This is a genomic window from Paenibacillus glycanilyticus, assembly GCF_023715145.1.
In the GTDB taxonomy this organism is placed as follows: Bacteria; Bacillota; Bacilli; order Paenibacillales; family Paenibacillaceae; genus Pristimantibacillus; species Pristimantibacillus glycanilyticus_A.
In genome coordinates this window covers 745,755-976,440 of record NZ_JAMBNP010000001.1, presented here as the reverse complement: position 1 = coordinate 976,440, position 230,686 = coordinate 745,755, and the positions used below count along the sequence as shown (strand labels likewise).

General features: G+C 51.0%; 201 protein-coding genes, 4 tRNA genes, 4 pseudogenes, 1 riboswitch and 1 other annotated feature (2 of these 211 only partly in view). Of the genes and pseudogenes, 169 read left to right on the top strand and 40 right to left on the bottom strand.

The window, feature by feature from the left end:
• A protein-coding gene (locus M3194_RS04510; RefSeq protein WP_251651872.1) for a X2-like carbohydrate binding domain-containing protein crosses the window boundary here: on the top strand, window positions 1–3,883 show its 3' portion. 785 nt of this gene lie to the left of the window's left edge; only the last 3,883 of its 4,668 coding nucleotides appear in the window; its start codon lies off the left edge, out of view; the stop codon is at window positions 3,881–3,883.
• A gap of 102 nt (window positions 3,884–3,985) precedes the next feature.
• Here M3194_RS04510 and M3194_RS04505 read toward each other — a convergent pair.
• Both M3194_RS04505 and M3194_RS04500 read right to left on the bottom strand, forming a co-directional pair.
• Window positions 3,986–5,368 (bottom strand): annotated as a pseudogene (locus tag M3194_RS04505) (beta-galactosidase); the annotation flags it as partial.
• Window positions 5,349–5,492, bottom strand: a complete 144-nt coding sequence (locus tag M3194_RS04500; protein ID WP_251651870.1) for a beta-galactosidase — start codon at window positions 5,490–5,492, stop codon at window positions 5,349–5,351. The pseudogene M3194_RS04505 and the gene M3194_RS04500, both read right to left, overlap by 20 nt.
• Window positions 5,493–5,776: 284 nt before the next feature.
• Here M3194_RS04500 and M3194_RS04495 point away from each other — a divergent pair, with 284 nt between their 5' ends.
• The 14 genes from M3194_RS04495 to M3194_RS04430 all read left to right on the top strand — a co-directional run bounded on the left by M3194_RS04495 (window position 5,777) and on the right by M3194_RS04430 (window position 28,723).
• The gene (locus tag M3194_RS04495; protein WP_397334279.1) at window positions 5,777–6,712 is read left to right on the top strand and encodes an ABC transporter permease; all 936 of its coding nucleotides are present in this window, start codon (window positions 5,777–5,779) and stop codon (window positions 6,710–6,712) included.
• A gap of 26 nt (window positions 6,713–6,738) precedes the next feature.
• Window positions 6,739–7,623 (top strand): carbohydrate ABC transporter permease, encoded by an 885-nt coding sequence (locus M3194_RS04490; protein ID WP_251652138.1) that lies wholly within the window; start codon window positions 6,739–6,741, stop codon window positions 7,621–7,623.
• Between the two features lie 124 nt (window positions 7,624–7,747).
• The gene (locus M3194_RS04485) at window positions 7,748–9,337 is read left to right on the top strand and encodes an extracellular solute-binding protein (RefSeq protein WP_251651866.1); all 1,590 of its coding nucleotides are present in this window, start codon (window positions 7,748–7,750) and stop codon (window positions 9,335–9,337) included.
• Between the two features lie 242 nt (window positions 9,338–9,579).
• On the top strand, window positions 9,580–11,841 hold the full coding sequence (locus tag M3194_RS04480) for a helix-turn-helix domain-containing protein (protein ID WP_311289545.1): 2,262 nt from the start codon (window positions 9,580–9,582) through the stop codon (window positions 11,839–11,841).
• Window positions 11,842–11,965: 124 nt separating this feature from the next.
• The gene (locus M3194_RS04475; protein WP_251651862.1) at window positions 11,966–14,557 is read left to right on the top strand and encodes an exo-rhamnogalacturonan lyase family protein; all 2,592 of its coding nucleotides are present in this window, start codon (window positions 11,966–11,968) and stop codon (window positions 14,555–14,557) included.
• Window positions 14,557–15,246 carry a YesU family protein gene (locus M3194_RS04470; RefSeq protein ID WP_251651860.1) on the top strand — a complete coding sequence of 230 codons (690 nt, stop codon included), beginning with the start codon at window positions 14,557–14,559 and terminating at the stop codon, window positions 15,244–15,246. The genes M3194_RS04475 and M3194_RS04470 overlap by 1 nt, the downstream gene beginning before the upstream one ends.
• Before the next feature lie 36 nt (window positions 15,247–15,282).
• Window positions 15,283–16,098: a polysaccharide deacetylase family protein gene (locus M3194_RS04465; RefSeq protein ID WP_251651858.1), complete on the top strand. Its 816-nt coding sequence runs from the start codon at window positions 15,283–15,285 to the stop codon at window positions 16,096–16,098.
• Window positions 16,095–17,363 carry an FG-GAP-like repeat-containing protein gene (locus M3194_RS04460; RefSeq protein ID WP_251651856.1) on the top strand — a complete coding sequence of 423 codons (1,269 nt, stop codon included), beginning with the start codon at window positions 16,095–16,097 and terminating at the stop codon, window positions 17,361–17,363. Before M3194_RS04465 ends, M3194_RS04460 begins: the two co-directional genes overlap by 4 nt.
• Window positions 17,364–17,380: 17 nt before the next feature.
• Entirely contained in the window at window positions 17,381–18,487 is a 1,107-nt protein-coding gene (locus tag M3194_RS04455; protein ID WP_251651854.1) for a rhamnogalacturonan acetylesterase, read from the top strand.
• Window positions 18,488–18,781: 294 nt separating this feature from the next.
• Window positions 18,782–23,854, top strand: coding sequence for an S-layer homology domain-containing protein (locus M3194_RS04450; protein ID WP_251651852.1), 5,073 nt, complete (start codon window positions 18,782–18,784; stop codon window positions 23,852–23,854).
• Window positions 23,855–23,989: 135 nt separating this feature from the next.
• The gene (locus tag M3194_RS04445; RefSeq protein ID WP_251651850.1) at window positions 23,990–24,901 is read left to right on the top strand and encodes a sugar phosphate isomerase/epimerase family protein; all 912 of its coding nucleotides are present in this window, start codon (window positions 23,990–23,992) and stop codon (window positions 24,899–24,901) included.
• A 202-nt stretch (window positions 24,902–25,103) separates the two neighbouring features.
• Window positions 25,104–25,754: a DUF2238 domain-containing protein gene (locus M3194_RS04440; RefSeq protein ID WP_251651848.1), complete on the top strand. Its 651-nt coding sequence runs from the start codon at window positions 25,104–25,106 to the stop codon at window positions 25,752–25,754.
• Window positions 25,755–26,437: 683 nt separating this feature from the next.
• Window positions 26,438–28,144, top strand: coding sequence for a biosynthetic-type acetolactate synthase large subunit (gene ilvB / locus M3194_RS04435; protein ID WP_251651846.1), 1,707 nt, complete (start codon window positions 26,438–26,440; stop codon window positions 28,142–28,144).
• Between the two features lie 216 nt (window positions 28,145–28,360).
• On the top strand, window positions 28,361–28,723 hold the full coding sequence (locus M3194_RS04430; protein ID WP_251651844.1) for a hypothetical protein: 363 nt from the start codon (window positions 28,361–28,363) through the stop codon (window positions 28,721–28,723).
• A gap of 28 nt (window positions 28,724–28,751) precedes the next feature.
• Here M3194_RS04430 and M3194_RS04425 read toward each other — a convergent pair whose 3' ends face one another.
• Window positions 28,752–29,144, bottom strand: coding sequence for a hypothetical protein (locus M3194_RS04425; protein WP_251651842.1), 393 nt, complete (start codon window positions 29,142–29,144; stop codon window positions 28,752–28,754).
• A 287-nt stretch (window positions 29,145–29,431) separates the two neighbouring features.
• Here M3194_RS04425 and M3194_RS04420 point away from each other — a divergent pair, with 287 nt between their 5' ends.
• Window positions 29,432–29,767 carry a hypothetical protein gene (locus M3194_RS04420; protein ID WP_251651840.1) on the top strand — a complete coding sequence of 112 codons (336 nt, stop codon included), beginning with the start codon at window positions 29,432–29,434 and terminating at the stop codon, window positions 29,765–29,767.
• A 68-nt stretch (window positions 29,768–29,835) separates the two neighbouring features.
• Here M3194_RS04420 and M3194_RS04415 read toward each other — a convergent pair whose 3' ends face one another.
• The gene (locus M3194_RS04415) at window positions 29,836–30,516 is read right to left on the bottom strand and encodes an HAD family hydrolase (protein ID WP_251651838.1); all 681 of its coding nucleotides are present in this window, start codon (window positions 30,514–30,516) and stop codon (window positions 29,836–29,838) included.
• A gap of 105 nt (window positions 30,517–30,621) precedes the next feature.
• A complete protein-coding gene (locus tag M3194_RS04410) occupies window positions 30,622–31,554 on the bottom strand; it encodes an ArsR/SmtB family transcription factor (RefSeq protein ID WP_251651836.1) in 933 nt (310 codons plus the stop codon).
• 163 nt (window positions 31,555–31,717) lie between these two features.
• Between M3194_RS04410 and M3194_RS04405 the strand changes: the two genes are divergently transcribed.
• The 9 genes from M3194_RS04405 to M3194_RS04365 all read left to right on the top strand — a co-directional run bounded on the left by M3194_RS04405 (window position 31,718) and on the right by M3194_RS04365 (window position 44,261).
• Window positions 31,718–33,481, top strand: a complete 1,764-nt coding sequence (locus tag M3194_RS04405) for a glycoside hydrolase family 2 protein (protein WP_251651834.1) — start codon at window positions 31,718–31,720, stop codon at window positions 33,479–33,481.
• Window positions 33,482–33,685: 204 nt separating this feature from the next.
• Window positions 33,686–34,996, top strand: a complete 1,311-nt coding sequence (locus tag M3194_RS04400) for an ABC transporter substrate-binding protein (RefSeq protein WP_251651832.1) — start codon at window positions 33,686–33,688, stop codon at window positions 34,994–34,996.
• A 78-nt stretch (window positions 34,997–35,074) separates the two neighbouring features.
• Window positions 35,075–35,968 (top strand): carbohydrate ABC transporter permease, encoded by an 894-nt coding sequence (locus M3194_RS04395; RefSeq protein WP_251651830.1) that lies wholly within the window; start codon window positions 35,075–35,077, stop codon window positions 35,966–35,968.
• A gap of 5 nt (window positions 35,969–35,973) precedes the next feature.
• Complete coding sequence (locus M3194_RS04390) at window positions 35,974–36,798, top strand: carbohydrate ABC transporter permease (protein ID WP_251651828.1); 825 nt, start codon at window positions 35,974–35,976, stop codon at window positions 36,796–36,798.
• Between the two features lie 191 nt (window positions 36,799–36,989).
• Window positions 36,990–38,732 carry a family 43 glycosylhydrolase gene (locus M3194_RS04385; RefSeq protein WP_251651826.1) on the top strand — a complete coding sequence of 581 codons (1,743 nt, stop codon included), beginning with the start codon at window positions 36,990–36,992 and terminating at the stop codon, window positions 38,730–38,732.
• A gap of 93 nt (window positions 38,733–38,825) precedes the next feature.
• Window positions 38,826–40,133 (top strand): extracellular solute-binding protein, encoded by a 1,308-nt coding sequence (locus tag M3194_RS04380; RefSeq protein ID WP_251651824.1) that lies wholly within the window; start codon window positions 38,826–38,828, stop codon window positions 40,131–40,133.
• Between the two features lie 12 nt (window positions 40,134–40,145).
• A complete protein-coding gene (locus M3194_RS04375; protein ID WP_251651822.1) occupies window positions 40,146–41,936 on the top strand; it encodes a cache domain-containing sensor histidine kinase in 1,791 nt (596 codons plus the stop codon).
• Between the two features lie 15 nt (window positions 41,937–41,951).
• Entirely contained in the window at window positions 41,952–43,583 is a 1,632-nt protein-coding gene (locus tag M3194_RS04370; protein WP_251651820.1) for a response regulator, read from the top strand.
• Window positions 43,584–43,709: 126 nt separating this feature from the next.
• A complete protein-coding gene (locus M3194_RS04365) occupies window positions 43,710–44,261 on the top strand; it encodes a hypothetical protein (RefSeq protein WP_251651818.1) in 552 nt (183 codons plus the stop codon).
• An 86-nt stretch (window positions 44,262–44,347) separates the two neighbouring features.
• Here M3194_RS04365 and M3194_RS04360 read toward each other — a convergent pair whose 3' ends face one another.
• Window positions 44,348–45,175, bottom strand: coding sequence for a helix-turn-helix transcriptional regulator (locus M3194_RS04360; protein ID WP_251651816.1), 828 nt, complete (start codon window positions 45,173–45,175; stop codon window positions 44,348–44,350).
• Between the two features lie 145 nt (window positions 45,176–45,320).
• On the opposite strand from M3194_RS04360, the gene M3194_RS04355 reads away from it, so the two are divergent.
• From M3194_RS04355 to M3194_RS04345, 3 genes are all read left to right on the top strand, one after another.
• Entirely contained in the window at window positions 45,321–46,679 is a 1,359-nt protein-coding gene (locus M3194_RS04355) for an MFS transporter (protein WP_251651814.1), read from the top strand.
• A gap of 134 nt (window positions 46,680–46,813) precedes the next feature.
• Window positions 46,814–53,422, top strand: coding sequence for an S-layer homology domain-containing protein (locus M3194_RS04350; RefSeq protein WP_251651812.1), 6,609 nt, complete (start codon window positions 46,814–46,816; stop codon window positions 53,420–53,422).
• 207 nt (window positions 53,423–53,629) lie between these two features.
• Window positions 53,630–54,022 (top strand): VOC family protein, encoded by a 393-nt coding sequence (locus M3194_RS04345; RefSeq protein WP_251651810.1) that lies wholly within the window; start codon window positions 53,630–53,632, stop codon window positions 54,020–54,022.
• A gap of 88 nt (window positions 54,023–54,110) precedes the next feature.
• On the opposite strand, the gene M3194_RS04340 is transcribed toward M3194_RS04345, so the two are convergent.
• Entirely contained in the window at window positions 54,111–56,312 is a 2,202-nt protein-coding gene (locus M3194_RS04340) for an Ig-like domain-containing protein (RefSeq protein ID WP_251651808.1), read from the bottom strand.
• 615 nt (window positions 56,313–56,927) lie between these two features.
• Between M3194_RS04340 and M3194_RS04335 the strand changes: the two genes are divergently transcribed.
• The 8 genes from M3194_RS04335 (at window position 56,928) to M3194_RS04300 (ending at window position 68,612) form a co-directional block, all read left to right on the top strand.
• Window positions 56,928–57,860, top strand: coding sequence for a carbohydrate ABC transporter permease (locus M3194_RS04335; protein ID WP_251652136.1), 933 nt, complete (start codon window positions 56,928–56,930; stop codon window positions 57,858–57,860).
• A gap of 22 nt (window positions 57,861–57,882) precedes the next feature.
• A complete protein-coding gene (locus M3194_RS04330) occupies window positions 57,883–58,725 on the top strand; it encodes a carbohydrate ABC transporter permease (protein WP_251651806.1) in 843 nt (280 codons plus the stop codon).
• A gap of 139 nt (window positions 58,726–58,864) precedes the next feature.
• The gene (locus M3194_RS04325) at window positions 58,865–60,280 is read left to right on the top strand and encodes an ABC transporter substrate-binding protein (protein ID WP_251651803.1); all 1,416 of its coding nucleotides are present in this window, start codon (window positions 58,865–58,867) and stop codon (window positions 60,278–60,280) included.
• Window positions 60,281–60,351: 71 nt separating this feature from the next.
• Window positions 60,352–62,169, top strand: a complete 1,818-nt coding sequence (locus M3194_RS04320; RefSeq protein WP_251651801.1) for a sensor histidine kinase — start codon at window positions 60,352–60,354, stop codon at window positions 62,167–62,169.
• On the top strand, window positions 62,162–63,763 hold the full coding sequence (locus tag M3194_RS04315) for a response regulator transcription factor (protein ID WP_251651799.1): 1,602 nt from the start codon (window positions 62,162–62,164) through the stop codon (window positions 63,761–63,763). The genes M3194_RS04320 and M3194_RS04315 overlap by 8 nt, the downstream gene beginning before the upstream one ends.
• 12 nt (window positions 63,764–63,775) lie before the next feature.
• On the top strand, window positions 63,776–65,605 hold the full coding sequence (locus M3194_RS04310) for a hypothetical protein (RefSeq protein WP_251651797.1): 1,830 nt from the start codon (window positions 63,776–63,778) through the stop codon (window positions 65,603–65,605).
• Between the two features lie 14 nt (window positions 65,606–65,619).
• The gene (locus M3194_RS04305) at window positions 65,620–66,777 is read left to right on the top strand and encodes a glycoside hydrolase family 88 protein (RefSeq protein WP_251651795.1); all 1,158 of its coding nucleotides are present in this window, start codon (window positions 65,620–65,622) and stop codon (window positions 66,775–66,777) included.
• Window positions 66,768–68,612, top strand: a complete 1,845-nt coding sequence (locus M3194_RS04300) for a DUF2264 domain-containing protein (protein WP_251651793.1) — start codon at window positions 66,768–66,770, stop codon at window positions 68,610–68,612. Before M3194_RS04305 ends, M3194_RS04300 begins: the two co-directional genes overlap by 10 nt.
• Before the next feature lie 222 nt (window positions 68,613–68,834).
• On the opposite strand, the gene M3194_RS04295 is transcribed toward M3194_RS04300, so the two are convergent.
• Complete coding sequence (locus M3194_RS04295) at window positions 68,835–69,041, bottom strand: DUF1657 domain-containing protein (RefSeq protein ID WP_091180449.1); 207 nt, start codon at window positions 69,039–69,041, stop codon at window positions 68,835–68,837.
• Window positions 69,042–69,227: 186 nt separating this feature from the next.
• Here M3194_RS04295 and M3194_RS04290 point away from each other — a divergent pair, with 186 nt between their 5' ends.
• The 7 genes from M3194_RS04290 to spoVAE (M3194_RS04260) all read left to right on the top strand — a co-directional run bounded on the left by M3194_RS04290 (window position 69,228) and on the right by spoVAE (M3194_RS04260) (window position 73,987).
• Complete coding sequence (locus tag M3194_RS04290) at window positions 69,228–70,088, top strand: DUF421 domain-containing protein (protein WP_251651791.1); 861 nt, start codon at window positions 69,228–69,230, stop codon at window positions 70,086–70,088.
• Between the two features lie 24 nt (window positions 70,089–70,112).
• Window positions 70,113–70,598, top strand: a complete 486-nt coding sequence (gene spoVAC, locus M3194_RS04285) for a stage V sporulation protein AC (RefSeq protein ID WP_285889078.1) — start codon at window positions 70,113–70,115, stop codon at window positions 70,596–70,598.
• A gap of 2 nt (window positions 70,599–70,600) precedes the next feature.
• Window positions 70,601–71,620, top strand: a complete 1,020-nt coding sequence (gene spoVAD, locus M3194_RS04280) for a stage V sporulation protein AD (RefSeq protein WP_251651790.1) — start codon at window positions 70,601–70,603, stop codon at window positions 71,618–71,620.
• Window positions 71,617–71,967 carry a stage V sporulation protein AE gene (gene spoVAE, locus M3194_RS04275; RefSeq protein WP_251651788.1) on the top strand — a complete coding sequence of 117 codons (351 nt, stop codon included), beginning with the start codon at window positions 71,617–71,619 and terminating at the stop codon, window positions 71,965–71,967. The genes spoVAD (M3194_RS04280) and spoVAE (M3194_RS04275) overlap by 4 nt, the downstream gene beginning before the upstream one ends.
• Before the next feature lie 153 nt (window positions 71,968–72,120).
• Window positions 72,121–72,615, top strand: a complete 495-nt coding sequence (gene spoVAC, locus M3194_RS04270) for a stage V sporulation protein AC (protein WP_015845600.1) — start codon at window positions 72,121–72,123, stop codon at window positions 72,613–72,615.
• Window position 72,616: 1 nt separating this feature from the next.
• On the top strand, window positions 72,617–73,630 hold the full coding sequence (spoVAD, locus tag M3194_RS04265; RefSeq protein WP_251651786.1) for a stage V sporulation protein AD: 1,014 nt from the start codon (window positions 72,617–72,619) through the stop codon (window positions 73,628–73,630).
• A 6-nt stretch (window positions 73,631–73,636) separates the two neighbouring features.
• Complete coding sequence (gene spoVAE / locus M3194_RS04260; protein WP_251651785.1) at window positions 73,637–73,987, top strand: stage V sporulation protein AE; 351 nt, start codon at window positions 73,637–73,639, stop codon at window positions 73,985–73,987.
• 55 nt (window positions 73,988–74,042) lie between these two features.
• Here the strand turns inward: spoVAE (M3194_RS04260) and mprF are convergent, their stop codons facing one another.
• A complete protein-coding gene (gene mprF / locus M3194_RS04255; protein ID WP_251651783.1) occupies window positions 74,043–76,676 on the bottom strand; it encodes a bifunctional lysylphosphatidylglycerol flippase/synthetase MprF in 2,634 nt (877 codons plus the stop codon).
• A 271-nt stretch (window positions 76,677–76,947) separates the two neighbouring features.
• Between mprF and M3194_RS04250 the strand changes: the two genes are divergently transcribed.
• The 12 genes from M3194_RS04250 to M3194_RS04195 all read left to right on the top strand — a co-directional run bounded on the left by M3194_RS04250 (window position 76,948) and on the right by M3194_RS04195 (window position 87,684).
• Window positions 76,948–77,904, top strand: a complete 957-nt coding sequence (locus tag M3194_RS04250) for an AAA family ATPase (RefSeq protein WP_397334266.1) — start codon at window positions 76,948–76,950, stop codon at window positions 77,902–77,904.
• A 4-nt stretch (window positions 77,905–77,908) separates the two neighbouring features.
• Complete coding sequence (locus M3194_RS04245) at window positions 77,909–79,153, top strand: DUF58 domain-containing protein (protein WP_251651782.1); 1,245 nt, start codon at window positions 77,909–77,911, stop codon at window positions 79,151–79,153.
• Entirely contained in the window at window positions 79,150–81,417 is a 2,268-nt protein-coding gene (locus M3194_RS04240) for a transglutaminase TgpA family protein (protein ID WP_251651780.1), read from the top strand. The genes M3194_RS04245 and M3194_RS04240 overlap by 4 nt, the downstream gene beginning before the upstream one ends.
• Before the next feature lie 140 nt (window positions 81,418–81,557).
• Window positions 81,558–82,082, top strand: a complete 525-nt coding sequence (locus M3194_RS04235; protein ID WP_251651778.1) for a YqeG family HAD IIIA-type phosphatase — start codon at window positions 81,558–81,560, stop codon at window positions 82,080–82,082.
• Window positions 82,079–83,203: a ribosome biogenesis GTPase YqeH gene (gene yqeH / locus M3194_RS04230; RefSeq protein ID WP_251651777.1), complete on the top strand. Its 1,125-nt coding sequence runs from the start codon at window positions 82,079–82,081 to the stop codon at window positions 83,201–83,203. Before M3194_RS04235 ends, yqeH begins: the two co-directional genes overlap by 4 nt.
• A 20-nt stretch (window positions 83,204–83,223) precedes the next feature.
• Entirely contained in the window at window positions 83,224–84,105 is an 882-nt protein-coding gene (gene aroE, locus M3194_RS04225) for a shikimate dehydrogenase (protein ID WP_251651776.1), read from the top strand.
• A gap of 47 nt (window positions 84,106–84,152) precedes the next feature.
• A complete protein-coding gene (yhbY, locus tag M3194_RS04220; RefSeq protein ID WP_251651775.1) occupies window positions 84,153–84,464 on the top strand; it encodes a ribosome assembly RNA-binding protein YhbY in 312 nt (103 codons plus the stop codon).
• A 22-nt stretch (window positions 84,465–84,486) separates the two neighbouring features.
• Window positions 84,487–85,077, top strand: coding sequence for a nicotinate-nucleotide adenylyltransferase (gene nadD, locus M3194_RS04215; protein ID WP_251651774.1), 591 nt, complete (start codon window positions 84,487–84,489; stop codon window positions 85,075–85,077).
• A complete protein-coding gene (yqeK, locus tag M3194_RS04210; RefSeq protein ID WP_251651773.1) occupies window positions 85,067–85,630 on the top strand; it encodes a bis(5'-nucleosyl)-tetraphosphatase (symmetrical) YqeK in 564 nt (187 codons plus the stop codon). Before nadD ends, yqeK begins: the two co-directional genes overlap by 11 nt.
• Window positions 85,631–85,641: 11 nt before the next feature.
• A complete protein-coding gene (gene rsfS, locus M3194_RS04205) occupies window positions 85,642–85,989 on the top strand; it encodes a ribosome silencing factor (RefSeq protein WP_251651772.1) in 348 nt (115 codons plus the stop codon).
• On the top strand, window positions 85,986–86,918 hold the full coding sequence (locus tag M3194_RS04200; protein WP_251651771.1) for a CvfB family protein: 933 nt from the start codon (window positions 85,986–85,988) through the stop codon (window positions 86,916–86,918). The genes rsfS and M3194_RS04200 overlap by 4 nt, the downstream gene beginning before the upstream one ends.
• 4 nt (window positions 86,919–86,922) lie before the next feature.
• Window positions 86,923–87,684: a class I SAM-dependent DNA methyltransferase gene (locus M3194_RS04195; RefSeq protein ID WP_251651770.1), complete on the top strand. Its 762-nt coding sequence runs from the start codon at window positions 86,923–86,925 to the stop codon at window positions 87,682–87,684.
• Window positions 87,685–87,843: 159 nt separating this feature from the next.
• Here M3194_RS04195 and M3194_RS04190 read toward each other — a convergent pair whose 3' ends face one another.
• Both M3194_RS04190 and M3194_RS04185 read right to left on the bottom strand, forming a co-directional pair.
• Complete coding sequence (locus M3194_RS04190) at window positions 87,844–88,482, bottom strand: thymidine kinase (protein WP_251651769.1); 639 nt, start codon at window positions 88,480–88,482, stop codon at window positions 87,844–87,846.
• A 150-nt stretch (window positions 88,483–88,632) separates the two neighbouring features.
• Complete coding sequence (locus M3194_RS04185) at window positions 88,633–88,854, bottom strand: hypothetical protein (RefSeq protein ID WP_251651768.1); 222 nt, start codon at window positions 88,852–88,854, stop codon at window positions 88,633–88,635.
• A gap of 284 nt (window positions 88,855–89,138) precedes the next feature.
• Between M3194_RS04185 and nrdI the strand changes: the two genes are divergently transcribed.
• The 7 genes from nrdI to M3194_RS04150 all read left to right on the top strand — a co-directional run bounded on the left by nrdI (window position 89,139) and on the right by M3194_RS04150 (window position 95,686).
• Entirely contained in the window at window positions 89,139–89,552 is a 414-nt protein-coding gene (gene nrdI / locus M3194_RS04180; protein ID WP_251651767.1) for a class Ib ribonucleoside-diphosphate reductase assembly flavoprotein NrdI, read from the top strand.
• On the top strand, window positions 89,485–91,569 hold the full coding sequence (nrdE, locus tag M3194_RS04175) for a class 1b ribonucleoside-diphosphate reductase subunit alpha (protein WP_251651766.1): 2,085 nt from the start codon (window positions 89,485–89,487) through the stop codon (window positions 91,567–91,569). Before nrdI ends, nrdE begins: the two co-directional genes overlap by 68 nt.
• A 70-nt stretch (window positions 91,570–91,639) precedes the next feature.
• Window positions 91,640–92,596, top strand: a complete 957-nt coding sequence (gene nrdF / locus M3194_RS04170) for a class 1b ribonucleoside-diphosphate reductase subunit beta (RefSeq protein ID WP_251651765.1) — start codon at window positions 91,640–91,642, stop codon at window positions 92,594–92,596.
• A 340-nt stretch (window positions 92,597–92,936) separates the two neighbouring features.
• Window positions 92,937–93,392 carry a GyrI-like domain-containing protein gene (locus M3194_RS04165; RefSeq protein ID WP_251651764.1) on the top strand — a complete coding sequence of 152 codons (456 nt, stop codon included), beginning with the start codon at window positions 92,937–92,939 and terminating at the stop codon, window positions 93,390–93,392.
• A gap of 118 nt (window positions 93,393–93,510) precedes the next feature.
• Complete coding sequence (locus M3194_RS04160; protein ID WP_251651763.1) at window positions 93,511–94,308, top strand: PhzF family phenazine biosynthesis protein; 798 nt, start codon at window positions 93,511–93,513, stop codon at window positions 94,306–94,308.
• Between the two features lie 32 nt (window positions 94,309–94,340).
• Window positions 94,341–95,024 carry a YjjG family noncanonical pyrimidine nucleotidase gene (locus tag M3194_RS04155; RefSeq protein WP_251651762.1) on the top strand — a complete coding sequence of 228 codons (684 nt, stop codon included), beginning with the start codon at window positions 94,341–94,343 and terminating at the stop codon, window positions 95,022–95,024.
• Window positions 95,021–95,686: an HAD family hydrolase gene (locus tag M3194_RS04150; protein ID WP_251651761.1), complete on the top strand. Its 666-nt coding sequence runs from the start codon at window positions 95,021–95,023 to the stop codon at window positions 95,684–95,686. The genes M3194_RS04155 and M3194_RS04150 overlap by 4 nt, the downstream gene beginning before the upstream one ends.
• A 509-nt stretch (window positions 95,687–96,195) precedes the next feature.
• Here the strand turns inward: M3194_RS04150 and M3194_RS04145 are convergent.
• The gene (locus M3194_RS04145) at window positions 96,196–97,374 is read right to left on the bottom strand and encodes a GGDEF domain-containing protein (protein WP_251651759.1); all 1,179 of its coding nucleotides are present in this window, start codon (window positions 97,372–97,374) and stop codon (window positions 96,196–96,198) included.
• Window positions 97,375–97,897: 523 nt separating this feature from the next.
• On the opposite strand from M3194_RS04145, the gene M3194_RS04140 reads away from it, so the two are divergent.
• From M3194_RS04140 to M3194_RS04130, 3 genes are read left to right on the top strand one after another with little or no spacing between them, the layout of a single operon-like run.
• Window positions 97,898–99,028 (top strand): glycosyltransferase family 4 protein, encoded by a 1,131-nt coding sequence (locus M3194_RS04140; protein WP_251651758.1) that lies wholly within the window; start codon window positions 97,898–97,900, stop codon window positions 99,026–99,028.
• Between the two features lie 2 nt (window positions 99,029–99,030).
• Window positions 99,031–100,308 (top strand): metallophosphoesterase family protein, encoded by a 1,278-nt coding sequence (locus tag M3194_RS04135; protein ID WP_251651756.1) that lies wholly within the window; start codon window positions 99,031–99,033, stop codon window positions 100,306–100,308.
• A complete protein-coding gene (locus M3194_RS04130; RefSeq protein WP_251651754.1) occupies window positions 100,305–103,526 on the top strand; it encodes an AAA family ATPase in 3,222 nt (1,073 codons plus the stop codon). Before M3194_RS04135 ends, M3194_RS04130 begins: the two co-directional genes overlap by 4 nt.
• On the opposite strand, the gene M3194_RS04125 is transcribed toward M3194_RS04130, so the two are convergent.
• Complete coding sequence (locus tag M3194_RS04125; RefSeq protein ID WP_251651752.1) at window positions 103,491–104,528, bottom strand: YkvI family membrane protein; 1,038 nt, start codon at window positions 104,526–104,528, stop codon at window positions 103,491–103,493. The two genes, M3194_RS04130 and M3194_RS04125, sit on opposite strands and share 36 nt — an antisense overlap.
• A gap of 83 nt (window positions 104,529–104,611) precedes the next feature.
• The gene (locus tag M3194_RS04120) at window positions 104,612–105,304 is read right to left on the bottom strand and encodes a hypothetical protein (protein WP_251651751.1); all 693 of its coding nucleotides are present in this window, start codon (window positions 105,302–105,304) and stop codon (window positions 104,612–104,614) included.
• Between the two features lie 206 nt (window positions 105,305–105,510).
• On the opposite strand from M3194_RS04120, the gene M3194_RS04115 reads away from it, so the two are divergent.
• The 3 genes from M3194_RS04115 to M3194_RS04105 are packed head-to-tail and all read left to right on the top strand — an operon-like array spanning window position 105,511 to window position 106,667.
• Window positions 105,511–106,080 (top strand): xanthine phosphoribosyltransferase, encoded by a 570-nt coding sequence (locus tag M3194_RS04115; RefSeq protein WP_251651749.1) that lies wholly within the window; start codon window positions 105,511–105,513, stop codon window positions 106,078–106,080.
• Window positions 106,081–106,119: 39 nt separating this feature from the next.
• Window positions 106,120–106,434: a hypothetical protein gene (locus tag M3194_RS04110; RefSeq protein WP_251651747.1), complete on the top strand. Its 315-nt coding sequence runs from the start codon at window positions 106,120–106,122 to the stop codon at window positions 106,432–106,434.
• Between the two features lie 20 nt (window positions 106,435–106,454).
• Entirely contained in the window at window positions 106,455–106,667 is a 213-nt protein-coding gene (locus M3194_RS04105) for a hypothetical protein (protein WP_251651745.1), read from the top strand.
• A 134-nt stretch (window positions 106,668–106,801) separates the two neighbouring features.
• On the opposite strand, the gene M3194_RS04100 is transcribed toward M3194_RS04105, so the two are convergent.
• Window positions 106,802–106,888: transfer RNA gene (locus M3194_RS04100), tRNA-Leu, on the bottom strand.
• 156 nt (window positions 106,889–107,044) lie between these two features.
• Window positions 107,045–107,131 (bottom strand) — tRNA-Leu (locus M3194_RS04095).
• Window positions 107,132–107,265: 134 nt separating this feature from the next.
• On the opposite strand from M3194_RS04095, the gene M3194_RS04090 reads away from it, so the two are divergent.
• Window positions 107,266–108,084: a divergent polysaccharide deacetylase family protein gene (locus tag M3194_RS04090; protein ID WP_285889077.1), complete on the top strand. Its 819-nt coding sequence runs from the start codon at window positions 107,266–107,268 to the stop codon at window positions 108,082–108,084.
• On the opposite strand, the gene M3194_RS04085 is transcribed toward M3194_RS04090, so the two are convergent.
• Window positions 108,049–108,750: an N-acetylmuramoyl-L-alanine amidase family protein gene (locus M3194_RS04085; protein WP_251652130.1), complete on the bottom strand. Its 702-nt coding sequence runs from the start codon at window positions 108,748–108,750 to the stop codon at window positions 108,049–108,051. The two genes, M3194_RS04090 and M3194_RS04085, sit on opposite strands and share 36 nt — an antisense overlap.
• Before the next feature lie 155 nt (window positions 108,751–108,905).
• Between M3194_RS04085 and M3194_RS04080 the strand changes: the two genes are divergently transcribed.
• Window positions 108,906–109,094, top strand: coding sequence for a YqzE family protein (locus tag M3194_RS04080; RefSeq protein WP_251651742.1), 189 nt, complete (start codon window positions 108,906–108,908; stop codon window positions 109,092–109,094).
• Here the strand turns inward: M3194_RS04080 and M3194_RS04075 are convergent.
• The 3 genes from M3194_RS04075 to M3194_RS04065 all read right to left on the bottom strand — a co-directional run bounded on the left by M3194_RS04075 (window position 109,091) and on the right by M3194_RS04065 (window position 112,879).
• Entirely contained in the window at window positions 109,091–109,984 is an 894-nt protein-coding gene (locus tag M3194_RS04075) for a hypothetical protein (protein ID WP_251651741.1), read from the bottom strand. The genes M3194_RS04080 and M3194_RS04075 overlap by 4 nt on opposite strands.
• 151 nt (window positions 109,985–110,135) lie before the next feature.
• The gene (locus tag M3194_RS04070; RefSeq protein WP_251651739.1) at window positions 110,136–111,068 is read right to left on the bottom strand and encodes a YqhG family protein; all 933 of its coding nucleotides are present in this window, start codon (window positions 111,066–111,068) and stop codon (window positions 110,136–110,138) included.
• On the bottom strand, window positions 111,065–112,879 hold the full coding sequence (locus M3194_RS04065) for a DEAD/DEAH box helicase (protein WP_251652128.1): 1,815 nt from the start codon (window positions 112,877–112,879) through the stop codon (window positions 111,065–111,067). The genes M3194_RS04070 and M3194_RS04065 overlap by 4 nt, the downstream gene beginning before the upstream one ends.
• Before the next feature lie 397 nt (window positions 112,880–113,276).
• Between M3194_RS04065 and M3194_RS04060 the strand changes: the two genes are divergently transcribed.
• The 3 genes and pseudogenes from M3194_RS04060 to M3194_RS04050 form a co-directional block, all read left to right on the top strand.
• Window positions 113,277–115,871, top strand: a complete 2,595-nt coding sequence (locus M3194_RS04060; protein ID WP_251651738.1) for an adenosylcobalamin-dependent ribonucleoside-diphosphate reductase — start codon at window positions 113,277–113,279, stop codon at window positions 115,869–115,871.
• Between the two features lie 126 nt (window positions 115,872–115,997).
• Window positions 115,998–116,189, top strand: a pseudogene (locus M3194_RS04055) (ArsR/SmtB family transcription factor); the annotation flags it as partial.
• Window positions 116,190–116,201: 12 nt separating this feature from the next.
• A pseudogene (locus M3194_RS04050) lies at window positions 116,202–116,467 on the top strand (ArsB/NhaD family transporter); the annotation flags it as partial.
• Between the two features lie 132 nt (window positions 116,468–116,599).
• On the opposite strand, the gene M3194_RS04045 reads toward M3194_RS04050, so the two are convergent.
• The 3 genes from M3194_RS04045 to M3194_RS04035 all read right to left on the bottom strand — a co-directional run bounded on the left by M3194_RS04045 (window position 116,600) and on the right by M3194_RS04035 (window position 120,348).
• Window positions 116,600–117,703 carry a GerAB/ArcD/ProY family transporter gene (locus tag M3194_RS04045; RefSeq protein ID WP_251651737.1) on the bottom strand — a complete coding sequence of 368 codons (1,104 nt, stop codon included), beginning with the start codon at window positions 117,701–117,703 and terminating at the stop codon, window positions 116,600–116,602.
• A 28-nt stretch (window positions 117,704–117,731) separates the two neighbouring features.
• Window positions 117,732–118,763, bottom strand: coding sequence for a Ger(x)C family spore germination protein (locus M3194_RS31435; protein ID WP_251651735.1), 1,032 nt, complete (start codon window positions 118,761–118,763; stop codon window positions 117,732–117,734).
• An 88-nt stretch (window positions 118,764–118,851) separates the two neighbouring features.
• A complete protein-coding gene (locus M3194_RS04035; RefSeq protein WP_251651734.1) occupies window positions 118,852–120,348 on the bottom strand; it encodes a spore germination protein in 1,497 nt (498 codons plus the stop codon).
• 218 nt (window positions 120,349–120,566) lie between these two features.
• On the opposite strand from M3194_RS04035, the gene M3194_RS04030 reads away from it, so the two are divergent.
• Window positions 120,567–121,166 (top strand): TetR/AcrR family transcriptional regulator, encoded by a 600-nt coding sequence (locus M3194_RS04030; RefSeq protein WP_251651732.1) that lies wholly within the window; start codon window positions 120,567–120,569, stop codon window positions 121,164–121,166.
• A gap of 22 nt (window positions 121,167–121,188) precedes the next feature.
• A complete protein-coding gene (locus M3194_RS04025; protein ID WP_251651731.1) occupies window positions 121,189–122,682 on the top strand; it encodes an MDR family MFS transporter in 1,494 nt (497 codons plus the stop codon).
• An 83-nt stretch (window positions 122,683–122,765) separates the two neighbouring features.
• On the opposite strand, the gene M3194_RS04020 is transcribed toward M3194_RS04025, so the two are convergent.
• Window positions 122,766–123,329 (bottom strand): helix-turn-helix domain-containing protein, encoded by a 564-nt coding sequence (locus M3194_RS04020; protein WP_251651730.1) that lies wholly within the window; start codon window positions 123,327–123,329, stop codon window positions 122,766–122,768.
• 178 nt (window positions 123,330–123,507) lie between these two features.
• Here M3194_RS04020 and M3194_RS04015 point away from each other — a divergent pair, with 178 nt between their 5' ends.
• From M3194_RS04015 to M3194_RS04005, 3 genes are read left to right on the top strand one after another with little or no spacing between them, the layout of a single operon-like run.
• A complete protein-coding gene (locus M3194_RS04015) occupies window positions 123,508–124,503 on the top strand; it encodes a Gfo/Idh/MocA family protein (protein ID WP_251651728.1) in 996 nt (331 codons plus the stop codon).
• Window positions 124,500–125,261 carry a sugar phosphate isomerase/epimerase family protein gene (locus M3194_RS04010; protein WP_251651726.1) on the top strand — a complete coding sequence of 254 codons (762 nt, stop codon included), beginning with the start codon at window positions 124,500–124,502 and terminating at the stop codon, window positions 125,259–125,261. The genes M3194_RS04015 and M3194_RS04010 overlap by 4 nt, the downstream gene beginning before the upstream one ends.
• Window positions 125,262–125,274: 13 nt before the next feature.
• Complete coding sequence (locus M3194_RS04005; RefSeq protein WP_251651725.1) at window positions 125,275–125,637, top strand: cupin domain-containing protein; 363 nt, start codon at window positions 125,275–125,277, stop codon at window positions 125,635–125,637.
• A 60-nt stretch (window positions 125,638–125,697) separates the two neighbouring features.
• Here the strand turns inward: M3194_RS04005 and M3194_RS04000 are convergent, their stop codons facing one another.
• Window positions 125,698–126,600, bottom strand: a complete 903-nt coding sequence (locus tag M3194_RS04000) for a LysR family transcriptional regulator (protein ID WP_251651723.1) — start codon at window positions 126,598–126,600, stop codon at window positions 125,698–125,700.
• Window positions 126,601–126,715: 115 nt separating this feature from the next.
• Between M3194_RS04000 and M3194_RS03995 the strand changes: the two genes are divergently transcribed.
• The 4 genes from M3194_RS03995 to M3194_RS03980 all read left to right on the top strand — a co-directional run bounded on the left by M3194_RS03995 (window position 126,716) and on the right by M3194_RS03980 (window position 130,220).
• The gene (locus tag M3194_RS03995) at window positions 126,716–127,642 is read left to right on the top strand and encodes a DMT family transporter (RefSeq protein ID WP_251651722.1); all 927 of its coding nucleotides are present in this window, start codon (window positions 126,716–126,718) and stop codon (window positions 127,640–127,642) included.
• A gap of 235 nt (window positions 127,643–127,877) precedes the next feature.
• Window positions 127,878–128,168, top strand: a complete 291-nt coding sequence (locus M3194_RS03990) for a DUF3817 domain-containing protein (RefSeq protein WP_251651721.1) — start codon at window positions 127,878–127,880, stop codon at window positions 128,166–128,168.
• 188 nt (window positions 128,169–128,356) lie between these two features.
• Window positions 128,357–129,289 (top strand): ABC transporter ATP-binding protein, encoded by a 933-nt coding sequence (locus M3194_RS03985; protein ID WP_251651720.1) that lies wholly within the window; start codon window positions 128,357–128,359, stop codon window positions 129,287–129,289.
• Window positions 129,282–130,220, top strand: a complete 939-nt coding sequence (locus M3194_RS03980) for an ABC transporter permease (protein ID WP_251651719.1) — start codon at window positions 129,282–129,284, stop codon at window positions 130,218–130,220. Before M3194_RS03985 ends, M3194_RS03980 begins: the two co-directional genes overlap by 8 nt.
• A gap of 67 nt (window positions 130,221–130,287) precedes the next feature.
• On the opposite strand, the gene M3194_RS03975 is transcribed toward M3194_RS03980, so the two are convergent.
• From M3194_RS03975 to M3194_RS03965, 3 genes are read right to left on the bottom strand one after another with little or no spacing between them, the layout of a single operon-like run.
• On the bottom strand, window positions 130,288–131,130 hold the full coding sequence (locus M3194_RS03975) for an ABC transporter permease (protein WP_251651718.1): 843 nt from the start codon (window positions 131,128–131,130) through the stop codon (window positions 130,288–130,290).
• Window positions 131,114–131,917: an ABC transporter permease gene (locus M3194_RS03970; RefSeq protein WP_251651717.1), complete on the bottom strand. Its 804-nt coding sequence runs from the start codon at window positions 131,915–131,917 to the stop codon at window positions 131,114–131,116. Before M3194_RS03970 ends, M3194_RS03975 begins: the two co-directional genes overlap by 17 nt.
• On the bottom strand, window positions 131,914–132,912 hold the full coding sequence (locus M3194_RS03965) for an ABC transporter ATP-binding protein (protein WP_251651716.1): 999 nt from the start codon (window positions 132,910–132,912) through the stop codon (window positions 131,914–131,916). The genes M3194_RS03970 and M3194_RS03965 overlap by 4 nt, the downstream gene beginning before the upstream one ends.
• A gap of 325 nt (window positions 132,913–133,237) precedes the next feature.
• Between M3194_RS03965 and M3194_RS03960 the strand changes: the two genes are divergently transcribed.
• From M3194_RS03960 to M3194_RS03945, 4 genes are all read left to right on the top strand, one after another.
• Window positions 133,238–134,146, top strand: a complete 909-nt coding sequence (locus M3194_RS03960; RefSeq protein ID WP_251651715.1) for an EamA family transporter — start codon at window positions 133,238–133,240, stop codon at window positions 134,144–134,146.
• 229 nt (window positions 134,147–134,375) lie between these two features.
• The gene (locus tag M3194_RS03955) at window positions 134,376–134,717 is read left to right on the top strand and encodes a hypothetical protein (RefSeq protein WP_251651714.1); all 342 of its coding nucleotides are present in this window, start codon (window positions 134,376–134,378) and stop codon (window positions 134,715–134,717) included.
• Window positions 134,714–136,468, top strand: coding sequence for an ABC transporter ATP-binding protein (locus M3194_RS03950; protein WP_251651713.1), 1,755 nt, complete (start codon window positions 134,714–134,716; stop codon window positions 136,466–136,468). Before M3194_RS03955 ends, M3194_RS03950 begins: the two co-directional genes overlap by 4 nt.
• A complete protein-coding gene (locus M3194_RS03945; protein ID WP_251651712.1) occupies window positions 136,452–138,326 on the top strand; it encodes an ABC transporter ATP-binding protein in 1,875 nt (624 codons plus the stop codon). The genes M3194_RS03950 and M3194_RS03945 overlap by 17 nt, the downstream gene beginning before the upstream one ends.
• Before the next feature lie 85 nt (window positions 138,327–138,411).
• Here the strand turns inward: M3194_RS03945 and M3194_RS03940 are convergent, their stop codons facing one another.
• Window positions 138,412–138,636, bottom strand: a complete 225-nt coding sequence (locus tag M3194_RS03940; RefSeq protein ID WP_251651711.1) for a glycoside hydrolase family 88 protein — start codon at window positions 138,634–138,636, stop codon at window positions 138,412–138,414.
• On the opposite strand from M3194_RS03940, the gene M3194_RS03935 reads away from it, so the two are divergent.
• The 8 genes and pseudogenes from M3194_RS03935 to M3194_RS03900 all read left to right on the top strand — a co-directional run bounded on the left by M3194_RS03935 (window position 138,625) and on the right by M3194_RS03900 (window position 145,431).
• Complete coding sequence (locus M3194_RS03935) at window positions 138,625–138,915, top strand: hypothetical protein (protein WP_251651710.1); 291 nt, start codon at window positions 138,625–138,627, stop codon at window positions 138,913–138,915. The two genes, M3194_RS03940 and M3194_RS03935, sit on opposite strands and share 12 nt — an antisense overlap.
• Before the next feature lie 63 nt (window positions 138,916–138,978).
• Window positions 138,979–139,995, top strand: a complete 1,017-nt coding sequence (locus tag M3194_RS03930) for a DUF1835 domain-containing protein (protein ID WP_251651709.1) — start codon at window positions 138,979–138,981, stop codon at window positions 139,993–139,995.
• 73 nt (window positions 139,996–140,068) lie between these two features.
• The gene (locus tag M3194_RS31590; protein WP_397334278.1) at window positions 140,069–140,353 is read left to right on the top strand and encodes a VanZ family protein; all 285 of its coding nucleotides are present in this window, start codon (window positions 140,069–140,071) and stop codon (window positions 140,351–140,353) included.
• A gap of 229 nt (window positions 140,354–140,582) precedes the next feature.
• The gene (locus M3194_RS03925) at window positions 140,583–142,037 is read left to right on the top strand and encodes an ABC transporter substrate-binding protein (protein WP_251651708.1); all 1,455 of its coding nucleotides are present in this window, start codon (window positions 140,583–140,585) and stop codon (window positions 142,035–142,037) included.
• Between the two features lie 85 nt (window positions 142,038–142,122).
• Complete coding sequence (locus M3194_RS03920; protein ID WP_251651707.1) at window positions 142,123–143,013, top strand: carbohydrate ABC transporter permease; 891 nt, start codon at window positions 142,123–142,125, stop codon at window positions 143,011–143,013.
• Between the two features lie 21 nt (window positions 143,014–143,034).
• The gene (locus M3194_RS03915; protein WP_251651706.1) at window positions 143,035–143,868 is read left to right on the top strand and encodes a carbohydrate ABC transporter permease; all 834 of its coding nucleotides are present in this window, start codon (window positions 143,035–143,037) and stop codon (window positions 143,866–143,868) included.
• 141 nt (window positions 143,869–144,009) lie between these two features.
• Window positions 144,010–144,559: pseudogene (locus tag M3194_RS03910) on the top strand (ATP-binding cassette domain-containing protein); the annotation flags it as partial.
• A gap of 506 nt (window positions 144,560–145,065) precedes the next feature.
• A complete protein-coding gene (locus tag M3194_RS03900) occupies window positions 145,066–145,431 on the top strand; it encodes a GntR family transcriptional regulator (protein ID WP_251651705.1) in 366 nt (121 codons plus the stop codon).
• Window positions 145,432–145,480: 49 nt separating this feature from the next.
• On the opposite strand, the gene M3194_RS03895 is transcribed toward M3194_RS03900, so the two are convergent.
• Window positions 145,481–146,125 (bottom strand): SIMPL domain-containing protein, encoded by a 645-nt coding sequence (locus tag M3194_RS03895; RefSeq protein ID WP_251652126.1) that lies wholly within the window; start codon window positions 146,123–146,125, stop codon window positions 145,481–145,483.
• A 339-nt stretch (window positions 146,126–146,464) separates the two neighbouring features.
• On the opposite strand from M3194_RS03895, the gene M3194_RS03890 reads away from it, so the two are divergent.
• The 7 genes from M3194_RS03890 (at window position 146,465) to M3194_RS03860 (ending at window position 153,931) form a co-directional block, all read left to right on the top strand.
• On the top strand, window positions 146,465–146,674 hold the full coding sequence (locus tag M3194_RS03890; RefSeq protein ID WP_251651704.1) for a hypothetical protein: 210 nt from the start codon (window positions 146,465–146,467) through the stop codon (window positions 146,672–146,674).
• A gap of 21 nt (window positions 146,675–146,695) precedes the next feature.
• Window positions 146,696–147,406: a hypothetical protein gene (locus M3194_RS03885; protein WP_251651703.1), complete on the top strand. Its 711-nt coding sequence runs from the start codon at window positions 146,696–146,698 to the stop codon at window positions 147,404–147,406.
• Entirely contained in the window at window positions 147,403–148,632 is a 1,230-nt protein-coding gene (locus M3194_RS03880; protein ID WP_251651702.1) for a glutathionylspermidine synthase family protein, read from the top strand. Before M3194_RS03885 ends, M3194_RS03880 begins: the two co-directional genes overlap by 4 nt.
• Entirely contained in the window at window positions 148,607–149,266 is a 660-nt protein-coding gene (locus tag M3194_RS03875; protein WP_251651701.1) for a hypothetical protein, read from the top strand. Before M3194_RS03880 ends, M3194_RS03875 begins: the two co-directional genes overlap by 26 nt.
• Entirely contained in the window at window positions 149,263–149,655 is a 393-nt protein-coding gene (locus tag M3194_RS03870; RefSeq protein ID WP_251651700.1) for a DUF350 domain-containing protein, read from the top strand. The genes M3194_RS03875 and M3194_RS03870 overlap by 4 nt, the downstream gene beginning before the upstream one ends.
• Window positions 149,656–149,981: 326 nt before the next feature.
• Window positions 149,982–152,621, top strand: a complete 2,640-nt coding sequence (locus tag M3194_RS03865) for a galactose-binding domain-containing protein (RefSeq protein WP_251651699.1) — start codon at window positions 149,982–149,984, stop codon at window positions 152,619–152,621.
• 470 nt (window positions 152,622–153,091) lie between these two features.
• Window positions 153,092–153,931 carry a DegV family protein gene (locus M3194_RS03860; RefSeq protein ID WP_251651698.1) on the top strand — a complete coding sequence of 280 codons (840 nt, stop codon included), beginning with the start codon at window positions 153,092–153,094 and terminating at the stop codon, window positions 153,929–153,931.
• Between the two features lie 74 nt (window positions 153,932–154,005).
• On the opposite strand, the gene M3194_RS03855 is transcribed toward M3194_RS03860, so the two are convergent.
• Window positions 154,006–154,455, bottom strand: coding sequence for an LLM class flavin-dependent oxidoreductase (locus M3194_RS03855; RefSeq protein WP_251651697.1), 450 nt, complete (start codon window positions 154,453–154,455; stop codon window positions 154,006–154,008).
• A gap of 338 nt (window positions 154,456–154,793) precedes the next feature.
• On the opposite strand from M3194_RS03855, the gene M3194_RS03850 reads away from it, so the two are divergent.
• The 9 genes from M3194_RS03850 (at window position 154,794) to M3194_RS03810 (ending at window position 162,492) form a co-directional block, all read left to right on the top strand.
• Complete coding sequence (locus M3194_RS03850) at window positions 154,794–155,639, top strand: oxidoreductase (RefSeq protein WP_251651696.1); 846 nt, start codon at window positions 154,794–154,796, stop codon at window positions 155,637–155,639.
• Window positions 155,640–155,721: 82 nt separating this feature from the next.
• Window positions 155,722–156,615, top strand: coding sequence for a helix-turn-helix domain-containing protein (locus tag M3194_RS03845; RefSeq protein ID WP_251651695.1), 894 nt, complete (start codon window positions 155,722–155,724; stop codon window positions 156,613–156,615).
• Window positions 156,616–156,702: 87 nt separating this feature from the next.
• Window positions 156,703–157,020 (top strand): hypothetical protein, encoded by a 318-nt coding sequence (locus M3194_RS03840; protein WP_251651694.1) that lies wholly within the window; start codon window positions 156,703–156,705, stop codon window positions 157,018–157,020.
• A 124-nt stretch (window positions 157,021–157,144) separates the two neighbouring features.
• A complete protein-coding gene (locus tag M3194_RS03835; protein WP_251651693.1) occupies window positions 157,145–158,413 on the top strand; it encodes an FAD-binding protein in 1,269 nt (422 codons plus the stop codon).
• A 194-nt stretch (window positions 158,414–158,607) separates the two neighbouring features.
• A complete protein-coding gene (gene ilvN, locus M3194_RS03830; RefSeq protein ID WP_285889076.1) occupies window positions 158,608–159,126 on the top strand; it encodes an acetolactate synthase small subunit in 519 nt (172 codons plus the stop codon).
• Complete coding sequence (locus M3194_RS03825) at window positions 159,053–159,931, top strand: LysR family transcriptional regulator (protein ID WP_251651691.1); 879 nt, start codon at window positions 159,053–159,055, stop codon at window positions 159,929–159,931. Before ilvN ends, M3194_RS03825 begins: the two co-directional genes overlap by 74 nt.
• A 117-nt stretch (window positions 159,932–160,048) precedes the next feature.
• On the top strand, window positions 160,049–160,258 hold the full coding sequence (locus tag M3194_RS03820) for a hypothetical protein (protein WP_251651690.1): 210 nt from the start codon (window positions 160,049–160,051) through the stop codon (window positions 160,256–160,258).
• 70 nt (window positions 160,259–160,328) lie between these two features.
• Entirely contained in the window at window positions 160,329–161,240 is a 912-nt protein-coding gene (locus M3194_RS03815) for a hypothetical protein (protein ID WP_251651689.1), read from the top strand.
• 277 nt (window positions 161,241–161,517) lie between these two features.
• On the top strand, window positions 161,518–162,492 hold the full coding sequence (locus tag M3194_RS03810; protein ID WP_251651688.1) for an SLAC1 anion channel family protein: 975 nt from the start codon (window positions 161,518–161,520) through the stop codon (window positions 162,490–162,492).
• Here the strand turns inward: M3194_RS03810 and M3194_RS03805 are convergent.
• Window positions 162,463–162,621, bottom strand: coding sequence for a hypothetical protein (locus tag M3194_RS03805; RefSeq protein ID WP_251651687.1), 159 nt, complete (start codon window positions 162,619–162,621; stop codon window positions 162,463–162,465). The two genes, M3194_RS03810 and M3194_RS03805, sit on opposite strands and share 30 nt — an antisense overlap.
• Before the next feature lie 425 nt (window positions 162,622–163,046).
• Between M3194_RS03805 and M3194_RS03800 the strand changes: the two genes are divergently transcribed.
• The 3 genes from M3194_RS03800 to M3194_RS03790 all read left to right on the top strand — a co-directional run bounded on the left by M3194_RS03800 (window position 163,047) and on the right by M3194_RS03790 (window position 166,793).
• The gene (locus M3194_RS03800) at window positions 163,047–163,754 is read left to right on the top strand and encodes a class I SAM-dependent methyltransferase (protein ID WP_251651686.1); all 708 of its coding nucleotides are present in this window, start codon (window positions 163,047–163,049) and stop codon (window positions 163,752–163,754) included.
• Window positions 163,755–163,946: 192 nt separating this feature from the next.
• Complete coding sequence (locus M3194_RS03795) at window positions 163,947–165,407, top strand: CoA-acylating methylmalonate-semialdehyde dehydrogenase (RefSeq protein WP_251651685.1); 1,461 nt, start codon at window positions 163,947–163,949, stop codon at window positions 165,405–165,407.
• 33 nt (window positions 165,408–165,440) lie between these two features.
• Window positions 165,441–166,793, top strand: coding sequence for an aspartate aminotransferase family protein (locus M3194_RS03790; protein ID WP_251651684.1), 1,353 nt, complete (start codon window positions 165,441–165,443; stop codon window positions 166,791–166,793).
• Between the two features lie 57 nt (window positions 166,794–166,850).
• Here the strand turns inward: M3194_RS03790 and M3194_RS03785 are convergent.
• From M3194_RS03785 to M3194_RS03775, 3 genes are all read right to left on the bottom strand, one after another.
• Window positions 166,851–166,927 (bottom strand) — tRNA-Pro (locus tag M3194_RS03785).
• A gap of 8 nt (window positions 166,928–166,935) precedes the next feature.
• Window positions 166,936–167,011, bottom strand: a tRNA-Thr gene (locus tag M3194_RS03780).
• A gap of 77 nt (window positions 167,012–167,088) precedes the next feature.
• The gene (locus M3194_RS03775; RefSeq protein WP_251651683.1) at window positions 167,089–167,301 is read right to left on the bottom strand and encodes a YrzA family protein; all 213 of its coding nucleotides are present in this window, start codon (window positions 167,299–167,301) and stop codon (window positions 167,089–167,091) included.
• Between the two features lie 167 nt (window positions 167,302–167,468).
• Window positions 167,469–167,557, top strand: a riboswitch (cyclic di-GMP riboswitch).
• Between the two features lie 92 nt (window positions 167,558–167,649).
• Between M3194_RS03775 and M3194_RS03770 the strand changes: the two genes are divergently transcribed.
• The 12 genes from M3194_RS03770 (at window position 167,650) to thiI (ending at window position 179,202) form a co-directional block, all read left to right on the top strand.
• Window positions 167,650–169,428, top strand: coding sequence for a methyl-accepting chemotaxis protein (locus M3194_RS03770; protein ID WP_251651682.1), 1,779 nt, complete (start codon window positions 167,650–167,652; stop codon window positions 169,426–169,428).
• 191 nt (window positions 169,429–169,619) lie between these two features.
• Window positions 169,620–170,573, top strand: a complete 954-nt coding sequence (locus M3194_RS03765; RefSeq protein ID WP_251651681.1) for an ABC transporter ATP-binding protein — start codon at window positions 169,620–169,622, stop codon at window positions 170,571–170,573.
• A complete protein-coding gene (locus M3194_RS03760; protein ID WP_251651680.1) occupies window positions 170,566–171,324 on the top strand; it encodes a DUF2705 family protein in 759 nt (252 codons plus the stop codon). Before M3194_RS03765 ends, M3194_RS03760 begins: the two co-directional genes overlap by 8 nt.
• 44 nt (window positions 171,325–171,368) lie before the next feature.
• A complete protein-coding gene (locus M3194_RS03755) occupies window positions 171,369–171,764 on the top strand; it encodes a GntR family transcriptional regulator (RefSeq protein ID WP_251651679.1) in 396 nt (131 codons plus the stop codon).
• 5 nt (window positions 171,765–171,769) lie between these two features.
• Window positions 171,770–172,468, top strand: coding sequence for an ABC transporter ATP-binding protein (locus M3194_RS03750; RefSeq protein ID WP_251651678.1), 699 nt, complete (start codon window positions 171,770–171,772; stop codon window positions 172,466–172,468).
• Window positions 172,465–173,223, top strand: a complete 759-nt coding sequence (locus M3194_RS03745) for a hypothetical protein (protein WP_251651677.1) — start codon at window positions 172,465–172,467, stop codon at window positions 173,221–173,223. The genes M3194_RS03750 and M3194_RS03745 overlap by 4 nt, the downstream gene beginning before the upstream one ends.
• 166 nt (window positions 173,224–173,389) lie before the next feature.
• The gene (locus M3194_RS03740; protein ID WP_251651676.1) at window positions 173,390–174,310 is read left to right on the top strand and encodes a prenyltransferase; all 921 of its coding nucleotides are present in this window, start codon (window positions 173,390–173,392) and stop codon (window positions 174,308–174,310) included.
• Between the two features lie 41 nt (window positions 174,311–174,351).
• The gene (locus tag M3194_RS03735) at window positions 174,352–175,080 is read left to right on the top strand and encodes a DUF6081 family protein (protein ID WP_251651675.1); all 729 of its coding nucleotides are present in this window, start codon (window positions 174,352–174,354) and stop codon (window positions 175,078–175,080) included.
• 181 nt (window positions 175,081–175,261) lie between these two features.
• Window positions 175,262–175,876, top strand: coding sequence for a nitroreductase family protein (locus M3194_RS03730; protein WP_251651674.1), 615 nt, complete (start codon window positions 175,262–175,264; stop codon window positions 175,874–175,876).
• Between the two features lie 142 nt (window positions 175,877–176,018).
• Window positions 176,019–176,702: a lytic transglycosylase domain-containing protein gene (locus M3194_RS03725; RefSeq protein ID WP_251651673.1), complete on the top strand. Its 684-nt coding sequence runs from the start codon at window positions 176,019–176,021 to the stop codon at window positions 176,700–176,702.
• A 120-nt stretch (window positions 176,703–176,822) separates the two neighbouring features.
• Window positions 176,823–177,980 (top strand): cysteine desulfurase family protein, encoded by a 1,158-nt coding sequence (locus tag M3194_RS03720; protein ID WP_251651672.1) that lies wholly within the window; start codon window positions 176,823–176,825, stop codon window positions 177,978–177,980.
• A gap of 1 nt (window position 177,981) precedes the next feature.
• Window positions 177,982–179,202, top strand: coding sequence for a tRNA uracil 4-sulfurtransferase ThiI (thiI, locus tag M3194_RS03715; RefSeq protein WP_251651671.1), 1,221 nt, complete (start codon window positions 177,982–177,984; stop codon window positions 179,200–179,202).
• 22 nt (window positions 179,203–179,224) lie between these two features.
• On the opposite strand, the gene M3194_RS03710 is transcribed toward thiI, so the two are convergent.
• Window positions 179,225–179,923, bottom strand: a complete 699-nt coding sequence (locus M3194_RS03710) for a TerC family protein (protein ID WP_251651670.1) — start codon at window positions 179,921–179,923, stop codon at window positions 179,225–179,227.
• A gap of 161 nt (window positions 179,924–180,084) precedes the next feature.
• On the opposite strand from M3194_RS03710, the gene M3194_RS03705 reads away from it, so the two are divergent.
• The 7 genes from M3194_RS03705 (at window position 180,085) to M3194_RS03675 (ending at window position 185,242) form a co-directional block, all read left to right on the top strand.
• Window positions 180,085–180,750, top strand: coding sequence for a TerC family protein (locus tag M3194_RS03705; protein ID WP_251651669.1), 666 nt, complete (start codon window positions 180,085–180,087; stop codon window positions 180,748–180,750).
• A 158-nt stretch (window positions 180,751–180,908) separates the two neighbouring features.
• Entirely contained in the window at window positions 180,909–181,394 is a 486-nt protein-coding gene (locus tag M3194_RS03700) for a hypothetical protein (protein WP_132306326.1), read from the top strand.
• Between the two features lie 51 nt (window positions 181,395–181,445).
• On the top strand, window positions 181,446–183,290 hold the full coding sequence (gene typA / locus M3194_RS03695) for a translational GTPase TypA (RefSeq protein WP_251651668.1): 1,845 nt from the start codon (window positions 181,446–181,448) through the stop codon (window positions 183,288–183,290).
• Window positions 183,291–183,318: 28 nt separating this feature from the next.
• A complete protein-coding gene (locus M3194_RS03690; RefSeq protein WP_251651667.1) occupies window positions 183,319–183,633 on the top strand; it encodes a YlaH-like family protein in 315 nt (104 codons plus the stop codon).
• Complete coding sequence (locus M3194_RS03685; protein ID WP_251651666.1) at window positions 183,630–183,902, top strand: hypothetical protein; 273 nt, start codon at window positions 183,630–183,632, stop codon at window positions 183,900–183,902. Before M3194_RS03690 ends, M3194_RS03685 begins: the two co-directional genes overlap by 4 nt.
• Before the next feature lie 18 nt (window positions 183,903–183,920).
• Window positions 183,921–184,970, top strand: coding sequence for an LCP family protein (locus M3194_RS03680; protein WP_251651664.1), 1,050 nt, complete (start codon window positions 183,921–183,923; stop codon window positions 184,968–184,970).
• A gap of 71 nt (window positions 184,971–185,041) precedes the next feature.
• Window positions 185,042–185,242: a hypothetical protein gene (locus tag M3194_RS03675; protein WP_251651663.1), complete on the top strand. Its 201-nt coding sequence runs from the start codon at window positions 185,042–185,044 to the stop codon at window positions 185,240–185,242.
• A 38-nt stretch (window positions 185,243–185,280) separates the two neighbouring features.
• Here the strand turns inward: M3194_RS03675 and M3194_RS03670 are convergent, their stop codons facing one another.
• A complete protein-coding gene (locus M3194_RS03670) occupies window positions 185,281–185,823 on the bottom strand; it encodes a YhcN/YlaJ family sporulation lipoprotein (RefSeq protein ID WP_251651661.1) in 543 nt (180 codons plus the stop codon).
• A gap of 115 nt (window positions 185,824–185,938) precedes the next feature.
• Between M3194_RS03670 and M3194_RS03665 the strand changes: the two genes are divergently transcribed.
• Both M3194_RS03665 and M3194_RS03660 read left to right on the top strand, forming a co-directional pair.
• The gene (locus tag M3194_RS03665; RefSeq protein ID WP_251651659.1) at window positions 185,939–187,270 is read left to right on the top strand and encodes a PhoH family protein; all 1,332 of its coding nucleotides are present in this window, start codon (window positions 185,939–185,941) and stop codon (window positions 187,268–187,270) included.
• A gap of 360 nt (window positions 187,271–187,630) precedes the next feature.
• A complete protein-coding gene (locus M3194_RS03660; RefSeq protein ID WP_251651657.1) occupies window positions 187,631–188,884 on the top strand; it encodes an extracellular solute-binding protein in 1,254 nt (417 codons plus the stop codon).
• Here the strand turns inward: M3194_RS03660 and M3194_RS03655 are convergent.
• Complete coding sequence (locus M3194_RS03655) at window positions 188,862–189,962, bottom strand: hypothetical protein (RefSeq protein ID WP_251651656.1); 1,101 nt, start codon at window positions 189,960–189,962, stop codon at window positions 188,862–188,864. The two genes, M3194_RS03660 and M3194_RS03655, sit on opposite strands and share 23 nt — an antisense overlap.
• Before the next feature lie 104 nt (window positions 189,963–190,066).
• On the opposite strand from M3194_RS03655, the gene M3194_RS03650 reads away from it, so the two are divergent.
• Window positions 190,067–191,242, top strand: a complete 1,176-nt coding sequence (locus M3194_RS03650; protein ID WP_251651654.1) for a class I SAM-dependent methyltransferase — start codon at window positions 190,067–190,069, stop codon at window positions 191,240–191,242.
• A 48-nt stretch (window positions 191,243–191,290) separates the two neighbouring features.
• On the opposite strand, the gene M3194_RS03645 is transcribed toward M3194_RS03650, so the two are convergent.
• On the bottom strand, window positions 191,291–191,527 hold the full coding sequence (locus M3194_RS03645) for a DUF2626 domain-containing protein (protein ID WP_091180709.1): 237 nt from the start codon (window positions 191,525–191,527) through the stop codon (window positions 191,291–191,293).
• 266 nt (window positions 191,528–191,793) lie between these two features.
• Between M3194_RS03645 and M3194_RS03640 the strand changes: the two genes are divergently transcribed.
• The 23 genes from M3194_RS03640 (at window position 191,794) to ftsZ (ending at window position 219,451) form a co-directional block, all read left to right on the top strand.
• Window positions 191,794–192,444, top strand: a complete 651-nt coding sequence (locus tag M3194_RS03640; protein ID WP_091180712.1) for an RsfA family transcriptional regulator — start codon at window positions 191,794–191,796, stop codon at window positions 192,442–192,444.
• Between the two features lie 211 nt (window positions 192,445–192,655).
• Window positions 192,656–193,591, top strand: coding sequence for a ketopantoate reductase family protein (locus M3194_RS03635; RefSeq protein ID WP_251651653.1), 936 nt, complete (start codon window positions 192,656–192,658; stop codon window positions 193,589–193,591).
• A 25-nt stretch (window positions 193,592–193,616) separates the two neighbouring features.
• Window positions 193,617–194,012 (top strand): DUF3397 domain-containing protein, encoded by a 396-nt coding sequence (locus tag M3194_RS03630; protein ID WP_251651652.1) that lies wholly within the window; start codon window positions 193,617–193,619, stop codon window positions 194,010–194,012.
• 141 nt (window positions 194,013–194,153) lie between these two features.
• Window positions 194,154–195,791 (top strand): bacillithiol biosynthesis cysteine-adding enzyme BshC, encoded by a 1,638-nt coding sequence (gene bshC, locus M3194_RS03625; RefSeq protein WP_251651650.1) that lies wholly within the window; start codon window positions 194,154–194,156, stop codon window positions 195,789–195,791.
• Between the two features lie 107 nt (window positions 195,792–195,898).
• Entirely contained in the window at window positions 195,899–197,161 is a 1,263-nt protein-coding gene (locus tag M3194_RS03620) for an adenosylhomocysteinase (RefSeq protein WP_251651649.1), read from the top strand.
• A gap of 116 nt (window positions 197,162–197,277) precedes the next feature.
• Window positions 197,278–198,471, top strand: a complete 1,194-nt coding sequence (locus M3194_RS03615) for an ornithine--oxo-acid transaminase (RefSeq protein WP_251651647.1) — start codon at window positions 197,278–197,280, stop codon at window positions 198,469–198,471.
• The gene (rocF, locus tag M3194_RS03610) at window positions 198,468–199,367 is read left to right on the top strand and encodes an arginase (RefSeq protein WP_251651645.1); all 900 of its coding nucleotides are present in this window, start codon (window positions 198,468–198,470) and stop codon (window positions 199,365–199,367) included. The genes M3194_RS03615 and rocF overlap by 4 nt, the downstream gene beginning before the upstream one ends.
• Before the next feature lie 78 nt (window positions 199,368–199,445).
• On the top strand, window positions 199,446–200,501 hold the full coding sequence (locus tag M3194_RS03605; protein ID WP_251651644.1) for a DUF4349 domain-containing protein: 1,056 nt from the start codon (window positions 199,446–199,448) through the stop codon (window positions 200,499–200,501).
• 130 nt (window positions 200,502–200,631) lie between these two features.
• Window positions 200,632–201,069, top strand: a complete 438-nt coding sequence (gene mraZ, locus M3194_RS03600; RefSeq protein WP_251651643.1) for a division/cell wall cluster transcriptional repressor MraZ — start codon at window positions 200,632–200,634, stop codon at window positions 201,067–201,069.
• Between the two features lie 30 nt (window positions 201,070–201,099).
• The gene (rsmH, locus tag M3194_RS03595) at window positions 201,100–202,050 is read left to right on the top strand and encodes a 16S rRNA (cytosine(1402)-N(4))-methyltransferase RsmH (RefSeq protein ID WP_251651642.1); all 951 of its coding nucleotides are present in this window, start codon (window positions 201,100–201,102) and stop codon (window positions 202,048–202,050) included.
• A gap of 19 nt (window positions 202,051–202,069) precedes the next feature.
• Window positions 202,070–202,456 carry a cell division protein FtsL gene (gene ftsL / locus M3194_RS03590; protein ID WP_251651641.1) on the top strand — a complete coding sequence of 129 codons (387 nt, stop codon included), beginning with the start codon at window positions 202,070–202,072 and terminating at the stop codon, window positions 202,454–202,456.
• Window positions 202,457–202,465: 9 nt separating this feature from the next.
• Window positions 202,466–204,694, top strand: a complete 2,229-nt coding sequence (locus M3194_RS03585; protein WP_397334263.1) for a penicillin-binding transpeptidase domain-containing protein — start codon at window positions 202,466–202,468, stop codon at window positions 204,692–204,694.
• 100 nt (window positions 204,695–204,794) lie between these two features.
• Entirely contained in the window at window positions 204,795–206,732 is a 1,938-nt protein-coding gene (locus M3194_RS03580; RefSeq protein ID WP_251651638.1) for a stage V sporulation protein D, read from the top strand.
• Between the two features lie 254 nt (window positions 206,733–206,986).
• A complete protein-coding gene (locus tag M3194_RS03575; protein WP_251651637.1) occupies window positions 206,987–208,474 on the top strand; it encodes a UDP-N-acetylmuramoyl-L-alanyl-D-glutamate--2,6-diaminopimelate ligase in 1,488 nt (495 codons plus the stop codon).
• Window positions 208,471–209,883: a UDP-N-acetylmuramoyl-tripeptide--D-alanyl-D-alanine ligase gene (locus M3194_RS03570; protein ID WP_251651636.1), complete on the top strand. Its 1,413-nt coding sequence runs from the start codon at window positions 208,471–208,473 to the stop codon at window positions 209,881–209,883. Before M3194_RS03575 ends, M3194_RS03570 begins: the two co-directional genes overlap by 4 nt.
• A gap of 8 nt (window positions 209,884–209,891) precedes the next feature.
• Complete coding sequence (gene mraY, locus M3194_RS03565; RefSeq protein ID WP_251651635.1) at window positions 209,892–210,848, top strand: phospho-N-acetylmuramoyl-pentapeptide-transferase; 957 nt, start codon at window positions 209,892–209,894, stop codon at window positions 210,846–210,848.
• Between the two features lie 113 nt (window positions 210,849–210,961).
• Window positions 210,962–212,383 carry a UDP-N-acetylmuramoyl-L-alanine--D-glutamate ligase gene (gene murD, locus M3194_RS03560; protein ID WP_251651634.1) on the top strand — a complete coding sequence of 474 codons (1,422 nt, stop codon included), beginning with the start codon at window positions 210,962–210,964 and terminating at the stop codon, window positions 212,381–212,383.
• Window positions 212,384–212,430: 47 nt separating this feature from the next.
• Complete coding sequence (gene spoVE, locus M3194_RS03555; RefSeq protein ID WP_251651633.1) at window positions 212,431–213,528, top strand: stage V sporulation protein E; 1,098 nt, start codon at window positions 212,431–212,433, stop codon at window positions 213,526–213,528.
• Between the two features lie 260 nt (window positions 213,529–213,788).
• A complete protein-coding gene (murB, locus tag M3194_RS03550) occupies window positions 213,789–214,694 on the top strand; it encodes a UDP-N-acetylmuramate dehydrogenase (RefSeq protein ID WP_251651632.1) in 906 nt (301 codons plus the stop codon).
• A gap of 15 nt (window positions 214,695–214,709) precedes the next feature.
• On the top strand, window positions 214,710–215,978 hold the full coding sequence (gene murA, locus M3194_RS03545; RefSeq protein ID WP_251651631.1) for a UDP-N-acetylglucosamine 1-carboxyvinyltransferase: 1,269 nt from the start codon (window positions 214,710–214,712) through the stop codon (window positions 215,976–215,978).
• A gap of 84 nt (window positions 215,979–216,062) precedes the next feature.
• A complete protein-coding gene (locus M3194_RS03540) occupies window positions 216,063–216,830 on the top strand; it encodes a cell division protein FtsQ/DivIB (RefSeq protein WP_251651630.1) in 768 nt (255 codons plus the stop codon).
• Window positions 216,831–217,055: 225 nt separating this feature from the next.
• Window positions 217,056–218,303, top strand: a complete 1,248-nt coding sequence (gene ftsA, locus M3194_RS03535; RefSeq protein WP_251651629.1) for a cell division protein FtsA — start codon at window positions 217,056–217,058, stop codon at window positions 218,301–218,303.
• 17 nt (window positions 218,304–218,320) lie between these two features.
• Window positions 218,321–219,451: a cell division protein FtsZ gene (ftsZ, locus tag M3194_RS03530; protein WP_251651628.1), complete on the top strand. Its 1,131-nt coding sequence runs from the start codon at window positions 218,321–218,323 to the stop codon at window positions 219,449–219,451.
• Between the two features lie 198 nt (window positions 219,452–219,649).
• On the opposite strand, the gene M3194_RS03525 is transcribed toward ftsZ, so the two are convergent.
• Window positions 219,650–220,312 carry a DNA-binding response regulator gene (locus M3194_RS03525; protein WP_251651627.1) on the bottom strand — a complete coding sequence of 221 codons (663 nt, stop codon included), beginning with the start codon at window positions 220,310–220,312 and terminating at the stop codon, window positions 219,650–219,652.
• A 305-nt stretch (window positions 220,313–220,617) separates the two neighbouring features.
• Here M3194_RS03525 and spoIIGA point away from each other — a divergent pair, with 305 nt between their 5' ends.
• The 11 genes from spoIIGA to ileS form a co-directional block, all read left to right on the top strand.
• The gene (spoIIGA, locus tag M3194_RS03520; protein WP_251651626.1) at window positions 220,618–221,541 is read left to right on the top strand and encodes a sigma-E processing peptidase SpoIIGA; all 924 of its coding nucleotides are present in this window, start codon (window positions 220,618–220,620) and stop codon (window positions 221,539–221,541) included.
• A gap of 51 nt (window positions 221,542–221,592) precedes the next feature.
• On the top strand, window positions 221,593–222,315 hold the full coding sequence (gene sigE / locus M3194_RS03515) for an RNA polymerase sporulation sigma factor SigE (RefSeq protein ID WP_015845452.1): 723 nt from the start codon (window positions 221,593–221,595) through the stop codon (window positions 222,313–222,315).
• Window positions 222,316–222,420: 105 nt separating this feature from the next.
• Window positions 222,421–223,203, top strand: a complete 783-nt coding sequence (sigG, locus tag M3194_RS03510; RefSeq protein ID WP_015845451.1) for an RNA polymerase sporulation sigma factor SigG — start codon at window positions 222,421–222,423, stop codon at window positions 223,201–223,203.
• Window positions 223,204–223,372: 169 nt separating this feature from the next.
• Complete coding sequence (locus tag M3194_RS03505; RefSeq protein WP_251651625.1) at window positions 223,373–223,651, top strand: PRC-barrel domain-containing protein; 279 nt, start codon at window positions 223,373–223,375, stop codon at window positions 223,649–223,651.
• Between the two features lie 33 nt (window positions 223,652–223,684).
• Window positions 223,685–224,539: a peptidoglycan editing factor PgeF gene (pgeF, locus tag M3194_RS03500; protein WP_251651624.1), complete on the top strand. Its 855-nt coding sequence runs from the start codon at window positions 223,685–223,687 to the stop codon at window positions 224,537–224,539.
• A gap of 5 nt (window positions 224,540–224,544) precedes the next feature.
• Entirely contained in the window at window positions 224,545–225,273 is a 729-nt protein-coding gene (locus tag M3194_RS03495; protein ID WP_251652124.1) for a YggS family pyridoxal phosphate-dependent enzyme, read from the top strand.
• Window positions 225,274–225,276: 3 nt separating this feature from the next.
• On the top strand, window positions 225,277–225,741 hold the full coding sequence (locus M3194_RS03490; protein ID WP_251651623.1) for a cell division protein SepF: 465 nt from the start codon (window positions 225,277–225,279) through the stop codon (window positions 225,739–225,741).
• A gap of 28 nt (window positions 225,742–225,769) precedes the next feature.
• Entirely contained in the window at window positions 225,770–226,021 is a 252-nt protein-coding gene (locus M3194_RS03485) for a YggT family protein (RefSeq protein WP_251652122.1), read from the top strand.
• A 15-nt stretch (window positions 226,022–226,036) separates the two neighbouring features.
• Window positions 226,037–226,816, top strand: coding sequence for a YlmH family RNA-binding protein (locus tag M3194_RS03480; RefSeq protein ID WP_251651622.1), 780 nt, complete (start codon window positions 226,037–226,039; stop codon window positions 226,814–226,816).
• 101 nt (window positions 226,817–226,917) lie between these two features.
• Entirely contained in the window at window positions 226,918–227,466 is a 549-nt protein-coding gene (locus M3194_RS03475; RefSeq protein WP_251651621.1) for a DivIVA domain-containing protein, read from the top strand.
• 66 nt (window positions 227,467–227,532) lie between these two features.
• Window positions 227,533–227,812 (top strand) — a binding site (T-box leader).
• 269 nt (window positions 227,813–228,081) lie between these two features.
• On the top strand, window positions 228,082–230,686 hold the 5' portion of the coding sequence (gene ileS, locus M3194_RS03470) for an isoleucine--tRNA ligase (protein WP_251651620.1). Its footprint extends 485 nt past the window's final position; only the first 2,605 of its 3,090 coding nucleotides appear in the window; its start codon is at window positions 228,082–228,084; its stop codon lies beyond the right edge, outside the window.

Here is a 230,686-nt window from a genome sequence, read left to right as displayed (position 1 = left end):
CATCGATTGGGATGTGGAATCGTACGATCCTAATATCGGCATGACGCAATGGGCGAACATTGCCAGATTGTTCCCCGGCGCGGCGCTCTGGTGGCGCGATGCCGGTCCTGGCGGCTGGAACGACTTCGATTCCCTGAACGTCGGCAATGGCGAGACGTCGGGCTTGACGAAGGATGAGCGGCAGACGGCTGCTACGTTATGGGCGGCTTCAGCGGCGCAATTTTATACCGGAGACGACTTAACCAAGCTGGATGACTACGGCTTGTCGCTCTTGACCAACGAAGAGGTACTGGCGGTTAACCAGGCGGGCCGGCCGATCCATCCGGTGTCGATGGAGACCGATCAGCAAGCGTGGTATGCCAATAACGGCGACGGCACGTATACGGTTGCGCTGTTTAACCTTGGCAGCAAGGGCGCTCGTGTTGGCGTTAAATGGAGCGATATCGGGCTAAGCGGCACCGGCTCGATTCGCGATCTGTGGAGCCATAAGGAAATGGGCAGCTCGGCGGCCGGCATTGATCCGTTATATCTCGAGCCTCATGCTTCGCGCTTGTTCAAGGTGACGGCTCAGAGCGGTTCCTCCATCGTGAACGATGACGATACCGGCATGAAATATACCGGCGGCTGGACGCGCAATGGCGGCAACGAGCTCGTGCGCGACGCGCAGGATTTGTCCGTTGTCATCGCGGAGTCGTCGGGTTCGGAATCCGGCACCGGCGGTCATTCGAACGAGGGTACCGGCGGCGATTCGAACGGCGACGGCTCGTCGGGAACGGGAGGCAATGCGCCTTCATCCTATACGGTAACGATCAACAATAATGATCCGGCGATTACGTACACCAATAAATGGGGCCATAGCACCGGCAGGTCATTTGGCGATTACATGGGCGACGTGCACTACGGCGAGCCGGATGGATCGGAGCCGGAGTTAACGTACACTTTCAATGGCACCGGCATCGAGCTGCTGGCCGAGCAAAGCACGAGCAGCGGCAAGATCGACATCTATATCGACGGCGAGTTCCAGTCGACCGTTGATTCCTATGGCAGCGAACAGGTTGGACAGCACTCGGTATTCAGCAAGACGGACTTGACGCAGGGTACACATACGCTAAGGGCGGTGCGAAACAGCGGGGGTCAATACTACTTCCTTGTCGACGCGTTGAAGGTGACTTCAGAGACGCTGCTAGGAACGCCTTCAGCAACAAGCTTTAACAAGGATGAGCCGGCCGACATTACGGTTCCGCTGCAACTGGGCGCGAGCACATTGACCGGCATCAGCAACGGCTCCGCAGCCTTGCAGCAAGGAACCGACTATTCGGTGTCGGACGGCATCGTGACCATTAAATCGGCCTATCTGGCCAAGCAGGCGTCCGGTCAATCAACGGTGCTCAGCTTCGGATTCGCGGGAGGGGACGCGCAGACGTTATCCGTAGCCGTAAGCGGAACATCGATCAGTCCGGTGTCGGCTTCCTTCGACAAACGGCCAAGCGCACAGGCGGATCTTAAGGTTACGCTGACGCTCGCGGGCGCTAACGAGCTGTCCGGCATTACCAATGGCGCGGCTGCATTAACCGAGGGCACGGATTATACGCTCGAGGGCAATGTTGTGACCATTGCGAAATCCTATTTGGCATCGCTGCCTCTCGGGAACGCGAGCTTATCGTTCGAATTCTCGCAAAGCAGTCCGAGGACGCTTGCTCTCTCGATCGCGAACTCGGCTTCGCCTGGCCGCAATGTCATCGTAAATAACGACGATCCGGGCATCCGCTATACGGGCAGCTGGAACCGCAGCGGCGGCCGTGGATTGGGCGATTATAAGGATGACGTGCAATGGACGGAAAACAACGATGCATTCTTCACCTATACGTTCAAAGGTACGGGAATTGACTACATTACCGAGGTAGACGAGGGTCAAGGCGACGTCGAAATCTTCATTGACGGGGTCAGTAAGGGCACGGTCAGCACGCGCGAAGAAGGCGCGCACAATGCGCCGCAGCGGACCGTGTATACGGTAAGCGGCTTGACGAACGGCTTCCATACGCTGAAAGCCGTGAAGAAATCAGGAAAGTTCATGCTGCTCGATGCGCTGCGCGTGCAGCTGCCAGACCTGATCGACGTCTCCTCGACGGACTTCGTGAAGAGCGCGCCGGCGGATGTCAGCGTGAATCTGCTGGCAAGCCCCGACAGCTTGAACGGTATCTATAACGGCGCAACGGCGCTCGTTCGCGGCACCGATTACACGCTGGTGGATCATGTACTGACGATTAAACAGTCGTATCTATCCGCGCAGCCGGTCGGCACAACGAAGCTGACGCTCCGCTTCAGAGGCGATTACGCAGATGACGTTCACGCATCCGCGGAGGACGGAGCAGCTTTCTCCTACACCTTCAAAGGCACAGGCATTGAGCTGCTGTCCCCGATTGGACCGAAGCAAGGCGAGATGGAAGTCTATATCGACGGCGAACTGAAAGCGACGGTTAACGCGCACGCTGTCAGCCGCGATTCGCAAACAAGCTTGTACAACGTATCGGGATTGACTGCGGGAACGCATACGATCCGCGTCGTTAAAAAATCGGGAGAACTGATTCTTGCCGACTCGCTGCGATTTGCTGTAGCAGAGGCAAGCGTGCCGCCGGCATCCGGCGGCGGAGGCGTTGTTGCTCCGCCGGTGGATACGGATGCGCCAAAGATCGTGCGTACGACTCAGCCGGACGGCACCGTTCGCGATGAGCTGACGCTGATCGGCAAAGACGCAAAGACTCTGATTGATGCACGCAAGGCTTCGGGTGCGACCGCCTTGAAGCTTGTGGTGCCGGATTCGAAGGGCGAGGCGGCAGCGGCCGGCGTGAAGCTGGATGCCGAGGCGGTTAAACAGCTTGCGGCCAGCGGACTTGATCTGGTCATCGAGGTGTCGGGCGCGAAGATTCATGTGCCAAACGCCGTGCTGAAAGGCATCGACACGGAAGTCCACTTCCTCATTGCGCCTGTTAAGTCGGAACAGCAGAAGACGCAGCTTGAACGCCGCGCCAACTTCTCGACGGTCATTTCCAAAGCCGTCAACGACAAACAGTTGACGCTGGTCGGCTATCCGGCTGATATTGATACAAACTTGCCGGCCGGTGAGACAACGCTCGTGCTGCCGCTTCCGGCGGGAGACTGGAGCGCAGATGCCCTTGCGCATATCGGCGTCTACATCGAGCATAGCGACGGGACCGTGGAATATAAGCAGGGCGTCGCGGTTGATATTGACGGCGGCAAGGGAATTCAATTCAAGAACTCGAAATTCAGCACGTTTGCGCTCTTGAAGTCGGGCGAATCGTCCGGCACGGCGCCTGCCGCGTACATGCAGGGCTTCGAAGGCAATCTGTTCAAGCCGGAGAAGGTCATTACCCGGGCGGAAATGGCGACCATTCTGTCGCGCGTTGCGCAGGGCGGCCCGGAGGGAACTAACGGCCGCGTGTATAGCGACGTCAAGTCGGGTTACTGGGCAGAGGACGCGATTAACAAGGCAACGGCGGCTGGCTTGATGAACGGTTACGCCGACGGCACGTTCCGGCCGGAGAAGGCGATTACGCGGGCGGAAATGGCCGCACTCGCTGTACGGCTGGCTGGCGGCGGCTCCGTAACAGGCGCAGGCTTTGCCGATACGGCAGGCCACTGGGCGGAGCAGGCGGTGAAAGCAGCGGAGGGCGCAGGTTATATCAAAGGCTATGCCGACGACAAGTTCCGGCCGGATCGCGCGCTGACCCGCGCCGAAGCAGTCGTCGTGCTTAACCGGGCGCTGGGCATTAAACCGTTGGACAACGGATCTTCGTCGTGGAAGGACGTCCCGTCAAGCTATTGGGCGTTCGGAGATATCGAAGCGGCATCGATCCGTAAATAAGCAGCAGGGATAACGAAGAAGCATCGCTTCCGCATGTCGGAGGCGATGCTTTTTTTGATGGAAGAAATTCAGCTTGCCTAACCAACGCTTCATTTCGATTGATTAGAATCGGATGACCCTGTATTCGTATCTTTGTAATTGCAGCCGGGTTCCGGCAATAAGTGGTTCTTTTGTAAACCCGTCGACTGCTGCCCGCGGAATCGTCACGTGTCCTCCTCGGCCATCCATATTTACTATGACCCAGACCTCACCATCCCCGCGTCTAGGGGCAACGATTGTGCCCGGTGTGACATCAGAGCATTGCGTTACTCCGGCCTCATCCGCATAATGCTGAATGAGCGCTTCTAGCAGCTGCTGTCCTTCTTCGCCCGCCGGCATCGATACAACCATGACAATCTTGCCTTCGCCGTGCTTTTTCTCGGTAATCCAGGCAAGCTCGGGCGTTAATCCCCCCTCTATGGTCCCAACCGCCGCCGCTCCTTCAAGCTTAAATACACTGCTCCAAAGGGAGAGCGGGGCTGAATGGCCAAATGCATGTCCAATAGCGCCGCTGCCATCCATCGGGTACGTGTGCACGGCTTCAACGCCAGCCAGCGTCTCCAGCCTGCCGAGAGCCGAGTCCGTATGAATCGTATGCTCCTTCGTACGTCCGCCGGTCAGCGGACCAACGACCCATATACCTCCATTTTCTACAAAGCGGATCGCGCGATCCGCAAACTCCGTTGCCACGTACGGGAGGAAGGGCGTAAATAAGAGCTTATACCCTTCCAGCTCTGAACCCTCCGGCAGCACATCGCGGTGAATGCCTATGTTCAAGATTCGCGCATAAAAGTCGGTCATCAGCCCGCGGTGATTCAGCTTTCGGTGCGGCTCCGTCTTCAGAAATGCTTTAGCCCGGTCTGAATAGGTGAGGGCCGTTTCCGCCTGCGCCGGACGGGAGTTCAAGATGATTTCCTCCAGCTCAAGGCGAGCTTTCTCTACCTCAAGCACATTATGATAACCAACGGCCGGCTTGCCCCAGGCGCTTAATACCGATCCATGCGGCTGTTCGCAGCCCGCCCGCTGCTGCCGCCAGAGCCAATAGCAGAACGCTTCGGCGCCAAGGGCGTAAGCGGCAACGGCTTCCGCGCGAAGATAGCCGTCAGGATGCGGCTTCGCATAGCTTCCAAGCGAGGCGGCGAAGGAAGGACTTGTCTCCATAATCCAATAATCCCGGCCGCGTTTGAAGCTGCGGAACAGGTCATTATTAATAAGAAAGGCCGGAACATGATCGGTGGTGGCGTACGAATCAAAGGAAGCAAAGTCGAGATTCCGGAACAGCCTTTCGTTATCCACGCTAAATGCCATACTGCTGTTATGCGTAATGGGAGCGTCCGAATGACGGCGGATAATAACCGCTTGCTCATCGGCGAACTCGGCGATTTTCTCCACGGAGAATTGCTGGTACATGGTTTTCAGCGACGAATTATGGAGGAAGGGTGCCGGGCAATTCGCCTATTCTTGCCACATTGATTCCGGCTTGCTTCATCATCTTAATATCTTCTTCCAGTACCTGCTCGTTCCATAGCTCAGGATACCAAGCAGCTCCATGGTACAGCTTCGTTCCCATACTCCAACCCCTATTCCTCTGAAATCGTGTGCAGTTACAATATAGGCGCTCAAACAGTCGGGAACAATCGTACAATTTTGCCCGGTTTGACGGGACTTTCTACTATTTTGACGGGTTTGCATTTTATTGATTTACGCTTGTCCCAAGCGAATGTAAGGGCTTTCTCAAAAATGTCCGATTGGCGGAAAGGCCGGGAGACTCAATAATAAGGGCATGCGGTTGCGATCAAAACTTGGAGGTGACTTGAAATGAAGCAGGCGGCTGCTCCCGGCCAGATTCCAATGATGCAGGAGACAACGATCTCAAAGAGAAGACGACCTAACGTGCTGGGGAGACTCAGGAAAGACAAGTGGCTGTACTTGCTTTTAACTCCAGGCCTGTTATACTTCATTATTTTTAAATACGTGCCCATGTGGGGCGTGCTTCTGGCTTTCAAAAACTATCAGCCCTTCCTCGGCTTCTGGAAGAGCGATTGGGTAGGACTGGATCATTTTCACGTGTTCTTCACGAATCCCGAATTTTTCATGCTGCTGCGAAACACTTTAATACTCTCCTTATACAATCTGGTGTTCTATTTCCCGGCACCTATTATATTGGCCCTTCTATTAAACGAGCTTAGGCTGGCTTTCTTCAAAAGAATCGTGCAGACGCTGATCTACATCCCGCATTTCATCTCGCTTGTCATTGTGGCCAGCTTGACCTACGTGTTCCTGACGACCGAAGGTGGTCTGATCAACGAGCTGCTGCTCAAATATACGGGAACGAAGATCGACTTTCTGGCGAATCCGGATTGGTTCAGGCCGATGATTATTATGCAGACGATCTGGAAGGAAACCGGTTTTGGCACCATCATCTTTTTGGCGGCGCTTGCCGGTGTGGATGTCGAGCAGTACGAAGCGGCGATAACGGACGGGGCGAACCGGTGGAGGCAGCTGTGGCATATTACGCTTCCGTCGATCCGAAGCACGATTATTATTCTGCTGATTCTGCGGATGGGCGATGTGCTGGATAACGGTTTCGAGCAAATCTTCCTCATGCTGAACCCTCTTAACCGGGAGACGGCGGAAGTATTCGATACCTATGTCTATATGATGGGCATTACGCAAGGGGCGTTCAGCTACAGTACGGCGGTGGGCTTGTTCAAGGCAGTGATCGGCGTCACCCTCGTGCTTGGAGCGAACTGGCTGGCTAAGCGGTTTGGACAATCCGGTATCTATTAATGCCTGGAGGAAAGGAGAAGATGTCCGTGACAAAACAATACAAAAGCGCATCCGGAACGGCGTTTGATATTACGAACATGGTCGTGCTGGGCGCCATCAGCCTGCTCGCCGTGCTGCCTTTTATATACATCATAGCGGGATCTTTCGCATCCGATGCGGAATTAACGAAGAGAGCCGTATTCCTTATTCCCGAGACGTTCACAACGGCGGCTTACCAGTTTATTTTCTCAACGGACACGATTTTGCAAAGCATCAAGGTATCCCTGTACGTGACGGTCCTTGGTACATTAGTGAATCTGTTCTTTACGGTAACCATGGCGTATGCCTTATCCAAGCGCAATTTGATGGGACGCAATACAGTGCTTAACCTGATTGTCTTCTCGATGCTGTTCGGCGGAGGTCTCATTCCGACCTATCTGGTCGTGCGCGATCTTCACCTGCTTGATACCTTCTGGGCCTTGATGCTGCCGGGTGCGATCAGCGCGTTTAATCTGATTATCGTGAAGAACTTCTTCCAGGAGCTGCCCGCCGAGCTGGAGGAAGCGGCCAAGATTGACGGCTGCACGGAGCTTGGGCTGCTATGGAAAATCGTTCTTCCGCTCTCGATGCCGGTGCTTGCGACGTTTACCTTGTTTTATGCGGTGGGGCATTGGAATAATTTCTATTCCGCCTTGCTGTACATTAATGATCCGCAAAAATGGCCTCTGCAGGTTATGCTCAGACAGATCGTGCTGCTGTCGCAGACGGCTGCCGGCGACATCAATTCGATGGATCCGAACTTTGTGGCTCCGCCGGATCAATCCATCAAGATGGCGGTTATCGTTATAGGCACCATTCCCATTTTGCTCGTCTATCCGTTCCTTCAGAAGCATTTCGCCAAAGGGGTCTTGATTGGCTCGGTGAAGGGGTAATCCGGATTGCGATATAGGCAGCAATGTTAGCTTAAGCTTACGCGCAGTGAGAACACATTCTTTAAGTTGATTGTTGCGAAGTGAAAATGGTTTCATCATTCTTTTTTAGGAGGCGCTAGTAGAGATGAACAAAAAAACGCAAAAGTGGGTAGCAACAGCAGCTCTTGGAACCTTGGCCATGACAGCCATTGCCGGCTGCAGCGGAAACAAAGAAGAAACGGCCAAGCCGGAAGAGTCCGCAGGAGCAACGGCATCCGCAGCGGCAACAACGGAAGCCGCCGCCGAGAAGCCGCTTGATATCAGCATTATGCTGCCGATCTTCAAGACCAACTTCCCGAAGGATGACGGTCCTGTCGTAACTGAGATCGAGAAGCTGACCAACACCAACATTCATCTGGAATGGGTGCCTAACGCCTCCTACGGGGATAAATTCAACATTACGCTTGCGTCTACGAAGCTTCCCGAAATTATTTTTGTTCCAGGGTCGAAGGATCCGAGCTTCGTAAACGCCGTCAGATCCGGCGCTTTCTGGGAGCTTGGCCCTTATCTGAAGGATTATCCGAACTTAAGCCAGTCGAACGAGGTCATCATGAACAACTCCTCCATCGACGGCAAGAACTACGGTATTTACCGCGGACGCGCTCTTGGCCGCAACGGCATTGTCTACCGCAAGGATTGGCTGGAGGCGGTAGGACTTGAGCAGCCGAAGACGATTGATGATTTTTACAACATGCTGAAGGCCTTTAAAGAGAAGGATCCGGACAGGAACGGCAAGGACGATACGTACGGCATGGTGCTGGTGAAGTGGACCGGCGGCTGGGCGAGCGCCTTCGACACGATCAAGCTCTGGTTCGGGGCGCCAAACAAATGGGCGGATATAGACGGCAAGCTGGTACCGGAGCATCAGACCCCGGAATATCTGGAAGCTCTGAAATTCATGAAAAAGCTGTATGACGAGAAGCTGATCAATCAGGACTTTGCGGTATTTGATTCGGCGAAATGGGTGGATCCGGTGGTTAACGGCCAAGCCGGCGTCATTGTAGACGTTACGGATACCGCCGGCCGGATTGAAGATAAGATTCACGCGGCGCTTGCGAAAGAGAGCAAGGATAATCCGGATGCCCAATACATGGACAATATGATTGGCGTAACAGGCGCCGACGGCACGCTGAAAGCATTGCCAACCTCGGGCTTCTCCGGCCTGCTGGCGATTCCGAAGGGGACGGTCAAGACGGAAGAGGAGCTGAAGCGCGTGCTCAAATTCCTGGATCAAATGAATGATGACGATCTGACGACTCTGGCCGGCTATGGAATTGAGGGCAAGCATTATACGCTGGACGGAGAATCCATCGTGCTCAGCAAGGATGCCGCGCTGCTGGAATCCGAAGTGGAAGGCCTCAACCAGATGCTTCCGTTCATTCCGGCCGGGCGCGGACGCACCGTGCAGCAAACGCCGCTTCGTCTGCAAACGACGGAGATTCAGAAGGAAGCCGAGCAGTACATTGTACCGAATCCGGCCGAGCCGTTTATCTCCGACGTTTACTCGCAGAAGGGCCAGCAGCTGGATAACATCATCAACGATGCTCGCATCAAATTTATCGTTGGTCAAACCGATGAGGCAGGCCTCCTTGCCGCCTTCGAAACCTGGAAAAAATCCGGCGGCGACGATCTCGTGAAAGAGATGAACGAGCTGTACGCGGCAACTGCGAAATAAGTAGAATAACTAGGCTTAAACACCCATCAAAACTCCCTCGGGAGGATGGGTGTTTTGGCATGATTATTGAAAATTCACGGATAATTATACAAAATAGTCTGAAATTCCTGCTTCCATTTTATTGGAATCTATTATAAGGTCAAATTTATAACTGAAAGGAACGGGGGAATAGGATGCTCCATGGAAAGAAAATTTGGTGGATAAAATCCGGCAAAGGACGCTTTTTCAGAAAAAGCTTAATTATGATTTTCATCGTTTCCGGCATTCCCGGACTCATTATCGGGGCACTTATTTATTGGATGGCCGGCGGACGGGTAGAAAGCGAGCTGCTGCAGCTTCATTACCAGCAGATTGAACAACGATCCGAACAAATGGATGATCAGTTAAGCAACTTGGAGCTTCTGCTTTCCCACTGGGCCTTCGACAATAAGTTTGACTACAGCCTGAACGGACTGGACTTCGTCCGCGAATTCAAAAGAACGGATGACATTACGAAGACGCTGATCGCCATGCAGGGCTCCAATGCTTTGGTCAAGAAGGCCGAGCTGTTCGTAGGCAGCGAGAGCCAGGTCCTGTTCAATCCCGAATATACGCCGCTGCAAACCCAGCAGGACAAAAGTATATACAGCAAGCTGATTCACGGCAAAAACCTGACTTATTGGACGGATTGGGCATTTGACTGGGCCCATCCGGGCGAGAAGGATCTCACCTTGGTTCACCATATCCCGGGCGGAAGCCCAAATCCGTTTGGCGTGCTGGTCTTCCGGTTTGACAGCGAGAAGATCGCCAGCCTCCTTCAGACGATGACGCCTTATTACGAGGGAGAAGCATTCCTTCAGCAGAAATCGGGGGATCTTTTCGTTTCTGCTAACGGAAGCGCTTCCAATGATCCGTTTGTTCAAGCCCTGCACGAGAAGATTGATGGCATGAACACCGAGAAAGGCTCCTTCTTCTTCAACTGGAAGGGCTCGACGTATACGGTATCCTACGGCAGCTTGTCGAGAATTTCCGATGAATGGCTGTATGTATCGGCGTCACCGATCAACAGCATCATGTCGCCGGTTATGTTTATTTCGAAGCTTATTATTACCGTAAGTCTGATTGCCCTGCTGCTCGCGGCTTTGCTGTCATGGCTCGCTTCGCACCGGATTTATTCGCCGGTGAAGCGGCTTGGAGCACTGCTTGGCGGGCATTCCGGAGAGGCAGCCTGGTCGGGGAAGGATGACGAGTTTACGCTCATCGAGCAGCAGTATCAATACCTTCATAAGGAGCGGCTTGAGCTGAATTCCAAGCTCGCCGAGCAGCTCCCGCATGTGAAGGAAAGCTTCCTGCATCAGCTGCTGCAAGGGTACCTGTACGCGTATTCGGAAGAAGATTTGCTAAGGCGCATGGAAAAGTTCAAATGGGATGTACACAGCCGTCACTTTGCCGTCTTGTTTATTCAGTTAAACGGAATCGCCCATATGGATGAAACGTTCAGGAGCGGCGACGAGGGGCTTGTTACCTTTGCGGCCGTTAATATGATGAAGGAGCTGGTTTCCAAGCATTTCGAACAAAGCGATACGCTTAACTTTCATGATTTGACGGCAGGCATTGTGCTGCTTGTTCCGGAGGGAAGCTCGCTTAAGGAAGCGGTTGAAGCGTTCAGCGAGGAATTAACGACCTCGGTTAACCGGATCTTGCGCATGAGGGTGACGCTGGCCGTCAGCCGCCAGACCGCCCATATTTCCGATCTTCCGAACGAGTTCGAGCGGGTGAAGCAGGCAGTCAGCTACCGCAACTGCGACAGCTCCAACCAGATTATCCATATGGAGCAGGGGGTGCTGGACGGTGAGGCCTGGGCGGAGCCGCAGTATCCTTTCACCCTGGAGCGTGAGCTTATTCAAGCCCTTCGGACAGGAAAAGAAGAGGAGGCGAGCGAGCTTCTGGGAGCATTCGTGGGTGCGCTGTCCGGCGCCGGAGCCAAGGAAATAGACGTGCAGCAGGGGATGCTGCATCTTCTTGGCAATATCCAGCATGTCATTATGGTCTCCGGCGTGAATCCGAACCGGCTGTTCAAGGGAGCCAATCTGTATGAGCAGCTGTCGCAAATCCGGGAGCCGAAGCGGATGCATGCCTGGTTCAAGGATAAGGTGCTGGCGCCTTATCAGAAGGAATTATCCTGCCGCGCGGGCTCCGAGGTGAAGCGCCTGATTGAAGGGGCAATGATTTATCTGCAGCAGAATTACAGGCAGGACATCTCGCTGGATAACTGTGCCGAGCATATTGGCACGAATCCTTTTTATCTGAGCAAATCGTTTAAGGTGGTTACCGGCAAGAACTTTATTGATTATTTGACTGAGCTGCGGATCGAGAAAGCGAAGGAGCTGCTGCGCGATTCGGAAATGAAAATTAACGATGTAGCGGAGCAGGTCGGCTACCAGCACAGCTACTTCAATCGGATATTCAAGAAACTCGAAGGCATGACGCCAACAAGCTACCGGGAGCAGAGCCAGCATCTGTGAGCAAGATCGTGCAAACGGCGCAATAATGTGCAAATGCACTCAGCCCCTTCTGCAATAATGTCTCATTGAGGATTAATCCGCGGTTTTCTACAATGGGGCAAACGGGAGAAGGAGACGAGGGCAAATGGACAAAACGATTCAATTGCACAGCTTATCGCCGCAGCAGCATGCATTGCCGGTTGGTATCACCTGGGGGGTTCCCTGGAAGGAAGGCGAGCTTCAGCGTGACGAGGCTTTGCGTCTTGCGACGAGCCTGGATGAACCGGTCCCGATGCAGCATTGGGCAACAGCCTACTGGCCGGACGGAAGCGTGAAATGGTCCGCGCATGCAGCGGCAGGGACAGGCGGCAGAGCGGATCATTACACCTTGACGAAGGGGGAGGCCGTTATCCCGTCGTTAAGCGTTACGGTGACGGAGACGGACGATACGGTTCAACTGGATACGGGCGCGATGGTCTGCACGTTGGGCAAGCAGGGCAGCCATTGGCTGCGCAGCGTTACCCGCAATGGCATTGAAGTGTGCAGCGGCGGTGAGTTGATCTGCTTGAAGGAAAGCGTGAGCGAGGCATCCGGCGTAAGGACGATCCGGCAGGAACCGTTCGAGAGCAGGGTGTACCGATTAACGGTTGAGCAGCAAGGGCCGGTCCGGGCCGTTGTGAAGCTTGACGGAAGGCATCGCGCGACCGCCGGTTCGCGGGAATGGCTGCCTTTTTCCATGAGGCTGTATGTGTATGCCGGCCTTGAGACGATCCGGATTGTACATACGTTCTTCTATGACGGCAATCCAAACGAGGATTTTATTAAAGGGTTGGGCATCCGTTTCTCCGTCCCGATGAGAGGAGAGCCGTATAACCGGCATATCCGATTCTCCGGGGACAACGGTTTATTCGCGGAATCTCCCAAGACGCTTCATACCCGGCGGACAAAAGGCAAATACCGCGAGCTGTTCGAGCTGCAGACAACGGGCGGCAGGGTTAGCTTTGAGCCTGACGCGGATGCGTATTTCCTAAGCTTGCTGGACGACTCCGCCACATGGGACAGCTTCAAGATCATGCAGCAGTCGTCCGAGCATTACCGGATTTGGAAAAGAACAAGCGAAGGCTGCAGCTGGGTGAAGGTAACGGACGGCCATCGCGCAGGAGGGCTTGCTTATGTTGGCGGAGCAGGCGGCGGTCTTGCCTGCGGGCTTCGGCATTTCTGGAAGAAGCATCCGTCGGGCTTTGAGGTGCATGGGAGTTCAGGGGCCGAGGCTTCCCTTACGGCATGGCTGTGGTCGCCGGACGGCGGGCCGATGGATATGCGGCATTACGATACGAAGACTCACGTAGAGTCGTCTTATGAGGGGGCAGAGGAGCTTCGCGCGACTCCGTATGGAGTTGCGAATACGAATGAGCTGATGCTGTGGTGCACGGAGGAAACGCCAGGGCCTGAGCTGCTGGAGCAGATGAGGGGGGAAACGGACAATCCTTCGCTGCTTGTCTGCGAGCCGGATTATTATCATGAAGCTGGAGCATTCGGGATCTGGAGCCTGCCGGATCATTCGACGGAAGTCACGCGGCAGCTCGAGGAGAGGCTGGACGGCATTATAACGTTCTATCAGGAGGAAGTCGAGCAGCGAAAATGGTATGGTCTGTGGGATTACGGCGATTTCATGCACAGCTATGATCCGGTCCGGCATGTATGGAATTATGATCTGGGCGGCTGCGCCTGGCAGAACACGGAGCTTGCGCCAAATATGTGGCTGTGGATCATGTTTCTGCGCTCGGGCCGGGAAGACATATTCCGGATGGCGGAAGCGATGACGAGACATACAAGCGAGGTAGACGTATACCATTTCGGCGAATATGCCGGGCTTGGTTCCCGCCATAACGTGGTCCATTGGGGCTGCGGCTGCAAGGAAGCTCGGATCGGCATGGCGGGCCTGCACCGGTATTTCTATTATTTGACGGCAGATGAACGGATAGGCGATATGATGAACGAAATGAAGGACTCGGACTTCACGACCGTTAACCTTGATCCGATGCGGGCTTATTTCCCGAAAGACGAGCATCCGACCCATATCCGGGTTGGTCCGGACTGGGCAGCCTTCAGCTCCAACTGGATGACGCAGTGGGAGCGTTACGAAGATGCTTCTTACCGGGATAAGTTGTTGGTCGGCATTAATTGTATCAAAGGAGCCAATTACGGTCTGATCTCCGGCCCAACCTATGGTTATGATCCTCGCACAGGCGTGCTGACGCCAATGGGCGACGATAACTGGGGCCGGCATCTGGCGATTTGCATGGGCGGTCCGCAGGTATGGTTCGAGCTGGCCGGCATGCTGAAGGATCCGGAGTGGGAAGAGATGATGGCGGAGTTTGGCGTGTATTACAACAAGTCGCAGGAAGAGAAGGATAAGCTGACCGGCGGACAGATCAGCGCGAAGCGATTCGAGCATCCGGTGCTTAGCGCGGCGATTGTTGCTTATGGCGCTTATTACAAGAAGGATGAAGAAACTGCCCGGAAGTGCTGGGAGATTCTGCTCGGCAATTCGTTTGCAGCGGTTAACCTGCAGGAGGATGCTCGGTCGGTGGCTCACATCGATGCTCTGCGGGAGATTGATTGGATGAATACCAATGAAGCGGCTCAATGGTCGCTGAATACGATTATTGCCCTGGAGCTGATTGCCGGTCATCTGCCGGAGCTCCGGGAGATGAGGCTGCAGGAGTTGACTTAATGAAGACGGAAAAAAGATGGATTCCGGCTGGTTGGAGAATGATCTATAACAACCCGCTGAGCTCAGCGGAAGAGGTATCCGAATTCCGAATGGAGGGAGACGGCGCCGTCTCCTTCCCGATGGGGCGAATGCGCCTTGAGAGCACCCGGGACCCTGCCGAGGGGCAGGCTTCCAATCTGGTGTTCTGGTGCCCGGAGCAGTTCCCGGCGGACATGGCAGTTACTTGGGATTTCTGGCCGGTCCGGGAGCCGGGGCTCGCTATTCTGTTCTTCTGCGCGGCAGGGCGCGAAGGACAGGATTTGTTCAACTCCGGACTTGCCGAGCGGACTGGCATTTATGAGCAGTACCATCACGGAGACATTAACGCCTTTCACGTGTCTTATTTTCGGCGGAGGTATCCGGAAGAACGGAAGTTTCATACATGCAATCTGCGCAAAAGCCATGGCTTCCATCTTGTTGCTCAAGGAGCGGATCCCATACCGGCTGTTGCGGATGCCGCCGGGCCGTACCGGATGCAGCTTCTGAAGCAGGGACCCTATGTGCAATTTGCCGTGAATGATCTGCTGCTGTTTAGCTGGAGGGATGACGGCTCCACTTGGGGACCGCTGCTTGGGAAAGGGAAGCTTGGTTTCCGGCAGATGGCTCCGCTTATTGCGGAATACGGGAATTTGCAGGTGTATGCCCCGTAAGGGGCTGCCTGCTTGCAGAGTCGGGAGGGTAATGGAATGAACAAGATATTAATGTGCTTTCCGGAAGGGAGGCATAAGGCGTTAACGCTCAGTTATGATGACGGCAAGCTTGCCGACCGGCGGCTGATTGATATTTTTAACCGGCATGGGCTGAAGGGGACCTTTCATCTCAATTCGGGACTGATGGGATCAGGCGATAGAGTAGGGGCGGAGGAAGTAAAGGCACTCTATGCGGGGCACGAGGTATCGGCCCATACCCTGACTCATCCGACCATAGCCCGCTGCCCGAATGAGCAGATCGTATACGAAGTGACGGAGGACCGGCGTAATCTGGAGCGTCTCGTCGGTTATCCCGTGCGGGGAATGTCGTATCCGAATGGCTCCTATAACCGGCGAATTAAAGATTTGCTGCCGGGTCTTGGCATCGAATACGCGCGGGTTGTCCCAAGCACGGGTCATTACGGCATGCCGGATGACTGGCTGGAATGGCAGCCTACCTGTCATCATAACCGGGACCTGATGAAGCATGCAGAGGAATTCGTTGGTCTTCGGAAGACGCAATATTTGTATCTGATGTATGTCTGGGGACACAGCTACGAGTTTGATATGGACAACAATTGGGAGCTTATGGAGCAGTTCGGGCAATACATAGGCGGGCATTCCGAAATCTGGTATTGCACCAATACGGAGCTTGTTCAGTATACGAAAGCTTTCGAGAGCCTGAAGTTTGCGGCGGATCTCAGCTTTGTGCATAACCCGTCGGCCATCGGCGTGTGGCTGAACGTAAACGGCGAGGCTGCGGAAGTAAAAGGCGGAGAACAGATCAGCTTTTCTAAGGAGGAAATAAGATGACTCTTGTATCCACAACAGAACCTTATCTGCTAGGTACGATAGATATTCGTGAAGCAGGACCTCACTGTAAATCGCTGTTGGGCGATTTGAACGGGGACGGGCGGATGGAGCTCTTGCTTGTACAGCCGGATAACCGTCAGGATGTCCGGTATATTCCCCATCAGGTCCAATGTCTAACGGCTTACGATCTCGAGGGCAACCTGCTCTGGCAGACCGGCAAGCCGAACCACGGAGCGGGCCGCGCCGGTTCGGATTATCCGGCTCAGATTGCGGATATCGACGGAGACGGCAGGCTTGAGGTGCTGTGCGTGATGGAGGGCCAATTCCTTATCCTTAACGGACATGACGGCAGCATTCGGTCGGTCCATGAGCTGCCTGATCCGCATGCCCATGACTGTATTATCGTTGCTAACTTGACCGGTGGAGCGCACGCGGGCGACATTATTCTGAAGGACCGTTATCACCGTCTGTGGGCGCTGGACGGGGAGTTTAAGCTGTTATGGACGCATGAGGGGAATCCGGGTCATTTCCCGTGGGTCTACGATCTGGACGGAGACGGCCATGACGAAGTCATGGCGGGCTATGATCTGCTGGATCATGACGGCAAGCTCTTATGGAGCTGCCGGGATCTGGACGATCACGCCGACTGTATCTGGATTGGCGACGTGAACGGAGACGGAGAGCCGGAGCTTGTGATCGGGGGCAGCGTCACGGTGATGTATGACCGGCACGGCAAGGAGCTGTGGCGTTATGAGGGGTCTGTTGAGTCGCAGCATATTGCGCTGGGGCGGTTCCGCGCCGACCTGCCGGGCCTGCAGATTGCCGGGCTTGACCGACTTGTCCGGGAGGATGACGGCAAAGGCCTTGTTGGCAAAGACGCACTGTTTCTGTTAGACAGCGAAGGCCGAGAGCTCTGGAAGGAAGACCGCAAGACTCCGGGCTGGCTGACCATTATTGAACCGCTTAGGGGTTGGGCCGAGGATGCCCCGGACTATATTTTGGCGTATCGGCGGGGCGGCGGTGTATTCCCTACCCTGTATGACGGTGACATGAATGCCGTAGTAGAGTTCCCTTCGGAAGGGTATGCCGTCCACGCGGATCTATGGGGCAGCGGTACGGAACAGGTCATTATTTATTCCAATGATACCGCGTCTATTTATTCTAGTAAGCAAGCTAAGCTAAGCGAGTGCGCAGCAGGTTCTTCGCTCCCGCAGCCCAAACGGCTGTCGAGCTCAACGCTGTATCCGGGCGGAGAAATAAAGTAGAGGAGCTAGAGACGGAAATGACTCAAAACTATCGATTTGATTTTGGCACTGGTGCCCCGGCAGAGGGTTATACAAAGATTACGCCGCAAACGGTGTACGATTCTTTTACGGGCTACGGGTTTAACAGGACGGACAAAGTGAATGCCAAGGACCGCGTAGAGCCGGGAGCACTGCGCAGAGATTTCTGCATCCCGCTGAATACGGCGTTTCTTCTGGACCTGGAGAACGGTACTTATCGCGTATCCGTTCTGCTTGGTGACGAGATTGCCGAGACTGAAACCACCATTAAGGCTGGACAGGGCCGGCTGATGGTGCATAAGCAACGGACTACGCCGGGCAGCTTCTCCCGGATCAGCTTCTCGGTCTATGTAACGGGCGGCCAATTGAAGCTTTCGTTCTCCGGGCTGGCGCCTCGCATTAATGCGATGGAGGTAGAGTCTGCGCCGCAGGCTTGCACGATTTTCCTTGCCGGAGATTCGACGGTAACCGATCAGCCGGATGACGGCTACCCTTATGCAGGCTGGGGGCAGATGCTGCCGGTGTTCGTCAAGCAGGATGCGGCTGTAGCGAATTATGCCTTGTCCGGCCGCAGCTCCAAGAGCTTCATCGGCGAAGGAGTTCTGGACCAAATCTGGAGCAGCATCAAGCCTTACGATTATTTGCTTATCCAGTTTGGCCATAACGATCAGAAGCATGATGAAGAGAGGTATACGGAGCCTTTTACCACCTACAAGCAAACCCTTAAGACATATATTGACGGAGCAAGGGAACGCAAGGCTATTCCGATTCTGGTGACATCCGTACAGCGCCGGTTCTTCGAAGAGGACGATACGCTCCGCGATACGCATGGCGATTATTTAACCGCGGTAAGGGAGCTGGCAGCGGAAGAGGAAGTGCCTTTAATCGATCTGGCGAGGTCCAGCAAAGCCTTGTTCGAGGATCTTGGCCCGGAGGAAACAAAGAAGTTGTTCATGTGGCTGGCACCCGGAGAATTTATGAATTTCCCCGACGGAGCAGAGGACAATACCCATTTTCAGCAGCAGGGCGGCATCGAAATCGCAAGACTGGTCTACGAAGAGCTGAAGGCGCTCAAGCTGCAGCCACTTATCCTGTATTTGCGTTAATGCCATATGATGATGAAATCCAGCAGATTTTGACAAAAAAAATCGCAGGCAAAATGGAAATTCTGATAAAAAAGTTGGTTGCCAATTGATGGATATAGAAGTACAATTGGTCTCATGAAACCGCTTTCTTCGTTTTTTGGCCTGAAGAAGTCACGCTGGATTTCATCTTTTTAGGCATTTCATGAAACGGGTTTCATGAAACCGGTTTCTGTGAATGAAGGGGGGAGCTTGCCAGCTTTGCAGCGTTACCCGCGTTTGATCGTACTCTGCTTTATCAAAAGGAGCGAACAGAAAGTGCGGAAAAAACCGATTGTATGGCTTTTACTACTCTCGCTATGGGTTTCATTGTTCAACTTTACGCCGATCCACAAGGTGTCGGCAGCTTCGGAAATTGATTTTCAAGATCATTTCACGGATGGAGACTATACAGCTGGTCCGGAATGGACAGCAGCCTCCGGCACATGGACCGTCGCAGCGGATCCGGCTGACGCAAGCAACAAGGTGCTCAGCCAGACCGATACCGGCGAAGGCATTATAACAACGGGAGATAATTGGACCGATTCCACCGTCACAATGCGCTTCTACACGGGAGCAGGCGGGGCTTATCCGGGTATTCTGGCCCGGGTCCAAGATTATAAAAACTTTTACTATTTCCAAATGCAGGCTCAAACCGGACTTGTATTATCCAAACGGATAAACGGGGCTAATGGTACCACGGATACAACTATCAAAAGCGTTGCCTATCCGCTGGCCAAAAACACATGGTATACCCTGAAGCTCGTTCTTATTGGCAGCTCGATCAAAGGTTATATCGTGGAAAACGGCGCCGACAAGCTGTTGATTGATGCGGTGGATACTACTTATGCAAGCGGCAGAATCGGCATCCGCAACAAATGGCAGGCGATTCAGGTCGACGATGTACAAGTCGCCGAAATTCCTGCCGCGAACTCGACCGTTATTCAATCGGATGCCCAAACAAGCTCCTCGGTATCCTTGAAGTGGGATGCTGTAGAAGGTGCCGGCAGCTACAATATTTACCGTTCCGCCACGGCCGGCGGCGGTTATGCCTTTCTGGCGAGCAGCGCTGCCAACAGCTATTCGGACACGGGACTTAGCTCTGATACGTCTTATTACTATAAAGTGGCTTATCTATATGGGGGGCTGACCGAATCGCAATGGTCTCCGGAATTCAGCGTGAAGACGATAGGCGCTCCGCCGGCTGCGCCAACCGGGCAGACCGCAGCAGCGGTGAACTCGTCGAAAATCAATCTGGCATGGGTAGCCGCAGCCAAGGCAACCGGCTATAAAGTGTACCAGTCTTCGGATGGCGGCGATACGTTTGCCAACGTTTACGACGGTACGGCTTTAAGCTTCCAGGCTACGGGCTTGTCAGCCAATAAGGAGTACAAGTACCGAATTACCTCTTACAATACGTTTGGCGAGTCGGCGCCTGTTAACGTTCAGGCAACTACTTTCGCGTTTGACGCACCCGCTAATTTCAAGGCGGCGTCTAAAACGGATTCTTCGGTAGCCTTGACCTGGGACGCCGTAGCGGGAACAGCCGTTACCTATTCCGTTAAGAGGGCGGGAAGCGCAACGGGAACCTTTGCCGAAGTGTACAACGGGACGGAAACGACCTTCACAAACACCGGATTAATACAAGGAACGGGTTACTTTTACACGATAAGCGCGGTGGTAGACGGTGTCAGTTCTTCCGCCTCCGATCTGCTTGGCGTAAGCGCGGTACGAACATCCTTTACTCCGGGAGCATTATGGGCGGATACAACCGGCAATCCGATCGATGCTCACGGCGCCGGCGTGATGTATGACGAGAAGACGCAAAAATATTACTGGTACGGGGAATATCACAAAGGCGGATGGCCTGCCGCTGGCGTACGCGTCTACTCTTCCACGGACCTGATGAACTGGAAAGACGAAGGCATGGCGCTTACGTTAATCAATTCAATGGATGACTTCACGAATGATCCGCTCATTTCCGAGCTGTATGAAGGAAGAACGGATACCGTGAACATCTGGGCGGATATCCGCAAAGGAAGAATTGTTGAACGTCCGAAAGTCATCTATAACGATGAAACCAAGAAATACGTCATGTGGGCTCATATTGACGGCGACAAGGACCCGTACAACAATAACGCCAACTACGGCAAAGCCCAAGCCGGGGTTGCGATCAGCGATTCACCTACCGGACCATTCGTCTACCAGCGCAGCTACCGCATGGATCTGGCGCCGGCAGGCGAGACCGATTACCATCCAAGCGATAAAGGGATGGCGCGGGATATGAACCTGTTCAAGGATGATGACGGCACAGGCTATCTGATCTATTCCAGTGAAGAGAACCTGACGATCTACATCTCGAAGCTGACGCCTGATTACCTTGATGTAACAGGGTGGCATAAAGACGGCAACCTGGACGAGAACGGAAATGCTGTCCGCGATACGTCGTACAAAGCCGTGTACGGCGTCGACTATGTGCGCGTATTCCCGGGCGCGCAGCGTGAAGCGCCGGCGATGTTCAAGTATAACGGCCATTATTACATGATTACTTCCGGCGCAACGGGCTGGGCAGCGAATCAGAACAAATATACGGTAGCCGATAACATCTTTGGGCCATGGGCTCCGATGCAGGATCCGTTCGTGCGCACTTCATCAAGCGATCCGGATCCGGCAAAAGCATTTAATACCCAATCGACCTTCGTTATTCCGGTTAATCCGGAGGAAGGCAAGTTTATCTATGTAGGCGATATTTGGAATGGCGGGAACTTTGCCAATGACGGCGCCAAATACGTATTCCTGCCGATCGAGTTTGGCATGGGGACAGACATTGCAATCAAATGGTATGCGAACTGGACACCGGATCTTCTGGATGCGATGGGTCAGGTCAATGTGACGACCAAGTTCCCGGAAGCAGTGAAGCTTGGAGAGGTACCGAATTTGCCGGCTCAAGTTGACGTATTGGAGAAAACGGGAACAGAATCCACGCCAGTTGCCTGGTCCGTGAATTCGCACGCTCTTACGGCAGCGGACTTTGCGAAGCCAGGTCCAATCACGGTTCAAATGACGCTGCCGGAGCATCACAACAAGGTGCAAAGCATCAAGATGTATGTCGTGCCGGGCAATGCCCTGTATTTTGTTAACGCGGGCGGTTATGCGACTTCCGACTACAAGCTGCTTGCCTCCTATATGCAGGATACACTGGCGAATAAAAGCGTAGTCGAGCAAGCTTATAATCAAACGGACGAAACACCTTGGGGATATCTTGGCGTTGATTCGATGCCTTCCGGTTCGGCAGACGGGGATATTTACTCCACGGTCCGTTATTTGAACGGCGGGAACGTAACGAACTCTCCTAAAGGCAAGGATTTGTCTTATCAATTCACGTTAGAGAACGGCTCTTATGACGTCTATCTGGGCTTCAATGATCCGTGGACGAATTCGTCGAGAAAGGCCGATCTGCTACTTAATAACGAGAATAAAGGCGCGATTACTTTCACGCCGAGCCATACAATGGCATTTACAGGGGTGAATGTAACAGAAGGATCCCTTAATATCACGGTAAGAAATACGGCTGCGCAAGACCCGATGATCAGCTGGATCATGCTTGTTAAGCCAGACTTGACCCCGTCTGCAGACCCGACGCTGGGACTGTCGGCAGCGGCAGCATCTTCGACAAGCGTGAAGCTTGCCTGGAACAAAACGACCGGTGCGCTTGGCTATAACCTGTACCGTTCGACCAGCGAAGCAGGCACCTATACGAAGGTGTACAGCGGGACGGCTGGAACTTATACCGATACCGGCTTGCCGTCGGAACATACCTATTACTATAAAGTTGGCGTGATTGACGGTACGGGAACAGAGTCGGCTGTGTCAACCGTGCAAAATGCTGCAATTGCACGTACTGCGAAAGAGATTGCGGACGGCATCACCGCGATTACGGCTCCAGCGAGCAATGCAACGGTCTTAACGCTGCCTGTTATTCCAGCCGAGTTCACGGTGGCTATTCTATCCTCCGACAGCGAAGTAATCAGCACGGATGGCGCGATTACGCCGCCGAGCTCGGCCACAACCGTGAATCTCGTCCTTCGCGTGACCCGAACTTCGGACAGCACGACAGCGGATACGGTTTCAATTGCCGTAGCAGTACCGGCTAAGTCGAGCCAGGGCAGCGGCTCAAGCTCATCCAACGGCTTGACGCCGGTCGTTACGGCGGAGCTGGCGAGATTGACGGTAAACGGCGTATTTGATTCCGCTTCCAAGGTTGCGAAAGGGACAGTTACCGCGGATGATTTGAATAAAGCCATTTCGCTTGCGCCCGTTTTGCGGGATGGAAGAAAAGTCGTGGAAATCGAACTTCCGCAAGTCACCGGCGCGGAAGCGTATGAACAGCAGATCCCAGCAGCCCTGCTCGCGCAGCTGGGCAAGTCGCAGGAAATCCGGGTGAAGACGCCATTTGGAACCGTTGCATTGCCTGCGGGAATGTTCTCGGCAGCAGAGCTTGCCTCCGCTAAGAATGTGACTCTTCACATTGGATCGGCAAACTCTTCGACTGCAGGAAAACCTGCTGTAGAAATTCATATACTGGCTGACAACAAGCCGCTCGCTTTCCATAACGATAATACGCCGGTTGTTGTAACCATTCCCTATACGCCGGCAGCAGGCGAAGCATTGGACCATCTCGTTATCCTGCATGTGAACGACGATGGTACAACGGAGCCAGTGCCAAGCGGCCGCTATGATCAGGCAGCAGGTGTAATGGTGTTTACAACAACGCATTTCAGCAAATATGCGGTTGCTGAAGTTCACAAGACATTTACCGATCTTGCCGTGGTTCCTTGGGCCAAAGCACAGATTGAAGCACTGGGTTCCAGAGGAATCATTAACGGCACTTCGGCTCTAACGTACTCGCCGAATAGTGCCGTAACAAGAGCTGATTTCATTAAGCTCCTTGTATCGACGCTTGGACTGACGGCCGAAGTTGATTCGAACTTTGCAGATGTCAAAACTGACGATTATTACTACCAGGCGGCAGGCATTGCGAAGAAGCTTGGCATTTCAAACGGTATGGGCAATAACCGCTTTGATCCTCGCGCGAGCGTTAGCAGACAGGATATGATGACCCTGACTGCCAAAGCTTTAGTTGTGGCGAAAAAGCTGTCCGCGATGAATGGCACAGCCGGTGATATCAGCGGTTATGCGGATGCTGATCAAGTAAGCTCGTATGCGGCTGAAGGCATTGCTACCCTTGTTAAGAACGGCATTATTCAGGGTGCGGGCAACAAGCTGTCTCCGCATGAGACTACGACAAGAGCAGAAGTGGCCGTCATGCTGTATAACATTTACAAGAACTAGAGTTTGAGGTTTGAGACCAGGACAATCCGGAAGTAGGTATTCTTCCGGATTGTCCTTTTTCAAAAAATAAGATAGTATAATTTTGGTTATATAGCGCTTACATAACATCTGCTAGATAGAGGAGAGTGTGCGATAATGGCATCTAACTATCATTTGAATGACGGTACTAACAATCCTCCGAGAATGGAGCTGCAGCAATCCTGGTGGGCGATGATTGGACTCGGCGAGAATGGCCGGGAGTGGACGATGGAGGAGAAGTTCGAGCGGATTGCCGCAGCCGGATTCACCGGTATCAGTGCTACGATGCCGGCCGAGCAGGACATCGAGGAATGGCATCGATTGCTGGATAAGCACCAGTTCACCTTTAGTACGGTTGCTTTTCCGTCGAGCAAGAGCGACATGCAGAGCATTCTGGAGGCAGTGAAGCAATTTGGCCGGGTGCAGTACATCAACTCGCAGGTCATGGATGCCTTTGTCGTTGGCGACGAGGCTGTTCAATTGCTGCAAGATATTCTCGAAGCCTCCTCGGAAGCGGGCATTCCGCATTTCATCGAGACCCACCGGGGCAGAATTACGCAGGATTTGCTGCGCACGACGGATTATGTACGCGCATTGCCGCAGTTAAAGCTCATTATCGATTTCTCGCATTACATCGTAGCCGGTGAATTAGACGGTACAAGCAGCCGCTCGGAGGCGGAGTTTGATGTTCTGCTTCAGCGGACGGCCGGTATTCATGGCCGGATCTCGAACGGGGAGCAGGTTCAGGTGGATATGGGAAAAAGCGGGGACCATCCGATGGCCCGGCATTTCAAACGCTGGTGGCGTAAAGGAATGCAGAACTGGTATGCGAATGCGGTTCCCGGAGATGTTCTTTCTTTTGTTCCGGAGCTTGGTCCTCCGGGCTATGCGATTACGCGCCTCGACGAGCACGGCCGTGAGCTGGAAACGACCGACCGCTGGCAGCAGGCACTGCTTCTGAAACAAATCGCCGAGGAGCTATGGCAAGAGGTTGTTGCCGAAGCGGAGAACAAGAGTACGGTTCGATAGAGACCGGTAGACTGTCTGCATGAGCAGACAGTCTTTTTTTATGCGGTTTTTTTACACGAATGATCAACAAAATGGTCTAATTTGCCAATTGCTAATCCAAATCGTCAATCGGAATTCAGTTTTCAAGAACTAATAACCGGATGCAATCTTATCCATTCGGGAAAGATAATCCCGATTATGGATGAAATGGGGCTGCAACCTTATGACAGACGGGTCCAAATGGCTGCGAAGCCATCTGATTCCTTTCAAGCAGAACAGATTGCTTCATACCGTCATTGGCGTGTTTGTTGCATTCTGGATCATCATGGCGATCCGGCCTTCCGACTGGAAAATATGGGCCGTCGAAAATGCATTGTTAATCGTTTTTATCGTTGTGCTGGTTGTCGTATACCGGAAATTTCCGCAAAGCAATTTATCGTATCTGTTTATCGCGTTCTTTTTGGCCATGCATGCTTTCGCAGCGCATTATACGTATCAGAATACGCCGGTGGACGAATGGCTGAAGCAAGCTTTTCACATCAAGAGAGGTTTCTACGACCGGATTGTTCATTTCGCCTTTGGTTTGCTGATCGCGTTTCCGGTCCGTGAGGCCGTCCAATATTTTCTCAAGCTGCGCACGAAATGGCCGCCCTATATCGTGACTTTCACCATAATAATGACGGCCAGCGCCTTGTACGAGCTCCTTGAAATGTGGTCGGCCTACCTGTTCAATCGGAAGATGGCAGCCCAGTATATTGGGCTTGAAGGAGATCCGTTTGATGCTCAGAAGGACATGACGATGTCGCTTGCAGGCGTCCTGTTTGCCGTCTTGTTGTTCCTCCTCCTGCATAAACGATTGAAAAAAACGGATTGAAAAGCCGATTTTGTTATGCTATGATGTGCAAAAGCAAAAGCGCAGAAGAGAAAAACATACAAGCTGCTTATGTCCAGAGAGCAAGGGGAACGCTGCAACCTTTGCCTTAAGCGATGTATGAGGTCATCTCGGAGCTGTTGACTGAAGGCTGAATGTCAGCTGCGTAGGCTCAACCGGATTGGCACACGTTAACGTGCAGCAGGTAAGGAGAAGCTTACCTCATGAGACCGGGATCGCAAGAGAACCGGTGAAACCAGGGTGGTACCGCGAAGATTAACCCCTTTCGTCCCTAGGCAGAACAGCTGTGCAGCTGATGCCTGAGGAAGAAAGGGGTTTTATTGTTGTCTATAGCTATAGCGAAGAAGAGAAATAGCGGCATGCGGCTTATGTCCAGAGAGCAGAGGGATTGGTGAAACCTTTGTCATAAGCGGTGTCCGCGGTCATCTCGGAGCTTGTTGACCGAAGGCTGTACATGCAGCTGCGTAGGCTCGACCGGACTTGCACACGATATCGTGCCGGAGGCAGGGAAATCCCTTGCCTCGTGAGACCGGATTCGCAAGAATACCGGTGAACCAGGGTGGTACCGCGAAGAATAAACCCCTTTCGTCCCTTTGGCTTTACAGCTTTGCTGTGATTAGCCGGGGATGAAAGGGGTTATTTTTAATTACGGGAGGCTGCCTGCTATGCAACAAACAACAACAACTTGGATGACTGGCTCGGAAGCATTGCTTCAAGGATTGCTTGATGAGGGAGTAGACACGGTGTTTGGATACCCTGGCGGAAGTGCGTTATATATTTACGATGCGATGACGAGGAATGTTAACTTCAAGCATATCCTGACCCGCCATGAGCAAGGCGCCGTTCATGCTGCCGACGGCTATGCCCGTTCCACTGGCAAGGTTGGCGTATGCATTGCGACTTCAGGACCGGGAGCGACCAATCTGATAACCGGCATCGCAACGGCCCATATGGACTCTATTCCGATGGTCATCCTTACAGCGAATGTGCCAACAACTATGATCGGAACGGATGCTTTCCAGGAGGCCGACATTATTACGATTACGATGCCAATTACGAAGCACAGCTATTCGGTCCGCAACGCGGCGGATATTCCGAGAATTTTGCATGAAGCCTTCTACCTCGCGAATACCGGACGCAAGGGTCCGGTGCTGATTGATATTCCGAAGGATATCTCGAACGCGAAGCTCTTATACGAGCCGTGCAAAGAAACGGTTCAACTGCGCGGCTATGAGCCTGATCCGAAATTGGATACTGCCCGTGTTGATGACTGGCTCTCTGCTATCGCTGAATCGGAAAGACCGGTTATTATTGCCGGCGGTGGTATTGTTCATTCGAATGCTTCCGAAGAGCTGCTCCGGTTTGTTGAGCGGACGCAAATCCCGGTAGTTACAACCTTGCATGGGTTAAGCGGATTTCCGAGCGGACATCCTTTCGCGCTTGGCATGGCGGGCCATCATGGCAATTATGCCGCGAATATGGCCATTCAGCAGGCAGATTTAATTATGTCGCTGGGCTCGCGGTTTGATGACCGGCTTACGATGAAGGTAGAAGGCTTTGCGCCTCGGGCAAGGCGGATTGTTCACATTGATATCGACCCGGCAGAAATAGATAAAATCATTAAAGCGGATATCAGCATTATCGGTGATTTGAAGGGCGTTCTTGCTTATGCTTCAGCGAAAGCCGTTCCTGCTGAGGCGGAGGGCTGGATGAAGCAGATCAGCCGGTATCAATCGCAGCATCCCTTGCGCTATAACGACTCGGAGACCGAACTGAAGCCGCAATACGTCCTTGAAATGATGTATCGGACTTCGCAGGGCAATGCCATTATTTCGACCGACGTAGGACAGCATCAGATGTGGACGGCGCAGTTCTACAAATTTAATCAACCGCGATCGCTGTTGTCCTCAGGGGGACTTGGTACGATGGGATTTGGTTTTCCGGCCGCAGTCGGAGCCCAGATCGGGAATCCTGACCGGCTTGTTATCTCGATTAACGGAGACGGCGGGATGCAGATGTGCGCCCAAGAGATGGCTATTTGCGCCGTGCATCAGATTCCGGTAAAAATAGTTGTACTGAACAATCGCGTGCTTGGCATGGTAAGGCAGCAGCAGGAGCTGATGTACGAGAACCGGTTAAGTCAGATCGACCTTGCGGGCAGCCCGGATTTTGTTCTGCTGGCGGAGGCATACGGAATTAAGGGACTATGGGCAAGCAGCAAGGAGGAAGCGGATGCTGCCTGGAAGGAAGCCTTGGAGACGCCGGGGCCGGTGCTTGTAGAGTTTGTCATTCCGATGGACGAGAACGTATATCCGATGGTCCTTGGCGGCACGGCTTTGGATGAGATGATCTTGGGGGATTTCGAATCCTAAAACTTTCTTCTGCTTGCGGCGTATATACATTATAACCAATCAGGCGGAATCGTTTCGGAAACCCCTTATTTAAGTCAGGTTAAGGCCTTTTTATCGGAAGCTTTGCTGAATAAGTAATCTCTTTCTCAGCCTGTTGACATTGATAACTGTATACATTATTATAACAGTAATAACTTAAGTTACAGTTACTTACTTTCGTAAAGGGCGGTGATGACCGTGAATATTGCAGTCAGTGATTGGGTGCAAGGACAAACAATCAGCGGCGAATTTATTTTCGGCTATGTCGAGCAATTTGACTTGGAGCAAGGTGTTGTAAAGGTTCATGTCGTGAAATCGGATAACGAGGATTCTGCCGGACGGATTGCACTTGCCAAGGCTCATCATTTGAGAAAACAGGCTGATTGGGTACCGGATGAGGAAGACATCCGCAGCTTGGTTGATCTCGCTTTAGCAGCGCAGGATCAAGCGTGGTTTCTGGAGCTTAGCGGACAGCTGAAGGACACGGCGCAGGGCGATTCGAAAAGCCGCAAGTGGATGTGGAACAATAACGGGTCACGTTTATCCCATATATTTGAGTAAAACAAAGGGTTCAAATAAGCCTCCGAGCTTATTTGAACCCTTTTTTCAATAATGCGCCCAGCGGATGGGTTTTGCCTGAATTCCCGTATGGCGGGTTAGGTAAATTAGAAGCAGCAAGTGCAGCTGTCTTCTTCGCAGTTGCAGGCGCTTTTCCGGTTGCTTTGCCTTTGCTTTTACTCCTGCTTTTGCTATTCCTGCTCGTGTTCTTACCGGCAATCTTGCCGTTGGCGCTCGCGCCATTACCGTTGCCATTAGCCTGGTTTTCGGTTTCTCTGCCCGTTTCCTCCAAGGCTTCCTCTGATGTGGTCGCGCCGTTGCCCGAACCAACCTGGATCGATTCCGGAGCGATTTGTTTAACAAATCCAAAATGAATAATGCCGTTATTGTTCACGACAACTACCTTGCCAATCCAGCAAAACATAGTAAGACTCGCATCCCCTCATAGCGGTGGCTTATCTCATATAGCTTATGGACAATATGTCGGACCCGAATGGGTGTTTTGATAGGGGATAGAGCCTTTTTACAGTTAGGTTAGGACTGCGGCGCAGGCGTAACCGCACGGTCCTTTGCTTCGTTTCACAGGCAATGGAAGGAGCAGGATGAGCTGGTGCTTACGCTGACGAAGCAGGCCAGACTAATTCCGCGGGCGAATGGAGCCGTTGGCGTTCAATATGGCCCGCTTATCCTTGCCATACCGGTCAAGGAACAGTGGCAGAAGCACCGCACCTATCTTATCATGACTGGGAGCTGTACCCGCAGTCCCCGTGGAATTACGGCATTGAGCTTAGCGAGAAGTCCCTTGATAATCTCAACATAATAATCGAGGATGAGCTCCGGAGACAGCCGTTTGCAGCAGAGCATCCTCCGCTGCGAATGAAGGTTCATGCACGAAGGCTTCCAGAGTGGACCATGGAGTTGAATTCTGCCGGTACGCCGCCGGTCAGTCCGGTTGTCAGCCGGGAGCCTTTGGAGGAGATTGAATTAGTTCCTTACGGCTGTGCGAGACTAAGAGTTGCAGAGCTTCCGGTTCTGGCGCGAGATTAAATAGCAGCTTGCAAGAACGGCCCAATGCCCCGCGGAAGGGGGATTGGGCCGCTCTTATAAACATCTGACTAGACCGCCGATTTCGCCAGATAGGCGGAGGGATCGCTGATTAAGTGCTCGAAGCTGATGTCGGCAAGGGAATGGCCATGCTTCGCAATATCGCCAAAATCCAAGTGCTTTGTCATTTTGTTCGGAAGCACGACGCAGTGCAGCCCGGCTGCAATCGCGGCCTTGGCGCCGTTGGGGGAATCCTCGATCGCAATGGCATCCTTCGCCGGAATGCCTAGTTCGGCAATGGTCTGAAGATAGAGAGAGGGATCGGGTTTAACATGGGTAACATGGTCGGAGGTGCGAATGCACTCGAAGTAGGAGGTTAATCCCAGCTCGTCGAGATGCCGCGTAACCCAATCCAGCTTGGAGCTCGACGCAAGACCAATCCGAAGGCCGGCTGCCTTGGCGGATTCCAGAAAGCTGATAACGCCGGGGCGAATGGTTTCATGCTTCATCAATTCGGCATACTTCTCGCGTACTCTCGCGCGTAAGTCCGCCCGGTCGATGGGTATGCCATGCTCCGTGATTAAATATTCATAAGGATTAAACAGGTGCAGGCTGGTTCCGATGCATAACGAATATTGCTCGAGCGTAAGCTCGACCTTATGCTCCGCATAGAGCTCGCGGAAGGCTTCGTACCAAGGAGTCTCGGTGTCCAGAATGGTCCCGTCGAAATCAAAAATAATGGCTTTTGCCAATTGCGTTCTCCTCCTTGCGCATTACTCGCTTCATTGTGCGATCGGACCGTAAAGCAAGAAGACCCCGTGTGCACAGGGTCCCGAGAAAGCAATAAGGATACTGCATTACTCAGCCATGCTCCGGTCTTTGTAATAAACATGGACCATAATATCCTGCTTGTAGTTGCCGAAATGCTGGCCAAATAGGCTGATCCCGCCGCAGTGGCGGGCGGTCTCGAGAGAGGCGAGCTTGAAGCGGAAGTCTTCGCCCAGCTTAAGGCCAACATCCTTAATGTTCACGTTGGACAGCTTGACGCCATCAAGATACGTGCCGGATTCCTGTACGGACAAGCTCTTCAGCAGACCGTTCTGCGTGCCAAGCTGCCACCAGGCAGGGGTTAACGCGCCGCGTTTGCTGCCGAAATCCCCGGGGCAGGTCCACATGCCAACCTCGATGTCGTTAATGAAAAAGCTGATGTCGGATGGCCAGTTCTCGTTATAGGAGGGGGCTTCCGAACAAAGCTCCAGCGAGATATCCAGCTGCTGCGCCGTTTGGGCGGCATGCAGGTAATTGGGGATCCTGTATTCAACGTAACCGCTGCCGAACCATAAATGCGCCGCGTTCATCCTCTCCGGACTCGAGAAGTACCTCGGATCATCCACGAGCCCCAATATCTTGCTCTCTGAAGCAAGACCGCAGGTTGGCTTGACGGCGTAATCGGAATATTGTCCGATCGGTATTTCTACGGTGTATTTCGTGGCGGCTTCCGCGGCCGGATCCGGTGAAACGGAACGGAGCTGCAGGGTAAGAGAGTCGATGGCCAGCGAGCACATCTTTGGGCTTCCTCTTGTTCCGGATAAGCTCTCCGTCTTGATAAGGCCGCCTTCCTCCATCTTCTGAATATGCTTCGTTACGATAGCCGATGACAAGCCAAGCGACTCCGCAAGCTCTTTGATGCTCATTGGACCGTCATCTAACAGCTCGATCATCCTGACCCGCGTCTCCGACGAAAAACATTCGAGCATCGTCATATATTTGGTGCTGACTTGTATATGCACGTCAGATTCCTCGCTTTCCTTCATCTTGGCTATTATATAACCTAATTGTTAATAAAACAACTTTTTAGTTGACGATAATCTGGTCAGGAGATAAAATAAGCGTCAGATTCATATTTTATTGTTAATATAACAACCTGTTGGTTAATTAATGGAGGCGTAACAGATGACAAGCAACTTGCCTAGAGCAGATTACCCGAGACCTCAATTCAACCGTAACGCATGGGAATGCCTGAACGGAGAATGGGAATTTGAATTTGACGACGCGCGAATTGGCAGCGAAGAAGGCTGGCATGCGGGCAACAAGAGCTTCTCGAAACGAATTCAAGTGCCGTTCAGCTTTGAAAGCGAATTAAGCGGCATTGGCGATCCGGCTTTCCATGATGTGATATGGTACCGCAGAAAGCTTGACATCCCGAAAGCCTTCCAAGGAAAACGAGTAGTGCTGCACTTTGGCGCTGTTGACTATGAAGCTTACGTGTGGCTGAACGGACAGCTGGTTGCTTCCCATGAGGGCGGCCATACGCCATTCCAGGCTGACATTACGGATGCCCTGCGCGCAGACGGCGACAACACGCTTGTTGTTAAAGCCGTGGATTACGGAACGGACGTATTCCTGCCGCGCGGCAAACAGTTCTGGGAAGAGAAATCCCGGGCAATCTGGTATACGCGCACAACGGGCATCTGGCAGTCTGTCTGGATGGAAGCCGTGTCGCCGGTTCATCTCCGCAAGGTCAAATACGTGCCGGATATTGATACAAACGAGATCCAGATTCGTTCGTTTGTATCCGGTCTGGCGCAAGGCGCGAAGAACGTAAGCCTGCAGGTAAAGATATCTTTTGCCGGAGAGGTTGTGTCAGAAGAAGCGTACCAGGTTCGTGCGGGCGAAGAGAGCCGTAAAATCAAGCTCAGCGGACTAAATGACCATGACATGGACCACTTCTGGCGTCCGGAGCGTCCTAATCTGTACGACGTGGAGTTTGTGGTGTCCGTTGACGGCGCTGAGGTTGACCGGGTAACGAGCTACTTCGGCATGCGCAAAATCTCGCTGGAGAACGGCAAGTTTAACCTGAACAACCGTCCATACTTCATGAAGCTCGTACTTGACCAAGGCTATTTCCCGGACGGCAACCTGACGCCTCCTTCGGACGAAGCAATCAAGCAGGATGTCGTGCTGATGAAGGAGATGGGCTTTAACGGCGCTCGCAAGCATCAGAAGGTTGAAGATCCGCGCTTCCTGTACTGGTGCGACCAGCTTGGCCTTATCGTATGGGGCGAGATGGCCAACGCTTATGACTACTCCGAAGAGTATTCGCGCCGCATTACGAAGGAATGGCAGGAAGCCATCGATCGCGATTACAACCATCCGTGTATTGCCGTATGGGTACCGCTGAACGAAAGCTGGGGCGTGCCAAACATCCAGATCGATGCTCGTCAGCAGCAGCATGCGCTGGCTATGTACCATCTGACGAAGTCGCTGGATACAACCCGCCTGGTTATTTCCAACGACGGCTGGGAAATGGTCGCAACCGATCTGTATAACATCCATGATTACGAGTGGAGACGCGAGGTGCTTGAGGATCGTTACGGCAGCGTGGAAAAAGCCGTTTCCGCAATGCCGGCTAACCGCCGCCTCAGCGTAGCGGGCTTTAAATACGACGGACAGCCGATCCTCATTACGGAGTTTGGCGGCATTGCTTACAAGAAGAGCGACTGGGAAGGCTGGGGTTACTCCGGCGCGTCCAACGACGAAGACTTTGTTGAACGTCTGCGCAACGTGATTCAGCCGCTTATCTACTCCGGCGTGGTCCAAGGCTACTGCTATACGCAGCTGACGGATGTCGAGCAGGAGATCAACGGACTTCTGACTTACGACCGCAAGCCAAAGGTGCCTCTTGAGCTGATCAAGGCCATCAACGAAGGCAAATAATCTTACCTGACTGACAAATCCCGGACAGCATGAGAACGAACTCTGAGCTGTCCGGGATTTATTGTGTTTGCGCCGGACATTTTTAAAGCATCTAAAAATATGTCCATTCCTTCTAAAAAAGTGACATGGGCGCGCTATCCCCCGCCAGATAGAATGAGTATCAGAAAGAACGACACACACACACATTCTAGGGGGAAGCGAAAGATGAAAAAATCGATGAAGCTCTTGGGTACATCGTTAATCGCACTTAGCCTTGTTGCGGCAGCGGGCTGCGGAAGCAACAGCAATAACGGCGGCAATGACGCCGGCCAGACAAACAGCGGCACAAACGCAGCTGCGGGCAACAGCGGAGATACGAAAGCGGAGAAAGCCGACATCCTTTTCTGGACACCGTTCTCCGGCGCTGACGGCGAATTCATGAAGAAGATCGTGGAGAAATACAACTCTTCCCAAGATACGTACAAGGTGAAGCTCGTTATTCAGCCAAACGGCGAATACTACAAGCTGCTTGACGTGGCGCTGAGCGCGGGCAAAGACCGTCCGGACCTGGCGATCATGCACGTGGATCAAATCCCGACTTATGTAAACAAGGACCAGCTACAACCGATGGACGATCTGGCTTCGGCGGCAGCGATCAATAAAACCGATTATGTTGAAGCACCGGTGAACTACGAAACAATCGACGGCAAATGGTACGGCATTCCGCTCGACATTCACCCGCTGGTCATGTACTACAACAAGGAATTGTTCGAGAAAGCCGGCATCACGGCTCCGCCAACTAACCGCGCCGAGTTCGATACGGCGGTTGAGAAGCTGACTGACAAATCGAAGGGCACATACGGCTACGTCGTCCCTACGCTCTGGCCGCAGCAATTTATTTTCCCAACGCTCGTATGGCAAAACGGCGGCGACCTGTGGAACGGGACGGACGTAGCGTACAACTCGCCTGAAGCGGTTGAGATGGTGCAATGGATGCGCGGCCTCGTAGACAAAGGCGTCTCCCCGGGCAACGTGCAGCAAGACGGCGAGAACACCTTGTTCCTGCAAGGCAAAAACGCGATCCAATTTAACGGTCCTTGGATGAAAGGCCAATTCGATGAAGCGGGAATCAACTACGGCGTAGCACCGGTTCCGCAAATCGGCAAAGCGAAACAAGCCGTATATGCGGGCTCCCATAACTTCGTGCTTCCTAAAGGCGTAACAGATGCAAACGTGGTTAAAGGCATCGGCGACTTCCTGAAATACGTATCGACCAACTCGATGGATTGGGCGGCTTCCGGTCAGGCGCTGGCTTCCAAGCCAATGCTGGAAAGCGCGGAATTCAAGGCTCTCGACATGCAAAGCAATGTGGCGAAATCGTTCGATTATGTACAATTCGCGCCAAACGTTCTGAACTGGGGTACGATCATCGATCCGGTATGGGGCGAGCTGAGCAACGCGATTCTTGGCAAAAAGGACGCTCAAAAAGCGATGGATGATGCGGTAGCGAAGTCCAGACAAGCAATGAAAAAATAATCCGCGGGACGAAGAAGCGCACAGCCGGCTTCTTCGTCCGTCTGTTTTATCCTATCACCAGAAATGGAGGAGCTGCGAATGGTTAAGAGCTCTCTGCAATCCCGCTTAACGTCAACCTTGTTTGTACTGCCGTATTTGCTCAGCTTTTGCGCTTTTCTGCTGATTCCGATTTTGTACGGCGTCTATATTTCATTCCATGATTTCGAGCTTCTGTCGGATTCGCATAAATTCGTAGGCTTTGATAATTACGTCAAAATTTTCACGCCCGGCACTTATTTGTTTGATCAGTTCACGACAGGTCTATGGAATACGTTGCAGTTCGTGCTGTATTCGGTACCGCTCCTCGTTATTCTTGGCCTTGCGCTTGCCCTGCTGCTGAATCAGCTGCCGAAGCGCATTCGCGGTCTGTTCCGTACTTTCTACTTCATGCCCTACGCGATTTCCGGTTCCGTCATGGCCGTCATCTGGCTGATGATGTTTGATACGAACGCGGGCTTCATTAACGGCTTTCTGGCTAAGCTGCACATTAATCCTGTAGCCTGGCTGACGGATCTGCCATGGGTATGGGTATCGCTCGTGCTTACCACGCTGTGGTGGACGATTGGTTTTAACATGATTATTTTCACCAACGCGCTGAATGAAGTGCCCGAGGATTATTACGAGGCGGCTTCGATTGACGGCGCGAACGCGTGGAGAAAGTTCGTCAGCATTACGCTTCCGTCGATTCGCCCGGTTATGCTGTTTATCATTATTACTTCAACGATTGCTTCGTTCAACGTATATGCGCAGCCGTTCCTGCTCACGCGAGGAGGTCCTGGCGACAGCACCAAGGTGCTGCTCATGAACGTGCTGGATGAGGCGTTTAAAGGCAAGCAGGTTGGTTCGGCTTCGGCAATGGCGATTATGATGGCCGTTATTATCATTATCATCTCGGCTGTTCAATACAAGATCGCTTACGGAAGGAAGGAGTAGGAAGCATGAAAAAAACATTACTGGTTCTTGTTGCTATCATCATTGCGGTTGTTTTCCTGCTTCCTCTGATCTGGATGCTGTCCACTTCCTTTAAAAATGATTTCGAAGCACTCGCCGGACAGTTGAGCTTGATTCCGAAGAAGCCAACGTTCGATAACTATTTGGACGGGTTAAAAGGCAATTTGATGAATGTTCCGATCACGCGCTGGATTGCGAACTCTTTATTCGTAGGTACCGCGGGTACGGCCATCGTCCTGTTATTCTCCTCTATGGCGGCCTATGCGCTCGCCCGGTTACAGGATCTGCCTTTCAAGAAGCTGATGTTCCCGATGTTTATCGGTTCGATGATGATTCCCGGCGTGTTGACCTTCCTGCCGATGTATTTGGAATTTAATACGCTTGGCTGGATTAATACGTACGCTGCTCTTATTTTCCCTTACTCTTCGGGCGCATTTGGCGTATTTCTGCTGTTTCAGTTTTTCACCGCGTTCCCTAAGGAAATTGAAGAAGCTGCCCGGATTGACGGAGCGAACAAATGGCAGATTTACTCGCGTATTTTGCTGCCGGCTTCGGTATCCATTATGGTGACGCTTGCGATCTTTACCTTTATGGGAATTTACAATGATTTCGTATGGCCGCTCTATTCCACAACTTCGCCGGAGATGCGCACCATCACGGCCGGCATTGCCATGATGGCGCAAGGCAGCTATACGCAGGCGTACGGCAAGCTGATGTCGATGACCGTGATCGCGACGCTGCCCGTATTTATCATCTTTATTATTGGCCAGCGTTCCTTCGTTAAAGCCATTACGCAGGCCGGCGTGAAATAAGCTGCATGTTCGGTTGAAAGAATTGTCACACAAGCCAGGTGACAATTCTTTGTCTATGCTTACGAAGTAAGAATTGCATTCGCAATTCTTCAGTCTACGCTTACGAAGCAAGAATTGCATTCGCAATTCTTAAGCTTATGCTTACGAAGTAAGAATTGCATTCGCAATTCTTTGTAGGAGGTAATCGGAAGTTGAACCCAAAACGATGGGCTACCCTGACGGCAGCAGTGCTGCTGGTTGCGGCGGCTGGTATAGGAGTGTGGGCAATGAAAGATAACGCAAATGAAGCTAGTGAGATTGCAGCTGATTATAACGGACACGGCGGCACGTTCAAGAATACGCTTGCGGAGATTGATACGCCTGACCCGGCTGTTGTGTATAAGGACGGCTTCTATTATATGACGTTTACGCATAACGGCGCGGATGTCATGGTGATGAAATCCCGAACCATCGACTTCAAGCAGGCAGAACGGAAGGTTGTCTGGTACCCGGATATGGGCACCAATTATTCGGCTGAGCTGTGGGCGCCGGAAATCCAGTTCCTGCAGGGGAAATGGTACATCTATTTCGCCGCAGACGACGGACAGAACGAAAACCACCGGATGTTTGTGCTTGAAGCTGACACCGATGATCCGATGGGCAGCTATACGTTCAAAGGGCAAGTCACCGACGACAGCAACAAATGGGCCATTGACGGACTTGCAATGGAGCTCGATAAAAAGCTCTATTTTGTCTGGTCCGGCTGGGAAGGCGACATCAACCTGCAGCAAAACACGTACATTGCGCCAATGAGCGATCCGCTTACGATCAGCGGTCCACGCGTGCTGCTGTCCGAACCGGATCTGGAATGGGAGAAAGCCGGCGGCCCGCCCTATATTAATGAAGGACACTCGATTCTCCATCATAACGGCCAGGTTCATATCGTCTATTCGGGCGCCGGCAGCTGGACGCCGTTCTATGCGCTTGGCATGCTGTCGCTGAAGCAGGGAGCAGATCCGCTTGTTTCCGCGAACTGGACGAAAGCGCAGGAGCCGATTCTAAAGATGGACGAAGAGGCAGGCGTTTACGGACCGGGCCATAATTCCTTTGTTACCTCGCCTGACGGCTCGGAGCAATGGATCGTCTACCATGGAACAACGTCACCGACGGATGGCTGGGGCAACCGCAAAGCACGCGCGCAAAAGCTCGCATGGGATGAGGCGGGGGTCCTGCAGATCGGCAAGCCATTAAGTCTGGATACCGCTATCGAGGTTCCTGCAGGGATGGGTGTATTCAAGGCAAGGGAAGCGTCAGCGGACGTAAGCTTTGATCTTATTCCTTCCAATGTTCATACAACGGCTCCTTTGTTGATTCATTACCAGAACGATACCGGGGAGAAGCTTCAAGCCAAGGTTAGCGTCAGCGGAGAACAAGCGATAACAGTTGAGCTTCCGCAGGCGGAAGGAACCGGCTACGCGTATGCCGATATTGAACTTGCGGCAGGCATGAATGAGATTCATATCGCGATAGAGGACGGTAAGGGTGCAATTGAGGCCATTGAGCTCCCAAGGTATGAAGCGGAGTATGCTGCAGCCGGAGCGCAAGGAGAAACAGAAGAGAATATGTTCGCATCGGGCGGCGGCAAGGTAGTTATAACGCCGGGCGAAGGCGAAGCTGTACGCTTTGCTAACATCCAAGTGCCGGCAAGCGGCAAATACGAGATTCGGTTGGCGGCCGCAAATTCCTCGGGCAGCGATGGGGAGCTGCAAATCCGCGCGGAAGGCAGCAAGGGAAAAGGAGATAGGGTTATTTTTCCATCAGGAAAACGCAACAATTACCAGACACAATCCGTCACCTTGCAATTGAAGGCGGGCAAGAACGCCATTATACTTGAGAATGCAACGGCAGAAATTCATGTCGATTATATGGACATCTCGAGAAGTTCCGCGCAATAGAATGAAGCTTATGAAGCAAGAATTGTGAAGCCATTCTTCCGGGCTTAAGCTTTCGAAGCGGGAATTGCTTCACAATTATAGGAGGCGCTGGTCATGAGAGGCTTGTCCTTTCGTTCTTTTCTAACATCAGGATTAATTATCATCATTGGGGCAAGCCTTGCCTTGACTGGCTGCAGCCAACCGAATAACCGGGAAGAGGTATCAGCCGAACCCAAAGCGCCCGCCGTCCAGCTTAATTATTGGACCCCCTTCAGCGGAGGGGATAATCTGTTTATGACCGAAATGGTGGATCAGTTTAATCAGGAGCATGAAGATATTCAAGTCGTCCAGATGAATTCAAGGCTGGACGACTATTACTCTAGGCTGAGAACAGCGATATTATCCGGCAATGCGCCGGATGTCGCTGTCATTCACGCGAGCTCGCTGCCCCAATTCGTGCAGAACGGTTACATTGAAGATTTATCCGGGCCGGCAAAGGATGCCGGGCTGGATTGGAATGTATATAACAAAGCGGGTATGAAGGCGGTATCCTTCCAGGGCAAACCGTATGCCGTACCGATGGATACCCATATGCTTGTGATGTATTACAATAAGACATTTCTGGAGCAGGCGGGCGTTCTAAATGCACAGGGCAAGCCGGTTCTTCAAGGTGGAGAAGCCGGATTTACCCATTTTTTGCAGCAAATCAAGCAGGCAGTGCCTGGCGATGTCGCTCCGCTCGCCCAGCCTAGCACTCGTATCGACGCAGTCTGGCTGTGGTGGAGTCTGTACAACCAGATTCAAGGCGGCGGGAAGTTCTATAACGCAGACGGTACGCAAACGGCGCTTAATAATCCGGCAGCCCTGAAGGCCCTGAACTATGTCGAAGGGCTTTATAAGGCCCGGCTTATTCCGCCTAATATACCGGATGCGTTTAAGCTGTTTAATGAAGGAAAAGCAGCGGTTCTGATTACCGGCGTATGGGCGACCGGCGCGCTTGAGAAAAACGACGCGCTGAGCTTTGGCGTCGTTCCGCTGCCTACGATTTATGATAAGCCCGCAGCTTGGGCCGATTCGCATACGCTCGCGATTCCTTCCCAGCACGATATGCCCAAGGAGAAGCGGGACGCCGCGATGATCTTTATGAAATGGCTGGGCGAGCATGGCGCCAAGTGGGCGGAGGCCGGCCATATTCCGAGCGTAAGCGCGGTTATGGACACGGAAGCCTTCAAGTCGCTTGATTACCGCAGTGATTATGCCGCTGCGGCGAACTCGGTCGCCTTCTGGCCGAAGCATACCAAGCAGCATAGCTTTGTTGAAGACATTATCCGCCAATTCGAGCGGATGATTTACGGTCAGCAGACGCCGGAGCAGGCGCTGCAAGCAACCGAGAAGCAGATTAATCTGGATCTGTCGAAGTAAGCGGGGTGAGCGATGATGACACGACAAAGAAGCGTAAAGCAATGGTTCAAAAATCTGGCTCTCGCCCGCAAGCTAATTCTTGTTAACGTGCTACTGATTGTTGTCCCGCTCGGCGTCATCGGCGCATGGTCATTCTCGATTTTTGCCTCCAAGATGGAAGAGCAGGTCGGCAAGTATCAGCTGCAAATGCTGAAGCAGGTGACGCTGAATATCGACACCTATATGAATGAGCTCAACCGGCTGTCGCTGATGCCTTATCAATACCAGGAGATATTGGATTTTCTCGCAACGTCCAGAAAGCCCGGTGAAGCGTTATCCTTGCAGGAAATCGACGATTTGAACAATTTTGTCTCCAAGGTATTCTTGAACGGCCGCGTGGATATTATGGGCATTTCCTTGTTTGGCGAGCATGGCGCCTCTTATGTCGTGCTGCCGGAAAGCCAATATATGACGACTTATCAGCTTGGCGGCAACACGGAATGGCTGGAGAAGGCGAAGGGCCGGTTCGGCCAGCCGACTTTCATTACAACCCATGAAGTGAAATCAACGAGCGGGACGGTCTATCAGGTTTTCTCGATCGCCAGGGAGCTTCGCAGCTTCGACAGCGGCGAGACGCTTGGTTATATCGTGATTGACATCGATCCGGCAGCCGTGCGCAAGCTGCTCTCGCAGGTCAGCCTCGGCAGCAAAGAATCGCTCTATATGACGGACAGTGCCGGAGATCTGGTGCTGCGCAAGGAGAAAACGGCGATCTACCCTGTTATAGAAGGCTTATCGGAAGAGGGCGTATCCCATCATAAGGTGGATGGAAAAAGCCTGCTTGTCGCCCATGTGGGCTCGGAGGTAACGGGCTGGACAACCGTTGGCGTGGTGCCGGTGTCAGAGCTGATGAAGGACAGTCTGGTTGTCCGCAATTCGATTATCCTGATCGGCGGCATATGTATCGGGCTTGCCGTGTTGTTGTCCGTCTTTATCGCGTTCAGAATTACAAGTCCGCTCCGGATGCTGCGCTCGCTTATGCGCAAGGTGGAGCGAGGCGATCTGAAGGTATCGTTTCCCGTTCAGCAATGGGATGAAGTCGGCCAGCTTGGCAATGCCTTTAATATGATGGTGTCTCATTTAAGCGAGCTCGGCTACAGGCTGTACGAGACGGAAATCCGGGAGAAGGATGCGGAGATTGCGGCGCTGCAAAGCAAGATTAATCCGCATTTTCTATACAATACGCTGGGTTCGATCTCTATGTATGCCGAAGTGGAAGGCAACAGGGAGGTCGTCACCATGACCAATAACTTAAGCCGTCTGCTCCGTTACTCGCTAAGCGGCCGCAAGGAAATCGTGACGCTTCGCGATGAGCTGGATCATGTACAGGGTTATATGACGATACAAAAAATGCGCTACGACGACCGGATCGATTTTCGCCTTGAGGTGGATGAGTCGCTGTACAGCTGTCCGGTTATTCCGCTTATGATTCAGCCGATTGTAGAAAATGCGATTAATCACGGCTTGGACAAAGGAATCGGGGAAGGCCGGATCCAGCTGTCCTGTTATCAGGAGCAGGGGATGCTGATGGTTGTCATTGAGGATGACGGCATCGGCATGACTAGTGAGCAGCTGGGCCATATGCGCGAGAGGCTGGATAAAATCCATGATCTTGGCGGTACGTCGGGCAACGGCCTGATGAACGTTCACCGAAGGATCCGGCTGCATTATGGCGAGCAATACGGACTGCAGCTGGAAAGCATGCCGTTCCAGGGGCTGAAGGTCATCCTTGTGATGCCTATCGCTTATTCTATGACTGCTTAGGGAGGAGACTTGCGAATGCCTAACATTCTAATTGTTGATGACGAGGCGATATTCCGTAAAGGCCTGCGTAAAATCATCGATTCCTCTTCCGGCAGCTGGCAGGTAGCCGGCGAAGCAAGAGACGGATATGAAGCGCTTGAAATGGTGGAAAGTCTGAAGCCCGATGTGCTGCTCACGGATATCCGGATGCCGAGGATGGACGGCCTGCAGCTGATTCAAATTGCAAAAGAGCGATTTCCGAAGCTGCTAGTCATTGTACTCAGCGGGTTTGATGAATTTACTTATCTGCAGCAGTCGCTGCGGCATGGAGTCCGGGATTATCTGATGAAGCCCGTGGAGCGCGAGGAGCTGTTCAAGACGCTGAATAAGCTGGAGGCAGAGCTTGCTGCACCGCAGCCTGCCGCAGAGCAGTATGCGGCGGAGCCAGCCGATGCCCGGATGATCCGCCAGCATGTGAGCGAGCATCTGGTGGCTGGGCTGCTAAAGGGCTATGTCAACGAGAGCGACTTGGCGCTCCTAGCAAGAATTGGCGTGACGTTCAAGGAGCGGTATTTTGCTTGCATGATTATTAAGCTGGATAAGGATGCGTTGGAGAAAGAGCGGTATGAGAAGGCCGATCCAAGCCTGTTCCAGCTCTATATCCAGCAGATTGTCCAGGAGCTGCTGGATCAGCGTGCCAAGGGCTTCTCGTTTATTTTGTCCGAGACGGAGGTTGTCGCTCTTGTTAATCTGTCTTCTCCTGCGGCGGCAGAAACGGGAGATCCGCTATTCGAGCTGTCGGAGACGATTCGCAGGCGGATGATCTCCTTGTCCAGACTTACGGTAACCATAGGGCTCGGAAGAACAGTTGCCGGAATCAAAGAGATTCCGCAGTCGTTCCAGGAAGCGAAGATTGCCCAGCTGCACCGGTTAATTGTAGGCGGAGACCGGGTTATCAGTTATTCTCGGATTAAGGAAAGCGGAGAAGAGCTGGCATGGAGTCCGTCGCTCGAGCTTCCGCTTGAGCTCTTGGAGTCGTCCATTCGGGAAGGGAAGGCAGAACAAGCCGGACAATACGCCGCCTCCTTCATAACCATCCTGTGTTCGCAGGCCAAGAGTCCGGAGGTTATCCATCAGCAGATCTGCAAGCTGCTCATTCATGCTTACGAGGAAGCAGAGAAGCTGGGGCTTACCAACAGCTGGCTGGGCGAGCGCACCATCCAGGCCGTACTCTTGGAGATATGCTCGCTGAACTCGCGCCTCGAGCTGATGGACTGCTGCAGCTCTTATCTTGGGAAATTGGCTGAATGCGTGGCATACAGGCAGCGGAATGCAGAGCATGATCCCATCGAGAAGGTCCTGCGGTATGTGAATCAGCATTATCAGGAAGCCTTATCTCTTACCCATGTCGCGGAGCAGGTTTTCCTGAATCCGGCTTACTTGTCTACCTTGTTCAAGCAGCGGACGGGCACTTCGCTGGTGGAGTATTGGACCGATCTGAGAGTGAACGAGGCCAAGAGGCGTCTGGTCTCATCCAACGAGAAGGTGACGATTATTGCCGAGAATACCGGCTTTGGCAATATCCGCCATTTCAACCGCGTATTTAAAAGCGTGACCGGCCTGGCCCCCATTGATTACCGGGAACAGGCAAGGTCGGTAAAGGTTTAGGCTGATGCAGCCCTCAGAAGTTCTGAGGGCTGTTTATTTGTTCTATTTGGTTTGGAAATTTGACTAGCGCAACAAATGGGATTTCATCACGTCCAATAATGGGGTTATATGGAAGGGGGGGCTCTTTTGTCTAAGAAATCAAAATGGATGGCTGCTTGTTTAATTGCCGTGATAGTCATTTGTTCATTTATAGGGATTCGACGAAGTGGCGAGAAAGGAATGGAAAGAGCAGCACTTTCTCTAAACCAGCCAATGGCAACGATTGCCGACGTTGAGGTAATAGGGAAAAGGAATGCGATTGCATTTTATGAATGGGGAACAGACGAAGAGTATTTTGGCATTGCGAGATTAAAGAAGAATCTATTCGGTTGGCATTTTGATGGAGGTTCTACTTCGGTAACGCCAAAGAACCATAAGTTTGGCTGGCCTTATAGCGACCTGCGGGAGGAAAAGCCTCAATATGCGGGAATCTTTTACGGGAAAATATTTGACCCGGAAATTGAACGGATGACGTTAAAGGGGAGAGATGGCAGCGAATATTCATGTCCTATCGTCGAATATGGATCGGGAGAAAGATTTTGGTTCATTTTAATAGACCAAGCAGAGCTTTCAGATTCCATTGTTATTGCGTATTCCCAAAGTGACGAGATCCTGGGGCAGTATCCGAGCATATCATAAAAGCTGCAATTCGATTATAGAAAAAAGCTTTCCCATCGCTTCTATTCGGAGCGGGGGGAAGGCTTTTTTTGCTGGCCATGAGCTGACTAGGGAAGAAGCTGCTCCATCTTGGAGACGGTTTGTTCGTCTGCCGGCAGATTAATGGTGACGGTATAGTTAGGCGAATCCGATACGATAAAAGAAAGCTGGTTAAATTGTAAAATTCCAGCTTCCGGATGGTAGTTGATTTTCTTGCCTTCCGGGCCGTTCAGCACATCATGCTGCGGCCACCATTCCCGGAATTCCTCGCTAGTTCGCTGAAGCTCGCCGATCATCTCCATCCACCAAGGGTCGCCGGGAAATTTGCCGTAGCCGGCGCGGAACTGCGCAAGCCGGTGCCGGGCGTGCTTCTCCCAGTTCTCCCGAAGCAGCTGCCGGACGCCGGGCAGATGGAAAGAACGCCATACCGTGTTTCTTTCCCGCTCCGTCATTTCCTCAAATGGACCGTAGACGGCATTCGCGGCCTTATTCCAGGCTTTAATAATTAGGCGTTGATCGGTTATAAAAGCAGGACTCGTGCCTTGATGATCAAGGAAGCTTTGCAAGGTCTCGTTAATTCCATGCTCTACGGTTGTCAATTCCGATGGCAGCTGCGGCAGCGCAAGCAGGAACAAATGCTTCCGCTCATCGGCATCCAGCCGAAGAGCACGGCTGATGCTATCCAATACCTGCGTGGATACCTGGATGGGGCGAGCCTGCTCCAGCCAGGTATACCAGTCTACGCTAACCCCTGACAGCATAGCTACCTCTCCGCGTCGGAGCCCCGGTGTCCGGCGGCGTCCGCTCTCTTCCAATCCCGCCTGTTCGGGAGACAGGCGGGCACGCCGCGTCCGCAGAAACTGCGCGAGCTCCTTTAATCTTACGGAGTCATCCATCTTACGCCACCTTCTTTCTTATTCCGATTATCGAATGCTTATCGTAGGAGAACAACTCCTAGGATAAGGCCTCATCTTAATCTCTTATGGGATCCATTATACACTTTAGGAGAATTCGACATGAAGAGTAAGGTAGGGGAATGATATGAAATTACAAAGCGTATTCGGCCGCAGCGGTTTGCTTCTTGGATTATCGCTTGGCTATTTTATGGTGCTGTTGGATATGACGGTCGTTAGCGTTGCCCTCCCGGCTATCCATGCTGATCTGGGAGGAGGGATTATTGATCTTCAATGGGTGGTTAACGCGTATACAATTGCATTTGCCGGCTGTCTATTATCTATGGGCTTATTCGCAGACAGGCTGGGAGCCAAACGCGTTTATATCAGTGGAATCCTCCTGTTTCTTGCTGCGTCGGGCGCATCGGCGGCTGCCCCATCGGCAGGTCTGTTGATCGGATTGCGGGCAATCCTCGGGATCGGGGGAGCTGCCCTGCTTCCGGCTTCGCTTGCTCTGCTGGCTTATGCCTATCCCTCGCCGGCAGAACGAGCCAAGGCGCTGGGGATTTGGACTGCGGTTACAGGGGCGGCTATGGCGGCAGGCCCGGTTATCGGCGGCCTATTGGCCGATTCTTTCGGTTGGCGGAGCATTTTTCTTCTGAACATACCAATTGCCGGAATCAGTCTGCTGCTTACTTGCTTTCTGGCACGTGAGACCCCGCGTTCCGTGCAGAGAAGCCTCGATCTTGGAGGACAGATAACCGCTATTGCCGGTATTGCGGCTCTGTCCTTCGCTCTAATGGAGGGTCAAATCTACGGATGGCGTTCGCCTGCCATTTTGGGTTCGATGGGACTGGCGGTATTTTCCGCCATCCTGTTTGTCTTAATTGAAGCCAAGGGGACGGCCCCATTGTTTCCTCTGTCGTTATTTAGGAACACAACCGTGTCGGCCGGCTTGCTTGGGGGCATGGCCGTTAATCTGGGATTGTCCGGCGTTTTGTTTATATTGCCCTTGTTTTTCCAGCAGGTACAAGAGTTATCCGCTCATACGGCAGGACTTTCGCTGCTTCCCATGATGCTTCCTCTGGCCTTTAACCCGATATTAACCGGCCGAATGGTCAGCAGCTTCGGAGCAAAGATGCCGATGACAGCCGGATTCAGCCTTGGAGCAGGGGGAACGCTTCTTCTGGCTTGGACGAATCTGAACACGAGCTACGCATGGACCTTTATGGGCTTGCTCTTGATGGGAATAGGAGTATCTCTTGCCATCCCTTCTTTGATGGCCGCTGTGATGTCATCGGTGGAGAAGGAACGGACAGGTGCCGTATCCGGTGCTCTGAATGCCAGCAGGCAGATGGGGTCCGTGCTTGGAGTTGCATGGCTTGGCGCTGTTCTTGGCGACGGTCATAGGTTTATCGAAGGCATGCATGAGTCGTTTATCCTGATAACCGTCATTCTGACAGGAGGTGCCCTTCTCTCGTTTGCCGTAATCGGCAAGAAGAGCTAGAGGAAATCTGCCTATTGGCAAGTATCTTAATATAACACCTAATATTCCCAATATTACACCTCGTCCTGAAAGCACTTACATTTTAAGATGATAGATGCAACTAATCCTTGAACAGGACTTAAGGGGGAGTATGAATGGCACGAAGCAAGGCAATGCTGTCTGCTTTGATGGCGCTGCTGCTGTTGTTTACGGCGTTTCCGGCATACGCGGCGGATCATGACAATGAAGCAGTCAGTACGGTTAGCAGCGGGTCAGACAGCTATGTGCGGATTAAGAATAAATGGAAGAGCAATTACTTGTATGAGGGCTCGGACGGTATTGTCCGATACGGGTTTACCGCGGCTGATAACGGGAGTTCGCATTGGCTTATGGAGGAAAACGGCGGTGTGACGCGGATCAAGAACCGCGCAACCGGTCATTACATCACAATGGAGGATACGGATCAGCGCAGGGATCCTCTGTACAGCCGAAGCCTTGCAACCAGCACGGCGGATGATCAATGGATTATTGCCGATTCCAGCCGTGCCGGATACGTTATTATCAAGAATGCCGGCAATCCCTCGGCGAACTTGGTTATCCATCAGGAGGACCAGCTGGGATTCGCGGAGGTCAGCGGTGATATTAATATCACGTTCGAGAGCCCGCAATGGGCTTTGGAGCCCGTTGACCCGGCAGGTGTTCCCGTAAGAATCATGAATCAGTTCAAGGCTGGACAATATCTGTACGAGGATACGGAAGGATTCGTCAAATTTGGGGCGGCGGGCGGAATTACCGACCAGACAACTCACTGGTATATCGAGACGGCGTTAACGAAGGAAGACGGCAGCTCGGTGATCCGGCTGAAAAATCGCGCAACCGGACACTACATTACGCAAGGTGCCGAAGGCTGGATGCAGCTTCAAGCAACGGCTCAAGACGGCACGCGAAGCGAATGGACGATGGCGGATGCAGCTAGCGCGGGCTTCGTTACGTTCACTAACGTATACGCGGCTTCGGGGGAAACGCCTCTAAGCTATGTGCTTAATACCCAATTCCCGGATGATACCAACGTTCGCGCCAATGACTGGGCGCAGCCTTCGTGGGGAAGCGCGCAATGGCGCATTGATATGGCAACAGACGTTCAGCCCGTTCGGATAGCCAGCTATTCCGACGATCCGGCAGGAGCCTCTTATCTGTATGAGAATAACGGCGTAGTGCAATACGGGGCATTAGACAGCACGAATGCGGGCAATTATCTGTATCAGTGGGTCATTGAGGATTATGACGGGAGGACGCTTATCCGCAATGTCGCAACCGGCCATTATATTCGGAAAGGTGCGGGCGAACCAACCGATCCATTAACGGCGGATCAGCCGGCGGCCATTGATGCTTCTTACCAATGGACTCTGGCATCCTCCAACATCTATGACGATTACAAAACTATTCAAAATGCAGCGGGAGGTTATCTGCACAACGCCGATGCAACAGGAGCGGCTCAGGCGGGAACGATTGATCCGGATACCAATCCGGCGCAGTGGCTGCTTGCGGACCCTTCGGCTTCGACAGACGGTTCACCGCAATTCGTACGCATAATGAATGAATGGCAGTCCATGTATCTGTACGAAGATTTGCAGGGCAACTTAAAATACGGCAACCTGCGGGGAGAGGATCAGCGGGATCAATGGGTCGTGGAGCGGTTCCAGGGCCGCAAGCGGATTAAGAACCGGGAGACGAACCATTACATCAACCTGCAGAATGTAACGGATGGTCACATAAAAGTATCCGACGTGGAAGATGATTGGAGAAGCGCCGTATGGGTGATCGAGGATAAGGGCGGCGGTTCGAGGTTGATTCATAGCGTTCTTGATTCCAATGATGCGGAAGGCTCGCAGAAATACGTGAATCTGCAGAACCTGACCAAATATGCCGAGTACGGCATCATTAATCCGAACTGGGGAAGCCCGCGCTGGCGCTTTATTAATGTGCCGGAGGCAGCACCGGGCAACATTCGGATCAAGAGCAAGCTGACGGGTGGTTATCTGCATGAAGTTACGGAAGCCGGCTCGGACGATTTGGGCAAGTTGAAATTTGCTGACGTTCCGGAGTCCGATTCTTCATCGGTCTGGTTCCCGGAAGACGCTGGTGACGGCGTAGGATCGGTACGGCTGAAAAACCTCTCAACCGGCCATTACGTATCCATGGAAGGCGTAGGCGGCACGGTAGAACAGGACGCGCCGGACTTCAAGCTGCAAGCCGAAAGCATCTACCCGCAATGGGGCAGCGCCAAATGGTACTTGCAGGACAGCGCAAGCGAGGGCTATGTCAATATCAAGAGCGCATGGGCAGGCCATTTTGTCTATGAGACAGGCGGTGACGATGCAGGCTACGCGAAGGTAAGCAAGCTTGTTGCCGGCAACGACGAAGGGCAATTTGCGGTAGAAGAGGCAGAAGTGCCTGAAGCGCCGCTGCCAGCCGTTCCTGTCCGGATCAAAAATGCCGCAACCGGCCAGTTCCTGTATGAGAATCACGGCGGCGTCGTGTTGTACGGCGATGTGGCCGTTGATAACGGCTACTCGCATTGGCTGCTCCAAGGAGATAACGGATCTTACCGCATCCGCAACCGGGTAACGAACCATTACATCTCCGTTGACGACAACTACCGGTATATTACGAGCGGAGAAGGCGGGGCTGCAGCTGCAAAAGCGGACTGGTCCATAGAGCCGCAAGGCGCAACGTATCTTATCCGCAGCTTATACGGAAGCTTTGACGATGAATATATTAATGTGCAAAATAGTGCGGGTTATGCGGAACGCGGCTTGTTCCCGGCTTCCTTCGGAACGCTCCAGTGGAGCTTCGAGAATGCGCCGGAGCATTTTACAACGCCGGTTATGGGTGACGAGCGCAATGAAGTGACCGGTACCCCCATCTTTGACGATACCAACTTCGTGACGATTAGTGCTGGCGGTAACAAGCTTGCGAGTTCAAACGGCAATGCGGCGGTAACCGCAAGCTCCGGTACGGGCAATCCAAGCGCAGAATGGCTGCTGCAGGATTATAACGGCCGCAAGCTGATCAAAAACCGGGCAACGGGCAAGCTGTTGTCGCTGGATCTTTCGCTCAAAGACAGTGCGGCAATAACGGATGCCGAGCAATGGGTGATCGAAGAACGTTTGAGGCGTTACCTTTTGACCAACGCGGCCGAGAAGAATGGAGCGCTGCATGTGGATGGCGGCCAGCTTCAGTATAGCGAAGAAGCATCGTCCGCATTATGGAGCTTAACTCCGGTTGAGAACAAAGTGATCTATGAGGCAGAGAATGCTTTCCGCAGTCAAAGCATTACAACAGCCGTTCTTACGGGCGGTTACACCGGCACAGGTTATGCGGCAGGCATGGCGAGTGAAGGCGACCTTATTCGGTTTGTTGTAAATGCAGAGGATGCGGGCTCTTATGAAGCTTCCATCCGCTACCTGGCAAGTCAAGGCGGTGCTCTTCAATTAACCGTTAACGGTATTCCGGTTAATGCGATTAATATGACGGCAGCGTCCAGCTGGAAGGAAGCAGAGGTATCGCTTGATCTCCGCGCAGGCATTAATACGGTGACATTGCAAAAAGGAACAGGCGGCGGCAGCCTCTCCATCGACTCGTTGTCCGTTGAAGATGCGGTCAATCTTGCCTATCGCGGGGCGACGGTCCCATACGTATCCTATGAAGCCGAGCATGCGGCAACCAATGCAACCCTTATCGGGCCTTCGCGAGTATATCGCGAGATGGCTGCAGAAGCGTCCGGCAGACAGGCGGTTGAGCTTGGGGAGACCGGCGACTATGTAGAGTTTACTCTTACCGATCCGGCTAACTCTATCGTGCTGCGGTATGCCATCCCGGACAGCGCGGACGGAAGCGGACTGCAGGAAACGTTAGGCCTTTACGTGAACGGCGAATTCAAGCAAAAGCTGAATTTGACCTCCAAATACGCTTGGGAGTACGGCAGCTACCCTTGGTCCAACGATCCGAAGCAGGGAAGCGCGCACCGCTTCTTTGACGAGATTCATGCTTTGATTGGCGACGTGCCTGCCGGCGCAACGATCCGTTTGGAAAAGGATGCGGATAGCACGGCAGACTATTATGTCATTGATTTGGCCGATATGGAGCAGGTTGCGGATCCGTTAACGATACCGGACGGCTTCTTGTCCGTCGCCAATTATGGTGCAACCGCTGATGATGGCACGGATGATACGGCTGCCTTTAACGAAGCGATGGCAGCAGCCAAGGCAGCGGGCAAAGGCGTCTGGTTCCCGGCGGGTACCTTTGAGCTTCGCAGCAGCTTGCTGCATGTAAGCGACGTAACGATCCGCGGGGCGGGTATGTGGTACACAACCCTTCTTGGTGCACGGTTTATCGGGGATGGCGGACATATCGAGGTTTATGATCTGCTTGTGGACGGCGATTTGAATGTTCGCGATGACGAAGCAAGCACGCATGGATTTGAAGGCGAGTTTGGACCGGGATCCGTCATTCAGAATGTATGGATTGAGCATTCCAAAACAGGTCTATGGCTGACGCGTCTGAAAGGCAGCACGGGCTTCACCGACAGCTTGCATATGATTGGTATTCGGATGCGCAATCTGATGGCGGACGGCATTAACTTCTGCGTCGGAACAAGCAACAGCATGCTGGAGCAAAGCGATATTCGTTATCCGGGCGATGACGGTATTGCCATGTGGTCGGCAGAAGGCGTAGCCAGCGTGAATAATACGGCGCGGTTTAACACCGTATCACTTCCATGGCTGGCCGATAATATGGTTATTTTCGGCGGCAAGGATAACAAGATGACGGACAATATTGCCAAAGACACCATTACCAACGGTGCAGGCGTTGCGGTATCCACGCGTTTCAATCCGGTTCCGTTCAGCGGTACAACGGTGGTAGAGCGAAATACTTTGATCCGCACGGGCAGCTATGATACCGGTTATGGCGTCAACCTTGGCGCAATCTGGGTATTTGCAAGCGAGAAAGATTTGAACGGGACGGTATATATCCGCAATAACACGGCCCTCGACAGCACGTATGCCGGTTTGATTGTCCATGGCGACTTCGGGATTAACGGTGTCTCTATTGAGAACACGGTTATTGACGGAGCGGGTACAAACGGCGTGGATGTGACGCCTAATGTAAAAGGCTCGGTTATTGCCGATAACCTTATCGTTCGCGGTGAACGAATCGCTGTCGTTAATGATACGAACCCTGGCTTTGCGTTCGAGGAACTTAACGTTGGCTTTGCGAGTCTGCTGAAGCCGTTCCAATTCGTAGTAGGGGAGGATCGTACCGGTCCATTTGAGTTAGAGAAAGGGACTTCCGCATCGGTTCATGTCTATAACCGCAATGGAGAAGAAGTGACGGATCAAGCCATCATTACGACAGACAGCAATGACGTTGCTTATCTGGATGACGGAGAGTTACATGCAGCACGTCCCGGTACGGTGAGAGTCGCCGTCTCTTATAACGGCGCGACAAGAGTATTTACGCTGCTGGTTACGGGGAAAGAAGACAGTAATACCGGTACGAATCCTAATGGCAATTCGGGCGGCAACGGAACAGATGCCATACCGGCAGCTGAAAAGGCCGAAGACAATGATGCAGCCGTGAAAAACAAAGTAAGCGGCGGACATTCGCTCGTTACCATTGATGTCAGTGCTTCTGCCGCATCCGGCAAGGCCAAGTTTACGGTGAAGGCTTTGCTTGAGCTGGCTGCTTCCAAGCCGGACACGGTGCTGGTGGTGAAAAACCAGCAGGGCAGCTATACCTTCCCGTTGAAGCTGCTTGCCCAGATATTGAAGGCTAACGGTATAACCGATACGGCAAATGCGATCTGGACCTTCTCTATTCAGTCGCCTCCCGCCGATCTGGCTGCCAAGCTGAACAAAGAAGCAGCAGATCAGGACATAACGACGGTTGGCCATGCGGTTGACTTCAGCATTACGGTTCAATCGGGTGCGCAGACCGTTGTGGTTACCAGCTTTGGCGGTGCTTACGTCGAGCGGACAATGACGGTTGAAGACGTGCAGGAGGCAGCCCAATTAACCGTATTGGTATTCGATCCGTCTGCAGGTACATTTAGCCCGGTACCGGCTGTTAGGTCAGCGAAAGACGGCAAAACCGTTCTTGCCATTAAGAGTATGGGCAACAGCATTTATACCGCTGCTAGACTCGATCGCGCGTTTACAGATACCGGCAGCCATTGGGCGAAAGCGGATATTGCTCTTCTTGCCGGCAAAGGAATTCTGAATGGCGTAACCATGGGCAAATTTGAACCCGAACGCGCTGTCACCCGCGCCGAATTCGCGGCCATGCTCGTCCGTGCGCTCGGTATCCGCCAGATCGGAGAGGCGCGTACCTTCAAGGATGTAGCCGTTGGCAGCTGGTATGAAGAAACAGTTAGACTAGCATCGGGTGCTGGCATCATTAACGGCTATGAAGACGGAACCTTCCGCCCAAACAGCAAGGTAACCCGCGAAGAGATGGCCATCATGGCGGTCAAGGCACTGGAGCTGGCAACAGGCAGCAAGCTGGTTGCGGCAGATCTGAACTATAAGGATTCCGGCCAAATCTCGAATTGGGCAGCCGACGCGGTTGGCAAGGCAGCAGGGGCAGGTTTGTTAAAAGGCATGCCGGACGGCTCCTTTGTACCGGCCGGCAGCGTGACCCGCGCCGAAGCGGCCACGTTATTGAAACGCTTACTGGTATCTGCAGGACTATTAAATTCGTAAAAGAGGAAGACAAAAAAAGCGACCGTGCAGACCAGACCTGCACGGTCGCTTTTCGTTAGATATAACCTTTTTTAAAACCTTTACCAAAAGCAGGGAAATGGCAGGCGGCAAGGAATTTTCTCATAGAGAGGAATCAATTATCCTAGTCATGTTGAAATTCAGTAGAGTAAATGGTTTGATTGAAAATCCGAATGAAGAGGTGTGTATATGAGCATTTTAGGTCAGATGAATGTTGATGTGGTTACGGTATTTGTGGAGGATTTGCAAGGCACGAAGGCGTTCTATCAAGACGTATTTGGATTGTCCGCTGTATATGAAGACGATGTGTCTGCGGTGTTCAGCTTCGGGAATATGAGCATTAACCTCCTGAATATTTCCGAAGCATACGGTCTTATAGAGCCTGGAGCAGTCGCAAGCCGCGAATCCGGATCTCGCTTTCAATTCACCATTCGGGTGGAGGATGTGGATGCGGTATGCAACGAATTACATTCACGAGGAGTTGTTCTTCTTAACGGTCCGGTTGACCGTCCGTGGGGGGTACGCACGGCTGCCTTCACAGATCCGGCAGGACATGTCTGGGAAATTGCGCAACAGATTTGAGAGATTTATATGGAGACTTATTAATACAGCCCTGTCCGGCAACGTCATGACGTTACCGGCAGGGCTGTTTGTTATACAGGAAGGCGCGTTATTTCACCGAGACCCGGATAGAGGCTGTCTTGCCTCCAAAGGCGGCTTTAATTGTGGTGCTGCCTTTGCTGACCGCCGTAATTTTGCCTTCAGCGACGGTTGCTACCGATGTATTCGAGGAAGTCCATACGGCGCTATTTGTTGCGTTTGCCGGACTGCCCGTATAGTAGATAGCCTGCAGGCTGACTGTCAGCGTACCGCCGATCGACATCTGAGCGGATTTGCTGGAAAGCTGCAGCGATTTAAGCTTTGGCGTAACGGTGACAGGGACTTTAACGGTCTTGCCTTGATAAGTGCCTGTTACTTTGGTCGTCCCCACATTGATCGCCTTAACGGATGAAGAACCGCTAATCGTTGCGATTTTTTCGCTTCCAACGACCCAGTTCATCTTGGTGCCAATAGATACTTTCTTGCCGCTCTTGTAGTAACCCGTGACCTTAATCGACTTGGAGCGGCCCGGGTTGAGCTCGAGCTTTGTTGGTTCGACAACCAACTTGACGATCTCTTCTTCGATCTTGACGCGAACCGTGACGGTTTTGTTCAGGTATGTGCCCGTCATCGTAACGGTAGACGCTTCCAGGCCTTTGACCGTATCTTCCAAAAGAACGATATTGTCGGAGGTCGTTTTCCATTCGATAGATTCCGAAATATCGGCTTCTTCCCCGTTTTCATAAACGACGTTCACCTTTGGCAGAGCGGTAGCTTTTCCGAGGATAATGCTGAGATCCGCGACCTCTGCCAATAGCTTGATCGGCTTCAAATGAACAGTAAGCTTCACTTCAACCTTCAAGCCCTGCACGGTACCCGTAAAGGTTGTCTCGCCAAGCTGCTTGGCCGTCCAGACGCCGTCCTTGAGATCAGCGATTTCATTATCCGAAACCGTCCATTTCGCAAGCTTGGAGACGTCGATGCTGGAGCCGTCGAACGTAGTTGCCGTTACTTTCGGCAGTTCGCCTTCAATGCCTTTGAAGCCGTCAATCGTCGTTTTTTCGACGCTCAGCTTCGTGATGCTCGGATATACGGTTACGTCAATGCTGCGGCTCACGCCACGGTAAGACACCGTAATTTTTGTCGTGCCGATGGCCTTTGCAGTCACTTTACCTTGCGCTACTGTAGCGACGGTTAGATCCGACGAGGTCCAATTGCCATCGTTTGTAATGTCCGAAGTAACATTCGAATTGCTCAGTACCTCGGCTTTGATTTGCAGAGGCGCGTCCTGCAATTGCAGGTGGTACTCCTTGTCGGGAGCAATTTTGATGGATTGGTAAGGAGTCCGAACGACGACGGTGAGCGTATCGGTTACTCCCAGATGGGATACCGTAACGGTCGTTTTGCCGGCGCCGACCGCCGTAATGACGCCTTTGCTCACGGTCAGAACCTTCGTATTGGCGCTAGTCCATTTGGCATCGCCGGTCACATCCAGCGTCCCGCCCGTTTTTGGCACGGCGGTAGCTTCCAATTCGTAATCATCTCCGCCGACTTCAAGTTCCAACAGATCGTTGGCTGCTTCCGGTGTGATCGAGATGGATTTGTAAGGCGATGCGACGGTCAGTTTGATAGAATCCGTCTTGCCTTTATACTTCGCTGTAATGGTAGCCGTGCCTGCGCCAACTAGCGTGATTCGGCCTTTATCAACGGTAGCGACGGAAGAACCGGATGTGCTCCAAGTCGCATCGTCGCTAATATTTTTGCCGTCTCCATCGAGAGTGAAGACAAGCGATTCTCCCAGAAGCACATTATCTATAGCGGCAGGAGCGGCTTGGCCATTTTGCATAATGGTGACTTGATCGTACACATAATCCGAAGACGCTTTAATGGATATGGAGAAGCCTTTATAGGTAGCGGTAATGGTGGCCGTTCCTTTGCCTGCACCGCTTAATACGCCTTTGTCTACTTTGACGATAGAGCTGTTCGATGTTTTCCATGCTGCATCGGTCGTTACGTCTTTTTTGGATGCCGAACCGGATATGGACGCGAGAACGGTAAGCTCGACTTTGTCGTCCTCTACAAACATTTCCAGCGACGACGTGCCGCTATTGTAATCCGACTCCGCGTAGCTCCATTCGATGCCGGTTACCGTATCCTCAGCTGCATATACGGCTCCAGCCATGCTGCCCATGATCAGCGTCATGGCTAGCGCGGCAGCCAGCCATCTGCGGGCCAACTTGAACGACAGAATCTCTTTGCTGTTTTCTTTCACTACATCCCTTCCCTTTCCTTGGAAAATGTTACTTACTTTCATTGTTAACGGCATTTGAGGGGAAAAAATGAACCATAAACGCCGAATATTTTTTATATGTAAACATAAAAAAGAAACCGGAGGCCGGTTTCCGCTTTCATGGTGTTCGTCAAAAAATCGTAGAACAGATTCCTTGCATGGTATTTTTTTCTTACATCTCTTAACGAAAAGGGAGTAACTTTAGTTGCAAAGGCACATGGAAATAATAGGACTTCAAAGAGAGATGGGGATTCTAATATAAATCCAAAACTCATTTTAATTGTCCGTTATGTCGCAGCCGGATTAAGTTAACGAACAAGAAGCCATACAACAACGCAAAAGCTGTCCCATCGTCATTTCGGCTGACGAAGAGGCAGCTTCTTTTTGTTTGAGCTATCCTCGATTCGCTAGAACGACAATAGTTTCCGAGGCAATGCTGACGGGATCGAATGACCGTTTGCTCATTACCGCGGGCAAGAAGTCAATTCTAACAAGAAAAAAGTAAAAATAACGGCATAGGCAGCGCTTTTTCATTCTCTATAATAAAAACAACTTCACAACTTCCTACTATATTCTAAGAAATTCGAGGTGCTTATGATGGAGACTTCACCACAAGTGATGGGCAAGCTGGAGAAGCCGAAAAAAGTACGCTCGCTGCAAAGCGGAGAGACGCTTGCCGGCTGGCTGTTCGTGAGTCCGATGCTTATTGGCGTATTTATTCTCGTCCTGCTCCCGATTGTTGCGACAATCGTACTCAGCTTCGCCGACTGGAACTTTGTTCAAGGCTGGAAAGGGATCGACTGGGTAGGCTTCGGCAACTTCAAGAAGTTGTTCCATGACGATCAGTTCCTGCGCTCGGTGCGCAATAACTTTGTTTTCCTGCTGGCTGTACCGGTGTACATGCTGATCTCCATGGTGCTCGCCGTCGTGATCGACCGCCATGTTTATTTGAAAAGCTACTTCAAGGTGGCTTACTTCATGCCTTACATTTCGAGCGTCGTAGCGGTAGCGGTTGTATGGCAGGTTCTGTTTCAGCCGTCCTTTGGCCCAATCAACCAAGTGCTGCATACGCTGGGCGTCAGCAACCCGCCGAAATGGATCGCGGATCCGCATTTCGCGCTCATTTCCATTATGATGATCGTCGTTTGGACATCGATTGGCTTTAACATGATTATCTACATCGCCGGTCTGCAGTCGATTCCGAAGGATTTGTACGAAGCGGCGGATATTGACGGAGCAAACGGCTGGGTCAAATTCGCCCGCATTACATTCCCGCTGCTGTCGCCAACTTCCTTCTTCCTGCTCGTAACCGGCGTCATCGCAACGTTTAAGGTATTCGATATTATCGCGGTTATGACGCAGGGCGGACCAATCGGCTCAACGTCGCTGATGGTCTGGTATTTGTACGATACGGCATTTGTAAATCTGAAGGTTGGTTATGCTTCGTCGATTGCCGTTATGCTGTTTATCTTCGTTCTTCTTATTACCTTTGGACAATGGCTTGCACAGAAGAGATGGGTTAATTATTAATCGCGGAAGGAGCGGTACTTACATGGAAACGACAAACAGAGGCTTCAGCTGGCGCAAAGGCATTATAACCGTCATTATGCTCGCCATCAGCATCCTTTTCCTGCTGCCTTTTATCTGGATGCTGATCACTTCCTTTAAGTTGGAAAAAGATGTATTCGTGTATCCGATTGAATGGATTCCAAGACAATGGCATGCTATAGAGAACTATAAGGAAGTATGGGTGGGAGATTATCCTTTCTGGAAATACTATCTCAATTCTATTAAAGTAGGCGTTACGACAACGGTTATTTCGGCACTGCTCTCCTCGCTTGCCGCTTACGGCTTCTCGAAGATCAAGTTCAAGGGCAGCAACTTCCTGTTCCTGATTGTCCTTGCCACGTACATGGTGCCGGGGCAGGCGATTCTTATTCCGCAGTTTATCCTGTACCGACAGATCGGGCTGTTCGACAGCCTGTGGGGCTTGATTCTTCTTAGCAGCTTCAGCGTATTGGGTACGTTTATGCTCCGCCAGTTTTTCATGGGCGTGCATCAGGAATATATCGAATCGGCCAAAATTGACGGTGCGAACCACTTCCGGATCTTCTGGAGCATTGCTCTTCCGCTTGTGAAGCCGGCCGTAGCAACGTATGCGATTCTGCGCTTCATCTGGACCTGGAATGATTACCAGAACCCGCTGATCTTCCTTCGTACGGACAGCTTGTTTACGATTCCGCTGGCCATGCAGAAGTTCACTTCGCTTAGCGGCGAATTCTACTCGCTTATTATGGCGGCTGCCGTCTCGGCGATTCTGCCGCTCCTGATCGTCTTCATTATCGGACAGAAGAGTGTAATCGAGGGGATTGCGCTAGGCGGCGTTAAAGGGTAACGGTAATGAAAGCGTTAGCAAGAAAGTCGAATTTGTTGCAATTTAGGTAAAGATAGTTTCATCCTACCTTGATTGCCGCTCACTATAATGAAAACTATCAACATCCTAAACCTTGCATTTCAGAGAGGGGCATTTAGAAATGAAAAAGAGATGGGCATCGGGACTTGCGATTAGTTTACTGCTGACCGGAGTACTTGCAGGCTGCGGCAACTCGGGCAATGATTCGGGCAACAAGAACGCAAACGCAAACGCTTCGACGGAAGCAAGCACGAACACGGACGGCAACAAGACTGCCAGCGGAGATCCCGTAAAGCTTCGCCTGTATACTTACGGAACGGAGCAAGCCTACAACTGGAAAGCAACCCTTGATGCTTACCATGAGAAAAATCCGAATGTTACGGTTGAGCTGGTACAGCTGAGCGAAAAAGGCGACACGCAGGAATCGATGAAAAAGCTCGATCTTGCCGTAGCATCCGGCGAACAGATCGACGTTATGATGTTCAGCGACGCGGCCGGCTATGCACAACGCGTGGCGCTTGGAATGGCGGCTCCGCTAGATGAATTCCTCGCGACAGACGGCTACAAGGTAGAAGAGGACTACAAGGTTGATACTCATCTGAACGGCAAAGTGTACGCACTGCCTGGCAAATTCAATCCTTGGTACGTTCTTCTGAACAAGGATAACTTGGATGAAGCGGGTCTGGCGGTTCCGACGGACTGGACTTGGGATGAATATGCGGACTACGCGAAGAAGCTGACAAAAGGCGAAGGAGCAACCAAACGTTACGGCACGTACTTCCACGGCCCGCAAAACGGCGGCTGGATGGAGTACCTGAAGCTGATGATGGAGAATCAGCCGACCGGCTCGGAATTCCTGAAAGCAGACGGAACGTCCAACCTGGATGATCCTAACTTCAAGAAAACCCTCGAGCTTCGCGTAAAAATGGAGAAAGAGGATAAATCCTCGGTTCCTTATTCGGACATGATCTCGCAAAAGCTGGCTTACCGTAACCAGTTCTTTAACCAATCGGCAAGCATGCTGACCATCGGCTCCTGGATGAACACCGAAATCGGCGGAACGGATACATTGCCGCTGACCTTCCATGTAGCGGTTGCCCCATTCCCGAAAAACAACGCGGGCGATCAATCCGGCATCACGCCTGTAACAACCGACTATGTAGCCGTATCGGAAAGCTCCAAGAACAAAGAGGAAGCTTATAAATTCGTTCGCTGGTACACAACGGACGGCCAGGTCGTTCAAGGCAAAAACATTCCGGCTTGGAACGGAGTAAGCAACGACCAGGTAGCGGGAATTATCGACGCGATCCTGAGCGGCACGAAAAATCCGGAGCTTGTTGACAAAGAAAGCCTTGTAAATACGCTCGTGAACTCGAAAGCAACCGAAATTATTGCGCCTGCTTCCTACCAGGCCGAAGTATACAAAGCAATTAACGAAGAGTACGAGAAGCTGATCCTTGGTAATCAGGACATCGACACAACCGTTGCCAACGCGAAGAAACGCGTAGACGAGATTATTGCAGCGAACAAAAAATAATAAGGTATAATGAATATCCAAAGGGGACGGGAATGACTGTCCCCCTTTTCTATCTGAGGGGGACATCTGCGATGTACCGCATCCGGTCTTATTTTCACTCTGTGCGAGGGAAGCTCTCGCTTGTCGCTGTTATTTGCATTCTCATTCCAGCCGTATTAACGATGCTGATCTATAACTCCTTGACCCGCGAAGCCGTGGAGCAGCAGGCGAAGGAGAATGCGACCGATTCCATGCAGCTGGTTAACGGTTCTGTCAATAATCTGTTCCAGGGCATGCTCAACACCGCCAATTATTTTCAGGCAAATTCCGATATGAAGTCCAGCTTTATTAAGATGCTTAACGCCGAGCTTGAGCCTTACGATAAATTTACGGCAACCAACCGGATTATGCAGCAGCTCGAGACGCTGACGTATATCGGGGAGAAAAGCTACATCACGATTATACTGACCAACGGAGAGACCTTTACGAACTACTCCAAGGACGAAGTGAATCCGCAGCAGTTCCAGAAGGAGCCTTGGTTCAACAATCTGAAGCAGCTGACGGGATTGCAGTCCTATTGGGTGAGCACGTCGCCGACGATTTTTCCCTACGACCGGATAAGCAGTCCTTATCAAATCTCGGTTGCAAGAACGCTCCGGTTTGACAGCACAAGAATTTACGGCTACGTCATCGTAACGATGATGGAAAATAAATTCAGCCGCATATTAGGCAGCTTGAGCGGCAGCCAGGAGGTTGTGCTTGTAGACGGGGAAGGCAGGATTCTGTCTTCGCCCGATCCGGCGCAGGTTGATACCATGTTTCAATACAGCAGGCAGATGAAGGAAAGAGAGCCGCATGCCATATCTTCTATTATTAGAGACGAAGACAGGAAGCTCCTGCTGACAACCGCCGATCTGTCCTTTAATGACTGGCATCTGGTGGCAACGGAGCCTTATCAGGATGCGATTGTAAATATCAGCTCGATCTTTAACCGGGTATTTCTGTTCCAGATCATTTCCTTTATCGTCTTTCTGATGCTGCTGCTCGTCTTGATGAGGCAGCTGACGAAGCCGCTGATCAAGCTGGGGAAGGTAGCCTCGAGCGTGCAGCGGGGGAATCTGGAAGTACGGTCCAGTATCCGGGGAGCCGATGAGATCGGAAGATTAGGGTTTCTGTTCGACCAAATGCTCGACCGCATTAAGGAGATGATAGCCGAGGTATCGCTTACTCACGCGCGCAAGCGCAAGGCAGAGCTGGCGATGCTGCAGGCGCAGATTAACCCCCATTTTCTGTTTAATGTGCTTAATTCGATCCGGATGAAAGTGATGCGCGGCGGTGATCAGGAGAGTGCCAAGATGATTGCCTCCTTGTCCAAGCTGCTCCGGATGACGATCAGCCGGGATGAGGACGCTATTCTGCTGCATGAGGAGATTGAGCTGCTGACGCATTACGTAGAGCTCATGAACCTGAGGCAGAAGGAAGAAGCGCGGCTCGTAGTGGATGTGGACGTAACCTCGTTTGATATCAGGGTTCCGCGGTTTATCCTGCAGCCGCTGGTGGAGAACGCCCTTATACATGGCTTTAACCAAAGTGCCGGCACGATTCGGATAACGGCGGCGCGGGCGGAGCATTTCCTCCAGCTGGCGGTGGAAGATGACGGAATAGGAATGGAAGCAGAGGAGCTGGAGCGGCTCAGAGCGCGGCTGACGGCTGCGGGATCGGGCTTGGAGGTTGTGCAGGAGAGCGGGCGCTCAAGAGGTCCCGGAATGTCCGGGATTGGCGTGGCGAATGTCGCGGAACGGATGCGGATCATGTTTGGCGATGCCTTTCATATTACCGTAGACAGCGATAAGGGAACACGCGTTATGATGCATATCCCTATTCGAGAGGAGGGGCGTCCTCATGTATAAAGTGATGCTCGTGGATGATGATTATCCGGTAATTGAGCTGTTATCGGAAGTGGTGGATTGGAAGAAGCTTGGTCTTGAGTTGTACGGGAAGCATGAGAACGGACTCGCGGCATGGGAGCATGTGCAGGAGGAGATACCGGATATTCTCGTCACCGATATCGGGATGCCCAAGATGGACGGACTGGAGCTGGCGCAACGAGTCAAGAAATTGAATCCTTCGGTTCGGATAGTGATCTTATCCTGTCATAGCGAGTTCCAATATGCGCAGCAGGCGATGCGGCTCGACGTGCAGGATTATTTGCTCAAGGATCAGCTTGATCCGGAGGAATTGGTCGGGCTGCTGCAGAAGTTTAAGGAAGGCTTTGACGGCGAGCGGCAAATGCTGTCGGAACAAAACCGGATGAAGCGAATGGTGAGCGAGACGCAGGATTTGCGTAAAGAGAAGCTGTTCAGGGAATTTGTTCAGCAGCCGCTTATCTCCGGGGAACAATGGCAGCGAGACTTCGGGTCATACGGGTTATTCCAGTCCGGAGAGTTATGTCTGCCCGTTGCCGGCTTTATCGAGAGCTACAATCTGATCAAGAACCGGTTTGATTCGGATCAGACGCTGCATTTTGCCATCGGCAATGTGATGGAAGAACTGCTGGCCGAGCTGCCGCTCCGCGCGGTTCATATCGGCTACAGCAGCAGGCAATCCTTGTTGCTGTTCTCGTTTAAGCCGGGCCTCAAGCAAAATGTCTACGATCAGGTGCAGTCCAGCCTTCAGACCGTGCAGCGGACCTTGGGGCAAGTGCTTAAGATTCAAATGGCTTTCCTGATCGGAACGGGCTGCGACAATCCGCAGCTGCTCAAGCAGGCGTTATGCAATTTGCTGAAGGCGGATGAGCAGCGGTTTTATTTGTCCAAAGGGGAAATGACCAAGTGGCAGAAGGATGCGGAGCAAGCATCCGGCCTGCTTGCGAACTACGATCAGGCAGCCGCGGAAATCCGCGAAGCGATTATGGCGAAGGACGGCGGGAAAATCAGGCTTCTGGCCGGCAAATGGGAAACGCACATCCGCAAGGAGAAGTACGCCTCGGAGGAAGTGCGGGACTGGGTGCTGAAGCTTCTGATCGATATGAGACTGAAGCTGCATGCCATGCTGCTAGCGTCTCAGACCCTAACCGCTGAGAAGCTGCATAAGGAAATTGTGTATTTCGACTCGTTATGGGGGTTGTTTGAGTGGTTCCATACCCAGCTCCAGTCGTACATTACCGCCAGAGAAGAGTCACTGCCGGTCAGCAAACGCCGGGAAGTGCCGGAAGCCTGCAAATATGTATCGATGAATCTGGGCAAACGGATTACGCTCGAGGAAGTAGCCGCTCATCTGCACATGAATCCGAGTTATTTCAGCCGCTTCTTCAAGAAGGAGACGGGCCTGACCTTTATTGAGTACGTGACCGATCAGAAGATCGAACGCGCCAAGGAATTGCTTGATCAGACCAATTATTACGTAAGCGAGATTTGCGAGATGCTGGGTTACGATAACCAGAGTTATTTTATAAAGACATTCAAGACGCAGACCGGCTTAACACCAACGGAATACCGCGGTTAGGGGGAGTGTAGCTTGATAGTGATCGATGAATGGCAGCAGGAAGTACTGGCAGGTTGGCTGAAGGATCAGCCGGAGGCCGCCAGCCATTTGTATACGTACTCCGGGAACAAGGTGGACTGGAAGGGCATAGCCGAAGCCCCGGCATACTCCGGGATGATCGGAGAGATCAAAGCGGAGGGCGAACGTCTGCTTGACCGCCCGATTCCTGTGCTGAGTCAAGAAATATACGAGCTGTTTGAGACAACGGGGAACCGGATCAGCTACGAAGGCTTGTATTTCGAGCGTAGAAGCCGCCTTGCCTCGTTTGCTCTTCTGCATTGCCTTTACCCTGAAGCCTCCGAATATCGCCAGGCTCTGATCGAAACGATTGAAGCCATTCTGGAGGAGATGACCTGGTGCCTGCCTGCTCATATGAGAGGACAGTCGGTTGACCGCCATATCGACTTGTTTGCTTCCGAGACGGGTTTTGCTTTGGCGGAGATTTTGACTCTTACGGAATCAACGCTGCCGCCGGAGCTGAGGGAATCCGTCCGCGCACAGATTGAGCGAAGATTGTTTGTTCCGTATCTGGATGATCAATATCCTTCGTACCATTGGGAGACAGCCGACCATAACTGGGCAGCGGTATGCGCGGGCTCGATCGGTTCGGCAGCCTTGCTGCTTGAGCTGGACCATGAACGGAAAGCGGCCATCATTCATCGGGCAATAGGAACGATGAGCCATTACTTATCCGGCTTTGGAGAAGACGGTGCCTGCGCGGAAGGGCCGGGTTACTGGAATTACGGCTTTGGTTACTATGTGTATTTCGCCGATCTTCTTAAGCGTGCTTCCGGCGGCAGGGCGGATTTGCTGGATTCCAAGCATGTGCGGACAATCGCCAGGTTCCAGCAAAAAGCTTATCTCGTGCGTAACCGCCCAGCGAACTTCTCGGATGCCGCATCCTTTGTAAGCGTAAACATCGGCTTGTCCGACTATTTGGCCTCTCATATCGGAGAAGTCGCCTTTGCGCCGATCACTATCCGCGCAGGCTTTACCGACGATCATTGCAGCCGCTTTGCCCATGCTCTTCGCAATCTGGTCTGGTACAGGCCGGATGCTTCAAGACTAGAGGATTGGGCAAGCGGAAGCTCGTATTTGGCTGATGCTCAATGGTTGATTTCGCGAGTCAGCAGCGAGGCAGGCAGCTTTGGCTTTGCGGCCAAAGGCGGACATAACCATGAGCCGCATAATCATATCGACGTTGGTCATTTTATTCTGATTGCCGATGATGACCCGGCGTTTGCCGTAGATCTGGGAAGCGGGGAATATACGGCGCAGTATTTCGGTGAAGGCCGTTATGAATATGAATGTACGGGAGCGCAGGGGCATTCTTTGCCCATTGTTAAGGGACAGCTTCAGGCGGTAGGCGCTGAAAGTGCGGCGGTTGTAACACGGATTGAGCTTGGAGAGACCGTGGACCGTTTCGGGCTGGAGCTTGTAGCCTGTTACCCTGACAGCGGTATGGCCTCTTATAAGAGGCAATTTGCCTGGCATAAATCCGGACTGCCCGAGCTCGACTTGACGGATACGTTCCAGTTCCGCGAGGCCGGCGGGGCGATTACGGAGGTCATCGTAAGCAAATGTGTGCCCATCATACAGTCGGAAGGCCGGATTTTGTTCAAGGGCAGCCGCCATGCGGTAATGCTGTCTTATGAACCGCAGGGTCTGGAGGTTTCGATTGCGGAGCGTCCTTACTCCAATCATTCGGGCAAGGAAGAAAGCTATTATCGTATTTATCTGATTTCGAAAGACGAAGCATCTCTTGACCAAACCTTTGCACTCAACTTCAAATTTATAGAATAGGTGGAATCCGAACGATGAACATAACTGCCGCAAGTCAGATTGAAGCCGCTCCATGGGTTAACGAAGCTTGGGAACAAACGGTGAGCAAGGTGCTGCGGACAAGCGCCCGAATTGGCGCGGGGTTCCCTCATGCCAGCCAAGGCGGCACGTATGTGCTTGAAGCTCCCCATTGGTGGACAGCCGGCTTCTGGCCGGGTCTCTTGTGGCTGCTTCATGAGGGAGCGGGGGACGCCAATTTGCCCTTCCGCCAAATCGCTGAAGAGTGCGAGCTGAAGCTGGACGAGGTTCTGGACGGTTATGACCGTCTGGATCATGACATCGGGTTTATGTGGACGCTGACGAGCGTCATCAATTATAAACTGAACGGCGGAGAAGCATCCCGCAGAAGAGCGCTCAAAGCAGCGAACTATCTGATGGGACGCTTTAACCTGAAGGGCAATTTTATCCGCGCTTGGAATCCTTGGAGCGAAGGGGAGGACAACAGCGGCTGGGCGATTATCGACTGCGCGATGAACGTGCCGCTGCTGCATTGGGCAGCCCGCGAGACAGGCGACTCCAGATACATCCATCTGGCCGAAGCGCATATGGACACGGTGTTGAAGCACTTTATCCGCAAGGACGGATCGGTTCGCCATATCGTCCGCTTTGATCCGCAATCCGGCGAAGTGGCTGAATATATCGGCGGCCAAGGCTTTGGACCGGAGTCTGCCTGGTCCCGCGGAACGGCGTGGGCGGTATACGGACTGACGCTGGCAGCTAAACATACGGACCGGCAAGAGTTTTTGGATGCGGCCAAGCAAGTATCGCATTTCTTCCTGTCTCAGCTGCCGGAGGACAGCGTGCCGGTATGGGATTTCCGCGCGCCGGAGGAGACAAAATGGCTTCGAGATTCTTCCGCAGGTGCATGTGCCGCATGCGGCTTGCTGCTGCTGGCCGAGCTGGTGCCGGCAGAGGAAGCGTCCGGCTACCGCAACGCCGGGGAGCGGATTCTGAAGTCCTTGTACCAGAACTACGGCTCGTTTGACCAGGATGGCGAAGAAGGTCTTATTCTGCACGGAACAAGTCATTACCCGGAACGCAAAAATATGGATGTGCCGCTCATTTACGGCGATTATTTCTTTGTGGAGGGTCTTGCTCGCCTTAGAGGAGGCGTCACTATTCCATGGGAGTAAAGTCGCCGATCGCAGCTAACCCGCTGCGCACCAAAGCGGATCTGGAGCTGGCGTTCAGCCAGCTGACGAAGCCGCTCCTGCCGTACTATTCCGCAGGGGGAGCACGCCTTGGCCTGAACGGTTCAGGTGCGGGCCAGTCTCCGGATGTCGCCCAAATGGAGGGCTTCTCGCGCATCATATGGGGGCTGGCGCCCCTGGCGGCAGGAAGCGGTAAGGTTGATGAGGAGCTGCTGCAGTTAGTGCTGAAAGGCATTACGAACGGGACCGATCCCGCGCACGCGGAATATTGGGGGAAGGTAGCGGATTACGATCAGCGACTTGTGGAGATGGCTTCGCTTGGACTTGCGTTAGCCATTGCTCCGCAACGTTTGTGGGAGCCGCTGAGCGATCGCGCGAAGCAGCGTTTCTATGATTGGCTGAACCAGATTAACAGTCACAAATCGCATGATTGCAACTGGCTGTTCTTCCATGTGCTCGTCAATGTGGGTTTCCATAAGCTTGGGCTGCCGTACGCGAAGGATCAGCTGGATTCGAATCTGAACCGTCTTGAGGATTTTTACCTGGAAGACGGCTGGTTCGAGGACGGCGTTAACGGCCACAGCGATTATTATGTGCCCCTAGCCTTCCATTACTGCGGACTGATCTATGCGGCGCTTATGAAGGAAGAGGATCCGGAGCGGGCAGCACGCTTCGAGGAGCGGGGCGCTGTGTTCGCCCGGCAATTCGCGAACTGGTTCTCCGAAGACGGAAGGGCTCTCCCTTACGGGCGCAGCTTGACTTACCGCTTTGCGCAGGGAGCCTTATGGGGCGCGTACGCATTCGCCGGCGTTCAGCCGTTTGAGCCTGGCGTGATCAAGGGACTTTATTTGCGCCATCTGCGCTGGTGGTTGAGCCAGCCGATTTTCTCATCCGACGGCGTGCTAACGGTAGGATACAGCTATCCGAACCTGATCATGGCAGAAAATTATAATGCTCCGGGATCCGTCTATTGGGCGTTTAAAGCCTTTCTGCCGCTGGCGCTGCCGGATGATCATCCTCTCTGGCAGGCAGAAGAGCTTCCGCTTCCCGAGCTTCCGGCAATATCGGTTCAGAAGGCCCCTCATCTCGTGATCTGCAGACACGGCGAAAGGGATCATATCGCTGCCTTTAACGCCGGCCACCGGAGCACAAACGAGCATACTCATACATCGGCGAAATACGAGAAGTTTGTATACTCCGCATCCTTTGGTTTTAGCGTGCCGCGGGCAGAATGGGGCTTGTCTCAGGGGGCGTATGACTCCATGCTTGCCTTAAGCGAGGGCGATAACCTGTACCGCGTTCGCCGTAAAAATGAGGAAACCCATATTGACGGGGATGTACTGACCTCCGTGTGGAAGCCTTGGCGGGATGTGACGGTCAAGACTTACCTGCTTGCCGGCTTGCCTTGGCATTTGCGGATTCACCGGATTGAGACGGCTAGAGAGCTGGATGCAGCCGAAGGCGGTTTCGCCCTTCCGCTCGATTCGTTGCCGCAAGTAAGCACACAAGCAGGAAGCGTGATCGGCCGCACCGGATTTGGCAGCAGCGGGATAACGGGGCTTCAAGGCTTTGAACGTGCAGAGCTGGTCTCGGTTCAATCCAACACCAACCTGATGCATCAAAGGACATCCATCCCTACGCTTTTAACGAAGCTCAAACCGGGTAAGCATGTCCTGGTTTCCGCCGTTTATGGTGAACCCGGCGCCGAAGAGGAGATTAGTCCGGATCAATGGCGTGACCGGATTGGCTTGTCCGTCGAGCCGGATCGGATCAAAGCAATCAGTCCGTCCGGCAAAGAAATCATCATCGATTTGTAAAAAATGAACCGCCTCCGCCCAAGCTGCATACGATGTTGGCAGAAGCCTATTGGGGGAATGCCAATAATGAAAAGCATGACCGCGCCAAACGGCCGCCGGCCATCGTTAACGACCTTTGTTCTTGTTCTTTACGTGCTTCTCGTGATCTTGTTGTTTTTCTGTTTCTGAAATGAATAAAAATGGCCGTGCAGGTTATCTGCACGGCCATTTAAATGCGGTTTTTTAGAAGCCGATGTATTGCGGCTCTTCGCTTTCAAGCTCCTTCACGCGTCCTGCCACTTGATCGACGATGGATTGCGTCTGTTGCGCTGCCTGCTCGAACATTTGCTTGGCTGCTTTATTTTCGGTCGACAGAGCAAATTGCTCCAGGCTTGCCTGCGCGCTCTTCAAAGAGGCAACGCATGTTTTTACATCGGATGCTACGGTCATGTCCAAACACCTCCTTAAGCACTTTAACAAAACTAATATGGCAGTCTCCCCCTTGTGACATGCATGGAAATTACCGCCATGTCCGCCTGAACCATTTTCCTGCTGTGGAAAATGGTTATTCGTGTTGCCAAGAGGCTTTTGGCAAATAATCATATCGTAGAAATAATCGACAGGGGGACTCGAATTGTGCAGGACTGGTTAGAGATTTCTCTACGTACCATACTGGCGATATTTGTCCTTTTCATTCTGACTAAGATCGTTGGAAAGCGGCAAATCTCACAGCTTTCGTTCTTTGAATACATTACCGGGATATCAATCGGCAACCTGGCCGCATATGTATCGCTGGATTTGGAAGCGACCTGGTATTTGGGGTTGGTCTCGCTTGGCGTATGGGTAGCCGTTTCCTTCGGGATTGAGCTCCTTCAACTAAAGAGCAAGAAAGCCCGAGACCTGATTGACAGCAAAGCAACCGTTCTGATCAAAGGCGGTAAAGTGCTGGAGGACAACCTCAAGAAGGAACGGCTGACGACCGACGAGCTGCTCGAGCAGCTGCGCAAAAAAAGCGCGTTTCGCGTAGCCGATGTGGAGTTCGCCATTATGGAGCCGAGCGGCGATATCAGCGTATTGCTGACCCGTGAGAATCAGCCGATCACCCCTGCGCATCTTGGCATTAAGGTAGCGCCGGAGCATGAACCGCAAACGGTCATTATGGACGGCAAAATCATGGACGAACCATTGTCCACGGTTGGTCTTAACCGAAGATGGCTCGCGACCGAGCTCGAGAAGATTGGCGTCACGCTCGATAATGTTTTTATCGGTCAGGTGGATGCTTATCGCCAATTATACGTAGACCTCTACGATGACCATATCAAGGTGCCCCAGCCTCAGCTTAAGGCAGAGCTGTATGCCTTGTTGAAGAAAATAGAAGCGGATCTTGAGCTGTTTGGACTTTCGACGAAAAACACGGAAGCCATGCATATGTACCAGCGATGCGCGCAAGAAATGCAGCAGGTCATCACGAAGATGAAGCCGCTGCTGCATCATTAGCATAAGCGTCAGGAGGCAAGGATCATGTCGAGCAAAACCAAGAAGTTTACACCGGTACAGCAGGAGTATCAGGAACTCGCCAAGAAACACGAGCCTAAAAGGCCGGTTCTTATCAATTGCGTTAAAGCATTTCTGGTTGGCGGAACGATCTGCATTGTCGGGCAAGCGGTGCAGGAAATGTTTGTTCATTTGGCCGGCTTTGACGAGAAGAAGGCCAGCAATCCGACAGTCGCCGTTATGATCTTTATATCCGTTGTACTTACGTGCTTTGGGATCTACGATAAATTGGCTCAATGGGCCGGGGCCGGGTCAGCCGTTCCGGTAACCGGGTTTGCGAATACGATGTCTTCCGCGGCCATAGAGCACAGGAGCGAAGGATTAGTATTGGGTGTAGGCGGCAAAATGTTTAAAATCTCCGGCCCCGTTATTGTGTTTGGCGTGGTGGCCGCCTTTGTAGTTGGCATACTACATCTTATCTTTAATCCTGGCGCCACCGGGGGAGGTCACTGACGATGCTGAAAGGCCATCAAAGCTGGCTCTTCGATAACAATCCGGTTATTTCCGGAGCTGCGGCTATCGTGGGTCCGTTTGAAGGACAAGGCCCGCTTGCGCAAGATTTCGATATCGTTCACGGAGATCTCCGGCTTGGTCAGGACAGCTGGGAGAAGGCCGAGCGGATGCTGCTCGAGGAAGCGGCCAATCTGGCGATCGAGAAATCCGGGATCACCAAGGAATCGATTAATTTCCTGGTCGGCGGGGATTTGATGAACCAGATTATAAGCTCTACGTTTGCCGCAAGAACGCTGCAAGTTCCTTATATCGGCGTATTTGGCGCCTGTTCGACCTCCATGGAAAGCCTTGCCATAGCGGCCAATCTTGTCAATTCACGCTCAGCCAAGTATGCCATGGCCAGTGCCTGCAGTCATAACGCGACCGCTGAGAAGCAGTTCCGCTACCCGACGGAGTACGGTTCGCAGAAGCCGCCAACTGCCCAGTTTTCCGTAACCGGAGCCGGGGTGAGCATCGTAACGCAGCAAGGCAAAGGGCCCCACGTAACCTCGGCGACGATGGGCCGGGTTGTGGATATGGGAATTACCGATCCGTTTAATATGGGCGCGGCGATGGCGCCTGCAGCGGTTGATACGATACAAGCCCATTTCAGGGATTTTAAGATTGAGCCCGGTTATTATGATCTTATTGTAACGGGTGATTTATCCAAGGTTGGTTATGCGATTGCCAACGAAATGTTTGAGAAGAACAAGTTTCCCATTCAACAAACGGTCTATAAGGACTGCGGCATGATGATGTACGACTACGAGAAGCAAAAGGTTCAAGCAGGCGCCAGCGGTGCAGGCTGTTCAGCCACCGTAACCTACGGTCATTTGCTTCGGCGCATGCGAGAGAAGGAGCTGAACCGCATTCTTGTTGTCGCAACCGGCGCTTTGTTATCTCCAATCTCCTATCAGCAGGGAGAGACGATTCCATGCATTGCGCATGCGGTTTCCATTGAGAATGAGGTGAGGCAGACATGATCTTTTTATGGGCTTTTCTGGTTGGCGGGGCGATCTGCGTGTTTGGCCAAATTTGCTTTGACGTATTTAAGCTTACCCCTGCCCATACGATGACGCTGCTTGTCGTGCTTGGCGCTATAGGAGACGGCGTTGGCATCTACGATCCGCTGATCAAGTTTGCCGGTGCCGGCGCTTCGATTCCGATCACGAGCTTCGGGAATGCGCTGGTTCACGGCGCTTTGGATGAGATGCAGAAGACAGGGTGGATTGGCATCATTACGGGCATCTTCAAGGTTACCAGCGCCGGCGTTTCCGCGGCCATCATTTTCTCCTTTATTGCCGCCTTGTTCGTTAAGCCAAAAGGTTAAATGCCTCGCAAGTAGACCCTCGCTGCCAGCAGCGGGGGTTATTCGCTTTTTGAACAAGAACGCCAGCTTGATCAAATCATCCATCGATACATATCCTTTCATCTAATGACAAATAATGTACTTACCATGTGTACATAAAAGGAGTGTAGCGTTATGGCAGTAAAAAGCGCCGGAGGCGGCAAATACCGCAAAATGTCGATGTCGCCGAAGGAATACCAAGCCTTTGCCAAGACACGCGAGCCGTCGCGTTCCATATTCGGCAATTGTATTCGCGCTTTTATCATTGGCGGTGCTATTTGCGTGCTGGGGCAGGCGATTCAGCAGCTGTTTATCCACTTGGCGCATATGAAGCCCGAGGATGCCAGCAATCCGACTGTTGCGGTGCTTATTATCATCTCCGTGATCTTGACGAGCATCGGGGTATATGACAAAATTGCCCAGTTTGCCGGCGCCGGCTCAGCCGTACCGGTAACCGGATTCGCCAATTCGATGTGCTCCGCCGCGCTTGAGCATCGCAGCGAAGGGCTTGTGCTTGGCGTAGGGGGCAATATGTTCAAGCTGGCCGGTTCCGTTATTGTCTATGGTACCGTTGCGGCATTTTTTGTCGGCATTGCCCATCTTATCTTTGGTACGGGTGGTGCACATTAACATGCTGCAAGGAAAACAGACATGGAAGTTTGAGAACCGCCCGGTTCTGATCGGGGCGGCTACTGTCGTCGGTCCGGATGAAGGCGACGGTCCGCTGGCTGCGGATTTTGACCTGGTTCACCCGGAGCTTGACATGCAGCAGAAAAGCTGGGAGAAAGCCGAACGGCTGCTGCTCGAGCAAGCCTCGGAATTCGCGCTGAACAATGCCAAGATTGCCAAGGATCAGCTGCAGTTCTATGTCGGCGGGGATCTGATGAATCAGATTATCAGCAACAGCTTCGCCGCAAGAACATTAGGCGTGCCGAATATCGGCGTATTTGGCGCCTGCTCTACTTCAATGGAGTCGCTTGCGATCGCGTCGCTTATGGTGAATTCGGGTGCCGGTCAATACGTGCTTGCCGGAACCTGCAGCCATAACTGCACGGCGGAGAAGCAGTTTCGTTATCCGACGGAATACGGCTCCCAGAAGCCGCCAACGGCGCAATATACGGTAACCGGTGCCGGTGCCGTGGTTGTGGCGGCATCAGGCGACGGACCTGTCGTTGAATATGCGACGATCGGCAAGGTGGTCGATCTGGGAATCAAGGATCCGTTTAATATGGGAGCGGCGATGGCGCCTGCGGCGGTAGACACGATTCAAGCTCATTTTAACGATACGGGCCGGACGCCGAAGGATTATGATCTGATCGTAACCGGAGACCTGGCCGGCGTGGGTCACCCGCTGGCGAAGGAGCTTCTCATTCGTGATGGCGTGCCGATGAATGACACTACGTTTAAGGATTGCGGGCTGATGGTGTATGACGTGGAGCGGCAAAAGGTACAGGCGGGTGGAAGCGGCTGCGGCTGCTCGGCTGTTGTAACTTATGGCCATATCCTCAAGAAGATCGCGAACGGAGATTTGAAGCGTGTGCTGGTTGTTGCGACTGGCGCGCTGCTGTCTCCGCTTTCCTTCCAGCAAGGCGAAAGCATTCCTTGTATCGCACATGCCGTTGCGATCAGCGGCGGAAAGGAGTAACCAGATATGCAATTTCTATGGGCTTTTATCGTAGGTGGCGCAATATGCGTGGTTGGCCAGCTGCTGTTTGACGTTGTAAAGCTTACTCCGGCACATACGATGGCAACTCTCGTGGTAGCGGGTGCGATCGTGGATGGACTAGGCTGGTATGAGCCGCTTGTCGATTTTGCCGGTGCCGGCGCAACCGTGCCGATTACGAGCTTCGGCAACGCGCTAGTTCACGGGGCTTTGACCGAGCTGCAGAATTCCGGCTGGATTGGCGTCATCTCCGGCATCTTCAAAGTGACCAGCGCCGGTATTTCGGCAGCGATTATCTTCTCCTTCCTGGCGGCACTCGTTATTCGTCCGAAAGGGTAAACAAGACAAAAAGAAGGCTTGCCACCACGGTGGTAAGCCTTCTTTTTGCTTGCCGTCATCTGCTGCCGCCCGTGCCTCGGGAGATCATTCTCGTTACCTGAATAATCAGCTTCAGGAAGAAGCTGTTCTGCGGGAAGGCAAGATAACGCGGCTGCCACTCGGGGTCGAATTTCTCCTTGAAGCGCCGTATTCCCTGAAATCCGTAGAAATGGCTTCCTTTTAAGAACACCCATCTTGCCAGCTGCTCGCCCCTGTAGGAATAGACCGATTCGCCCACACTCGCAAGAGGCGCCATCCCCAGATTGAACACTTGATAGCCTTCCGCTTTCGCCCATTGCAGCAAATGAACGAACAGGACGTCCATGACGCCGCTAAGACCATCGCGATGACGCATCAGATCGATGGAAATCGATTGGTTGTTGTCATAGACCGGCATGATGCTTGCAAAAGCCGCGACGCGATTCTCGTTATCCCTGAGAACGGCAACGGGAGCCAGCTCCAGATAGGCTTCATGGTAGGTGCCAAGCGAGAAGCCTTTTTCCTTATCGCCATCCAGCCATTCATCGGATACGGCTCTGAGCTCGGATAACAGCATGGGAGAAAACGGCGGCTTGAGGATATCAAACGTAAAGCCGTTCCGCTCATACTTGTTGCATGCCGACCGCAAATCCGCTTTGCGCCGGCCGGATAATTGGAACTGATCCAGGGGGACAATGGCTTCTTCTCCCAACTTGAAGAATCGGTAGCCATATTCGTGGTACAGGGGCAATTGCTCGGCTTTCACCTGGTAAAAGACGGCCGTTGCCGCGTAACGGTCCGCATAATCGCGGAATTGGCGCACGAGCTGCCGGATGGAAGCCGGATCGCCGATCGGATCGCCAAGCGCAACGAGCAGCTTGCCCATGCGCCCGTAAGCCAGCACCGCTTTATGATCGGGCGTCCACATGAAGCTCTTGTCTCCCATGTACAGCAGATGAGTAAGGAAGTTGCCGGGATGCTTCTCAAGAAGCTTCTCCAGCTTTTCCCAATCCTGCGGTCCCGGAGCCGGTGCCGGAGGGAGTCTCGGGACGAATATCCTTCTGACCGTCAGCACGATCCAGCTGACGGCTAGCGCCAGGATGCCTTCCTGCAACAATTCCTCGTCCTTCAACGTATAACGGGTATGCCATTTGGCATGGTGAAGCATGCCGGGAGGAAGCTCGTTTGTCGATATTCCGACAGATAGATAAAGCAGCATCACAAAGAGCGATATGCCTGCCCATCCGATCGTTTTGCGCAGCGTGAATACCGATTCTTCCCGGGTGAACCGTGCCTTGGACAGCCATAAGAGCAGGCACACTAGGAGCAGGAAGATCGCTTCTTCATATTCGAATCCTTTCAGGATCAAAGCCAGCGTACCGCCGAGCAGCAGAATCATGGCCAGGAAGTATGCCCGTTTCACGCGGAAACGGATTCCCTCGGACACCATCAGCATGAGCAAGCCGATCAGTACGGCCAGCTGATGGGAGCCCTTCATCGTAAATGGCGTTACGAATTGCTCCAGCAGCTGCATCCGGTACCAGCTGCCGGGGGTGGCCGCGGAGACCAGCAGGAGAATACCGCTTATGAAGACGAGCGCGGCAAGAGCCCAGGTGCTGATGTCGCTCAGAACGGCGGATTGGCTTGGCCAATTCCAGACCGTATGCCAGCGCTTGATGGCGGGTTTCAGGACCTGCTCCTGGGTTTGCGTCCATCTTTCCTTTCCCGGGATCCACTCCGTTGTGGCAAGGGCAAGTCCAATTGCCCAAGGCAGGAAGCAGTAAAAGATGCGGTAGAGCACAAGAACGGCCAATCCCTGGTCTGGCGATAAGCCCAGGTGCTGGAAGGCAAGCAGGACAATGGCATCAAAGGAGCCCAAGCCGCTTGGCACAAAGCTCGCCACGCCGGCAATAGCGGCAATGACATAAATACTCATCGCTTCCCGGAATCCGACAGGCAGATGCATCAAGTGGATGATCAGCCAGAACGACAAGGCAGCGAGCAGCCATTCCGCGAGCGATGCCGCGATCATTTGCAGTACAGGTGTTTTGCGAGAAGAAGCTTCCTCCTCCGTTTCGGTCAACCCCAGCATGTTGCGAAGCTTGGGCAGCCTGCCAAGCATGGAGAATAACACGACGTACAAGGCGATAACGATAACCGCCAGATAGAGCCAGAGATGATGGGCAAGCAGGCTGCGGTCATTCCATACTCCTGCCAGCAGAAGAAGGGCAAGGATCGAGAGTCCGGTAAGCCCGGATAAGGACTGGTAGACCAGAGTCCGAAGCCATGCCGGGCCTTGAAGTCCCCACTTGCGGTATAACGTAACGCGCAGTCCCGCGCCGGTCAGTCCGGCGAATCCCATCGCATTGTTGAAGGAGTTGGCGATCCAGCTTATTTTGAAGACGGCAGCCCTCGGCACTCTCGCCCGGTTCCATCTGATCAATATAAAGTCATAGGCTGACATTGCAGCTACGGCCAGGAAGCAGGCAGCGGCGAGCTGGACATGATCGATTAAGTGCAAATGCTTTAGCAGATGCAAGGCTGCAGCCGGACTGATCTCTTTTATGAAGCCGCTGATTTGCGTGTACAGAAAGAGCAGGATAACGAAGGGCAAGAGCATTTTGAATACAGGCTTGAATCGGTTAGAAATGCGGGATAGACGAGTCAGCAAACGATGGGCACCCTCTTACGGATAAGTTGTACGCGAACAGATCCATTAATAACGGCAGGCTGTTCGTCGTGAGTGAAGATATTGCCAATATATCATATGAAAATAACGATTCCTATTTTCACAAAGGGCAGGCGGTTCGGTTTGTCAGACTATGTGGAAACTTCCAATATTTTTCGGCAGTTCGTTCATTTGTGCTAGCCAAAGGTACTGCTGTAAAATAGTACTTAATCCCCTTATTTTTGCATCCATTATTCTGCAGGAGGTATGCCCATTGGAAACGCGCGTTGCGGATATGCAATTATGCTCCTTAATCTTAAATAGCTTAAATGAATGTATTCTTGGAAAACAAAGTGAAATCGAACGTTTGATGATAGCCGTACTTGGAGGCGGGCATATTCTGCTTGAAGATGTTCCGGGCACCGGCAAAACCCAGCTGGTAAAGGCGCTGGCGAGAACGATAGGCGGACAATTCCGTCGGATTCAATGTAATCCCGACCTGCTCCCGACCGATATTACGGGCGTATCCATATACCACCCGAAACAGGAGCAGTTTATTTTCCGTCCGGGACCGGTTATGACCAATGTCCTGCTCGCCGACGAGATTAACCGCGCGACAACAAAGACGCAATCCGCCTTGCTGGAAGCCATGGAGGAGGGCCACGTAACGGTCGACGGCGACACGTACATGCTTCCGACGCCGTTTATTCTGCTGGCTACGCAAAATCCGATCGATTTCGAGGGGACGTATTCTCTGCCGGAAGCCCAGCTCGACCGTTTCATGATGAAGCTGTCGCTCGGATACCCGAACGAAGCGGATGAACAACGCATGATTCTGGCGAGAGAAGCCGGGCATCCATCGGACCGGATGGAGCAAATCACTTCAATTGAAGACATTGAACGTATTCAGCTGGAGGTGCAAGCCGTTCATGTGGACGACGCGGTCGGCAATTATTTGATTCAGCTCGTCCGCGCGACACGCTCGCATCCGCATGTTCTGCTTGGCGCGAGCCCGCGTGCGGCCATTGCGCTGTCCCGTGCTGCGAAGGCAAGCGCGTTCCTCGCCCAGCGTACGTTCGTTACGCCCGATGATATTAAGAAATTAGCTCCTTATGTCTTATCGCACCGCCTGCTGCTTCAAACCGAGGCGCGGATGAACGGCCTGAGATCCGAAGATATTATCGCTGAAGTTCTGGATACGACGAAGGTTCCTGTCCGGCTGGAGCGTTGATCCCATGCATGCGGTGAAAGAGATGAAGTCACGCAAACGCTGGAGGCTTATCGCATTGATTTATGGCGCCGCGCTGCTCTATTTATTATTTCAGGGCGGCAAGACTGCGCTAATGCTGTTTATGATTTTGAATGTATTGCTGCTTTATTTGGCCTTGGGACGCTGGAGCGGGATTAGCCGCGTGTCGGGTATCCGCAGCTATCGCCAGAGCGGAGCAGCTTCCAATAGTGACCATTCGCTCTCGGCGGGCAGCACGCTTGACGTCCAGCTGTCGGTTAAGGTTCCCGGCGTATATCCCATACCTTATGTTCTGGTTAGAGACAGGCTGCTCCGTCATAACGGTCAGCAGCTTCAATTCGAATCTTCCTTCGTTCCGAACTTTAAGCGTTCGGGAGAAGTACTGTACCAGACACCGCCGCTTCAGCGCGGAGAATACCGTTTTGGCACAACGGAATGCGTATCCCATGATATCTTCGGCTTGTTTGAGCATTCGGGCCGATTTGGCTCGGAGGCGGTATTCAGCGTTCTGCCGCAGATAGTTCCGCTGCGCCAATGGCATAGCATTCAAAGCGGCTTCCGCGGCCCCTTCTCCCATGCGGTTGCCCCGCGCGCGGCGAAGGAGACGACGCAAATTAACGGCGTTCGCGAATACTTGTATGGCGACCGGCTGTCGCGGATCCACTGGAATGCCACGGCCAAGACCGGCGACTGGAAGTCCAAAGCTTTCGAGAGAGAATCATTGCCGCGTACCCTTATCATTCTCGACCGTTATGCCGCCGACTATCCGGCTCCGGCATCGGACCGGTTCGAGCTCGCGGTCTCCACGGCCGCCTCGCTTATTGACAGCGGTTTGAAGGGGGATACGGCGATCGGCCTGATGTCTTCAGGAAAGAAGCTGACGATGCTGCCGCCAAAGTCAGGGGTAGAACAGCGCAACTCGCTGCTGAAGCATTTGACCTTTGTGGATGCCGATGCCGAGCAAGGGCTGTACAAGTCGCTGATGGCAGCCGATTCCCTGCTTGAGCCGGGTTCCTTCGCGATCATGATCAGCGGGGCCTCCGGCAAGGAAGCCATCCGCGCAATGGAGTGGCTGTCCCGCAAAGGGCTGACGCCATGCCTGATGCATATCGGAGGAGAACAGCGCCTGCAAGAGCAATGGCGTCTAATGATCCGCAGCAAGGGCTGGTCTTTATTTGAACTGAAGCAGCTGCAGGAGCTTCCTGCCGTGCTGGAAGGAGGCCGGGCATGAGCCTTTTTCCCCGTTTAACCGCATTTTGCCGTCAGGTGATCATTAAGATTTCGCCGAACTGGTATTTTAAGCTGTCGCGATTATTTATTGCACTTATGCTGATTAATACGATCCGGATTTTTGAAGGCTTCTGGTGGAAGGAAACCTTCTACGCTGCCAGCTTTACGCTTCTCCTCGCCGTTCTTGCCGATTGGCTGCTGCCGCGGGGGATGAGAGCGCTGCGGATTGTCGCGCAATTGATGCTTGCCTTAGGCGCCACGATCTATTTCGCAGGGCTCAAAAAGGTTGTTCTGACCATACCGGAACAAGAGCGGCATTGGAGCGATTTCTTCCATTTGATAGGGGGATATGCTAAGCAGCTTCATCCTTTTATTTGGATCAGCGGCGCGCTGCTTCTCATCTATATCCTGTTTGAGACGTGGATAAAGACGAGACCTCGCCTGTTCGGGTTTATTAGCGTTAACATTCTTGTTCTGACCATTGCGGATTCGTTCACCCCGATCTGGTTATGGGACGAGGTTGCCTGGACCGTATTCCTCGGACTGCTCTGGCTAGTCGCGAATCACTTGCATAAGCTCGAGCGCCAGCATCCCGGCAGCTGGCAGGAGCTGATTGAGTATCCGCTGCAATTGATGCTGCCAATCATCGTTGTCCTGTCTTTGCTTATGACGGCAGGCATTGTGATGCCAAGCGTATCGCCGATTATTCAGGACCCTTATACGATGTGGAAAGAGTCAAAAGGCGAGACGGTAAATGTGTTTCTGGGCGATAAGGGAATCGAAGCGCCCGTTGACGTCAGCACCAGCAATTCAAGCTCCGGTTATGGACGCGACGATTCCCAGCTGGGAGGCGGCTTTGATTTTGACTATTCTCCGGTAATGACGATAACTACGACCCATCGCAGTTATTGGAAGGGCGAGACAAAGACGGAATACTCCGGGGAAGGCTGGTCGGTTAACGATTCGACGGACCGGGAGCGGTTAGCCTCCGTAGGGAAGGAATGGGAACTGCCGTTAATCGAAGGCCGCGATTTAGCGGAGACGATGAAGGTGGACCAGCAAATAAGAATGTCCAATAACGATATTTATCCGGTATTGTTCGCGGCTTCGCCGATCACCTCCGTCCATTGGGTGGATGATCCGGATGCTTCGGTATTGCCGAAGAGTCTGAAGTGGGCGGTTAATGAACAGGAGCTGATCTGGTCGGACAAACCGCTTCGCAGATTTCCGCAAAGCTATTCGGTTACCTCGGAAGTTACGATATTAGATGAAGAGGGACTGCGTAAGACGGAGGCCGAATTTTCAGATCCTGCCGAGACGAAGAAATATTTGCAGCTGCCTTCCTCTCTGCCTGGCCGCGTGCGTTCGCTTGCCGATACGATCACAGCGGGCGCGGTAGATGATTACGACAAGGCCAAGCTGATTGAAACGTATCTTCGCCAGAACTTCCAGTATACGAATAAGCCGGACAAATCGAAGCTGACCGGGAACAGCGGGGATTTCGTTGATCAGTTCCTCTTCGAGCTGAAGGAAGGGTATTGCGATTACTTCTCGACGGCAATGGCGGTATTGTCCCGTTCCGTCGGCCTGCCTGCCCGCTGGGTGAAGGGCTTTGCTCCCGGCGTAATGCCAGCATCGGAATACGTGCCGTCGGCCGGCGGCATTCCAAGCGAAGCGGAATTAAATCCGGACGGAGCGGGGACCTATACGGTTCGCAACTCCGATGCCCATTCCTGGGTTGAAATTTATTTCGAAGGCTATGGCTGGATTCCGTTTGAGCCTACGGCAGGGTTCAACTTCCCGTATTCGGTACAGGAGGTTGAGCAGGAGCCTGCGCCGACGCCTTCAGCTGACTTGAATACGGATCCGGTGAAGGAGGAAGTATCCAAATCCGATGCCGGTTTCCATTATTCGGCCGTGATTTGGAGCGTAATTTCCGTATTTGCCGTAATCGTGCTTGCGCTTGCGCTGCTGCGCACGCCGTGGATCCGTTCCAGATACCGTTCCTACTCCGGCAATGACCGGATTGTGTGGGAGACGGAGAGGCTGCTGCGTCTGTGCCGGCGCAAAGGCTATGAACGCGAGGAGCACGAGACGCTGCGCGAAGCGATTCAGCGTTGGTCGCCAAGCCACAAGCGTTTGAATACGTTGTTCCGAGAGGTTCTCGATGAGTTCGAGCGGGCGAAATACAGCCCGGTTCAAGCGACAAGCGCGGACATGGACCGTTTTATTATGAAGATTAAAGCGATCAAAGAGGAATTGTAGAAATTTATGTACATTATATAGAAGAAAGCCAAGCCGCTCGCCTTGCGCGGGCGGTATTTCTTTTGCAACAAAATCGGAATATATGGTATAGTTTCGTAAGATAGCAGGAGATGAGCGAAAGTTCAAGGGGGCAAGGCAGCATGTTCGAGAGATTATTGCCGCATTTACGCGTAAATTCGGTGTACGATATTCAGCTGGACGAGCTATATAAAAAGGGTGTCCGCGGAATCATCACCGATCTTGATAATACGCTTGTTGGAGCACGTGAGCCGCTTGCAACGCCGGAGCTCACGAGTTGGCTGGAACAAGTTCGGGATTTTGGCTTTAAAGTTGTCATTGTGTCGAATAATAACAGGACGAGAGTGTCCAAATTCGCCGATCCGCTGGGCATTCCGTTTATTCATGCCGCGCGCAAGCCGGCTAATAAATCGTTCCATAAAGCGCTTAGCGTACTCGGGCTGCCCGTGGAGCAGACCGTTGTGCTTGGCGACCAGATGCTGACGGATGTACTGGGCGGGAAACGTATGGGTTTGTATACGATTCTGGTTACTCCAATAGCTCCTGCTGACGAAGGAATAATGACCCGCGTGAACAGGAGAATCGAGCGGTTTGTTCTTTCCCGTTTGCGTAAAAAAGGGACATGGTATGAGGGGGAGACGAAGTGATAGAAGAGCAGCAAAGTCAGTCGCATGCATGCGCAGGCTGCGGAGTGAAGCTCCAGACGGAGCGTCCGGAAGAGTCGGGCTACCTGCCCGAAGCGGCATTAAACCGGGAGCCGGTTATTTGCCAGAGATGCTTCCGTATTCGTAATTATAATGAAGCTTCATCGATAACGGTCGATCAGGATGATTTCTTGCGCCTGCTCGGCAGCATCGGGTCGACGGACAGCCTGGTTGTCCATATTGTCGACTTATTTGATTTTGAGGGAAGTTTGATTTCCGGCCTGCAGCGCTTTGTGGGCAATAATCCGGTTGTGCTTGTCGTAAATAAAGTCGATCTGCTGCCGCGTTCAATGAATTTGAACCGTCTTCGCAACTGGGTACAGAAGCAGGCGAAGGCGGAAGGCTTGCGCACGGTTGATATTGTTCTTTGCAGCGCCAAACGGAACATCGGCTTTGAGCATGTTATTGAAGCGCTGGAGCGTCACCGGAAGGGCCGCGATGTTTACGTAGTTGGCGCGACCAATGTCGGCAAGTCTACGTTGATCAACCGCCTTATCCATGATTACAGCGATATGGAGCGCGAGCTGACGACTTCGCGATATCCGGGAACAACGCTTGATGCCGTCCATATTCCGCTGGATGACGGCAAAGCGATTATCGATACGCCGGGGATTGTGTACGCAACCCGGATGACGGAAATCGTTCCGCGCGGCTTCCTGCAGTCTTTGCTGCCTGATAAGCCGATCAAGCCGCTTGTCTACCAATTAAATGACCAGCAGACGTTGTTTATCGGCAGCCTTGTCCGGTTCGACTTCGTAGAGGGCGAACGCCAATCGTTTACGCTGTACATCTCTAACGCGCTTAACGTACACCGTACGAAGCTTGAGCGGGCGGATGACCTGTACGAAGAGCACCGCGGGGAGCTGCTTGGCGCGCCGTCGCGCGAAGAGCTGGATGAGATGCCGGCATGGACCCGCCATTCGATTCGGGTTCCGCGCGGCGCGAAGAAGGATATTTTCTTGTCCGGTCTTGGCTGGATTCAGGCAAATGGTACTTCTGGCGCGATCGTGGATATCTACGCGCCTAAGGGGATTAAGGTGCTGCTTCGCGATTCGCTTGTATAGAAGAGAGGGGAACGGGAACATTGACGGTATCCGCGCTTGACACTGGGATTACGGGGAACCGGATTGACAGCCATACGGTGCTGTATGGTGTGATTGGCGATCCGATCCGTCATTCGAGATCGCCGATCATGATGAATCGCGCATTTCGCGAGACGGGGATTAACGGAGCCTATATGGCCTTTCATATTACGCCGGATAGGCTGGGGGAATTTGCCGCGGGTATTCGGGCGATGGGCATTCGGGGAGTTAATGTGACGATTCCTCATAAGCTGGATATTATGAAGTATATGGACGAGATTGACGCCGGCGCGAAAGCGATCGGCGCGGTCAACACGATTGTGAACGATAACGGCCGTTTAATCGGTTATAATACCGACGGAATCGGTTATGTCCGCTCCTTGAAGGAGGAAGCGGAGCCGGAGCTTGCGGGCAAACGGATTGTGGTCATTGGCGCTGGCGGCGCATCGCGCGGAATTGTCTATGCGCTTGCCGGCGAACAGCCTGCCGGCATTACGATTGCCAACCGCTCCGTGGAGCGGGCAGAGGAGCTCGCGCAATCGCTGAGGTCAATGGCGGATATCCGCGCGGTTGCGAGCGATGAACTGCAGGCGGCCTGCCGCGATGCGGACATTGTAATCAACACGACGTCGGTTGGCATGCATCCTCATACCGAGGCTAGTCCGATTGATGTTTCGTGGCTGAAGCCGGGTGCCGTAGCCAGTGATTTGATCTATAATCCGCTGCGTACCAAGTTTCTGCAGGATGCGGAGCAGCATGGCTGCCGCGTTCATGGCGGACTTGGCATGTTTATTTATCAAGGAGCTTACGCTTTCGAATATTGGACAGGGCAGACAGCCCCCGCTGCAGCTATGCGCGAGACGGTACTGCAATCCCTGGTCTAATTTCATTAATAATGACAACCCTATAGAGATGAAAGAAGGAACAACCCATGTTAACAGGCAAACAAAAGCGTCACCTCAGATCGCTGGCTCATCATCTTCAGCCGATCTTCCAGGTAGGCAAAGGCGGCACTAATGATCAGCTCGTTCGTCATATTGAAGAAGCGATTGAAGTTCGCGAGCTGATTAAAATTTCGGTACTGAACAACTGCATGGACGACCCGAGAGAGATCGGAGCGGAAGTAGCTGAAGCTGCGGGCGCCGAGCTGGTTCAGGTCATCGGCAAGACAATTGTTCTGTACAAGCAAGCTACGGAAGAGAAATACCGCAAGATCGAGCTGCCTAAGGCTGTAGCTAAATAGCGAAAGCCGGAAGAGGAACTTGATGAGCAGAATCGGCATAATGGGCGGAACCTTCGACCCGGTTCATATCGGCCATCTGATTGCGGCGGAGGCAGCGCGTGACGGCTGCGGGCTGGACGAGGTATGGTTTATTCCAACGTATCAGCCTCCGCTTAAGGACAATCAACCAGGCGCAAGCAGTGAATTGAGATTTCAGATGGTAAAAGAAGCATTAGGGGGCAACCCGGCCTTCAAGGCGCTGGATGTCGAGCTGAGGCGCGGCGGAATGAGTTATTCCATTGATACCGTGCTGGAATTGAAGAGACATTATCCGGATGCTGCCTTCTCCTATATTATCGGTTCGGACAGGATTAACGATCTGCCCAAATGGCATCGCATCGAAGAGCTGGCGGAGCTGATCACCTTCATCGGACTTGAACGGGAAGGAACGGCTCTGCAGCTCGGCGAATTGCCCGAATATATCCGTCAGCGCATAACGATGGCGGCAATGCCGCCAATCGGCATATCCTCTACAGATATCCGGAGCAGAGCCCAATCGGGGCGTACGATCGCTTATCTTGTACCGGACACCGTTCATCAATTTATAAAGAGGAGAGGGCTTTATGAATCGTGAACAAATGATTGAATCGGTCAAATCGCAAATGCCGGAAAAACGCTGGAAGCATGTAGAGGGCGTTATGGCGACTTCCATCATCCTTGCCGAGCGCTTTGGGGAAGATCCGGTAAAAGCCGAGCTTGCGGCCATTCTGCATGATGTAGCCAAATATTGGCCCATTGCGAAGATGGAGCAGATTATTCGGGAACAGCAGCTCGACCAAGGGCTGCTGGATCATGACAAAGCATTATGGCATGCGGAGGTTGGGTACTGGGTTGCCGAGCATGAATATGGCGTGAAGGATCGGGAAGTGCTTGACGCAATCCGGTATCATACTTCCGGGCGGGTTGGAATGACCAAGCTGGACAAAGTGGTATGTCTGGCTGACTATATGGAGCCCGGACGGGATTTTCCGGGGGTTGACCGCATACGCGAGCTGAGCGAGACGAGTCTCGAGCAGGCGCTTATCGCAGGCTTTGATTCCACCATCTCATTCTTGCTGGAGAAAGGGAACCGGATTTATCCGCTGACTGTGGAGTCCCGCAATGATTTAATAGAAGAGCAAAAATAGGAGGCTGAGCTATGACCGTACATTCGGACGAATTGCTGCAAATTACGGTGACGGCTGCGGAAGACAAGAAAGCGCAGCGCATCGTAGCATTAAACTTGAAAGAAATTTCGCTTGTGGCAGATTATTTTGTTATTTGCCACGGTAATTCAGATACGCAGGTACAAGCGATTACAACGGAAATCCGCAAGCAGGCGGAGATGCGCGGCGTACGCGTACGCGGCATTGAAGGAATGGATTCGGCCCGCTGGGTACTGATCGACCTTGGGGATGTTATCGTCCATGTATTCCATCGCGACGAGCGTGATTACTATAATATCGAACGTCTGTGGTCCGATGCGAAGGTAGTGGAATTCGCATGAGTCTGACAGCCGGTACGTTTGTAACTTTGAGGGTGGCGCGTGAAGTGTCGCCCTACGGCTATTTCTTGACCGATGAAGAGTCGGAGGTGCTTCTGCATTACACCGAGCTGGTCGGCAAGAAGCCGAAAATGAATGATGAAGTTGAAGTGTTTATCTTCTTTGACTCCGAAGACCGGATCGCGGCAACCATGAAGCGCCCGAAAATCCTCCTTGGGGAGATGGCGCGTCTGAAGGTTGCCGATGTTCATCCGAGGCTTGGCTGCTTCCTGGAGATTGGCTTGGGACGTCAGCTGCTGCTGCCGATCTCGGAGCTGCCGGAGAAGGTGGAATTCCGTCCGCTGCCAGGCGATGAGGTGCATGTTGTGCTTGGGCACGATAAGGCTGGACGATTGCTCGCAAGAACGGCAGGCGAGGACGAGCTGGGTCCGCTCGTATTCGAAGCGCCGCAGTCCTGGCGCAACCAATGGGTCGAGGGCTGGGTAACGAAGTCCCTTCAAATGGGCTCGTTCGTGCTTGTGGACGGCGGCGTTGTGGGCTTTGGCGTATACGGATTAATTCCGGCACCCGAACGCGTTCGTCCGCTTCGCCTTGGCGAGCGTGTATCTGCCCGCGTGACGTTTATCCGCGAAGACGGCCGCGTCAATCTGTCGATGGCGAAGCTGAAGCAGGAAGGACGATTAGAGGATGCCGACCGCATTCTGGCTTTCCTGCAGGAGCGCCCGGGCGGCGGAATGCCTTACTCGGACGAATCGCCTGCGGAGACGATCAAGCAGCGATTTGGCATCAGCAAGTCCGCCTTCAAACGCGCATTAGGCAAGCTTATGCGGGAAGGTCAAGTCACGCAAAGGGGAAGCTGGACGTATCTGGCGGACCCAACCGCTGGTTCCGAGGCTGCCGAACCCGCATCCCCAGAGCGCACGGAGGAATAGCGGCATGGATGCATACGGTCAATTTGCATCGGTCTACGACAAGCTGATGCAGGACATGCCTTACGAAGATTGGCTGCAGTTCGCCCATGACAGCTGGGAGCGGTACGGCATGCCTATGACGGTAGCGGATCTCGGCTGCGGCACGGGCAGCATCGCCATCCCTCTTGCTCTCTCCGGTCTGGAGGTATATGGAATCGATCTGTCGGCCGACATGCTGACCGTTGCCCACAGCAAGTGGGAGGAGGCCTCCTCGCAGGTTGCGCGCGCAAGGGGTAACGCGACTTGGCTGGAGCAGGACATGCGGGATTGGACGCTTGCAGAACCGGTGGATACGGTGATTTCCTTTTGCGACTGCGTAAATTATCTGACAGAGGAAGAGGATGTGGAGGCAGCCTTTAAGGCGGCTTACGATAATCTTCGCGATGGCGGATTATTTCTGTTCGATGTTCATGACCCTAAAGTGTTCCTTCGTTACGCGGAGGAGCAGCCTTTTGTGCTGGATGAGGATGAGGTTGCCTATATATGGACCTGCGAGCTGGACGAGTCCCGCCTGCAGATCGAGCATCACTTGACGATATTCGCCGAGGAGAAAGACGGGAGGTTCGAGCGCTTCGAGGAAATGCATGCGCAGAGGGCGTACGAACGCGCCTGGATGGAGGCTGCCTTGAAGCGGGCGGGCTTCCGTACGGTTGACTGCTACGCGGACTTTGAGCTTGAGCCTGCGGGCGACCGTTCGGAACGGTTGTTTTTCGCGGCGGTGAAGTGAATGCGAATGAAAGCAAACAGGGTTGTCTTCCGTCACGCATGGTGACAAGAGACAACCCTGTTTGTTGTTTGAATAGGAGAAGGTATAAGCAGTTATCCTACTATGCTTATACTTCATGCGCGAAACGAATGCCGCACCTCCTTAGGAGAACGCAGCCGTTTACGCTTGAGGCGCTGTAATGGTGTCTGTAAGCTCTTCCGCTGCTTCCTCCGTCACTTTGTGCGGAGGGACGAAGCAGGAACGGCAGCGAGGCTCGTAGCTCTCCGTATCGCCGATCAGGAAGACCGGGCCAAGCTTGGCTGGCTTGCCGTTTACGATCCGCTGGGTGAATGTTGCGTTCGCATCGCCGCATACCGCGCAGAACGACGTTAATTTCACAATTTCGTCGGCAATTGCGAGCAATCCGCCGATATAGCCGAATTCCTTGCCGCGGTAGTCCATGTTGAGGCCGTCCACGATGATGTGCTTCCCTAAATAGGCCAGCTCCTCTACCAGAGCAATGATAGGCTTGCCGAAAAAGGATGCTTCGTCAAACGCGACGACATCGGCATCCTTTGTCTCGCACAGGATTTGTTCGACCGTAGAAGGCGAGAGCTCGCGTGGGACGCTAATTGCGGGAAGGCGGTATCCGATCCGGCTGACGATTTCCTCGGTGCTGAACCGGTCATCCTCTGCCGGCTTATAAGCCTGTACCTGCTTGCGGCCGTATTTCATCAACTTCTGGCAGCGGCGGATGAGCTCCCCTGACTTCTCCGAAAACATGGGCCCGATAATGACCGTAATGAATCCTCTATCCATGACTTATCCCTTACCTTTACTTCAATGGTTGTATCATTTTAGCAGAATAAGTCGGAAATGCAATAGGGGTATTCGACACATTTTTTTAGTGTTCGACACGAGATATGGATTTTGCTCTAAAACTTTGCTGTCCGAAATCCGATCTATTAATTATTCCCTTAATGCGTCCTTCAATCTGCTGTTCATGCTGCCCGGGGATGCCGATCCGCGGACAGAAGCCAGCTTCAATTTTTTCAATTCCTGCTTCAGACGATCGTTTTCCTGCGTCAAACCATCTATGAAAGGCAGCAGTCCGGGCACCGTATATCCGGCATCCTGGAACAGCTTAAGCACGGCTTCGCGGAGCTGTTCCGGCGTGATTTGCTTGTCCATTTGTACCTCCGTAATAGCAATAAAATGTCACTATCCCATCATATCCGCATCTGTTAAAATAGTCGAGTGCCGAAAAAGCGCGAATAAATAATTTCTCCATAATTTGCATTGACGAGGCCTATATCTTGATGTAGAATCAAATTCATCAACTACATATTGAGTTGTGTAGTCAGATTTCAACGAAATTGTCAACTAGCGCATTTGACATCTTTGCTGTCAGAAGCGCTTTTATATTGCTGAAATTTCAGTAAAACGGCGTGACAATTTTAGAAGGAGAGAGAAGCATGCTGGTAGTCTACGATTCAAGAACAGGCAATGTGAAACGCTTTATTAATAAATTGAATATGCGAGCGGTACCCATTGGCGAGCTTGATGAAGTGGACGAGCCTTTCGTTCTGGTAACCTATACGACCGGATTTGGTCAGGTGCCGGAGCGCGTCATGACTTTCTTGAACCGGAACAGCAAGAACCTGCAAGGGGTATCCGCAAGCGGCAACCGGAACTGGGGAGACGGCTTCGCGAAGAGCGCAGATATGATCTCATCTCTGTTCGACGTGCCCGTCATATCGAAGTTTGAATTATCCGGCACGAATCAAGATATGGAATACTTTGTCGAAAGGGTGCGAAACATTGAAACACATCGAACTGAACAACGAATTGATGCAACGCGGAGCGGACGGCTTCTATCAATTGGATAAAGATAAAGAGGCAGTAGCCGCTTTTATGGAGGAAGTAGAAACGAAAAGCGTTAAATTCGGTTCCCTTCGCGAAAAGTTGGACTACCTCATCGAGAACGACTATTACGAGAATGCATACGACCAATATACATATGAGCAGATCGAAGCGGTGTTCACGCTCACGGAGAGCAGCAGCTTCCAATTCGAATCGTATATGGCCATCTCGAAATTCTATAAAGACTATGCAATGAAGACGAACGATAAATCGAAGTACCTGGAGCAATATCATGACCGCGTAGCAATCGTTGCCCTGAACCTCGGAGAAGGTGACGGCGCCAAAGCGCTGCGTATTGCGGAAGCCATGATCGAGCAGCGTCTGCAGCCGGCTACCCCAACGTTCCTGAACGCTGGCAAAAGCCGCCGCGGCGAGATGGTATCCTGCTTCCTGCTTGAGATGGACGATTCCCTGAACTCCATTAACTATGTGCTTGGCACCTGCATGCAGCTGTCGAAGATCGGCGGCGGCGTTGCGGTTAACCTGTCCAAGCTGCGCGGACGCGGCGAGGCGATCAAGGGCGTAGAAGGCGCTGCAAAAGGCGTTATGCCGGTTCTGAAGCTGATGGAGGATGCCTTCTCTTACGCGGACCAAATGGGTCAGCGCAAAGGCTCCGGGGCAGGCTACTACAACATTTTCGGCTGGGACATTATTGAATTCCTTGATTGCAAGAAAATTAACGCAGACGAGAAAACACGGATCAAAACGTTGTCGATCGGTCTGATCATTCCGAATAAATTCTATGAGCTTGCGGCAAAGAACGAGACTCTGTTCGTATTTGGCCCTCATTCCGTTCATAAAGCATACGGCAAACATCTCGACGACATGGATATGGACGAGATGTACGAAGAGCTGCTTGCCAACGATAAAGTCGTGAAAAAAGCCGTCATGAACGCACGCGACATGATGACGAAAATCGCTTCGATCCAGCTGGAATCCGGCTATCCATATATTATGAACAAATCCAATGCCAACCGGGTTCACGCCCTGAAGGATATCGGTCAAGTCAAAATGTCCAACCTCTGCACCGAAATTTTCCAAGTGCAGGAGACTTCGACGATCAATGATTACGGCATGGATGACGTGATCCGCCGCGATATCAGCTGCAACCTGGCATCGCTGAACATTGTTAACGTTATGGAACGCAAGAAAATCAAAGAATCCGTCCATGTGGGTATTGAAGCCTTGACAACGGTCTCCGACGTATCCGAGATCGACAACGCTCCGGGCGTGCGCAAAGCAAATGAAGAGCTCCATTCCGTTGGTCTTGGCGCAATGAACCTGAACGGCTTCTTCGCGAAGAACAAAATCGCTTACGAAAGCGATGAAGCGAAGGAGTTCGCCAGCGCATTCTTCATGATGATGAACTACTACTCGATCGAGAAAAGCATGGAAATCGCCAAAGAGCGCGGCAAATCATTCAAAGACTTCGACCGTTCGGAATATGCGAAAGGCACTTATTTCACGCGTTATATCGAGACAGACTACCGTCCGGCGTCGGATACAGTGAAAGCATTATTCGAAGGCATGGAGATCCCTTCTCCTCAAGACTGGGCAGCTTTGAAGGAAAAAGTACAGAAATACGGCTTGTACCATGCTTACCGTCTGGCAATCGCACCGACACAAAGCATCTCGTACATTCAAAACTCGACTTCGAGCGTTATGCCGATCGTAGAACATATCGAGACACGTACTTATGCGAACTCGACAACCTACTATCCGATGCCTTACTTGGCTCAAGATAACTACTTCTACTATAAATCGGCTTACAATATTGATCAGTTTAAGCTGATCGACCTGATCTGGGAAATTCAGCAGCACGTGGACCAAGGCATCTCGACGGTTCTTCACGTGAACAGTAACGTAACGACCCGCGAACTGGCGCGCTTCTACATTTATGCCGCTCAGAAGGGCCTCAAATCGCTCTACTATACGAGAACAAAGCGTCTTTCCGTTGAGGAATGCACAAGCTGCGCCGTATAATTTGAACTAATGACAAGGCTGCCGGAAGATGATTATCGGACAGCAGCCTTCTACCAAAGGAGTAGGATTAATGAAAGCAGTAAACTGGAACCGTCCGGATGACGACTTTACTCTTACCTTCTGGCAGCAGAACGTTATGCAGTTCTGGACAGACGAGGAAATTCCGCTCTCCGACGATAAAATGGACTGGATGGAAATGAGCGACATCGAGCGCAGCGTGTACAAAAACGTGCTGGGCGGGTTGACGCTTCTCGATACGATTCAAGGCGGCATCGGCATGCCGAAAATCCTGGAGCATGTGGACGGCCTGCAGCGCAAAGCGGTACTGGCGTTTATGTCGATGATGGAGCAGATCCATGCGAAGTCGTACTCCAGTATTTTCACGACATTGGCTTCGGCGGAAGAGATCGACGCGATCTTCCAATGGGTGGAGACCAATGAGCAGCTCCAGAAGAAAGCGACATTGATTTCTTCGTGGTACCAAGGCATTGAGACCAAGCAGCAGCTGTACAAAGCGATGGCTGCATCGGTATTCCTGGAAAGCTACCTGTTCTACAGCGGCTTCTTCTATCCGCTGTACCTGGCTGGCCAGGGCAAAATGACAAGCAGCGGCGAGATCATCGACCTGATCCTTCGCGACGAAAGTATCCACGGCCTGTACGTTGGCGTTCTGGCTCAGGAGCTGTTCAACGAGTTCACGCCGGAAGAGCAGACGCAGCTGAAAGAAGAAGTGTACGCGCTTCTGAACACGCTGTACGAGAACGAAGTGGTCTACACGGATAACCTGTATACCCCGATTGGCCTGCAGGAAGAAGTGAAGGCTTATGTCCGTTACAATGCGAACAAAGCGCTTATGAACCTGGGCTTCGATTCTTACTTCCCGGAAGAGCCGGTTAACCCGATCGTCTTCAACGGTATCAGCACGCATACCAAGCAGCATGACTTCTTCTCGAAAAAAGGCAATGGCTATGTGCGCACCGTGCATATTGAGCAATTGCGCGACGAGGATTTCGTTTTTAATATGTAAAATCATCCAAAGCCGGCTCTCTATGAGCCGGCTTTTTTTGTGCCTGTGGAGAGCAGGAAAAAACAATTAAAATACTATCCTAAAAATGGCAATCATGTTACACTAATGGCGAAATGAAGCTCATCCCTGCTTAATACGTACCGTTAAATTCTTTGAGTGCGAAGTAAGTTTTGCTTCAATTCTAAGAGTTTTCAAATTATCTTTTAATTTGGCTTAGAGTTCTCAGGAATGAAACGCGCTTTACCGCCTAAGGATGGCGAAGCCGTTTCACCTTGGCAAAACTTTAAGCCAATGCTTTCGAAGTAAGTTTTGCTTCGAAAACTTTTTAGGAGGTATTCGCTTGGACAACTGCTCCATCATTACGAAGCCTGCTATTCATTTGGCCGGAATCAGCTATTGCGGTCCGTATTCTACCTTTCCGGATGAAGCAATCCGGCTGCAGAGCGAGTTTTTGTCACGCAAGCATGAATTAAACACCGTATCCAAATCACCTGTCTTATACAGCCCGTATTTCGGCAATGAGGTATTTGCCTCTTATTGGGCTTGTTATGAGGTGTATCATATGGAGGAGCTGCCCAAAGGGATGGTGCAGTTCACGATTCCGGAACACCGTTATGCCATGGTAGCGACCACAAACAAACGGATTGGCGAAGCTTATGAACAGCTGTTTGCCTGGATGAACGAGCGGAAGCTGAACAAGCATGACAGCGCACTGGCCATTGAAGTCTTTTATACCGATGAACGGCATTGGGAAGAGGAAGAGGTTGAGCTTCTTATTCCATTGCGAGACGAATAAATAGGAAACAGGGTACCCCGCGGGTCAATGTCATTTAAGTTTAACCTAATGACATTGTCCCACTGGTGTCCCTGTTTTTTTTAATGGTTTATAATAAAGACAATAAGGAGGGCGGATAATGAAACCCATTTATGTGGTGGATGCTTTTGCAAGCGACCCGTTCCGCGGAAATCCGGCAGCGGTGTGCTTATGCGAGAAGCCGGAAGACGAGCGGTGGATGCAGCAGGTGGCAGCAGAGATGAATCTGTCCGAGACTGCCTTTCTGGTGCCGATCGACGACGGCTATGACCTGCGCTGGTTCACGCCGGAGACGGAAGTTGATCTCTGCGGTCATGCCACATTGGCTTCAGCATTTGTGCTGTGGCAGACAGGGAGACTCCAGCCGCAAGATACGGCCAGGTTCGTTACCAAGAGCGGGATTCTCACCGTTGCGTATGACGCCGTTGACGGCTGGATGACGATGGACTTTCCGGAAGAGACGGCGCAGCCGGTGAACGCCCCGGAAGCGCTTATACAGGGACTTGGACTAATTCCCCGTTATACGGGCAAGAACCGTATGGACTATGTGGTTGAGGTAGATAGTGAGCAAACGGTGCGCAGCCTAAAGCCCGATCAGCAGCAGCTTATCGCGGTGGGTGGCAGAGGGGTCATTGTTACGGCGAAGGCGGCAGCAGGCTCGCCTTATGATTTCGTATCCCGTGCCTTCTATCCGAATGCGGGCATACTGGAGGATCCGGTAACGGGTTCGGCTCATTGCGCGCTTGCGCCGTATTGGGCAAGAAGGCTTCGCAAGCAGGAGCTGACGGGATATCAGGCTTCCAAACGCGGAGGCATCGTGAAGGTTGCCGTTAACGGCAGCCGTGTCCTGTTGACCGGCCAAGCGAAGCTGATTTTGCAAGGGACACTGGAAGTATAGTAAATGATGAAAGCAAGGAGAGTTAATCTGTTATGAACTACGATGTCATATTATTTGATGCTGATGATACGCTATTCGACTATAAGAAAGCCGAGGACTACGCGCTTTCAAGCGTTTTTGAGGAATTTGGCATCCAATCGCCGGATACCGACTATGTAGCGATCTATCGGACCATTAACCAGGAGCTGTGGAATGATTTCGAAAAAGGTGCCATTTCGCTTGCCGACCTTCGGGTGGAACGCTTCAGCCGGTTGTTCGCCGGCACGGGCATAACCATAGGCGCTGACGAGTTCAGCAGCCGGTACTTAAATTATTTGGGAGCTGGCGCCTATTTGATCGACGGGGCAGTGGAGCTTGTAGAAGAGCTGCGCTCCAAGGTCAGACTCGCTATTATTACAAACGGGATCCGGGAAGTGCAGCTGTCGCGTTTTGCCAAGGCGGGCATGGATCATTATTTCGAGCATATCATCGTATCGGAGGATACGGGCTATCAGAAGCCGCATCTTGGCATCTTCGAGTACACCTTTAATAAGCTTGGCATTACCGATCCGGGCAAAGTGCTGATTGTAGGGGATTCATTAACCTCTGATATACAAGGCGGTCTGAACAGCGGGATCGATACCTGCTGGTATAACCCGCATAACAAGACGAATCCGACACCCGTTCAACCTAAATTCGAAATCAAACAATTATCCGAGGTGCTGACCCTGCTATGACAAAGACGTATTCCGCTATTTTATTTGACCTTGACGGTACTTTAACCGACCCGAAGCTGGGCATCACAAGCGCTATTCAATATTCTCTGAGCAAATTCGGCATTCAGGTAGATAATCTCGATGTCCTCGATCCTTTCATTGGACCGCCGTTAGCCGGCTCGTTCAAGGAGTTTTACGGCTTTACGGATGAAATGGTCACCCAGGCTATTGCTTACTACCGGGAATATTTTTCGGAGAGAGGCATGTACGAGAACGAGCGATATGCGGGTATAAAAGAAGTCCTTGCAGCTCTGAAGGAGCAGGGGGCATCATTGTATGTCGCTACGTCGAAGCCTACCTTCTTCGCTGAAAAAATCATCGCATACTTCGAGCTGAGCGAATACTTCGAGTTTATTGGCGGCAGCAATCTGGATAATACGCGCGTCGATAAAGGGGAAGTTATCGAGCATGTGCTTCTAACCTGCGGCTTGTCCGCGCAGGATGCCATCATGATTGGCGATCGCAAGCATGATATTATCGGCGCCAAGCGTCATGGCATGGACACTATCGGCGTGGGCTACGGCTATGGCAGCGAAGAAGAATTGAGGCTCGCAGAGCCGACTTATCTGTCGGGAACGGTAGAAGAGCTGGGACAGCTCTTGAGCGGGTTGGTAAGGAAGTAAATGAAGGTTAGTCATGTGGTGCTCGCTCTCCGGATAGGGGAGCGGGCTTTTTTTGTTCGTGGTGAGAGATGCGGCGAAGAAGAAACGCTGATGAGTAAGAAGCTTTTGGAGCTTACAGGTGAGGGGAGTGGTTAAAGAGTTAGGTGGATGGAGAAATGTAAGGTGCCTTTGGAGCTTACAGAGTGATTTTAGGAAGAAACGCTAGTGTGTAAGAAGCTTTTGGAGCTTACAGATAAGGGATTGGTTAAAAAGTTAGGTGGATGGAGATGGGGAAGACGCCTTTGGAGCTTACAGAGTGATTTGAGGAAGAAACTCCGGAGTGTAAGAAGCTTTTGGAGCTTACAGGTAGTGGTGGGGGAAATGAGCAGAAATGGAGAGTGTATGGGGCTTATGGGAAAGTGAATGCGGGGGAATATTGGGGACCGGATTGGACTGTATGAATTGTGGAGAATAAAATAACAGGGTCTAATCTGTAGCGGCATACGGCTGCTAAGACTAGACCCTGTTTTTTAGGTTGTTAGTGCTTTTTTCTTGCTGGACGGTAAGGAATGGAATAGGGATACCTTGTTTTTGCCGGTGGTTTTCGAATGGTACATGGCCTCGTCCGCCAGCTTGATGAGCTGGACGACTTCCTGACTATCCTTGGAAGTACTGACGCCAACGCTTACGGTTACAATGGTTTCTTTTTCGACGCGGCTGCGGATGGATTCGGCGACTCGTTCCGGCTTAACCCGCTCGGTAGTTATGCAGGCTAGCAGCTCTTCGCCGCCGTAACGGCCAGCCGCTCCGATTCCCGCGGATTCTTCCTTCATAATCTCAGCCACCTGCTTCAGAACGCCGTCGGCCTTATGATGGCCTTGCGTATCATTAAGCTTCTTGAAGTTATCGATATCGCAGAAAATAACGGCAAGTCCTTTCTGATTTTGCAGCAGCTGCTCCGCCTTTGAGGTGAAATGCCGCCGGTTGTACAAGCCTGTTAAACCGTCCGTAATCGATGACTGATAAGTCATCATCAGCCGCTCGATCACCCATTCGAACAGCAGGAGGAAGAGCTGCATGAAATAGACGACCGGCAGAAAATAGCTGAGCAACACGAGCCAATCCACAGTGCCGTGGAACACATAACCATCAGCAATTCTCGATAGATCCAGGATGAAATAGGTAATGAGGCTGGCCGAGAACTTGCCGTTCATCTCCGCCCCTTTGGTGCCAAGCAGAATCAGGAAGGTCACAATTAATGAGTAGAAATCAAGAGCAAGAAAACGGTACTGCCCTCCCGGGAGCAGAACTTCTTCGGACGGATCAATAAACATGTACTGCAGCAGGGCGATAAAAAAGGTCAAGCCAATCAGCAGCACGAAGGGGGCAACTTTTATCTGTGCGCCACGATGAGTATATAATTTCATGAACACAAAGTTTATAATAATAAAAGAGACGATTTGTAAAATCATCGAAACAACATGAAGCCATGGCGGAAGCTCCTGCTCGGGATAAGCGAGCATCGCAAGAACGGTGTTCTGCACCATAAAGAGCGGGATCGTTAAGGTGAGCAGCCGGTAGATGCGTTTGTTCCGATAACTGGTATACAGCCGGGTTGACATGAAAAGCATGAGTATAAGGATGATAATGACACATGCGGAAGAAATAAGCTGGCCGTTAGGCCCGGTAAGCCAGGTTAGAATTGTCATAAATGAGTATCACCATATCCTATGGAGTGTTGCTTTACAGAAACATATGTTCTAATATATCATGATTTACGAGATGGTAAAAGGTTGACACTGGAACGAAAGAGCTTGATCTCCCATAATTAAGTTATCGGCTTATAACTGGTTAAAATTAAAGAGGATCAACAGCGAATGCTTACGAAGCATGAATCACACAAATAGTCGGGAATTAGACTATTTGTGTGACAATTCATAAGCACATGCTTACGAAGCAAAAATTATCACAAGTGGCACAGAGTAAGCCACTTGTATGAAATTTTTTTTAGCGAATGCTTACGAAGCATGAATCATCACAAATAGTCAGGAATGAGACTATTTGTGTGATAATTCATAAGCACATGCTTACGAAGCAAAAATTATCACAAGTGGCACAGAGTAAGCCACTTGTATGAAAATTTTTTTTAGCGAATGCATTCGAAGCATGAATCATCACAAATAGTCAGGAATGAGACTATTTGTGTGATAATTCATTTTAGGAGGAAGGACATTGAATATACTACAAGCATTGTTTTTTCCGCCGGAACAACCGGGCGGCGTGTCCTCCATGGTGCCTTACATTCAAGAGCGTTTTTTGAAACTGGGCTGGCAGATGGAATTATTCTCGCTTCCGAAGCGGGTAAGAGGCAAAGGACAAGAAGAAATCGTATTCGAAACATTTGATGTGACACCGTTCCTTGGTGATCCTATCGTTGATAAATATTTGCAGACGATGCGGGACTATATTTGGTGGACGCGTCTTCGGCTTAAAAAGTCTTATGATATCATTCATGCGCATCATCCAATCGCGGCGCTTGTTATGAAGCAGCTGTATCCGGATACGCCCGTGATGATGACGATTCACTCCAGCTTCGAACGGGAGCTTGTCCTGAACGGAAAAATTGAAGAAAACAGTACGGCGCACCGCTTCTTGACTTCGATCTACGGTGAACTGGAAGCCAAGCTTGACCGACTGCTTACGGTATCGGATTCATTCCGGACTTATTTATCTCCTTATATGAAGGATACCTCGGTTATTAAAGTTATTCCGAACGGGTTTGACGAGAAACGCTTCAAGCCAATCGCCCACGAGAATGCCGTACCTCAATTTATTACGGTATGCCGTCTTGTGCCGGCGAAAGGTCTGGATATTCTGCTGCACGCTTGCGCGGAACTGAAGCGGCGCGGGCATCCTTTTGTCCTGCATATTATCGGGGACGGGCCAATCCGGGAGGAACTGGAGCAGCTTGCTGTTAAGCTGGACCTATACGACGACATTATTTTTTACGGTTACATGCTTCATCCCGAAGAGTTCATGCCGTTCTTCGACGTCTTTGTTCTTCCTTCGCGCGCGGAAGCCTTCGGTTCCGTATTTGCGGAAGCGGCTTTGTGCTGGCTGGCACTTGTCGGAACAAACGTCGGCGGCATTGCCGAGCAAATCGAAGACGGGGTAAACGGTCTGTTAGTGCCGCCGGAAGACGCGCCTGCGCTCGCGGATGCGCTCGAGAAGCTGGTAGTGGATCCGACTTACCGCTACAATCTGGCGCGCGCAGGCTGGGATAAAGCGAAGAAGGTCTATTCGCTCCAGCGGGTCATCTCGCAGATGAAGAGAGTTTATTTATCGCTGAAACCGGAGGAATAATCGTGACGGTTCCTTTTCGATTTATACATGCGGCAGATTTGCATCTCGACAGTCCGTTTCGCGGAATGAGCAAGGTGCCGGATGCGCTGAAGGAGAGGCTGATGGCGTCTACCTTCAGCGCCCTGCGCCGGCTAACGGAGACGGCGATTCGGGAGCAGGTTGATTTTATCGTCATATCCGGTGATTTGTACGATGAGGCGGACCGTTCGCTGAAAGCGCAGCTTATTCTAATGAAGGAATGGGAACGTCTGCAGCAGCATGGAATAGCTGTATTTGTCATACACGGCAATCATGATCCTCTTAACGGCGCCAGGGCGGAGCTGAAGCTTCCTTCCAACGTGACGCAATTTGGCGCAAGCGGAATGGAATATCGGCCGGCTTACTGCAGAAACGGTGAGCTGGCTGCTTTTGTTTACGGGATGTCTTACGGGAAGCGCCACGTAACCGATAATTTGGCGGCAGGCTATTCGCCGGTTGAAGGTGCGCCTTTCCATATCGCGATGCTGCATGGCAACGTGAACGGGGATCAAGCCCATGATCCGTATGCGCCTTGCTCGCTTGAGGAGCTGGTTGGCAAAGGATTCGATTATTGGGCATTAGGCCATATACATACAAGAAAAGTGCTGCATGAATATCCGCATGTCGTTTATTCGGGCAATATTCAGGGGCGGAATCCGAGAGAAACAGGACCAAAAGGATGCTATGTGGTTGAGGTTTCCTCTTCACGGGCCGTTCAATTGACCTTTGTGCCGCTTGATGAAATCAGGTGGCTGGAGGCTAGGGTTTCTATTGCGGGACTAAATACGGAGCAGGAGCTGCTTCAACGGCTCGAAGAGCAGGCTGAGCTGCTTGCATCTGAAGGAGAAGGGCGGACGGTCATGCTTCGGCTTCTGCTGGACGGTCAAGGTCCGTTGCATCCTAAGCTGACGGAGACGCTTACGATCCGTGCCTTGCTGGAGCAGCTGCAGCAATTGCCGCTCGAGGCATGGGTTTATGCTCTTGAAGGAAATACGAAAGCTCAGCTTGAGCTGTCGGAGCTGCAAGACGAGGACAGCTTTGCCGGTGAATTGTTCAGGCTTACGTTGCGGCTGGAAGCCGAGAAGGACGCATGGAGGCGGGAAGCTGCCGCAGCCGTCGCCCCTCTCTCCGGACATGCAAAGCTGGGAAGGCTGCTCCGCGGACGATGGGACGAGCTACCCCAGCATTGGCTGGAGCAGGCTAGAGAGCTTGCTATTGGACTGCTTACGGCTGACGGTAGAGAAGGGAGGAAGGATGAATGAAACTGCTTGAGGCCCGGATTGACGGTTTTGGCCGGCTGCAGGGATTAAACATTCGGCTGGACGGCCCTTCCGTTGTTTTGTATGGCATGAACGAGGCAGGTAAAAGCACGTTGTTCGGATTCATCCGTACGATTCTGTACGGTTTTGCAAGGCGGAACCAACCGGCAGAACGGCAAGAGCCGGTAAACGGCGGAACGCATGGCGGACAGCTGGTGTTTGAAGACGAGGATGGCTGTTCTTACATAGCGGAGCGTTATGCCAGTCAGAACGGGGGCCGCTTGAAGCTGCGGAGGCTTGGTCATGCAAAGCTTGAGCATCAAGCGGAAGAAGAGAGCTGGCCAACGCAGGAGGAATGGGAGCGGACCTATCTTGGCGGAACAAGCGAACAGCTTTTTCGGGAGCTGTACGCGATTACTTTAACGGAGCTGCAGCAGGTCGGAGCCTTGTCGCATGACGAGCTGGGAAGGTATTTGTATCATGCCGGCTGGGAGAACGGCAAAGCGATTGCTGCCGCCGAGAAGAAGCTGCAGCAGGAGATGGAACAGCTGTTCAAGCCGCGCGGGGTTAACCAGCAGATAAATAAACAGCTGAAGACACTGGAGCAGACGGAGCAGGAGCTACGGAAGCAGGCGGATGCCATTCAGGCATACAATGAGCTGCAGCAGGAGATGGAACGGATTGGTCTTGAGCTCGGCAGGCTGGATGCAGAGCTGCCCGAGCGGCAGTCTGCCGCGCAGCTGGCGGGCAAAGCTCATGCGATACGGCCGTTTTGGCTGAGGAGGCTTGAGCTTGATAGGGAGCAGGAAGGCATAGCCGATGCGGGGCGGATTACTCCCGAAGCGGAGCATCAATGGCATGAGCTTCAGAAGGAGCGAAGCAGCCAGAGCCATGAACGGGAGCAGCTTGAGCAAGAACGGCAGCTGATCAGGCAGAAGCGCTTGGCGATCCAGGTTAATGAAGAGCTGCTCGCCCGGAAGGAAGAAGCCGAAGCGTTGCTGCTTGAAAGCGAACGGATGCAGCTCTTGCGCGAGGAGAGACTTACGCTAATCGCGGAGCTGCAATCGGATGAAGAAGTATTAGCGCGTCTGCTTGGACGAATCGCTCCGAACTGGGGAGAGCAGCAGCTGCTTGAGCTGCAGCTGACCGTATCCGACCGGGAATACGTGCGGGGGCAAAGACAGCTTGAAGTGGCGGCAGGCCGCAATATAGAGAGGCTGAACGCCGATCTGCATGCGGCGAGCCAGCAGGAGCGGGAGGCTGCTCAGCTGCTTGCCGAAGCGGAGGTCGAGCTTGCGCAAGCTGAAGCTGCCGCAAGCGGGCGCATGGCGTTCAGCGGCGCCGCATTCCTGCCTCAAACGAGCGAAGCGATGCGCGCAGCGTGGAACAGCTGCGATGCCGCGCTGCGCGAGTGGGAGCTCGAGCGGCTGCAGAGCGGTTCAGCCGCGCAAGAGGAGGCGGGTCAAGGCTCTGCCGGCCCGCTATGGATCGGCGCGGCGCTGGCCGGCGGCGCCGCTGTTGCTTTGGGCGCCGCCTCGCTTGGCGGCGGCGCTTTCCCTGGCGCAGCCGGCGCAGCTGCTGCGCTAGGCGCGCTCGCGCTGGCGCTGGCCGCGCTGGCGCAGGCCCGCGGCCGCCGCGCGGTTAGGCGCGGGCCGCGGCGCACTCGCGGCCCGGCGCCAGCGCCAGCGCCTGCGCGCGAGCAGCGCGTCCGCGCAGCGCTCGCGGCGCTCGTCGGCGCGCCCGCGGAAGCCGCCGCAGCGCTGCTGGCGGAGCCGCCGCAGGCCGCCGCGGCTCGCGAGCAGCTGCGCGCCGCGGCCGAGGCTCGCGCCATCGCGCTGCAGCGCAGCGAGCAGCTCGGCGCCGGCCGCCTCGAGCTGGCGCGCCGCCATGCGCGGCTTCGCGCTGCCGCGGGCGAGCGCCGCGAGGCAGCTGCCGCCGCGGCCGAAGAGCATGCGGCCGCCGTCCGCCAATGGCGCGGCTGGCTGGAAGCGCTGGCGCTGCCGGACATGTCGCCGGACGCAGCGCTTGAAGTCTTCGAGCTCGCCGAGCAAGCTTTGCTCCGGCTCCAGCAGCGGGACCGCCGCGCGGCGAAGCAGGCCGCGGCGGAGACCCAGCTCGCCGCGTTCGAGATCCGCGCGGCGGAGCTCTGCGCCGCTTTCCCCGACGCGGCGCATCGTCTGCCTTCGGAGCCAACGCTTGCGCTGCGGCTCCTGCAGGCGGAGCTGCGCCGGCAAGCGGCGGCGCAGGAAGAAGCCGCCCGGCTGGATGAGCGGCTGCAAGCCTTGCATATTGCATCTGTTGCTGCACAGGACAAGCAGCTAATCCTTGCATCTTCCATGCAAACCCTCCTCGATGGCGCCGGCTTCAAGAGTGAGTCCGAATTCGCCGCGGTCCTGGTTCACCGCTCCCGATTGGAAGAGATCCTTCTCGAGAGCTCCAAGCTGCAGATTGAAATTACGGCTGGCTTGTCAGAGCTGCGGATAAATGAACTCGAGCAGCTTCTGTCTACAAATGACGGAGACGAGCTTGAACGGCTTTTTATAGATTTGAAAAATAAAACAAAGCAGCTGGAGCAAAGCAAGGCGGAGCTGCTGGACAGGCGCGGCAGGCTCCGTCAGCAGCTGGACCATCTGCTGCAAGAGGAGAAGCACCGGGAGCTGCTGGCGGTTAAGGAAATGACGATCGCCCAGCTGGCTCAGGATGCGGAGCGATATGCCGTGTTGTCTGTCAGCGCCTCGTTGATCCGGGCGACGAAACGGATCTATGAGGAAGAGAGGCAGCCTGCCTTGCTCAAGCTGGCTAGCGATTACGTCCGCAGGCTTACCGAAGGACGGTATATCCGGGTGCTTACCTCGCCTGATCAGCCTTCTATCCGGCTTGAGGCCTCGGATAACCGCCTGGTCGATTCCGTCATGCTGAGCCGCGGAACAGCGGAGCTTATCTATTTGGCGATGCGGCTGGCGCTTGCCGCAGAACGAACAGCAGCAGCGGGGCTGCCGCTGCTGCTGGATGATTTATTTGTGAACTTTGACCGCCGGCGTCTGGAGGCGGCAGCGCATTTGCTAGGCGAGCTGACGTCAACGCGGCAAATGATTTTGTTTACGTGTCATGAGCATATCCGGGATGTCCTCCAGAGCCATATTCCTCATGCTCTTCAAATTCAGCTTCCCGGCGGAAGTCGGCAGCTAGTGGGCCATCTTTCGCCTAATAATCAGGTATAGCCAGCCTAAGCTGATAAGGCCAAAGATCGGATACAAGGTAGAGAGAAGCGGGCCAAAGCCGATCTGGCTTGCGACAAAGCAGAAGGCGAGCACCCCGAAGGTCAACACCGGACGAGACCATTTCAGCCGCTCCTGCAGCTGGAGGGTAAGGCCGTAGATATCGGCAATAAGCGTGGTAAAGATTTCGGCAAAGATCAGAAAAATATAAATGTACTGGACGACATGGCCAAGCTGCTTGGCGATGCCTCCCATCGGAATCGCAAACTGCTGAATGCCGGGCATATGAACCGATAGCGCAATATGTCCGGCCAGCAGCATGATTCCTATGCCGATACCGCCGATCCATGAGCCAAGCACAATGGTTTTTCGGTCCCGGATCTCCGCGCCAAGCGGTACTAGTACGGCCTGGGCCATAGACAGGTTAAAAGCCGTATACAGAAAAGGGGAGGCCCATGCGGCCCACACCGAATGATCGGTGGAAATGGTAATGAATCTGCTGGACTCCGGCGTTTGAAAGGTATCCAGCATAATCAGGACCGTGAACAAAAGCATGATCGGCACGACGATGGCATTAACCGTCAAGATCGCCTTCATTCCCTTGCGCAGCAGGAAGTAACAGGCGGCAATCGTGATGATTAAGCCGGACTGATAGGAGATATTCCAATTCTCGTAAAAGATCGTGCCGGCGCCGGCGAGCATGACGGCCGTCACTCCCAATAGGATAAGAAGCATGAAATGGCTGATCCACTTCCCATACTTCTCGCCAAATAAAGCAATATTAAGATCCTCGTACGATTTTGCCCCAATGTCGCTGGCAATGATCATCATTTTCCCGCCCAGCCATATAAAGAGCGCCGTCGCAACCGCGATCGTCAGCGTACCCCAATAACCGAAGCGGGTGAAAAACTGCAAGATCTCTTGTCCAGTCGCGAAACCGGCGCCTACAATGGTGCCTATATAAGTAGAAGCAATTTGCAGAACCTTACCTGTACGCTTTGCCATGGCATGTCCTCCCGAGATAACCTTCTATATAAAAGGTATGTCCAAAGAGGGACGGGCATGACAGCAACTTCAGGCGCAACCGGTTATGCCCCGGCTAACAGCTTAATGGAAACGATTTTGTCGCGATCCGGATCAAGGTCAAACTTCAGCAAAGAGTCTTTCCCCTGATAAGTAATAATGTAATTGTTCTGCGAAGAGGGCTTGCCAAGCGCCTTCAGAACGGCCTCCGTCCGGTCGTCGACCCGTATGCCGCTTAGACCGGTTACAATCGATTTATCGTAAACCTCAATATATTGAATGGTCTTTTGCGCATTAATTCCGACGGCGAAGCCTTTGTATTCGTATACTTCAATGGCTTCCGAATCATCCTCCAGGCTGTAAACATCATCTGCTTTACCGTAGCGCTCCGACACCTTGGCATTGGAATCGCCAATGGCTAACCCCAGCATGACCGGATGAGCCGCATTCCATTGCTGCTTGGCCGAGGCTTGCGTGGTTTTGCCCGATGACTCTGCGCTTGTGTCTCCGCCGTTCGTATTTGCGCCGTTTGAGTATGGCTCCTTCTCGGAAACTCCGTTCTCTTTCTCTTGCCCTTGAAGATAGGTTTTCTGCGGGGTATCTCCCGTTAAATAAGTATCCTTATGATTATCGGCAGGCAGCATGCTTGATTGGGAGTTCGGGTTTAATCCGCTTGTGCAGCCTGCTGTGGTAATCAGGGTAAAAGCAAGGACGACCGCCCATTTTGCCGTGTCGTATTTCCGTATAGTCTTCTTCATTCTATTGCGCTCCTTTGGGGTCGCTTTTGTCCAATTCTCTTATCCTTATAACGCCTGCATCTGGAAAAAGTTTCTTCATTATACATTCCTTCTACTATATAGACGCCATATCCTTCTTCGATAAAAAAATTGAAAAAGCCGGGTTGCGTTGTTCGCCTATCCTATGGTAAGTTATCGAAAAGAGATTTTGGTGGAGGGAAATGACGATGGATATTTTAAAAGAACGAATTTTAGAGCAGGCATCGGTGCTTTCAAACGATGTGCTGCGACTGGATTCCATACTTAACCACCAGGTCGATCCTGCTCTTACGATGGAAATGGGACATGAATTCGCTAAACGGTTTGCTGACGAGAAAATTACGAAAGTACTTACGATTGAATCCTCTGGTATTCCCGTTGCTTATGCAGCGGCTTATGTGCTAGGCGTACCGCTTGTATTTGCGCGTCGCAAGAAAACATTAATCGCGGATCCGGATGCCTATTCGGAGCGTGTTCCATCCTTCACGAAGGGGATGGTGACCGACATCATGGTGTCGAAGCAATTCTTGTCGAATGAAGATAAAGTGCTCTTCATCGACGACATCATCGCCAATGGCGATGCAGCCCGCGGACTTATTAAAATCATTGAAAGATCAGGCGCTCACCTGGTAGGCATGGGGATTGTACTGGAGAAATCGTTCCAGGCCGGTTCGAGAACATTGCGCGAGCAAGGCGTACGGGTAGAATCACTTGTAAATGTTACTTCTTTGAAAAACGGGCAAATTCAGTTCGACTAAGTTATAATGAGAGTGAATAACCGAGGGGAGGCAGCAGCAATGTTAACTTCTGAATTTTTGACTGCGAAACTAGGTGACGCGAAAGTCCACTTCGAACGCGCACTTGATTGTAAGCATACGGAATTTGATGATTTGTATCCTTATATGATTGAGCATCCGCAATTTTTCTGGTACAAGCGTTATGTCGCTTGGTCGGAACTTCTTACTATTGTGAAGCTTTGTGATGAACTCGGTGAGGAATGGAAAGATCAGTTCACGGAACGTCAGGCAGAATATATTGCAAAACGCGTTATGTCTTCACGAGTGCTCGACGAGTGGTATGAAACCAATGATTCCAAGGAGCATGTCGGTTAATCCGTACGGAGGTATTAGCGGTGATTAGTGAAGAGCAGTTAGATCAGTTCCGAGTAAGCGGGGATCTTGTTCGGGTCGTCCGTGACGAGATGGAAGTTAACGATGTGGTAGGGATCGTTGTTGCATGGGATGATACCACATTCGTGATCCGGCGCAAGAACAAGCGGGTCGTTAAGCTGAGCCGCAATTACCGCGTTGAGCTTGCCTCAAGCGAACGCGGTTCTGCCGAGTAGCAAGCAAGTACAGCAGGCAATTCTGTTTCGGCAGAGTTGCCTGCTTTTTTATTTGCCGGAGTAAAAGGAGAACAACAAAAAAAGGCTTTGGCCGTCTATCGCTAGACTGTCCAAAACCTTTGAGTTAGTAAAGTTGGTGCGGTCGAGAGGACTCGAACCTCCACGGCTGTTACACCACTAGAACCTGAATCTAGCGCGTCTGCCAATTCCGCCACGACCGCAAATGTTGTTGCCAACGAAAGATATAATAGCATTATTTCATGGGAAGAGTCAAGCGGTTTGTTAAATTTAAATGAAGATTGACGGCTCATCAGAATTACAATTCAAATTGGACAAATAAAAAAGGCTCCAGCTCATGCGCTGAAACCCTTTATGTATGGTGCGGTCGAGAGGACTCGAACCTCCACGGCTGTTACACCACTAGAACCTGAATCTAGCGCGTCTGCCAATTCCGCCACGACCGCATGCCTTATTACGTCCCTAATGGTAGCATGTACACGATTCGTTCGTCAAGGGATCCGATAAAGTTGCAAAATTCAGCATATTTTTCCTCGGTTGGACAAACAATGAAAGAGATAATCAGGAAAGGGTGTATGTCATGAATAAACCTTGCAGGGCAGCTGCCATTGGGATCATTGCACTTCTGTTATTATGGCCTGTTAGTGCCGGGCAAGTAACTGCGGCTGAAGAGGAACAAGCCAAATCGGCAAGACAATTCGCCATCGTCATCGATGACTTCGGCAACGGAATGGACGGTACGGAAGAGATGCTGAAGCTTCCTGTCAAATTCACGGTTGCGATTATGCCGTTTATGCCAACAACCCAAAAGGATGCGGAAGAAGCGCATCGTCTTGGTCATGACGTTATCGTACATATGCCAATGGAGCCTAATAAAGGGCTCAAGAAATGGCTGGGACCGGGAGCGATTACGGCGGATCTCAGCGACGCCGAGATACGGAAGCGGGTTGAAGAGGCGATCGATAATGTCCCATACGCCGTTGGCATGAACAATCATATGGGATCCAAAATCACGGCGGATGAACGGATCATGCGAATTGTGCTCACGGTATGCAAGGAGCGGGGGCTATTCTTCCTCGACAGCCGTACGACCTTCAAGACCGTTGTTCCGAAGGTAACCGAAGAGCTTGGGGTGCCGGCACTCGGCAATGACGTTTTCCTGGATGATGTGTATACGGAGCAGCATGTGGCCAAGCAAATAACGCTTGCGAAAAAACATCTGGAATCACACGATACTTGCATCGTCATTGGCCATGTCGGGCCATCGGGCAAAAAAACGGCAGCCGTCCTGAAGGCATCTATTCCGTCGATGCAGTCGGACGGCCATGTAGAATTCGTGAAGCTGTCTAATCTGGTGCCTTCTTTATCGGGCGATCCATTTATACTGCCGAATCCCTGAAGCGATAGCCGTAGCAATACGGAGCTGCTGCCGCGGATCGGTAAGCATGAGCCGGTCGCCTTCATGGCTGATGAATCCCATTTCGACAATGACGGCAGGCTGATCGACCTTGCGCAGCAAATAGAAGGGTTTGCCTTCCCTCGGATAGAATGCCGTCTGCTGCTGTCTGTTCAGCGTATCCTGGATACAAAAGGCCAGCAGCGCGCTTTCGCCGGAGGATTGATGAAGAACAAGCGGACCATGCTTGGACCGGTCCTTCGTCCAGTTCACGTGGAGGCTGACCAGCATGGTAGTTTCAATCTCGTCGGTTAATTGGCGGCGCTGCGACAAATCGCGTTTGTGCCGCGAACGGCTTATATGCCATCGGTTATCGTCGCTTAGCGCATAATCGCCGGTACGGTTTAATACTGCGGGAATGCCTTGGCTGTTCAGAAGCAGATAAAGCTTTTGGGCAATCGCCAGGTTAATGTTCTTCTCCAAAATTTCGCCGGCCGTAGCTCCTCCATCTATGCCGCCATGCCCCGCATCAATCAAGACGGTCGCCGACGGCATTGTCCAGCTGTCCTCCGGGGCTTGAGCGAGCTGTTTGGTTTCCGGCATGGCCGCTGACAGCTGCGATGTTGACAAAAGCAAACCAATCCATACAAGAACGGCGATCCGCATCATTTTAAACAACTTGAATTCCTCCTTCTTTATGCCAAGACGCCGTAATAAAGCAGCTACCGATAGCGTGGCTTAATGAAGGAAAACTCATGCATGTTTATGTTCCGGGCATTCCGGGCAAACTTCTAGTAACAAATAAACCGCAGAGGTGATCGAACGTGGCAAATGGACATGATCTGATTAAATATATGACCGTGGAATTTGTGAACTACATCGAGACGCCGAAGGATGAACGGAAACAAGCAAAGGCGTCAGCCAAAGCCGCAAGGGAGCATTGGCTGACGCGCTGGTTCGGATGGGGCGGATCAAGCGTGTTGTTATGGTGGAAAGGCCGTACGGAACGTTAACGGTAGAAGTAACCGAGCTCGGCAAGAAGCTTGAGGGGAATGTACCTTGTGCTGCTGCCGAGCTCGTCTGTTTCCAGAGCGGCATATACGGTGCCGTTATCTCCCCAATTATGATAGCCGGTTACCGACCACACATACAGCATTTCCTTATTAAACCGCTCAGCCGTATAACGGAGCGGTTCTTTGGAGCTTAAAGCTTTCAGGACCAGCTCTGTATGCTCTGCCGTTGCTTGAAGGGGCTTCTCCGTCAGCCAAGGCATCTTGCTGTAAGGATCGAAGGAGCGGCTGCGGACGGCCCTCTTGATAACGGAATCGCCTTCCAGAGCATAACGGACTGCAAGGCCTTCCTCCGCTTTACTTGCCTTATCCCAGGTTGTTTGCCGGAGAGGCAGCCATTCTCCGCTCATGCCATCCAGATAAGTATCCTCGGCAGAGCCCTTAATATCCCAGACAGCCAGCAACGGATGAATATATAAGGCCTGGTTGGAATCCAGCAAGGACGTGATCAGCTCAAGTTGCACAAGCGACCGTTGCAGCGTTGTCTGATCAAACAAGTATTCCCCGGTTCCATATTCCCCAAGCGCGAATCCGCCATTTTCCTTGGCTTGAATAACCAAATAGCCGGCGGTTTGACCTTTATCCTTCACGATAGCAATCCAGCTATGCGTGCCGGGACCAAGCGGCGATACGGTAAATTCGGCGTCGCTCCATGCATGGAATTCCGGTAATTTCGCAAGCTCGTCCATCCAGCCGCGAATCGCGGATTGGAGCTGATTTTGCTGCGTTATAGGGGAAGGAGGGATTGGCTCGGCTTGAACGGTCGTAGCGGTGATAAGGAGTGTCGATACTACTAAGGCGGCTATAGCCGCTTGTCGAATCCACTTTTGCATAGGGCACACCCTTTCTTAATTCTGCATGTGTTTCTGACATGTTCCCATTATATTGGACAAGCCCGCAGAAGGCTGTTGGAACCTGTCGCGGGCATGATTGTTTATGATGTTCTTTTTTTGGCGTATGCTTGCGAATGCCGTCTGATTGTATCTATTCGATGCCTTCCAGGTGGAAAATACCGCAGTTAATGGCGGAAGCCGTCACCCTGGGCTCATATTGCCATCTGATCTCGGTCTGGCGCTGGTTGAACTGTTCCTCGATGGCGGCCTTTGTGTCATCTTCGGCATGCTTAATCATCGGATCATAGTAATGGCGGATCCTGTCCAGCTCTTCCTCCAGCCTTGCTGCCGCATCTTCCGCCCAGGCATAGTCGTAATTTTTCAGCTTGCGTTCAAGGCTTGTCTCGATTACGCCCAATGCTTTCGCATAAGATAGACCGTTCCGGGTCAGATGAATATTAGAAGGCAGCCGAGGCGTCAGCTTGAGGTTTTTGAGGCGGTCATAGAAATTCTCTACCACCAGTCCTGTTGCAAGGGAGACGCCGTAGCTGTGTATTTCCTCTCGCTTCCGGTCGCAGGCGAATTCAACGCGCATGTTAACGCCTAGCCATGCGGTGTACGGCGTCGATTGGAAGGGAGTGCTGGAGCGCCTTTCGGGCTCCTGGAACAGGTTCACATAGCTCCCTGACGTTTTGGCTGCACCAAAGAGCTGCTCCAGCTTGCGGGAGCCGAAGTAGAGGTCCTCTCTTGGCGTGCGGACAGCATTAGCCAGATTATTATTCACAAAGCCGAAGGAGCGGTTAAGCGCGGCATCCACGGCATTCGCAGCCTGGGCCGGCGCCGGAGCCGGTGAAGTCAGGTTCTCCTCATACTTCTCCTTGTCCGTTACGAACAGATAGGTCATCGTCTCCGGCTCCGATCCCGTGCGGTCAACAAAGCTCCAATAGAATGGACGGTTCGTCAATTCGCGATCGGCGGCAGGGGAGAGCTTGACGGTAAAATGGGCCGGCGATTTCTCCAGGATTGAGCATTCTGTCGCTTCAAGGAAACGCTGGACGTACTTATGGACCTGCTTGGAATTCACGGTCTCACCTCGACTTTCTGGCCAAGCTCGGTCATCTGAGCAAGGATGGTTGAACCTTTGGGAGCCTCGGGCGAATCCGTTTCGCTCCGGAGCTTGGAGAAGGTTGAACCAAGATGGTTAAGCTTCTCCTCCAGATGAGTGGTGTCTTCGCCGGATTCAAGGAGCAGCTTCGCCAGTTGCTGCTCGATGGAGCCGGCATCGGACTCGAACCGCTCCAGAATATGATCGAGCTCGCCGATTACGAGCTCGAACAGATTGATTTTCTCATGCAGCAGATTTACGATATGCTCTTCAATTGTCCCTAGCGTACATAAATTGTAGATCTTCACATCTTCCGTCTGCCCAAGCCGGTGAACGCGGCCGATCCGCTGCTCGACGCGCATCGGGTTCCACGGCAGGTCGAAGTTGATCATATGGGAACAGAACTGCAGATTGATCCCCTCGCCGCCGGCTTCCGTTGCGATCAGCACTTGTGCCCGCCCGCGGAACAGATCCATCATCCAATCCTTTTTGCCGCGGTTCATGCCGCCCCGGTACGGTACGGCCAATATGTTATGCGAGCGGAAGAATTGCAGCAAATACTCCTGCGATGCCCGGTATTCGGTGAAGATAATCACCTTGTCGTTAATCTGCTGGATAAGCTCCATGACCTTCTCGGCTTTCGTATTCGCCTTGATTTGTTTGATGAACTCAACCAGCTCCCAGATTTTCGGGCGAATTGGAGAATCCTCGGCGGTTTTCTTGAACAGATTAACAAGCGTAATAAATACCGCATCCCGGCTGCTGCATACCTCGCGCTGCAGCGTAACGAGAGGAAGCATGCTCATCATATCGACGCCGTCTTCCTTGTAGCGGTCCCTGACAAATGCCGTTACGGCATCATAGAGAGCTTTCTCCTCGGGAGACAGCTCCAGAGGGATATTCTTCACGACGCGTTTCGTGAACGATATGCCGCCATCGCCTCGCCGGTTGCGGATCATGACGGTGGACAGCGCATCCTGAAGCTGCTCCTCGTTCTTCGGCAGCCGCTTGTCGACAACAAAGTTGGCCGCGAACTCGCTTTGGCCGCCAAGCTGGCCGGGCTTCAAGAGCGTAATGAGGTTGTACAGCTCATCCAGATCGTTCTGGATCGGCGTAGCGGTGAGAAGAAGACAATATTTTTTGCGGAGCTGCAGCGCAAATTGATAGTTTGTCGTTTTTTTGTTTTTCAGCTTATGGGCTTCATCAATAATGATCATGTCATAATCCTGGCCGAGAATGATGTCGCGGTGCGGATCGCGCTTGGCTGTATCGATGGAAGCAACAACGACGTCATATTGCCAGGTATGTTCTTTCTTCTGGGCGACGGCCGAAATGCCAAACTTTGAATTCAGCTCTCTCACCCATTGCAGGACGAGGGAAGCGGGGACAAGAATCAACGCTCTCCGGACGAGACCGCGAACCATATATTCTTTGATCACAAGGCCGGCTTCAATCGTTTTGCCAAGGCCTACTTCATCGGCGAGAATAGCGCGTCCGCCCATCTCGTGCACGACTTTGCGCGCCGTATCAATCTGATGCGGCATCGGCTCGAAGGAAGGCAGCGTACGCAGGCATTGCAATTGTTCGAAGCTGTCGATCCGTTTGGCCTGTTCGGCTTCCATCGACAGCTGATAGAGCGTCCAATCATCCCAAGGTCCATTTTTCGCCATACGGCTTTGCAGCTCTTCGAACCAGGTGCGGTCACATTGAAGGTCAACAAGCGGATGCAGCTTGCGCCTTACAATAGAAGCTTCGTTGGAAGCGGGACTTACATTCGCCTGATTATTCATAGTAAAGGTCACGATTGGACAGCTCCTTTTTTAAAATATAAGAAAGTACAAGTTTCCCTATACTGCGCTTATATTTCACCTGCAAAACGTTGCAGCTCTCTTTAATGAGGGAGAGTTGTCAGTCGTTTCGCCTAGGCGAATAGAGATTATTGTTGTCACTAGTATGGTCTTTTTCAACAAATCTTAACAATAAAACGAGTAAAATTAGCGATAAGACAAGCAATAGAAAGAGAATCGGCGATGTAAGCGGAGAATAGCGGCGAAATAGGTGGAAACAGCTGTGGATACCGATATGTAGTATAGTATAATAAGTAGTACACACAATATATGGTGCCCGACACATACAATAACAGGTGTGCATGCGATATAAGGGGACATGGGAGGAAGGACCAATCGGATGGTAATGACGCGGAAATTGGAAGGTCTTAGCGAGAAAATATTTTTGGACCGCTATGCTTGGAAGAATGCGGACACAAAGAACACGGCAGTAGGGGATGTTGTTCTGGTCCTGACAAAGGATGATCCGAAATTCCCGGCCAAGGAAGTTGGGGAAGTGATTGCCCGCAGCGGCGATGAAGTGACCGTGAAGCTGAGAAGCGGGGATACGGTAACGAGCAGCGTGGAGAAGCTCACGCTAACGATAGAGAAGACTCCGGAGGAAATGTGGGACCGTCTGGCAGGGGCAATGGCAGGAGCAGAGAAAGGCGAAGAGAAACGGCAGATCTGGACAGAACGCTTCCGTTACATTCTGGATGACTGGAAGCTGGTGCCGGGCGGCCGGATTGCCGCGGGAGCCGGTGCCAGTGAAGAGCTGACCTTGTTCAACTGTTATGTTATTCCGTCTCCTAAGGACAGCCGCGGCGGCATTATGACTACCTTGTCGGAAATGACGGAAATTATGGCCCGCGGGGGCGGTGTAGGGATTAACCTGTCGTCGCTGCGTCCTCGCCGCGCTATAGTAGCGGGCGTTAACGGATCTTCGAGCGGAGCAGTGTCCTGGGGAGGCCTGTTCAGCTATACAACGGGCTTGATCGAGCAGGGCGGAAGCCGAAGAGGCGCGCTGATGCTGATGATCAATGATTGGCATCCGGATGTTCTTGATTTTATTACCGTGAAGCAGACGATGGGACAAGTGACGAATGCCAACCTGTCGGTATGCGTAAGCAATGCCTTTATGAAAGCCGTGAAGGAAGATTTGGAGTGGGAGCTTGTGTTCCCGGATACGAAGGAAGAAGGCTATGACGATATTTGGACCGGCGATCTGGAAGCCTGGAAGAAGCTAGGCAAGAGGGTTATTCCTTATAAAACCGTTCGTGCGCGCGAAGTGTGGCATACGATTATCGAATCGGCATGGAAATCCGCAGAGCCTGGCGTCGTATTCATGGAATATTATAACCAGATGTCGAACAGCTGGTATTTCAACCCGATCATCTGCACGAATCCATGCGGCGAGCAAGGGCTGCCGGGCTGGGGTGTCTGCAACCTGTCCGCAATAAACCTGTCCAAATTCTATGACGAAACCAAGCATGACGTAGATTGGGAAGAGCTGTCGAAGGTAACGCAATGGTCCGTACGTTTCCTTGACAACGTAATCGATACAACTCCTTATCACTTTGAAGAAAACGAAAGGAATCAGAAGCTTGAGCGCCGCGTAGGACTTGGCTCGATGGGTCTTGCAGAATTGATGATCAAGCTTGGCATCCGCTACGGCAGCCCGGAATCGCTTCTGTTCCTCGATAAAATATATGGCTTTATGGCACGCGAAGCATATCTTGCTTCCGCCGAGATTGCTTCGGAGAAAGGTTCGTTTGAAGCGTTTGATGCGGAGAAATTCCTGCAAAGCGGCTTTATGAAGAACATGGTCTCGGAGTTCCCTGAAGTAGGCGAAGCGGTGCTTGCGAAAGGCATCCGTAACGTTACCGTTATTACGCAGGCGCCAACGGGCAGCACGGGCACGATGGTTGGTACTTCAACGGGCATCGAGCCCTACTTCGCCTTCGAATATTTCCGGCAAAGCCGGCTGGGCTTCGACAAGCAGCTGGTGCCAATCGCGCAAGAGTGGAAGGATGCGCATCCGGGCGAAGAGCTGCCGGATTACTTCGTAACCGCGATGAATTTGTCGGCGAAGGATCATATCCGCGTGCAAGCGGCGATTCAGCGCTGGGTAGACAGCTCGATCTCGAAGACAGCGAACTGTCCGAGCGACTTTACCGTGGAAGAAACCAAAGAGCTGTATGAGATGGCCTTTGATCTTGGCTGTAAAGGCGTAACGATTTATCGTGACGGCAGCCGTGACGTGCAGGTGTTGTCGACGAAGAAGGATGATGACAAGCCGGATACCGCGGCAGTTGAAGCGGCTGCGGCCGCGGAAGCGGTGAAAGAGGAAGACAAGGTTGCGTCGCTTAACACTACGCTGAATGCGAAAGTATCGCCGCAGGCGGAGCAGGACTTCGACAAGCAGTACAAACGCCGTCCGCAAATTTTGCGCGGGGCGACGTACAAGGTGAATACGCCGTTTGGCATGGCTTATATAACGATTAACGATCTGAACGGCATTCCGGGCGAGATCTTCCTGAACGTAGGCAAAGCCGGCTCTGACGTCTTTGCGATGGCGGAAGCGTTAGGCCGCGTATGCTCCTTGTTCCTCCGCTACGGCGACCATGGCAACAAGGTGAAGCTGCTGATCAAGCATCTTAAAGGCATTGGCGGCACTGGCGCCATCGGCTTTGGCGCGAATCGCGTTGAATCCATCGCGGATGCGGTAGCGAAAGCGCTGGAGATTCACATCGAGAGCACGAACGAGCAGGCGGCTGCCTACGAGCCGGTCAAAGCTGCTCCGGCATTGCCGACTGCTGCACCGGCAGTTGATGAGGCGCATAAGCACGGCGAGGTTACCTCTCGCGATCTTTGCCCATCCTGCGGATCGGCCTCGCTCATCAATGTGGAAGGCTGTAAGCAGTGCAGCAACTGCGGATATAGCAAATGTAATTAATAATTTATAAGAAAAACGGCAATGGTTCCGGGGGGTGGTCCCCCTGTTCCATTGCCGTTTTTTGCGGCTGCACATTTACAATGCCTTAATATATGCTTATATCATTGAAATCAAGCTAATTGAGAAATGACAGAGGTGCTGCATGGAAAAAAGATTCAAGTTATGGCGGAAGCCTATAAAATGCTGGCAGATAAAACACGCTTAACCATCTTGGCTCTATTAAAGGAACAGGAACTGTGCGTCTGCGACATTACCGATATCATCGTGATGTCCCAGCCTAATGCCAGCCAGCATCTTCGGAAGCTGAAGTCTGCCGGATTGTTAAATGAGATCGCAGGTGTTGTTGCGGTCCTGTTCATAGCAGCGGCGCGCCGAAGTCCGGCCATTCCTAAATGGAGGCTGGTTAAGGAGGCCTCGTGGGCCGTGTGATCTTCTCCATTGGGATGTACGTGGTTGTGTTTGGTCTTCGAAATGCGGGGCTGACGGATCAGCTCGGCAAAGTCATTCAATCCATTGCGGACCAGGGGCTGTATGCGTCCACGATCGGGATGGGCTTTCTATCCGCGGTATTATCTTCGGTTATGAACAATATGCCAAAAGCGACAGGTACGGAAGAAGAAATCACGGCTAAGTTCGCGGAAGTTCGTGATTCGATCAAGCACCGTATTGAGCAATTTTTGACAGAAGGCAAATAAGCAGACCGAATAGGCATCCACCAAGGTGGGTGCCTATTCTTCTTTAAGGCGCTTTTTCATGAATAACGAGATGGCAAACAACAGGGGAATATAGAGGAATAGGACATACTCCCCAACGCTTGAATAGAGATTGGTTACCATTTGCGCTTGTTCTTCATTCTTGGTGAAATACAGCAGGATCACGATGACTCCCATAAATATTTTCAAGCTTGTTCGCTGCTTTGTTTTTGTTGTTAGCTTCATGCTGTGGCAGGCGGCCCATAATCCTAGAGAGATAATGGCCAGAATTTTAACGATCCATATTGTAATTAACAAAGTCTCCATACGCTGCATAAGAGGATAATCCAGAGTTGAAAACAAGCTTAAGGTCGGCCAGGAAATCTGCTCGAGTTGGCCTTGACTGAAGTATACGATGGCATACATAGATAACAGCAAATATAACAAGCCGCACACCAACACTGCCCAATAAGCCCATCGCTTTGCTTTTTTTTGCTCCCTAATGAAAGGGTAGGCGATAAGCAGGATTTCGCATCTTGTAAATTCATGCGTCATTTGTTTGGAGGAGGTCGCGATTTCAGCTATTGGATGATTAAAAACCGGAAGGATATTATCCAAATGCAGTCGAGTGGCAACGGTTATCAGCTGAGGGATGATAAAAATAAAGATACTTATCGTTCCCCAGAGACATAACCCCGTAACCGACTGAAATCCACCCGATATGGCATAGTAAACAATAAGCAAAATAAATAGACCGATCGGCCAAGTAGTCGAGTGAGGGAAGACCCATACATGGATGATCTGAAGATAATTACGAAAGGCTACAAAAGAACCTATAACGAGATACAGGATCAGAATCAGATTGACAGCAGTACCCAGCGTTTTACCGAAATACCTGTTGTTGATCGATACAAGGTATGCTTGTTCCTGTTTCTGCCGGTTGAGAATAAAAAACATCATCCAGACCAACAAAGCGATATAAAGAGTAGCGATAATGACCGAGATCCATGCATCATGGCCAGCGCTAAATGCGATATCATGCTGAAAGCTCATCGTCCCCGAGCTAACTAAACTCACGTACATCACGAATAATAGATGCATGGGCGAAACGGAAAATTTATCGCTGACTACTCCATTCACGTATGCGAGTCCCCATTCTTTTTTATCTTTACTTTTGTGTGCCAGACTTCAAGATCTGAACGTTAGCAGTGACATTTGACTTCATGGAAGGATAAGCCGCATAAAACTCGGAAGCGCTCCAGCCTCGGACTTTGCCCCGGAAGAAGCTTCCAAACCCAACCGGATCTATCCCTGCCTTGCAGCAGAATCGAATGAATTGCTCCAATTCGTCGGAGATGTACTTCTCCAGCTTGGTTTGCAATAACGTCCCATCTGCTCCTGAATTCTGGTCAGGAATGCCTTTTAGAACAACCTTGGCCGTAAGCTTCACATCAACCGCATAGGACGGCTGCGTGCCGATCATGGTCGTTTTATTTTTAAAGGACGCTTTAGACGTGACGATCTGCATAAAAGCGAACGGTTCGCGTTTATTATTCACATCTTCCATAGGAAGCTCCAAGGTACCGTTTTTGCCGTTTTCGAGAAGCATCTTCAGCCATAACGCCTCTTTGTTTCCTTTATGTTGAACGAGTTTTCCGCCCGACCCGTCCTTAAACAGGACAATGCCATCGGACAGGGCGTTTTTGTCTTTATCCAATGAAAGATGCGGCAAAAAAACATCTCTTCCTTCATCATAGAAATTGTAAAGGATGGATTGTAAATCGCTATGAGGCAGATTCGCCTTGTCTGAATTCTGAAGAATCATATCCATTAGAAATAAGGGATCATGTGCCGGGATGGTTGCGGCTAACAGCTCGGCAGCTTTATTATTAGCAACAGCCAATTGCAGGTTACCTGAAATGGATACATCTTGGCCAAGAAATTTCAGAATGGGGCCAATATTCCGCTGAGCGTAATCCTCTCCAAAGACCATCATTCTCATTTGTCCGTATTCGATCGGGTTATTGGTCTTGAAATTAAGCAGCGGTATCATGTCATAGCTGTTATTGGATGTTGTTGTAAGGAGTTTGACTCTCGTTTTTTCTTTCTCGCTATAATCCCCAATAAGTATGCTGGTCAATACTTTTTGATCATCCATATCATAGCCGGCGGTCTGAACAAGCTCGATTTGATCGATCACCTGTTCATTGCCGCATGAAGCAAGAAGTAGGCTAAGAGCCGATATTAGCAAAGGAACTTTATAATTAACCCTGCATCCCAACTAATAGTCACTCCTCGTCGAAATCGCGTTTTACTTTTGCCTTTTTGGGCACATAACGGATGGTTGTAGCCGGTTTGAGAAAGCTTGGTCTTGAATTGATTTTCGAATAAGAGGATCGGACTAAGCTGTCCTTGAGATCCTTCGTTCGCAATGGAAAGAAGGGAACCGTATACGGATACCCCAAGGAACGGAGCTGGGATAAATGGATAATGATAATGGTCACGCCTAAAGCGATTCCTAAACTGCCCCAAATGGCAGCGAGAAAAATGATGGGGAATCTCAGAAACCGGATAGCATTAGACATCTTATAGATTGGAGTTACAAACGAAGCCAGGGCAGACAAAGAAACAATGATAATAAGAACATTGCTTGTTAAAGAGGCTTCAACGGCTGCTTGTCCTAAAATAATTCCTCCAACAATCCCAAGAGTCTGGCCGATACGGCTTGGAAGACGGGCTCCTGCCTCCCTTAAAAATTCGACGGTGATCTCCAGAAAGAGAGCTTCGACGAGCGGGGGGAAGGGAACGCTTTGCCTGGAATAGACCAGACGTCCAAGAAGCTCCTTCGGAATAATATCGTAATGGAACGTAATGATCGCGACGTACATGGCTGAAGCAAGCATGGAGAAGACAACTCCGAAAATCCGAATAGCTCGGAAAAAGGAGCCCAGCAGCCAAGGGGTATAGTAGTCCTCCGGTGATACAAAAAAGTCAAACAAGTTAGAGGGACCCGTAATAAAGTAAGGAGATCCGTCGCAAACCACGGCGACTTGTCCCAATATAAGAGAATACACTACCCGATCCCTGCGCTCGGTTGTTATAAACAACGGGAACGGGGTGAAAGAGTTGTCCGCAATAAGCTGATCCAATTGAGTCGTATCGAAGATAACGTCAAAATTAAGCGATTTTATGCGTTTTTCAATTTTGGCTACATTTTCTTGGTTTGCGGCTTCTTTAAGATACAGCAAGGAGACTCTTGTCTTCGACAAAGTCCCGACCGTAATTTCCTTGATGATCAAGTCTGGGCTGTTTAATTGCAGCCGAACAAGCTGCAGGTTATAGTCGACGTCTTCTACAAAGCCTACCTTTGGCCCAACGACGCTAAATTCCTCTTCGGTCTCATTGCTTGTCCGAAGGCCGTTTTTGCTGATTAACGGAACAAGCGCATTCAAATGAAGCTCTTTATCGTTATGCACGAGTAAAAAACCCTTCAATACGCCGGACTGAATGGTTTCCACTTCATCGGTTAGCTGAATTCCGTCTATGGGAATATGAGCGACTAGCTCTTCGATTCTTGTTAGAGAAGCAGATGGTTCCACTTCTTGAAGAGACTTTATGATGTGACTAAGCTTCGCTTTATCTACTAAGGTTTTATAATAAGACAGCTTAAAGGTAGTAGGCGCGGTAAGCATAAAAGAAAGATCAATCGTAATAAAATCGCTTGACTGACGGCATGCCGCAAGGAATTCATCAATCGTTGTTAGCTCATGTTGGCTGCTCTGCAAAGCTGTTCATTCCCATCATCCGGTTTGCTACTATTTTGGATGAATCCGCCTGTTATTATTCCTATAAGACAGTTGGTCTAAAGGAAAAAAAGGGTGTCTCCATAAGTCATAGGTGTTTTTTTCATGCGATGAGGATTGACATAAAGGGACATTCTAAAGTAAATTTAATCAGTGATTTAAACGCTGTTTAAAACGCTGTTTACACAAAAAGGAACGGAGTGATTCCATCGACAAAAGAGAAGATACTCGCCGCAACGATGGATTTGATTAAAGCCGAGGGACTGGATGGAGTAACTATCCGTAAAATTGCAGGTTTGGCAGGGACAAATGTGGCGCTCGTTAATTATTATTTCGGATCGAAGGAGAAGTTAATCAGTGAGACGCTTAAGCTTCAGCTGTACTCCTTCCGGGCCGCATTTCATGCATTTGACGAATTAGAGCTTCCGCCGCTTGAAAGGATCAAAAAGTTTTTACTGTTATATACGGCGTCCCTTCAGGAGCACCCGGAGTTAATTAAAAAGGTGCTTTTCCAGGATCAAATTTTTGAATCTCAAACGGAATATGCCTTGTTCCTCAAGAATCAAGGATTCGATAAACTGGGTTCCGCTTTAACCGAAATAACGGGCATTACAAGCAGAGATTCGATCCTGCTTATTCTTCAGCAAATGTTTGGAGCGATCCTAACCCCTATCATCAAAAGCAGCTTTAACCACAAGAACGAAGTGATGGATAAGGAAATCTATCACACAAATAGTTCCGTGGAGGAACAAATCGATTTGTTCTTGGATCATTATTTTTATAAATATACAACACGATGAAATGGAAAGAAGTGAATGAAACATGACAGCAAGAGCACAAACGAAACCAACAACAAACGATGGAGACGACTTTTCATTTAAAGCCATTCTCCCGCCGCTTATGGCTATTGTTGTAGGCATGATTATGGTTATTCTCGACAGTACCGTCGTCAATAATGCCATTCCGCATCTTGTAGAGTATTTCGATACGGACCTCAAGACCATTCAATGGACGGTTACGGGCTATACGCTAGCCTTATCAGCAGTCATCCCGCTTGCCGGCTGGTTGACGGATCGATTTGGCTCCAAGCAGATCTTTCTTTTGACAATCACACTTTTCACTCTCGGTTCTGTCTTGTGCGGCATTGCGCAAAGTCCGGAACAATTAATTATTTTCCGCGTCATTCAAGGCCTGGGCGGAGGCATGGTATCCCCAATCGGGATGGCGATGGTATTCAAGCTTGCTCCTCCTGAACGCCGCGGATCCATTATGGGCGTATTAGGTGTTCCAATGCTGATGGCGCCAGCTTTTGGCCCCGTATTATCGGGATGGCTGGTTGATTCGGTTAGCTGGCATTGGATCTTTATTATCAATTTGCCAATTGGCATTATTGCGTTTATTCTCGGTATCAGGTATTTGCCTAAGTCCGATCGTCAGAAAGCTCCTCATCTGGACGTTATCGGCATGTGTCTTGCTCCAATTGCTTTCGCTATGCTGGCTTATGGCGTCAGCGAAGGGGGCACAAGCTGGACTTCGACTTCTACGATCACGGGCTTGTTGGTCGGCGGAATTGCCTTGATTGCATTTATATTCGTGGAGCTTAGACAGAAGCAGCCGCTTCTCGAGCTGAAGGTATTCAAATCTTCGGATTTCACCCGCAGCATTATCTTGACGTGGATTGTACAGCTCGCTTTGTTTGGCGCGATGCTGATCGTTCCTCTGTATCTTCAAGGCGTCAAGCATTATACGGCTCTTGAAACGGGTTGGATTCTGATGCCGCAAGCGATTTGCGCGGGTATCGGCATGCCGATCAGCGGCAGGCTGTTTGATAAAATCGGTGCGAGACCGCTTGCTTTCGTTGGTTTGGCCGTCGTCTCAACCGCGCTGTTTATCTTATCCGGCGTAACGGTGGATACCAGCTTGACGGTTATTATCGTGTCGATTTGCATGATGGGATTAGGCATGGGCTTCTCCATGATGCCGCTTAATACTCATGTGCTGAACTCGGCGCCTCGCCGTTTGGTGAGCCGGGTCACGCCACTCACAACAGCCGCGCAGCAAGTAGTCGTGTCGTTTGCGGTTGCCGGACTTACCGGGTACCTGACTTCCCAAATTACTTCCCATTCTGCAGGTGCCGGCGAAGGAGCTAATCCGCTTACCGCCGTAGTGGCGGGATATGGAGATACCTTCTTCCTGTCGGCTTGTATTGCGGCAGCTGGCGTTGCCCTTTCGCTCATCCTGCGCAAACCGAAGCTGAAGGAAGAAGATCAGCATACGGGTGATGCTCCAGATCCATCCATGATGATGGGTCATTAAAGAAAACAATAAAAAATGGCTGCGCAGATGAACAAGTCTGTTGCAGCCATTTTTTTTATATGTTATTAGGGGCTGTTGGAGGCTTACTCTTCACCTGGCTTGCCGGCTTCTTCGGTGAATATCGCCAGGTATTTGACTTGCTCGGATATCGGAATGACCAGATGTTCCTCGAGGGAGTTGAAGTACATGCCGTCTCCCGCGTTCATTTCATATTCCGTGCTTCCGACCTTATATTTCATTTGACCGGCTAATACATAAATAAATTCCTGTCCTTCATGGGAGAATACATGGCTTTTCACTTCCCCGCGCTCGGCAACAAACACATAAGGCTGCATCAATTTGTCCCGTCTGCCGGATGCGAAGGCAAAGAAGGAATACCCTTTATCCGTCTTGATCCATTTCTCGGGATCCCGGTAGTCTGAAGCCGGGGTGTGGACCGTTCCGTTGCTAGGCGACGGCTCAAGCAGATCCGATACCTTTACGCCAAGCGCGGAGGCAATTTTCATAAGCGTAGCGACGGCGGGCATCGTGCTGCCGTTTTCGATTTTGGAGAGCATGCTTTTCGTAAAGCCGCAGGAAGCGGACACTTCGTCTTGCGTCCGCTTCTGTTCTTTGCGGATTAATCGGATTCTCTTGCCCAATTCCATAGGTATCCCTCGCGTTATCCAGTTTACTCTGTACTACAACTTTACCGATACTTGCGTTAAAACGCCAGCCATTTCAACGAAAAATATAGATTGCCGGATGGAAGGGAATGGCTTATAATCAAGTTGTTATTCAACCATGTTGAATTATGATAAAATACGTTGAATGGGGTGGAGTGCGTTGAAGAAATTTAAAGTCGGTCTTGTTGGGGCAGGCGGAGTCTCTGAATTGCACCTGGAAGGCTACAAGGCAAACCCGGAACGTGTGGCCATTACGGCAATCTGTGATCCGAATGCGGAGGTTCTCTTCTCCCGCACAGAAAAATACGGAATCGAACAACGATTTACGGATTTGAATGATTTTATTCAAAACAGCGGCGTTGATGCTGCCGTCGTGTGTACGCCTACCTCCATTCGAAAGCAAGTCGTTATTCCGCTGCTGGAAGCGGGAATACCTTTGCTCGTTGAAAAACCGTTCTCCGATACATTAAGCGACGCTGCTGCCATTACGGAAAAAGCAAAGCAGCTGAACGTCCCCGTGGCCGTTAACCAGAACTTCAGACGCCATTATCCATTTGAGATCGTCAAAAACATGGTTGCTGAGCAAACGATTGGCAAAGTGACGATGATTATATTTAACGAAATGTTCTTCCGTCAGGATTCGGGCTGGAGACTAGATCAAGAGAGGCATGCCTTGTCGGTTATGGGCATTCACTGGTTTGACGGCTTCAGACAAGTGTTAGGCTGTGAAGCAGAGTCCGTTGCGTGCATCATGAATTCCTCAGACGCAGTCAGCTGCAAAGGCGAAACGGATGCGACCGTTCAGCTAAGATTTGAAAACGGTTCCATCGTAACCTATACGCAAAGCTTCTCTTCGCGGATTAGCCGGACCGAAATGATCGTAATCGGCGAGAAGGGGACGGTAAGATGCAATCATAACCGGGTTGAATTGTCCTTGCCGGGAGATCAGCAGCCTTCGCGCGTGTGGGAGAACCAATATTCCCGCGAACAAAACAGTCTCGATAACCTGGAACAGCTGCTGTCATGGGTTGAGACGGGTACAATCGCAAGCAACAGTGCGGAAGATAATTTGAAGACGGTCGCAATGCTCGACGCCGCCTACCGTTCAGCGGCCGATTCGCAAATCGTAAGGCTTAACAGCGGAATTAAGATATGAGGATCAAATATGCTTTTTCAAGACCCACTTCCTCCGAAGAAGAGCGTGATCAACTCTTTCGCGAATATGGCATGGCCGGTTATGACGGCCTGCAGCTAAAAGCCGGACAATATGCGCCTTATCTCCATCAGCCAGAGCGGTTTATGGAGGAGTGGGGGCATAGAGAAGGGATCGGGGCTGCTCTTATTGCCGGCGGGAATGTGGATGAGCACGGGAGTAAGCAGTTAAGAGAGCTGTTCCGCTTCGGGCAGAGGATCGGATCCGAACGGATTGTATTCTGCCATGGGGTGTCGCGCAGCAAGGTAACAAGGGAAGATATTCGAAGGTTTGCTGAGCAGCTATCGGAGCTTGGCATAGAAGCGCAGCAATATGGCTTAAAGCTCTCGCTTCATCATCATTACGACCAGCCCGTGATGCACAGGGAGGATTTCGATATCTTCTTCGACGGGGTGCAGCCGGGGAGCGTAGGATTAACGGTGGATACGGCACATTTGGTCAAATCCGGTATTCATGATATAGCAGAGTTGATCAGAGCTTATGCATCCGTCATCGATAACTTTCATATGAAGGATTTTGCGGCAGGAGAGTGGCAGATCCTCGGTCGTGGAGAGATCGATTTTGGCCCGATTTTCCAAGCCATTCTGGATACGGGCTACCGCGGGTGGATCTCGGCGGATGAGGAAAGCGGCGGGGAGATTGCAGAAGGATTAACCGAGTGTATGAGCTTCTTAAAGCAAGGTTTGCAGTCAATGAAGTAAAGGGAGGACGAATATGGCGACAATCTCGGATTTGCGCAAGGAAGCCAGCGGCCGTATCCTTCCGATGGATTGGGGCAAGATCCATTGGTTATGTGGTCAAGACATTGATCCGGAGGCGGAGATGACCTTCGGAATGGTCTATATTGAAGCCGGGCAAGCTAACGGAAGACATATTCATCCCAATTGCGAGGAGCTTATCTTCGTATTATCCGGTGAATGCGATCACACCCTTGGCGATGAGGTATTCCACCTGGAGCCGGGAATGATGCTGCGCATCCCTAGGGGCGTTCCGCATAATGCGACGGTTACAAGCTGGGAGCCTTGCCGGATGATTATTGCTTACTCGGCACCGGACCGTCAGACAATCGGGGAATAGACGAAATGAAAGAAGACAGGTACCTTTTACCGGTTCCTGTCTTTTTTTCTTTTTATAGAATCATCTTAAATGAATCAGGGGTTCATGCTCTGCTTGGAAAGGGAACAATTTCTGCGCGGTTTCGATAAAGGCTTTTACCGCTATGGTGCAGTCCTCCACGGGACCGGAGGCGATGTGAATATCCCGGTAAGCCGCCGGCGAGATCCGCTTCAGCAGGATGCCGGGAGGAAGGTCGAGCAAGGACAGCTCGGACATAACCGCTAAGCCTTCGCCTGCAAGAATCATTTGGAGGGCGGTTCTGTAGTTGTAGAGAATGTATTTGATTTGGGGCTGTTCCCCTGCACTTTCAAACCACTGAAGGACGGGAGGCTCGTAACCGGCTTTGCAGATCAGCATCGGCTCTTCCCGTAAATCCTCCGGACTGATGATACTCTTTGCGTGTAACGGATGATCTTCTCTCATGACCGCATAAATGCCTTCCCGGTAAAGAGGGTAGGAATGAAGGGTTTTATCCGATGGTATGAGCAGCCCCACATCAATTTCCCGGTTATCCAGCCACTGGTGTATATCGGCAATGGTTCCTTCCACAATGCTGAATTCAAGCTTTGGATACTGCTGCTTGATATGGCTGATGAGCTTCGGAACAAAATAGGACGCGGCAACCGGGAAAGCGCCGATCCGGACGCTGCCGGTTTCCATTCCTTGTTCGCTGGCGATTTCCTGATCAATCTTGTCATACCCTTGAAGAATTTCCCGGTAGATCCGGACAATCCGCTCCCCAACCGGCGTGAGGGCGACTCCGAGACGCCGGTCTCTAATAAGCAGCATTACACCCAGCTCGCGCTCCAGCGTGGTAACCGCGCGGCTGACGGCTGGCTGTGTCATATTCATTTTCTCTCCGGCGGCTGTAAAGCTCCGTGTCTCCGATATCGCGACAATCAATTGAAGAAGTGATTTGCTCATACCAAATTTAATATCTCCTTCATCACTTATATTCATTTTATTTATGATAAAGTTTATTGTAACATGATTATAGACCAAGAGAAAGAATGATTTGAGTGGGGAGAGGTGTTCCATTATGAAAACAAAAGCATGGTTATTTCTAGTGCTGGCCAATTTGTTCTGGGCGGGGAATTTGATCTTTGGCAAGTCGGTCACGGCTGATTTCCCTCCAATCTGGGTCTCCTTCCTGCGCTGGGCAATTGCTGCGGTCGTCTTAATTCCGATGGCCCAGCTGGTGGAGAAGCCAAATTGGCTGAAAGTATGGAGAAACAATTGGGGACTGTTGTTATTCTTGGCGCTGGTGGGCGTAGTATTCTATACGCTGCTGACTTATACGGCACTCCAGCACACCTCGTCGACAAACGGCAGTCTGATCAACAGCTTAACTCCGGCGGTTATGATCGTCTTGTCTCTGCTGTTCCTGAAGGACAAAATCTCGGTATGGCAGGGAGCGGGGCTTGTATTATCTTTCCTCGGCGTGCTGACGGTATTAACGAAGGGACATCTGCTTGGCGTGTTCAGCACGCATTATAACGAAGGAGACGGCATTTTGCTTATAGCGGTATTCTTGTGGGCAATCTATTCCATTATCAGCAAAAGAGCGCAGCATCTGCCTCCGATTACGTTCGTAGCCTTTACGGCCTTTATTGGCGTCATTTGCCTTATTCCGCTGCTGTTTACGCAGCCTTTGCATATCGAACGCATTTCCGAGCTTGGCGTAACAGGCGTTTTATATTTGGGCTTGTTCCCTTCCATAGGCTCCTTCTTGTTCTGGAACCAAGGGGTCAAGGTGCTAGGGCCGGGCAAAGCCAGCATTACCATGAATCTGATGCCTATCTTCACGGCGATTTTGTCCGTGCTGACCGGACAGGAACTGCTGGTCACCCAGGTTATTGGCGGCGTAATCGTCATTGCGGGAATGCTGCTGTCGGCTAACCTCATGGCCAGGGGTGGAAGAGCCAGAACGAAACCGGTGGGGAAAGAACATACTGGCGTGATTTAAAGATGATTTGGAAAAAGGACAGCTCCGAAGCCAGCGGCTTTTGGATCTGTCCTTTATTTAGTTGGTCATCGAATTGGCCATTTGGATGACGTATCTTTTCAAGCAAGGAATTCAATTGGATAGGTTTCGTCACCATTTATACGTTTATTCATAGATTTATCAATGAATTAAGAAACGAACGATAGGCTGATTACGTAATAGATTCTAGTTAAAAATTCAGAAAGGAAGTGAAGTAGTGAAACAATCCGTTCGAACATGGTTCCGCTGGATCAGCTATTTGGAAGGTGCATCATTCCTGATCCTGCTTGGCATTGCGATGCCTTTGAAATATATGTTCGATACTCCGGAGGCTGTAGCGGTTACGGGCGGCATTCATGGTTTCTTGTTTTCAATCTATTTAATTGCTATCGTAGTCATGGCTATTCTATTCAGATGGAAGATTATGCGTATAGCGGGGGCGGTTCTTGCAGCCTTCCTGCCGTTTGGACCATTTGTTCTGGAGCGCAGATTAAAAGCAGAAGGCTAGATTCGGTTTCTGTCAGCGATTTATATCAAATGCCGGCTTCTCTCCAAGCTTTTTTGGGCAGAGGCCGGTTTTTGTAATTTTAACGACAAATACATATTGCTTTTTAATAATCATTTATTGCTAAACGATAAATACCGTGTTAATATCTAGTTGGTTACAAGAGGTATTAAATATAAAGGAGACTATCAATGAGCAGCGAACCTGTAATCAGTCTGCAAAATGTAACGAAGCGGGTAGGGAGAAAAACCATCATCGACAATTTAACCTTTGATGTGCCGCAGGGTGAAATTTTTGGTTTCCTTGGCCCAAACGGCGCCGGCAAAACGACAACCATCCGCATGATCGTTGGACTAATAGCTATGACGAATGGCCAAATTCTGATCAAAGGGAAAAATATTAAAACCGAATTCGAACAAGCGATACGCCACGTTGGCGCCATTGTGGAAAATCCGGAAATGTACAAGTATCTGACCGGATACCATAACCTTATCCATTACGCACGCATGGTGCCGGGCGTAACCAAGGAACGGATTGATGAAGTTGTTTCCCTGGTGAAGCTGGAGAACCGTATTCATGAGAAAGTGCGGAAGTACTCGCTCGGCATGCGCCAGCGCCTCGGCGTTGCACAGGCCTTGCTGCATAGGCCATCCCTGCTTATTCTTGATGAGCCTACCAATGGTCTTGATCCTGAGGGGATTCGCGAGCTGCGGGATTATTTGCGCTATCTGACCCGGACGGAAGGAATAACGGTAGTCGTCTCCAGCCATCTGTTGTCCGAGATGGAGCTGATGTGCGACCGGGTCGCCATCTTGCAGCGGGGCAAGCTGATAGATGTAAAGCCAATTGAATATTTTACAAAGGGCAGCGACACGTTCCAAACGTATCGGATTGAAGCTCAAATGCCGGAGCAGGCCATTAAAGGCATTCGGCAGATGGCTGGGGTGCAGGAAATCAAAATCTCCGAAGACGGGCTCATAGAGGTTACAACCGAAAGGGAACAGATCCCGGATATTCTGGAGGAGCTCATGCGGAACCATATTCGCATCTATGGCGTACAGATGGTCCGGCGTTCTCTGGAAGATGGATTCTTGGAATTAACGGGAGGTGGGCAGATTGGTTAATCTGGTGCTTAATGAGAACATGAAGATTTTCCGGAGGGCACGGACTTGGATTCTGATCGCTCTTATGGCCGCTTTCGTTATTTTTGGCAACTTTGTTATGTGGAACGAAAACAAGAGTGCGCAAGGCGAAGGCTGGCAGACGGAATTAACGCAGCAGAAAGAGATGTGGAACGATCGGCTGAAGAATTCTTCTCCGGACGATGAGAGCCAGACGTATTATAAGGAACAGATTGAGGTTATCGATTACCACTTGGAGCATAATATCCGCTCGGAACAAGGTACGATGTGGAATGGAATAAACGAATCGGCGGGCCTTGGGATTTTGATTACGATCTTTACGATCATTATCGCCGGAGATATCGTGGCTGCCGAATTTGCAACCGGCACCATTAAGCTGCTGCTTATTCGTCCGGCCAACCGGTTAAAGATTCTCCTATCCAAGTATATCGCCATGCTGTTGTTTGGTTTGGTCTTATTGTTTACCCTGTTTGTTGTATCCGTCTTGATGAATGGCATATTATACGGCTTTAAAGACATAGGCCTGCCGTTGGTCAGCATGATTAATGGGCATATTGTTGAACAAAATATGGTGCTTAATCTCTGGAAAACGTACATGCTTAACGGTATTGCAACCGTCATGTATGTTACCATTGCGTTTATGATTTCGTCTGTTTTCCGCAGCAGCGCCATGTCGATCGGGTTTTCCATCGGAATTCTGTTTGCGGGCAATATTCTTCTGGAGGCACTGCACCGATATGAGTGGAGCAAATACCTCTTGTTTGCCAATACGGATCTGACCCAGTATCTGGACGGAAGACCGTTTCAGGACGGAATGACGCTTTCCTTCTCCATCGGAGTGCTGGTCGTTTACTTCCTGGCATTTAACTTGATTTCCTGGCTGATGTTCACGCGGAGAGACGTAACGGCTTAAAGAAAAGGATAACTTCTATAGAAAAGGCCATCATCCGGGCGAGTCCCGGTCTGATGGCCTGTTTCTATTAGCGTCTTAATCCCATCATATTGCCGGAGGTGTATCTTCTTAAACCTCGGTAGAAGAGCAGGATTCCTCCCGCGCATAAACCTGCCGCCATGCCCACGGCGCCGTACAGGAAAGGCATGTCAATCTCCCGGATAAGCGAAACGGGCATGCTGCTGATAAAGCCCGCAGGAATGACCGTGAACAAGACAAGCCGGCCAAAGCCTTTGAATATAGCCGTCGGATAAGTTGCAAACACGAGCAGCGCATTAAAGAGCTGAAAGCTTAATCCCTCCGTGTTGCCGAGCCAGAAGGAGAGACAACCGGCAATCACGCAGAAGAAAATAAAGATCATGCTTGAAATAAGCAGAGCAGCCGCGAATTTAACGATCCCAACCGGAGAGACATCGCCAAATCCAATAAAGATGAAGAGGGCAAACAGCAGATCGCCTATCGCGCTCACCGACATGCGGCTGATCAGTACGTTCAGCAGCACCGGCTTAGGCTGAGCCAGGTAAACATCAAGCTGTCCGGTGGCAATCAGATTGGCAAGACGCGTGGCGTTGCCAAAGAAGACGCTCATGATTCCAAAGCCTCCTGACGCCGCTGCCCACATCATCATGACATCTTGAAGTGTCCAGCCATTAAGCACCGGGAAGCGTTTGAAATACATGCCCCAGAATATGATCCACACGATGTTATTCACAATCATGGTTCCCACCGTCAAGAGGAAGCTGAAACGGAATTCCATGGCACCCGCTAAGTTAAGCCTCCAGCTCGCCGTTACGAACCGGAGCAGGCGTCGAAGCTTGCCCGGCTGGTCATGCCCGGATATGCCTGTATACGATTCATCCGCCGTTAACATTAAGCTTTCGCACTCCTTTCCGATACAAGAGCCACACCATCAGCCCAATAAGGACAACCCAGAGCCACTGTGTGGCAATCGCCCCGGTAATCTCCCCAAGATGCATGCCAACTGCCGTACGGGCCGGAAAATAAACGACGGTCTGGAAAGGCAGCCATTGACCAATACGCTGCAGGCTTTCCGGAAACAGCTCCAGCGGCATCAGCATTCCGCCGATGGTAAACAAAATTTTGTTATACACGAATTCAAGTCCGCGGGTTTCTTCCACCCAAAAAGCGCTGAGGGCAACCAGCATGCCAAGCATAAAATTGACGGTGAATCCGCCAATCGCCATAATCGGAAGCCAAGCGAGACCAACACCGACAGGCAGAGGACCCACAAGCAGCAAACCAATCGCAGAGCCAAGAATCAAGTTGATGGCATAACGGATGGCCACCTCGCTCATATACTCGGCATAATGGAAGGCAAGGAAGCTGACCGGCCGAATGAGCTTGAAGGCAACGTCGCCGCTTTTGACTTCCTCTTCGATCCGGGTGCTAAGGCTTGGAGTCGCGAGTACCATCGATTCGGTAAAAACGAGATACCACATCATCTGTTTAAAGGTATAGCCGTTTATCGTGGAGGTTCCTTCGCCCGCAAACGTCGATTGCCATAATTGCATGAAAATGTATAAGATCAGCAGCAGAAACACGGACCGTACCATAAAATCAAAAACGTAGGCCAGCTGATTGCGAAGCGTAATTTTACCGATAAACACATATTTGGCCGGCTTGGAGAGACTGATCACGTGACCGCCTCCTTTGCGACAAACGTCCCGTACATCCGGGTAATAATATCCTCCATCGGAGGATCCTGCACGGTCACATCGACGATACGATGGCTGGCCATCAAGGCGGACAAAACGGATTCAATGGTCGTAAGTCCGGTGTCGACGCTCAGCGTGAGCCTGGAGCCGCTGCTGCTCAAGACAGCAACGCCTTCAAGCACAAGATTTCCGGGGTCATCCTCGAGCACAAGCTGCACCGTCTTATGGGTCAGGAATTGCTGCTTCATGATCTCTACCTGTCCGTTAAACACAAGTCCTCCATGATTAATGACGATCGCACGGTCGCACAGCTTCTCGACATCGCCGGCATCATGAGAAGTAAGGAAGATCGTGGTGCCTTCCTCGCGGTTCATCTCCAGAATCAGCTCGCGGATCCGCTGTTTGACGACGGCATCCAGACCAATGGTAGGCTCATCGAGGAACAACGCCTGCGGGCGATGGATCAGGGAAGCGGCGATCTCGCAGCGCATCCGTTCGCCCAGAGACAGCTTCCGCACGGGAGTGTTCAAATAAGGTCCAAGCTCGAAGCGCTCGATCAGATTGTCGCGCCGCTGCTTGTAATCCTCCCGGCGGAGCTCATAAATCCGGCTCATGAGCTCAAAGGTGTCAATTGGCGGAAGATGGTACCACAGCTGCGATTTCTGGCCGAATACGGAGCCGATCCGGTATGCAAGCTTTGACCGTTCTGTCCATGGGCAGCAACCCAATACCTCCGCCGTACCGGAGGAAGGATGGAGGATACCGGTCAGCATTTTGATGGTGGTCGACTTGCCGGCACCGTTAGGTCCAAGGAAAGCAACGGTCTCTCCCTGTTCAACGGTGAACGTAATGCCTTCTACAGCCGCCTTGTTCGCATATTGCGGACGAAACAGAGATTTCAGGCTGCCAGCCAGACCCTCCTGCTTCTTCTTTACTTGAAATATCTTCTCCAGCCGATCAACCTGAATGGACCTCACTTTACACACCCCTTTATGATTTACCCTGCAAAAAGGGAAAAGACCTCCAGCCAGTCTCGCCCGTTCGTGCAGGCGGAACTTTCCGAAGGTCTTTTATTCCTCACGGTGTAGCTTGGCGCCTAACGCGCAAGCCGGCTTCGCTTGGTTCGCCATCCTGATGGAGTCGGATCCCTAGAAGCCCTTCCGAAAAACGTTTTTCCACATATTAACATGATATGTTAGGTGTGGCAACACCTTTTTTCTTCCGTTTTTTCTTCTGCCCAGCATTGCCACAACGCTCTATCATGACTAAGATTAGGAGAATGGGAAGGGGATCGCTTAAATCATGTGGATTATATTTTCGGTGCTTGCTGCCTTATGTTTTGGCTTAAGAGGGATTTTGTATCATTATACGAGCCAGCTTCCTCTAAGCCGGACGGTTCTCCTGTGCGGCGTGTTTTCAATGGGAGCGGTCATATGCGGCGTAACGGCTGTCGTGTCCGGACAGCCGTGGACGGTTTCGGCTCTTGTCGGAATCCAGATGGGCGTATTCTCGTTTGTGGCAAATGCCAGCATGTTCAAGGGTTTTGCCGTAGGAAAAGCATCGCTTGTCGCGATCCTGACAGCTCTTCCGGCCGTCTTGGTTGTGATGGGGGCTTACATCCTGTGGGGAGAGGCGCTCAAATATACCCAGCTGGCCGCTTTTGTTGTCATTGTGATGGGGATTCTGCTCGTACGCTACTCGAATGATCTGTCGCTGAAAAATCTTCAAGGGGCGCAGTGGGGTCTCTTGTCGCTCGTTATGTTCGCCTGCAATGACTTGTCCGGCTCGTGGTCAACAAAGCTCGAAGCGCCGTTGTTCCCGACGCTGTTCTTTATGTTTACCTCAGGTACCGCGTGTTATGGCATATGGTGGCTGAAGGACCGTCTTGCGAGCAGTAGACATGGATTGGCTGCCGCAACGGCAGGCGTATCTGCAACGGCTGAGGTATCGGTCTCCGCGAAAACCTGGAGCGAGCGCCGTACCTTCCTGACAGGCATGCTGGTTGGAACAACAAACGCGGTTGGCATGATGATGATTGTAACGGCCTTTGACCTTGGCAAGGCGGGACTTGTGTCTGCCGTAACCGCCTTGAATGTCTTGATTGTTCTGCTCTATACCCGGTTTGTGGTGAAAGAGAGGTTCACGCGCCTTGAGGTGACCGGAATGACATGCGCATTTGCGGGAATTCTCTTCCTGAGGCTGGTCGCGTAATGAAATAAAGCGGAAGCCGTTCAGATCTTATTCAATCTGTTCCTTCTATAAAAACGAAAAGCGCCGTCCGGGTTCGCAGGAAGGCGCTTTTTCTGCTTTGTTGGAGAATGAACTGTTAATTGATTGAAAATTCTAACTTGACAGCATGAACTAACGCGTATACATTCGTATACATAGAGTGAATTGTATACGAATGTATACATAGATATAAGGAGGCATAAACAGACATATGCGTAACGGTCAAGGACACCGGGGTAAGCATCCGTTTAAAGAGGAATGCAGGAATCGGGATGGAGGCAAGGCGCAAACATTCCGGCGCGGCAGAGCGCTTGCTTTTCTCGAGAAGCTTACGGTTACCCGTTCCACCTTGCAGCGTCAACTGGACGATCCGGCCTTTGAAGCCATTAAACCGGTCATCAGCGGCGAGTTGAAGGCAACGGAAGCTATTATGGAAGAGTTTATTCATGTATTTCAGCTTCACGAGCTGCCCGAGGAAGAGATTCCTTCCGAAGAAGCTACGGCTCTGGAAGAGAGCAGCTCCGAATCCATTAATGGAAGTGATGAGTCTTGAAGTCAGAAGGTGTCTTAAAGCCGTATTTCAAGCAGACCTGGCATATTTATCTCGCATCGGTAACCCTTCACGCGGCTGCCAGCATCATATTTGCTTATTTTCCAAAGGTGCTTGGCGATTTCACGGATAAGCTGAAGTCGGGACAGCTGGGTTCTCATGATGTCGTTCACTTCAGCGTGGTGCTTGTCCTGATTGGAGCGGGATATGCCTTGCTCGGCGGATATGGCCAGTACTTGGTCATGTACGTGGGCCGATTATTCGAGTATATGACCCGTCGCCGCCTGTTTACCCATTTCTCCGGTTTGAGCGAGCATTATTATTCAAAGAATGGCGTAGGCAAAATGCTCAACTACTTCATGAACGATGTGACCGGCGTGCGGGAATCCATCTCCATGGGCATTAACCAGACGGCCATGGCTACGATGCTGTTGATCTCCTGCGTAGGGGCCATGATTCTTAGCGATATTCCGCTGTATCTTATTGCTGCCTCTGTAGGCCCGTTGATTTTTATTCCATGGATCGTCATCAAGATTGGTCCGGTTATCCGTCAGCGTTCCCGCAAAGTGCAAGAGGCGCTGGGCACGATGACGGAATCCGCGGAGGAGCAGTTTGGCGGCGTTCGCGTTACGAAGAAGTTTGCCGTGGAATCCATTATGATCAAGCGGTTCAGCTCCAAGGTAGATCAGATCAAGACCAATCAGCTGTCTCTCGTTCGCATCAGCTCCCTGTTCCAGGCGATTGTGCCGTTCCTTGGCAACTTATCGCTTATTGTATCCCTGGCTTATGGCGGTTATTTGACGATCAAAGGCGATATTACGCTTGGGAATTTCGTTGCCCTAACGTTGTATGTACGGATGCTGATGAACCCGCTGCAGCAAATTGGCAACGTTATCAATACGGTGCAGCGTTCGCGTGCGTCCTTGCAGCGGCTGAATGAACTGATCGCCGTGCAGCCGGATATTGTGGAAGCGGACAATGCAAGGACGGTTAATCTCGCTTCCAGCCCAATCCGCCTATCGGATCTGACGTTTACTTATCCCGATGCTCCGCAGCCCGCGCTGAAACATATCAATCTTGCTATTCAGCCCGGAATGACGCTTGGCATTGTGGGACGGACGGGCAGCGGCAAAACAACGCTTGTCAAGCAGCTGCTGCGGGTATATGAGCCGCCGGTTCAATCGATTCAAATCGGCAATACCGATATCCGGGAGGTTACCCTGGAGAGTCTTCGCAGCCAGATCGCTTATGTGCCGCAGGACGGCTTTCTCTTCAGCACGACGGTAGGCGAGAATATTGCTTTTGGCAGACGGAAAGCCGGGCAAGGAGAGATTCATTCGGCAGCCCGGCAGGCAAGGATTTATGACAATATTACCGAGTTCCCGGAAGGCTTCGAGACGAGGCTGGGGGAAAGAGGGGTTACCTTATCCGGCGGTCAGCGGCAGCGAACAAGTCTCGCGCGCGGCTTCATTATGCAAGCCCCGCTCATGATTCTGGATGACAGCGTCAGCGCCGTTGACGCGGTAACCGAATCCGAGATCGTGCACACCATTCAGCAGGAGCGTCAAGGAAAAACAACGATTATTATTGCGCACCGGCTTAGCGCTTTGAAGCATGCCGATCTCATTATCGTATTGGATGAAGGAAAAATTGTTCAGCGTGGCAAGCACGATCAGCTGCTTGCGGAACCGGGGCCTTATGCCGAGCTCCATGCGATTCAAGAGGAGGGAAGCCAATATGCCGACGGCCGTTAACAATTGGCAGACGGATCAGAAGGCGGGGAATGGCAAGCAGCCCAAGCCGGAATACAAGTCAGCTTTTCGCATACTGAAGTCGTATATAAACCCGCACCGAAAGACCTTTACTCTGGTTACCATCTGTACCATTATCGCTATTGCTTCAGAGCTGTTCCAGCCTTATCTTGTAAAGATCGCAATCGACGACAACCTGATGGCCGGCAAGAATGATTACAGCAGTTTAATTGTGATCTGCGCGATTTACCTTGGTTTATCCATCTCAAGCCTGTTCTTTACGTATTTGCAAAATAACCTGCTGCAGGATGCGGGGCAAAGCATTGTATCCCGTATCCGCAAACAGCTGTTTGAACATATTACGAGGCTGTCGATGTCCTATTTCGATAAAACGTCCAGCGGCAGTCTAATTACCCATGTATCCAGTGATACGGAGGCGGTTAACCAGTTCTTTAACCAGGTGTTGTTGACCCTTCTGAGGGATGGTCTTACGCTAATCTCCATTCTGGTGATGATGTTTTATCTGGATACTACGCTGGGGCTGTATTGCTTGCTGCTTCTTCCGATCATCGCGCTTATCGCAATCGGCTTCCGGTCCTTTATGCGCACGACTTATCAAATGGCACGGACGCGCCTGTCCCGTCTCGTTGCCTTTGTTGCCGAGAATCTGGCAGGCATGAGTCTCATTCAGGTTTTCCATCAGCAAAAGGCGCAGGGAGAGTTGTACAAGGAGCGGAATGAGGATTATTTCAAGGCAAATGTCAGAGAGATCCGCACGGCCGTAACGTTTAACCGGACGTTTGATCTGCTGGGCAACTTGACCATTGCTTTTGTGGTCTGGACCGGGGGGAAAGCCGTGCTTGGCGATACGATGGAATTTGGCGTGCTGTATGCTTTCATTACATACATCCGTCAGTTCTTCCAGCCCATCAATGCCATTACGCAGCAGTGGAATACCCTGCAGTCCGCAACCGTAGCCGTCAACCGCATCTGGGGGATTCTCGATGTCGAGCCTGAAATTAAAGATGCGGCAAAGCCTGTTAAAATTAACCATGATGCGATCAAGGGACGCGTAGATTTTAATCGCATCTCGTTCAGCTATGGGAACGGTACGCCGATCTTCCGCGGACTTGATCTCCATATCAATCCCGGCGAAATGGTCGGGATCGTAGGGACGACCGGAGCGGGCAAAAGCTCGCTGATGAGCTTGTTATGCCGGTTCTACGATGTGAACGAAGGCAGCGTTCAAATTGACGGTAACGATGTCCGCCACATTCCGCAGGCGGAGCTGCACCGAATTGTTGGTTTGGTTCAGCAGGAGCCGTATTTGTATGCCGGAAGCATTATCGACAATGTCCGGATGTTTGACGAGTCGATCTCCCGCGAAGACGTGGTTCGCGCCTGCGAGTTTGTAGGGGCGGATCAATTGGTCAGCCGGATGGCGGAGGGCTATGATACGAGATTATCCGAAAAAGGCAGCGGGTTATCCGCCGGCGAGCGGCAGCTGATCTCTTTTGCCCGGATTATCGTATTCCGCCCGAAAATTCTGATCCTGGATGAAGCTACAGCCAACCTGGATTCGCAGACGGAGCAGCTGATTCAACGCGCGCTGCAGGTCGTCTCCGAGGGCAGAACAACGATTGTCATCGCCCATCGCTTGTCGACAATTATGCAAGCGGACCGGATTATCGTGCTTAGCCACGGATCCATTGTGGAGTCGGGAACGCATGCGGAGCTTATCGAGCTGCAAGGCGTGTACGAGGAGCTGTACCGCCATTCGCAAGGCGAGGCGGCAGCGGCATCAGAAGCGGAATCTGCTAATGAATCTGCAGCTGCACCCGAAGCGCACACTATTCGATAGACTTAAGAAGAACAAAGCTGAAGCCCGATGGAGGGTTTCAGCTTTGTTGCGTTGGTAGTGGCTGCCGGATGTACTCAAGCCGCGCTTACTCATGTCCAGCTGCCAGATTCATCTCTATGCACATGAGGATAAAAGCGCCTGCACCGTGCAGATCGTTCTCGCTTGTTGGGCGGGCGATGTAATGGGCATAATCGCCAATCCCTGTTCCGATGCAGATTTGACCAATAACCGCGTTGCCGTTGTTGTCGTACCTCAGCGTATTTCCGGCAAGCGGGAGTTTTTTATTAAGGATCGGACGATGGTTATTCACGAGGGGGACATTGTGATCATCTCGCCCAATATCCTGCATATAACGACTAACACGGAGACACCCGAGCACGAGCGGCTTATTGTCAATATTCACGAGAAGCATATGGCCGCGGGTAATGCCTCATATATGGATGTGCTGCATCCGCTTTTCGAGAAGGAGTATTTAATTATCAGATGCCTGTTGCAGGATCGTTTGGCGATTGAGACTTTGTCGCGGACTATTATTGCGGAGATGCTGGAAAAGAAACCGGGCTTCTTTATGTTTGTATATTTATGGTAGAGTAGTGAGGGTATGGGATAACTTGCCGAGCTGTAAAAATAACGAACAATTGTGGTGATAACATTGGATCCTCTTAAGCTAGCTATCAACGAACTGAATGAATGGGAAGCACGGACTATTTTATATGATTTGTTGAAGGAGGCAGAAGGTTTGCCAGACTCAGATCTGTCGGGCAGACTGTTGAAGCTGTGGAATGATCGGAAAGACGAAGCACGCCTTCGGCATGAGGAAGCCGAGAGGATTCAAAAGAACGTACATATTACTTTTAGTCTTTCAGACGCCGGCTCCTTGAAAGTTGCACTCAGCGAGCTTGGGAACAGACAGGAGAATAAAGTATTAGCATTTGATGAGTCATTTTCTATTGGTCCTATAGTTCAGCTTGATATTGCGGCAGGAAGGCGAACGAGGCAGCATTGGATGATGGAGCGGTTCTCTCCTTGCCGAATGATGAATAATCAAAACAGAGAGCATCAAATCGAGAATATGATAGAGGAGTTTGCCAAAATCCCGGCGGATAAGACGATACATATTTGGTGTGCGAACAACGCTCATGATCAAACCGGTTTGAGGCTGACCATGTACTTGCTGCGGCATCATCAACAGCCCATAAAATTAATCAATTTCACAGAAATTCTTCACGACAGTCCGGTACCTCCAATTGCTCAGGCCTTTGTCGGAAGAGATATGCATCGAGAGATCGTAAAGAATTGTCATCGGTCTCGGACAGTAACCTTGCAAGAGAGGCAGCAATATGTCTCATCCTGGGAGAAACTATCGCTCGAGAATAATACATTGCGTTTATGGCAGGATGGCGAAATCAAGGGCTGTAAGTGTGATGAGCTGGATGGAATAATCAAATCCGCTGTCATGGAATTACAAGCGGAGAGTGACGATGAAGGATTTATTAAAGCAGGAAAAGTTGTATCCAAAATGTTCGAGAGTTTGGAGCAGGTTATCGACGATTCTTTTATAGAGTACCGGATTTGGATCTTAATTAGTAATGGGGTATTTACGTTCAGAGGACTGCCAGGAGCGTTGCATCAGTTTTCTATTAAACGAACGACGCCAGGAGTCAATTAGACAGCAGAGAGCCGTATTTATTGAACGGTTCGCATACTATTTCTATTAACAATATCATTGGCAATATTGCCGTATTGTTCCTTTTGGTATTCTTCTGCCTTTAATAGCCCTAAAGTCTATTAAAGCCTCTAAGGTTATCTATCTGTCTCTTGGATGGAGTCTATGCCTTGAGATCATAGAGTTGGTATTTAGTCGAGGAACCTTTGATGTAGATGACCTTATTCTGAATGCGTTTGGAGCTTTCCTTGGTTTTCTGGGGTTCCGGTTTATAGCAATTATCGTAAAGCTAGTATATAAGAAAGCCCCTAAGCAACCGTCCCGTTCCATGAAAGATAAGTATTTACAAGCCCATAAATAGATCCGCATCCCCCAAAAGAGTCCCACACGTCGCGTGCCGGGCTCTTTTTTATTCACGCCATTATTTGAAGCGATTTTTGCGAGTCATTTAAATAGAGTGTTATGTCGCAATCTTATAGTCGAATCTTCTGATTTTCATCGAATAAAGGTGGAGGTAGAGAAATATCTATGAACTATAACCGCATGGAAGCGCTTAACCAAGGGTGGTTGACTAATAGGGAGGGATTTTGATGGCACGGGGTAAAAGTTTATGGTCCATTTCCGCTTCGCTCGTCTTGTGTACAACCCTGCTGTTTGCCTGCTCGAACAATTCGAACGGCACAAACACGCCTAGCAACAGTCCAAGTACTTCGGCTGACACGGGCACCAAGGAGACTAACGCAGGGGCAACAAACGACGGGGGAGACAAGGGCAATACGGAGAAAAAGGTCATTACGATCACCTATCGCGATGACGGCATCGGCGAGCAAGGTGTTATGTACAAATGGATTCAAGAGCTTGCGGCGAATTTTCCGGACAAGGGCATAGAGATTAAAGCTACTCCGATCCAAGCGTCCGAAGGAGACTATTTTGCCAAGATTGCATTGGCGCTGAAGTCCAAGGATACGGCACCGGATATCGTGACGGAAGATACGTTTATTCTGAACTCGGATGCAAGCGCCGGCTATCTGACGCCGCTTGATGATAAAGTGAGCGCCTGGGAGGACTGGACGAACGGGTCCTTCATCGAAGCGCTGAAAAAAGGCGTCACGGCCAGCGACGGCAAGGTCTACGGCGTGCCATACAATACCGATTCCAGGGGACTCTGGTATAACAAGGAGCTCTTCAAACAGGCTGGCCTGCCTGAAGAATGGGCACCGAAGAACTGGGATGAAGTACTGGACGCGGCCAGAACCATTAAGAGCAAGCTTCCGGACGTGGTGCCAATCTGGATGAACATGGGCAAGGCAACCGGCGAAGCGACTTCGATGCAGACTTATGAAATGCTGCTCTATGGGACCGGCGAGAGACTTTACGATAATGACACCGGCAAATGGATTACGAAGAGCCAAGGAATCGTTGATGCTCTCACCTTCATTCAAACCATTAACAAAGAGAAGCTTGGACCGCCGCTCTCGAAGGTCCTGAACGGTCAAGCGGGCAATACGTCAACTCGCGAATACCTCCCGCAAGGCAAGCTGGCGATCTCGCTCGACGGCTCCTGGATTACAGGCAATTATCTGGAAGGCGGCGCGGCGACATGGCCGGAATACAAGGATGTTCTTGGCTTCGCGCCAATGCCAACCAGCAAAGGGCAGGCACCTGGCTCCATCACGCTTGCGGGCGGCTGGGCATTATCGATTCCGGCGAACGCGCAGCATAAAGACGAGGCATGGGAAGTTATCAAATTCGCGCTCAACAAAGAAAACTCGAAAAAGCTTGTTATTGCATCCGGGAATATCACCGTTCGCGCGGACGTAGGTTCCGATCCGGAATATACCCAAATGCCGTTTAACCAAATCGCAACCGAATATCTGAAGAATGCGGAGTTCCGCCCGGCTCAGGATAAATATCCGGAAGTATCGACGCAAATCCAGACGATGGTCGAGTCCGTTGCATCCGGCACGTCCGCGCAGGATGCCGCCAATAAATACGCCCAGGATGTCACTCGAATCGTCGGCGAGGATAAGATTGTAGAAAAATAATAGCAGACGGCTTGCTCAAGCTCTTCCTCTAGATACGGCTGCTTGAGCAAGTCTTCTTTTCTGAAGGCGGAGGAGGTTGACCTTAATGAGCAGTATTGCCTTAAATGGCATGCCAAAGCGTAAACGGACATGGACCTGGCTGTATTTCTTGCTGCCCTCCGTGGCCATCATGCTTGTGTTTTTTATATACCCGATTCTGCTGACCGTATTCTATTCCTTTACGAATCTGGCTCTTACGGGAGAAGCGGCCAAGGATCTGAATTTTGTCGGTCTGGACAACTACTCGCGCATGTTCGAAGACCCTACGGTCCGGACGAGTATATGGAATACGCTGATTTTCCTGATTGGTTCGGCAGTTGTTGGTCAGCAGGTGCTGGGATTTCTGATTGCGCTGCTGATGAAAAACAAGAATAGATGGTTTCGCAGGATTATCGGAACCATCGTATTGGCGGGCTGGGTTACGCCGGAGATTGTTTGCGCATTATGCTTGTACAGTTTTTTTGCGGATGAAGGTACGCTGAATGCCATTCTGACGTCGTTTGGCTTTACCGAGGTCACCTGGCTCTACACCGTTCCGATGATTACGATCATTCTGGCAAATATTTGGCATGGCACTGCCTTCTCGATGCTTGTCTTCCAGGCTGCCCTGGACGATGTGCCAAGCGAGATTGAAGAGGCCGCTATCGTAGACGGCGCTTCGAAATGGCAGGTGCTGACGAGAGTAACGATTCCTTATATCAAGGACTCCATTACAACGAATGCGATGCTTGTTACGCTTCAGACGCTTGGGGTATTTGGCCTTATTTACGCGATGACGGGCGGAGGTCCGGGAACGTCCACGACCACGCTGCCGATTTTTATGTATAATCAGGCTTTCGTCAATTACCAGCTGGGTTATGGTACGGCCATTTCCTTATTGCTGCTGTTCATCGGTATTATCCTTAGCTTGTTCTATATCCGCTCGATGAAAGAGTAAACGGACAAGGAGAACAATTGTATGAGTGCGAATCAACGCAAATGGATTTTTCAATTGCTGCCGTATACGATCCTCGCTGTGATTGGAGTTTGTTTTCTGCTGCCTTTGTTATGGGTGCTTGTAGCGTCCGTCGACACGAATGCCATGCAGTCTCTCAAGACGCCAACCCAACTGACGGTGAACAACTATGTGGATGTTCTGACCAACAAAGAAAATCAGCGTGCCTTTCTGATCGGCCTGTTGATGTCCGGCGGCCAAGCTGTTCTGGTCGTTATACTGGGACTTCTGGCAGCCTATCCGTTATCACGTTATCAGCTAAAATATAAGAAGTCCTTCATGCTGACCATCCTGTTCATGACTTCGTTGCCGATTACGGCCGTCATGGTACCGGTGTATCAGCTCTTTCTCACCTTGAAGCTTTACAACAACATCTTTGGCGTTATACTCTTCTTCGTTGCTTCAGCAATGCCCTACGGGATCTGGATGCTGAAAAACTTCATGGATTCCGTCCCGTCGGAGCTGGAGGAAGCGGCCTGGATTGACGGCGCATCGGTGTTTGTGGGGATACGGAAGGTTGTTGCACCGCTGATGATCCCCGGGATTTGCACCGTGGCCATCTTTACCTTCTCCGGCAGCTGGGGGAACTTTTTCGTGCCGTACATCCTGCTGCAGTCACCGGAGAACTTCCCGGCCTCTCTGAAGATCTACCAATTCTTCGGGCAATACGGCATGGCCGACTACGGCAAATTAGCCGCATTCTCCGTCATGTACGCGATCCCGTCCGTGATGCTGTATATCTTGTCCCAGCGCTTTATGTCCAAGGGCTTTGGCATGCAGGGAGGGATGAAAGGCTAGGAATGAAAACCTTGATTGGCGTCATCCGCCGATTAAGGTTTTTTTATTTCTAAAATTTAGGTGATTAAGAGGTTGACTTCAGATTTGGCACAGTGATATATTGTGCATGCATGACATGCACAATTTGATCGGAGGTACGGTATGCTGGCCTTGGATATTCGTAATGTAAGCAAGAAATATAAAAATTTCGAATTAAGAGATGTAAAAGTCGATCCTGAATTTAATCCATATTGATAGCGGAGAGGTGCGCATTCTAGGCAAGAACCTTGCCGATCATGAATTAGAGCTGAAGCAGGAAATCGGATTTGCGTTTGGGGATGTTGATTTTTATAACCGCAGCAAACTAAAAACATTAACCGACGTCATTCGGAAGTTCTACAAGAACTGGAGCGATGAGACCTATTACAGCTGTTTGAAAAGGCTCAAATTGGATGAGAACAAAAAAGTTTCCGAATTATCGACGGGGATGAAGGTCAAATACAATTTGGCCCTTGCTTTGTCCCATGGCGCTAAGCTACTCATCCTCGATGAACCAACCAGCAGACTGGTTCCGGTCGCAAGGGATCATTTATTGGAGATTTTCCAAGAGCTCGTAGCAGAAGGGGAGATTAGTATTCTATTCTCCACTCATATTACGTCTGATCTGGAGAAATGCGCGGATTATATTACCTTTATCGAGAACGGGCATATTCCTTCTGTATTTTTGCTGGATCACAATTCCCAATATGTTTGCGGGCTTTCGAACGCAGAACGATCTGATGTTTACCGCCATGATGCCCGTGACCAAAAACGATATCGTGAAAGCAAAGGTATCCGTTATTGTTCTGCTTGAATTATTGCATATTGTAATTGCAATGATCTTTGGTATGATAAGTATCAACTTGTATCCGAATATCATTTATGTTTTGTGATGTTTGCGATGTTCAACATTTGCTTTTTACCCATCTATTATAAAACGGCTTACAAATATGGCGAGGCGACGGTTGTTTCTATAGCAGCCGCTATGCTTTTTGCCGGAATTGCGCAGTGGATCGGAATCCAGAGTCCTTATGTACATGACATTTTTATGGCTCCGGTCTTGATAACATGATGCTTCAAGCTTCAATTCTGATTGCAGGAATCGTAATCTTTATTGCCTTAACCGGAAACGGTTATCGGGCTGCGATTAAACGATTCCCTAAAGTGGAGATGTAATGAATGAACGTAGCGATTTCCAACACATCTGATAAACCGATTTACCAACAGATTTTCGAACAAATCAGTGCCCAGATTCTGAAAGGCGAATTAGAAAGCGGCTATGTGCTGCCGCCTATCCGGCAAGCAGCCCAGGAGCTTCGTGTCAGCATTATCACCGTCAAGAAAGCTTGGGAAGAGCTCGAGCATAGTGGATTGATCAACACGGTAACCGGTAAAGGGTGTTTTGTAGCCGAGTTCACATCCGATCAGATGCTGCAGCTTCGTAACGATATGATCCTTAAGCAAATGGTTGCCGATGCGTCCTACTACAAGTCCTTTGGCCTCATGATTGATGAAGTGGTTGAACTGCTTAAGAAGGTTTATTAATTAAATTTGACAAGAACCGGCGGTGCGGCTCTCGCACCGCCGGTTTTTCTTATCCATACACATACCAGACACGAACGGAGGCTCTGAACGATAAGGTTCCCGGCTCAATGGATGTCCCGGCATCACCGGCGGGAATGGAGGCTGACTTAAACATGACCGGTTCAAAGCTTCTTCCTGGCGTCTCCATAACCTTGCAAGGAATGGCCGACAGGGAGACCCCAAGCGTGGCGGCAATGGCAAGCGCCTTCGCTTCGGCATCGCGGACGGCCAGGGTTAAGGCTTTTCGCCGGGCCTCATCTGCGTTTGTCGATCGGAAGGTTACATCCGATACCATGTTTGCCCCATTGGCGACTGCCGCGTCAATAATACGCCCCGTATCCTTCGCCCCATCTATGGCGACGCGCAATAAATGCACAGCCCGGTATCCCCGAAATACTTGCTTCCCGTCAATAAAATCGTACTGCGGCTCAATCGTGTATTGAGCGGTTGAAATATTTTCCCGCGGCACGCCTAGCGCGAGCAGGGCTTGAATAATGGCCTCTATCTTCAAGGCATGATCGGCTTGCAGTTCTCCCAGACTGTCGCCTTCATCCGAAACGCCAAGCGTGACAACCGTTTCGTCCGGCACGGCGGTAGCCACTCCTTCTCCCGTCACTTCAATCGTAAAATCACATACCTGTTCCAGTTCCTTCATCACGGATCGGCCTCCCTTTCAAGCAATCTCTCATAATATATATAGACGTATAGCCATAGGGAGATGTTTCGGATTTTTTTGATTATTGATTTAGCACTAAACAACAATTCCAAATAGAGGAAATAGTAAATTTGGACTATTATTTTCCCAAATATTTCATGTTACAATGTCGAATGTCATTGTGACTTAAGCGTCCAAAGCTAATGAAGCACGATCACGTTTAAAGTGGTGGTGTTTTTTTGTTTTATGAGTAAATATTTTATTTCCAAGAAATTGAAACGTCCAAAAAGCTCACCTCGTATACAATGAACATCCAATTTGAAAGGGGCTCATAAAGAGATGCGAGTCATTCTGTTTGTGAAGGATCAGGAGCAAGGATTGAGGCAGATCGATGATCGGGATTGGGATTCCGCGATGATTGCCTCCCTGGAGCATGTGAACTATTTGACGGTTCAGGGACAGGAGTATCAAACGCTGGAAGGAAAGCTGAATCTTGATGCCGGACAATTAGAGCTCCTTGTTGTGAGAATGAATCACCAGACACTATAGAAGGAAAGAAGGGAATTGGCCATGCCAGAAAATAAAAAAATTGCCCCGCTCAAAAACAAACTGTCATCCAAAGAAGGGATACCCCTCAAAGTGCTCTCCACTTCGCTAGGTATTGCTCTGTTGGCCAATTTGGCGGCAGTACCTGTTCACGGAGCGGCAAGCCCTGCTCCAACCGAATCGCCGACCCCAGCCGTATCCAGCTCCTCATCCGGCCCAAAGCTGGTTGAGTGGTCTAGCGAGGCAGTCAAACGTTACTATGATCCGGCAGTGGACTGGAACCTGCCAATTCCGTCGAATGAAGAGCTGGATAAAGAGGAAGCGGTGCAAGGTAGTCCGCAAGTGACTTCCGGCGGGGGCTCCGGTGGAGGAACAACGATTGTGCATCAATCCTCGGGCTTCGGCTGGGATGACCTGATGCTATACCATTTATTGTTTAACGGCGGCAGCTCGTATTCGTCCCAATCCTGGGCATCCTCCCATCGTTCCTATTATTATGGAAGCACACGCCCTTATGAGCCTAAGAGCTATTCTAACGGTAAATTCCAGAACAAGCCGGTTGTGGGGTCAACCGTTTCACCTCCTAAGACCTCGAGTTCTACCGGTTCGGTTACCCGTCGTTCGACCTCGTCATCGCCAGGGGGCATAGGCGGAAAATCCAGCGGATTCAGCTCTTCTTCAAGCTCCTCGAGCTCTCACTCCAGCTCAGTCTCGTCAGGAGGGTTTGGAGGATGACGCTTACAGAGATATTCACCGTCATTGGAGAGCCCGATGCGGATCGGACCCGCAAGGTTAGGCAGTTGAAGGATATGGGATTTGCTTGGGCGGATCTGGAGTCGGAAGCCTATTGGATCGACCAAGTGGTAGGGATGGACCGAACAATCTATGAAGAGCTCGAGCAAGCCTCAAAGAAGCTGTGGTTGATTCTGGATAAAACAGCACGTTACATTCACGGCAAACATGACCTTTATCAGCTGATTGGCATTCCCGCTATTTTATGGGATTTAATCGATTTGCTGCCTATGCCCGAAGAAGGAGTAATCAGCAGATACGCTAGATTTGATTATGCGATTTCGCCCGAGGGCACGATCAAGATGCTTGAATTAAATGCAGATACGCCAACAGGGTATGTAGAAGCATCGATTGCAACACCGTGGCTCTGCAATCTTGCTAATGTCGCATCCATGAACGGGAAAATGAAGGATCTGGTTGCTGCGGCTTGGGCCATTGAGCAGCCGGATACGGTAGCGTGCGTAGCGTACGGATCGCATTTGGAGGATTCCGGGACGATAGAAGCTTTAGCCAAGCATAGCGGACTGGACCTCCAGCTGGAGGATTGCTTAAACCTGTGGGTGGATGACGGCATTTTGAAGAACGGGCAAGGAAGGCCAATCCGCAGAATGTTCGCTCTCTATCCGAAGGAATGGATGGCGCATGATGACGGGGGAGAAGCATTGGCTTATGCCATAGAGAAAGGTCACTTGCATTTGTTTAATTCCGTTCATAGCATTCTGCTTCAATCCAAAGGTCTGCAAGCCGCGGCCTGGGGATTATATGAATTAGGCGTTCTATTCGATGGACAAGAACGCGAAACCATCGAGAGGTATATGCTGCCGACATATAACAAACCCGTATTCGACGGGAATTTTGTATCCAAATCGATGTTCGGTCGCGAAGGAGGATCGGTCAGGATGTTTGATCAGTCCGGGCAGCTCGAGATTGAAGATCAGGAGGCATTCGATACCAGCGAGCTGTTTCCTGTTGTGTATCAGAGAAGAACCGAGCTCTCGCGCGTTCATACGGCAGCCGGCGAGCTGCACTTGTTAGTTGGCATGTTTATGATCAACGGAGAGACAGGTGGTCTTCTCGGTCGAGCCGGGGGACCTATTACCGGCAATTCAAGTCATTTTATCCCGATTGGAGTGTTGGATCCAAATGAAGAAACTAACGATCATCGCTAGCACCTTGCTGTTATGTTTCCTTCTCAGCTCATGTACGGACAATCCGGATTACGTGTTTAGCACTAGTTCGAATTCCGCTGCCTATACGAGTTCACAAGATGTTGCCGAAGAGACCCCAACGATTCATCCGGTAAGGAATGTGCCGTGGGATTACCGCGTCGTGGAAGAGGAGGTTGGCGATCTGGTTGGCAGCGATATGACGATCATTCCGGACAACACGCTGCTTCCAAATGACAATAACTACGCAACGGGAGATAAAGTGTGGATTCTTCAATATATGGATGCGCAGTTAACGATGGACGATGATAGACGCAGCCAGATCAAGCTGTCTTCCTGGGATACGCTGAAATCATTCAAGGATGAGAAAAGCGCTCTTGCGGACTTGGCCACTTTAAAGGAATCGATTCAGACGGAAGTGGATTTAATTGGGGTGTACAAGACGGAGAATGCTGGCAAGACGCGTGAATTTGCCGTTATTACTCTGCCATCGGGCAATGTGGTTAAACAGCCAATTAGCGATGAGAAATACGCTTCTCTAAAGACTAAATCCAAGGTGAAGGTAAATATTGAGCAGGTACATTTGTACAATGACTACGATCAAGTATATTCAAAATTCCGGGGGTGGGCGCAGTGACCGTTGTTATTAATCTTGTCGTTAGTGTCGTCGTTATTATTATTCTGCAATTGGCCGGAATGCTGGTCTTTAGCTTGATGACGCCTTTTAACGACCTGGAAGAATTGAAAAAAGGAAATATGGCAGTAGGGTTGGCGTTTGGCGGTAAATTTTTATCCACGGCACTCATCATTGGGGTAGCAGCTTATACGAATACATCCATCTGGTATATGATGTTGTGGTTCCTGGTAGGATATTTTATCCTTATCGCCTCCTATTGGCTCTTCGAGCTTGTTACGCCAGGGCTGAAAATATCCGAGCATCTGCAAAAAGGCAACGTCGCCATTGGCGCGCTTCTATGCTTCGTCTTTGTAGGAACAAGCTTTGCTGTCAGCAGCTTGATTATTTAAAGAAAGAGGTAAGGGCAGCGTCCCTTACCAATAGAAAGACCATCCACACGCTATTACAGCGTACGGATGGTCTTTTTCTTTCTTCAAGTCACAATTTTTACCTTACAAGTCATCAGCGTGGTAGTGCAAGGGAGGGGGAGATTTCTACAATGGCTTATGGAGTCGTAGTTGTTCTCCGATATCCAGAGGTGGGTGGTTACATGCAGCCTAGAGTGAGGTTGAGACGAGCTATGTAACCGCTTACTTTTTGTGGAGAATGTGGACCAAGAAAGGGAGGAGGAAGCGTTCGTCAACGGTTCAAACCCTAATCCATTGGAGGTAATCTCATGTTAAAAAACCGGCTGTTTATTTATGTACTCACTTTGGCCCTATTAGCTCTTCAACTGCCATTTGCCGCGGCCGTTTCAGCAGCATCGCAAACCTATGAAGCGGAATCCGCAACCCGCTCGGGCGGAGTTGTTATAGCCTCGGATCACACAGGCTATACGGGTTCCGGTTTTGTTGGCGGTTATACCGACACGAATAAAGGCAATGCTGCCACAGCTTTTACGGTATCTGCCGGTGCAGCGGGCAGCTATACGGCAGCATTAAGGTATTCGAACGGAACAGGCTCCGCCAAAACGTTAAGTTTATATATTAACGGCACCAAGCTGAAGCAGATCTCGCTATCGGCAACGGCCGACTGGAACAGCTGGACCACTCTATCAGAAACCGTTACCTTGAATTCAGGCAGCAATACGATTACGTATAAGTTCGATGCAACAGATTCGGGGAATGTGAACCTGGACAATATGGTGGTCAGCGACAATTCCTCAGGCACTACGCCACCCGGGACAAACCTGGCTCTGAACAAGTCGATCACGTCGAACAATAATTACTCCGGCTTTGCGGCCACAAACGCGGTTGACGGCAACGCATCGACCTACTATGAGGGCGCAGCCAATTCGTATCCGAATACGCTTACTGTCGATCTCGGGAGCGCGCAAAGCGTAAACGCGGTTGTTCTGAGGCTCCCGGCTTCCTGGGGGACTAGAACGCAGACATTATCTGTCTCAACAAGCACGGACAATAGTGCCTACAACACGGCTGCCGCTTCCAGCACCTATACATTTAATCCAGCTTCGAGCAATGCGGTTACGATCTCTTTCACAGCGGCTTCTGTTAGATATGTCAGAGTGAACGTTACGGCGAACTCCGGCTCGACAGGAGGTCAAGTGTCGGAACTCGAGGTATATGGAAGCGGGGGCACAGTGACTCCTCCCGTGACTCCGCCTCCTGCGGGAACATACGGTGCAACGATGCCTTATGACGCTTATGAGGCAGAATCCGTTACTTCCACAGGGACTATCGTTGGTCCAAATACGACATTTGGCCATATCGCATCGGAAGCCTCGGGCAGAAAAGCCGTACAGCTTACAGCTGCCGGCCAATATGTGCAGTTCGCCTTGGCGAAGGCGGCAAAAGGCGTAACGATCCGTTACTCGATTCCGGATAACGCCTCAGGAACAGGCATGGATTCGGCTATCAGCATGTACGTTGGGGGCACTTTGTTCAAGGATATTAACCTGACTTCCAAGTACAGCTGGAACTATGGGGCTTGGGGAACGGAAGGCGGAGAGATCCGCTGGTCGAATAACCCGAACGCCACGCCAACAACCCCTCATCATCTCTATGACGAAGTATCCGTTGTATTGAATCAGGAATACCCGGCGGGAACGGTGATTAAGCTTCAGCGGAATGCGACAAACCTGAACTTTAGCTCGACAGCCAACGTGACAATCGATCTGATAGAGACCGAAGCGATTCCGGCTGCGTTAACGATGCCGTCCAATTATGTATCTATCGCGAGTTACGGTGCCGTGGCAAATGACGGTGCAGATGATACAACGGCGATCAACAATGCAATCAACGCAGTGAAAAACTCAGGCGGTACGTACAAAGGGGTGTGGATTCCGTCAGGTACGTTTACGCTGAATAATGGAACGAAGGGCGCAGGTTACAACAGTACCGGAACCAGGCTGTACCTTGACAGCGGAGTGTCGATGAAAGGCGCGGGCATTTGGTATTCGACTCTGTCGGGCAATTATGCCGGACTTTATCTGCGCGGCGGCAATGTTACGATCTCGGATTTCAAGATCAGCGCAAACGATATTATCCGCGATGATTATAACGGTGTATCCGGCGTAGAGGGCAACGGAACGAATTCGACGTTGACGAACCTCTGGATCGAGCATGGCAAGGTTGGCTTCTGGTTAACCAATCAGACGAATAATGCGACGATCTCGAACTCCAGAATTCGTAATGTTTGGGCGGATGGACTTAATCTTCATTACGGCACTTCAAATACGACGGTCACGAATAACTCGGTCCGCAACAGCGGCGACGACGGTCTTGCGATGTGGTCGGACACCTATTTAAACACGAATAATACTTTCAGCTACAACACGGTTCAGCTTCCTACTCTTGCAAACAACATTGCCGTTTACGGAGGCAAGGATAACAAGGTAATCGCTAATTTGCTGACGGATACGGTGGTGAATGGTTCGGGCATCTCGTTTGGAACGAACTTTAATCCTCCATCCATGACAGGGACGATAACCGTGCAAGACAACGTGCTTATCCGAACCGGCTCCTATCATAAGGATTATGGCTACCAGATCGGCGCAATCTGGGCGTATTGGCTGAATAACAGCGGCAAAGCCCAAAACCTGACGGTTACGGTGTCCGGCAATACGATTCAGGACAGCGTTTACTCCGCTATATTTATCGAAGAACCAGCTCCGAATATTTCGGTAACGTATGCTTCGAACACGATTATTAATGCAGGAACCTATGGAGTCTATATTAGAGGAACGGCAACCGGCAGCTCGGCATTCAATAATAACACGGTGAATGGGGCGCCATCCGGTAAATTCTCCAATACGTCAGCCAGCTTTACGGTAACGGGCACAGGCAATAACTGGTGATTAATAGTTGAAAAAGGAAGAAGCCCTGCTTATGAGCCGGGCTTCTTCTCGCATTTAGAAAGCTCCCATTTTTTCACCTGTTCCGCTCGACTAGAATCATGGGATAATAGACAGATGTTGTAGGAATATAGTTCCATATTGAAATAATGAAACCAATTCCAGGGCTCAACGTATTGTTCACAAGTTTGATTATACGAAAGCATGAATCATCACAATGACCGGAACCGGACATTATGGTGATAATTCATTAAGCGAATGCTTACGAAGCATGAATCATCACAATGACCGAACTACGGTCATTAATGGTGATAATTCATTAAGCGAATGCTTACGAAGCATGAATCATCACAATATCCGAACTACGGTCATTAATGGTGATAATTCATTAAGCGAATGCTTACGAAGCATGAATCATCACAATATCCGAACTACGGTCATTAATGGTGATAATTCATTTTAGGAGGCTAAATATGCCTGGCATCAGGATTGTTACCGATTCCACAACTGATTTGCCGAAGGAACTGCTCGACCAGCATGAAGTGGAAGTCATTCCTCTGTCGGTATATGTAGATGGTGAAACGTACGAAGATAACGTAACGATTTTTCCGCTTGATTTTATTCAGAAGATGAAAAATTCCGCCGAGCTTCCGAAAACCTCGCAGCCCGCAGTTGGGGTGTTCCTTGATTTGTACGATCGGCTTGGGCAAAACGGAGATACGATTATTTCCATTCATATGACCAGCGGCATGAGCGGAACTTATTCTACGGCTTGCGCTGCAGCCGAGATGTCTTCCAGCAGCGTAGTGGTGATAGATTCGCAGATGATCTCTCAGGCGCTTGGCTTCCAGGTCATTGAAGCCGCGAAGATGGCGCGTGAAGGATTAAACGTCCAGCAGATTAAAGCGAGACTAAAGAACATGCTTGAAAACACTTCATTATTAGTCGTAGTAGACACGCTCGAAAATCTCGTAAAAGGCGGACGTATCGGCAAAGCAAAAGGGTGGATCAGCTCCGTTCTGAGCATTAAGCCGATTGCCATGCTTCAGCAAGGCGTGTATACGCCGATTACCAAGGTTCGGACTTCATCCCAAATTATTAAGAGCTTAATGGAACGATTCAAAAGCGATACCGAGGGCAAAGAGATTACCGAGATCGGAATCTCTCATGCCGATAATCTCTCCCTGGCAGAACGGCTTCGGGAAGAGCTGGGCCGCATTACAGCAGTTCCGGTCCGCATTCGTCCGGCAACTCCGGTTATTACGACGCACACCGGACCCGGGGCCATCGGCTTTATGTATTGCGCAGAGTAAGTTAAGGGGTTAAACCGAAAGACGGGCACTTTTTAAAGTGCTCGTCTTTCGGTTTTTTTACGATACTAATGAAGTTAACGCGATAACTCGCGGCGTACCAAGGGGGCTACTTTGCTATAAGGCATTCCGCCGATATCCAATTGGATCATGAATCGTTCATGCCGGAATAATTCATGCTGGTGCAAGATCTTCTCGATGACTTGTTCGGGACTGCCCACGGCAAGTACGGTTTCAGGCCCGGAGATGCGCTCGAATTCGGCTTGGGACATTTTACCCTTCAGAAATTGTCCGAGATAACTGCTATAGTAGGGGTAAAATTCTTTCTGTGCCTGCTGTGACGTCTCGCTGATATAGCCATGACTGGAGACGGCTACTCTTAGTACGGAAGGATGATGTCCCATATCCGCAAGAGGCTTTGCCCTATCCGGCGTTCCGCCGAGCAGGGCAAGATTCATGCCAAGGCCAAGACGGCCGGCATTAATGGCGCTTTGCGGCGTGCCGCCGACGCCGACCCAAATGGGCATTTCCGATTGTTTTATTCAAACGAAACACCTGCTTTCTACATGAACGGCGTAGACGGCAACCTTTCCGGAAAGGTCTAAGTTTGCCGCAGCACACACAGCTAGGAGTGTTTGCACTGTCATTATCATCCCGATAGACAAGTTTGAGAAATAGTTACTTTTTTATGTCCGGGTTACATATTTGTAACCCTATTTGCATGGATGCTTATCTCCTTATGAGCTAAATAAACAAATAAAACGGGCTTTACGGAAAAGTACATCCGGGGAAAAAACTTTATAGTTAACTCATGCAACGCGGAACACAAAAGATTAAATAAAATAAAGCATGAGGTGGGAGAATAATGACAAAGCAAAAAGTATGGTTAGTTACCGGAGCATCCAGAGGAATTGGTTTGGAGATCGTGAAGGCAGTGCTCGCAACCGGAGATCAGGTCATCGCAACGGTTCGTCGTTCCCCGGAGAATCTGCTTGATCAGCTCGGAAATCCCGCTAATCTTAGCGTTGGAATATTAGATATCACTAACGAAGCGCAGGCGAAGGAAGCCGCGGATCAGATCGTTCAGAAATTCGGGAAAATCGATGTTCTCGTCAATAACGCCGGATTTGGACTTCTTAGCGCGGTAGAGGAAGCTTCCGCAGATGAAGTGAGAAGAAATTTCGAGACCAATGTGTTCGGGCTGCTTAACGTAACTCGCGCAGTGCTGCCGCATATGAGAAAAGAACGCGCGGGACATATTATTAATATTTCTTCTGTCGGAGGACTAAGCGGATATATCGGTTGGGGAGTGTACGGCTCGACCAAGTTTGCTGTTGAAGGGATTACGGAATCCATGGCGCAAGAACTGGCACCGCTGGGCATTCACGCTACCGTAGTGGCTCCGGGCTTCTTCCGCACGGACTTCCTGGATGCTTCATCGCTCAGCAGCTCGGATCGGATCATTCCCGATTACGCCGAGACGGTCGGGAAGATGAGGGATTTCGCCGCAGAGGCCAACCGCAAGCAGCCAGGAGACCCGGTTAAGCTGGCTAAAGCCATTGTAAGGCTTGCGAATGCCGAAAAACCGCCTGTCCATTTGCCGCTTGGAAAAGATTCGCTGCAAAGCTACAGGGAGAAGACGGCAAGCTTTGAAAGGGATATCGAGAACTGGTATGATGTCATTACTGGTACAGATCACGACGATGTATAATCTCATTATATAAATATAACCGGGGGCATTTGCTGCACCCCGGTTTTTTATTCGGATCAACAATCGACAGGAGGCTATTCATTTGTTGCTGCGGGCGGAGAAAGCAATTAAGGTTCCCCACAGTCTAGCCAAAGATTCCAATAATCAAGGGATATTGAGAATGAAGGGGCTGACCGTTGTTGAATCTTGTACCTTCACAGAAGGCTTGAAGGGAAGCATGTTCTTGGAGGATCATCTTCTATTGTTTGTACTCGAGGGAATCTATAAAGTAAGATTCGGCAAAGAGGAATTTACGGTGAAGAAGAACGAAATGGTTCTGCTGCAGAAATCGATTATGGTTGAATACGAGAAGTCGGGAGATGAAGGCTCTGACTTTTTACTGGACTATATGATGTTTTTTCTGAAAGATGAGCTGCTTACGGAATTTATTAACATGGCCGATCTGCAATATAACTATCCTTCCGCCTTAGTGCCGGTATCCGTAACCGGAGTTAATGAGCGATTAACGAACTATCTTTATTCACTAAAGCCTTACTTTAAAGAAGCGGATGCCCTTAAGGAAGGGCTGATCAAGGTTAAATTATTGGAATTACTGTTTGATGTGGCGGATGCCGAAGAGCAGTTTTTGTACCAGTTTTTGCAACTAAAAAGCACTGACCGAAAGGGCATAACGGAGGTGGTGGAGCAGAACATCACTAACCCGGTGTCGCTAAGTGATCTTGCCTATCTGTCGGGCAGAAGCTTGTCGACCTTCAAACGGGATTTTCAGGCGATATACAATAGCTCTCCCGTGAGATGGATTCGCAACCGCCGATTGGATATGGCCAAGGATATGCTGCTTCACACCTCCGCATCGGTGACGGATGCTTGTTTTTCGACAGGATTCGAGAATGTAGCCCATTTCTCCAAGGTGTTTAAAGAGAGGTTTGGCGTCGCTCCTTCCGCTTACAAGCATGCCTTTCATAAGCCCACCTGAGACAATATCGTGAAAATTGGCGAAATTTGTTGATTTTTCGCAAAGATTTGGTATCATATTGACGAGTTTATGGGGGGAGTCGATTGGGTGATCCGTATTTCTTCGTTAACAGAGAAAGGCTTTAATTATCATGCGCTGCCCCAGGGCGTTCAGATGCTGGACAATATGCTGACCATGCAGCTGGAAGGCGCGGAAGAGGAAATAAGCGCAAGGCTTAGCTTCAGCTTTCAGAGCCGCGAATGGACCATTGATCATGTTATGGAGACCGATACAGTCTTTGAGTTTCGTCCTGAACTCCTCGCAGAGGGCAACCGTCTGATCGCGCGGATTGATGAGATGAACCGGATGAGTGATGAGGAATTCGATGCCGCTTATGAGCGCGGCGAATTTAAGGATATGACGTAATGAACGAACCGGCCTTCTGCACAGGGCTGGTTATTTTATTTTTCTCCGGAGCAGGAAAAGAAGATCGGATGGTTAATGACTATAAGTGGACGTTATCATCTCGAATGACTGGAGAGTGCAGGTTGTGGCAAATGAACGGAATTGGGCAGGCAATTATACGTATAATGCCCTGGAATATCTCTACCCGGAGAGCGTAGAAGAAGTGCAGGAAATTGTCTTGCGAAACAGCAAGCTGAGAGTGCTCGGCTCGAGACATTCCTTTAACGGAATCGCGGATTCGCATGCAAGCCTGGTGTCCCTTCAGAAGATGAATCGTATTCTGGCCTTGGACAAGGTCAATAACCGCGTAAAAGTTGAAGGCGGCATTCGTTACGGAGATCTCGGCGAGTATCTTTATCGGGAAGGTTACGCCCTTCACAATCTGGCTTCACTGCCGCATATTACGATCGCAGGCGCGATCTCGACGGCAACCCATGGCTCTGGCGACCGGAACGGCAATCTGGCAACGGCGGTATATGCCCTTGAGATTGTGAAAGCGGATGGAACGGTGGCCGTGTTCACCCGGGACGATCAGGATGGCAAATTTAGCGGAGCGGTTGTTGGTTTAGGGGCGCTGGGCGTTGTAACAGCTATTACGCTGGACATTCAAACCGTATTCGAGATCAGTCAATATATTTATGATAATCTTCCTTTGGCGCAGCTGGAAAATAACTTTGAAGCGATTTTCTCAAGCGCTTACAGCGTGAGTCTGTTTACGGACTGGAAGGATTCGACGTTTAATCAGGTATGGCAGAAGAGATTGTTCAATCCCGAGACAGGAGCCGATGCGGAAGCGGAGTTCTTTGGCGCAAGCCTGGCTGAAGCGAAGCGCCATCCGGTACCGGCGCAAACAGCGGAAAATTGCAGCGAGCAATTTGGCGTTCCGGGACCATGGCATGAGCGGCTGCCGCATTTCCGGATGGACTTCACGCCAAGCGCCGGAGAAGAGCTGCAAACGGAATACTTCGTAGCACGCCAGGATGCTTATCACGCTATCCGTGCTATTAGTGAGCTTAGCGAGCAAATCTCGCCGCTCTTGTTTATTTCCGAGGTTCGTACCATAGCGGCAGATGAGCTGTGGATGAGCCCAAGCTATAAACAGGATTCCGTGGGATTCCACTTTACTTGGAAGCCAAATTGGGAAGCCGTGAAGAAGGTGCTTCCGCTTATCGAAGAGAAGCTTGCGCCGTTCCATGCGAAGCCGCACTGGGCCAAGCTGTTCACCATGCCGGCCGAACGGTTACAGCCACTGTTCGTGAAGCTTCCGGACTTCCGGGAGCTGATGCTGGAATGCGATCCGGAGGGGAAATTCCGGAATGCGTATATGGAAGAGTATGTTTTAGGGAAATCGTAATTGGACCGAGCCTCGGGAAGAGGCTCGGTTTTTTTTAATTAGGAATAAATGATCGAAATTACCTATCATTATCATAGAAACAATGATATTGATCAATCGATTTGAATCTCCTACAATCAGGCAACAGGAACTTGAACCGAGAACGACATCAAGTGAGGAGATGGGGATAATATGAGCAATTTGACGAATTCGGGTTGTCCCGAATGATTATCGCATCGTCGGGAGACGATAAAATGCTAAATCAGGTTCAAAAGCAGCTCAATAAGCTTATTGATGTTGTTCAAATTGTTGAATTAAGCGCTTATCCTCTCATTGAACGCGAGCTTGTACTGATCAAGGTAAGTGCTGTTTCTAAAGTGATCCCTGAAATTTTAAGCATGGTTAATACTTTCCGTGCTTCTGTTGTCGATAAAGGATTGGATAATATGATTATTGAAGTGGTTGGGGATCAAGATAAAATCAACTCGTTTATTGAATTGTTGAAGCCCTATGGCATCCTGGAATTAACGCATACAGGCTTGACTGCCATGGCTCGCGGAGAAGTTAATCAGCAGGAAGGCTTCCCGGAAATCGTAATGGAAAGGGTCGTTTCATATGGAGTTCAGACAGTTGGAATGCTTTATCGCGACATGCGAGGAAATGCATTTTACAAGAGCCTCCGTCAAGCTGGGGATTACCCAGCCTTCTTTAAGCCATCAAATCAAAACGCTTGAAGACGAGCTTGGGGTCCCGTTATTCGATCGTATCGGGAAGAAAATCGCGATTACCGAGGCTGGTCATATTTTGTATAAACAAAGCAAATTGGCATTGAGCAATTTAATTAACGCCAAAGAGCAAATTGAAGAGCTTCTGCATATTGAGCGAGGCACTTTATCGATTGGTGCTCTCCCTGGCGAGCTGAGCCAATTAGTCTCTTCCTTGCTGCTTGATTTTCACCATAAATACCCCAAAGTAAAGATAAAAGTCTTTAGCATGGAAGATGTCGTAAGCCGAATATTACAAAACGAATTGGATTTGGCCATTACTATTCTGCCCATTGAGGATGACAGAATTGAAACCGTTCCCCTTTACCGGGAAAAATTTTATTTTGTCGCTACGCCGGAGCATCAATATGCGGGCCGTGAAGCCGTAAATTTTCAAGAAATACTCGATGTACCGGTCATCATGTTCCCCGAGACCCATCGGTGCCGGCAATTGATCGATATGACTTGCTCGCTGGCCGGGCAGAAGCTGGATCCCTTAATTGAGACTTCTACGATCGACTCGTTGTTTGGGCTTGTCCGTTCAGGCGGAGGGGGCACGATTTTATCAAAAACCCTGATTGAAATGTACAATTACGACAATTTGGTTCGTATTCCGATACAGAATCCAACCTTGTGCAGACAAGTGGGTATCGTATATCTCCGCGATAAATATATGGGGAAAGCTTCGCAAGGTTTTATTGATACGTTGACGGCTCATGTAAAGCTGCTCAAGAAGGATAGCCAGCAAGAATATTGCGACAACGAAGAAGGATAATTCGATAAAGAACATCTATCATTTTCATAGAAATAACGATATTGATCTATAACAGTGAATTTTATAGACTGAGGGCAGATGGACTTCACATCATTTCAACAGAAAGGATGATAAGATATGCATCCAAATCCCCTTCGATTTGATGCTGATTTTGATAATGTATTATTTTTTGGTCAATATGTGGTGGTGGTTACGGATGATAAATTTACGGCCGGGGGATTGCTGGAAGGCTATGACGATAAGCACGTCTGGATAAGAGGCAAGAGACATTCTCGCACAAGCTCGTCATTCATTCAAATGCCGCCGCCAGATTTCGATTTTTTCTAAGCTCATATTTAAAGTATAGGATGCATAATCCAAAGCGGATATTAAGAAAACAGAAAGGAGCACATCCGAGATGGTTTTGGACTTCTTGAAATCCAAAGGGTTTTATTCGGCCTATCTGTTGGTTATTCTCATGCTGATTGGTTCTGTCGTTCTCGAACAAAAGGATATTCTTTTTCCCGAAATCGCCGGCATGGCGATGGGGGTCATGGTATTCCCGGTGCCGCATTGGATAAGGAATCCCGTTCATCTATGGCTTTCCCCAACATTAGCAGCGTTTATAGGCACTTTCATGAATGCTTTGTCGTTACCGCCTTTGATGAAAATTTGGCTGGGACTTGTTGTTGTGGTCCTTCTCATGCATATATTCCGAGTCCATTTTGGGCCGACGATTCCTGCCGCATTGCTCCCGATTTTTTTGGGACTGGATAATTATGTGTTTGCCATCTCAACGGCCGTCTTTACTTTTGTCATTATGCTGGCCGCATTTAAAGGAAGAGATCCGAAGAAATTTTCTGGCGGTACGCAGAAATTCCGCAAGGTAACCGATACGGTGATTATAACCGTCATTTTAGGTCTTTGGATTGGACTAGCAATCGCGGCAGATGCCGTATTTCTAATTATTCCGCCTGTCTTTGCTCTTATCTTCGAGGTGTTTCATATGGAGACATTCACTTGGAATATGATTCCTCGTCGTTTAACGGTATTAACAATAACGGGTATTCTTTCAGTTGGCGTGTACCATTTGCTGGATGGTTCAATCATAGGAATCGGTGTCATTAACGTATTGATTACAATCATTCTTTGCAAGCTGTTTAAAATGCCCATCCCCGTTGCGTTTGGCGTCTCCTTAATGCCTCTTATTGTTCCCGAGTGGAGCACATGGGCATTCCCTATAGGCGTCTTTGTCACAACGGGAGGCTTGATGTGCATTTCTGCCGGGTACCGGCAGCTTCGGAACAAACCATCGGTTGTTGGGGCATAAAACGGATTACCTCCCGCATATCGACCATGAGGCAGCAGCTGCCCTCATGGTCTTTTTTTCATTGATCTGTGATCTCGAATCATTGTTTTCGTCTATCGTTTTCATAGAAACAATGATATTGATCGATAGTATTGATTTTCATACAATGAGCCAATAGGAGAAAGTCGATCTACATCTGAAGGAGAACGAACAAAGATTTCTTTGACGTTTTACAACGACATAGCACGATGGAACTCCGCATTAAAGACATAGAAAGTGGTGTACGTTCATGTAGACTATGGTTGCCATAGAGAAACAAAGAAGCATTGGCTCCATTGAATTTTTGCCCATTAATCTATTTGCCTCGGTTATGGGGATCTCGGGTCTATCTCTGGCTTGGAGAGAAGCAAGCAAGTTATTCGGCACTCCAGCCGTTATTTCCGATATTTGCGGGATTATTGCAATCGTGGTATTTATCGCTTTATCCATAGGTTATATATCGAAGTGGGTTCTGTACCCTCAGAAAGTTAAAGGCGAATTTACGCATCCCATATTGGGAAACTTTTTCGGCACGATCACGATTTCAATGCTTTTGCTTTCCTCCGTCGTTGGTCATTACAGCGAAGGTACAGGACAGGTCATTTGGATCATCGGGACGATATTGACCTTGGTGCTTAGCTTTGTTTTCGTATCGCGTTTGTTGAGCGGAAATAACGAGCCGGGGAATACGGTACCGCCTTTGCTGATCCCCGTGGTAGGGACTCTTGATATTTCTGTTGCCGGCGGAACCATACCATTCCGATGGGCGCATGAAATTAATCTCATGACACTTGCAATTGGAGGGATTATCGCTTTATTCTTCCTAATCTTAATCTTTTCCAGGTTGATTCATCACGCACCGCTGCCGTTAGGATTAATTCCTAGCATGATTATCATGATGGCGCCGTTTGAGGTTGGTTTCCTGGGCTATACGAACTATGTGCAGCGAATTGATCCGTTTGCCTCCGTCTTGTTCTACTCCGGTCTGTTCTTGTTTATCGTTTTGTTCTTTAAAGTATTTAAGAAATCGACGGCCTTTAGCGCTTCTTGGTGGGCTGTAAGCTTCCCGATTGCCGCTCTCAGCAACGCTGCTTTGAAATATGCCTTATTCTTGGATTCTTGGCCGTTAATCGCGATTGCCGGAGTTATTCTGGCTTTGCTCAGTGTCGTCCTGCTTGTTCTCTTTATCCGTACGATTAATATATTATTGAATGGCAAATTGCTCAAAGGATAAGCCGGTATGAGGGATGCCGTCATAAACAAAATAACGAACAGCGCAAAGAGGAAGTCCTTCTTTCATTTTACGAGAATCCGCAACCTGCCCTCCATCGCGAATCTCGATGCTTTGTATTCTAGCAATCATGCTGATCCTGCCTTATCGAACGACCGAAGGGTCGCTAGCAAAGAACTTCAATTGCACGGGCATGTTTTTGCCGCTGGAGCAATTCGGCATCGTGCTTGACAATCAGGTTCCGACAAAACCATCTGAAATACGCGAGATCCTGGCGGGAGAAAAAGTAACCGGCATATCCCGGTATTTACAAGCCGTTTATTGCGCAAATAAGGTTGAGGTCCCTGAGAGATGGCGGGAGCTTGCGCGAACGTTTCAGGATTTCAAGGATCGAGTTAACTTGTAGGAACTCACGCATACAGAGGAAGAATTGAGGTCTAAATGCCGAAATGCCGCATATATTGCGGCATTTTTTTATGATCAAGACAGCGCAGAAACCTATTGCCTTTTATGGGGGATATAGGGAGAATAAAGGGGTTGATAGAGGAGGCTGACCTATGAGTATGAGATTCATTCAGGCACGTACCGAGGAAATCAAGTACCACGAGAAGTTCTACGCCGAGAACGAATTGTTTGCGCCCGGAACATGGCTGGCTAGGCCAGTCAAAGCCATTATGGATACTTTCGGTTTACTGGATCCTCATGACGTGCGCGTATTGGACCTCGGCAGCGGCGTTGGGAGGAATTCCATTCCGATTGCGCAAGCGATTAAAGCTTATGGCGGCACGGTAACAGCGGTTGATCTAATTCCTTCAGCAGTCGAGATTCTGCAGGAGAACGCGAGAAAATATGAGGTGCGCGATAATCTGAATGCCATCGTCGCGGATATTGAGGAGTATCGGATCTCCCCGCAATCTTATGACTACATCATCGCTTGCTCTGCGCTTGAGCACGTATCTGCGGAAGAAGCCTTTCGCCGGGTTGTTGCAGGGATGATTGCAGGCACAAAGCCTCACGGGATCAATGCGATTCTGATCAATACGCAGTCTGAGGAGCTTGATTGTAGTACGGGCGAAGTTTCGGAAGGCTTCATTGAATTGAATCTGGCAACAGGCAAAGCTATCTCGTTATTGAAAGAAATCTATGGCGATTGGGAAATTATTGTTGAGCGTGTAATCCCCCAGTCTATACAAGAGATCAAATACGGGAAGCCTATCGAGTTTCGTGGCAATTGGCTGACCTTTATTGTTCGCCGTTTAAGCTAAATCCTTGGGTGGAGGTCCATTCTAATGATGGTGTGGAGAAAGTATGGATGCACGCGTTAGCCGCCTATTCTCGTTTGTTACGTTAAGGTTGAAATCGCTCGTTTACTTCGTGACATACTGTCTAATGAAAACGGTAATATTGAGCCATATACTAGACATATATAGCAAGTGAAAGAAGGGCAGGCGACTGGTATGACTAAGTCTCAATCAACTGTCAGGAAGCTGCGAAATTGGATAGGCGGACAATGGGTGGAGCCGGTGGGAGACCGTTATGAAGAGGTGCCAAACCCGGCAACAGGAGAGCTGCTTGCACAGGTTCCTTATTCCGGGCAAGAAGATGTGGAACAGGCAGTGGCGGCAGCGCAGCAAGCTTTCGAACAATGGCGTGAGGTTGCCGTTCCGAGAAGGGCAAGGATCCTCTTCAAATATCAACAGCTGCTGACCGAGCATTGGGAAGAGCTTGCCAGATTGATCACGACAGAGAACGGTAAAAGCTACACGGAAGCGCATGGCGAAGTGCAGCGGGGAATCGAATGCGTGGAGTTCGCTGCGGGGGTACCTACCTTAATGATGGGCAGTCAGCTGCCCGATATCGCAACCGGCATTGAGTCCGGAATGTACCGCTATCCGCTTGGCGTTATCGGAGGAATTACGCCGTTTAACTTTCCGATGATGGTGCCCTGCTGGATGTTTCCGCTGGCCATCGCTTGTGGTAATACCTTTGTATTAAAACCCTCCGAGCGCACGCCGATTTTAGCGAGTCGTTTGGCGGAGCTGTTCAAGGAGGCGGGATTGCCGGATGGCGTACTCAATGTCGTGCATGGCGCGAGGGATGTGGTCAATGGATTGCTGGAAAACAAGCGGATCAAAGCCATATCCTTCGTTGGCTCGCAGCCGGTGGCGGAGTATGTGTACAAGACCGCAGCAAGTCATGGCAAACGTGTGCAGGCACTCGCCGGAGCGAAGAATCACTCGATCGTGATGCCCGATGCGGATATGGAGCTTGCGGTTGCCAATATTATTGCGGCGGCTTTTGGCTCCGCAGGAGAACGCTGCATGGCCTGCTCGGTTGTTGTTGCGGTCGGCGATGCGGCGGATCAGCTGCAGCAGCGGCTCATTGAAGCAGCCAATCAGATTAGGATTGGCAATGGTCTTGAAGAGGGGGTATTCTTGGGGCCGGTCATTCGCCAGGAAAACAAAGACAGAACGATCCGCTACATTGAGCTTGGCGTCGCCGAAGGAGCACGGCTCGTCCGTGACGGACGGCTGGACGCGGTAAGCGAAGAGGGATATTTTATCGGCCCTACGATCTTCGATTACGTTAATCCGGACATGACCATCTGGAAAGAAGAGCTGTTTGCTCCCGTACTTGCGATTGTACGGGCGGACACGCTGGAAGAGGCGATAACGATTAGCAATCAATCGGAGTTCGCGAATGGCGCCTGTCTGTATACGGACAGCGCGAGGGCCATTCGCAAGTTTCGGGAACAAATAGATGCCGGCATGCTGGGGATTAATCTAGGCGTTCCCGCGCCGATGGCCTTTTTCCCGTTTTCCGGGTACAAAAATTCCTTCTATGGCGATCTTCATGCCAACGGGCGTGATGGCGTCGAGTTCTATACGCGCAAGAAAATGGTAACTGCCCGATATTAATGATTATGGGTTAATGGAGAGGAGTGCGCAGCGATGTCTATCAATCAGGAAGAAGCGGATCTGATTGCCAAGGACCGACAATATGTATGGCATGCCATGACCCCGTATAATGAGCAAGTACCTCCAATGGTCGTCACCGAAGGGAAGGGCTCGTGGATTACGGATAACCGGGGCAATCGTTATTTGGACGGCATGTCGGGATTGTGGTGCGTCAATGTAGGTTATGGCCGGGAGGAGCTGGCACGTGCGGCATATGAGCAGCTCAAGCAGTTGTCCTATTACCCGCTGACGCAAAGCCATGAGCCGGCTATCCGTCTGGCGGAGAAGCTAAACGAATGGCTGGAGGACGATTATGTCATCTTCTATTCCAACAGCGGCTCCGACGCGAATGAAGTCGCATTCAAGATTGCAAGGCAGTACCATGAGCAGTCGGGCTCCCCAAGCCGATACAAGTTTATCTCCAGATACCGGGCGTATCACGGCAATTCCATGGGAGCGCTCGCCGCAACCGGGCAAGCTCAGCGCAAATATATGTACGAACCCCTTGCGGGAGGCTTTCTCCATGTCCGTCCGCCGGACAGCTATCGTCGTCCTGAGGGAATGACCGTTGAACAATTTAACCTGCAATGCGCGCAAGAGATGGAAGAGGCAATTGTGTGGGAAGGGCAGGAGACAATCGCTGCAGTCATTATGGAACCGGTGATTACGGGCGGTGGAGTTATCGTGCCGGAACCCGTCTATTTGGAGAAGGTCCGTGATATCTGCACGAAGTACGGTGTCCTCCTCATTATGGATGAGGTCATTTGCGGCTTTGGACGCTCGGGCCGGAAGTTTGGCCATATGAATTACGGCATCAAGCCCGACATCGTGACAATGGCGAAAGGCCTGACCAGCGGGTATTTGCCCTTATCGGTAACGGCAGTGCGCAAAGAAATTTATGAAGCCTTCAAGGGCAAAGAGATGTACAGCCACTTCCGTCATCTGAATACATTTGGCGGATCACCGGCAGCTTGCGCTCTCGCATTGGCTAATCTCGAGATATTGGAGCGGGAACAGCTGGTTGAGCGGTCGGCAGCTCTTGGCGAGCGTCTTGCGAGAGAGCTTGCGAATCTGAAAGAAAATCCGATTGTTGGGGATATACGGAGCTTTGGATTCCTGATGGGGATCGAATTGGTTAGCGATAAGCAAACGAAGGAGCCGTATCCGTTGTCCGGAGTAGTCCGAATCATTGGCGAGTGCAAGGCGAAGGGGCTTATTATCGGCAAAAACGGCGATACCGTCGCAGGCTACAATAATGTGCTTACGATCAGCCCGCCGTTGTCATCTACTGATGAGGATGTAACCTTTATTATTCAAACGCTTAGAGAAGTGTTCGCCGCTATATAGTAAAAGAAAAAACAAAAAAAGCCTGATCGCTATCAAGCTTCCTGCGTGATTGCTCTATGGTCGGGACGACACGATTTGAACATGCGACCCCCTGGTCCCAAACCAGGTGCTCTACCAAGCTGAGCTACGTCCCGGAAAAAAATGGTGCCGGCGATAGGAGTCGAACCCACGACCTACTGATTACAAGTCAGTTGCTCTACCAACTGAGCTACACCGGCATATTGTTTTGTATCGGGCACAAAACGTATTATGCCACAGCTTGTACGGATTATGCAAGCCCTTTTTTGAAAAAAATTTAAAGCTTCTTGGCCTTGAAATGAACGACCGCGCTGTAGAGCATTTTTCCTGTTAGGGAATTAAATGCGGCTTGATGTTGCACGTTATGGACTTGCAGCAGCAATGCTTTGTTATTCTCGATTTGCTGCTCGATCTTCAGCTCCAGCGTGCGCAGATCGCTGGCTTGAAAGAACTCTACTTTGTCATCAATCAGATCCAACCGAAATTCCATCCTGCATGACCCCTGTCTATATCATAATGAATCTATTATAACGTCTCCGCTTACGGTTTCAAAGAGATGAGACTAAAGTCCGGATGGATGGGAATGATGTCAATTTTTGTTTACAAATAGGTAGATATATCCTAAACTAGTCCTTGTGTCGAAAATAGTCGTAAATAAACTGAAAAAGGCAAACTTGCCGAAAGGCAAGGACGCAAAGTTATGGGCCTAATGTTGGATAGTCAACGATGGCTGCCAGACCGCCGGACGCAGGACATAGTGCCTTAATCAGCTATCCGTGAAGTCTATGGCCGGATAGCTTATTCTTTTTTCAGTGACAGCGAGGAGAGACGGACTAGGATGAAGGAACGGGTTAAGAAGGCATTACAATGGCTGAGTACTAGAAATCAGCTGCTCGGGGGCAGACGGAAGATAGGAGTCCGATTGCTTCTGTTAACCAGCATCATTACATTGTTTAACGTTGTGGCAGGCGTATTTATTTACACGCAAAACCTTTCGGTATCCCATGCGGTAAAAGACGCAAATACGTTAACAAGCGCGCAGCGCGAGTACGAGGGGATATCCAATACGCTGCTTCAAACGCTGCTCCTCATGATTAACTCCATCGAGAATAACAATGACAGCGAGAACGCAACGGTCGTTGATCCGAAAGAGCGTTTGGCAGACATGTCAAGTCAGATCGAGCATTTGAAAGAAACCTTCGCTAAGCTTGACCGCATGTTCCCGGCAGGGGAGGGGCAGCAGACTTATATCGGACAGGCTAATATTTATGAGATTGCCTATAACGATTTGAAGAGCTCCAATGTCACGCAGTTCGAGAATATAACAGCGGAAATGAAATCAGCCCTCGTGCTGAGACTTGTAAATATTTATTTGAACGAGCTGGAATTTGCGAACCAGAACGTGAATGCCCGGATTACGGTAGACGCTACGCAAACGGACGAGCAGCTATCCAATAGCGTTGATACGGCAAATATCATTATCCTGATTAACGTTCTCCTGCTGGCCGTTATTCCATTCCTGTTCACGATTGGGCTCGTGCGGAGCATTAAAGCCGGTCTCCAAGGCATTATGGGCCGAATTGATGCTTATCAGCATAATGATTTCACCTATAACAAAACGCTGGGGCGCAAGGATGAATTTGGCGATATAGACCGTTCCCTTGCGGCAATGGGCGATAATTTGAGGGCAACCGTTAAAGCCACGCTTAGCGTCAGCCAGACCGTGCTTCAAATGTCGAACCAGATGGGCGAGATGATCGGGCGCAACCGTACGGCTTCCGAAGAAGTCAAGGGGCAGATTGATCTGGGAACAAAGGTTCTTCTCTCCCAATACGACGATGCTACCTCGATCTCTGCCGTAACGGAGCAGATCTCGGCAAGCTCGCAGGAGATTGCGGCATCGAGCGATTACATTAACAAAGACATGCAGCAGATGAGAGACGATTCACATACGGGCTCGGTAGATATGGAAGGCGTTGTGCATATGGTTAACCAGACGGTAGAGCAATTCAACCAGGTAACCGAAGCCTTCAACCGCATTACAGAGCGCTACAGCAACGTATCCAAATTCCTGCAGAGCATTCAGGACGTAAATACGCAGACAAACCTGTTGTCGCTGAATGCCTCCATTGAATCTGCGCGTGCCGGCGAGCATGGACGCGGGTTTGCGGTTGTAGCGGAAGAGATCCGCAAGCTGTCGGGTCAGACTGACTTGATTTCGAAAAATATTTCGAAAGAAATGCATCTGATTCAAGAGGACGTCGCATCGAGCAGCAAGAGCATGGGAGCCTTTGCCGAAGTTATCTTCTCCACGAAGCAGGCATCCCTTGCGGCAAGCGATGTGTTCAAGGGGCTGGAGAAACAGAGCCATACCCTGTCTGAACAGGTTAGCGAAATCTCGACGGCGATTAATGAAATTACAACCGGCATTACCCATATCGTCACTGCGGTGGACAAGCTCTTGAGTACCTCTTCGGATGTAAACGGCAAGATGGAGCAGATGGGGCATTTGTCCGTCGAGCAGAATAACATTTCCGATAATCTGCAAGGCATGGCGCAAAACCTGCAGCAATCCTCGTACGAGCTGAAAGAGAAAGCGGCAATTTTCAAAGTATAATTACTTATACCAATAAATATAAAGGCTGTTATCCAGCGGTTATCGTAAAGATGACTCGAGGAGAGCAGTCTTTGTTTTTGTTTGCGCAGCTTATTTTCGTAAAAACTGGATAATTTTATGCAGTCCGCTTTACATTACTAATGATCTAGTGTACTATTCAACTATAACACTAATACAAAAGGAGCGGCGCTATGACAACGGCTAAGATTACGAACCCGTCGATCGTGCTTCAATTGGACGGTTTAACGAAAAAGATCGGCGGCAAGGCAATTGTGGACGGATTGTCCTTTGATATTGCGAAAGGTGAAGTAGTAGGTCTGCTTGGGCCAAACGGTGCAGGCAAAACAACAACGATGCGTATGATCGTAGGTCTGATCGGGATGACGGAAGGGGATGTGCGGATCTGCGGACAAAGCATCCGAACCAGCTTCGAGCAGGCGATCCGGCATGTCGGAGGAATCATTGAAAATCCGGAGTTCTATCCGTATATGACAGGCTACGATAATTTGAAGCAGTACCAGCGGATGACGGAGGGAGTAACCGACGCGCGGATCCAAGAGGTTACGAAGCTTGTCGGGATGCAGGATGCGCTTGGCAAAAGGGTGAGGGCTTATTCGCTAGGCATGCGCCAGCGCCTTGGTATCGCGCAGGCATTGCTGCATGAGCCCAAGCTTCTCATTCTGGATGAGCCGACGAATGGTCTGGATCCAGCGGGGATTAAGGAGATGCGCGAATATTTGAAGCAGATTGCGGAGTCCGAAGGCATCGCGATTCTGGTATCCAGCCATCTATTGAGCGAGATTGAGCTTATGTGCAGCCGGGTTATTGTTATTCAGGAAGGTAAGCTTGTGACGGTACGCTCGCTTGGCGAGACGGAGGCAACGAAACAAAAGATGCTCTCTATCTCGATGCAGGTGGGCAATGCCGGGCAGGCTCAAGAGGTCATCGGCCAGACGGAGGGCGTAACGATCGCTCAGACCGATTCCTTCACGAACCGGATTACGATTCAGCTCCAGCATGATCGGATTCCTGAGCTTGTAGCAAAGCTTTCGGCTGAAGGCGTTGCGATATACCGGATTGAAGAAGTTCGCGCCACATTGGAAGAAGAGTTTATGAGGCTGACGGGAGGTAACCGCATTGCGTAATTTTACGGGATTGTTAATCAATGAGTGGCTCAAGCTCAGCAAGAAGAGATCATTCTTCGTTGCATACGCCATACTGGTTGTAGTTTTCGGAATAATGGCTTTTGCCTTCTATAAACTCTCGCCTGAAGGTGTCTCGTCAACGGTCGATTTCGCAACCGGCACGATCATGCTTCAAGCGGCGGGGCAGCTTGTGCCTGTTCTTGCCGTTCTTGCGGCGGCAGGCAGCGTTACGCAGGAATATCGTTACGGTACCATTAAGTTTCTTCTGATCCGGGCGCAAAGCCGCCATAAAATTTTGGCCTCTAAATACCTGATTTCAATCGTTTATGCCCTTACGCTGGTCGTTACGACTGCCGTCCTTGCCGTTGCGGCGGGCTACATCGTCTACGGCGGCGGGGCAGGGGAATCAACATGGACGGATTTTCTGATTAATGTTGCCAGCCTGTCCGCCTACTCCATCGTGTTCGTCACGCTGACTTTTATGATCGGTATCCTGACGAAGTCGAATGGCGCGGCGATCGGCATCGGAATTTTCTCCATGATGGTAGGAAGCCTGCTCGTTATGCTGCTTTCCCGTTATACGATTACGAAATATTTGCTGTTCGCGAATACGGACTTGTCGGTCTATCGCAGCGACGCAGTGCCGATTGAAGGGATGACGCTGGCATTTTCCATTGTTGTGCTGCTTGTATATATGGCGCTGTTCCTATCCGTCAGCTTCGCCGTATTTAAGAAACGCGACATCGCGTAAGCGGGCGTTTCTTGGCCGACAGAAGGAAAGGAGAAACTACACCCGTGACAATTGTATTTGACAACAATATGCCGATTTATATTCAGATTATGAATTATGTGAAGAAACAGATTATTGCCGGCAAGCTAAACCCCGGCGATAAGATCGAATCGGTTCGGGATCTTGCTCTTGAGCTGCAGATTAACCCCAATACGATTCAGCGGACGTTCCAGGAGCTGGAGCGGGAAGGCATTGTAGAAACAAGACGAGGACTTGGCCGATTTGTGACCAGTGAGGAGTCAACGATCATGCAGATAAAGAAAGAGATGGCGGGAGAGCTGTTAGATAGATTTGTGCAAGGGATGAAGGAGCTTGGCTTTGAGAAGGACGATATCATTGCCATCGTGAAGGATGCCGTGAAAGACGGCAAAGCGGAAAGCCGTCCTGACAGGAGTGAATAAGAGACGTGGAATCGATCTTGGAGCTATCGGGAGTAACAAAGACTTACGGAGCCAAGCGGGCGCTTGACAATGTTTCCTTCAAGGTGCAGCCAGGGAAGATCATTGGCTTGCTCGGAAGTAACGGCAGCGGCAAAAGCACGCTCATGAAAATAGCCGCAGGCCTTATGCAGCCATCTTCGGGGCAGCTGCTTATCTGCGGGGAGTCAAGCGGTCTGCGGACAAAAGCATTGACCTCTTTTATGCCGGATAAGCCGCTGACCGAATCCTGGATGCGCGTGAAGGATGCGATTGGCTTTTATAAAGACTTTTACCTGGACTTTGATGCGGCGAAAGCCGACGAAATGCTGCAATTCATGAAGCTGCAGCCATCGGATAGAATCAGTACGTTGTCCAAAGGAATGAACGAGCGGCTGCAGCTGACCTTGGCTTTGTCCCGCAACGCTAAGCTGTATCTGCTGGATGAACCGATTGGCGGCGTAGATCCGGTTGCCCGCGAGAAAATACTGGATGCAATCGTTAAATATTACAATGAGGACAGCTGCTTGATCGTGTCCACTCATCTAGTGCGGGACATTGAACGGATATTTGATGAAGTCGTGTTAATTAAGAACGGAAGCATTGTCCTGCAGGAGGAAGTGGAGACAATCCGATTCTCGCAAGGGAAAAGCGTGGATGAGCTGTTTAAAGAGGTGTTCGCGGAATGATGAATTTGCTTAAGCTGGTCAAATATGATTGGAAACGGAACGCAGGCTTTCTGCTTATCGTGGGAACCTTGTTTGTACTGGCCGGAGCCGGGGTTACGGTATACAGCGAGATCAAGAACCTGGAGAAGGATCTGATTTATGTATTTACCTTTCTCATTTATTTGGCCATATCGATCACGCTCTGCGTAACCGTCTGCAGGACCTATGAGCGTAATCTCCGGTACTTTAACCGGCGGCTTCTTCCTCTGCCTGCTTTGTATACGGTTCTGTCGCCGCTATTGCTCGGAGTTGCGGGTCTAGTTGTCATTGGAATGATTGGCGCTCTCCATCTGATTGCGCTTGGAGCCGTTGTTGGTAACGTACATTTAAGAGTAATTGATGTTCTGGCAGACAGAGGCTTCTGGGCCATGATGATGTCCAGTATCCTGTTTGTCTTCCTGATCTTTTTAAGCATAACGGCGGCGAAGGTATTCAGGGGGAAAAAAGGCTCCTGGATCGGCGCGGCTCTCTTTATCGCCTTGCAGGTATTGATTCAGTGGCTGGAACAAAAGCTGTTCCCGAGCATGAACATCTCGACGGATCAATTCTTTGAATCCGTGAACGTGAGAATTACCGATTCCTCGGACGCTGTCGTGCATGTACAGGCAACCGTACCGAATTTCTGGGGACCGCTTATTTTTGAAGCAGCCGTTATTGCCGTTCTGATCTATGTAATGACCTATTTGATTAACCGGAAAATTCAAGCTAAAGGATAGGAGATAGGATAGAGCTTCTTCGGGTGCCGAGCGCCCAAAGAAGCTCTTTTTTTGTCAGAAATTGATGCTTTCGCCCTATTCTTTCAGTTGACGGTCAATTGCCGAAAGTGTTTCAATTAGGTTTGAATGGTTTGGTCGGAAGAAGGAGAAGGGAGAGACAAGCAGCTTGAATAACATCATGAAGCAGTTTATGAAGGCATCGCGTATTCGCGTCCTTCCGGTTATGCTTATTCCCGTTGCGCTTGGTGCTTTGGGAGCTTTTGTATGGGATGGGAACTTTGATTTTTGGTTGTTTGTACTTACGTTAATCGGCTCGGGAGCCGCTCATTTGTTCTCGAATATGATTAATGATTTGTGGGACTACTACAACGGAACGGACGAGGCTGCCAAGCAGGCAGAAGGAGTCATTTCGACGAATTCCGGATATTTGACGAACGGAACATGGAGCATTCGCACGTTTGCGGCGGTTACCTGGGGCCTGTTCGGTATCGCGGCGGTCAGCGGTATTATTCTGTCCATAATCAGCGGCTGGCCGGTGATTGTATTTGGCGGACTTGGCGGGCTGATCGCTTATTTCTATGTTGCGCCGCCGATTCGCTTTGGTTACCGCGGCAAAGGGTACAGCGAGATCGCTATTTTGCTGTCGTTTGGTATTTTGCCCGTTGCCGGCGCTTACTATGTGCAGTCATCGCAGCTGGATTACCGGGCGTTGCTGTTATCCTTGCCAATCGGCCTCTTGACGACGCTTATCTTGTTTAATCATCATTTCCTGCACTGGCAGGCGGACAAGCAGGCCGGCAAAAATACACTGGTGGTGGTATGGGGAGAACGGCACGCGCTGGTCTTCTCCAGATGGCTGCTTGTTCTGGCTTACGCATCGCTGCTTGTCTGCGTCTTTACAAGCGCGCTTCCTTGGTATGCCCTACTGGGCCTGTTGACGGCTATCCCGCTGTATGCGGTATACGGCAAGCTGAAGGAGCATAACCCGTCTCACGCTTATTTGCCTCTGATGGGCGGTTCCGTCAAAGCTACAAACCGCTGCGGCATGATTCTCATTGCTGCGTTGGTTATTCAAGGCCTCTTGTAAAGAGGGCCATATTTTATAGAAAGCCGAGGAATAACTGGAAAATGAGCAAACAATGGGTACTTGGAGACTTTGATACCATTCTTGACGAAGGCAAAGTATGGACGATTGGCGGCTTCCCGCTCCCGGACGGATCATTCTGGCAATACCGTGAACCGGATGCGGTTGTTATTGTCCGCAATGGCATTCTGTATGTCAGCGCGCCTCTTAGCCGCAAGCATGACAAGATTCAAATCTTGGACAACGCCAAGCATATGTATTATTCGGCAAAGCCGGTTGAAGTGCCGGAGAAAGGCGAGATCAGCTTTGAGCTTCAGATTCGCGCCCGCTCGCAGAACACCGCCCCCGGCGACCTGTATGACGGTTATGCCTCGCTGAATCTGCTTGACTTTACAACGGGCGGCGCGCTTGATTTCTTCGCGGGCAACGACAAATACGCCAGCGTATATGCCGTTCTGCCATTCCCGGGTGTTCCGGTGCCCGTATCGGACAAGACGAGATTTTTCTGCGTATTCAAGGAATCCACCGAATTTGAGGCGCGTGAATTCAATACGTACAAAATTACCTATAACCGCGAGAAAGACGAGATTGTTTTCTTCGTAAACGGTACAGAAGTACGCAGAGAGCATAACGTTCCCGTGAAATTCAACCAGTTCACCGTAGCGCTTGGCATTATGACTGAGAAGGATCTGACGCCGGAGGGCAGCGTATCCGTTCATGGCCAAACCGTTATAGGGGAGTATTCGCCAATAACAATTAAGATAACCGAATAAGATCGTTAAGCCGTCCCGAGAGGGGCGGCTTTTGCCTGCTGACAGCCTGGGGCCAATCATTAACACATATATAAGACAGCGTATTAGACAAGATAAGATATGCTTGACATAGCATTCAGTATATTGTATTGTTACTAACATAAAGAAAGTTACTTATAATTCACTTAGGAGGCATACAAAAATGTCAAATACTACTACCTCTAAATCGCTGATTGAAGCGGTAAAAGCAAGACGCACTTATTATGCAATCAACAACCAATCGCCAATTTCGGACGATCAAATCATCAGCCTTGTACAAGACGCTGTTAAGTACTCCCCTTCGGCTTTCAACTCCCAAAGCGCGCGTGTTGTCGTGCTGCTCGGCGAGAACCATGATAAGCTTTGGAATATCGTGAAGGAAGCCCTTCGCAAAATTGTGCCTGCCGATCAATTCGCTTCCACTGAACAGCGTGTTGACAGCTTCAAAGCCGGCCACGGCTCGGTGTTGTTCTTCGAGGACACAACGGTTGTTGAAGGTCTGCAAAACCAATTCCCAAGCTATGCCGACAACTTCCCGAAATGGTCGCAGCATTCTTCGGCAATCGTTCAATACGTGGTATGGACGCTGCTTGAGGAGCAAGGTCTTGGCGCTTCCCTGCAGCATTACAACCCGCTGATCGACGAAGAAGTGAAGCAAGCTTGGAACATTCCGGCTAGCTGGCAGCTGATTGCGCAAATGCCGTTTGGCACGCCAACTGCCGAGCCAGGCGAGAAAGCATTCCAACCTATTGACGAGCGCGTGAAAATTTTCAAATAATAATCGAGGAAAGCAGCTCCTTCAGGCGAAGGGGCTGCTTTTTCCATGCAATCCTCGACAGTACTAGCCGATATAGTTAAAAACATGTACAATAAAAACCGATACATCATTTATACCCTTTATTATTCGACAGGAGGACCATATGAGTATCGACACCCGCACGCTCTCGCGGCTGCTCCAGCTGCAGCTTTCGCCAACCTTGGATTTCCAAACCGCGGTAAATCCGCTTGATCAGAATAGCGGCGATGGCCAATCATCGATGTTTGATCTGTTGCTGTCGCAATATATGAACGGTGATTTTGCAGACGCGGCAGGTATGGATCAGTCCGTGCTTGCTTCGGATTCGCTTGCCAGATTGTCGAGTCTCCCTAATCTGTACAATGCAGGATTAGACGGCGGGGCTGAAGCAGCATACAGCTCGCCAACCGACTATGACGCATTCATCACGAACGCCGCAGCCAAATACGGCATTGATCCGGAGCTTATTAGAGGAGTTATCCGAACGGAGTCCGGCTTCAAATCCGATGCTGTCTCCTCGGTCGGGGCGAAAGGACTGATGCAGCTGATGGATGCAACTGCCCGCAGCCTTGGCGTAACGAATTCGCTGGATCCGCAGCAGAACATCGACGGCGGATCGAAGTATTTATCCTATCTGCTGGGTAAATACAACGGTAACGAACAGGTGGCGCTTGCCGCTTACAATGCAGGCCCGGGTCGCGTGGACAGGCTTGGCATTTCAACGGACAGTGAGCTTCAGGCTAACCTGAACAAGCTGCCGGCAGAAACGCAGCGGTACATAAGCAAGGTGCTCGAGGCCCGCTATTAATCCGCAAATTATTGAATTCCGACATTCTGTTTGGAGATAAAACCTGCCTCTAATCGAGGTCGCTCATCTTTGAGCGGTCCCGATAGAGGTTTTCTCATTTTATATGAAGGTGTTGAGATTATGCTGTATTTCGATCATTGCGCTTCAACCCCGCCTTATCATGAGGTCGTGGATACGTTCGCGGAAGTTATGAAAGCTCACTACGCCAATCCTTCCTCCATTCATCAGGCGGGTGCCGAAGCCGATAAGCTGATTGCCCGCTCGCGATCCCTGCTGGCCGAGCAGTTCGGGGTGAAGGCGGAGGGGTGGCTGTTCACATCAGGCGGAACGGAAAGCAATAATCTCGCGCTCAAAGGGGCTGCCCGGCAATTCCGCAGCCGCGGCAATCATCTGATTACTTCCCAAATTGAGCATGCTTCCGTGAACGATGCCTTTCGTCAGCTTGAACAAGAAGGCTTCCGCGTAACTTATTTGCCAGTCAGCGCTACCGGTCATGTAGATCTTAAGCAGCTGCAGGCTGCTATTACCGAAGAGACGACGCTCGTCAGCATTATGCATGTGAATAATGAAGTGGGCTCTATTCAGCCGATCGAGCAGATCGGCAGGCTGCTGTCCCAATTCCCCCGTATCTTGTTCCATGTGGATGCGGTGCAAAGCATCGGCAAGCTCCCGGTCAAGCTGAAGGAATGGAGAATCGATCTGCTCAGCGGATCAGCCCATAAGCTTCGCGGACCTAAAGGCGTCGGATACTTGTATGTACGGGAGGGGCTGCAGCTGCAGCCGCTTCAATCCGGAGGCACGCAGGAGCGCGGCATGCGGGCAGGTACGCAGAACGTACCCGGCATTGTGGCTTCCGCTAAAGCGCTGCGCATGAGCATGCAGGCCGAGGAGAAGAACCGATCCCGCATGTACGAGCTTCGGGAGAGGCTGATCGAGAAGGTAGCCCGGATTCCGGAGCTGAAGCTGAACGGAAGCGCGGATGCGGCTCTCATGGCGCCGCATATTGTACATTTTTCTTATCCCGGCATGAAGCCGGAGGTTATTGTCCATATGCTGGAGCAGCATGGCGCCATCGTGTCTACCAAGTCGGCATGCTCCTCGAAGGATAACAAACCCAGCCGGATCCTGCTCGCTATGGGAGCATCTCCGGGGCATGCCTCCGGAGGAATCCGTATCAGCTTTGGAGACGAACATACCGCGCAAGATATTGACAAGCTTGCTGATATGCTGAGCCAGACCGTTGCGCAGCTGAAGCCGCTTGAAAGGAGCAAAACGTAACGTGATTTACGATAAAATAATTGTCCGTTATGGCGACCTCGTCATGAAAGGACGCAACCGCAATCAATTCGAGAAGCGTATGCTGCAGCAGATCAAGCTTGCTTTGCAAAGCTTTCCTGCTCTGACTTATGCCAAGACTTTCGGCCGCCTGACGGTCAGCTTGAACGGAGAGCCGTTTGAAGCGATCGCAGAGCGCCTGAAGGATGTTTTCGGCATTATTTCCTTCAGTCCGGTTATCGGGGTGGAGAACGAGCTTGAGCGCATTCAGGCAGCTGCCCTTCAACTGATGGAGGGGCTTGAGCAGACGCCGGCGACTTTCAAAGTCAGCGCCAAGCGCGCCTGGAAGCCATACCCACATACTTCTCAGGAGATGAATCATCTGGTTGGCTCGCATGTGCTGCGCGCCTTTGCGGATTTGAAAGTGGATGTCCGGAATCCGGAAGTGGATCTGCGCGTCGATATTCAGGAGGAAGCCACGTACATTTACAATACGGTCATTATGGGGGCAGGCGGGTTCCCGTTTGGCTCCAACGGCAAAGCCATGCTTCTGCTGTCAGGCGGAATCGACAGTCCGGTTGCGGGGTGGATGGCAATGCGCAAAGGGCTGGAGCTGGAGGCCGTGCATTTCCACAGCTATCCGTTCACGAGCGACAAGGCGAAGGAAAAGGTTATTGATCTTGCCAGAAGGCTTTCTTACTATGCCGGAGCGCCGCTTAAGCTTCATCTGGTGCCCTTTACCGAGATCCAGACAAGGCTCGTGCAGGCGAAGCAGGACAATATGATGATCACGCTGATGCGCCGCGCCATGCTTCGGATTACGGAGCAATTGGCTGAGAGAAACGATGCAGGCGGTATCGTGACGGGCGAGAGCCTTGGCCAGGTGGCAAGCCAGACGTTAACCAGCATGAACGTGATCGGCAGGGCAACGGTGCTGCCGCTGCTGAAGCCTCTCCTTATGATGGACAAGCAGGAGATCATTAACGAAGCGGAGCGGATTGGAACGTTCGCGACTTCCATTCTTCCGTATGAGGACTGCTGTACGCTGTTCCTGCCGAAATCGCCGGCCACGAAACCGAATTTGAACGTTGTGGAGCGGGCGGAATCGTATATACCGGAGCTCGAGCAAATGCTGCTTGAGGCAGTCGAGCGCACGGAGGTGCTGGAGCTGACACCGGAAACGCAAGCTCCGGAGGAAACAGCCGGGGAAGACCGCTGGTTCTAAATACAAAAAAAGCAGAGAGCCCTTAAAGGGCTTCTCTGCTTTTTTCTTGAACGTCTTGCTTCTTGCGGCTATTCGTGAATAGACCAACAGCGATAACAAGAATAATGATCAGGACCAGGAAGGACCAATAAATGGCGGGTCTTTCCTCGAAAAACTCCTTGAACGCTTTTTCGTGAGTGATCATCTTGGCGGCTGTATAAGCAAGAACACCGGAGCCGAGATATACGATCCACGTAAATTTGTTGATGAGTTTAATGAAGAGCGTCGAACCCCATACGATAACCGGTACGCTGATTAACAGTCCCAGGACAACGAGCAGCGTGCTGCCGTGCGAAGCTCCTGCTACGGCAATAACGTTGTCGATCCCCATTGCCGCATCGGCGATAATGATGGTTTGAACCGATTGCCAGAGCGTGTTGCCTGCCTTCACATTATGCTGATCCTCTTCCTGAACAAGCAGCTTATATGCAATCCACAGAAGCAGGATACCGCCAGCCAAGTGAAGCCAAGGCAAATCGAGCAGCTGCACCACTACGACAGTAGCAATAATCCGGATGCCAATCGCGCCTGCCGTACCCCAGAGAACGGCTTTCTTCTGCTGATGTATCGGCAAATTGCGAGCGGCCATGCCTATGACAATGGCGTTGTCACCTGCCAGGATGAGATCGATAAAGACAATGTTGAGCAATGCTAGCCAAAATTCTGCTGTAAAAAAATCCATGATTCATGACCCTCCCTTCTTGCAAATCCTCTTATCGTCTTGAAGACTTCATTATCTACGCAAGAGGGACGGGGATGGATTCATTTTTTTTTTTTTAGGACATCCTTTCATAAAACTTGTCCCTTTTTCATACAGCTTGTAAAAGAGGGGGCGAACGCAAAGTGGATAGTGTGCTTACTTTTCTTCAAATTGTCCTGATTAACCTGCTGTTAAGCGGAGATAATGCCGTGGTCATTGCAATGGCCAGCCAGCAGCTTCCGCCAAAGGAGCGCAAGAAGGCTGTCTGGTGGGGAGCTCTTGCCGCAGTAGGGCTGCGATGCCTGCTTACGCTTGCAGCCATCTCGCTGCTCCAGATTCCTTACCTGCAGGCCGTCGGCTCACTGCTCTTGCTGTATATCGCCGTAAAGCTCCTTGCCGACGCCGGACAGGAACACGATGGGGATCTGAATATGTCCAGCAAGAAATCCAAGTCCTTGTCCCAGGCGATCCGCACGATCGTTGCGGCGGATTTCATTATGAGCCTGGATAACGTGCTGGCGATTGCCGCGGTGGCTGACGGCGATACGGTGCTTATTCTGCTTGGGATTGCGCTTAGCATTCCGATGATCATTTGGGGAAGTCAGCTGCTTGGAACCTTATTGCATAAATTCCCTCCGTTTGTTTATATTGGGGCGGGACTGCTGGGTTACGCGGCAGGAGGAATGCTTGTCCATGATCCCGGCATGGATGCCTTGTTATTCAACGGATCAAGAGCAGCGGCAGAGATGATACCGCTTTTATGCATACCGTTTGTCGTGATTATTGGTTTATTGAAGCGCAGAACTTAATCCATTTTCACAAACCGTTCACAGGTGAACGGTATTTTTTTGCAATGTTCCTTCTGTTCCCGCTGGTATTTTCATCGCAGTTCCTTTAAACTATGATAGATAAAAACTGGCGTCTTTCGTCATGTATGGGGGTAGACGTTGTAAGGAGCGGAACGCAAATGCCTAATAACAAATATTCCGCTGGAATTATTGTGTTACTAGCTGGGGTCGTTATTTTACTGGGCAAGCTTGGTGTATTCAGCTTTTTGGGGGCTATTTTCTGGCCGCTGCTCGTCCTCATTCCGGGAATTTTGCTGCATGTTTTTTATTTCGGCAGACTTCTCCCCGCGGCAGTACTTGTTCCCGGTGGAATACTAACCGTGTCTGCACTGCTGTTTATGGTTTGCAACATTTTTGGATGGGATGCACTGAAATATTTGTGGCCGCTGTTCCTGCTTGGCGCAGCTGTCGGCCTTTACGAATATTATTTATTCGGCTCGTCCCGCCCGCGATTTGCGCTTACGGCGTCTATAGCATTAGCCGTTGCTTCGGCTGTTTTCCTGCTGCTTGTCTTATTATGGAGCTGGGGAATTTATCTTGTTGCGCTTGTATTAATGGTTGCCGGAGGCTGGATGGTAATCACGAATCGATCGCGTCGCTGGTAAGCGTTGCAAGGAAAGAAAGAAAATTAGAGAAAATGGAGTGGATTATTAGTTATGCAAGCAAGAGAAAACATCCGGAATATTGCGATTATCGCTCACGTTGACCACGGTAAAACAACATTGGTTGATAAGCTGCTGCAGCAATCAGGTACATTTAGAGAGCATGAAGCTGTACAGGAGCGTGCAATGGATTCCAACGATCTGGAACGCGAGCGCGGTATTACCATCCTGGCGAAAAATACGGCGATTACGTATAAAGACTATCTTATTAATATCGTCGACACACCTGGGCACGCGGACTTTGGCGGCGAAGTAGAACGGATCATGAAGATGGTTGACGGCGTATTGCTCGTTGTTGACGCGTTTGAAGGCTGCATGCCGCAAACAAAATTCGTATTGCGCAAAGCATTGGAAAGCAACCTTACGCCAATTGTTGTCGTCAATAAAATTGACCGTCCGAATGCCCGCCCTACGGAAGTTATTGATGAAGTGCTTGACCTGTTCATTGAGCTTGGCGCCAATGACGATCAGCTGGAGTTCCCGGTTGTTTATGCTTCCGCGCTGATGGGTACTTCCAGTCTTGAGTCCGAACCTGAGAAGCAAGAAGACAACATGCAAGCTTTGTACGAAACCATTGTAAGCCATATCCCGCATCCTACGGAAACGGTTGATGAGCCGCTGCAATTTCTTGTTACTTTGCTTGATTACAATGAATACCTGGGTCGTATCGCAGTTGGCCGCGTAAACCGCGGTATCGTCCGTCAAGGACAAACCGTGGCGGTCATCAACCGCGAGGGCGCTGTGAAGCAGGCCCGCATCGAGAAGCTGTTCGGCTTCCAGGGACTGAAACGTGTCGAGATTGAAGAAGCAGGCGCTGGTGACATCGTTGCTATCGCAGGTATTAAGGACATTAACATCGGTGAGACGATTGCTGATCCTTCTAAGCCCGAAGCTCTGCCTGTATTGAAGATTGATGAGCCTACTTTGCAGATGACATTCCTTGTTAACAACAGCCCGTTTGCAGGCCGTGAAGGTAAATGGGTAACATCCCGTAAGATTCGTGAGCGTTTGTTCAAAGAGCTTGAAACAGACGTAGCGCTTCGCGTAGACGAAACAGACAGCCCGGACGCCTTTATCGTTTCCGGCCGTGGTGAACTTCACCTTGGTATTCTGATTGAGAATATGCGCCGTGAAGGATTCGAAATTCAGGTTTCGAAGCCGGAAGTAATTATCAAGGAAGTTGACGGCGTTAAATCCGAGCCGTACGAACGCCTCCTGATTGACGTTCCGGAGGATAGCATGGGCGCCGTTATGGAAAGCCTTGGAACACGCAAGGCCGAAATGGTCAACATGATCAACAACGGCAATGGCCAAGTTCGTCTGGAGTTTATTATTCCTGCACGCGGCTTGATCGGTTACCGTACTTCGTTCCTGACATTGACGCGCGGCTACGGCATTATGAACCATGCTTTCGACAGCTACGGACCGCTTGCGGCAGGAGTTGGCGGACGTCACCAAGGCGTACTCGTATCGAGCGAGACAGGAACATCCACCTTCTATGGCATGTTGGGCGTAGAAGACCGCGGTATTCAATTTGTTGAGCCGGGTACAGAAATTTATGAAGGCATGATCGTTGGCGAGCATACCCGCGATAACGACATCATCGTAAATATCTGTAAAGAGAAAGCACTGACTAACGTACGTTCTGCTGGTAAAGATGATACGGTTAAACTCAAAACTCCACGTCTGTTCTCCCTTGAACAAGCGCTTGAGTATTTGAATGACGATGAGTTCTGTGAAATTACGCCGAAGTCGATTCGTCTGCGTAAGAAAATCTTGAACAAGAGCGAGCGCGAGCGTGCCGAGAAACATCGCAAAACCGCGCAAGCAGGCGTATAATCACCAGGCAGGCTAAGGGGGTCACGGCATGCAGCAATGGTTGAGCGACCATCACGCCGTTTCGTATTTGCTTATTCTTGGATTTACGATTTATATCTTCAACAAAGTGTTCAGGGCGAACAATCAGAAGCTTCCGATTTTGAAAGAAGTGCTTGTTTACATCCTGATGGCCATTGGTTCGTTTGTACTGATGATCCTTCAGGTCGACAAGCTTCCTATCGTGCAATGTATGGGAATCGCCGTGCTGATGATGCTGATGCTTCGAGGCCGGCAGCTTTATGACAAATGGAAAAATAACCGGGCCGGCAGCGGCGCCGTAAAGGAAGCTGATTCGGGCAAATGACGTTTGATGACGCCTTGTTCAACTGGCTGCAGATTCATATCGTAGCCGAAGACCGGCCGGATGATCGGGCGGCGCTGGATACCCGTGACTTTTTCGCGCAAATTTTGTCGGAAGATCACGGGGTAACCGGCACGCAAATTTCGGCAACGGATGCGACGATGGTTCATGTCAGGTATGAACGCAACGGGCGCACCAAGCTGCAATTGTATCCGCGGGAAGCTGCCGAGCAGCTTCTCGTTGATATTCGGTCGAATCCGAAATATAACTGACATGAAGGTGATGATCTTATGACGCAAGGCTCGGCTGCACTGCCACCTCGGGGAGCAAATGCCAAGGCCGCTCCAAGATCGCCTAAGCCACCCAAGAAGAGACGCGTGTTGTTGAAGGTAGTGTTGCTGCTATTATTAGCTGTTATATTGTTAATCGCAGCATACGTCGGATTTTTGGCTAACAAGGCGAACAAAGCGATTAACACTAGTAGTACCGTATCGAATAATGACGTTAAGATTCCACCTGCAGAATCCGTTAAGAAGAAAGCGGTGGGTATGGTATTGCTTGGCCTTGATACAAGGGCGAAAGGCGGCGGTATGAATACCGACGTTATGATGGTTGCTGTATTCAATCCTAATACGAAGTCGGCGACCGTAATTTCTATTCCCCGTGACTCCTTGCTTCAGCTTGAAGGATATGGCGAGCGGAAGGCAAATGCCAATTATGCCACCTTCTTCAGTCAGGCCCGCTCGGAAAAAGGGATGGATAAGGAAGCTGCCGAGGAAGATGCAAAGCGTGCGATTCGAGATATGCTCGGCAAATTCTTTGGCGTAGATCTGTCCTACACGGCCGTGGTTAACTTCAAAGGCTTCGAGGATGTCGTAGACGCACTTGGCGGTATTGAAGTTAACGTCGACATGGATATGAAATATGTCGATACGTATGACGGCACGAATATCAATCTGAAGAAAGGTCTTCAGACATTGGACGGAGACCAGGCGCTGGACTTTGTCCGTTACCGGAAGTCCAATGACGGCAGGAATATGTCCAGCGACTTCGACCGCAACAAGCGCGAGAGCGAAGTTGTTGCCAAGATCGTTGACAAGATGAAGTCGCTTGGCGGCATTGCGAAGATGGGCGATGTGATTGATTCCGTAGGCAACAATATGGAGATTGATATGCCGCCTAAGGAAATCCAGAACCTGATGAAGACGTATTTCGGGATCAGCAGCTCGGATGTTCAGTTCATTCCGCTTGAGGGCGTTTGGAAGAGTCCGTACGTTTACCTGGATGAGGCCAAGCTGAGCGAAGCCCGCGCAGCTTTGCAAGCGAAAATGGCTGAATAACCATAGACTGTCGATTCGTTTACCGCTATAATAGGTGTACGGATATGATTCCTTTCTGAGGAGGCCATGCGATGCCCGAAGCCGTAACCGCGACATTCACGCTAATGAGAAGAAGAAAAAGCGGTGATGAGAGCTTGAGAAGATTCTTGAGCCTTGCGGCTGACGACTGCACCTGTGTGCCGATCTCGGTATGTATCCAGGCGGTATTGAATATGATGTTGACAGGCTTGTCCATTGGGACTTACTGTCATAAGGAAAGCCTAGTGAGTTAATCACTAGGCTTTTTGTGTCTTTTGCGGCGGTATACAAGCTAATGAAGTTTGTGTAAATTGTTTGCCCGCTGCTGTACTTCCGGATCCTGTGGCATAACCTCTCTAGGGATCTGTGGTACGATCCGGCCGATAATGTCGGCCATCTCTTCCGCGAAGCCGGTAATCGGCCTGCCGCGGCGGATATCCGCACCGATTTCGTTCAGCCGCTGTGACAAATCCATATCGGCTGTTACGATAGCATCAATGCCGTAGGGATCTTTATGGAAAGCTTCGGCGACGGAATATTTGATAGTGCCGACTCTGGAGCGATCAAGCTTGCTGTCGACATCGATCCCAACTACGGCGGTGTTTCCGAGCACTACGCAGTGCGCGTTCGTAACACCTTTGATGCCCATGGCCAGCTGTTCCAAATGGCTCGCGACCTGTTCGGAATTCGAAATCTGCTTCTTCTGAGGACTTGTCTGCTGAGCGCGAACAGAGCCATTATTTTGAGGAGAGGGTGATGTTTCGTTTCGAAGGGCGGTGCTGCAGCCTGCTGTAATTGCCGCAATAGCAATCGCCGCAATAAGTTTCCGGTACATGTAGGTTCCACCTCTTTTATCTTGTTGCAGATCGTCTAATCAACTTTAGTGTACCCGCAGCCAAGTATGGCTATGTATACCTATCTATTGAATGACCGACGCCGGGAGGGTTCTCATGAAAAAAATATTCGTGCTCGACACTAATGTGCTGCTTCATGATCCGCAATCGCTCTTTGCCTTCGAGGATAACGAAGTCATCATTCCCGCGGTGGTGTTGGAAGAAATCGACTCCAAGAAGAGGCTGGCAGACGAACTAGGGCGCAATGCGCGTTCCATATCCCGGTTGCTCGACGGTATGCGGGTGGATGGCCATCTACACGAAGGCATAACGCTTCCTAACGGCGGACTGTTAAAGGTGGAGCTTAATCATCGGAGTTTCATGCGCGTGCAGGAGATGTTCGGCGAGATGTCCAATGACAACCGGATTCTTGCGGTAGCGCTCAACTATCACTTGGAACAGCTGGAGCAGCAACAAGCCAGCACTGTCGTTCTTGTAAGCAAAGATGTGCTTGTCCGGATTAAAGCGGATGTGCTGGGCCTCAAAGCTCAGGATTATCTGTCCGACCGGACGGTGTCCACGACTGATTTTTATGCCGGCTACGAGACCTTGTTTGTCCATCCGTCTGTTATTGACGAGTTTTATACGTACCGGTTCCTGACGGTCAAGAGCTTGCAGCATATTGCAAGACTGAAGCCAAATGAATTTGTAATCCTGCGGGATGAGATGGGGACCTCCAAATCAGCCCTGCTGAAGGTCAGTCAGGACGGTATACGCCTAGAGCCGTTGTTCTTAAGCAATGACCCGATATGGGGAATAACAGCTCGCAACGCCCAGCAGCGAATGGCTCTTGAGCTGCTGCTCAACGATGAAATCCCGCTTGTCACCCTAACCGGCAAAGCAGGTACGGGCAAGACGCTGCTAGCGCTTGCCGCAGGCCTCTTAAAGGTAGAGGATGAGCATAAATACAAAAAGCTTCTGATTGCCCGTCCGGTTGTGCCGATGGGGAAGGATATCGGATACCTGCCTGGCGAGAAGGAAGAGAAGCTGCGTCCATGGATGCAGCCGATCTACGATAATCTGGAGTACCTGTTTGATACTAAGAAATCAGGCGACATTGATAAAATATTAATGGGGCTTGGCAGTATTCAAGTCGAAGCGCTCACTTATATCCGCGGCCGCTCGATTCCGGGGCAGTTCATCATTATCGATGAAGCGCAAAACTTAACGAAGCATGAAGTGAAAACGATTGTCTCCCGTGTCGGGGAGGGCAGTAAAATCGTCCTAATGGGAGATCCGGAGCAGATCGACCATCCTTATCTCGACGCGGTAAGCAACGGACTTACCCATATCGTGGAGCACTTCAAGAGCGAAGGGATAAGCGGTCATATTACGCTGGAAAAAGGCGAGCGCTCCAAGCTCGCTCAGCTGGCAGCGGATCTATTATAATTTTTCCGAAAGAAGCGGTGCCGGGAAAATCCCAGCACCGCTATTTGCTGTTTAAAGGCAGAGGTTAATAGGGCGAACGGAGTAATTCAAATGATTCTGTAGAAGTGTAACGTTCGCATTTGTGAGAAGATTCCTACACTGTCTATACTTAAATCGATGGAATCCACGAGCAATGGCGATCGAAAGAACATTTGAATTACGGAGTGAGTCACATTAACCTACAGGGCAGGGGGGATAAAGTCCTAGACTTGTTTGGACAACTCTACGTTTTATTGCTATGATAGGTTTTAAATAGAGTAGATTTCGGGGGCAAATGTTATACCGGAAAGGGAGAAGCGCGTGGCTACAAGGAGATCTGTGATGATCTTTGCTGGAGTAGTGATTTTGTCCGTTATTTTACTTATTCCGAATCTGGGCTCACATAAGCAGCCCTCACCCGGCAGCAGTTCCCGTGATGCCAATACAGGACCTGTGGTAGGCGAATACGACGAAGAACCGATGGAGTCGATTGTTGTAACCGTTTCCATGTCGGCTGAGGAATTTGCCTATCTAGAAGAAGCGAATGACCGGTTTCGATTGAAATACCCGGATATCCATGTCCAGCTGCATAATATCGAATCCAAGGAGGAGGCTTATACGGCTTGGAAACAAGACCTCATGCTTGGCTCATCCTCCGATATTATGCTGATGGACAGCGGCTGGATAAGGGAGTTTGCCGTTATGGGCCTGCTTGAGCCCGTTGATAACGTCAATACGGCAAATACGGTATCCGATCAGCCGGCTAAGCTTCTGGCGCCATTAAAGTGGAACAGCTATCTGTGGGGGATTCCATATGATGCCGATCCCTCTGTTCTCGTATGGAATAAAGCCATGCTAGCGGAACAGAACATGGCTGAGCCGCCAAAAGCATGGGCGAATTTCAAGGAACTAGCCAGCCGTCTGACAGCTTCTGGCGAAGCGCCTGAGACACTTCTGTATTTGCCTGGAGACTTCAGCGGAATGGCAGCCTGGCTGGATGGCTGGAGCAGTGCGGACAAGCGTGGGGCAGGGGATTTGTTATTAAGTGAAGAGTCGGCCGACCGTCTAAAGGAGACGGCTTCTTTGACGATTCCTGGAACTGTGCTTAATAACCGCTTGCTTGGCACCGAGATGGAGAATAAACAGCTGCTTGCTTCCGTCATTCCGTGGTCCGCCTATAAAGGTCTTTCAAGGTCCGAGCAGGACAAGCTGGTCATGGATAAGAATAAGCTTTGCAATGTATGGCTCGGAAGCCGTAGCTTTGTGGTCTCTGCCGCTTCGGATAAAGCGGAGTCGGCCTTTACCTGGATTCAAGAGATGACAGGCGTTACCGAGCAGGAAAATGCGTATGAACGCTTCGGCAAGCTGCCTGCCAAAAACTCCTTATACGAAATAAGCGGATATTCGGGCACAGCAGCCCAATATCCGCCTTCGTGGTTATTGCCTTTGCTTAATGAGGAGCCGATCAGCGAGCCGCCTGCGCCAAGCTGGCACAGGGAATGGAACCGCTGGCAGGCGTTATGGAAGCTGTACGCGAGCGGGGCAGCGGATATTGCTTCCTTTATCCAATCGGTTACAGCTTCATCTTCAGATTAACAATGAGTTCTTTTTCTTTCATTTCAACGGATTTAGCTTGTATGAAGGTAATAATGTCACCGGGGTAAAAGCCGAGATCAAATTTCTCTTCGAGTGTTTTTCTTGTTGTATCCGGCAAGGCAAAGCCGTTAAATAACAGCTCGTCGACATGGAACACGATGCCGTTCTTTGGCTTATCTTCCACGGTATAGTGGCCGGATACGGCGATTTCGATGTCCTCATGCTTGCCGGAGGCAATTACTTTGCCGTCCTCGAATCGGAAGGAGAAATCGTTAAACCGTTTATCTTGCTCCCTAAGGAAGGCGTTAAGCGCATCCTCCGGGATGCGAATCGTGTAATTGAAGCCGTTGATCTCCAGATATTGCTTATTATCCTCGAGCCAATTCGGCAGTTTGTTCATCGCCTTGGATAAAGCGCCGAAATACAACTCCACTTCCTGAAGGCCGGCGGATTCCCAATAATTCGTCAGCTCCTGCATCAGCAGGCGAAGACGATCCGCGTCGGAACGTCCGGCTAGCTCGCCGTCGATCTGGTCCTCCAGCTGGGCGACCCGGTTACGCTGTGTTTGAAGCCGGCTTTCGATTTCCTCAAGCTCTGTTTTTCTTCCGTCCAGCTTGGTGTACTCCTCTTTTAGGCTCTTGTATTCCTTGGTATAAGAGTCAAGGGTATTCCGGTCCTTGGTGAATATGATATCGACATAGTCCAGCATGGCGAACAGCTCGTGGAGAGAGTCAAACGAAAGAATGGCGCGCAGCAGAATCTCGCGTTCACCCATGTAATAAGCACGCAGGACCTTTCCGGCCTCTTCGCGTTTCTCCTTAATTTCCTGTTCCCTCTGCATGATCCGTTTATCGGTAGCCGACATATCCTCCGTAACCTTTTGCTTCTCCGTCTGTATGCGGGCAATTTCTTTGTCAATCTCCACGATAGACAGGCTCTTCTCGAGGATCTGATTGACCTGCTCGTCCTCCGTCAATTGCGGCTCGGCCATAACAGGAAGCTTGCAAATGGCAAGCATAAGCACGATAAGAAGGGTAAAGAGCAATCTGCCCCGAACATAAATGCGATGGAATGCCACCAGCCGCCTCCTTTCCACGTTGACAGGCCTGTACAGCAATCATTGTATATGTATGCGATGGTTCCATTTATTATATCTTATCAGCGGGAGATGAACAGGCGAAAATGGGCAAAAATGCGCTAATCAACCGTATTTCAAATCAGATTTCCGGCATGCCTGCCGTCGGCTGGCGGCCTGGAGCGGAAGGCTCGACGGACCGTTTGCGCTGCATAACGTTTAAACAATATATGACCTTATGCTTATATGACCAGCAAGACGGCTATTATCGGTCGGGGCCGGTTCGTATAGGCAGGAAGGGCGATTTCTATACAAGCTCAGGCGTGGGCACGGTACTTGCCTTTTGCCTGGCAAACGGATTGCAAGACTATGCGGTCCGCGCCGTTGGCGGAGATATTCAGCTTGTGGAATGGGGAGCGGGCACCGGGCGATTGTCGATGCAGATTCAAGAGGCCTGGCAAGCGGCCAAATCAGACCATGCCTTTCCCTACCAATGCCGGCCTGTATTGGTCGATGATCATCCAAGCCATCTGGAAGAGGCCAAGCTTGTTTTATTTTCACACCCTTCATACGATTCCTTATCACCGTTGTTTCTTAGCTCCATGCAGGCTCGGCAAAGGGGCGGATACTGGCGGGAGCTGCCATCCGTTGTTCTCGCGAACGAACTGCTGGATGCTTTTCCGGTGCATCGGGTATCGGTGGAGAAAGGGGAACTCGTCGAGCTGGGCGTAGCGGGTAATGCGGAAGAAGGCTTTTACGAAGTGTATATGCCGCTCTCGGATGAACGGGTTGCTGCTTCCCTGCAAAGGGACGGGATCAGCCTGAGGGAAGGACAGCAAACGGAGGTTAATGCAGAAGCCGAGCTATGGCTCGCTCAGCTTGGCCAATTAATGGACTCGGGAAGGGTCATCATTATTGATTACGGTCACGAGGCGGATGAATATACGGCGGGTCACCGGATGAAGGGGACGCTGCTCTGCTACTCGGGCCATGTCGCTAACGACGAGCCTTACGCGCGGATCGGGGAGCAGGATATAACGGCGCATGTGCCCTTTACGTCGATTCGTCACGCTGCGGAGGCAGCCGGTTGGCAAATTAGCTACTACAATACCCAGAAGCAGTTTCTTATCGATCATGGGGCGATGGGGCTGCTTCGGAATCACGCGGAGACAGATCCGTTTGGGCCAACCGCCAAAATGAACCGTGCCGTTCGTCAATTACTGCTGAGCGACGGCATGAGCGAGACGTTCAAAGTACTTATCCTGGATAAGCAATCCCAATAAAAAAAGGTGCAGCTCTTTGGAGCCGCACCTTTTTGCCGTTCGCATACTTTAGAATGGGTTGCCCATTTTGAATACCGTCCAATATGTAAAGCCCGCAAACGAAATAACCATATATCCCCAGAACATGAGTATGTATGTTCGTTCGCTAAATTTTAGATAACCCAGGAAAACGAAAGCGATCGCTTGTGCAAAAAACAGAAGTGCGAATTCAGTCATGTGACCTGCGAAAGCCATCAAGCCGATCACAAGCGTCCAAAAACCGAGTACCCGATACATGCGTGCCATGAAACCATCCCCCCTTCGTTATGACCCGAATTTCTATTGTACATTATAACGGTTGAATTTGGCAGTGTAAACAAGCAAGTACGAACAAATTCAACTATTTTGTGTAAATTGGCAAGGTTATGACATCAGTTTGCGCGTTAATCAAATGAAATATGTATGAGCTTTTTGAATTTTGGTTATACAAATTAGTATCCAATAGATTCTATGAACTCTACCAAGGGCATAGAGATAAAGTAAGCGCCTTTACGTAAGGAGGTTTTGGTCGCATGACAGCAGTCAGACAAGATGCGTGGAGTCCCGACGACGATCTAATACTCGCCGAAGTCACACTACGCCATATTCGCGAAGGAAGTACCCAGCTTGCGGCATTCGAAGAGGTAGGGGAACGTATAGGACGGACGTCTGCAGCCTGTGGCTTCCGTTGGAACAGCTGTGTCCGCAAACGTTATGAAGAAGCGATTCAAATTGCCAAGCAACAGCGCCAGAAGCGCAATTATTTGAAAAAACAGGCGATTGTCGCTACCCCACATGTCTCTTCTATTGCCGTTTTTGATGCAGAAGAAAGAGCATTTAGTGCTAATGCGGTAACGACGGAAGAAGGTTTATCCGTTGATTCCATTATTCGTTTTCTTAGACAATTCAAGACCACTTATCAAGACGTAAGCCGTCAAATCAAGTCTTTCGAGAAAGAACTGAAGGAAAAAGATGATGAGATTGAACGTCTGCGCGATGAGAATGAGAGATTGTCTAAAGAAGTAAACAATGTTCAAACGGATTACCGGGCAGTCAATGATGACTATAAAACATTGATTCAAATTATGGACCGGGCACGCCGATTGGCGGTGTTAACGCATGAAGAGGAAGCTAAACCTCGTTTTAAAATGGATGCGAACGGAAATTTGGAACGGATCGAATAGGTGAACGCCCCGCCGGTATCATACGGCGGGGTGTTTGCTTTTTATCATGCTATCGTTCAAGCTTGGCGCTTGCGGGATATATAGAAACAGGTATGCTATAGATACGGGCATGCTTTTTTTATGCCCCTTGCTTTCGAGGGAAAACGGATCATCACGCGGGCTTTCTGTATGGAGTCGTTGTGACGATTATTCATTTTAGGAGGACCCGGATTTGAAGATACATATAGTTGGAGGCGGAGCCATCGGACTCCTGCATGCCGGCCGGCTGGCGCAGGCGGGGCAGGAGGTTACGGTGTGGACCAGAACGAACGAACAGGCGGAGCAGCTCCGGGCGGAAGGGATCCGGCTGGAGGCGCTTGATGGCGGAACTCAGACTATCGGGGTGCAAAGCCATAGTTTTGCAAGCCTTCATGACCATCCAATCGACGATATCCAATCGCCATCCTGGATTATTCTTACGGTGAAGCAAAGCCATATTGCCGAACCGCTGCTTCGCCAGCTTCAGCTGCTAAGCAATGAGCATGCGGCATTGCTGTGCCTTCAGAACGGTATCGGGCATATGGACAAGCTGGCGGAGTTCCTGCCTGAAGCCGCTTTGTATGCGGGCGTCACTTCTGTCGGGGCGAGGCGGCTGGATGAACGAACTGTCCGGCACACAGGTGAAGGGCAGCTATGGTTCGGGACATTAAATGGGGATAAAAAGGACGAAAATCTCCAAAATTTGTTGATAAATATCCTGAAATCGGCAGGATTCAGCGCCGAGCTGTCGAATGAAATGAGGGATCGGATTTACCAAAAGCTGCTTATTAACGCGGTCATTAATCCGCTTACGGCTATTTATGATGCGACGAATGGAGAGCTGCCGCAGCATCCTTCAAGGCTCAAGCTGATGAGGTCCTTATTTGAAGAAACAATAGCGATTCTTACGGCAGACGGGCTGAAGCCCGAAGGCGATGATTGGCAGCGCGTGTTGCGGGTTTGCACGGCAACAGCAGCGAATGTATCCTCCATGCTTAGTGATGTAAGGGCAGGACGGCAGACGGAAATCGACTGGATTAACGGCGGTATAAGTACGCTGGGAAGATACCATGGAATACCTTCTCCGTTAAATGATGCCGTTACGGCACTAGTGAAGCAGCTCCAATAGGATAATAAGGAAAGGTGCGGATGACATGGGCTTTTTATGGGACAGCATTAAATACGTCTATGCCTATCTGGCAGTAATACCTGTCATTCCGTTTCTTCTTGTTTATTTCGGGTATGGCATGTTTTCGGACGATAGAAAGAAAGCCTTTCAGCTTGCGATGGATGTTACGACAGCACTACTGATCGGTTGTGTAGCCGTATTGTTCGATTCTTTATTTAAGAGTTCATTCGGATTGTACGCCATCATTCTTTTTATGCTGCTTGGCGGCGGCCTGCTTGGCAATATGCAGTTCCGCAAACGCGGCAGCGTTAATGTCAAGCGAGTGTTCCGGGCGGTATGGCGGCTGGGATTTTTTACAATGAGCATGGCTTATCTACTTCTGATGTTTATTGCGATTGGACAAAAAATCTTCTCTGCATAAATAAGCCCCGGCCTGCAGCTAATAAGTTGCGGGTCTTTTTCTTTTGACGTGTGGCTTATCCTTTGTGTACAATCAAATTGTTGCATGAATGATTACAGTTATTCAAAATATAAGATTGAATTAGGAGGAACTGGCTGCGCTATGAATACGGAACATTATGACTTGCCAAGCGCCCAGCCTTTAACAGAGGCTTATATACATCGGACGGACGCAAATTTGGATTCACTGTACGGCTATCATGCTGGCCGGGAGCAGGATTGGACAGCCCGCATGCAGCGGCTGGAGGAGCTTGCCGGCAGCAGGGCGAATGCGGCGGAAGTAGCAGAGGTGCTGCGCCAATACAACAGCCCGTATACGACACCGGAGGTGGACGCTTCCATCCGCGCGATCGCGGAAGGGGCTCCGGTTATTATTGGAGGGCAGCAAGCCGGTTTGTGGTCGGGAGCGCTTCTTGTTATACATAAAGCGGTCTCTGTTGTCAGCGGCGCCAAATGGGCGACAGAAAAGCTTGGCCGCAAGGTCGTGCCGGTCTTCTGGATCGCCGGTGAGGACCATGATTGGGATGAAGCCAATCATACCTATGTGCTGAATGCGGAGCAGGAGCTTCGCAAGCTGACGCTGCAGCGCCCGGAAGGTCCAAGAACTTCGGTCAGCCGCACGGCTGTTGATGCCGACAGCTGGAACAAGCTGCTGGAAGAGCTGGAGCAGACGCTTCCTCATTCCGATTTTAAGCCCGGCTTGCTTGAACAGCTGAAGCTGATTACCGAACAGTCCCACTCGTTGTCGGACATGTTTGCGGGAATTCTGGCCTTTTTGTTCGGGAAGGAAGGTCTTGTGCTGCTGGATGCCGACGATCCGAAGATTCGCAGGATCGAATCCCCGATGTTCCGCCGGATGATTGAGGAAAATGATGTTTTGGAGCAGGCTTATAAGTCGGCTGCGGAGAAAGTAAAGTCCTGCGGTTATCAATTGCAGGCGGATGTGGTGGAAGCAAGCGCGAACCTCTTTGTGTTCAATCAGGCAAACGGGCATGAGAGAACGCTGCTCCATAAGCGTGACGGGCAGTTCCAGGATCGGAAGGGCACTGCTTTCTGGACGAAGGAGCAGCTGCTGCAGCTTGCGGAGGAGCAGCCGTCGCAGCTTAGCAATAACGTGCTGACAAGACCCATCATGCAGGACTATCTGTTCCCCGTGCTGGGCACGGTTTTAGGTCCGGGCGAGATTGCATATTGGGCATTAACCGGCGAAGCTTTTCGTAAGCTAGGTATGGAAATGCCGATTATTGTGCCGCGGATGTCCTTTACGCTGGTAGAAGGAACGATTTCGAAGCATATGATAAAATATGAGCTGTCATTCGAGGATGTGGCCAAACGCTTCGAGGCCCGCAAGCAGCAGTGGCTGGCGGAGCAGGATCAGCTGTCCATCGAGGAACAGTTCCATGAAGTGAAGCAGTCTTTTATCACGATGTACGGCCCTCTTCTTGAGCTTGCCGGATCGATTCAGCCGGGACTTCTGAAGCTGGGGGAAACAAACCGTCAGAAGATTGTTGAGCAGATCGAATATTTGGAAGCAAAGACGAAGGATGCATTTAATAAGCAGTATGATGCTTCCATTCGCCAGCTTGACCGCATTGCGCTCTCGTTATGGCCGAGCGGCAAACCGCAGGAGAGAGTCATTAATATGACGGGGTATTGGAACCGATACGGCTCGGCCTGGCTGGAGAAGCTTCTTGAGCTTCCGTTCAGTCCGACAGGCGGGCATCAGCTCGTTTATTTATAAGAACGGGCCAGGAGGTATTTAATCGCCAAATAGAGCTTCGGTTTTCCTTGCAGGGAAGCTTGTAAATTCTATTGTGGTAAGAATGTTGTGGGAGGCTATTCAAAGGCATGAGTACATTGGAAAAAAGCATTATTCGCGATATCGCCCTTGCACCGGAGGGGCATTTGAAGATTGACTGGGCAAGCGCGCATATGCCGGTATTGAACCGGATCCGCGAGCAATTCGAGAGCGAACTGCCTTTTAAAGGCCTGAAAGTAACAATCTCGCTTCACTTGGAAGCCAAGACTGCTTACCTGGCTAAAGTCGTTAAAGCAGGCGGCGCTGATGTAACGATTACAGGCAGTAATCCGCTGTCTACGCAGGACGATATTTGCGCGGCCCTCGTCGAGGACGGCATTACCGTCTTTGCCAAATATAATCCGGACCCGCAGGAATACAAAGAGCTGCTGATCAAATCGCTTGAGTCGAAGCCCGATCTTATTATTGACGACGGCGGCGACCTCGTGACGATTCTTCATACCGAACGTCCGGATCTTCGCGAGAATATCCGCGGCGGCGCCGAGGAAACAACGACGGGCATTATCCGTCTGAAGGCGATGGAGAAGGAAAGCACTCTCAGTTTCCCGATGGTGGCTGTTAACGACGCATACTGCAAATATTTGTTTGATAACCGTTATGGAACCGGCCAATCCGTCTTTGACGGGATTAACCGGACGACAAACCTTGTGGTAGCAGGCAAGACCGTTGTTGTTGTCGGCTATGGCTGGTGCGGCAAAGGCGTAGCTATGCGCGCCAAAGGTCTTGGCGCTAACGTGGTTGTAACCGAAGTGGATGCCATCAAAGCGGTTGAAGCTTATATGGATGGCTTTACGGTACTTCCGATGTCTGAAGCGGCAAAAGTCGGCGAATTGTTCATTACGGTAACCGGCAATAAAGACTGTATCCGCGCCGAGCATTACGAAGTGATGAAGAATGGGGCAATCCTCTCGAACGCCGGTCACTTCGACGTGGAGTTCAACAAGCCTGAGCTTGCGGCCATGTCTACGGATATTCGTACCGTTCGCCGCAATATCGAAGAGTATAAGCTGAAGGACGGCCGCAGCATCTACGTGCTGGCAGAGGGACGTCTGGTTAACCTCGCTGCAGGCGACGGACATCCTGCGGAGATTATGGATACCACCTTTGCTCTCCAAGCGCTGGGTCTGAGATACGTTAACGAAGAGTATGCAGGAATCGGCAAGAAAGTAGTCAATGTTCCTTACGAGCTGGATGAGCAGGTTGCGCGCTTCAAGCTGGATTCGCTGAATATCAGCATTGATAAGCTGACGCCTGAACAGGTATCCTATCTGGACAGCTGGAAGGAAGATTAAAACATATCTTTCTTAAATATGACATAAAAGGACGTGCCGGGAGGGCGCGTTCTTTTTTTTGCGGTCATGGGACTTGCGGCAATCACCGTAGAATGAAACAAGGAGGGATTGCACATATGAGAAGCTCCGTTGACACGATAAGTCTTATGGATCGTTTCGGTGCACGCAACTATAGTCCGCTTCCCGTTGTCATAACGCATGCAGAAGGGGTGTGGGTCGAGGACCCGGAAGGCCGGAGATATATGGATATGCTAAGTGCCTATTCGGCACTGAATCATGGACACCGGCACCCGGCAGTCATTCGTGCACTCAAGGAGCAGGCGGATAAGGTGACGCTGACTTCAAGAGCCTTCCACAGCGAACAGCTTGGCCAGTTATACAAGAAGCTGGCCGAGTTTACGGGCAAGTCCAAAATTCTGGCGATGAATACAGGGGCGGAAGCAGTGGAAACGGCGTTAAAGGCAGCTCGCCGCTGGGCGTATCGGATCAAGGGCGTACCTCACGGTCAGGCCGAGATTATCGTATGCGAGGGGAATTTCCACGGCCGTACGATTACGATTACTTCATTTTCCTCTGAATCGCAATACCGTGCGGGCTTTGGACCGTTTACCCCGGGTTTTAAAATTATCCCCTATGGCGATGTTGAAGCCCTTGCCAATGCGATAACGCCGAATACGGCAGCCTTTCTGGTTGAACCGATTCAAGGTGAAGCGGGTGTGATTCTACCTCCCGATGGTTACTTGAAGCAGGCATTCGAACTGTGCAGACAGCAGAATGTATTATTTATGGCCGACGAGATACAAACGGGCTTTGGTCGTACAGGTAGGCGGTTTGCCTGTGACTGGGAAGATGTCGCTCCGGATGTCTACATCCTTGGGAAAGCGCTTGGAGGAGGGGTTCTGCCGATATCGGCTGTTGCGGCCGGGGATGATGTGCTGGGCTTGTTCGAGCCGGGATCGCATGGTTCAACGTTTGGCGGCAATCCGCTGGCATCGGCTGTCGCGCTGGCGGCGCTCAAGGTAATGGAGGAGGAAAAGCTGGCTGAGCGGTCGGAACAGCTTGGCCGTTACTTCAAGCAGTCACTTCAAGCGATAAGCCACGAAGATATTATCGAAGTACGGGGAAAAGGCTTATTTATCGGCATGCAGCTATCCGTGCAAGCGAGGGCTTATTGCGAAGCCTTGTTCCAGATCGGTTTGCTCTGCAAGGAAACCCATGAAACGGCGATCCGCTTCGCCCCGCCGTTAATTATATCGAAGGAGGAGCTCGACTGGGCGCTGGAGCGGATTCAGGAAGTGTTTCAAATATGACGAAACCGAAACTTTCGTTATTATCCGTTCCGTTTGGCCTTGGTGCCGGTAATCCCGGCAGCGAGCAGGCCCCCCGGCATTTGATCCGGCTTGGCCTTCTGCAGCGTTTGCAGCAGCAGGGCTGCGGCATTATAGAGCTCAAGGAGATTGCAGCTTCCGGTACTCATGCTCCTCCAATGCAAGTGCTTATGAAGCATTCAACCGAAGTAATCAAGGCGGGGATGGCATTGGCCGGAGCGGTAGATGCCGCAATATCTGCCGGTCGATTCCCTTTTGTTCTAGGCGGCGATCATAGTCTGGCGATGGGGACGCTTGCCGGGATGACCGCTCATTTCCCAAGGCTTGGGGTCATATGGATCGACGCGCATGCCGATATGAACACGGAGTTAACGAGCCCTTCCGGCAATATGCACGGTATCCCGCTAGCGGTCGCCCTAGGAAGGGCCCAGCTGACTTTGTCTCATTTATTGCCGGGAGCGGGTACGGTTGCTCCCGGCAATATTGTCCTCATCGGATCCCGCGATTTGGATCCTGCCGAGGAGGCGCTGATACGTTCGGAGGGAATCACCTGCTACAGAATGGCAGATATCAGGCGGCTTGGCATAACTAAGGTGATCGCTGAAGCGCTTCGGCAGGCGGGGAATGAAACAGACGGCATTCATCTCAGCTTTGATATCGACAGCATAGATCCTTCCGAAGCACCGGGCACGGGCACGCCGGTGCGGCAAGGCTTAACCTCGGATCAAGCGAGGGAGGCGCTGCGGCTATTAGCCTTGTCTGCCAGGTTATCCTCTGCCGAGTTCGTGGAAGTTAATCCACTTCTTGATCAAGCGGATCAGACCGCCAAGCTTGCCATAGAGCTGATTGAATCATTTTTAAGCGGATTGAGAATTTAACAGTATTTAACTCCCTCGTGCAACCTTTCCAATTCTTGTTCGTCTAGGACGATGAATCATATAAAAGGGGGAGTTAAGATGCGTAGTAAAAAGACAAAATGGTATACCTTCTTGCTCATGCTTGCGACGGTTGCAATGATTCTGGGAGGATGTTCCTCCGCTAACGGGAATATGGATAAAGCAGCGTCTATGGCTAACAGCGGGGCGGCCATGCCAGAGCAAAAGTTGGATAACAAGGCGCAAGTAAATACGGAAACGGCATCAAGCTCTGTCGAAGCCCCTGCTGCTGCCGCGGGCGGAGACGCTGACGGCGGATCAATCGGCGAGATTGCGGCAGAAGGCACCGGAACCGGAATGAATCAGAAGCTGATTTATAAAGGGAATTTAACGATAGAAGCCGTTGATTACGATAGGGCGGCTACGGCACTCCGCAATGCCATTCACCAGTCCGGCGGCTATATTTTGCAATTCCAGGATGGTCAATATAACGGCGAGAAGAGCTCCACTTATACGATCAAAGTCCCTGCGGCGGGCTTTATGGATTTCATTGACCGCCTTGATGACGGGATAGAGCATAAGCAATTCGAACGTCAGATCAGCGGGACGGATGTCACGGAGGAGTACGTTGATCTGCAGTCGCGTCTAAAGGCACAGCAGGTGGTAGAGGAAAGACTGCTTAATTTCATGGATAAGGCTACAAAAGCAGATGATCTGGTGAAGTTCTCGGAGCAGCTGGCTACGGTTCAGGAAAATATCGAACGGCTGAAAGGCAGAATCCGGTACCTGGACAACAACGTGTCTTATTCCACAATTGAGCTGAGGCTGTATCAGCCGGATGCGAAGTCGGGGACAAATTCCGTTGAGGACGGCCTGGGCGATAAAATGTCTCAAGCCTTAAACGACAGCGTCGACGCCATGATTAGCGTCCTGCAGGGACTGCTCGTCTTTGTTGCAGGCGCCCTGCCGGTCCTTCTTCTGCTTCTTCTTATCGGGCTCCCGATTTACTGGCTTCGCGGCCGAAGCCGCAGCCGGGCGAGGAATTCTGTCCCTGCTCCGCCAAAGATCGGCAACGAGTCACCCGTGAAAGAAGAAGATAAGAAAGACGAGGATGATCCGAATCAACCAAACGGTTAATCATATGAATTATTTTTCAAAAATCCTGCTCATGGAGCAGGATTTTTATTTTAGGTGGCGAACTACTGTATCTTAGTGGGGAAATGTGGTGCGAAGTGGAGGATATGGGGGAAGGGGTGGGGCGAATCTCATGTTCATGGGTGAATATCAACATACCATTGATGAGAAAGGCCGCATTATTATTCCTTCTAAATTCCGGGATTCGCTTGGTACCAGCTTTATCGCAACCCGCGGATTGGACAATTGCTTGTTTGTTTACCCGATGAGCGAGTGGGGCGTGCTTGAGCAGAAGCTGAAGTCGCTGCCTCTTATGAAGTCGGATGCCCGCGCGTTTACCCGGTTTTTCTTTTCCGGAGCAACGGAATGCGAGCTGGACAAACAGGGAAGGGTAAACATACCAGCCCATCTTCGCGAATATGCGAAGCTGGACAAGGATTGTATGGTGCTTGGCGTATCCAGCCGCGTTGAGATTTGGAGCAAATCGACGTGGGAAGGTTACTACGAGCAATCCGAGCAGGCGTTCAACGAGATCGCGGAGAAATTGGTCGATTTCGACTTCAACTTCTAGAGTAAACAACATGAATGGGAGGATGTTAGCGTGTTTCAGCATATTACAGTGCTATTGGAAGAGGCGGTTGACGGACTGGCGATCAAGCCAGGCGGCATATACGTCGACTGTACGCTTGGCGGCGCAGGTCATAGTGAAAGAATTGTGTCCCAGCTGAGCGGTGGAGGGCGTTTGATCGCATTTGACCAGGATGATGCAGCGCTGGATAACGCACGCGTAAGGCTTGCTCCCTATATGGATAGAGTAACGCTAGTCAAAAGCAATTTTCGTTATTTGGAAGAAATGCTGCTAACGTGTGACGTTCCGATCGTAGACGGTGTTCCGCAGGTAGACGGCATCCTGTTCGACCTTGGCGTCTCCAGTCCGCAGCTGGACGAAGCGGATCGCGGCTTCAGCTACAACCATGATGCGCCGCTGGACATGAGGATGGATCAGGGTAGCGTCTTAACAGCCTATGATATCGTAAACAGCTGGGAGGAACGGGAGATTTCCCGGATTCTGCATGTTTACGGTGAAGAGAAGTTCGCAAGATCGATCGCACGCAAGATTGTCCAGGCTCGCGAGAATGCGCCGGTGGAAACGACCGGAGAGCTTGCCGAGCTGGTCAAATCCGGAATTCCGGCTGCAGCGAGACGGACTGGCGGTCATCCGGCCAAGCGCTCGTTCCAAGCTCTCCGGATCGCAGTAAATGACGAGCTTGGCGCTGAAGAGGATGCATTAGAGCAAGCGGTTAAATGCGTTCGGCCAGGCGGGAGAGTATCCGTAATTACGTTCCATTCCTTAGAGGATCGCATCTGCAAGCAATTATTTGCGAGTTATGTTGAAAAATGCACTTGTCCGCCGGCTTTTCCGAAATGCGTATGCGGCGGCACAGGAAAGCTTCGGTTAGTGAACCGCAAGCCGATTGTTCCGACAGAGCAGGAGCTCGAAGTTAACCCTCGCTCTCGTTCGGCCAAGCTGCGTGTCGCAGAAAAATTGTAGGTTAGAGGGGGTTCTTTCATTGGCTTATATTAACGGCAATTTGGCGATGCAGCCAAAGCGTAAGCCGGATCAGCGGCCGACCGTCCGCGAGACGAAACGAATTGTTGTGAAGCGCAAGTCGATTCCCGTTCAAGAAAAGCTGCTGTATATGTTTACCGTTGTATTTTGCGTCATCGTGCTTGGCGTCATCGTGAATCAATACGCCAAAAACTACGATATGCGCGTTCAAATCAAACAGATGAAAAATCAATCTACGGCCATGAGCATTGATATGAAAGAGTTGCAGAAGCAAGTCGAGATGCTGAGTGATCCGGAGCGGATCCGCAGAATGGCTGAGACACAAGGCATGGCAAGCAATGAACAGCCGGACATCATGGTAAAAACACAATCCGCTAAGACGGAATAGGTGACGCATATGGTGAAACGAATTAAACTTCGTACGTTGTTGTTTGGAGGGATAATGACCCTCCTTTTTGTTGTTCTGATCGGCAGAATCTATTGGGTGCAGGTGGTAAAAGGCGACTTTTGGTATGATAAAGCCAAGTCAAGATGGGCGGCTGAAGAGAAGCTCATAGCAAAGAGGGGGTCAATTACTGACAGAGACGGCAACATGCTCGCTATGGACTCCATTGCTTATAACGTGGCCGTGAATCCGAATATGATACACACGTTGAATATCGCTGACGAGGTAGCCGAAGGGCTTCATAAACTGCTGGACAAGCCGGAAGCCGATTTGCTTAAGATCGTCACGGCACAAAAGGACGGCAAATTCTATCAGCAGCGCGAGATTCATGAAGAAGGATGGAAGATTGATAAGGAGCTTGCGGATAAAGTCATCGCCTTCCGGGATGAGTTAAAAAAGAAGTATGACGCTAAAGACGTCGGTATATATCTGTTTGAAGATCAGAAGCGATATTACCCTCGTAATTCCATGGCTTCGCAGCTCCTTGGCTACGTGACGAAGGAAGGCCAGGCGGCGACGGGGATTGAGTCATTCTTCAATGATAAGCTGAAGGGCGAAGATGGAGAGCTCAAGTACGAGAAGGACGGCAAGCGCGTCCAGCTCGCGGAGGGCCAGGTTGAATACAAGCCGGCTAAGGATGGTCAGGATATTGCGCTGACGATCGACATGGATATTCAGAATTATGTGGAAAAAGCCCTTGAAGACATCAATGCGAAGTATCATCCCAAAAGCATTACCGCTGTAGCGGCAGATCCAAATACGATGGAAGTTTTGGCGATGGCCAATTATCCGACCTTTAATCCGAATACGTATTGGGACAGCAATTTTGAGAATGCATATAACCATTCCATCAAGTCTTTATATGAGCCGGGATCTACGTTCAAAATTGTAACGCTGGCTGCCGCCGTTCAGGAAGGGATCTTTAATCCGAACGCAACCTATCATTCCGGCTCTATAGCCGTACCGGGGGCACCGGTTAAAGATATTAACAAGGTAGGCTGGGGCACGATTACATATTTAGAGGGACTTAAGCGCTCCAGTAACGTTGCCTTCGTAAAGCTTGGCTGGGAACAGCTTGGCGGAGAGAAGCTTATGGATTATATTAACCGGTTTGGGTTTGGTCATAAAACGGGGATCGAGCTTGGCGGTGAGGCTGCAGGCGCCATTAACGTGAACTTATCTATTCCTTCCGACATCGCCCGTGCTTCATTCGGTCAAGGTAAAGTGCAGGTTACCGCTTTGCAGCAGGTCGCCGCAGTCGCAGCCGTAGCTAATGGCGGCAAGCTCATGGAACCGCATATCGTGAAGCAAGTATATGATCCAAATACCAAAACAACAGTCAAAACGGAGCCGAAAGTCATTCGCGACAATGTCATCTCGAAGGAATCCTCGAAGAAGGTAGGCGAATACCTGGAGCAGGTCGTGTCGGACCAAGAGATTGGCACTGGCCGCAACGCTTACATCGAAGGTTATCGGGTAGCAGGCAAGACGGGTACGGCACAAAAGGTTATTAATGGCAAATACTCGACAGACAAGTTTGTGGTATCATTTATCGGTTATGCGCCTGTCGAGAATCCGAAGATAGTCCTTTATATCGTAGTTGACGAGCCTAATGATTCGCTCGCGGGCGGCGGCGCTGTTGCAGCGCCTGCTTTCAAGGATATTGTCTACAAAAGCTTGAAGCATATGGGCGTTGCGCCAAATATCATCGGCACCGAGAACGAGAAGAAAGAAGTGACGGTTACCGTTCCCAAGCTTGCGAGCCTGACGGTATCCCAAGCGAAAACCCAACTGAAATCTCGCAGCCTGAATGTTGAGGTTGTAGGCGGCGGGACGAAGGTTGTGCAGCAAGTCCCGGCGTCCGGTGCTTCCGTCCATCCTGCCCAGAAGGTGTACTTGATTACGGAGCAGCGCGATAAGCTGAAGATTCCGGATATGACGGGGATCTCCCTGCGCGATGCTCTAGAGATTGCCTCCGTTCTGGATATTCGCGTAACCGTGAAGGGCGAAGGTTATGTCGCCTCGCAGAAGCAGGTTACGAAAAACGGCGAGCGTCTGCTGGAGCTTACGCTGTCGCCGCAGACGGGATCCGCGGGTACGGATGATTCCAAGACCGATTCCGATTCGGATAGCACGGTATCAAAGGATGACCAGAAGGTTGAAACGACAAATACTCAATAATTGATGGATAGCTTGTTCTATCCCCCACTTGTCCCTCATAGGTTGGGAATGAGCGTCAGCGTATGCTCAGCCGAAGGATGAGGCGTAAGGGGGAACAAGGATGAAGGTATCAAATGTAACGTTGCGTCGCCGGCTGTTTATTGTTTTACTGATCTGCGCAGCGGCTTTTGCGGGCTTGATATTCCGGCTTGCTTATGTTCAGCTCTGGCAAGGCGAGAAGCTGGCGGCCAAAGCGGAGGATTCCTGGCGGCGTGAAATTCCTTATAAGGCGAAGCGAGGCGAGATCTGGGACCGTAACGGAGTAAAGCTGGCTTTTGACGTAAGTACGCCGTCTGTACTTGCTATACCCGTGCAAATCCCGGATAAGCAGGCAACTGCGGCCAGGCTTGCGCCTTATTTGGACATGACCGAGGAAAGTTTGGTCAAGCTGCTCTCCAAGAAAACGCGTATTGTTGAGCTTAAGCCGGGCGGAAGGAAAATGTCGCTTGATAAGGCCCAGCAGGTCAGGGACTTGCGGTTGCCGGGCATCGTTGTTGCAGAGGACAATAACCGTTATTATCCGTTCGGAAGCCTCGCTGCCCATCTCCTTGGATTTACCGGCGTCGATAAAGGGCTATCGGGCGTGGAAGCCAAATATAACGATATGCTGACGGGCATAGACGGCAATGTTTCTTACTTGTCCGATGCAGGCGGGAAATCGATGCCGAATTCATCGGATACCTATAAGGCGCCTCAGCAAGGGTTAACGATGGAATTAACGATTGACCAGCAGATTCAATCGGTGATGGAGCGGGAGCTCGATCAAGCAATGACCGCGCTGCAAGCGGACAACATTATTGCCATTGCGATGAATCCGAACAACGGCGAGATTCTCGGCATGGCCAGCCGGCCAACCTATGAACCGGCCAACTACAAGGAGTTTCCAAGCGAAATCTATAACCGCAATCTACCGATCTGGATGACGTACGAGCCAGGCTCGACGTTCAAGATTATTACCCTCGCTGCCGCCATCGAAGAGAAGAAGGTCAATCTGAAGAATGAAACGTTCTTTGATCCCGGTGCGGTTGAAATCGGAGGGGCAAGGCTTCGCTGCTGGAAGAAAGGCGGCCATGGCAGCCAGACCTTCCTCGAGGTTGTACAGAATTCCTGCAACCCGGGATTTGTAAACCTTGGTAATCGGCTTGGCAAAGAGAAGCTTTTCGATTATATTAAAAACTTCGGATTTGGTACAAAAACAGGTATTGATATCCCTGGCGAAGCGAACGGAATCCTGTTCAAGTTGGATAAGGTTGGTCCTGTCGAGCTTGCTACAACCGCCTTCGGGCAAGGCGTATCGGTGACGCCAATCCAACAGATTGCTGCCGTCTCGGCAGCAATTAACGGCGGTACCCTGTATAAACCCCATGTGACCAAGGCTTGGATCAATCCGCAGACCGGCGAAACCGTTCAGCAGATCGAACCGGAAGCGGTACGCAAGGTGATCTCGGAAGACACGTCGAAGCAGGTGCGTGAAGCGCTTGAAAGTGTCGTTGCGCTCGGAACAGGCGGCAATGCCTTCATCGACGGCTATCGGGTAGGCGGGAAAACAGGTACTGCGCAAAAAGTCATTAATGGGCGTTATTCTCCAAATGAACATATCGTATCCTTTGTTGGCTTCGCTCCGGCAGACAAACCGGAGATCGTCATTTACGTGGCGGTCGACAATCCGCAAGGCATTCAATTCGGCGGCGTCGTGGCAGCTCCAATCGTGCGCAGTATTATGGAGGATGCTCTCACGGTTCTGCAGGTTCCGCCGCGCGATAAGCAGATTGACAAAAAGTATAAGCTTGGCGAGCTTCCGATGGTGTCCGTGCCTAACCTGGTTGGCCAATCGGTATCGGATATTTACGAGGATATGAACATGAACTTCAATCTGTCGTCAGCCGGCTCGGGCAAGATCGTCATCCGCCAGGCTCCGGCAGTTGGCGCGAGGGTGGAGAAGGGTTCTACGATACGGATTTATCTAGGCGATGAAGATGATATAACGCATTCTCATTGACTTACAATGGTCAAGGGGGATGATATAACGCATTCTCATTGACTTACAATGGTCAAGGGGGATGATATATCGCATCTTCATTGACTTACAATAGTCAAGGAGGATGATATAACGCATCGTCCTTGACTTACCATAGTCAAGGGGGATGATATATCGCATCTTCATTGACTTACCATAGTCAAGGGGGATGATATAACGCATCGTCCTTGACTATAATGAGAGATAACGACCTACATACACGGGAGGAAAACAACATGCGATTAAGCGAATTGGCAGAACTGCTTATTACAGCGAGGCTGAAAGGCTCCGGGAATGCGGAGGTGACTGGCATCGAGACGGATTCCCGCAAGGTAGAACAGGGGCAATTGTTTATCTGTTTGCCGGGACATACCGTTGACGGTCACGCTTATGCGCCTCAGGCCGCAGCCAAAGGCGCAGTCGCATTCGTCGTCGAACGTGAGCTGGAGCTGGATGCTCCACAGCTGATCGTGAAGGACAGCCGGCTGGCTATGGCCGTTTTGGCTGATCATTTCTACGGTCATCCCAGCAAGGCTTTGAACCTTATCGGGGTAACGGGGACGAATGGCAAGACGACTACAACCTATTTGATCGAACAAATCTTGAATGATAACGGCAAAAGCTCCGGTGTTATCGGAACGGTTGAAATGCGATATGCGGGGAAATCGTTCCCGATGTCGGGTACTACGCCGGAGGCGCTTCAGCTTCAGCAGTATTTGGCGGCTATGCGCGAGGAAGGAACGGCCTATTGCGCGATGGAGGTATCCTCGCATGCCCTTGAGCAAGGACGCGTGAAGGGCTGCCGTTTCCGTACGGCCGTCTTTACGAACCTGACGCAGGATCATCTCGATTACCATGGGACGATGGAGAAGTACGCGGAAGCCAAGGGACTTTTCTTCTCCAGGCTGGGTAATGAATTCGCGGCAAACGCAGAGGATCGCGCTTACGCGGTATTAAATGCGGATGATGAAGTATCCGGGCAGTTCGCCAAGCTGACAGCGGCTGAAGTGATTACGTACGGCATTGACCGAGAAGCGGATGTTCGCGCAACGAATATCCGGATTTCTGCGCAAGGCACGGCTTTCCGGGTAAGCACATTCCGCGGCGAGACGGACATTGCGCTCCAAATGGTAGGCAAGTTCAACGTTTATAATGCGCTTGCTGCCATTACTGCGGCTCTAATTGAAGGCGTAACGATAGAGCAGATCAAGGCAAGTCTTGAAGCGGTTCCCGGCGTACCGGGCCGCGTAGAATCGGTGCAGGCCGGTCAGGATTTTGCAGTTGTCGTTGACTATGCGCATACGCCTGATGGTCTCGAGAACGTGCTGCGCGCAGTGAAGGAGCTTGCTCCGCCGCGTATCATCTGCGTATTTGGCTGCGGAGGCGACCGCGACCGGACGAAGCGGCCGATTATGGGCTCGATTGCTGCCCGTTACGCCGACTATGTACTCGTCACTTCCGATAATCCGAGAACGGAAGATCCGGATCTCATCCTGAAGGATATCGAAGCCGGTCTTGAGAAGGACGGAGTTTCCTCCGACCGGTACGAGCTGATGGTTGACCGCCGCGCCGCTATTGAAAAAGCGGTTGAAATGGCAAGCCCGGGCGATGTAGTATTGATTGCGGGGAAAGGTCATGAAACGTATCAAATTATAGGAAGCGTTACGCATCCTTTTGACGACCGTTTGGTGGCAAAAGAAGCGATAAGGGGATTATTACATTGATCAATCGTACATTGGAGCAAGTCGCCGACATGTGCGGCGCCAGAGCCTATAAAGGCGAACCGATCCGGATCGTCGGCGTCAGCACGGATACGCGCAGTATTCAGGCTGGTCAGCTGTTCGTTCCGCTTGTAGGAGAGAACTTTGACGGTCACCATTATGTAGCCCAGGCACTTTCGCAGGGAGCGGCAGCCGCGCTGTGGGAGACGAAGCGTGAAGTTCCGCAGGAGCTGGCGGATGCGCCGCTGCTGTTCGTGAGAGATACGCTGAAGGCTCTTCAGCAGCTGGCAACTTCCTACCGGGAGGAACTGTATGTCCGCGTGATCGGCATTACGGGCAGCAACGGCAAAACAACAACGAAGGACATGGTTGCCGCCGTGCTCGGAACCTCTTATAAGGTTCACAAGACGGCCGGCAATCTGAATAATCATATCGGACTTCCGTTAACCGTTCTTCAGCTCGATGAAGAGACGGACGCGGCAGTCCTTGAGATGGGCATGAGCGGATTTGGCGAAATTGAGCTGCTCACGAACATTGCCCGCCCGGATGTGGCGGTTATTACGAATATCGGTGATGCCCACCTGCTTCAGCTCGGCTCGCGTGAAGGGATTGCAAAGGCGAAGCTGGAGATTGCCCAAGGGCTTCATTCGGGCGGCATCTTGCTGTATAACGGCGATGAGCCGCTGCTTGCGGCAGAGCTTGCGGCAATGAGTCTGCCGGAAGGCACGCAGCTCCAGACATTTGGCCTTGGCGAGTCCAATGATTGGTCGGCAGCCGATATTGCTGTTGGCGCTGTTTCTTCATCATTCGCCGTGAAGCGTAAAGGACAGGATGCCGCATCCTCGCCTTATACCATTCCGGTGCCGGGTCAGCACAACGTCAGCAACGCGCTTGCGGCAATCGCGATTGGCCGAAGGTTCGGCATCTCGGAAGAGGATATCCGCAGCGGCTTGATTGGTCTTGAGCTGACGGGGATGAGAATCCAACCGGTGAAGGCGCATAACGGAGCGATGATTTTAAACGATGCGTATAACGCCAATCCGACGGCTGTGCGCGCCGCTATTGATCTGGTCGCCCAGTTGACCGGCTTCCGCCGGAAATGGGTTGTGCTTGGCGATATGCGGGAGCTTGGCCCGGATGAAGAATCTCTGCATTTTGAGACGGGTGCTTATATTACACCGGACAAGGCCGATGCCGTTATTACATGCGGTCCATTGTCGCGGCATACGTCGGCGGGGGCATTGTCCCAATTTCCGGCGGAAGCGAAAGATTCGACAATCGTACATTTTGAAGATAAAGAGAAGCTTGGAGAATGGCTGAAAGAGCAAGTGGAGCCCGGTGATTTGGTACTTGTCAAAGGCTCGCGCGGCATGCGCATGGAACAGATTGTCCAAACTTTAGAAGCGAGGTGAGATAGATAATGGACACGATGGTCATCTTATTTTCATTAGGTGCATCATTCTTAATAGCGGTTCTGCTTGGACCATTGTTCATTCCGCTTCTCCGGCGCATGAAGTTTGGACAGCAAATCCGGACTGACGGTCCGCAAAGCCATTTGAAGAAGAGCGGCACTCCTACAATGGGCGGCATTATTATTATGCTGGCTCTGCTTATATCTTTCTTGAAATTTTCGGATAAGACCCCTGATTTCTGGGTATTGTTTACGGCATCCTTGGGGTTTGGCCTAGTTGGCTTCCTGGATGATTATATTAAAATCGTATTTAAACGTTCGCTGGGACTGACGGCACGCCAGAAGCTGTTCGGCCAGCTGCTCTTCTCCATCATCGTATGCGCGGAGCTGTACAACATGAATCATAGCACGATGATTACGGTTCCGGGCACGTCATGGGGCTTTGACCTGGGCTGGTTCTATTATCCGTTTGTGGTCATCATTTTGTTCGGATCAAGCAATGCGGTGAACTTTACGGACGGACTTGACGGTCTGTTGTCAGGTACAAGCGCAATCGCCTTTGGCGCGTTTACGATTCTTGCGCTGCAGGTTTCCGAGCATGAGTCGGCTATTTTCTCCGCTGCAATGGTAGGGGCGGTACTAGGCTTCCTCATCTTTAATGCCCATCCGGCTAAAGTGTTTATGGGTGACACCGGTTCGCTTGGCATTGGCGGGGGCATAGCCGCAGTCGCGATTCTGACCAAGATGGAGCTTATGCTTGTCATTGTAGGCGGCGTGTTTGTACTGGAGATGCTGTCGGTCATATTGCAAGTGGGATCATTTAAGCTGCGCGGCAAGCGGATTTTCAAAATGAGTCCGATACATCATCATTTCGAATTGGTCGGCTGGTCCGAGTGGCGCGTCGTAACGACGTTCTGGTCGGTTGGTCTTCTTCTTGCGGTTATAGCTCTTTTTCTAGCACTATAAGGAACAACGGCATGTTTGGTCTCCTGCCGCTTCAATTGAAGGCCGGCGGGAGGCATCATGCCGAACCTAACAAAAACTATTCGAGTGGCTAATCATACAAAGGAGTTGTACTTATGAACCATCCGGCGACTTATCGGGATCGCCGCGTCGTTGTCCTAGGCCTAGCCAGAAGCGGCGTGAGCGTAGCTAAAGTATTTCATGCTCTGGGAGCAGAAGTGATCGTTAACGATAAAAAAGAACGCGACCTATGCCCCGAAGCGGATGAATTGACTGCTTTGGGCATTTCTGTGCTATGCGGTTATCATCCGGAGGATCTCGTGACAAGCGAAACGGCCTTGCTTGTGAAAAACCCGGGCATTCCTTATACAGCCGGTCCGGTCCGGCAGGCGGAAGCGCATGGCGTGGAAATCGTAACGGAGGTTGAAGTTGCGTATTGGATCTCTAAAGCTCCGATTATCGGCATTACCGGTTCAAACGGCAAAACAACCACAACGACCTGGATTGGCGAGCTGCTTGGCGAAGCAGGCTTGAATCCGCTTGTAGCCGGCAATATCGGCACGCCGCTTTGCGAAGCGGCGGAGGTTGCGACCGAAGACAACTGGATCGTCGCCGAGCTTAGCAGCTTTCAATTGAAGGGTACTTCGGCATTCCGTCCAAGCATTGCCTTGCTGCTTAACATTGCGGAAACCCATCTGGACTACCATGGCGGGATGGAGGATTATGTTGCGTCGAAGGTAAAGCTGTTCGCCAATCAGACGGCTGAAGATGTTGCCGTTCTGAATTGGGACGACGCGACCTGCAGGGCGATTGCGGACACCGTTAAAGCCAAGATCGTGCCATTCTCGCTCTATGTGCGTTTGGACAAAGGGGTCTGCATTGAACCTCCGTTCGAAAGAGGCAAGGAATCGGGCGCCGATCATAAGATCGTATGGCGCAAGGAGGATGGGACCGAGCAGACGATTCTCCCGGTGTCGGAGCTTGGCATTCCCGGCCGTCACAACGCGGGAAATGCCCTTGCGGCAATTGCTGCCTGCCTGGCAGCTGGAGCTGCTCCCGAGGCCATGGTGCCGGTACTGAAAGGATTCAGAGGCGTAGAACACCGTCTTGAATACGCGGGTGAAGTGAAAGGCGTCAAATATTACAACGATTCCAAGGCAACAAACGCAACGGCAACGATCATGTCCGTAGGCTCCTTGAGCTCTCCGATTATCCTGATTGCCGGAGGACTCGACCGGGGCTCCGATTATATGGAGCTTCTTCCCGTATTCCGGAACCGGCTGAAGGGGCTTGTGGCGCTGGGCGAAACAAGAGCCAAGCTGGCGAACGTAGCGGAGCTGGCAGGTTTAACCAATGTGCGATTGGTCGAACCTGAGGAAGACGCCGAGTCTACCTTGCGCAAGGCCGTACAAGAAGCTGCCGGCCTTGCTGAGCCCGGGGATATCGTATTATTGTCTCCCGCATGCGCGAGCTGGGATATGTTTGCATCCTTTGAGCAGCGCGGACGCATTTTTAAAGAATCGGCGCATACCTTGTAAGTAGGGGGCTTGTCCCTACTTTACGCATAACAAGAGGTGTGTTTGCTATGGCCAAAGCCAGGTCCGCCCCGGACGTTTGGATGATCGTCTCCATCGCGCTTATCCTGACGATTGGATTAGTAATGGTATACAGCGCGAGCGCGGTGCTCGCTTTCCATGAATTTGGCGATAAATACTATTATGTGAAGCGCCAGCTTATATTTGCCGTTCTTGGCGTTGGCGCCTTGCTATTTACGATGAACGCGAATTATTTGATATGGAAAAACTGGGCGAAAGCTGCGCTTCTGGTCTGCTTCGTCCTGCTTATTATCGTACTTATCCCCGGTATCGGCGTCGTCCGCGGCGGTGCCCGAAGCTGGCTCGGCATCAGCTCCTTTGGCATACAGCCTTCCGAGTTTATGAAGCTCGCGATGATTCTGTTTCTGGCCAAATGGCTTTCCGAGAAACAACAGACGATCACGCATTTTACAAAAGGCTTATTGCCGCCGCTTGGTCTGGTTGGACTAGCCTTCGGCCTTATCATGCTGCAGCCGGATCTGGGGTCCGGAGCGGTTATGGTCGGGGCTGCTCTTATCCTTATTTTCGCCGCTGGCGCGAGAATCGGACATTTGGCCCTGCTTGGGTCGAGCGGGCTGTTGGGACTTATAGCGCTGGTTATTGCCGAACCCTATAGGATGAAGCGGATAACAGGCTTCCTTGATCCCTGGGCGGATCCCCTTGGAACAGGCTATCAAATTATTCAATCCCTATATGCGATAGGACCGGGCGGCCTGGTTGGACTGGGTCTTGGCATGAGCCGTCAGAAATTCAGCTATTTGCCGGAGCCGCAGACGGACTTTATATTCTCCATCCTTTCAGAGGAGCTTGGCTTTATTGGCGGTGCAGCACTTATCATCCTGTTTATGATATTAGTCTGGAGAGGGATCCGCACCGCGATTTCGGCTCCGGATACATTCGGAAGTCTGCTAGCGGTCGGGATTACCGGTATCGTAGGCGTTCAGGTACTCATTAATATCGGTGTAGTAATCGGCGCGATGCCGGTTACGGGGATTACGCTTCCGCTCATCAGCTATGGCGGGTCCTCGCTGACGCTTCTTCTTACCGCTCTTGGCATTTTGCTCAATATATCCCGATACTCAAGATGATGAGGGATGAGATATTGGCGTAAATGGCCGGCATGGCGCCGCCTTTCACAGGCGGCCGCCTGACGTCCATTTTTGTGTTTACGGGGCGGCATAGGCGATTGTCACATTCGGAATGGAGAGGGCATAAGATACTCTATAAATCGTGACCATCGCCCAGCTCGGGCCTTTAGTCACTAACGCTGCGGCGGAAAGCAGTGATGCCAATGCCCATAGCGGAAGCCTTATTCTCTCTAACTAGAAGCAAAAGGAGGTTCGACAACATGGAAACATTTATTGCGGAATTGGAACAAGCAGGTCTCGGCCAGATCCTTTACAATGAGCCGCTTGCAAAACATACAACCTGGAAAATCGGCGGACCCGCTGATGTTCTCTTTATCCCACACGGCAAAGATCAGCTCGTGTCGGCCATCCGGCTGCTTCAGAAGCATGGCGTACCGTGGACGAATCTTGGACGCGGCTCCAACATGCTCGTGAGCGATAAGGGGATCCGCGGCGTAGTGATCAAAACCCGGGATGGGCTGGATTACGTGCGCTTTGAAGGAACGCTCGTACATGCGGGCGCGTCGTTCTCGTTTGTTAAATTATCGAGAATGTCGGGCAGAGAAGGACTTACCGGTCTGGAATTCGCGGGGGGAATACCAGGAACGGTCGGCGGAGCTGTCTATATGAACGCAGGCGCACATGGATCTGATGTGTCACGTATTTTTAGATCAGCTGAGATTGTGCTGGAAACAGGTGAATTGGTTCGATTCGACCGAGAAGAAATGCAATTTTCTTACCGCCACTCAATCCTCCACGAGACCAAAGGCGTTGTCGTTGAAGCGACGTTCGAGCTTGCGGAAGGAAACCGAGATGAAATTACGGCAGCACTTGCGTCCTATCAGGAACGGAGGTTACGCACGCAGCCGCTGCAGCTGGCCTGCGCAGGTAGCGTGTTCCGCAATCCGCCAAATGATTTTGCCGCCAGGCTTATTCAAGAGGCCGGATTAAAGGGCGTTCGATTCGGGGGAGCGGAAGTTTCGGAGCTTCACGCCAATTTCATAGTAAACAGAGGGCAAGCGACAGCTGAAGATGTTCTCACCCTCATGTCTCACATTCAAGGTACAATTGCTGACCACTACGGGGTTCAGCTGGTGCCGGAAGTATTGGTGGTGGGTGAGCGGTAATTCGGAGGTGATACATTGGACAAATTGGTGATTGAAGGCGGGAAACCTCTCTCAGGATCCATTGTTATCCAAGGAGCGAAAAATGCCGCTTTGCCGATATTGGCAGCCTGTATGCTTGCGGAAGGCACATCTACGATTGAACATGTGCCAAGGCTGCTTGATATTGACGTAATGCTTAACATTTTGCGCGAATTAGGATGCCGCGCTGAGCATGTGGGAGATACGGTTGTGCTGAACACGGAAACGGCACATACCTCCCATGTACCGGAATCGTTAATGGGACAGATGCGATCGTCTATCTTTTTGATGGGGCCGCTGTTAGCTAGATTTGGAGAGACGCAGGTGTATCAGCCTGGCGGCTGCGCAATCGGCGAGAGAAAAATCGATCTTCACTTGGAAGGACTTCAGGCTCTTGGCGCAGAAATTGAGGAGATTGGGAACCGGATTATCTGCCGCGCAGACAAACTGCACGGTGCGGATATTCATCTGGCCTTCCCAAGCGTTGGAGCAACGGAGAACATTATGATGGCAGCCGTGCTTGCGGAAGGCCGCACTACGATAAGCAACGCAGCACGCGAGCCGGAAATTCAAGATTTGCAGAGATTTCTGAACGAGATGGGCGCTAAAATCATGGGTGCCGGAACGGATACGATTACGATCGAAGGGGTACAGTCGCTTACGCCTTGCACGTATAAGGTCATTCCGGATCGTATCGTTGCCGGTACCATGATGGTAGCTGCTGCCGCAACACGCGGGCAGGTCACTCTATTAAATACGAATCCAGCACATTTATCCTCGCTTATTCATGTGCTCCGCCGTGCAGGTGTTCAAATCGCTGTTGACGGTGATATAATCAAAGTAGGCTGTCCGGGGCGGCCAAGAGCAGTAGAAAGAGTCGTAACGGCTCCGTATCCTGCCTTCCCGACCGATCTTCAGTCGCAGGTGATGGTCCTGCTTGCGCTGGCAGATGGAGTCAGCATTTTGAAGGAAACGATCTTTGAAGGTCGCCTGAAGCATGTGGATGAATTATCCCGCATGGGCGCCGATATCCGGGTGGATCTGAACTCAGCCTTCATCCGCGGCGTACCGCGTCTATATGGTGCAACGGTGGAAGCTACCGACCTCAGAGCGGGTGCTGCGCTTGTGATTGCCGGATTAGCCGCTCAAGGCAAAACGATAGTAGAGCAAATCCATCATATCGACCGCGGCTATGATTGCATTGAAACGATGTTGGGAAGACTCGGCGCGCGCATTTCGCGTTACTCTCCTGTACCGAAGAATTGATCGGGTGAAATCGCAGCTGGATAGAAACGACCGGCCCTGCCAATAAGGAGGACCGGATGTTTTTTTAGAAGGAAGGGACAAGTTATGAGCGAGCTAGTGCCTGTGTTGAAAGAGCCGGAGCGCAAGAGGAAGGGCAGCCGCAAACTGCTGACCGTTCTTTTTTTATTGTTTGTTATTCTCTTATCTGTATTATTTTTCAACTCATCAATCAGCAAGATTACGACGATAACAATAGAGGGCGCACAATATACTTCCAAAAGCGATATTCAGGCAGCCTCTGGCATTACCGCAGGAGACGCTTACTTCGGCGTATCGGAGGGCAAAGTTGAGAGCCGCCTCACGGCTTTGAAGCCGATTCAGGAAGCTAGCGTCGCGAAGTCCTTCCCCGGCAATGTCAAAATAACGATCAGAGAATTTCCCGTAGTCGCGTTCGAATTGTCAGCAAACGGCGAAATGGCCGCCATTATGTCGAACGGCACGAATGTTTCGGCATTAAGCGACGAATTTCTGATGGACAAGCCGGTGCTCTCCGGATGGAAGCCGGATGACCCGAACCGGGCAGAGCTGACCAAGCAGCTGGGGCAAATCTCGGAAAAGCAGCTGTCTGACCTGTCGGAGATTATCCCGTATCCGTCCAAGGCCTATCCAGACCGGATCAAGATCTACACTCGGACCAAATTTGAGGTCATCACGGCGGTCTCCCTGCTTGCCGAGAAGATCGAAGCGCTAAATGCGGTTATCGAGACCCAGGAGCCCGGGAAGATTACAATGCTGCTCGCGGACACTTATGTTCCGTTTAATAGTAATGCTTCAGAAAATATGGAATCTGATCAAAAAGAGACTACTCAATAGGTAGAAAGAATGGTAGAATTTTATACACAGATTTAATATATTTTCATAGATAATCAAGCATTCATGAGGATTCATAACATAAGGCTTAATGCCGCGACATTAGGGAAATGAAAATTTTGTTGAAAAAAGAGGGAATATATCAAAGGTGTTGAATAAGTAGAAGGACGAATGTTTAAACCCTATTCTTGTGTAAATTTAATTAGTTGAAACGGGAGGTGCCGCGGGTTGAGCAGTAACGACATCATCGTCAGTTTGGACATCGGTACATCCAAAGTTCGTGCTATTATTGGGGAAGTGAGCAACGGAACCATTAATATTATTGGAGTTGGATCTGCCGACTCGGAGGGTATTCGCAAGGGAGCTATTGTAGATATTGACCAGACCGTGCAGTCGATTCGCAGCGCAGTGGAGCATGCGGAAAGAATGGTTGGCATTCAAATATCGGACGTCTATGTTGGGATTCAAGGGAATCACATTGCACTTCAGACGAATCGTGGCGTTGTTGCAGTATCCAATGAGGATCGTGAAATAGGCGAGGAAGATATCGAACGCGTTGTTCAAGCGGCCAAGGTGGTCGCGCTTCCTCCTGAAAGAGAAATCGTTAATTTAGTACCGAAGCAGTTTTTGGTAGACGGCTTGGAAGGCATCTCAGACCCGCGCGGAATGATTGGCGTACGGCTTGAGGTTGAAGCGACCATTGTGACGGGTGCAAAGACGGCTATACATAATTTAATGCGCTGCGTAGAGAAAGCCGGGCTTCGGATTTCTGGAGTAATCCTGATGTCACTCGCTTCTGGTGTTATGTCGCTTACAAAAGATGAGAAGACGATTGGAACGGTGCTTACCGATATCGGTGCAGGTTCTACAACGATTACCATCTACGAGCAAGGCAGCTTGGCCGCTATTTCAACCTTGCCTATCGGCGGGGAATATGTCACCAACGATATTGCCTACGGGCTTCGCACGCAATCGGAGCAGGCGGAGAAAATTAAGCTGAAGTACGGCTGCGCTTTTGTCAACGATGCAGCCGACGATGTGAAATTCAAAGTAACCCGCATGGGAAGCAATGTAGAGAAAGAGTTTTCCCAGGTCGATCTGGCCAGCATTATTGAGCCGCGCATGCAGGAGATCTTCCATCTTGTGCGCCAAGAGGTGCGCAGGCTTGGTTATGGGGATAAAGTGAACGGATACGTACTCACTGGAGGTTCTGTTACGATGCCGGGTACGCTGGCACTTGCGCAAGCGGAGCTGGAGTCATCCGTTCGTATCGCATCGCCGGATTATATCGGCGTGCGAGACCCTGCTTACAGCAGCGGGGTAGGAATGATCCAATACGTGTCGAAATATATGGGAGTACGAGGAGCAGCAGCAAGTACAGGGAAGAAAACGGCAAGCCGCAAGTCGGGTACCACCGCTTCATCCAAACCCGGTATGTTCGAACGGTTGAAAAATATGTTTAGCGAATTTATTTGATCGGGGGAAAATGAAAGATGTTGGAATTCGATTTGGATCTGGAGCAACTCGCTCAAATAAAGGTAATTGGTGTTGGCGGCGGCGGCAGCAACGCCGTTAATCGTATGATTGAGAACGGCGTTAAAGGCGTCGATTTCATAACCGTAAATACGGATGCGCAAGCTTTGCACCTTGCAAAGTCCGAGCATAAGCTGCAAATCGGCGATAAGCTGACTCGCGGACTTGGCGCCGGAGCGAATCCGGAAGTAGGCAAGAAAGCGGCTGAAGAGTCGAGAGAGCTTGTTATGCAGCAACTGAAAGGCTCGGACATGGTATTCGTTACTGCCGGCATGGGCGGCGGTACGGGAACTGGTGCAGCTCCGGTTATTGCGGAGATCGCGCGCGAATGCGGCGCTCTGACAGTAGGCGTAGTTACCCGTCCTTTCACCTTCGAAGGCCGCAAGCGTTCCGCACAAGCAGAGCTTGGCATCGAAGCGCTGAAGGAAAAGGTAGATACGCTGATCGTCATCCCGAATGACCGTTTGCTTGAGATCGTTGACAAGAAGACTCCGATGCTGGAAGCATTCCGTGAGGCGGATAACGTCCTTCGCCAAGCTGTTCAAGGTATCTCCGACCTGATCGCAGTACCAGGTCTGATTAACCTTGACTTTGCAGACGTGAAGACGATTATGACGGAACGCGGTTCCGCGCTGATGGGTATCGGTATCGCTACAGGCGAGAACCGTGCTGCAGAAGCGGCAAAGAAAGCCATTATGAGCCCGCTGCTCGAGACGTCCATTGACGGCGCTCGCGGCGTTATCATGAACATTACAGGCGGCAGCAACCTGTCGTTGTACGAAGTTAATGAAGCGGCCGAGATCGTTATCTCTGCTTCCGATCCGGAAGTAAACATGATCTTTGGTGCAATCATCGACGAAGAGCTGAAGGATGAGATCAAGGTAACGGTAATCGCAACGGGCTTCGAGCATAAGCCATCCGCTGCAACGCGCCGTGCGCCTCAGCCTCAAGCAGAGCCGGAAGCTCGCCAGACAACGACAACTGCGTCGTCCACGTCGCAAACTGCCGCGGTTAAACCATTTGGCGCATCGTCTTCGAGCGATCAGCTCGAAATCCCTGCGTTCCTTCGCAACCGTCGCAACGACCGCTAATCTTTTGACTTAACGCATGACCGGCCCAGCCGGTCATGCGTTTTTTTATTTATATAAGAATGAACCTGCAACGGCCAAATGGTATGCCCTGCTCATTGTCCTATTGTAAGCTGTAAGCTCCAAAAGCATCTAACAGCACCAGAAAAGCAGCCCAATCTGGGCTGTAAGCTCCAAAGGAGTCTAACAGCCCTGAATGAATTATAGCTTATCTCTATTAACGCTATAACATCGAACGCGATGTTCACCTTTCCCATGCTTGACTAATCTATTGCTTGTTAACATCGTTTGAATAATTTTCATGGTACGTTTCTGACCTATATGAAGATAACGTTCAATATCAATCGGCCTAACCGGCCTGCCTAGCTGCAGAGCATACTTCAGAATCTCTGCCTCCAGAATCAGGTCCGCATTTATCTCAGCTGCCTCGGCACTCCCAAATCGCGCACCAAAAAATTGCTGAAGCACTTGGATGCACATCCGAGGCTTGTCTTTAACATCATCGTAAGAGAATCGCAGCACCTGCCACCCGTCTATTACAAGATGATTCTGCCGGACCAGCTGGTCAGAGAACTGCCATCTGCTAACCCCTGCAGCATGCGTATTAAATCCGTCAATCTCAATAGCAAGCCGAATGGAATCACGTAAATAGGCAAAATCCAGATATCGCTTCCCGTCACGGAAGTCCAATAACTCGTATTCAGGATGAAGATGGTCGAATTGCGAGAAGGCGGGCCACCATATCTTTTGAAGAAACAGCTTGCCCTCATGGCTCATTCCTTCCTCAAGTCTTCTTTTATTTTCGCCATCACGTCTCTTAAGATGAACGTCATACCAACTATTAAATACCTCCTCATACGACAAAACCAGTCACGCTCCTCGTCAAATCGGAATAAAAAAGCCGCGCCTAAGGAACAGAGAGGTTCCTTAAAACGCGGCGTGTGCTTCACAGTCATAGGAGTAATATGGATAAAGATTACCATATTCCCGGTATGGCAACAACCCGTTAGCCCTATAAACTCCCATTTTACCCTCGACAAAAAAAGCTATGTCATACCGTCATGTTTAGACAGACTTTGAAATAAGATTTTTATATACTAGGGTCAATCGTTCTCTCCGGAGGGGAGAGCAAGTAAGACTGTCCTTCGAACCCGCTGGAAGGTGAAGCTGTGGCTGTTTATGTCGATGTCATGTTTGTGCGGGAGATGCTTGTGGACGGCAGTATACTGCTGACGACCGCCTGGGTTCGCCATATCCAGGCACGTCCTTGGCGGGTGCTTACGGCAGCCGGCATTGGCGCTTGCTACGTTGTTCTTATGCTTTTTCCGCCGTTATCCATCCTATTTACATTAGCTGTAAAAATACTGATTTCCCTCCTCATGTTATGGGTCGCGTTTGGCTTCTTCTCGATTCAGAACTTCTTCAGGAACATCGCGGCCTTCTATACGATTAATTTCGTAGCCGCTGGCGCGATCATCGGTATTCATTACTTGTTGATGCAGGGCTCAGGCGAAGTTTGGCGCACGATCACCTTTATAAATGGCGGTATGCAGATCGAGCTGAAGATGGGATTTATTTATGTGCTCGCTGCGTTTAGTATCGGCATTTACATATACCGCTCGGTTTATGTACAGCGGCGCGAGAGGGAGCTGGTGAGAACCCATTTGGCCGAGGTGAAAATTCAAATCGGCGACCGGGAGCATACGTGCACCGGACTGATCGACACGGGCAACCAGCTGTATGACCCGTTAACCAGGACGCCGGTTATGGTTGTGGAGGCGAACGTATGGCAAGATGATTTGCCGGAGTCATGGCTCAAAAGCATTCGCGAAGCGCAGGTAGATCGGCTTGTTGCCGGTCTTGGCGAAGAAACCTTTGCCTGGCAGGATCGTCTGCGACTTGTACCCTACAGAGGAATCAATCGCGGATCACAATTTATGCTGGCCTTGAAGCCGGATTATGTTCAAATTGAGCGGGAAGGGCAAGTATTCGTCTCTCGGAAGGTGCTGGTCGGCATCGACGGCGGCAAGCTTTCGTCAGACAGTGCTTACCAAGCGATAATCCATCCGTCACTCGTTCAGAACAGCCAATGATTGGATTAAGAAGGATGAACGTTTACATCATTTTGGGGAGGGATGGGCCGCATGCTCGTCAAGTGGAAATTAGTCCTGCAGTTATATTATTATCGTGTTTTGTTTTTATTCGGATTAAAAAGCGAAGAAATCTATTATATCGGCGGCAGCGAGGCGCTACCTCCGCCCTTGACCCGTGAAGAAGAGGAATATTTGCTCGACAAGCTTCCATCCGGTGATACGGCAATCCGCGCGATGCTGATTGAGCGCAATTTGCGCCTCGTCGTTTACATTGCGCGTAAATTTGAGAATACCGGCATTCATATTGAAGATCTGGTATCGATCGGTGCAATCGGTCTGATTAAAGCGGTCAATACGTTTGATCCGGAGAAAAAAATCAAGCTGGCCACTTACGCCTCCCGCTGTATCGAGAACGAAATTCTCATGTATCTGCGCCGCAACAGCAAGACGCGGACAGAGGTATCTTTTGATGAGCCGCTGAACATTGATTGGGATGGCAACGAGCTGCTCTTGTCCGACGTGCTCGGTACGGAGAATGACACCATCTACCGGAATATCGAGGAGCAGGTCGACCGCAAGCTTCTTCATAAAGCGCTTGATAAGCTGTCGGAGCGGGAGCGTATTATTATGGAGCTGAGGTTTGGACTTGCCGACGGAGAGGAAAAAACCCAGAAGGATGTGGCCGATCTTCTAGGTATTTCGCAGTCCTATATTTCGCGTCTTGAGAAGCGGATCATCAAGCGTCTGCGCAAGGAATTTAACAAAATGGTGTAAAGTTATTCCCAATTATGGGTCAACAGATACCCCGTTTTCGGAAGAATAAAATGGGGGTCCGAGGAGATAATGTACATTAATGTTTCTCCTTGGGAGGTAATCACGTTGACCCGAAATAAAGTCGAGATCTGTGGAGTGGATACCGCGAAACTGCCTGTCCTGACCAATGCCGAAATGCGGGAGTTGTTCACCGCACTACAAACCCAGAATGAATGGGCAGCAAGAGAGAAATTAGTTAACGGCAATTTAAGGCTGGTTCTTAGTGTGATTCAACGGTTTAACAATAGGGGAGAGTTTGTGGACGACTTATTCCAGGTCGGCTGCATCGGACTTATGAAGGCGATCGATAATTTCGACCTTAGCCAAAACGTCAAATTTTCCACCTACGCCGTACCGATGATTATCGGTGAAATTCGCCGTTACTTGCGTGACAATAATCCGATCCGCGTATCGCGGAGCCTGAGGGATATTGCCTATAAAGCGCTGCAGGTTCGTGACAGCCTGACGAATCAAAATTCGCGTGAACCAACGATTTTCGAAATTTCCGAAGCTCTAAATGTACCGAAGGAAGATGTCGTATTCGCCTTAGACGCCATTCAGGATCCGGTATCGCTGTTTGAACCGATCTATCATGACGGCGGCGATCCGATCTATGTGATGGACCAGATCAGCGATGACAAGAACAAGGATGTGTCATGGATTGAGGAGATTGCTCTCCGAGAGGCGATGCATAAGCTTAACGACCGCGAAAAAATGATTTTATCCATGCGTTTCTTTGAAGGAAAGACGCAGATGGAAGTGGCCGACGAAATCGGCATCTCGCAGGCGCAGGTATCCAGGCTGGAGAAGTCAGCTATCCAACAAATGCAAAAGCATGTTAAGACTTGAACGGTGCCGCCAGGCACCGTTTTTTTTCGTGCCTGGCCTACTTGTTTTTTTGCGCGGATAGGACATTTTGGGCGTTTTGTACATATAAATAAGTGAGGATGTTCATCCCGTTTAAGTGCATGACGGCTGCGCCAACGTTCTTATCATTAAGAAAAGTGGTGATGCGCAAGTGAAGATATCCGATTTTCAAACGAAGGATGTCATTAATATTGTGGACGGCAAGAAGCTGGGACAGATCAGCGATTTGGAGCTCGATCTCCGTCAAGGCCGCATCGATGCGATAGTCATTCCCCAATTTACAAGATTTCTTGGCGTGTTCGGCAACGGAGGGACAGAGGTTGTCATCCCTTGGCGCAATATTGTGAAGATCGGTGCAGACGTTGTGCTTGTCCGGCTGGATGAATCAAACAAGAAGCTAGAAGAAGAGGATTTGCACGCGCGCACATAACAGGTTAAACTGCTTACAGAGGTGAGTGCCCGTATGGAATCGTTTAAATCTGTACCAACGGCGAAGGGACCTTCGCTTTTTTTATTGCCATCCTGGATGGAGCAAAATGATCGGCTGACAGCCGGATTTACGGGCAGGAGCGGCGGAGTAAGCGAAGAGCCTTGGACGTCGCTGAACGTTGGCCTGCATGTCGGAGATGCGGATGCAGACGTCGTGCGCAACCGCGAGCTGATTGCCGAAGCTATCGGCTGGCCGTTTGAAGCGTGGACCTGCGGGGAGCAGGTGCATGGCTGCGAGGTATTCCAGGTAACGGAAGGCGAGCGGGGCAAGGGCAGACTGTCGCGGGACTCGGCTATTGCCGATACGGACGGTCTGATGACGAATATTCCCGGCGTGCTGCTGGCTTCCTTTTACGCCGATTGCGTGCCGTTATATTTCTATGATCCGGAGCATCAGGCCGTCGCTCTGGCTCATGCAGGCTGGAAGGGGACCGTTCAGCAGATTGCTTCCCGGACGATCGAAGCGATGGGACAACAGTATGGAACAAGGCCGGAGCAGCTTCTTTGCGCCATTGGTCCGTCGATCAGCGATTGCTGCTACGAGGTGGACGGCTTTGTTATTGATAAGCTGCAGCCACTGGTAGATAAGCTTGCCGGCAAGCTGAATTCCAGCCTTGAACAAATGATGACATTGGTGGAAAACGGTAAAGCTATGGTAAACTTAAAACAAATTAACCGACATATTATGCTTGAAGCAGGAATTTTGCCGATTCATATCGAATTATCCGAGTGGTGCACGGGATGCAGCACCGATCAGTTTTTCTCCCACCGGAAGGAAGGCGGCAAAACGGGCCGTATGGCCAGCTGGATCGGTATCCGGGAAAGGTGAACATGATGACTAGTACAATTAAATCGGAATTAACAGGAAGACTGGAAGAAGTGCAGCTCCGGATCGCAGCAGCCTGCGAGAGAAGCGGCCGCAATCGCGATGAAGTAAATATTATCGCGGTAACGAAATACGTGTCGCTGGAAACGGCGGAGGCTGCTCATCAGCTTGGCCTTCAGCATCTTGGCGAGAACCGCTGGCAGGATGCGAAGGAGAAATGGGAAGCCATAAGCGGCGGCGATACAGGCGAAGAAGGCGGACAAGCTGTTTGGCACTTCATCGGATCGCTGCAGACGAACAAAGTGAAAGACGTCATCGGCAAATTTACATACATTCATTCGCTTGATCGTCTGTCTTTAGCGCAGGCGATTGACAAGAGGGCTTCCCAGCTTGGCCTTACCGTACCTTGTTTTATTCAGGTTAACGTTTCGGGCGAACAATCCAAGCATGGTCTTGAGCCTGATCAGCTGCCGGTTTTTTTAACAGAGCTTAAGGAATTATCATCACTGCGCGTTATAGGCCTTATGACGATGGCACCTTATGAGACGGAAGCAGAAGAGACAAGGCCGGTATTTCGCGCTTTGCGCGAGCTTAGAGATGAAATGAACGAACGTGCAATCCTCCCGGAATCGATGACGGAATTGTCTATGGGCATGTCAGGAGATTTCGAAGTCGCAATAGAGGAAGGCGCTACCTGGATTCGATTGGGTACGATACTTGTAGGAAAAGAGGGATAGACGATGAGTGTGATGAACCGATTTATGAACTTTCTTGGCCTTCAGGAGGAAGAAGAAATTGTAGAGCGCGAAAGAGTGAAGGACCAGCAGCTGCCGGAAGAACCGGAAGTTGAAACTTCTCCGTTCGAGGCACGTAGAAACTCCAAAGGCGGTAATAACAATATTGTGAGCATTCATACGCAAAAGAGTGTTCGCGTCGTTCTCAGCGAACCGCGCTCTTACGATGAAGCTCAGGATATTGCCGACCATCTGCGTTCGCGCCGGGCGGTTATCGTGAATCTGCAGCGTGTACGCACGGATTTGGCTGTACGGATTGTTGATTTCTTAAGCGGCACGGTCTATGCGCTTAACGGCCACATTTCGAAGCTTGGGCCAAACATCTTCTTGTGTACACCGGATTCCGTAGAAATTCAAGGCGCCATTACCGAAATGCTGGCAGAGGATATTGATTACAATAAGATGAGGTGACCTTGAGTTGAGTGTCTATTCTTTAATCATGAACATCCAGAATATTTACAGCTTTATGATTATCGGCTATGTGTTGTTGTCCTGGCTGCCAAATGCACGCGAGAGCTTTATCGGAGTTTGGCTGGGCAAATTGGTGGAGCCGTATCTCGGTATTTTCCGCAGATTTATTCCACCGATCGGCGGTATGCTTGATCTTTCCCCGATCATTGCGATCTTTGCGTTGCGCTTTATAGCGTATGGCGTTATTGCGGTTCTCCAGTTCATTCTGAACATGTTTTAGAGGAAGGACAGCCCTATGAAGCCAACTGTATACGAACATTTCCATCCGGATGAGAAGCCATTTGTCGACCGGGCGTTGGAATGGGTTGAACGGTCCGCGCAGCTGCATCAGCTGAAGCGGACCGATTTTTTAGATCCGAGACAGGCGCAAATCCTGCACATGCTGGCCAACCGGAATCCGGACGTCCAGCTGCGGCTTGCCGGCGGTTACCCGGAGGCAGAACGCTGCAGAGCCATTATTGGCCCTGAATACCGTTATTTGGATGACGAACCTATTGGACTATCTGTTCTTGCCGTGAACGGCGGAGGGACACATCTTGAGCTTGATCACGGCGATTACCTGGGCGCATTGCTCGGTCTCGGCGTCAAACGTGATCGAATTGGAGATATTCATGTTCATGAGGACTATTCGCATATAATCGTTTTGGACGAAATTGCCGATTACTTAAATGTACACTTAAGACAAGTGCATCGTGCGAGCGTACTTACGGAAATAATTCCCATCACTGAGCTTAAGCCCGTTGTACCTGCCCTTCAAGAAATGTCCTTCACAGTCGCCTCGATGCGGCTTGACGGAATCGCTAGCGACGTCTATCGGATCAGCCGGACCAAGATCGTAGATCCTATCCGTGCAGGCAGATGCAGAGTGAACTGGAAGACAGCCGAGAATCCGTCCGAACAGCTGAAAATGGGAGATGTCGTCTCCTTCAAAGGCTTAGGCAGATTCAAAGTGCTGGAAATTGATGGCATGACAAAAAAGGGAAGAATTCGCGTCAAGGTTGGCAAATTTATTTGATTCGTTGCAGGAATTTGGAAACAACTGTCGAAATCCAAACCAACAACGAATAATTCCGAGTACATCCGCGAATGCGGCAAATACGTTGAGGAGGTGCGCCAATGCCGTTGACGCCATTGGACATACATAACAAGGAATTTGGACGAAGATTACGCGGGTATGACGAGGATGAAGTCAATGAATTCCTTGACCAGGTGATTAAGGACTATGAATCCATCATTCGCGAGAACAAAGAGCTTCAGAATCAGATTCTGACCTTGCAAGAGAGGCTGAACCACTTCTCCAATATCGAGGAGACGCTCAGCAAAACGATTATCGTCGCGCAAGAAGCGGCGGATGAAGTAAGAAACAACGCGAAGAAGGAAGCGCAGCTGATCATTAAAGAGTCGGAGAAAAATGCCGACCGCATTATTAATGAATCGCTGGCGAAGTCCCGCAAAGTATCGCTTGAGGTGGAGGAGCTTAAGAAGCAGGCGTCGATCTACCGGGCACGCTTCCGTACCCTTGTAGAAGCACAGCTTGAATTGCTGAGCCAGGACGGCTGGGATTCGCTTGATCCCGGAACGTCGCAAATCTCGCATAGTTCGCATAATTCCCATTCTTCTCCAAACGTAACTCATCTAGCGGCAGAACATTTGCAGCGCGGCTAGGCATTTGTCATTTGACAACCGCTCGGCGATGAGCTATAAATAGTAGTAATTGCATGAAAGTTGATTTGAACTTCATTGACGAGAACGAGTACGATTCCAAGTTCGTCCACCAGAGAGCCGTCGATTGCTGAGAGACGGCGTTCGAACCGATTCGGAAAATCATCTCCGAGAAGCAGCGCTGAACATGAGATCCAGAAGGATCCATTAATAAGAGCTGACGGCCTGTCCCCCGTTACAGGGACCGCGAATTCAAGCAATTCGCGCCAAGGTGCCGCGGGTCCGTTGATATTATCAGCGTTGACTAACGGAACAAGGGTGGTAACGCGAGCTATGCCTCGTCCCTTTACAGGGACGGGGCTTTTTGTTTTTTCAGGCTATGCTTTACGATCAGGCTGTATTGCTTACGAAGCAAGAATCATCACAAACAGCCAGAATCAGGCTGTTTAGGTTCTAATTCTTTAAGCTTATGCTTACGAAGCAAGAATCATCACAAGCAGCCAGAATCAGGCTGTTTAGGTTCTAATTCTTTAAGCTAATGCTTACGAAGCAAGAATCATCACAAACAGCCAGAATCAGGCTGTTTAGGTTCTAATTCTTTTTAGGAGGTAATGAAAGATGCAACGTGTAGACGTCAAAGAAAAAGCAAGAGCCCGCGATTTACGCATCTTGAAGCAATGGGCGGAGAATGATACGTTCAAGAAATCGATCGAGAACCGCAGCGGCAAACCAAACTATGTATTTTATGAAGGGCCTCCTACCGCAAACGGTGCGCCGCATATCGGACACGTGCTGGGCCGCGTCATCAAGGACTTTATCGGCCGTTACAAAACAATGTCCGGCTACCGCGTCGTGCGTAAAGCCGGCTGGGATACTCACGGTCTTCCCGTTGAGCTTGGCGTAGAGAAGCAGCTTGGCATCTCCGGCAAGCAAGAGATCGAGAAGTACGGCGTAGAGGAATTCATCAAGAAATGCAAGGACAGTGTATTTGTCTATGAGAAGCAATGGCGCGAGCTGACGGAAGCGATCGCGTATTGGACGGATCTCGACAATCCTTACATCACGCTCAAGAACGAGTACATCGAGAGCGTATGGCATATCCTCTCGACGATCCACGGCAAAGGCCTTCTTTATCGCGGACACCGCGTAAGCCCGTATTGCCCATGCTGTCAGACAACGCTGAGCTCGCATGAGGTTGCACAAGGCTACGAAGACGTAAAGGATCTTTCGGCTACCGTTAAATTCAAGCTGGCTAACGGCGAATCGATTCTCGCTTGGACGACAACTCCTTGGACATTGCCAGCTAACGTTGCTCTTGCGGTTAATCCGGAGCTGGATTACATCCGCGCCTCCAAGGACGGCGAAGTATACATCGTCGCTCAAAACCTGGCTGAGAGCGTTCTGAAGGAAGGTTATGAGACCCTGTCGACGCTGAAAGGCTCGGAGCTGGTTGGCCTTGCTTACGAGCCTCCATTCCGTTATGTGCCTGTCGAGCACGGCCACGTCGTGATCCCTGGCGACTTCGTCAGCGACACAAGCGGTACGGGTATCGTTCATATCGCGCCGGCACACGGCGAAGACGACTATAAGGTAGCTCGTCAAAACGGCATCAGCATGCTGAGCGTAGTGAACAACGCAGGCCGTTATGTGGACGAAGTAACCGATCTGGCTGGACGTTTCGTTAAAGACTGCGATGTAGACATCGTCAAAATGCTTAGCGAACGCGGCCTTCTCTTCTCCAAAGAGCGTTACGAGCATAGCTATCCATTCTGCTGGCGCTGTAAGTCTCCGCTTCTGTACTACGCGACAGAAAGCTGGTTCATCGAGACAACAAAAGTAAAAGAACAGCTGATTGCAAACAACAGCACGGTAGACTGGTATCCAGGCCATATCCGCGAAGGACGCTTCGGCAAGTTCCTGGAGGATCTGGTGGACTGGAATATCAGCCGTAACCGTTATTGGGGAACACCGCTTAATGTTTGGGTTTGCGAAGCAACGGGTAAAGAATATGCGCCAAGCAGCATTGCCGACCTGCGCGAGCGCGCCGTCGACTTTGTCCCGGAAGATATCGAGCTGCACAAGCCGTATGTTGACGAGATTAAGCTGAAGTCGCCGTTCCAGGAAGGTGCTGTGATGACTCGCACGTCAGAAGTAATTGACGTATGGTTTGACAGCGGCTCGATGCCATTTGCCCAGCAGCATCATCCGTTTGAGAACGCAGAGGAGTTTGCCGATCAGTATCCGGCCGACATGATCTGCGAAGGGATTGACCAGACGCGCGGCTGGTTCTTCAGCTTGCTGGCGGTATCCACGCTGTACAATGGCAAAGCGCCTTATAAGGCTGTTATCTCGACGGGGCATATCCTTGACGAGAACGGTCAAAAGATGTCCAAATCCAAAGGCAATGTTATCGATCCGTGGGAAATCATCAACGAGTACGGTACGGATGCGTTCCGTTGGGCGCTTCTTGCGGACAGCGCGCCATGGAACAGCAAACGGTTCTCGCGCGGCATCGTAGGGGAAGCGAAGTCGAAGGTGATCGATACGATTGTTAATACGCACGCGTTCTATGCGCTGTATGCATCAATCGACGGCTTCAATCCGGCTGAGCATGACGAACGTCCATCGACGAGCAAGCTCGACCGCTGGATCGTATCCCGCCTGAACAGCTTGATCAAAACGGTTGTAAAAGGTCTTGAAGTAAACGACTTCCTGAACCCTGCAAAATCGATCGAGATCTTTGTTGACGAGCTGAGCAACTGGTACATCCGCCGCTCGCGCGACCGCTTCTGGGGCAGCGGCCTGTCGGAGGACAAAATCGCCGCTTACCAAACTCTGCGCCATGTGCTGCTGACGCTTTCCCGCGTAATTGCTCCATACGCTCCTCTGCTTGCTGAAGACGTATACGGCAATTTGGGCGGCGAGTCCAGCGTTCACCTGGCCAATTATCCGGTTGCCGACGAAGCGGCTATTGACGAGACGCTGGAGCGCGACATGGACAGCGCGAAGCAGATTGTTGAGCTTGCCCGCAATGTGCGGAACGAGACGGGGATCAAGACGCGTCAGCCTCTGTCTGAGCTGATTGTATCGCTTGACCGCGATTTTGCCGTAACCGAATATGAGGATATCATCAAGGACGAGATCAACGTGAAGTCGATTGTGGTCCAAAACAGCGACAGCGGCTTTGTTGATTTCACTCTCAAGCTGAACCTCAAGGTTGCAG

Coding starts and splice junctions, on each gene's coding strand:
- M3194_RS03665 (WP_251651659.1), top strand. CDS start 185,939: ATGAAAAAAATATTCGTGCTCGACACTAATGTGCTGCTTCATGATCCG.
- M3194_RS04085 (WP_251652130.1), bottom strand. CDS start 108,750: ATGATGCGGATCGCCGTTCTTGTATGGATTGGTTTGCTTTTGTCAACA.
- M3194_RS03790 (WP_251651684.1), top strand. CDS start 165,441: ATGTCTATCAATCAGGAAGAAGCGGATCTGATTGCCAAGGACCGACAA.
- M3194_RS04130 (WP_251651754.1), top strand. CDS start 100,305: ATGAAACTGCTTGAGGCCCGGATTGACGGTTTTGGCCGGCTGCAGGGA.
- M3194_RS03580 (WP_251651638.1), top strand. CDS start 204,795: ATGAAGGTATCAAATGTAACGTTGCGTCGCCGGCTGTTTATTGTTTTA.
- M3194_RS04115 (WP_251651749.1), top strand. CDS start 105,511: ATGGATATTTTAAAAGAACGAATTTTAGAGCAGGCATCGGTGCTTTCA.
- M3194_RS03675 (WP_251651663.1), top strand. CDS start 185,042: ATGCCCGAAGCCGTAACCGCGACATTCACGCTAATGAGAAGAAGAAAA.
- M3194_RS03880 (WP_251651702.1), top strand. CDS start 147,403: ATGACGCTTACAGAGATATTCACCGTCATTGGAGAGCCCGATGCGGAT.
- M3194_RS04360 (WP_251651816.1), bottom strand. CDS start 45,175: ATGGATGACTCCGTAAGATTAAAGGAGCTCGCGCAGTTTCTGCGGACG.
- M3194_RS04400 (WP_251651832.1), top strand. CDS start 33,686: ATGAAAAAATCGATGAAGCTCTTGGGTACATCGTTAATCGCACTTAGC.
- M3194_RS04190 (WP_251651769.1), bottom strand. CDS start 88,482: ATGGATAGAGGATTCATTACGGTCATTATCGGGCCCATGTTTTCGGAG.
- M3194_RS03475 (WP_251651621.1), top strand. CDS start 226,918: ATGCCGTTGACGCCATTGGACATACATAACAAGGAATTTGGACGAAGA.
- M3194_RS04025 (WP_251651731.1), top strand. CDS start 121,189: ATGACAGCAAGAGCACAAACGAAACCAACAACAAACGATGGAGACGAC.
- M3194_RS04350 (WP_251651812.1), top strand. CDS start 46,814: ATGGCACGAAGCAAGGCAATGCTGTCTGCTTTGATGGCGCTGCTGCTG.
- M3194_RS04425 (WP_251651842.1), bottom strand. CDS start 29,144: ATGTTTTGCTGGATTGGCAAGGTAGTTGTCGTGAACAATAACGGCATT.
- M3194_RS03770 (WP_251651682.1), top strand. CDS start 167,650: ATGAAGGAACGGGTTAAGAAGGCATTACAATGGCTGAGTACTAGAAAT.
- M3194_RS03700 (WP_132306326.1), top strand. CDS start 180,909: ATGCCTAATAACAAATATTCCGCTGGAATTATTGTGTTACTAGCTGGG.
- spoVAD (WP_251651786.1), top strand. CDS start 72,617: ATGCTGCAAGGAAAACAGACATGGAAGTTTGAGAACCGCCCGGTTCTG.
- M3194_RS04455 (WP_251651854.1), top strand. CDS start 17,381: ATGACTCAAAACTATCGATTTGATTTTGGCACTGGTGCCCCGGCAGAG.
- M3194_RS03605 (WP_251651644.1), top strand. CDS start 199,446: ATGCGTAGTAAAAAGACAAAATGGTATACCTTCTTGCTCATGCTTGCG.
- M3194_RS04445 (WP_251651850.1), top strand. CDS start 23,990: ATGGCATCTAACTATCATTTGAATGACGGTACTAACAATCCTCCGAGA.
- murD (WP_251651634.1), top strand. CDS start 210,962: ATGAACCATCCGGCGACTTATCGGGATCGCCGCGTCGTTGTCCTAGGC.
- M3194_RS03690 (WP_251651667.1), top strand. CDS start 183,319: ATGCAGCAATGGTTGAGCGACCATCACGCCGTTTCGTATTTGCTTATT.
- M3194_RS04355 (WP_251651814.1), top strand. CDS start 45,321: ATGAAATTACAAAGCGTATTCGGCCGCAGCGGTTTGCTTCTTGGATTA.
- M3194_RS03490 (WP_251651623.1), top strand. CDS start 225,277: ATGAGTGTGATGAACCGATTTATGAACTTTCTTGGCCTTCAGGAGGAA.
- nadD (WP_251651774.1), top strand. CDS start 84,487: ATGAGCAGAATCGGCATAATGGGCGGAACCTTCGACCCGGTTCATATC.
- ftsZ (WP_251651628.1), top strand. CDS start 218,321: ATGTTGGAATTCGATTTGGATCTGGAGCAACTCGCTCAAATAAAGGTA.
- spoVAE (WP_251651788.1), top strand. CDS start 71,617: ATGATCTTTTTATGGGCTTTTCTGGTTGGCGGGGCGATCTGCGTGTTT.
- M3194_RS03820 (WP_251651690.1), top strand. CDS start 160,049: ATGCATCCAAATCCCCTTCGATTTGATGCTGATTTTGATAATGTATTA.
- M3194_RS03935 (WP_251651710.1), top strand. CDS start 138,625: ATGGTTATTCACGAGGGGGACATTGTGATCATCTCGCCCAATATCCTG.
- M3194_RS03915 (WP_251651706.1), top strand. CDS start 143,035: ATGAGTGCGAATCAACGCAAATGGATTTTTCAATTGCTGCCGTATACG.
- M3194_RS03660 (WP_251651657.1), top strand. CDS start 187,631: ATGATCTTTGCTGGAGTAGTGATTTTGTCCGTTATTTTACTTATTCCG.
- M3194_RS04460 (WP_251651856.1), top strand. CDS start 16,095: ATGACTCTTGTATCCACAACAGAACCTTATCTGCTAGGTACGATAGAT.
- rsfS (WP_251651772.1), top strand. CDS start 85,642: ATGACCGTACATTCGGACGAATTGCTGCAAATTACGGTGACGGCTGCG.
- mraY (WP_251651635.1), top strand. CDS start 209,892: ATGGACACGATGGTCATCTTATTTTCATTAGGTGCATCATTCTTAATA.
- bshC (WP_251651650.1), top strand. CDS start 194,154: ATGAATACGGAACATTATGACTTGCCAAGCGCCCAGCCTTTAACAGAG.
- M3194_RS03485 (WP_251652122.1), top strand. CDS start 225,770: ATGAACATCCAGAATATTTACAGCTTTATGATTATCGGCTATGTGTTG.
- typA (WP_251651668.1), top strand. CDS start 181,446: ATGCAAGCAAGAGAAAACATCCGGAATATTGCGATTATCGCTCACGTT.
- M3194_RS04075 (WP_251651741.1), bottom strand. CDS start 109,984: ATGCAAAAGTGGATTCGACAAGCGGCTATAGCCGCCTTAGTAGTATCG.
- M3194_RS04465 (WP_251651858.1), top strand. CDS start 15,283: ATGAACAAGATATTAATGTGCTTTCCGGAAGGGAGGCATAAGGCGTTA.
- M3194_RS03875 (WP_251651701.1), top strand. CDS start 148,607: ATGAAGAAACTAACGATCATCGCTAGCACCTTGCTGTTATGTTTCCTT.
- M3194_RS04020 (WP_251651730.1), bottom strand. CDS start 123,329: ATGGAATTGGGCAAGAGAATCCGATTAATCCGCAAAGAACAGAAGCGG.
- M3194_RS04470 (WP_251651860.1), top strand. CDS start 14,557: ATGAAGACGGAAAAAAGATGGATTCCGGCTGGTTGGAGAATGATCTAT.
- M3194_RS04295 (WP_091180449.1), bottom strand. CDS start 69,041: ATGACCGTAGCATCCGATGTAAAAACATGCGTTGCCTCTTTGAAGAGC.
- M3194_RS04000 (WP_251651723.1), bottom strand. CDS start 126,600: ATGAGCAAATCACTTCTTCAATTGATTGTCGCGATATCGGAGACACGG.
- M3194_RS04125 (WP_251651752.1), bottom strand. CDS start 104,528: ATGGCAAAGCGTACAGGTAAGGTTCTGCAAATTGCTTCTACTTATATA.
- M3194_RS03850 (WP_251651696.1), top strand. CDS start 154,794: ATGACAAAGCAAAAAGTATGGTTAGTTACCGGAGCATCCAGAGGAATT.
- M3194_RS04330 (WP_251651806.1), top strand. CDS start 57,883: ATGGAAACGACAAACAGAGGCTTCAGCTGGCGCAAAGGCATTATAACC.
- nrdF (WP_251651765.1), top strand. CDS start 91,640: ATGAAAGCAGTAAACTGGAACCGTCCGGATGACGACTTTACTCTTACC.
- M3194_RS04245 (WP_251651782.1), top strand. CDS start 77,909: ATGCATGCGGTGAAAGAGATGAAGTCACGCAAACGCTGGAGGCTTATC.
- M3194_RS03540 (WP_251651630.1), top strand. CDS start 216,063: ATGAGCGAGCTAGTGCCTGTGTTGAAAGAGCCGGAGCGCAAGAGGAAG.
- M3194_RS04305 (WP_251651795.1), top strand. CDS start 65,620: ATGAACATAACTGCCGCAAGTCAGATTGAAGCCGCTCCATGGGTTAAC.
- M3194_RS03805 (WP_251651687.1), bottom strand. CDS start 162,621: ATGATTGCTAGAATACAAAGCATCGAGATTCGCGATGGAGGGCAGGTT.
- M3194_RS03815 (WP_251651689.1), top strand. CDS start 160,329: ATGGTTTTGGACTTCTTGAAATCCAAAGGGTTTTATTCGGCCTATCTG.
- M3194_RS04160 (WP_251651763.1), top strand. CDS start 93,511: ATGAAACCCATTTATGTGGTGGATGCTTTTGCAAGCGACCCGTTCCGC.
- M3194_RS04120 (WP_251651751.1), bottom strand. CDS start 105,304: ATGAAGAAGACTATACGGAAATACGACACGGCAAAATGGGCGGTCGTC.
- M3194_RS03730 (WP_251651674.1), top strand. CDS start 175,262: ATGTCAAATACTACTACCTCTAAATCGCTGATTGAAGCGGTAAAAGCA.
- M3194_RS04010 (WP_251651726.1), top strand. CDS start 124,500: ATGAGGATCAAATATGCTTTTTCAAGACCCACTTCCTCCGAAGAAGAG.
- M3194_RS03810 (WP_251651688.1), top strand. CDS start 161,518: ATGGTTGCCATAGAGAAACAAAGAAGCATTGGCTCCATTGAATTTTTG.
- M3194_RS04480 (WP_311289545.1), top strand. CDS start 9,580: ATGATTTTCATCGTTTCCGGCATTCCCGGACTCATTATCGGGGCACTT.
- M3194_RS03725 (WP_251651673.1), top strand. CDS start 176,019: ATGAGTATCGACACCCGCACGCTCTCGCGGCTGCTCCAGCTGCAGCTT.
- M3194_RS03585 (WP_397334263.1), top strand. CDS start 202,466: ATGGTGAAACGAATTAAACTTCGTACGTTGTTGTTTGGAGGGATAATG.
- yhbY (WP_251651775.1), top strand. CDS start 84,153: ATGTTAACAGGCAAACAAAAGCGTCACCTCAGATCGCTGGCTCATCAT.
- M3194_RS03645 (WP_091180709.1), bottom strand. CDS start 191,527: ATGGCACGCATGTATCGGGTACTCGGTTTTTGGACGCTTGTGATCGGC.
- M3194_RS03960 (WP_251651715.1), top strand. CDS start 133,238: ATGTGGATTATATTTTCGGTGCTTGCTGCCTTATGTTTTGGCTTAAGA.
- M3194_RS04150 (WP_251651761.1), top strand. CDS start 95,021: ATGACAAAGACGTATTCCGCTATTTTATTTGACCTTGACGGTACTTTA.
- M3194_RS03955 (WP_251651714.1), top strand. CDS start 134,376: ATGCGTAACGGTCAAGGACACCGGGGTAAGCATCCGTTTAAAGAGGAA.
- sigE (WP_015845452.1), top strand. CDS start 221,593: ATGCTCGTCAAGTGGAAATTAGTCCTGCAGTTATATTATTATCGTGTT.
- M3194_RS03495 (WP_251652124.1), top strand. CDS start 224,545: ATGACTAGTACAATTAAATCGGAATTAACAGGAAGACTGGAAGAAGTG.
- M3194_RS04325 (WP_251651803.1), top strand. CDS start 58,865: ATGAAAAAGAGATGGGCATCGGGACTTGCGATTAGTTTACTGCTGACC.
- M3194_RS04200 (WP_251651771.1), top strand. CDS start 85,986: ATGAGTCTGACAGCCGGTACGTTTGTAACTTTGAGGGTGGCGCGTGAA.
- spoVE (WP_251651633.1), top strand. CDS start 212,431: ATGGCCAAAGCCAGGTCCGCCCCGGACGTTTGGATGATCGTCTCCATC.
- M3194_RS03985 (WP_251651720.1), top strand. CDS start 128,357: ATGAGCAGCGAACCTGTAATCAGTCTGCAAAATGTAACGAAGCGGGTA.
- M3194_RS03745 (WP_251651677.1), top strand. CDS start 172,465: ATGATGAATTTGCTTAAGCTGGTCAAATATGATTGGAAACGGAACGCA.
- M3194_RS04110 (WP_251651747.1), top strand. CDS start 106,120: ATGTTAACTTCTGAATTTTTGACTGCGAAACTAGGTGACGCGAAAGTC.
- M3194_RS04395 (WP_251651830.1), top strand. CDS start 35,075: ATGGTTAAGAGCTCTCTGCAATCCCGCTTAACGTCAACCTTGTTTGTA.
- M3194_RS04440 (WP_251651848.1), top strand. CDS start 25,104: ATGACAGACGGGTCCAAATGGCTGCGAAGCCATCTGATTCCTTTCAAG.
- M3194_RS04300 (WP_251651793.1), top strand. CDS start 66,768: ATGGGAGTAAAGTCGCCGATCGCAGCTAACCCGCTGCGCACCAAAGCG.
- M3194_RS04500 (WP_251651870.1), bottom strand. CDS start 5,492: ATGGGAACGAAGCTGTACCATGGAGCTGCTTGGTATCCTGAGCTATGG.
- M3194_RS03800 (WP_251651686.1), top strand. CDS start 163,047: ATGAGTATGAGATTCATTCAGGCACGTACCGAGGAAATCAAGTACCAC.
- M3194_RS03890 (WP_251651704.1), top strand. CDS start 146,465: ATGCGAGTCATTCTGTTTGTGAAGGATCAGGAGCAAGGATTGAGGCAG.
- M3194_RS04155 (WP_251651762.1), top strand. CDS start 94,341: ATGAACTACGATGTCATATTATTTGATGCTGATGATACGCTATTCGAC.
- M3194_RS03975 (WP_251651718.1), bottom strand. CDS start 131,130: ATGTTAACGGCGGATGAATCGTATACAGGCATATCCGGGCATGACCAG.
- M3194_RS04475 (WP_251651862.1), top strand. CDS start 11,966: ATGGACAAAACGATTCAATTGCACAGCTTATCGCCGCAGCAGCATGCA.
- M3194_RS03925 (WP_251651708.1), top strand. CDS start 140,583: ATGGCACGGGGTAAAAGTTTATGGTCCATTTCCGCTTCGCTCGTCTTG.
- M3194_RS03865 (WP_251651699.1), top strand. CDS start 149,982: ATGTTAAAAAACCGGCTGTTTATTTATGTACTCACTTTGGCCCTATTA.
- M3194_RS04065 (WP_251652128.1), bottom strand. CDS start 112,879: ATGAATAATCAGGCGAATGTAAGTCCCGCTTCCAACGAAGCTTCTATT.
- M3194_RS03615 (WP_251651647.1), top strand. CDS start 197,278: ATGAGAAGCTCCGTTGACACGATAAGTCTTATGGATCGTTTCGGTGCA.
- M3194_RS03480 (WP_251651622.1), top strand. CDS start 226,037: ATGAAGCCAACTGTATACGAACATTTCCATCCGGATGAGAAGCCATTT.
- M3194_RS04335 (WP_251652136.1), top strand. CDS start 56,928: ATGGAGACTTCACCACAAGTGATGGGCAAGCTGGAGAAGCCGAAAAAA.
- M3194_RS04090 (WP_285889077.1), top strand. CDS start 107,266: ATGAATAAACCTTGCAGGGCAGCTGCCATTGGGATCATTGCACTTCTG.
- M3194_RS04375 (WP_251651822.1), top strand. CDS start 40,146: ATGATGACACGACAAAGAAGCGTAAAGCAATGGTTCAAAAATCTGGCT.
- pgeF (WP_251651624.1), top strand. CDS start 223,685: ATGGAATCGTTTAAATCTGTACCAACGGCGAAGGGACCTTCGCTTTTT.
- M3194_RS03620 (WP_251651649.1), top strand. CDS start 195,899: ATGAGTACATTGGAAAAAAGCATTATTCGCGATATCGCCCTTGCACCG.
- M3194_RS03685 (WP_251651666.1), top strand. CDS start 183,630: ATGACGTTTGATGACGCCTTGTTCAACTGGCTGCAGATTCATATCGTA.
- spoVAE (WP_251651785.1), top strand. CDS start 73,637: ATGCAATTTCTATGGGCTTTTATCGTAGGTGGCGCAATATGCGTGGTT.
- M3194_RS03900 (WP_251651705.1), top strand. CDS start 145,066: ATGAACGTAGCGATTTCCAACACATCTGATAAACCGATTTACCAACAG.
- M3194_RS03710 (WP_251651670.1), bottom strand. CDS start 179,923: ATGGATTTTTTTACAGCAGAATTTTGGCTAGCATTGCTCAACATTGTC.
- M3194_RS03885 (WP_251651703.1), top strand. CDS start 146,696: ATGCCAGAAAATAAAAAAATTGCCCCGCTCAAAAACAAACTGTCATCC.
- M3194_RS04060 (WP_251651738.1), top strand. CDS start 113,277: ATGGTAATGACGCGGAAATTGGAAGGTCTTAGCGAGAAAATATTTTTG.
- rocF (WP_251651645.1), top strand. CDS start 198,468: ATGACGAAACCGAAACTTTCGTTATTATCCGTTCCGTTTGGCCTTGGT.
- M3194_RS03720 (WP_251651672.1), top strand. CDS start 176,823: ATGCTGTATTTCGATCATTGCGCTTCAACCCCGCCTTATCATGAGGTC.
- M3194_RS03895 (WP_251652126.1), bottom strand. CDS start 146,125: ATGAAGGAACTGGAACAGGTATGTGATTTTACGATTGAAGTGACGGGA.
- M3194_RS04345 (WP_251651810.1), top strand. CDS start 53,630: ATGAGCATTTTAGGTCAGATGAATGTTGATGTGGTTACGGTATTTGTG.
- M3194_RS04380 (WP_251651824.1), top strand. CDS start 38,826: ATGAGAGGCTTGTCCTTTCGTTCTTTTCTAACATCAGGATTAATTATC.
- M3194_RS03680 (WP_251651664.1), top strand. CDS start 183,921: ATGACGCAAGGCTCGGCTGCACTGCCACCTCGGGGAGCAAATGCCAAG.
- M3194_RS04235 (WP_251651778.1), top strand. CDS start 81,558: ATGTTCGAGAGATTATTGCCGCATTTACGCGTAAATTCGGTGTACGAT.
- M3194_RS04185 (WP_251651768.1), bottom strand. CDS start 88,854: ATGGACAAGCAAATCACGCCGGAACAGCTCCGCGAAGCCGTGCTTAAG.
- M3194_RS03945 (WP_251651712.1), top strand. CDS start 136,452: ATGCCGACGGCCGTTAACAATTGGCAGACGGATCAGAAGGCGGGGAAT.
- M3194_RS03630 (WP_251651652.1), top strand. CDS start 193,617: ATGGGCTTTTTATGGGACAGCATTAAATACGTCTATGCCTATCTGGCA.
- M3194_RS03995 (WP_251651722.1), top strand. CDS start 126,716: ATGAAAACAAAAGCATGGTTATTTCTAGTGCTGGCCAATTTGTTCTGG.
- M3194_RS03650 (WP_251651654.1), top strand. CDS start 190,067: ATGGGCAAAAATGCGCTAATCAACCGTATTTCAAATCAGATTTCCGGC.
- nrdI (WP_251651767.1), top strand. CDS start 89,139: ATGCTGGTAGTCTACGATTCAAGAACAGGCAATGTGAAACGCTTTATT.
- M3194_RS03775 (WP_251651683.1), bottom strand. CDS start 167,301: ATGGAATTTCGGTTGGATCTGATTGATGACAAAGTAGAGTTCTTTCAA.
- M3194_RS04405 (WP_251651834.1), top strand. CDS start 31,718: ATGACAAGCAACTTGCCTAGAGCAGATTACCCGAGACCTCAATTCAAC.
- M3194_RS04370 (WP_251651820.1), top strand. CDS start 41,952: ATGCCTAACATTCTAATTGTTGATGACGAGGCGATATTCCGTAAAGGC.
- M3194_RS03735 (WP_251651675.1), top strand. CDS start 174,352: ATGAGCAAACAATGGGTACTTGGAGACTTTGATACCATTCTTGACGAA.
- M3194_RS03640 (WP_091180712.1), top strand. CDS start 191,794: ATGACAGCAGTCAGACAAGATGCGTGGAGTCCCGACGACGATCTAATA.
- M3194_RS03670 (WP_251651661.1), bottom strand. CDS start 185,823: ATGTACCGGAAACTTATTGCGGCGATTGCTATTGCGGCAATTACAGCA.
- M3194_RS04390 (WP_251651828.1), top strand. CDS start 35,974: ATGAAAAAAACATTACTGGTTCTTGTTGCTATCATCATTGCGGTTGTT.
- M3194_RS03920 (WP_251651707.1), top strand. CDS start 142,123: ATGAGCAGTATTGCCTTAAATGGCATGCCAAAGCGTAAACGGACATGG.
- M3194_RS03795 (WP_251651685.1), top strand. CDS start 163,947: ATGACTAAGTCTCAATCAACTGTCAGGAAGCTGCGAAATTGGATAGGC.
- M3194_RS03855 (WP_251651697.1), bottom strand. CDS start 154,455: ATGCCCATTTGGGTCGGCGTCGGCGGCACGCCGCAAAGCGCCATTAAT.
- M3194_RS03765 (WP_251651681.1), top strand. CDS start 169,620: ATGACAACGGCTAAGATTACGAACCCGTCGATCGTGCTTCAATTGGAC.
- M3194_RS03575 (WP_251651637.1), top strand. CDS start 206,987: ATGCGATTAAGCGAATTGGCAGAACTGCTTATTACAGCGAGGCTGAAA.
- spoVAD (WP_251651790.1), top strand. CDS start 70,601: ATGCTGAAAGGCCATCAAAGCTGGCTCTTCGATAACAATCCGGTTATT.
- M3194_RS04320 (WP_251651801.1), top strand. CDS start 60,352: ATGTACCGCATCCGGTCTTATTTTCACTCTGTGCGAGGGAAGCTCTCG.
- spoVAC (WP_285889078.1), top strand. CDS start 70,113: ATGTCGAGCAAAACCAAGAAGTTTACACCGGTACAGCAGGAGTATCAG.
- M3194_RS03860 (WP_251651698.1), top strand. CDS start 153,092: ATGCCTGGCATCAGGATTGTTACCGATTCCACAACTGATTTGCCGAAG.
- spoVAC (WP_015845600.1), top strand. CDS start 72,121: ATGGCAGTAAAAAGCGCCGGAGGCGGCAAATACCGCAAAATGTCGATG.
- M3194_RS03825 (WP_251651691.1), top strand. CDS start 159,053: ATGCATTTTACAAGAGCCTCCGTCAAGCTGGGGATTACCCAGCCTTCT.
- murB (WP_251651632.1), top strand. CDS start 213,789: ATGGAAACATTTATTGCGGAATTGGAACAAGCAGGTCTCGGCCAGATC.
- M3194_RS04145 (WP_251651759.1), bottom strand. CDS start 97,374: ATGACAATTCTAACCTGGCTTACCGGGCCTAACGGCCAGCTTATTTCT.
- ilvB (WP_251651846.1), top strand. CDS start 26,438: ATGCAACAAACAACAACAACTTGGATGACTGGCTCGGAAGCATTGCTT.
- M3194_RS04315 (WP_251651799.1), top strand. CDS start 62,162: ATGTATAAAGTGATGCTCGTGGATGATGATTATCCGGTAATTGAGCTG.
- M3194_RS04195 (WP_251651770.1), top strand. CDS start 86,923: ATGGATGCATACGGTCAATTTGCATCGGTCTACGACAAGCTGATGCAG.
- M3194_RS04240 (WP_251651780.1), top strand. CDS start 79,150: ATGAGCCTTTTTCCCCGTTTAACCGCATTTTGCCGTCAGGTGATCATT.
- M3194_RS04005 (WP_251651725.1), top strand. CDS start 125,275: ATGGCGACAATCTCGGATTTGCGCAAGGAAGCCAGCGGCCGTATCCTT.
- M3194_RS04485 (WP_251651866.1), top strand. CDS start 7,748: ATGAACAAAAAAACGCAAAAGTGGGTAGCAACAGCAGCTCTTGGAACC.
- yqeK (WP_251651773.1), top strand. CDS start 85,067: ATGAATCGTGAACAAATGATTGAATCGGTCAAATCGCAAATGCCGGAA.
- M3194_RS04495 (WP_397334279.1), top strand. CDS start 5,777: ATGCAGGAGACAACGATCTCAAAGAGAAGACGACCTAACGTGCTGGGG.
- mraZ (WP_251651643.1), top strand. CDS start 200,632: ATGTTCATGGGTGAATATCAACATACCATTGATGAGAAAGGCCGCATT.